198 protein-coding genes, 2 tRNA genes, 2 other RNA genes and 3 pseudogenes (2 of these 205 running past the window's edge) are annotated in these 230,686 nt (G+C 58.8%); 123 read left to right on the top strand and 82 right to left on the bottom strand.

Annotated elements, in window-relative coordinates; translation table 11 throughout:
* Positions 1 to 879: the 5' portion of a tRNA (uridine(54)-C5)-methyltransferase TrmA gene (gene trmA / locus JOE39_RS15430; RefSeq protein WP_134942718.1), read on the bottom strand. It extends 207 nt beyond the left edge of the window; 879 of the gene's 1,086 nt are visible here — the first part of the coding sequence; it begins with the start codon at positions 877 to 879; the stop codon falls past the left edge of the window.
* Positions 876 to 2,171: an NCS2 family permease gene (locus tag JOE39_RS15425; RefSeq protein ID WP_003396212.1), complete on the bottom strand. Its 1,296-nt coding sequence runs from the start codon at positions 2,169 to 2,171 to the stop codon at positions 876 to 878. Before JOE39_RS15425 ends, trmA begins: the two co-directional genes overlap by 4 nt.
* Before the next feature lie 265 nt (positions 2,172 to 2,436).
* Between JOE39_RS15425 and JOE39_RS15420 the strand changes: the two genes are divergently transcribed.
* The 6 genes from JOE39_RS15420 to JOE39_RS15395 all read left to right on the top strand — a co-directional run bounded on the left by JOE39_RS15420 (position 2,437) and on the right by JOE39_RS15395 (position 9,213).
* Positions 2,437 to 2,967 carry a (2Fe-2S)-binding protein gene (locus JOE39_RS15420; protein WP_029573395.1) on the top strand — a complete coding sequence of 177 codons (531 nt, stop codon included), beginning with the start codon at positions 2,437 to 2,439 and terminating at the stop codon, positions 2,965 to 2,967.
* Positions 2,964 to 3,953 carry a xanthine dehydrogenase family protein subunit M gene (locus tag JOE39_RS15415; protein WP_017279011.1) on the top strand — a complete coding sequence of 330 codons (990 nt, stop codon included), beginning with the start codon at positions 2,964 to 2,966 and terminating at the stop codon, positions 3,951 to 3,953. Before JOE39_RS15420 ends, JOE39_RS15415 begins: the two co-directional genes overlap by 4 nt.
* Positions 3,950 to 6,151, top strand: a complete 2,202-nt coding sequence (locus JOE39_RS15410) for a xanthine dehydrogenase family protein molybdopterin-binding subunit (RefSeq protein ID WP_210078586.1) — start codon at positions 3,950 to 3,952, stop codon at positions 6,149 to 6,151. The genes JOE39_RS15415 and JOE39_RS15410 overlap by 4 nt, the downstream gene beginning before the upstream one ends.
* A gap of 422 nt (positions 6,152 to 6,573) precedes the next feature.
* Positions 6,574 to 8,013 (top strand): cytochrome ubiquinol oxidase subunit I, encoded by a 1,440-nt coding sequence (locus tag JOE39_RS15405; RefSeq protein ID WP_003396216.1) that lies wholly within the window; start codon positions 6,574 to 6,576, stop codon positions 8,011 to 8,013.
* A 3-nt stretch (positions 8,014 to 8,016) separates the two neighbouring features.
* Positions 8,017 to 9,024 carry a cytochrome d ubiquinol oxidase subunit II gene (gene cydB / locus JOE39_RS15400; RefSeq protein ID WP_003396217.1) on the top strand — a complete coding sequence of 336 codons (1,008 nt, stop codon included), beginning with the start codon at positions 8,017 to 8,019 and terminating at the stop codon, positions 9,022 to 9,024.
* Positions 9,025 to 9,045: 21 nt separating this feature from the next.
* Entirely contained in the window at positions 9,046 to 9,213 is a 168-nt protein-coding gene (locus tag JOE39_RS15395; protein ID WP_002555239.1) for a DUF2474 domain-containing protein, read from the top strand.
* Between the two features lie 92 nt (positions 9,214 to 9,305).
* Here the strand turns inward: JOE39_RS15395 and JOE39_RS15390 are convergent, their stop codons facing one another.
* Positions 9,306 to 10,430 (bottom strand): methyltransferase, encoded by a 1,125-nt coding sequence (locus JOE39_RS15390; protein ID WP_024664035.1) that lies wholly within the window; start codon positions 10,428 to 10,430, stop codon positions 9,306 to 9,308.
* A gap of 130 nt (positions 10,431 to 10,560) precedes the next feature.
* A complete protein-coding gene (locus tag JOE39_RS15385; RefSeq protein ID WP_003340758.1) occupies positions 10,561 to 10,794 on the bottom strand; it encodes a helix-turn-helix transcriptional regulator in 234 nt (77 codons plus the stop codon).
* 336 nt (positions 10,795 to 11,130) lie between these two features.
* Here JOE39_RS15385 and JOE39_RS15380 point away from each other — a divergent pair, with 336 nt between their 5' ends.
* Positions 11,131 to 11,907 carry a ferredoxin--NADP reductase gene (locus tag JOE39_RS15380; protein WP_004416059.1) on the top strand — a complete coding sequence of 259 codons (777 nt, stop codon included), beginning with the start codon at positions 11,131 to 11,133 and terminating at the stop codon, positions 11,905 to 11,907.
* A gap of 440 nt (positions 11,908 to 12,347) precedes the next feature.
* Here the strand turns inward: JOE39_RS15380 and mscL are convergent, their stop codons facing one another.
* Positions 12,348 to 12,794, bottom strand: coding sequence for a large-conductance mechanosensitive channel protein MscL (mscL, locus tag JOE39_RS15375; protein WP_046266826.1), 447 nt, complete (start codon positions 12,792 to 12,794; stop codon positions 12,348 to 12,350).
* A 196-nt stretch (positions 12,795 to 12,990) separates the two neighbouring features.
* Between mscL and radA the strand changes: the two genes are divergently transcribed.
* Positions 12,991 to 14,358 carry a DNA repair protein RadA gene (gene radA, locus JOE39_RS15370; protein WP_002555235.1) on the top strand — a complete coding sequence of 456 codons (1,368 nt, stop codon included), beginning with the start codon at positions 12,991 to 12,993 and terminating at the stop codon, positions 14,356 to 14,358.
* Positions 14,359 to 14,372: 14 nt separating this feature from the next.
* Here the strand turns inward: radA and JOE39_RS15365 are convergent, their stop codons facing one another.
* Positions 14,373 to 14,747 (bottom strand): PilZ domain-containing protein, encoded by a 375-nt coding sequence (locus JOE39_RS15365; RefSeq protein ID WP_003313806.1) that lies wholly within the window; start codon positions 14,745 to 14,747, stop codon positions 14,373 to 14,375.
* Positions 14,748 to 15,031: 284 nt separating this feature from the next.
* Between JOE39_RS15365 and JOE39_RS15360 the strand changes: the two genes are divergently transcribed.
* The 3 genes from JOE39_RS15360 (at position 15,032) to yjiA (ending at position 18,405) form a co-directional block, all read left to right on the top strand.
* Positions 15,032 to 17,107, top strand: a complete 2,076-nt coding sequence (locus tag JOE39_RS15360; RefSeq protein WP_004416062.1) for a carbon starvation CstA family protein — start codon at positions 15,032 to 15,034, stop codon at positions 17,105 to 17,107.
* Between the two features lie 27 nt (positions 17,108 to 17,134).
* Positions 17,135 to 17,332, top strand: coding sequence for a YbdD/YjiX family protein (locus JOE39_RS15355; RefSeq protein ID WP_003313802.1), 198 nt, complete (start codon positions 17,135 to 17,137; stop codon positions 17,330 to 17,332).
* A gap of 95 nt (positions 17,333 to 17,427) precedes the next feature.
* Positions 17,428 to 18,405, top strand: a complete 978-nt coding sequence (gene yjiA / locus JOE39_RS15350) for a GTPase (RefSeq protein WP_046266825.1) — start codon at positions 17,428 to 17,430, stop codon at positions 18,403 to 18,405.
* 105 nt (positions 18,406 to 18,510) lie between these two features.
* Here the strand turns inward: yjiA and glyA are convergent, their stop codons facing one another.
* Positions 18,511 to 19,764: a serine hydroxymethyltransferase gene (gene glyA, locus JOE39_RS15345; RefSeq protein WP_024664010.1), complete on the bottom strand. Its 1,254-nt coding sequence runs from the start codon at positions 19,762 to 19,764 to the stop codon at positions 18,511 to 18,513.
* 342 nt (positions 19,765 to 20,106) lie between these two features.
* Here glyA and JOE39_RS15340 point away from each other — a divergent pair, with 342 nt between their 5' ends.
* Positions 20,107 to 22,845 carry a HopW family type III effector protein gene (locus tag JOE39_RS15340; RefSeq protein WP_024664011.1) on the top strand — a complete coding sequence of 913 codons (2,739 nt, stop codon included), beginning with the start codon at positions 20,107 to 20,109 and terminating at the stop codon, positions 22,843 to 22,845.
* Between the two features lie 84 nt (positions 22,846 to 22,929).
* Here the strand turns inward: JOE39_RS15340 and JOE39_RS15335 are convergent, their stop codons facing one another.
* The 4 genes from JOE39_RS15335 to JOE39_RS15320 all read right to left on the bottom strand — a co-directional run bounded on the left by JOE39_RS15335 (position 22,930) and on the right by JOE39_RS15320 (position 30,347).
* Entirely contained in the window at positions 22,930 to 24,381 is a 1,452-nt protein-coding gene (locus JOE39_RS15335; RefSeq protein ID WP_210078587.1) for an amidase, read from the bottom strand.
* Between the two features lie 47 nt (positions 24,382 to 24,428).
* Positions 24,429 to 25,364, bottom strand: coding sequence for a transporter (locus JOE39_RS15330; protein WP_016569006.1), 936 nt, complete (start codon positions 25,362 to 25,364; stop codon positions 24,429 to 24,431).
* Positions 25,365 to 25,460: 96 nt separating this feature from the next.
* The gene (locus JOE39_RS15325) at positions 25,461 to 26,453 is read right to left on the bottom strand and encodes a helix-turn-helix transcriptional regulator (RefSeq protein WP_024663291.1); all 993 of its coding nucleotides are present in this window, start codon (positions 26,451 to 26,453) and stop codon (positions 25,461 to 25,463) included.
* A gap of 138 nt (positions 26,454 to 26,591) precedes the next feature.
* Positions 26,592 to 30,347, bottom strand: coding sequence for an EAL domain-containing protein (locus JOE39_RS15320; RefSeq protein ID WP_245227484.1), 3,756 nt, complete (start codon positions 30,345 to 30,347; stop codon positions 26,592 to 26,594).
* A gap of 463 nt (positions 30,348 to 30,810) precedes the next feature.
* Between JOE39_RS15320 and ettA the strand changes: the two genes are divergently transcribed.
* Positions 30,811 to 32,475 carry an energy-dependent translational throttle protein EttA gene (gene ettA, locus JOE39_RS15315; RefSeq protein WP_003399986.1) on the top strand — a complete coding sequence of 555 codons (1,665 nt, stop codon included), beginning with the start codon at positions 30,811 to 30,813 and terminating at the stop codon, positions 32,473 to 32,475.
* Between the two features lie 59 nt (positions 32,476 to 32,534).
* Here the strand turns inward: ettA and JOE39_RS15310 are convergent, their stop codons facing one another.
* The 4 genes from JOE39_RS15310 to JOE39_RS15295 form a co-directional block, all read right to left on the bottom strand.
* The gene (locus JOE39_RS15310; protein WP_003340434.1) at positions 32,535 to 33,032 is read right to left on the bottom strand and encodes a GreA/GreB family elongation factor; all 498 of its coding nucleotides are present in this window, start codon (positions 33,030 to 33,032) and stop codon (positions 32,535 to 32,537) included.
* Between the two features lie 74 nt (positions 33,033 to 33,106).
* Positions 33,107 to 33,460, bottom strand: a complete 354-nt coding sequence (locus JOE39_RS15305; protein WP_029571783.1) for a hypothetical protein — start codon at positions 33,458 to 33,460, stop codon at positions 33,107 to 33,109.
* Between the two features lie 134 nt (positions 33,461 to 33,594).
* Positions 33,595 to 35,451, bottom strand: coding sequence for a DUF4105 domain-containing protein (locus tag JOE39_RS15300; RefSeq protein WP_004416069.1), 1,857 nt, complete (start codon positions 35,449 to 35,451; stop codon positions 33,595 to 33,597).
* Between the two features lie 62 nt (positions 35,452 to 35,513).
* The gene (locus tag JOE39_RS15295; protein ID WP_002555221.1) at positions 35,514 to 36,002 is read right to left on the bottom strand and encodes a DUF3015 domain-containing protein; all 489 of its coding nucleotides are present in this window, start codon (positions 36,000 to 36,002) and stop codon (positions 35,514 to 35,516) included.
* 276 nt (positions 36,003 to 36,278) lie between these two features.
* Between JOE39_RS15295 and JOE39_RS15290 the strand changes: the two genes are divergently transcribed.
* From JOE39_RS15290 to JOE39_RS15270, 5 genes are all read left to right on the top strand, one after another.
* Positions 36,279 to 38,714 carry an ATP-binding protein gene (locus tag JOE39_RS15290; protein ID WP_003424634.1) on the top strand — a complete coding sequence of 812 codons (2,436 nt, stop codon included), beginning with the start codon at positions 36,279 to 36,281 and terminating at the stop codon, positions 38,712 to 38,714.
* A 167-nt stretch (positions 38,715 to 38,881) separates the two neighbouring features.
* Positions 38,882 to 39,211, top strand: coding sequence for a hypothetical protein (locus JOE39_RS15285; RefSeq protein ID WP_004416072.1), 330 nt, complete (start codon positions 38,882 to 38,884; stop codon positions 39,209 to 39,211).
* A gap of 122 nt (positions 39,212 to 39,333) precedes the next feature.
* Positions 39,334 to 39,822, top strand: coding sequence for a TIGR00645 family protein (locus JOE39_RS15280; RefSeq protein ID WP_003313787.1), 489 nt, complete (start codon positions 39,334 to 39,336; stop codon positions 39,820 to 39,822).
* A 108-nt stretch (positions 39,823 to 39,930) separates the two neighbouring features.
* A complete protein-coding gene (locus JOE39_RS15275; RefSeq protein WP_004411837.1) occupies positions 39,931 to 40,239 on the top strand; it encodes a DUF6482 family protein in 309 nt (102 codons plus the stop codon).
* 152 nt (positions 40,240 to 40,391) lie between these two features.
* A complete protein-coding gene (locus JOE39_RS15270) occupies positions 40,392 to 41,009 on the top strand; it encodes an FKBP-type peptidyl-prolyl cis-trans isomerase (protein ID WP_003340445.1) in 618 nt (205 codons plus the stop codon).
* Between the two features lie 79 nt (positions 41,010 to 41,088).
* Here JOE39_RS15270 and JOE39_RS15265 read toward each other — a convergent pair whose 3' ends face one another.
* Positions 41,089 to 41,331: a hypothetical protein gene (locus tag JOE39_RS15265; RefSeq protein WP_002555214.1), complete on the bottom strand. Its 243-nt coding sequence runs from the start codon at positions 41,329 to 41,331 to the stop codon at positions 41,089 to 41,091.
* Positions 41,332 to 41,588: 257 nt separating this feature from the next.
* Positions 41,589 to 43,172, bottom strand: coding sequence for a peptide chain release factor 3 (locus JOE39_RS15260; protein WP_003396266.1), 1,584 nt, complete (start codon positions 43,170 to 43,172; stop codon positions 41,589 to 41,591).
* A 344-nt stretch (positions 43,173 to 43,516) separates the two neighbouring features.
* Between JOE39_RS15260 and JOE39_RS15255 the strand changes: the two genes are divergently transcribed.
* The 4 genes from JOE39_RS15255 to JOE39_RS15240 are packed head-to-tail and all read left to right on the top strand — an operon-like array spanning position 43,517 to position 46,959.
* Entirely contained in the window at positions 43,517 to 44,230 is a 714-nt protein-coding gene (locus JOE39_RS15255; protein WP_003340453.1) for an ABC transporter permease, read from the top strand.
* Positions 44,231 to 44,244: 14 nt separating this feature from the next.
* Positions 44,245 to 45,138: a glycine betaine ABC transporter substrate-binding protein gene (locus JOE39_RS15250; RefSeq protein ID WP_010418548.1), complete on the top strand. Its 894-nt coding sequence runs from the start codon at positions 44,245 to 44,247 to the stop codon at positions 45,136 to 45,138.
* 13 nt (positions 45,139 to 45,151) lie between these two features.
* The gene (locus tag JOE39_RS15245; protein ID WP_003396269.1) at positions 45,152 to 45,805 is read left to right on the top strand and encodes an ABC transporter permease; all 654 of its coding nucleotides are present in this window, start codon (positions 45,152 to 45,154) and stop codon (positions 45,803 to 45,805) included.
* Positions 45,802 to 46,959 (top strand): ABC transporter ATP-binding protein, encoded by a 1,158-nt coding sequence (locus JOE39_RS15240; RefSeq protein ID WP_003400013.1) that lies wholly within the window; start codon positions 45,802 to 45,804, stop codon positions 46,957 to 46,959. Before JOE39_RS15245 ends, JOE39_RS15240 begins: the two co-directional genes overlap by 4 nt.
* 40 nt (positions 46,960 to 46,999) lie before the next feature.
* Here JOE39_RS15240 and JOE39_RS15235 read toward each other — a convergent pair whose 3' ends face one another.
* Positions 47,000 to 49,480 carry a M60 family metallopeptidase gene (locus tag JOE39_RS15235; RefSeq protein WP_210078589.1) on the bottom strand — a complete coding sequence of 827 codons (2,481 nt, stop codon included), beginning with the start codon at positions 49,478 to 49,480 and terminating at the stop codon, positions 47,000 to 47,002.
* Positions 49,481 to 49,948: 468 nt separating this feature from the next.
* Between JOE39_RS15235 and JOE39_RS15230 the strand changes: the two genes are divergently transcribed.
* The 4 genes from JOE39_RS15230 (at position 49,949) to JOE39_RS15215 (ending at position 56,299) form a co-directional block, all read left to right on the top strand.
* The gene (locus tag JOE39_RS15230; RefSeq protein ID WP_003313775.1) at positions 49,949 to 51,112 is read left to right on the top strand and encodes a type III PLP-dependent enzyme; all 1,164 of its coding nucleotides are present in this window, start codon (positions 49,949 to 49,951) and stop codon (positions 51,110 to 51,112) included.
* Positions 51,113 to 51,394: 282 nt separating this feature from the next.
* Positions 51,395 to 52,594, top strand: coding sequence for an alpha-xenorhabdolysin family binary toxin subunit A (locus JOE39_RS15225; RefSeq protein ID WP_058444129.1), 1,200 nt, complete (start codon positions 51,395 to 51,397; stop codon positions 52,592 to 52,594).
* Positions 52,595 to 52,629: 35 nt separating this feature from the next.
* Positions 52,630 to 53,643 (top strand): alpha-xenorhabdolysin family binary toxin subunit B, encoded by a 1,014-nt coding sequence (locus tag JOE39_RS15220; RefSeq protein ID WP_198699333.1) that lies wholly within the window; start codon positions 52,630 to 52,632, stop codon positions 53,641 to 53,643.
* 133 nt (positions 53,644 to 53,776) lie between these two features.
* Positions 53,777 to 56,299 (top strand): sulfite reductase flavoprotein subunit alpha, encoded by a 2,523-nt coding sequence (locus JOE39_RS15215; protein ID WP_210078677.1) that lies wholly within the window; start codon positions 53,777 to 53,779, stop codon positions 56,297 to 56,299.
* A gap of 100 nt (positions 56,300 to 56,399) precedes the next feature.
* Here the strand turns inward: JOE39_RS15215 and JOE39_RS15210 are convergent, their stop codons facing one another.
* The 11 genes and pseudogenes from JOE39_RS15210 to JOE39_RS15160 form a co-directional block, all read right to left on the bottom strand.
* Positions 56,400 to 57,374 carry a peptide ABC transporter ATP-binding protein gene (locus JOE39_RS15210; protein WP_003313770.1) on the bottom strand — a complete coding sequence of 325 codons (975 nt, stop codon included), beginning with the start codon at positions 57,372 to 57,374 and terminating at the stop codon, positions 56,400 to 56,402.
* Positions 57,374 to 58,342 carry an ABC transporter ATP-binding protein gene (locus tag JOE39_RS15205; protein ID WP_003424625.1) on the bottom strand — a complete coding sequence of 323 codons (969 nt, stop codon included), beginning with the start codon at positions 58,340 to 58,342 and terminating at the stop codon, positions 57,374 to 57,376. Before JOE39_RS15205 ends, JOE39_RS15210 begins: the two co-directional genes overlap by 1 nt.
* 10 nt (positions 58,343 to 58,352) lie before the next feature.
* Positions 58,353 to 59,264, bottom strand: a complete 912-nt coding sequence (locus JOE39_RS15200; RefSeq protein WP_002555194.1) for an ABC transporter permease subunit — start codon at positions 59,262 to 59,264, stop codon at positions 58,353 to 58,355.
* A 10-nt stretch (positions 59,265 to 59,274) separates the two neighbouring features.
* Complete coding sequence (locus tag JOE39_RS15195; RefSeq protein WP_003313766.1) at positions 59,275 to 60,285, bottom strand: ABC transporter permease subunit; 1,011 nt, start codon at positions 60,283 to 60,285, stop codon at positions 59,275 to 59,277.
* A 74-nt stretch (positions 60,286 to 60,359) separates the two neighbouring features.
* Positions 60,360 to 61,955 (bottom strand): ABC transporter substrate-binding protein, encoded by a 1,596-nt coding sequence (locus tag JOE39_RS15190; RefSeq protein ID WP_003396291.1) that lies wholly within the window; start codon positions 61,953 to 61,955, stop codon positions 60,360 to 60,362.
* An 82-nt stretch (positions 61,956 to 62,037) separates the two neighbouring features.
* Positions 62,038 to 63,453, bottom strand: coding sequence for an OprD family porin (locus tag JOE39_RS15185; RefSeq protein ID WP_003313762.1), 1,416 nt, complete (start codon positions 63,451 to 63,453; stop codon positions 62,038 to 62,040).
* Between the two features lie 156 nt (positions 63,454 to 63,609).
* Positions 63,610 to 65,202 (bottom strand): ABC transporter substrate-binding protein, encoded by a 1,593-nt coding sequence (locus tag JOE39_RS15180; RefSeq protein WP_003396295.1) that lies wholly within the window; start codon positions 65,200 to 65,202, stop codon positions 63,610 to 63,612.
* Positions 65,203 to 65,521: 319 nt separating this feature from the next.
* Positions 65,522 to 67,150, bottom strand: a complete 1,629-nt coding sequence (locus JOE39_RS15175) for an ABC transporter substrate-binding protein (RefSeq protein ID WP_024665800.1) — start codon at positions 67,148 to 67,150, stop codon at positions 65,522 to 65,524.
* A gap of 257 nt (positions 67,151 to 67,407) precedes the next feature.
* Entirely contained in the window at positions 67,408 to 69,015 is a 1,608-nt protein-coding gene (locus JOE39_RS15170) for an ABC transporter substrate-binding protein (protein WP_003424623.1), read from the bottom strand.
* Positions 69,016 to 69,111: 96 nt separating this feature from the next.
* Positions 69,112 to 70,668: pseudogene (locus JOE39_RS15165) on the bottom strand (HET-C-related protein).
* Positions 70,669 to 70,878: 210 nt separating this feature from the next.
* Positions 70,879 to 71,592, bottom strand: a complete 714-nt coding sequence (locus JOE39_RS15160) for an SIMPL domain-containing protein (protein ID WP_024663588.1) — start codon at positions 71,590 to 71,592, stop codon at positions 70,879 to 70,881.
* A 192-nt stretch (positions 71,593 to 71,784) separates the two neighbouring features.
* On the opposite strand from JOE39_RS15160, the gene JOE39_RS15155 reads away from it, so the two are divergent.
* The 9 genes from JOE39_RS15155 (at position 71,785) to JOE39_RS15115 (ending at position 81,716) form a co-directional block, all read left to right on the top strand.
* Positions 71,785 to 73,044 carry an ATP-binding protein gene (locus JOE39_RS15155; protein WP_004416095.1) on the top strand — a complete coding sequence of 420 codons (1,260 nt, stop codon included), beginning with the start codon at positions 71,785 to 71,787 and terminating at the stop codon, positions 73,042 to 73,044.
* Positions 73,041 to 73,604: a response regulator transcription factor gene (locus JOE39_RS15150; protein WP_003395104.1), complete on the top strand. Its 564-nt coding sequence runs from the start codon at positions 73,041 to 73,043 to the stop codon at positions 73,602 to 73,604. The genes JOE39_RS15155 and JOE39_RS15150 overlap by 4 nt, the downstream gene beginning before the upstream one ends.
* A gap of 89 nt (positions 73,605 to 73,693) precedes the next feature.
* Complete coding sequence (locus JOE39_RS15145; protein WP_016568994.1) at positions 73,694 to 75,412, top strand: ABC transporter ATP-binding protein/permease; 1,719 nt, start codon at positions 73,694 to 73,696, stop codon at positions 75,410 to 75,412.
* 113 nt (positions 75,413 to 75,525) lie between these two features.
* Complete coding sequence (locus tag JOE39_RS15140; RefSeq protein ID WP_003313750.1) at positions 75,526 to 76,275, top strand: FadR/GntR family transcriptional regulator; 750 nt, start codon at positions 75,526 to 75,528, stop codon at positions 76,273 to 76,275.
* Between the two features lie 546 nt (positions 76,276 to 76,821).
* A complete protein-coding gene (gene kdgD, locus JOE39_RS15135; protein ID WP_003313748.1) occupies positions 76,822 to 77,733 on the top strand; it encodes a 5-dehydro-4-deoxyglucarate dehydratase in 912 nt (303 codons plus the stop codon).
* A 165-nt stretch (positions 77,734 to 77,898) separates the two neighbouring features.
* On the top strand, positions 77,899 to 79,284 hold the full coding sequence (locus tag JOE39_RS15130; RefSeq protein WP_003395109.1) for an MFS transporter: 1,386 nt from the start codon (positions 77,899 to 77,901) through the stop codon (positions 79,282 to 79,284).
* Positions 79,285 to 79,294: 10 nt separating this feature from the next.
* Entirely contained in the window at positions 79,295 to 80,848 is a 1,554-nt protein-coding gene (gene garD, locus JOE39_RS15125; protein ID WP_003395112.1) for a galactarate dehydratase, read from the top strand.
* A gap of 243 nt (positions 80,849 to 81,091) precedes the next feature.
* Entirely contained in the window at positions 81,092 to 81,331 is a 240-nt protein-coding gene (locus JOE39_RS15120) for a PLDc N-terminal domain-containing protein (protein WP_003340505.1), read from the top strand.
* A gap of 190 nt (positions 81,332 to 81,521) precedes the next feature.
* Positions 81,522 to 81,716: a hypothetical protein gene (locus tag JOE39_RS15115; protein WP_003313744.1), complete on the top strand. Its 195-nt coding sequence runs from the start codon at positions 81,522 to 81,524 to the stop codon at positions 81,714 to 81,716.
* Positions 81,717 to 81,968: 252 nt separating this feature from the next.
* On the opposite strand, the gene JOE39_RS15110 is transcribed toward JOE39_RS15115, so the two are convergent.
* The 3 genes from JOE39_RS15110 to JOE39_RS15100 form a co-directional block, all read right to left on the bottom strand.
* Positions 81,969 to 82,169: a hypothetical protein gene (locus JOE39_RS15110; RefSeq protein ID WP_003313743.1), complete on the bottom strand. Its 201-nt coding sequence runs from the start codon at positions 82,167 to 82,169 to the stop codon at positions 81,969 to 81,971.
* Between the two features lie 219 nt (positions 82,170 to 82,388).
* Complete coding sequence (locus JOE39_RS15105; protein ID WP_003395117.1) at positions 82,389 to 83,174, bottom strand: sulfite exporter TauE/SafE family protein; 786 nt, start codon at positions 83,172 to 83,174, stop codon at positions 82,389 to 82,391.
* A gap of 91 nt (positions 83,175 to 83,265) precedes the next feature.
* Positions 83,266 to 85,089, bottom strand: coding sequence for an EAL domain-containing protein (locus tag JOE39_RS15100; RefSeq protein ID WP_003395119.1), 1,824 nt, complete (start codon positions 85,087 to 85,089; stop codon positions 83,266 to 83,268).
* 363 nt (positions 85,090 to 85,452) lie between these two features.
* On the opposite strand from JOE39_RS15100, the gene JOE39_RS15095 reads away from it, so the two are divergent.
* Positions 85,453 to 85,908, top strand: coding sequence for a GNAT family N-acetyltransferase (locus tag JOE39_RS15095; RefSeq protein ID WP_017278987.1), 456 nt, complete (start codon positions 85,453 to 85,455; stop codon positions 85,906 to 85,908).
* 13 nt (positions 85,909 to 85,921) lie between these two features.
* Here the strand turns inward: JOE39_RS15095 and JOE39_RS15090 are convergent, their stop codons facing one another.
* The 4 genes and pseudogenes from JOE39_RS15090 to JOE39_RS15075 all read right to left on the bottom strand — a co-directional run.
* Positions 85,922 to 86,431 (bottom strand): GAF domain-containing protein, encoded by a 510-nt coding sequence (locus JOE39_RS15090; RefSeq protein ID WP_003340514.1) that lies wholly within the window; start codon positions 86,429 to 86,431, stop codon positions 85,922 to 85,924.
* Between the two features lie 409 nt (positions 86,432 to 86,840).
* Positions 86,841 to 88,466 carry a methyl-accepting chemotaxis protein gene (locus JOE39_RS15085; protein ID WP_003313737.1) on the bottom strand — a complete coding sequence of 542 codons (1,626 nt, stop codon included), beginning with the start codon at positions 88,464 to 88,466 and terminating at the stop codon, positions 86,841 to 86,843.
* A 266-nt stretch (positions 88,467 to 88,732) separates the two neighbouring features.
* The gene (locus JOE39_RS15080) at positions 88,733 to 89,656 is read right to left on the bottom strand and encodes a proline iminopeptidase-family hydrolase (protein ID WP_003424608.1); all 924 of its coding nucleotides are present in this window, start codon (positions 89,654 to 89,656) and stop codon (positions 88,733 to 88,735) included.
* Between the two features lie 95 nt (positions 89,657 to 89,751).
* Positions 89,752 to 89,856, bottom strand: a pseudogene (locus JOE39_RS15075) (LuxR C-terminal-related transcriptional regulator); the annotation flags it as partial.
* Positions 89,857 to 89,878: 22 nt separating this feature from the next.
* On the opposite strand from JOE39_RS15075, the pseudogene JOE39_RS15070 reads away from it, so the two are divergent.
* The 3 genes and pseudogenes from JOE39_RS15070 to JOE39_RS26480 all read left to right on the top strand — a co-directional run.
* Positions 89,879 to 89,997, top strand: a pseudogene (locus JOE39_RS15070) (ABC transporter substrate-binding protein); the annotation flags it as partial.
* A 166-nt stretch (positions 89,998 to 90,163) separates the two neighbouring features.
* On the top strand, positions 90,164 to 91,342 hold the full coding sequence (nhaA, locus tag JOE39_RS15065) for a Na+/H+ antiporter NhaA (protein WP_004416119.1): 1,179 nt from the start codon (positions 90,164 to 90,166) through the stop codon (positions 91,340 to 91,342).
* A 101-nt stretch (positions 91,343 to 91,443) separates the two neighbouring features.
* Positions 91,444 to 92,748, top strand: coding sequence for a PAS domain-containing protein (locus tag JOE39_RS26480; protein WP_004416121.1), 1,305 nt, complete (start codon positions 91,444 to 91,446; stop codon positions 92,746 to 92,748).
* Between the two features lie 85 nt (positions 92,749 to 92,833).
* Here the strand turns inward: JOE39_RS26480 and katG are convergent, their stop codons facing one another.
* Positions 92,834 to 95,104, bottom strand: coding sequence for a catalase/peroxidase HPI (gene katG, locus JOE39_RS15055; RefSeq protein WP_210078590.1), 2,271 nt, complete (start codon positions 95,102 to 95,104; stop codon positions 92,834 to 92,836).
* 389 nt (positions 95,105 to 95,493) lie between these two features.
* Between katG and JOE39_RS15050 the strand changes: the two genes are divergently transcribed.
* A complete protein-coding gene (locus tag JOE39_RS15050; protein ID WP_032615110.1) occupies positions 95,494 to 95,925 on the top strand; it encodes a GNAT family N-acetyltransferase in 432 nt (143 codons plus the stop codon).
* 15 nt (positions 95,926 to 95,940) lie between these two features.
* Here JOE39_RS15050 and JOE39_RS15045 read toward each other — a convergent pair whose 3' ends face one another.
* From JOE39_RS15045 to smpB, 12 genes are all read right to left on the bottom strand, one after another.
* Complete coding sequence (locus JOE39_RS15045) at positions 95,941 to 97,026, bottom strand: GGDEF domain-containing protein (RefSeq protein ID WP_210078591.1); 1,086 nt, start codon at positions 97,024 to 97,026, stop codon at positions 95,941 to 95,943.
* Between the two features lie 181 nt (positions 97,027 to 97,207).
* Entirely contained in the window at positions 97,208 to 97,639 is a 432-nt protein-coding gene (locus JOE39_RS15040; RefSeq protein ID WP_058444158.1) for a GNAT family N-acetyltransferase, read from the bottom strand.
* A 516-nt stretch (positions 97,640 to 98,155) separates the two neighbouring features.
* On the bottom strand, positions 98,156 to 100,525 hold the full coding sequence (locus JOE39_RS15035) for a restriction endonuclease subunit S (protein ID WP_210078592.1): 2,370 nt from the start codon (positions 100,523 to 100,525) through the stop codon (positions 98,156 to 98,158).
* Positions 100,522 to 101,991 carry a class I SAM-dependent DNA methyltransferase gene (locus tag JOE39_RS15030; RefSeq protein ID WP_210078593.1) on the bottom strand — a complete coding sequence of 490 codons (1,470 nt, stop codon included), beginning with the start codon at positions 101,989 to 101,991 and terminating at the stop codon, positions 100,522 to 100,524. The genes JOE39_RS15035 and JOE39_RS15030 overlap by 4 nt, the downstream gene beginning before the upstream one ends.
* Before the next feature lie 88 nt (positions 101,992 to 102,079).
* Positions 102,080 to 104,446 (bottom strand): DEAD/DEAH box helicase family protein, encoded by a 2,367-nt coding sequence (locus JOE39_RS15025; RefSeq protein WP_103362598.1) that lies wholly within the window; start codon positions 104,444 to 104,446, stop codon positions 102,080 to 102,082.
* Positions 104,447 to 104,933: 487 nt separating this feature from the next.
* The gene (locus JOE39_RS15020) at positions 104,934 to 105,812 is read right to left on the bottom strand and encodes a hypothetical protein (protein WP_210078594.1); all 879 of its coding nucleotides are present in this window, start codon (positions 105,810 to 105,812) and stop codon (positions 104,934 to 104,936) included.
* Between the two features lie 49 nt (positions 105,813 to 105,861).
* Positions 105,862 to 106,311 (bottom strand): DUF1493 family protein, encoded by a 450-nt coding sequence (locus JOE39_RS15015; RefSeq protein WP_210078595.1) that lies wholly within the window; start codon positions 106,309 to 106,311, stop codon positions 105,862 to 105,864.
* Positions 106,289 to 106,720 (bottom strand): STM2901 family protein, encoded by a 432-nt coding sequence (locus tag JOE39_RS26545; protein WP_146754867.1) that lies wholly within the window; start codon positions 106,718 to 106,720, stop codon positions 106,289 to 106,291. The genes JOE39_RS15015 and JOE39_RS26545 overlap by 23 nt, the downstream gene beginning before the upstream one ends.
* A gap of 11 nt (positions 106,721 to 106,731) precedes the next feature.
* Positions 106,732 to 107,235, bottom strand: coding sequence for a type VI secretion system tube protein Hcp (locus tag JOE39_RS15010; RefSeq protein WP_210078596.1), 504 nt, complete (start codon positions 107,233 to 107,235; stop codon positions 106,732 to 106,734).
* Positions 107,236 to 107,517: 282 nt separating this feature from the next.
* Positions 107,518 to 107,909, bottom strand: a transfer-messenger RNA (tmRNA) gene (gene ssrA / locus JOE39_RS15005).
* A 110-nt stretch (positions 107,910 to 108,019) separates the two neighbouring features.
* A complete protein-coding gene (locus tag JOE39_RS15000) occupies positions 108,020 to 108,304 on the bottom strand; it encodes a hypothetical protein (RefSeq protein ID WP_003313650.1) in 285 nt (94 codons plus the stop codon).
* A 307-nt stretch (positions 108,305 to 108,611) separates the two neighbouring features.
* Entirely contained in the window at positions 108,612 to 109,094 is a 483-nt protein-coding gene (smpB, locus tag JOE39_RS14995) for an SsrA-binding protein SmpB (RefSeq protein WP_003313649.1), read from the bottom strand.
* Between the two features lie 113 nt (positions 109,095 to 109,207).
* Here smpB and JOE39_RS14990 point away from each other — a divergent pair, with 113 nt between their 5' ends.
* Genes JOE39_RS14990 through JOE39_RS14980 form a run of 3 tightly spaced genes read left to right on the top strand, consistent with a single transcriptional unit; the run spans position 109,208 to position 111,360 of the window.
* Positions 109,208 to 110,611, top strand: coding sequence for a sodium-dependent transporter (locus tag JOE39_RS14990; RefSeq protein WP_024648070.1), 1,404 nt, complete (start codon positions 109,208 to 109,210; stop codon positions 110,609 to 110,611).
* A 7-nt stretch (positions 110,612 to 110,618) separates the two neighbouring features.
* Positions 110,619 to 111,053 carry a type II toxin-antitoxin system RatA family toxin gene (locus JOE39_RS14985; protein WP_003400153.1) on the top strand — a complete coding sequence of 145 codons (435 nt, stop codon included), beginning with the start codon at positions 110,619 to 110,621 and terminating at the stop codon, positions 111,051 to 111,053.
* Positions 111,046 to 111,360, top strand: coding sequence for an RnfH family protein (locus JOE39_RS14980; protein WP_024664111.1), 315 nt, complete (start codon positions 111,046 to 111,048; stop codon positions 111,358 to 111,360). The genes JOE39_RS14985 and JOE39_RS14980 overlap by 8 nt, the downstream gene beginning before the upstream one ends.
* Before the next feature lie 75 nt (positions 111,361 to 111,435).
* Here the strand turns inward: JOE39_RS14980 and JOE39_RS14975 are convergent, their stop codons facing one another.
* Positions 111,436 to 111,957, bottom strand: coding sequence for an outer membrane protein assembly factor BamE (locus JOE39_RS14975; RefSeq protein WP_003395171.1), 522 nt, complete (start codon positions 111,955 to 111,957; stop codon positions 111,436 to 111,438).
* Between the two features lie 98 nt (positions 111,958 to 112,055).
* On the opposite strand from JOE39_RS14975, the gene fur reads away from it, so the two are divergent.
* On the top strand, positions 112,056 to 112,463 hold the full coding sequence (gene fur / locus JOE39_RS14970; RefSeq protein WP_003313643.1) for a ferric iron uptake transcriptional regulator: 408 nt from the start codon (positions 112,056 to 112,058) through the stop codon (positions 112,461 to 112,463).
* Between the two features lie 44 nt (positions 112,464 to 112,507).
* Here fur and recN read toward each other — a convergent pair whose 3' ends face one another.
* On the bottom strand, positions 112,508 to 114,181 hold the full coding sequence (recN, locus tag JOE39_RS14965; protein ID WP_003418848.1) for a DNA repair protein RecN: 1,674 nt from the start codon (positions 114,179 to 114,181) through the stop codon (positions 112,508 to 112,510).
* Positions 114,182 to 114,451: 270 nt separating this feature from the next.
* On the opposite strand from recN, the gene grpE reads away from it, so the two are divergent.
* From grpE to greA, 7 genes are all read left to right on the top strand, one after another.
* A complete protein-coding gene (gene grpE / locus JOE39_RS14960) occupies positions 114,452 to 115,015 on the top strand; it encodes a nucleotide exchange factor GrpE (protein ID WP_003313642.1) in 564 nt (187 codons plus the stop codon).
* A gap of 111 nt (positions 115,016 to 115,126) precedes the next feature.
* On the top strand, positions 115,127 to 117,043 hold the full coding sequence (dnaK, locus tag JOE39_RS14955; protein ID WP_210078597.1) for a molecular chaperone DnaK: 1,917 nt from the start codon (positions 115,127 to 115,129) through the stop codon (positions 117,041 to 117,043).
* A 327-nt stretch (positions 117,044 to 117,370) separates the two neighbouring features.
* Positions 117,371 to 118,513, top strand: a complete 1,143-nt coding sequence (gene dnaJ / locus JOE39_RS14950; RefSeq protein ID WP_003395180.1) for a molecular chaperone DnaJ — start codon at positions 117,371 to 117,373, stop codon at positions 118,511 to 118,513.
* A gap of 21 nt (positions 118,514 to 118,534) precedes the next feature.
* The gene (gene dapB / locus JOE39_RS14945) at positions 118,535 to 119,338 is read left to right on the top strand and encodes a 4-hydroxy-tetrahydrodipicolinate reductase (protein WP_210078598.1); all 804 of its coding nucleotides are present in this window, start codon (positions 118,535 to 118,537) and stop codon (positions 119,336 to 119,338) included.
* A gap of 216 nt (positions 119,339 to 119,554) precedes the next feature.
* The gene (carA, locus tag JOE39_RS14940; protein WP_003395184.1) at positions 119,555 to 120,691 is read left to right on the top strand and encodes a glutamine-hydrolyzing carbamoyl-phosphate synthase small subunit; all 1,137 of its coding nucleotides are present in this window, start codon (positions 119,555 to 119,557) and stop codon (positions 120,689 to 120,691) included.
* Between the two features lie 136 nt (positions 120,692 to 120,827).
* Complete coding sequence (gene carB / locus JOE39_RS14935; RefSeq protein WP_003340565.1) at positions 120,828 to 124,049, top strand: carbamoyl-phosphate synthase large subunit; 3,222 nt, start codon at positions 120,828 to 120,830, stop codon at positions 124,047 to 124,049.
* Positions 124,046 to 124,522 (top strand): transcription elongation factor GreA, encoded by a 477-nt coding sequence (greA, locus tag JOE39_RS14930; protein WP_003340567.1) that lies wholly within the window; start codon positions 124,046 to 124,048, stop codon positions 124,520 to 124,522. Before carB ends, greA begins: the two co-directional genes overlap by 4 nt.
* A 79-nt stretch (positions 124,523 to 124,601) precedes the next feature.
* Here the strand turns inward: greA and JOE39_RS14925 are convergent, their stop codons facing one another.
* Positions 124,602 to 124,913, bottom strand: coding sequence for a YhbY family RNA-binding protein (locus JOE39_RS14925; RefSeq protein ID WP_003340569.1), 312 nt, complete (start codon positions 124,911 to 124,913; stop codon positions 124,602 to 124,604).
* Between the two features lie 103 nt (positions 124,914 to 125,016).
* Here JOE39_RS14925 and rlmE point away from each other — a divergent pair, with 103 nt between their 5' ends.
* From rlmE to JOE39_RS14845, 16 genes are all read left to right on the top strand, one after another.
* Complete coding sequence (gene rlmE, locus JOE39_RS14920; protein WP_003313635.1) at positions 125,017 to 125,667, top strand: 23S rRNA (uridine(2552)-2'-O)-methyltransferase RlmE; 651 nt, start codon at positions 125,017 to 125,019, stop codon at positions 125,665 to 125,667.
* 193 nt (positions 125,668 to 125,860) lie between these two features.
* A complete protein-coding gene (gene ftsH / locus JOE39_RS14915; protein WP_003313633.1) occupies positions 125,861 to 127,765 on the top strand; it encodes an ATP-dependent zinc metalloprotease FtsH in 1,905 nt (634 codons plus the stop codon).
* Positions 127,766 to 127,773: 8 nt separating this feature from the next.
* On the top strand, positions 127,774 to 128,625 hold the full coding sequence (gene folP / locus JOE39_RS14910) for a dihydropteroate synthase (protein WP_004416153.1): 852 nt from the start codon (positions 127,774 to 127,776) through the stop codon (positions 128,623 to 128,625).
* A 16-nt stretch (positions 128,626 to 128,641) separates the two neighbouring features.
* Entirely contained in the window at positions 128,642 to 129,985 is a 1,344-nt protein-coding gene (glmM, locus tag JOE39_RS14905; protein WP_003395197.1) for a phosphoglucosamine mutase, read from the top strand.
* A 66-nt stretch (positions 129,986 to 130,051) separates the two neighbouring features.
* Positions 130,052 to 130,807, top strand: coding sequence for a triose-phosphate isomerase (gene tpiA, locus JOE39_RS14900; RefSeq protein WP_096115825.1), 756 nt, complete (start codon positions 130,052 to 130,054; stop codon positions 130,805 to 130,807).
* 4 nt (positions 130,808 to 130,811) lie between these two features.
* Positions 130,812 to 131,192: a preprotein translocase subunit SecG gene (gene secG / locus JOE39_RS14895; RefSeq protein ID WP_003313628.1), complete on the top strand. Its 381-nt coding sequence runs from the start codon at positions 130,812 to 130,814 to the stop codon at positions 131,190 to 131,192.
* Between the two features lie 45 nt (positions 131,193 to 131,237).
* Positions 131,238 to 131,323, top strand: a tRNA-Leu gene (locus JOE39_RS14890).
* A 95-nt stretch (positions 131,324 to 131,418) separates the two neighbouring features.
* Positions 131,419 to 131,495: transfer RNA gene (locus tag JOE39_RS14885), tRNA-Met, on the top strand.
* Between the two features lie 130 nt (positions 131,496 to 131,625).
* On the top strand, positions 131,626 to 132,084 hold the full coding sequence (rimP, locus tag JOE39_RS14880) for a ribosome maturation factor RimP (protein ID WP_002555126.1): 459 nt from the start codon (positions 131,626 to 131,628) through the stop codon (positions 132,082 to 132,084).
* Between the two features lie 59 nt (positions 132,085 to 132,143).
* The gene (gene nusA / locus JOE39_RS14875; RefSeq protein WP_003340582.1) at positions 132,144 to 133,625 is read left to right on the top strand and encodes a transcription termination factor NusA; all 1,482 of its coding nucleotides are present in this window, start codon (positions 132,144 to 132,146) and stop codon (positions 133,623 to 133,625) included.
* 27 nt (positions 133,626 to 133,652) lie between these two features.
* Positions 133,653 to 136,181: a translation initiation factor IF-2 gene (infB, locus tag JOE39_RS14870; RefSeq protein ID WP_024664112.1), complete on the top strand. Its 2,529-nt coding sequence runs from the start codon at positions 133,653 to 133,655 to the stop codon at positions 136,179 to 136,181.
* Between the two features lie 159 nt (positions 136,182 to 136,340).
* A complete protein-coding gene (gene rbfA / locus JOE39_RS14865) occupies positions 136,341 to 136,757 on the top strand; it encodes a 30S ribosome-binding factor RbfA (RefSeq protein WP_003424544.1) in 417 nt (138 codons plus the stop codon).
* A gap of 3 nt (positions 136,758 to 136,760) precedes the next feature.
* Entirely contained in the window at positions 136,761 to 137,678 is a 918-nt protein-coding gene (gene truB / locus JOE39_RS14860; RefSeq protein WP_210078599.1) for a tRNA pseudouridine(55) synthase TruB, read from the top strand.
* A gap of 159 nt (positions 137,679 to 137,837) precedes the next feature.
* The gene (gene rpsO / locus JOE39_RS14855) at positions 137,838 to 138,107 is read left to right on the top strand and encodes a 30S ribosomal protein S15 (RefSeq protein WP_002555121.1); all 270 of its coding nucleotides are present in this window, start codon (positions 137,838 to 137,840) and stop codon (positions 138,105 to 138,107) included.
* 175 nt (positions 138,108 to 138,282) lie between these two features.
* Positions 138,283 to 140,388 (top strand): polyribonucleotide nucleotidyltransferase, encoded by a 2,106-nt coding sequence (gene pnp / locus JOE39_RS14850; protein ID WP_003340592.1) that lies wholly within the window; start codon positions 138,283 to 138,285, stop codon positions 140,386 to 140,388.
* 289 nt (positions 140,389 to 140,677) lie between these two features.
* Positions 140,678 to 141,031, top strand: a complete 354-nt coding sequence (locus JOE39_RS14845; RefSeq protein ID WP_003313621.1) for a BON domain-containing protein — start codon at positions 140,678 to 140,680, stop codon at positions 141,029 to 141,031.
* Between the two features lie 146 nt (positions 141,032 to 141,177).
* Here JOE39_RS14845 and JOE39_RS14840 read toward each other — a convergent pair whose 3' ends face one another.
* From JOE39_RS14840 to JOE39_RS14830, 3 genes are all read right to left on the bottom strand, one after another.
* Positions 141,178 to 141,516, bottom strand: coding sequence for a DUF2845 domain-containing protein (locus tag JOE39_RS14840; RefSeq protein WP_198703474.1), 339 nt, complete (start codon positions 141,514 to 141,516; stop codon positions 141,178 to 141,180).
* Positions 141,513 to 144,497 carry a DUF748 domain-containing protein gene (locus JOE39_RS14835; RefSeq protein WP_198703479.1) on the bottom strand — a complete coding sequence of 995 codons (2,985 nt, stop codon included), beginning with the start codon at positions 144,495 to 144,497 and terminating at the stop codon, positions 141,513 to 141,515. The genes JOE39_RS14840 and JOE39_RS14835 overlap by 4 nt, the downstream gene beginning before the upstream one ends.
* A gap of 123 nt (positions 144,498 to 144,620) precedes the next feature.
* The gene (locus tag JOE39_RS14830; RefSeq protein WP_004416162.1) at positions 144,621 to 145,637 is read right to left on the bottom strand and encodes a class I SAM-dependent methyltransferase; all 1,017 of its coding nucleotides are present in this window, start codon (positions 145,635 to 145,637) and stop codon (positions 144,621 to 144,623) included.
* 157 nt (positions 145,638 to 145,794) lie between these two features.
* Between JOE39_RS14830 and JOE39_RS14825 the strand changes: the two genes are divergently transcribed.
* Complete coding sequence (locus JOE39_RS14825) at positions 145,795 to 147,378, top strand: alkaline phosphatase D family protein (protein WP_210078600.1); 1,584 nt, start codon at positions 145,795 to 145,797, stop codon at positions 147,376 to 147,378.
* Positions 147,379 to 147,484: 106 nt separating this feature from the next.
* Positions 147,485 to 148,426 (top strand): AEC family transporter, encoded by a 942-nt coding sequence (locus tag JOE39_RS14820; RefSeq protein WP_024662445.1) that lies wholly within the window; start codon positions 147,485 to 147,487, stop codon positions 148,424 to 148,426.
* Here JOE39_RS14820 and JOE39_RS14815 read toward each other — a convergent pair.
* From JOE39_RS14815 to gatC, 6 genes are all read right to left on the bottom strand, one after another.
* On the bottom strand, positions 148,423 to 148,806 hold the full coding sequence (locus JOE39_RS14815) for a carboxymuconolactone decarboxylase family protein (protein ID WP_003340604.1): 384 nt from the start codon (positions 148,804 to 148,806) through the stop codon (positions 148,423 to 148,425). The genes JOE39_RS14820 and JOE39_RS14815 overlap by 4 nt on opposite strands.
* A 33-nt stretch (positions 148,807 to 148,839) precedes the next feature.
* The gene (locus tag JOE39_RS14810; RefSeq protein WP_003340605.1) at positions 148,840 to 149,871 is read right to left on the bottom strand and encodes a calcium/sodium antiporter; all 1,032 of its coding nucleotides are present in this window, start codon (positions 149,869 to 149,871) and stop codon (positions 148,840 to 148,842) included.
* A 78-nt stretch (positions 149,872 to 149,949) separates the two neighbouring features.
* Complete coding sequence (locus JOE39_RS14805; protein WP_002555111.1) at positions 149,950 to 150,318, bottom strand: septal ring lytic transglycosylase RlpA family protein; 369 nt, start codon at positions 150,316 to 150,318, stop codon at positions 149,950 to 149,952.
* Between the two features lie 378 nt (positions 150,319 to 150,696).
* The gene (gene gatB / locus JOE39_RS14800; protein ID WP_003313612.1) at positions 150,697 to 152,142 is read right to left on the bottom strand and encodes an Asp-tRNA(Asn)/Glu-tRNA(Gln) amidotransferase subunit GatB; all 1,446 of its coding nucleotides are present in this window, start codon (positions 152,140 to 152,142) and stop codon (positions 150,697 to 150,699) included.
* 10 nt (positions 152,143 to 152,152) lie between these two features.
* Positions 152,153 to 153,604, bottom strand: a complete 1,452-nt coding sequence (gene gatA / locus JOE39_RS14795; RefSeq protein ID WP_003395221.1) for an Asp-tRNA(Asn)/Glu-tRNA(Gln) amidotransferase subunit GatA — start codon at positions 153,602 to 153,604, stop codon at positions 152,153 to 152,155.
* Between the two features lie 14 nt (positions 153,605 to 153,618).
* On the bottom strand, positions 153,619 to 153,906 hold the full coding sequence (gatC, locus tag JOE39_RS14790) for an Asp-tRNA(Asn)/Glu-tRNA(Gln) amidotransferase subunit GatC (RefSeq protein WP_002555109.1): 288 nt from the start codon (positions 153,904 to 153,906) through the stop codon (positions 153,619 to 153,621).
* 205 nt (positions 153,907 to 154,111) lie between these two features.
* Here gatC and mreB point away from each other — a divergent pair, with 205 nt between their 5' ends.
* From mreB to tldD, 8 genes are all read left to right on the top strand, one after another.
* The gene (mreB, locus tag JOE39_RS14785; protein WP_002555108.1) at positions 154,112 to 155,149 is read left to right on the top strand and encodes a rod shape-determining protein MreB; all 1,038 of its coding nucleotides are present in this window, start codon (positions 154,112 to 154,114) and stop codon (positions 155,147 to 155,149) included.
* 183 nt (positions 155,150 to 155,332) lie between these two features.
* A complete protein-coding gene (mreC, locus tag JOE39_RS14780) occupies positions 155,333 to 156,448 on the top strand; it encodes a rod shape-determining protein MreC (protein WP_074907226.1) in 1,116 nt (371 codons plus the stop codon).
* Positions 156,441 to 156,932: a rod shape-determining protein MreD gene (gene mreD, locus JOE39_RS14775; protein WP_003364106.1), complete on the top strand. Its 492-nt coding sequence runs from the start codon at positions 156,441 to 156,443 to the stop codon at positions 156,930 to 156,932. Before mreC ends, mreD begins: the two co-directional genes overlap by 8 nt.
* Before the next feature lie 67 nt (positions 156,933 to 156,999).
* On the top strand, positions 157,000 to 157,602 hold the full coding sequence (locus JOE39_RS14770; RefSeq protein ID WP_004416173.1) for a Maf family protein: 603 nt from the start codon (positions 157,000 to 157,002) through the stop codon (positions 157,600 to 157,602).
* Positions 157,599 to 159,056, top strand: a complete 1,458-nt coding sequence (gene rng / locus JOE39_RS14765; protein ID WP_003313606.1) for a ribonuclease G — start codon at positions 157,599 to 157,601, stop codon at positions 159,054 to 159,056. The genes JOE39_RS14770 and rng overlap by 4 nt, the downstream gene beginning before the upstream one ends.
* Positions 159,057 to 159,236: 180 nt before the next feature.
* Entirely contained in the window at positions 159,237 to 163,052 is a 3,816-nt protein-coding gene (locus tag JOE39_RS14760; protein WP_210078601.1) for a YhdP family protein, read from the top strand.
* A 48-nt stretch (positions 163,053 to 163,100) separates the two neighbouring features.
* Entirely contained in the window at positions 163,101 to 163,946 is an 846-nt protein-coding gene (locus tag JOE39_RS14755) for a carbon-nitrogen hydrolase family protein (protein WP_003313605.1), read from the top strand.
* A gap of 2 nt (positions 163,947 to 163,948) precedes the next feature.
* Positions 163,949 to 165,388: a metalloprotease TldD gene (tldD, locus tag JOE39_RS14750; RefSeq protein ID WP_003413412.1), complete on the top strand. Its 1,440-nt coding sequence runs from the start codon at positions 163,949 to 163,951 to the stop codon at positions 165,386 to 165,388.
* 49 nt (positions 165,389 to 165,437) lie between these two features.
* Here the strand turns inward: tldD and yjgA are convergent, their stop codons facing one another.
* On the bottom strand, positions 165,438 to 165,959 hold the full coding sequence (yjgA, locus tag JOE39_RS14745; RefSeq protein WP_003364101.1) for a ribosome biogenesis factor YjgA: 522 nt from the start codon (positions 165,957 to 165,959) through the stop codon (positions 165,438 to 165,440).
* Positions 165,960 to 166,066: 107 nt separating this feature from the next.
* On the opposite strand from yjgA, the gene pmbA reads away from it, so the two are divergent.
* The 3 genes from pmbA (at position 166,067) to JOE39_RS14730 (ending at position 168,775) form a co-directional block, all read left to right on the top strand.
* Positions 166,067 to 167,413, top strand: a complete 1,347-nt coding sequence (gene pmbA / locus JOE39_RS14740) for a metalloprotease PmbA (RefSeq protein ID WP_003313601.1) — start codon at positions 166,067 to 166,069, stop codon at positions 167,411 to 167,413.
* 288 nt (positions 167,414 to 167,701) lie between these two features.
* Positions 167,702 to 168,163, top strand: a complete 462-nt coding sequence (locus JOE39_RS14735; protein ID WP_024683964.1) for a tetratricopeptide repeat protein — start codon at positions 167,702 to 167,704, stop codon at positions 168,161 to 168,163.
* Positions 168,164 to 168,775, top strand: coding sequence for a superoxide dismutase (locus JOE39_RS14730; RefSeq protein ID WP_024663098.1), 612 nt, complete (start codon positions 168,164 to 168,166; stop codon positions 168,773 to 168,775). It abuts the gene before it with no gap.
* Between the two features lie 186 nt (positions 168,776 to 168,961).
* Here JOE39_RS14730 and JOE39_RS14725 read toward each other — a convergent pair whose 3' ends face one another.
* From JOE39_RS14725 to JOE39_RS14680, 10 genes are all read right to left on the bottom strand, one after another.
* Positions 168,962 to 169,234 carry an HPr family phosphocarrier protein gene (locus JOE39_RS14725; RefSeq protein WP_003313599.1) on the bottom strand — a complete coding sequence of 91 codons (273 nt, stop codon included), beginning with the start codon at positions 169,232 to 169,234 and terminating at the stop codon, positions 168,962 to 168,964.
* 16 nt (positions 169,235 to 169,250) lie between these two features.
* On the bottom strand, positions 169,251 to 170,108 hold the full coding sequence (rapZ, locus tag JOE39_RS14720) for an RNase adapter RapZ (protein ID WP_002555093.1): 858 nt from the start codon (positions 170,106 to 170,108) through the stop codon (positions 169,251 to 169,253).
* A gap of 2 nt (positions 170,109 to 170,110) precedes the next feature.
* Positions 170,111 to 170,575, bottom strand: coding sequence for a PTS IIA-like nitrogen regulatory protein PtsN (gene ptsN, locus JOE39_RS14715; protein WP_003313596.1), 465 nt, complete (start codon positions 170,573 to 170,575; stop codon positions 170,111 to 170,113).
* A 10-nt stretch (positions 170,576 to 170,585) separates the two neighbouring features.
* Positions 170,586 to 170,894 carry a ribosome-associated translation inhibitor RaiA gene (raiA, locus tag JOE39_RS14710; RefSeq protein WP_002555091.1) on the bottom strand — a complete coding sequence of 103 codons (309 nt, stop codon included), beginning with the start codon at positions 170,892 to 170,894 and terminating at the stop codon, positions 170,586 to 170,588.
* A gap of 75 nt (positions 170,895 to 170,969) precedes the next feature.
* Complete coding sequence (locus JOE39_RS14705; protein WP_003340639.1) at positions 170,970 to 172,463, bottom strand: RNA polymerase factor sigma-54; 1,494 nt, start codon at positions 172,461 to 172,463, stop codon at positions 170,970 to 170,972.
* A gap of 183 nt (positions 172,464 to 172,646) precedes the next feature.
* Positions 172,647 to 173,372: an LPS export ABC transporter ATP-binding protein gene (gene lptB, locus JOE39_RS14700; RefSeq protein WP_003313594.1), complete on the bottom strand. Its 726-nt coding sequence runs from the start codon at positions 173,370 to 173,372 to the stop codon at positions 172,647 to 172,649.
* Positions 173,373 to 173,921, bottom strand: coding sequence for a lipopolysaccharide transport periplasmic protein LptA (gene lptA, locus JOE39_RS14695; protein WP_003424523.1), 549 nt, complete (start codon positions 173,919 to 173,921; stop codon positions 173,373 to 173,375).
* Positions 173,908 to 174,480, bottom strand: a complete 573-nt coding sequence (gene lptC / locus JOE39_RS14690; protein ID WP_003400249.1) for an LPS export ABC transporter periplasmic protein LptC — start codon at positions 174,478 to 174,480, stop codon at positions 173,908 to 173,910. Before lptC ends, lptA begins: the two co-directional genes overlap by 14 nt.
* Before the next feature lie 8 nt (positions 174,481 to 174,488).
* Positions 174,489 to 175,028 (bottom strand): HAD family hydrolase, encoded by a 540-nt coding sequence (locus JOE39_RS14685; RefSeq protein ID WP_004416184.1) that lies wholly within the window; start codon positions 175,026 to 175,028, stop codon positions 174,489 to 174,491.
* The gene (locus tag JOE39_RS14680) at positions 175,028 to 176,002 is read right to left on the bottom strand and encodes a KpsF/GutQ family sugar-phosphate isomerase (protein ID WP_003313590.1); all 975 of its coding nucleotides are present in this window, start codon (positions 176,000 to 176,002) and stop codon (positions 175,028 to 175,030) included. Before JOE39_RS14680 ends, JOE39_RS14685 begins: the two co-directional genes overlap by 1 nt.
* 304 nt (positions 176,003 to 176,306) lie before the next feature.
* On the opposite strand from JOE39_RS14680, the gene JOE39_RS14675 reads away from it, so the two are divergent.
* The 10 genes from JOE39_RS14675 to hisC all read left to right on the top strand — a co-directional run bounded on the left by JOE39_RS14675 (position 176,307) and on the right by hisC (position 184,297).
* A complete protein-coding gene (locus JOE39_RS14675) occupies positions 176,307 to 177,116 on the top strand; it encodes an ATP-binding cassette domain-containing protein (RefSeq protein ID WP_003313589.1) in 810 nt (269 codons plus the stop codon).
* Complete coding sequence (gene mlaE / locus JOE39_RS14670) at positions 177,116 to 177,913, top strand: lipid asymmetry maintenance ABC transporter permease subunit MlaE (RefSeq protein WP_003313588.1); 798 nt, start codon at positions 177,116 to 177,118, stop codon at positions 177,911 to 177,913. The genes JOE39_RS14675 and mlaE overlap by 1 nt, the downstream gene beginning before the upstream one ends.
* Positions 177,913 to 178,380 carry an outer membrane lipid asymmetry maintenance protein MlaD gene (mlaD, locus tag JOE39_RS14665; RefSeq protein WP_003313587.1) on the top strand — a complete coding sequence of 156 codons (468 nt, stop codon included), beginning with the start codon at positions 177,913 to 177,915 and terminating at the stop codon, positions 178,378 to 178,380. The genes mlaE and mlaD overlap by 1 nt, the downstream gene beginning before the upstream one ends.
* Before the next feature lie 10 nt (positions 178,381 to 178,390).
* Positions 178,391 to 179,041, top strand: a complete 651-nt coding sequence (locus JOE39_RS14660) for an ABC transporter substrate-binding protein (RefSeq protein ID WP_003395243.1) — start codon at positions 178,391 to 178,393, stop codon at positions 179,039 to 179,041.
* Entirely contained in the window at positions 179,038 to 179,343 is a 306-nt protein-coding gene (locus tag JOE39_RS14655) for an STAS domain-containing protein (protein WP_003313585.1), read from the top strand. The genes JOE39_RS14660 and JOE39_RS14655 overlap by 4 nt, the downstream gene beginning before the upstream one ends.
* A gap of 115 nt (positions 179,344 to 179,458) precedes the next feature.
* A complete protein-coding gene (locus tag JOE39_RS14650; protein ID WP_002555079.1) occupies positions 179,459 to 179,698 on the top strand; it encodes a BolA family protein in 240 nt (79 codons plus the stop codon).
* A 22-nt stretch (positions 179,699 to 179,720) separates the two neighbouring features.
* A complete protein-coding gene (murA, locus tag JOE39_RS14645; protein WP_003395244.1) occupies positions 179,721 to 180,986 on the top strand; it encodes a UDP-N-acetylglucosamine 1-carboxyvinyltransferase in 1,266 nt (421 codons plus the stop codon).
* A gap of 153 nt (positions 180,987 to 181,139) precedes the next feature.
* Positions 181,140 to 181,775: an ATP phosphoribosyltransferase gene (hisG, locus tag JOE39_RS14640; protein WP_002555077.1), complete on the top strand. Its 636-nt coding sequence runs from the start codon at positions 181,140 to 181,142 to the stop codon at positions 181,773 to 181,775.
* A 123-nt stretch (positions 181,776 to 181,898) separates the two neighbouring features.
* Positions 181,899 to 183,245, top strand: coding sequence for a histidinol dehydrogenase (gene hisD, locus JOE39_RS14635; RefSeq protein ID WP_003424521.1), 1,347 nt, complete (start codon positions 181,899 to 181,901; stop codon positions 183,243 to 183,245).
* Entirely contained in the window at positions 183,245 to 184,297 is a 1,053-nt protein-coding gene (hisC, locus tag JOE39_RS14630; protein ID WP_004416187.1) for a histidinol-phosphate transaminase, read from the top strand. The genes hisD and hisC overlap by 1 nt, the downstream gene beginning before the upstream one ends.
* 1,352 nt (positions 184,298 to 185,649) lie before the next feature.
* Here the strand turns inward: hisC and algW are convergent.
* Positions 185,650 to 186,810: a Do family serine endopeptidase AlgW gene (gene algW, locus JOE39_RS14625; RefSeq protein WP_003340656.1), complete on the bottom strand. Its 1,161-nt coding sequence runs from the start codon at positions 186,808 to 186,810 to the stop codon at positions 185,650 to 185,652.
* A 111-nt stretch (positions 186,811 to 186,921) separates the two neighbouring features.
* On the opposite strand from algW, the gene JOE39_RS14620 reads away from it, so the two are divergent.
* The 4 genes from JOE39_RS14620 (at position 186,922) to cysN (ending at position 191,103) form a co-directional block, all read left to right on the top strand.
* The gene (locus tag JOE39_RS14620; RefSeq protein ID WP_210078602.1) at positions 186,922 to 187,680 is read left to right on the top strand and encodes a Nif3-like dinuclear metal center hexameric protein; all 759 of its coding nucleotides are present in this window, start codon (positions 186,922 to 186,924) and stop codon (positions 187,678 to 187,680) included.
* A 153-nt stretch (positions 187,681 to 187,833) separates the two neighbouring features.
* On the top strand, positions 187,834 to 188,751 hold the full coding sequence (gene cysD, locus JOE39_RS14615) for a sulfate adenylyltransferase subunit CysD (protein ID WP_003313577.1): 918 nt from the start codon (positions 187,834 to 187,836) through the stop codon (positions 188,749 to 188,751).
* A gap of 58 nt (positions 188,752 to 188,809) precedes the next feature.
* Positions 188,810 to 189,151 (top strand): four helix bundle protein, encoded by a 342-nt coding sequence (locus JOE39_RS14610; RefSeq protein WP_003340660.1) that lies wholly within the window; start codon positions 188,810 to 188,812, stop codon positions 189,149 to 189,151.
* A 53-nt stretch (positions 189,152 to 189,204) separates the two neighbouring features.
* Positions 189,205 to 191,103: a sulfate adenylyltransferase subunit CysN gene (gene cysN / locus JOE39_RS14605; protein WP_046236476.1), complete on the top strand. Its 1,899-nt coding sequence runs from the start codon at positions 189,205 to 189,207 to the stop codon at positions 191,101 to 191,103.
* Positions 191,104 to 191,216: 113 nt separating this feature from the next.
* Here cysN and JOE39_RS14600 read toward each other — a convergent pair whose 3' ends face one another.
* The gene (locus tag JOE39_RS14600; RefSeq protein WP_003340664.1) at positions 191,217 to 191,660 is read right to left on the bottom strand and encodes a DUF1043 family protein; all 444 of its coding nucleotides are present in this window, start codon (positions 191,658 to 191,660) and stop codon (positions 191,217 to 191,219) included.
* Between the two features lie 145 nt (positions 191,661 to 191,805).
* On the opposite strand from JOE39_RS14600, the gene JOE39_RS14595 reads away from it, so the two are divergent.
* From JOE39_RS14595 to zapE, 3 genes are all read left to right on the top strand, one after another.
* Positions 191,806 to 192,435: a thioesterase domain-containing protein gene (locus JOE39_RS14595; protein WP_210078603.1), complete on the top strand. Its 630-nt coding sequence runs from the start codon at positions 191,806 to 191,808 to the stop codon at positions 192,433 to 192,435.
* A 39-nt stretch (positions 192,436 to 192,474) separates the two neighbouring features.
* Positions 192,475 to 193,824 (top strand): tryptophan--tRNA ligase, encoded by a 1,350-nt coding sequence (locus tag JOE39_RS14590; protein WP_210078604.1) that lies wholly within the window; start codon positions 192,475 to 192,477, stop codon positions 193,822 to 193,824.
* 62 nt (positions 193,825 to 193,886) lie between these two features.
* On the top strand, positions 193,887 to 194,981 hold the full coding sequence (gene zapE / locus JOE39_RS14585) for a cell division protein ZapE (RefSeq protein ID WP_210078605.1): 1,095 nt from the start codon (positions 193,887 to 193,889) through the stop codon (positions 194,979 to 194,981).
* Between the two features lie 85 nt (positions 194,982 to 195,066).
* On the opposite strand, the gene JOE39_RS14580 is transcribed toward zapE, so the two are convergent.
* Positions 195,067 to 195,972, bottom strand: a complete 906-nt coding sequence (locus tag JOE39_RS14580) for a GlxA family transcriptional regulator (protein ID WP_162488814.1) — start codon at positions 195,970 to 195,972, stop codon at positions 195,067 to 195,069.
* A 494-nt stretch (positions 195,973 to 196,466) separates the two neighbouring features.
* Between JOE39_RS14580 and rplM the strand changes: the two genes are divergently transcribed.
* The 4 genes from rplM (at position 196,467) to JOE39_RS14560 (ending at position 198,638) form a co-directional block, all read left to right on the top strand.
* On the top strand, positions 196,467 to 196,895 hold the full coding sequence (gene rplM, locus JOE39_RS14575) for a 50S ribosomal protein L13 (protein ID WP_002555065.1): 429 nt from the start codon (positions 196,467 to 196,469) through the stop codon (positions 196,893 to 196,895).
* Between the two features lie 14 nt (positions 196,896 to 196,909).
* Positions 196,910 to 197,302, top strand: coding sequence for a 30S ribosomal protein S9 (rpsI, locus tag JOE39_RS14570; RefSeq protein WP_002555064.1), 393 nt, complete (start codon positions 196,910 to 196,912; stop codon positions 197,300 to 197,302).
* A 281-nt stretch (positions 197,303 to 197,583) separates the two neighbouring features.
* A complete protein-coding gene (locus JOE39_RS14565; protein WP_003424513.1) occupies positions 197,584 to 198,201 on the top strand; it encodes a glutathione S-transferase N-terminal domain-containing protein in 618 nt (205 codons plus the stop codon).
* A 17-nt stretch (positions 198,202 to 198,218) separates the two neighbouring features.
* The gene (locus JOE39_RS14560; protein ID WP_003313571.1) at positions 198,219 to 198,638 is read left to right on the top strand and encodes a ClpXP protease specificity-enhancing factor; all 420 of its coding nucleotides are present in this window, start codon (positions 198,219 to 198,221) and stop codon (positions 198,636 to 198,638) included.
* A 60-nt stretch (positions 198,639 to 198,698) separates the two neighbouring features.
* Here the strand turns inward: JOE39_RS14560 and JOE39_RS14555 are convergent, their stop codons facing one another.
* The 4 genes from JOE39_RS14555 to JOE39_RS14540 form a co-directional block, all read right to left on the bottom strand.
* A complete protein-coding gene (locus JOE39_RS14555; protein ID WP_003313570.1) occupies positions 198,699 to 199,277 on the bottom strand; it encodes a BON domain-containing protein in 579 nt (192 codons plus the stop codon).
* The gene (locus JOE39_RS14550) at positions 199,274 to 199,867 is read right to left on the bottom strand and encodes a phosphoheptose isomerase (protein WP_003418801.1); all 594 of its coding nucleotides are present in this window, start codon (positions 199,865 to 199,867) and stop codon (positions 199,274 to 199,276) included. Before JOE39_RS14550 ends, JOE39_RS14555 begins: the two co-directional genes overlap by 4 nt.
* A gap of 162 nt (positions 199,868 to 200,029) precedes the next feature.
* Positions 200,030 to 200,404 carry a YraN family protein gene (locus tag JOE39_RS14545; RefSeq protein WP_183132971.1) on the bottom strand — a complete coding sequence of 125 codons (375 nt, stop codon included), beginning with the start codon at positions 200,402 to 200,404 and terminating at the stop codon, positions 200,030 to 200,032.
* Complete coding sequence (locus JOE39_RS14540; protein ID WP_016568903.1) at positions 200,401 to 202,215, bottom strand: penicillin-binding protein activator; 1,815 nt, start codon at positions 202,213 to 202,215, stop codon at positions 200,401 to 200,403. The genes JOE39_RS14545 and JOE39_RS14540 overlap by 4 nt, the downstream gene beginning before the upstream one ends.
* Before the next feature lie 280 nt (positions 202,216 to 202,495).
* On the opposite strand from JOE39_RS14540, the gene rsmI reads away from it, so the two are divergent.
* From rsmI to lpxC, 18 genes are all read left to right on the top strand, one after another.
* Positions 202,496 to 203,365: a 16S rRNA (cytidine(1402)-2'-O)-methyltransferase gene (gene rsmI / locus JOE39_RS14535; protein ID WP_210078606.1), complete on the top strand. Its 870-nt coding sequence runs from the start codon at positions 202,496 to 202,498 to the stop codon at positions 203,363 to 203,365.
* A gap of 85 nt (positions 203,366 to 203,450) precedes the next feature.
* Positions 203,451 to 203,808, top strand: an RNA gene (rnpB, locus tag JOE39_RS14530) — RNase P RNA component class A.
* Positions 203,809 to 204,115: 307 nt separating this feature from the next.
* Positions 204,116 to 204,571: a division/cell wall cluster transcriptional repressor MraZ gene (mraZ, locus tag JOE39_RS14525; RefSeq protein ID WP_002555055.1), complete on the top strand. Its 456-nt coding sequence runs from the start codon at positions 204,116 to 204,118 to the stop codon at positions 204,569 to 204,571.
* A gap of 2 nt (positions 204,572 to 204,573) precedes the next feature.
* On the top strand, positions 204,574 to 205,515 hold the full coding sequence (rsmH, locus tag JOE39_RS14520; protein ID WP_210078678.1) for a 16S rRNA (cytosine(1402)-N(4))-methyltransferase RsmH: 942 nt from the start codon (positions 204,574 to 204,576) through the stop codon (positions 205,513 to 205,515).
* Complete coding sequence (gene ftsL, locus JOE39_RS14515; RefSeq protein ID WP_003340690.1) at positions 205,512 to 205,805, top strand: cell division protein FtsL; 294 nt, start codon at positions 205,512 to 205,514, stop codon at positions 205,803 to 205,805. The genes rsmH and ftsL overlap by 4 nt, the downstream gene beginning before the upstream one ends.
* Positions 205,805 to 207,532, top strand: a complete 1,728-nt coding sequence (locus JOE39_RS14510; protein WP_010427469.1) for a penicillin-binding protein 2 — start codon at positions 205,805 to 205,807, stop codon at positions 207,530 to 207,532. The genes ftsL and JOE39_RS14510 overlap by 1 nt, the downstream gene beginning before the upstream one ends.
* On the top strand, positions 207,532 to 208,995 hold the full coding sequence (locus JOE39_RS14505; RefSeq protein WP_210078607.1) for a UDP-N-acetylmuramoyl-L-alanyl-D-glutamate--2,6-diaminopimelate ligase: 1,464 nt from the start codon (positions 207,532 to 207,534) through the stop codon (positions 208,993 to 208,995). Before JOE39_RS14510 ends, JOE39_RS14505 begins: the two co-directional genes overlap by 1 nt.
* The gene (gene murF / locus JOE39_RS14500) at positions 208,988 to 210,358 is read left to right on the top strand and encodes a UDP-N-acetylmuramoyl-tripeptide--D-alanyl-D-alanine ligase (RefSeq protein WP_024683971.1); all 1,371 of its coding nucleotides are present in this window, start codon (positions 208,988 to 208,990) and stop codon (positions 210,356 to 210,358) included. Before JOE39_RS14505 ends, murF begins: the two co-directional genes overlap by 8 nt.
* Positions 210,358 to 211,440, top strand: a complete 1,083-nt coding sequence (mraY, locus tag JOE39_RS14495; RefSeq protein ID WP_003313553.1) for a phospho-N-acetylmuramoyl-pentapeptide-transferase — start codon at positions 210,358 to 210,360, stop codon at positions 211,438 to 211,440. The genes murF and mraY overlap by 1 nt, the downstream gene beginning before the upstream one ends.
* Before the next feature lie 5 nt (positions 211,441 to 211,445).
* Complete coding sequence (gene murD / locus JOE39_RS14490) at positions 211,446 to 212,792, top strand: UDP-N-acetylmuramoyl-L-alanine--D-glutamate ligase (RefSeq protein ID WP_210078608.1); 1,347 nt, start codon at positions 211,446 to 211,448, stop codon at positions 212,790 to 212,792.
* Positions 212,792 to 214,003 carry a putative lipid II flippase FtsW gene (gene ftsW, locus JOE39_RS14485; RefSeq protein WP_162832611.1) on the top strand — a complete coding sequence of 404 codons (1,212 nt, stop codon included), beginning with the start codon at positions 212,792 to 212,794 and terminating at the stop codon, positions 214,001 to 214,003. The genes murD and ftsW overlap by 1 nt, the downstream gene beginning before the upstream one ends.
* Positions 213,993 to 215,063 (top strand): undecaprenyldiphospho-muramoylpentapeptide beta-N-acetylglucosaminyltransferase, encoded by a 1,071-nt coding sequence (murG, locus tag JOE39_RS14480; RefSeq protein WP_074907247.1) that lies wholly within the window; start codon positions 213,993 to 213,995, stop codon positions 215,061 to 215,063. Before ftsW ends, murG begins: the two co-directional genes overlap by 11 nt.
* Positions 215,056 to 216,516 carry a UDP-N-acetylmuramate--L-alanine ligase gene (gene murC / locus JOE39_RS14475; protein WP_003424493.1) on the top strand — a complete coding sequence of 487 codons (1,461 nt, stop codon included), beginning with the start codon at positions 215,056 to 215,058 and terminating at the stop codon, positions 216,514 to 216,516. The genes murG and murC overlap by 8 nt, the downstream gene beginning before the upstream one ends.
* Complete coding sequence (locus JOE39_RS14470) at positions 216,513 to 217,472, top strand: D-alanine--D-alanine ligase (protein ID WP_003424491.1); 960 nt, start codon at positions 216,513 to 216,515, stop codon at positions 217,470 to 217,472. The genes murC and JOE39_RS14470 overlap by 4 nt, the downstream gene beginning before the upstream one ends.
* Positions 217,473 to 217,475: 3 nt before the next feature.
* A complete protein-coding gene (locus JOE39_RS14465; protein ID WP_003395370.1) occupies positions 217,476 to 218,345 on the top strand; it encodes a cell division protein FtsQ/DivIB in 870 nt (289 codons plus the stop codon).
* A gap of 14 nt (positions 218,346 to 218,359) precedes the next feature.
* Positions 218,360 to 219,616, top strand: a complete 1,257-nt coding sequence (gene ftsA, locus JOE39_RS14460) for a cell division protein FtsA (RefSeq protein ID WP_003424486.1) — start codon at positions 218,360 to 218,362, stop codon at positions 219,614 to 219,616.
* A gap of 101 nt (positions 219,617 to 219,717) precedes the next feature.
* A complete protein-coding gene (ftsZ, locus tag JOE39_RS14455; RefSeq protein ID WP_002555041.1) occupies positions 219,718 to 220,905 on the top strand; it encodes a cell division protein FtsZ in 1,188 nt (395 codons plus the stop codon).
* A gap of 112 nt (positions 220,906 to 221,017) precedes the next feature.
* Positions 221,018 to 221,929, top strand: coding sequence for a UDP-3-O-acyl-N-acetylglucosamine deacetylase (lpxC, locus tag JOE39_RS14450; RefSeq protein WP_003364012.1), 912 nt, complete (start codon positions 221,018 to 221,020; stop codon positions 221,927 to 221,929).
* A 116-nt stretch (positions 221,930 to 222,045) separates the two neighbouring features.
* Here the strand turns inward: lpxC and JOE39_RS14445 are convergent, their stop codons facing one another.
* Complete coding sequence (locus JOE39_RS14445) at positions 222,046 to 222,501, bottom strand: DciA family protein (RefSeq protein ID WP_003313540.1); 456 nt, start codon at positions 222,499 to 222,501, stop codon at positions 222,046 to 222,048.
* Between the two features lie 305 nt (positions 222,502 to 222,806).
* On the opposite strand from JOE39_RS14445, the gene secA reads away from it, so the two are divergent.
* From secA to JOE39_RS14425, 4 genes are all read left to right on the top strand, one after another.
* Complete coding sequence (gene secA, locus JOE39_RS14440; RefSeq protein ID WP_003313539.1) at positions 222,807 to 225,548, top strand: preprotein translocase subunit SecA; 2,742 nt, start codon at positions 222,807 to 222,809, stop codon at positions 225,546 to 225,548.
* 109 nt (positions 225,549 to 225,657) lie between these two features.
* Positions 225,658 to 226,875, top strand: coding sequence for a bifunctional glutamate N-acetyltransferase/amino-acid acetyltransferase ArgJ (gene argJ, locus JOE39_RS14435; RefSeq protein ID WP_210078609.1), 1,218 nt, complete (start codon positions 225,658 to 225,660; stop codon positions 226,873 to 226,875).
* 57 nt (positions 226,876 to 226,932) lie between these two features.
* Positions 226,933 to 227,559, top strand: a complete 627-nt coding sequence (locus JOE39_RS14430) for a glutathione S-transferase family protein (RefSeq protein WP_003313535.1) — start codon at positions 226,933 to 226,935, stop codon at positions 227,557 to 227,559.
* Positions 227,560 to 227,561: 2 nt separating this feature from the next.
* Positions 227,562 to 228,512 (top strand): Nudix family hydrolase, encoded by a 951-nt coding sequence (locus JOE39_RS14425; protein ID WP_003424479.1) that lies wholly within the window; start codon positions 227,562 to 227,564, stop codon positions 228,510 to 228,512.
* Between the two features lie 269 nt (positions 228,513 to 228,781).
* On the opposite strand, the gene JOE39_RS14420 is transcribed toward JOE39_RS14425, so the two are convergent.
* Both JOE39_RS14420 and JOE39_RS14415 read right to left on the bottom strand, forming a co-directional pair.
* Positions 228,782 to 229,360, bottom strand: coding sequence for a cob(I)yrinic acid a,c-diamide adenosyltransferase (locus JOE39_RS14420; protein WP_003313533.1), 579 nt, complete (start codon positions 229,358 to 229,360; stop codon positions 228,782 to 228,784).
* A gap of 15 nt (positions 229,361 to 229,375) precedes the next feature.
* On the bottom strand, positions 229,376 to 230,686 hold the 3' portion of the coding sequence (locus JOE39_RS14415) for an ATP-binding protein (RefSeq protein ID WP_210078610.1). 726 nt of this gene lie beyond the right edge of the window; only the last 1,311 of its 2,037 coding nucleotides appear in the window; its start codon lies beyond the right edge, outside the window; it ends in the stop codon at positions 229,376 to 229,378.

The following is a 230,686-nucleotide window of genomic DNA, read 5'->3' as shown; positions in this document are numbered from 1 at the left end:
GACGAACACGCTGCCGAAATCGTAGCTCTTCAAGTCCACACCGTGCAGACGGCGGAACGGGCGCACTTCGTTCAGGGCTTCGGTCAGTTCTTCGGCGGACAGGCGCACCAGTGTGACGTTGTCCACGCCGTTGTCATCCAGGTTGCTTAGCGCCGCATTGACCGAGGTCTTGCTGATTTCGGTCGCCAGTACCTTGCGCACGCGGGTGGCCAGCGGCAGGGTGAAGTTGCCATTGCCGCAATACAGCTCCAGCAGGTCGTCCTGCCGCTCGCCCAGCGCATCGAAGGCCCAGTTGAGCATCTTGCCGTTCACCGTGCCGTTGGGCTGGGTGAAAGCGCCTTCCGGTTGCCGGTAGCTGAAGGTGCGGCCAGCCACGTCGAGCTTCTCGGTCACGTAATCATGGCCGATGACCAGCTTCTGACCCTTGGAGCGGCCAATCAGGCTGACGTCCAGTTCGGCGGCCAGTTGCTCGGCTGCGGCCTGCCATTCGGCGTCCAGCGGGCGGTGATAGCACAGGGTGATCATCGCGTCGCCTGCCAGCGTGGTCAGGAAGTCCACTTGAAACAGCTTGTGGTTCAACGTCGGGCTGGCTTCCCAGCGCTCGCGCAGCACCGGCATCAGCGCGTTGATGCGCTCGCTGGCGATCGGCAGGCCTTCGAGCAGGATCGGCGTCCTGTTGTCGCCCGGCGCGAACATCGCGTAGTAGCGCTTCTGGTCTTCGCGCCACAGGCGGAACTCGGCGCGCAACCGATAGTGTTCGCGTGGCGAGTCGAACACCTGCGGCTCGGGTGCATCGAACGGTGTCAGCAACTCGCGCAGGCGGACGGTTTTTTCTTCGAGCTGACGGTCGTAGCTCGCAGGGTCGAAGGGAACACTCATGCGTTGAACCAGCCCAGCTTGATCACGAACAGGATCGACAGGATCACCAGCGCCGAATTCAGCTCGCGCCAGCGTCCCGACAGCAGCTTGATCGCTGTCCAGGAAATGAAGCCAAAGGCAATGCCGTTGGCGATGGAGTAGGTGAATGGCATGGCCAGAGCAGTGATGACTACTGGCGCTGCGACCGTGATGTCATCCCAGTCGATTTCCGCCATGCCGGACGCCATCAACACGGCGACGAACAGCAGCGCGGGTGCGGTCGCGAAGGCGGGCACGCTGCCGGCCAGTGGAGCGAAGAACAGCGCCAGCAGAAACAGCACGGCGACCACCACGGCAGTCAGACCTGTGCGGCCACCGGCGCTGACGCCCGCCGCCGACTCGATGTAGCTGGTAGTGGTCGAGGTGCCCAGCAGGGAGCCGGCCATCGCGGCAGTACTGTCGGCGATCAGCGCACGGCCCATCTTCGGCATGTGCCCGTCCTTGCCCATCAGCCCGGCGCGTTTGGCCACGCCGATCAGGGTGCCGGAGTTGTCGAAGATGTCGACGAACAGGAAGGCGAAGATGATGCTGACCAGACCGACGTCCAGCGCACCCATGATGTCCAGTTGCATGAATGTGGGTGCCAGCGAAGGCGGCATCGACACCACTCCGCCAAACGGCGAGAAGCCCAAGGCGATGGACACCAATGTCACCGCTAGGATGCCGATCAGCACGGCGCCGCGCACCTTGAGGTAGTCCAGGGCCACGATCAGAAAGAAGCCCAGCGTCGCCAGTACCGGGGCGGGCTGCTTGAGATCGCCCATGCCGACCATGGTCGCCGGGTTGCTGACCACGATACCGGCGTTATGCAGGGCGATCAGCGCCAGAAACAGGCCGATACCGGCCGCAATCGCCGAACGCAGGGGCAGGGGAATGCTGTTGATGATCCATTCACGGATCCGGAAGATCGACAGGATGAAGAACATCACCGCTGAAATGAACACCGCGCCCAGCGCTACCTGCCAGCTGTGGCCCATGTGCAGGACCACGGTGTAGGTAAAGAAGGCGTTCAGGCCCATGCCCGGTGCCAGGGCGATCGGGTAGTTGGCGATCAGGCCCATCACCGTCGAGCCTATGGCCGCTGCCAGGCAGGTGGCGACGAATACCGCGCCCTTGTCCATGCCGGTTTCGCCGAGGATGCTCGGGTTGACGAACAGGATGTAGGCCATCGCCAGGAAAGTCGTGACGCCCGCAAGAATCTCGGTTCGCACGTTGGTGTTGTGTGCCTTGAGTTGAAACAGCCTTTCCAGCATGTCTGGCTCTCCGTGACGCGGCGCGCGTCGTGAATGATCGACTCCAACAGCAATGCACAGACTGCAGGGCAGCCCGTTTGATTTTTGCGGGTCGGAAAAAGCCGCGCATCATACCAGCAGCTTGGCGGGATGGCTGCGTGTGGATGACGGCCTTTCGATGACAAGTACGCTCATCAAGAAAGCCTGAACGTTGCAAACCTCGCGAAGTCCCACCCCTTAAGACGCATAAAAAGTGCGCTAAGTGACCGCCTACCGTGAGGTTTCCATGAGTGCAACGACCCCGAACCCCCAGGACTTCGCCACCCACGCGATTTCCCTGACCCTGAACGGACAGCTCCGCCAACTGGATGTGCTGCCCTGGACCACCTTGCTTGACCTGCTGCGCGATCAGCTCGATCTGGTCGGAACCAAGAAAGGCTGCGACCACGGCCAGTGCGGTGCGTGTACCGTACTGCGCGACGGCACGCGCATCAATGCCTGCCTGACGCTGGCGATCATGTGTGACGGCGCCGAGCTGACCACGATTGAAGGCCTGGCCAATGGCGACCAGTTGCACCCCATGCAGCAGGCGTTCATCAAGAACGATGCGTTCCAGTGCGGCTACTGCACGCCCGGGCAAATCTGCTCGGCTGTCGGGCTTGCCAATGAGGGGCGCGCCAGCACGCGTGCCGAGATTCAGGAACTGATGAGCGGTAACCTGTGCCGCTGCGGTGCCTACAGCAATATCCTCGCCGCCGTCGAAGAGGCGCTGCCTCAGTTCCACAATGCAGCGCCGAAGCCGGAGGTGAATGCATGAATCCGTTTACCTACAGCAAGCCGACCGACATCACTGCGGCGGTCAACCTGAGCGGACCGGCCACGCGTTTCATTGCAGGCGGCACCAATCTGCTCGACCTGATGAAAGAAAACGTCGCCACGCCCGAGCACCTGATCGACATCACTGGCCTGCCTTTAAAGGATGTCAGTGAAACCGCCTCGGGCGGTGTGATGATCGGTGCGCTGGTCAGCAACGCCGACCTGGCCTACCACCCGCTGATCGAAGCGCGTTACCCGCTGTTGAGCAAAGCCGTGCTGGCCGGTGCTTCGCCGCAGCTGCGCAACATGGCCAGTACCGGCGGCAACCTGCTGCAACGCACCCGCTGTTACTACTTCTATGACACCGGCGTGCCGTGCAACAAGCGCGAGCCGGGCAGTGGCTGCCCGGCGCGCACGGGCCTTAATCGCATTCACGCGATCCTCGGTGCCAGCGAGGACTGCGTCGCGACTCACCCGTCCGACATGTGCGTGGCCCTCGCTGCGCTGGAAGCCGTGGTGCATGTTCAAGGACGTGCCGGCCGCCGCACCATCGAGTTCGCGGATTTCCATCGCCTGCCAGGTGATGCGCCGCAACGTGACAATCAGTTGGCTGACGATGAGTTGATTGTCGCCGTCGAGCTGCCTGCAAACGGCTTTGTCAGCCACAACGCTTATCTGAAGATCCGCGACCGTGCGTCCTACGCGTTTGCCCTGATATCGGTGGCTGCCGCCATCGATCTGGACGGCGACGTGATTCGCGACGTGCGTCTGGCATTGGGCGGTGTCGCGCACAAGCCGTGGCGCGACAAGGCCGTCGAAACACTGTTGGTCGGCAAGCCGGTCACCCGCGAGAACTTCGCCGCTGCCGCAGACGCCATGCTTGAAGATGCCCAGCCTCTGGAGCACAACGGTTTCAAAGTCAGACTGGCCCGCCGCGCGATCATCCGTGCCCTGAGCGATGCCGCAACAGGAGGGAGCGCCCAATGAACCAGCCATTTTCGCCAATGGGCAAGCCTGTGGACCGCGTCGACGGCCGATTGAAAGTGACCGGTGGCGCACGTTACGCCGGCGAATACCCTGAAGAAGGGTTGCTGTATGGCAGCGTGGTCTCCAGCACCATCGCCAACGGTCGCGTCGCCAGCATCGATACAAGTGAAGCGTTGAAGGTTCCGGGTGTGGTCGCTGTCATTGACCACACCAATCGTCCGTGGCTGGCCAGTTACGACGAAAACTATGAGGACGCCGATTCGGCCGACGGTTCGCCGTTTCGTCCTTTTTACAACGACAACGTGATGTACAGCGGCCAACCACTCGCGCTGGTCGTCGCCGATACGCTGGAGCTGGCGCGGCACGCCGGCTCGCTGGTGCGTATCGAATACGAGCAGCAGGAGCACCAGACCGATCTGCAGGCCATGCTCGATACGGCCTACAAAGCGCCTGCCGAATTGCCGCCGCCGCGTGGCAACTTCGAAGGTGAACTTGCCAGCGCGGCGTTGAGCGTGGACGTGACGTACAGCACGCCCAGCGAATACCACAACCCGATGGAACCGCATGCATCGACCGTCCTGTATCAGGCCGACGGCAGCTTGCAGATTCACGACAAGACCCAAGGCACGCAAAACTGTCAGGACTACCTGCACAAGGTCTTCGGCCTGGAAAAGGACAAGATCCGTGTGCTGGCCGCCTTTGTCGGTGGTGCTTTCGGTTCTGGCCTGCGCCCACAGTATCAGTTGCCGCTGGCGGTGATGGCTGCACTGCACCTCAAGCGCTCCGTGCGCTTGACGCTGACCCGGCAACAGATGTTCACCTTCGGTTATCGCCCGCGCACTGTTCAGCGCCTGCGTCTGGGCGCGGCTGCCAACGGTCGTTTGCTGGCGGTCGGTCATGAGGCCATCGGGCAGACTTCGCGCTTCGAGGACTTCAGCGAGCACGTCGTGGAGTGGAGCGGCATGCTCTACCACTGCGACAACGTGCAGTTGACCTACAAACTGGTCCCGCTGGACGTCTTTACGCCGCTCGACATGCGTGCGCCCGGTGCTGCCCTGGGCATGATCGGCCTGGAATGCGCCATGGACGAACTGGCTTACGCCTTGGCCATCGACCCGGTGCGCCTGCGCCTGACCAACTACGCCGAGCGCAACGGCAACGAAGACAAGCCGTATTCGAGCAAGGAATTGCGCGAATGCTACGCCCAGGGTGCCGAACGCTTTGGCTGGTCCAGCCGCAACCCTGAGCCCCGCAGCATGCGTCAGGGCCGTCAACTGGTCGGCTGGGGCATGGCGGGTGGTGTCTGGGAGGCCATGCAGATGAAGGCCAGCGCCAAGGCGCGCTTGCAAGCGGACGGCAAGCTGGTGGTCAGCAGTGCTACCACCGACATCGGCACCGGCACTTATACCGTCATGACGCAGATCGCTGCAGAGTCGTCGGGTATCGAGGTGGATAACGTCAGCTTCCTGCTGGGCGACTCTTCATTGCCGACTGCGCCGTTGCAGGGCGGCTCGTTCACGGTGTCTTCAGTCGGTACTGCGGTGCAACAGGCCTGCCAGGCGTTGCAGCGTCAGGTACTGGAAGTTGCCAAAGGGCTGCATCCGCAATTCGCTTCTGTGACGCCGGATGAGGTTCGCTTCGAAGCGGGCAAGCTGTATGTCGGCGATCAGGCGCTATCGATGGCTGAACTGGCAGCGTCTCAGGCCCATGGTGTCATTGAGGTGCAAGTCGACGCCGAGCCGGACGAGAAGCGCGAAGCCTATGCGGCAGCCACGCACTCGGCGGTGTTCGTCGAAGTGCTGGTCGACGAGGATCTGGGCACTATCAAGGTCAATCGTGTGGTCAGTGCCGTCGCAGCGGGCAGGGTCGTGAACCCGAAAATGGCGCGCAGTCAGATTCTGGGGGGCGTTGTCTGGGGCATGGGCATGGCGCTTCAGGAAGAGGCGATGCTTGACCACGACCTGGGCCGTCCGATGAACCACAGCCTGGCCGAGTACCACATCCCGGTGAACGCTGACATTGGTGATATCGACGTGCTGTTTGTCGAAGAGCACGACGACATCGTCAACGCGCTGGGTTCCAAGGGCGTCGGCGAGATCGGCATCGTGGGTGTGCCGGCAGCGATTGCCAACGCGATCTATCACGCCACCGGCAAACGGATCCGCGAGTTTCCGATCACGCTGGATAAGCTGTTGTAACAGTAAACGCACAGCCAACTGCCTATCGTGCCAATGCTCTGCATTGGCACGCAGTGGGTGGCGCTCTGCGTCCTCTTGTGCAGGCGGTGCGGCGCAGATGTGACGCGCAGCGTCACGAGCTGCATTCCCACACCGAGCGTGAGGAACGATAGGTGTCCGGAAGGGCTCAGCGTCTGCACTTGCTCTGCAGGTGAGACAAACCGCCACGCGACAATAGACCACACAACTTTAATGGCTGAACAGGACTACTCTTTGATGGTCGATTGATCTGCGTCATTGCGTTAAGTCAATGATCAGTGCATCGACCAGCGTTTTCGCTTTTGGAAACGCCAGAATAAAGAAACACAAGCACTCATTACCGTGGGGGCAATCGCTGTTGGCTTGTGGCCGGCAGCACGTTTCATCTGAGAGAGGAACATCTTATGTTCGGTTTAGAGGCTATAGATCTCGCCCGGATTCAGTTCGCATTCACGATTTCGTTCCACATTCTGTTTCCTGCCATCACCATCGGTCTGGCAAGTTACCTGGCTGTGCTCGAAGGTCTGTGGCTGAAGACCCGCGATGACGTCTACCGTGACCTGTACCACTTCTGGTCGAAGATTTTTGCAGTCAACTTCGGCATGGGCGTGGTTTCCGGGCTTGTCATGGCCTACCAGTTCGGCACCAATTGGAGCCGCTTCTCCGACTTCGCAGGTGCTGTGACCGGGCCGCTGCTGACCTACGAGGTGCTGACCGCGTTCTTCCTGGAAGCGGGCTTCCTCGGTGTGATGCTGTTCGGCTGGAATCGTGTCGGCCGCAGACTGCACTTCTTCTCCACGGTAATGGTTGCCATCGGCACGCTGATCTCCACCTTCTGGATTCTGTCGTCCAACAGCTGGATGCAGACACCGCAAGGGTTCGAGATCATCGACGGTCGGATCATTCCCACTGACTGGTTCGCCGTGGTCTTCAACCCGTCGTTCCCTTATCGTCTGACGCACATGGCCATTGCCGCGTTCGTGGCGACGGCGTTCTTCGTCGGTTCGTCGGCCGCCTGGCACCTGTTGCGGGGCCGCGACACACCTGCGGTGCGCAAGATGCTCTCGATGGCCATGTGGATGGCCCTGCTGGTCGCGCCTGTCCAGGCTGTCGTCGGTGACTTCCACGGTCTGAATACGCTCAAGCATCAGCCTGCGAAGATTGCGGCTATCGAAGGTCACTGGGAGAACGTCGGTGACGAACCGACCCCGCTTATCCTGTTCGGCATTCCCGACATGAAGGAAGAACGAACCAAGTACGCGGTGGAAATTCCGTACCTGGGCAGCCTGATCCTGACCCACAGTCTCGACAAGCAGGTGCCTGCGCTCAAGGAGTTCAAGCCCGAGGATCGCCCTAATTCGACGATCGTGTTCTGGTCGTTCCGGGTCATGGTCGCCCTTGGCATGCTGATGATCTTCACCGGCCTGTGGAGCCTGTGGCTGCGCAAGCGCGGCACGCTGTATAACTCGCGTCCGTTCCTGTACCTGGCGTTGTGGATGGGGCCGTCTGGTCTGATCGCGATTCTCGCCGGCTGGTTCACCACCGAAATCGGTCGTCAGCCGTGGGTCGTGTACGGCCTGATGCGTACCGCCGATGCCTCGTCCGGGCACAGCGTGGCGCAGATGAGCATCACCCTAGTGCTGTTCGTGGTCGTCTACTTCGTGCTCTTCGGCACAGGCCTTGGCTACATGATGCGTCTGGTTCGCAAAGGGCCGAAGGCCTATGTCGAACATGTGCCTCACGGTGGTCCCGGCCAGCAACGTACACCGGCCCGTCCACTCTCCGCCGCTGTTGAAGGCGAAGAAGATGGCGACAATCTTGACCGTCACGGCAAGGGGATTTAAGCCATGGGTATCGATCTTCCGCTGATCTGGGCCATCATCATCGTCTTCGGCATCATGATGTACGTGGTGATGGACGGCTTCGATCTGGGTATCGGGATTCTCTTCCCGTTCATGAAAGACAGTTCCGACCGCGACGTGATGATGAACACCGTCGCGCCGGTCTGGGACGGCAACGAAACCTGGCTGGTGCTGGGCGGTGCAGCACTGTTCGGCGCATTCCCGCTGGCCTACTCGGTGGTCCTGTCTGCGCTGTACCTGCCGCTGATGTTCATGCTCATGGGCCTGATTTTCCGTGGCGTGGCATTCGAGTTCCGCTTCAAGGCGACCGAACTGAAGCGCCACTGGTGGGACAAGGCGTTCATTGGCGGCTCGCTGGCTGCGACCTTCTTCCAGGGCGTGGCGCTGGGTACCTACATTGAAGGTATTCCGGTGGTCGATCGCCAGTTTGCCGGGGGCTCGCTGGACTGGCTCTCGCCGTTCCCGATGTTCTGCGGGCTGGCCTTGATCGTCGCCTATGCGCTGCTGGGCTGCACTTGGCTGATCATGAAAACCGAAGGCTCGCTGCAGAAGGCGATGCATGATCTGGCGCGTCCGCTGGCCCTTGCGGTGCTCGCGGTCATGGGCGTGGTCAGCCTGTGGACGCCGCTGGCCCACGCTGATATCGCGCATCGCTGGTTCAGCATGCCCAACCTGTTCTGGTTCATGCCGGTACCGATTCTGGTGCTGGTGACCATGTATGGTCTGTTCAAGGCGGTGGCCCGCAATGCCCACTACACGCCGTTTCTGCTGACCCTGTTGCTGATCTTCCTGGGTTACAGCGGTCTGGGCATCAGTCTGTGGCCAAACATCATCCCGCCGTCGGTATCGATCTGGACCGCCGCCGCGCCGCCGCAGAGCCAGGGCTTCATGCTGGTGGGCACGCTGTTCATCATTCCGTTCATCCTGGGCTACACCTTCTGGAGCTATTACGTGTTCCGCGGCAAGGTGACGGCTGCAGACGGTTATCACTAGTCCGAACCGAGGAGAATGACGATGTCTGGTAAAAATTCCATGCACGATCCTGATCCGGCGCTGAGCAAGCCGCTCTGGCAACGACTGGCCTGGCTGGTCGGAATCTGGGCGGGCAGCGTATTCGCGCTGTTCATCGTGGCCAGCCTGATGCGCATGTTCATGAGCGCAGCGGGCCTGACGACACACTGATACTGAATTCCCGTTCGTGTCTGCGGACACGTTTTGCGACCCTCTTGCCACTCGCGTGGCAAGGGGGTCTTTTTTTGTGCCGTGGGCGTGGGTTACTTGCGGGCTTTCAGGATCACGAATTTCGGCGTAGCGGCGACTTGTTCGACGCCGCGGAACAAGCGCGACAGCTTGGTGTGATAACCCAGGTGGCGATTGCCGACGATGTACAGCGCCCCGCCAGTCACCAGAGCGGCCCGGGCCTGAAGGAACATCCGCCAGGCAAGAAAGTCGCCGACCACTTGTTGCTGGTGGAAGGGCGGGTTGCACAGCACCACATCCAGCGAATCAGGCTCCTGCATCTCCAGACCGTCGCCTGCTTGAATCCGTACGGCGCGATCACCCAGCGTCGCTTGCCAGTTCTCGGCTGCCGATTGCACGGCCATGAACGACTCGTCGACCAGCGTGTAGTGCGCCTGCGGGTTGTCCAGCGCACTGGCGATGGCCAGTACGCCGTTACCGCAACCCAGGTCCGCGACCCGTGCCGTGCCAAGATTTTTTGGCAGATGCGGCAGGAAAGCGCGGGTGCCGATGTCTAGCCCGTCGCGGCAGAACACATTGGCATGGTTGAGCAGTTCGATGGCCGGTTCATCCAGCCGGTAGCGCGTCGGGTAGGGCGAGGTGCGCACTTCCATGGGCTGTGGCGTGGCAAACAACAGCCTGGCTTTTTTCACTGCCAGCGAGGCTTGGACCGGTCCGACATATTCCTCCAGCAAGTCGCCAGCCGAACGCGGCAAATGCTTGACCATTGCTGCAGCGATAACCCGTGCGCCGGGGGCCAGCTGGCCTTGCAGGCGTATCAGTTGCTCCTCGAGCAGCGCCAGGGTCTTGGGCACACGAATCAGCACCCAGTCGAATGGCCCTTGCAACGCTTCGCTGGCCGGAATGTGCGGTACTGCGTCGTAGCTCATGCCGTTGCGCGCCAGATTCTTTTCCAGCGCCTGTGCCGCCAGAAACGAGTCGGTACTGCTGATCACCGTGGCATGCGGCGCGAGACTTGCCGCCAGCGCGCCGAAACTGTCATTGAGCACCAGAACCCGGCTTGGCAGGCTCAGCCCTGTTTGTGCAACATGATTGAGCAGGTACTCGTCAGCGGCATCGAAGGCCTGCAGGGGCTCATCCTGTTGCTCGGGTTGGCGAATGAGATCAAGTTCAGCGAAGGGACTGATGAGCAGCGGCATTGGCGGGAGAACTCTGTGCAATCGAAGGTATGTCAGTGAGCCCGATGACAGGTGGGCTCGCTGAGACAGACGATTTTACGTATTTTTTCGTTTCGATACCTGTCTGATTACGCGGTGATTGCCCGTTTTGTCAGAACATCCCGCTGAGTGCGGCCTGTACGGCGGCAGCCGTCTTGTTGCAAACGCCCATTTTTTGAATGGCGCTGGCAATGTGGAAGTGAATTGTGCGCTCCTTCAGGCAGAGGATCATTGCGATGTCGCCAGCTGTTTTGCCTTCAGCGGACCATTTGAGGACTTCGATTTCTCTCTGAGTCAGGTTTTTTGCTGGCGAGGGCTGTGAGAAATTTATGTCCATTGTGTTCATGTAGCCTCCTTGCAGTACGTGTACAGACCTTGCTGGGTGTTTATCCAGTCTAGGAACAAATAGACCGCAATCCGTCAGGCTGCGGATCAGCCGGACGGATGGGCTGATGGCACTTGGCAGTGTGTTTCGGGGCTGTCGGCTGAAACCCCCGCGCGAGAAGGGTCGGGGTAATCGGCTCTGTGGACGTTCGACCCTGCAAGGGCTGATCCAAGAACCAAATACTCTAAGCGGCAGAGCCCGTTGCCGGGTAATCCATCACAAATAGCCGGTGTTTATCGAGCCTGCTTTGCGGGACACTGGGCTCTGCTTTCCATATTCAGGAGTTCAAAGCGCACCATGACCGTCAGTGACGACAAATTCACCCGACAGACACTGCAGCGTGTCACGCCGCTGACCGCGAACCTGTTTACCCTGCGCACCACGCGTGATCCCGGTTTTCGCTTTCGTGCTGGACAGTTTGCGCGTCTCGGGGTGACCAAGGCCGACGGTTCAGTCGTATGGCGTGCCTACTCGATGGTTTCTTCTCCGCATGACGAGTTTCTGGAGTTCTTTTCCATCGTGGTGCCGGATGGCGAGTTCACCAGCGAGTTGAGCCGCTTGCGTGAGGGTGACAGTCTGTTGGTGGAAAAGCAGGCGTTTGGTTATCTGACCCTGGATCGCTTTGTCGATGGGCGCGATCTCTGGCTGTTATCCACAGGGACGGGTGTCGCACCGTTTCTGTCGATCCTTCAGGATTTCGAGGTTTGGGAGAAGTTCGAGCGGGTGATTCTGGTGTACAGCGTTCGTGAGTCGCGCGAGCTGGCTTATCAGCAGTTGATTGCCGAACTGATGCAGCGTGAGTACCTGGCTGAATACGCGGACAAGTTTCTGTTTCTGCCTACGGTGACCCGCGAGCAGCATCCGGGCGCATTGAATGGACGTATCACGCAGTTGATCGAAAACGGGGAGCTGGAGCGCGCGGCCGGCATTGCTCTCACGCCGGAGCATTCGCGGGTGATGCTGTGCGGCAATCCGCAGATGATCGATGACACTCGGGCGATTCTCAAGCAGCGCGAGATGCGCTTGAGCCTGTCACGCAAGCCTGGGCAGGTGGCGGTTGAGACGTATTGGTGAGGGTTGGCGGCTAACGATGGCTGTCGTGCCGAGCATTGGCACGACAGTCACATAACTATCGTTCCTCACGCTCCAGCTTGGGAATGCAGTTCGTGACGCTCTGCGTCACACAGCTGTTCTGTGATGTCAGGTAGATTGAGGTTCGACTCAGGTCACCTTTTCGCCCCTCGGCGACTCACTTTGAGGGACCAAAGTAAGCAAAGTCCTTAGCTCCGTTTCCGGCCCGACTTCGTCGGGTTCCTTCGCCCTGTCACTGATCCGGGGGTCGCCGCAACGCGCCATCCATGGCGCGGTGCGGCTAGCCTGGCGTCCTGCCAGGCTACCCCCGGATCAGCGCCAGGACTCAGCCGTCACTTACGTCGCACTCTGCGTTGTCAGTGCCATCGCGGTTGAAAAGCACTGCTTAGGGCCGATGGCCGGCAGGTGCAGGCCTTACTCAATCAAAGCGTACGCGCAGGATCCACGGTAATGGGCGCTGCCGGTTTGCTCTGCTCTTTGAGCAGGTCGCGTATCTCGCCCAGCAGGACTTCTTCTCTGGAGGGTGTTGGCGGCAGAGTAGGTGCCTTGGCTTCTTCGCGTTTCAGGCGGTTGATGGCCTTGACGCCCATGAAGATCGCGAACGCGACGATGATGAAGTCGAGGACGGTCTGGATGAACTTGCCGTACGCCAGCAGTACCGCAGGTGCAGTCCCTTGCGCGGGGCGCAGGGTGACGGCCAGGTCGCTGAAGTCCACGCCACCAATCAGCAGGCCCAGCGGCGGCATGATGACATCGCCGACGAACGAGGAAACGATCTTGCCGAATGCCGCGCCGATGATAATACCGACGGCCATATCAACTACGTTGCCTTTGACCGCGAATGCCTTGAATTCCTTAAGCACGCTCATGGGGTAATTCCTTGTAGCAGATAAATTTGATCCGGATGAGTGTAGCCCAGACGTACTGTTGCCGCCCGTGCCACATTCAATCGACCGGAGTCGTCCATGTAAGTTTTATCCGGTTTTCAAAAGCAGTCGTCGGCCAGCGACTGGCAGGTGTTGCAACCTGCGTTATCATGGGCGTTTTCTAACGACTGGGGTTGTCATGGCCAAGGCCAAACGCTTGTACGGCTGCACCGAGTGCGGCGCGACATTTCCCAAGTGGGCGGGCCAGTGCAGCGAATGCGGTGCCTGGAACACACTGGTCGAAACCATGATTGAAAGCGGTGCCGCCGCGCCGCCCACCGGGCGTACCGGCTGGACCGGTTCGCAGGCGCAGATCAGGACCCTGGCGGAGGTCAGCGTCGAAGAGATCCCGCGCTTCTCCACCAACTCCACCGAGCTGGACAGGGTACTCGGCGGCGGTCTGGTTGACGGTTCGGTGGTTCTGATTGGCGGCGACCCCGGCATCGGCAAGTCCACGATCCTCTTGCAGACGCTGTGCAACATCGCCCAGCGCATGCCCGCGCTGTATGTCACCGGTGAGGAATCCCAACAGCAGGTTGCCATGCGTGCCCGGCGCCTGGGTCTGCCGCAGGACAAGCTGCGGGTCATGACCGAAACCTGCATCGAGACCATCATTGCCACTGCCAAGGTCGAGAAGCCCAAGGTGATGGTGATCGATTCGATCCAGACGATTTTCACCGAACAGCTGCAGTCGGCCCCTGGCGGCGTGTCGCAGGTTCGTGAAAGCGCCGCCTTGCTGGTGCGTTACGCCAAGCAGAGCGGCACGGCGATCTTCCTGGTCGGCCACGTCACCAAGGAAGGCGCCCTGGCCGGTCCGCGTGTGCTTGAGCACATGGTCGACACCGTGCTGTATTTCGAGGGCGAGTCGGATGGTCGCCTGCGCCTGTTACGAGCGGTGAAGAACCGCTTTGGCGCGGTCAATGAGCTGGGCGTGTTCGGCATGACCGACAAGGGTCTGAAAGAAGTCTCCAACCCGTCGGCGATCTTTCTCACTCGTGCGCAGGAAGAAGTGCCGGGTAGTGTGGTCATGGCCACCTGGGAAGGCACGCGGCCGATGCTGGTGGAAGTGCAGGCGCTGGTGGACGACAGTCACATGTCCAACCCGCGCCGCGTAACGCTGGGACTGGATCAGAATCGTCTGGCGATGCTGCTGGCAGTCCTGCACCGTCACGGTGGCATTCCTACTCACGATCAGGACGTGTTCCTCAACGTGGTAGGCGGCGTGAAAGTGCTGGAAACCGCCTCCGACCTGGCCTTGATGGCGGCGGTCATGTCCAGCCTGCGCAATCGTCCGCTGCCGCATGACTTGCTGGTGTTCGGTGAGGTGGGGCTTTCCGGTGAAGTCAGGCCGGTGCCCAGCGGCCAGGAGCGCCTCAAGGAGGCCGCCAAGCACGGCTTCAAGCGCGCCATCGTGCCCAAGGGCAACGCGCCGAAAGAAGCGCCGCCCGGCTTGCAGATCATTGCCGTTACGCGACTTGAACAGGCCCTCGATGCGCTGTTCGAGTAACTTCGCCCTGAGGATTATTCCTGCAGTTCGATCAAGGCTGCCAGTTCCCGATCCAGTTCCTCGGGGTCTCCGAGGTTCAATTCGACCAGCCGCCTAAGGTGGCTGATTGACTCCAGCCCAATGTGCCGGCAAACGAATCCCAGTTGCCGGTTGTTGTCATGGGTGATTTCGACATCCATTTTCACATGGGCATCGTTGCTCAGAATGATGTCGACTTCAAAGGGCTGCGTCTGATCACCGTTCCACGGATCAGGCCGGTCGATCAGCAACCCTTTGAGGGACAGGTCGACCAGTTGCACTTTCCAGCTTTTGTCGCCTTGCTTCAGATCGGTCTTGGCATCAAAGGCAATGCGTTTGAAACGACGGCGATCTTCGGGTGAGTCGGTCATCGAATGAACTCTCTTGGTGACCGCCACCGGAGTCAGCGGGCAGGTCGTTATCTGATCGATTCTGTTGTCCATGCACGATAGACCGGAAAGCAATTGCAGAACAGTTCTGCATCGCTGTTTTGTGATCGGAACGCCATCTGTCGAGGCCATTCCAGCCCTCTATGCCGGGTATCTGCCGCAATTGATCAAATTTCGACCTAGACCTTGGTTGGGGGTGGTCTTTCGCTGATCCGGCGCTAAACTCGCATGGCTTGCCTTCTAGTCAACTCTGCTGGAATAAAAAAATGAAAAATAATAATAGTCTGATGCGCCATGTTCCCTGGCTCATCGTCGCAATTGTCGGGGCATGTGCCCTTGGGGTCGTGGCCTTGCGTCGCGGAGAGGCGATCAACGCCTTGTGGATCGTGGTCGCCGCGGTAGCTATCTACCTGGTTGCCTATCGTTACTACAGTCTTTTCATCGCCACTCACGTCATGCAGATCGATCCGCTGCGCGCGACACCGGCGGTGGTCAACAACGACGGTCTGGACTATGTGCCGACCAACAAACACATCCTCTTCGGTCACCACTTTGCAGCCATTGCTGGCGCAGGCCCGCTGGTAGGCCCGGTACTGGCAGCGCAAATGGGCTATCTGCCCGGTACGCTCTGGCTGATTGCCGGCGTGGTGTTGGCCGGTGCGGTGCAGGACTTCATGATCCTGTTCCTTTCGACGCGCCGTGACGGACGCTCGTTGGGCGACATGGTCCGCGAGGAAATGGGCCGTATTCCCGGCACCATTGCACTATTCGGCTGTTTCCTGATCATGATCATCATCCTCGCGGTGCTGGCGCTGATCGTAGTCAAGGCCCTGGCTGAGAGCCCGTGGGGCATGTTCACGGTCATGGCGACGATCCCGATCGCGATGTTCATGGGCATTTATATGCGCTACATCCGTCCAGGACGCATTGGTGAAATCTCCATCGTCGGCGTCATTCTGTTGCTCGGCTCCATCTGGGTCGGCGGCATGGTTGCGGCGGATCCGACCTGGGGGCCGATGTTCACGTTTACCGGCGTGCAGATCACCTGGATGCTGGTCGGTTATGGCTTTGTAGCGGCCATGCTGCCGGTCTGGCTGCTGCTTGCACCCCGTGACTACCTGTCGACCTTCCTGAAAATCGGCACCATTCTGGCACTCGCGATCGGCATCCTGATTCTGGCGCCCGAGCTGAAAATGCCGGCCCTGACCCAGTTCACCAACGGCACAGGCCCGGTCTGGAAGGGCGCACTGTTCCCGTTCCTGTTCATCACCATTGCCTGCGGTGCAGTGTCGGGTTTCCACGCACTGATCTCGTCGGGCACGACGCCCAAACTGCTGGATAACGAGAAGAACGCCCGTTACATCGGTTACGGCGGCATGCTGATGGAGTCCTTCGTGGCCATCATGGCGATGGTTGCCGCGTCGGTGATTGAGCCGGGCGTGTACTTCGCCATGAACAGCCCGGCTGCGGTGGTCGGCAGTGACGTGGTAACCGTTGCGCAGACCGTGTCCAGCTGGGGCTTTGCCATCACGCCGGAGCAACTGACCGCTGTCGCGAAAGACATCGGTGAAAACACTGTTCTGGCCCGTGCCGGTGGTGCTCCGACGCTGGCCGTCGGTATCGCGCAGATTCTCCATCAGGTGCTGCCGGGTGAAAACACCATGGCGTTCTGGTACCACTTCGCGATTCTGTTTGAGGCACTGTTCATCCTGACCGCAGTCGACGCCGGTACACGTGCCGGACGCTTCATGCTGCAGGACTTGCTGGGCAGCTTCGTCCCGGCCCTGAAGCGCACCGAGTCGTGGACGGCCAACGCCATCGGTACCGGCGGTTGCGTGGCGCTGTGGGGCTATCTGCTCTATCAGGGCGTGATCGATCCGCTGGGCGGCATCAATACCCTGTGGCCGCTGTTCGGTATCTCCAACCAGATGCTTGCCGGTATCGCCCTGATGCTGGCCAGCGTGGTGCTGATCAAGATGAAGCGTCAGCGCTATGTCTGGGTGACCATGCTGCCCGCTGTCTGGCTGCTGATCTGCACCGTGACCGCTGGTTTGATCAAGCTGTTCGACGCCAACCCTGCGGTAGGTTTCCTGGCTCTGGCCAAGAAATACAGCGCGGCGGCCGATGCCGGTCAGATTCTGGCCCCGGCCAAAACCATGGACCAGATGCAGCACGTTATCTTCAACGCTTACACCAACGCCGGGCTGACCATATTGTTCCTGTTCGTGGTGGTCAGCATTCTGTTCTACGCCATTAAAGTCGGCCGTGCGGCCTGGAGCACCAAGGAGCGCACCGACAAGGAAGCTCCGTTCCAGGCCATGCCGCCAGCGTCACAGGTGTGATGATGGATACCCACAGAGGATTTGCCCATGTTCAATGACCTGAGTCGCCTCGGCAAATACCTTGGTCAGGCCGCGCGCCTGATGGTGGGCATGCCGGACTACGACACCTATGTCGAGCACATGCAGAACACTCACCCGGACAAGCCGGTGATGACCTACGAGCAGTTCTTTCGGGAGCGGCAAGAGGCCCGTTACGGCGGCAAGGCCGGTCCGAAGTGCTGTTGATCCGCTGATCTGCGTTATGGTTTGATCCGACGCGCCGCAGGCCATCACCTGTGGCGCGTTTTCATTTCAGCTGAATGCCTCACGCCAGGAGCCTTATGACTGAGTTGCAACCCATCCCCGTGACCGTGCTGACCGGTTTTCTGGGCGCCGGCAAGACCACCTTGCTGCGCCACCTGCTCAAGGCCGAACACGGCCTGAAAATCGCCGTGATTGAAAACGAATTCAGCGATGCAGGCATCGACAGCCAGTTGCTCGGCACCGACCCTGTGCAGATCATGACCCTGTCCAACGGTTGCGTGTGCTGCACCATCCACACTGACCTGACCAAGGCGCTCTACCTGTTGCTGGAGCGTCTGGACAGCGGCGAGATCGCGTTCGACCGACTGGTGATCGAATGCACCGGTCTGGCCGATCCCGCGCCGGTCGCGCAGACGTTCTTCATCGATGAAGAGCTGCGCGAGCGTTACATCCTCGACGGCATCATTACCCTGGTCGACGCCGCGCACGCCGATACCCACCTGGTGCAAACCATCGCCCAGGCGCAGATCGGTTTTGCCGACCGGTTGCTGGTCAGCAAGCGTGATCTGGTCGACGACGCAGCCTTCGAGGCCCTTAGTGCACGCCTGACCCGCATCAACCGCCGTGCGCCGATCCGTATTGTCGAGCACGGCAGGATCGACCTCGCCGAACTGCTCGACGTACGCGGCTTCAACCTCAATGCCGACCTCGGCGGCGGCATGATCCTGCGCCCGCTGGCCCCGGCCGGCAATTCCGCTGACCGGATCAGCAGCCTGGTCCTGCGCAGCGAAAAACCGCTGAATCTGGACCGCCTCAGCGAGTTCATGAACGAGCTGCTGGAAGACCACGGCAAACAATTGCTGCGTTACAAGGGCGTGCTCAACATCGAAGACGAACCACGCAAGATGGTGTTTCAGGGCGTGCTCAAACTGTATGGCTTCGACTGGGACACCGAGTGGGCCGAAGGCGAAAAACGCGAGAGCGTGATTGTGTTCATTGCCGATGAGTTGCCGGAGGAGAAGATTCGGGCGGGGTTCGAGAAGGTATGCGGTTGAGAGGTCGAACAGCGGCTGAGCTTCTGCCCGTACAGTGAACCGCCCAACAAAAAGCCCCGGCTCTCACGAGTCGGGGCTTTTGGTACTGCGTTTAAACCAGGCTTATCAAGCGCCGTAAACCGGCAGCTTGGCGCAGATGGCCTTGACCTTCTCGCGAACCGCGTCGATCACGGCTTCGTTGTTCAGGTCAGCCAGGATGTCGCAGATCCAGCCGGCCAGCTCCTTGCACTCTGCTTCCTTGAAGCCGCGAGTGGTCACTGCCGGGGTGCCGAAGCGCAGGCCGGAGGTGACGAACGGGGAGCGTGGGTCGTTTGGTACGGAGTTCTTGTTGACGGTGATGAAGGCGCGACCCAGAGCGGCGTCGGCGTCTTTACCGGAGATGTCCTGTTTGATCAGCGACAGCAGGAACAGGTGGTTCTCGGTACCGCCGGACACGACGTCGAAGCCACGCTCGATGAACACACCGGCCATTGCCTTGGCGTTCTTCACCACTTGCTGCTGGTAGGTCTTGAACTCAGGCTGCAGCGCTTCCTTGAAGCACACGGCCTTGGCTGCGATGACGTGCTCCAGCGGACCGCCCTGGGAGCCAGGGAATACTGCAGAGTTCAGCTTCTTCTCGATCTCGGCGTTGGCGCGCGCCAGGATCAGGCCGCCACGTGGACCGCGCAGGGTCTTGTGCGTGGTGGTGGTCACGACATCGGCGAATGGCACCGGGTTCGGGTAGACGCCTGCGGCGACCAGACCGGCTACGTGAGCCATGTCGACGAACAGGTAGGCACCGACCTTGTCAGCGATTGCACGGAAGCGCGGGAAGTCGAGGATCTGCGAGTAGGCAGAAAAACCGGCGACGATCATTTTTGGCTTGTGCTCGACAGCCAGGCGCTCGACTTCGTCGTAATCGATCATGCCGTCGGCATCGATGCCGTACTGAACGGCGTTGTACAGTTTGCCCGAGGACGAAACGCTGGCGCCGTGGGTCAGGTGACCACCGTGAGCAAGGCTCATGCCCAGAATGGTGTCGCCGCCTTGCAGCAGGGCCAGGTAGACCGCCGAGTTGGCTTGCGAACCCGCATGTGGCTGAACGTTGGCGTAGTCAGCGCCGAACAGTTCCTTGGCGCGGTCGATGGCCAGTTGCTCGATAATGTCGACGTACTCGCAACCACCGTAGTAGCGCTTGCCTGGATAGCCTTCTGCGTACTTGTTGGTCAGGGCCGAGCCTTGAGCTTCCATGACGGCCGGACTGGTGTAGTTTTCCGAGGCAATCAGCTCGATGTGTTCTTCCTGACGCAGAGCTTCTTGCTCCATGGCGGCAAACAGATCGGCGTCGTACTTGGCGATAGTCAAATCACGGCTGAACATGGCAGTCCTCAAGGGGGCATGGCGGAAAAGGCGACTATTCTACCCCATCGGGTTTTATCTGGCATATGAAAGGCAGTCATCTTGAACAGTGAGGGCGTTCACGCGGGTTTCGACCAGGGCCAAAATCATGGCCGTGCTGCAGGCGCAAGGCTTGTTCTGTGTGGGGCCCGGCCACATGAGATTGTCGAGGTCGATTGAGTGAACTGCAGCGTGAACCGGGCACATTCACTCGAAATTTCAGCGATCACGCATCTATTTACCTTCAACTGCCGGAACCGTTCCGGGCCGGACGACACTCAGTCGGTCTGTTGCCCGTACCCACCGACAGTAGGTAAAAACGCCATGATGCCCTCTCAGATCACGCGCTCCTCTCATTCCTCATTGCCGGAGGTTGCTCCTGCGTCCGGCGATGCAGCCGGCGTTAGTGAGCAAGCTCCGCAGCAGGCTCGTACCGTAGCGTTTTTTGCCTCCGGCAAGCTGGCTGTGGCATTTGGTCGCACCTCGGCCGCGCCAGCGCAGGACTCTGTGCGTCTGTTGTCTGCTCTCCAGCGTGAGCTGGATAAACAGCAGCCGTCCTGGCCCACAGTTGCCCAGCTCTGCCACAGCCTGGCCGAGGTCGCCACGACCGAGCAGGGTTGGCACCAACTCGCCAGCGAGGATCAGGCGCCGGCGCTGAAAGACCTGCTTGAGCGCTGTATTGGCCGGCTGGCGGACATGCCTGCTTCTCACGCATCTCACGACTCGCTGTCACTGGCCTGCGAGGGGCTCAGGACCGCGCGCCTGCACCAATCGGTCGCTCGTTTGACTGCAAAGTCGCCTGCGTTAGCCCGGGCGGTTCCGGATCTGCTGGCGTTGACTCATCTGGATCCCGAGACGCTGGGCGCAGAGCCACCCGTTGTTTCGTCTTACACGCTCTTCAGCCATTTCGTGCGCACGGCCAAGCAGCGTACGGCGGATTTGAATGACAGCCTCCAGCGTCAACCCGAAGCGATCGTCAGTCTGCTGCGCTCACATGCCGACACGCTCAATCACCTGGAGACGTTGCCCGGCGCATTGCAGGCATTGACCGAAAATTGCCAGGACGCGCCAGCCTGCAATGAATTGCGCGAGCTGGCGGAAGTGGCGGGGGCGCTGCTGCAGCTATTGCGCGAACACGATCTTTTGCCGAGGCCGGAAGAAATCTCCATCGAGCCAGGTGAAGCACCTGCACCCGGCCACGAGCCTGCCGAGCCCCGGCTGACGAGAAGCCAGGCGTTGCTCAAGGCCGGCGGTAATCTGGTGCGCAAGTTTGATGCCTACGGGGCGCTCGCGCCGATGGACGACAAGGGGTTGCTGGCCTTGATGCGCACCCCGGCGCCACACCTGTCGCCCGATCAGATGCATGCCTTCCTGAACAAGCATGTGCTGCATCTCACGCAGGAACAACGCGATATCGTCAGCAATACCCCATTGCCCTTCGCCCCTGAAGGAGACATCGAGGCCCGGTGCGGCATGGGGTTCGATGAAAAACTGCGGTTGGCGCTGGCCAACGGTTCGCTGGTGTTGAGCGAGGAGCAACTGGCACGTCTTGGTCATTTGCCAAGTGCTGCTACCACGACGTCCGATGTTGTGAAGACGCTGCTGGAAAAGCCATCGTCGGCGCTGAGCGAGGCCGAGCGTGACATGTTGGGCGCAATCGTTCAGGCCAACGGTCAGGGCCAACTCGACGCCTGGCGCGCTCACAACGAAAAGTTGCCTGCAGTGTTGAGCCGCTCGGGGCTACCCTCTGATGTGAAAGACGAGTTGCTCAGCCTTAACCAAAGCATGAATGCCGAACTGGGCACGCTCAAGAACGGCGCCTCGCTCAAGAGTCGCGTCCTTGCAAGTCCGGCGATGCTGCTCGCGCTGGCACCCTTGCCACTGGCCGTGGCATTCGTCAGCAAGGACAACTCCTACAGCTCATCGCTGGTTGCCCACTTCACCAAGAACGCAGTGTTCATGGCTGGCCTGATGATGAACGAGCTGACCAACGCACGGACCAATGTCGATCACGGTCTGAACCGCTATTTCGTTACCGTGCTGGCCAACGCCATCGTGGCGCAGCCCACCTTTGCCAGAAACGAACACCTGCTGGAGCAGGTCGGCTTCGGTATCGCAACGGCCGTGGCATCGGGCGCAGCCACGCTGGGCGTATTCAACCGCGAATCGATCGTCGCCGCCTTCAAGCTCGCCAAGAGCAAGCTTTCCAGGCCAGACACCGGGAACGCCAGCATCCCGGAGGAAGACCATCTTGCCGTGGTCAGGCATTTCGACGTCAGCGAGCATTTTGCCCAGCAGATGAAAGTGGCGACCGAATTGTACAAGCAAGACAAAAGCATCACCGACATCATGAACTCGAGCCTGACGTACCTGGGCACCCAAAGCAGCGAATTCCAGGCCAGGTTCGAAGGCGCCGATGCCCTGCGCGCAGGTCTGCAGCTGGCCGAGGGGGAGCGCAAGGCGGACCCTGACTTCTACACCAAGCTGGGGCTGGTGGCCTTGACTGCGAGTATCGGTGCGGCGCTGGTGATGTTGATGAAAAGCATGGTCGGCAAAGCCGATTACGCGGCGGACGGCGTCTGGTGCGTATCGGAGATGCTCAAACTGGCCATGAACCCTGAAGTCGACATGCAAAAGGCGGTTCAGGTCTTCAAGGAGATCGTCGGCCTGAATCTGGTGATGACGGGGTTTCTGGGCGTCAACAAAGTCTGGAATTTTCTCGACAAGGGGATCAAAGGCTACGCCTCCGGTGCCGCGGTCCTGACCGCAGCCAACCTCACGCTTCCCGGTATGGTTGGAGAAGTGGCTGGCGCAGCAGCTGGCAAGGGGTTGAGCTACCTGACTGACAAAGGCAAGGCGGCGCATCAGGCTGGCAGGGCGGCAGCGTCCTGGGCCGGAAATTACGTCAGCACCTCGCGTCTGGGGAGCGCGGTCGGCACCCTGCAAACGGCAATTCCGGGCAGGATCGCAGGCGGGCAGGTAGTGGCGGGTCTCTACGACCGCTTCCGGTACCTGACCGGGTCGCTTCCGGCGTCTGCACAGCAAGCGGCTGGCGAGCCATAAGCCTGTAGCCGGTAGACCGCCGCCAGCAACGCAGGCGGTGGTCTTGCCTGGCTTACCACCATCACCGCCAATAATCCCTTCGCATCAACCCGCGCAAGCGTTTAACGGCGGCCTGCGTGCGGCCCACGGCTGGGCGCGCTCCAGTTGCCCGGCAAGGCTCAGCAAGGTCAGTTCGTCGCCAAACCGCGCGGCAAAGTGAGAACCCAGTGGCAGCGAATCTGCTGTCCAGTAGAGGGGCACGGACATGGCTGGCTGGCCAGTCGCGTTGAAGATTGCCGTGTAGGGCGAGTAGCTGTGTGAAAGCGCGATGAAGTCCTGCAGGGACCGACTGTCGTCGTCGAAGGCCAGTTCTCCCAGGCGGGGCGGCGCGCGGTTGAGCGTCGGGGTGAGGACAACGTCGTACTCTTCGAAGAAGCCGGCCATGGCCCGGCCCAGTGCATGCATCGATTCGACCGCGGAAATGTAGCGTGTTGCAGGCAGTTGCCCGCGTTCGCGCAGAATGACGCGGGTGCGCGGCTCCAGCTCGTCCATAGAGACCGGGAAACCGCGCATTTTGCCCAACAGATCGAGGTAGCCCTGGGTGTGTGAACCGATGATGTCGAACGTCGCATCGAGGAATTCAGGCAGCTGGATCGGTAACGTCGCCGGGACCACGTAATGGCCGAGCGTCTCTAGCAAGGCCGCCGTGTGCTGCAGTGCAGCCAGGGCTTCCGGTTCGGCGGGCCAGGGTGATATTGCCGAGATCAGAGCGATTTTCAGGCGCCTGGGATCGCGTCCCGCGGCGTGTGCAAACGGCGTCGCCGGCATGGGCGCCGCATAGGGAGCCCCCAGGTCACTCCCGGCAGTGGCGTCGAGCAGGGCGGCGCTGTCGCCTACCGACAGTGTGATCGCATGGGCCGTGCTCAGGCCTGCCCAGCCCTCGCCGACCATTGGGCCTGATGGCAGCAGGCCACGCGATGGCTTGAAGCCGAATACGCCGCAGCAGGAGGCCGGTACGCGAAGCGAGCCGCCGCCATCGTTGCCATGGGCGAAAGGGATGGCGCGCGCCGCAACCAGCGCTGCTGCACCCCCGCTGGAACCGCCCGCGCTGTATTGCGGATTCCAGGGATTGCGGGTCGCGCCGAAGCGTTGCGATTCGGTGCTGTAGGACACGCCGAATTCAGGCGCGGTGGTCGTTCCGATCAGTTGGCAGCCTGCCTGACGCAGCCGGCTGACGATTTCGCAGTCGATGTCTGAGCGAAACTCGCCCAGCGCATGCGAGCCACTGGTCATGCGAGCCCCGGTCATCGGGGTGAACATGTCTTTCACCAGCGTTGGTACGCCTGCCATGACGCCCTGTCTGACGCTGCTCCCGCTCGCCTGGCTGCGCGCCTGATCGTAAAGCCTTTCGCTGACGGCGTTCAGGCCTGGCTCGACCTGTTCTACCCGCTCAATAGCGGTTTCCAGCAGCTCGCCGGGGGTCACCTCGCCATTGCGTACCAGTGTTGCCAGGCCTCGGCCGTCCAGCGTATTGAATAATTCGTGCAGGTCTTTCATCGATCGTCTCCAGGATTGAAAGCGTGTCGTCGCGTTGCGCATGCCACTTAAAAGCTGATGCCGGTACGCAGCGCTACGGTGTAGCCCTCGGCACGGTTGTGGGCGTCGAACTCCTTGTAGGCGTGCAACCAGATGGGCGGCAGACCGGCGCCGGGTTTGAAGTAACTCACTGCAGGGCCTGCGGCGAGTACTCGGGCGCGATTGCCGCGGGTCAGTCCCGGCGCGTCGTCGTCCGACAGCTGTCGGTAGTAGTAGCCGCCAATGCCGACGGTCCAGTCGCCCACATGCTGGCCCACTGCAAACTCATGTCGGTACTCAACGCCACTGCGGTAATCGGTGTCGGGGTTACGCGCGTTTATATCGATCTGGAAACTCGAGGAAACCTCGAAGCCACCGGGTGAAATGTAGGTCGCGTTCAACAGCGGAGAAACCGTCCAGTGATGAGTACCAGGGCTGACCAGACGGTTTTTGTCATAGTCCCCGGTGGGCGCCTGAAACATCAGTTGGGCATTGATGCCCAGCCCCGGTCCGAGCTTCCAGTCCAGGATGATCGGTACCACTTGCAGATCCGCCTGGCGAAACAGCGATGCACTGTCGCTGAAGACCCGTTGCCCCCCGGCGTTCACGCCCAGGTCTGCATCCATCTTGAAGAAGATCGGCACCACCGCGAAACCATAGCGGGCCCCCAAAAACTCCTGCTCGGTCATTCGCAAATAAGCGAGGCCGATTGCCAGGACGTTGATCTGGAAATCGTTGGGGCTGTCATTGCCGTGGCTGTCCTTGATGACATTCGCCCGGTAGTTGCTGATGCGCATGCCGACGGTGCCATTGGGGGTGGTGGGCGGCATGAAGCCTGCGCCAAAGTCGAAAACGCCGGCGGCTGTCGTAGGTGCAGCATTTTCGGTGGCGCAGGCTGTGGACGATAACCACAGGATCGCCATGGCGAGCCCTGAAGCGCTAAGGAAGTGGTTTTTTAATGACATCGGTAAGCGCCTTGTTATTTTTATGGGCGAGCACAGCCCTCCCTTGCGGGGTGGCAGTTATTGGAAAAACCGGAAATGGGCTGGAACGCGTTGGCGTCAGCCGTCAGTCAAATGCAGTAACTGAGCGATCTGCGCTTTACGGGTGACACCGAGCTTGTTGTAGATCTTTCTCAAGTGGTGCCGGACGGTGCAGGGCGACATACCGATGTTGCGCGCGACTTCCTTGTAAGTCTGTCCGACCGCAAAGCCTCGGGCGACCTGAAGTTCGCGCGTGCTCAACAGTTCCAGACTGCTGCGTCGACGCGCCGTCAATAGAACGAGGTCGCCCACCGGCTGCGACGTGATGTGCAGGTTCTGACTCGAATAGCCCTCTTGAGGGTTGCATTGTCTGGGCAGACGATTGGACGGTCTGTCGGGCCATTCCGAGCCCAGCATCGACGAGAACGCAGGCTCCATGGAAAGCAGCACGCCGTAACGATCGCTCACCGCCATGGCGGTCTCATCGTAGGCGCCCTGAGTTTCCCGCAGGGTCGTGAGCGTGCGCAGATAACTGGCCTGTTCGGCGGCGATCAGATGCGGCATCAGCCACTCGATCAGGCGTTTGTCCAAGGGCGAAAAGGGCGTATGGTCAGCCGAGCGAAACAGCGTCAAATGCACGCCCTGCTGGGTGTGCGGGTCGGTCAGGACAATGCCCAGAGCGAAACAAAGGTCGTACTGGCGTCCGAGTTCGGCCAGCGCGGGAGGTGCATCCGCTGCCGTACAGTGAATGACCTGACAGACGCCTTGGGTCTGATGCATTCTGCCGACGCTGGCATCCGAGGTCTTGAGTTGCTCCCACTCGGCGGGATAGCCGGTGGGCAGGCCGAGCAAAAAGGAACTGTGCTCGACGGGCCAGTTGTCACGCCAGGTGGATCTTCCCCACCAGGCCTTGTCGAACGTCACCAGCGCGCACGCCCGCTCAAGCGCCTGTTGATGAAACGTAGAGATCGACGCGCTGCTGACCTCGGTCTGAAGCGCGAGAATCACCTTGTTCAAGGCTTCAACGACCTGACAGGAAACACTGTCCAGGGATGTTGTATCGCTGATCATGCTACCCCCTTGTGTTCTTTATTATGGGTAGAGCGCTCGCTGTCATCGACGCTGTGCGAGGCAGTGGCTCAAGTCTACTCATATTCAAGGGTTCGGCTATCGTTCAAATGTACGATGGCCGGGGCGCGAGGCCCGCATTCAATCCAGCATGAACAACGCATCATTACTGAATTGCGCTTCGAACTGCGCAGGGGGCATCGGGCGGCCGAACAGGTAGCCCTGGACTTCGTCGCAGTCGTGTTCGCGAAGAAACTCCAGTTGTTCATGGGTCTCCACGCCTTCGGCGATCACCGAGAGGTTCAGGCTATGAGCCATGGCGATGATGGCGCGGGCGATCTGGGCGTCCTGCTCGCCGGATGGGAGGCCATCGACGAAGGTACGGTCGATCTTCAGCACGTCAATCGGGAACTGTTTGAGGTAGTTCAGCGACGAGTAGCCGGTGCCGAAGTCATCGACGGCGATGCTCAGGCCAAGGTTCTTGAGGCTGTCGAGTATCTGCATGGCCTCGTTGACCTCGCGCATCAGGATGCTTTCGGTCAGTTCCAGCTCCAGGCAGGCGGGTGACAGGCCGGTCTGTTCGAGTATGAGGGCGATACGCTTGCCGAGCTGACCGTCCGAGAACTGCCGTGCCGAGATGTTGACCGACACCTTGGGCACGCGAACCCTGGCCTGATGCCAGTGTTTGAGTTGGCGGCAGGCTTCGGCCAGGACCCAATCACCGACCTCCACGACCAGCCCGAGCTCTTCGAGCACCGGGATGAAGTCGTTGGGCGGTACTAGCCCGCGACGTGGATGGCGCCAGCGCAGCAGGGCTTCTGCGCCCGTCAGGCGTTTGCCGTCGCCGCTGAACTGCGGTTGGTAGAAGAGGGTGAACTCCTTCTGCTCCAGGGCGTGGCGCAAGTCGCTTTCCAGCTCCAGACGCTCCAGAGCGGTGGCGTTCATGTCTGCCTGATAGAACTGGAAGTTGTTCTTGCCGCGCTCTTTGGCGTGATACATCGCCGTGTCGGCGTTCTTCATCAACTGACTCAGTTCCTTGCCGTCCTGCGGGCTGAGGGCGATGCCGATACTGGCGGTCACAAAGAACTCGCGGCCTTCGAGTACGAAAGGCGTTATCAGGCTGGTCAGAATGCGTTCGGCAACGTGAATCGCGCGATTCAGCGCGGCTTCGCGGGTTTCATCCGGTTCCAGCAGCAGAGTGAATTCATCCCCGCCCATGCGGGCCACGGTGTCATCCACCGACACGCAGGCGAGCAGGCGCGTGGCCATTTCCTGCAGCATCCGGTCGCCCGCGGCATGGCCCAGGGAGTCGTTGATCGGTTTGAAGCGGTCGAGGTCGAGGAACATCAGCACCACCCAGGCCTGCTGGCGCTCGGCGTGCTGCAGCGCCGAATGCAGTCGGTCCTGAAACAGGGTGCGGTTGGGCAGATGAGTCAGCGCGTCGTAGTAGGCCAGACGGTGGATACGATCCTCGCTGGCCCTGCGCTCGCTGATATCGCTGAAGAAGCACACGTAGCTGGCCAGGTCGCCTTCATCGTCGAGGACTGCGGTAATGCCGACCCAAGCCGGGTAGTGTTCGCCATTACGGCGCTTGAGCCGGATTTCACCTTCCCACGTGCCTTGTCCGTTCAACTGCCTGAGGATGTGGCGCAGCCGGGTTTCCTGTTCGGACTCCACGGTGAGCATGCCCGGCAGTTGATCGAGCACCTGAGCCACTTCATAGCCACTGACGCGGGTAAAGGCCTCGTTGGCCTGCACGATATAGCCAGCGGGGTCGGTAATCAGAATGGCGGATGTCGAATGCTCGAATACGGTGGCAGCCATGCGCAGGTCTTTCTCGGCCCGACGCTGCTGACTGATGTCCCGGCCCACGCCGAAGATCCCCTCGAAATTGCCGTGTTCGCCCCACACCAGAACCACGCGCAGTTCCACCGGGATCTTGCGACCGTCGGCACGCAGGCAGTCGAACAGGAACATTCGGATGGTGACTTCTTCGCGCAGCCTGGCGAGTTCCTGAGGTTTGTCGAGGACCTTGTCGATGCGGTCCATGAGCGCATCAAAACCGACTATTTGCTGGGGGTTGGCAATGGCGGCGGACCAGCCGTTCTGCAGGATCCACTCGGCGCTGTAGCCTAGCGCACGTTCTACCGAAGGGCTGACGTAGTTGACTGCCAGCCGGCCGTCGGTGGAGAAAATCACATCACTGATGCTTTCGGCGAGCATGCGGTAACGCTGTTCGCTGTCACGCAGCGACTGGCTGGACGCGACCTGCTCGGTAATGTCCTTGGCAATGCCGATGATACGGGTGACCCGGTCTTCTGCGTCCCAGGCCAGCGCCTGCTCGCGAATGTCGAAAGACCGCCAGTTGCTCTCGCGGTCCCGGAAGCGCAGCACGCGTTGCAGTAATTCATTGTGCCCGTGGTGACGCTGGCGCAGGCGCATGTCCTGATAGTTTCGGGCGTCCTCAGGGTGCAGCAGGACTTCCCAGAAGAACTCGCCCATGGCGTGCAGTTCTGACTTGCTGTAACCCAGCGTGTAGCCGAAGTGGTGGTTGCTGTAGATCACCCGCTGGCTGAGTACGTCCTGAACGTACAAATGGTCCGGTACGGTGCGTACCACGTCGGACCAGAAGCTCTCGCGGTCCAGCAATGACAGCTCGACCTGTTTACGGCTGGTGATGTCGCCAATGCTGAGAATCACCGCATCGAAGTCGCTGCGTGTCTCGGGCAGGCGCATGACCAGCCACAGGTGCTGATCCTCACCGCTTGCGCGGGTCAGGCAGATTTCCAGTTCCAGTCGTGGCTGCCCGGCGAGAACCGCCTGAATGATCGGAATGCCGACGCCCGGACGCGAGCGTGATTCGCCTTCGATCAATGGTTGCCATGCCTGTTCGCGGTGCTCGATGTCCAGCAGACTCAAGGCAACTTCGTTGAGTTCGCTGATGCGCAATTGCTGCAGCAGGCGTTTGAGCGAGGCTGGCTGGCTTTTGAGCAGACGCTCGAAGTCCTCGCCGGTCCTGACCTCAAGTGCTTCCAGTTGCTCTTGAAGGCCGGACATGTCCATGACACAGATCGCGACGCCTGCGCCTTCGAAGATATCCCGGTAGCGGCGCCTGCTCTGCAGCATCTGACGCTGGCGTCGGCGCAGGCTGATCAGCGCGATCAGCGGCAGGATCGACAGCAGCAGGCCGATCAGGCACTTGCCGATCAGTGGCGCAAGCACTTCGCTGCGGGCCTTGTAGGTGTCGAACAGCCCCCGCAGTTGCCAGTCACTGTTGCTCAGCGGCTGCAGCAGAATGGTATCGGACAGACCACTGTCCGCTTCGTTGGCCGGCACCTGTTCATGGAGAATGACCCGCTGTGTCTTGCGCTGTTCAAGACGCCACAGGTGCTGAAAGTTCTGCGCCGGCTGGCTGGCAAGTTCTTTCAAGGCGTCGGGTGCCACGCGCACTGCCCAGTAGTCGCCGCTCACGCCGTTGCCCAGGCGAATCAGTATATAAATCTGGTTGCCGTCTTCGGAGCCGGTATAGAAGTAGGGGCGACCGCGCGCCTGCTTCATGGCTTGTTCGAGAAACTCACCGTCGCGCGAGGCCTCGGCACTGTCACTGACAATTTCACTCTCCCGATTCAGGCGAGCGACGCTGCGCAGTGCGGGCAGGGCAGTGCGCAGGTTCACCAGCGTCGTCGGCTGCTCCAGCCGCTCCCCCGAGGATAGCGCCTCGTCCAGCAGGTTCATGGCGATCTGCGCCTTGAGCGCCATGTTCAGACTCATCCGGTCTGACAACTGGACGCTGTACTCCAGACTGCGCTGACGCTGGCGCTCCTGAGTCTGATGAAATTGCTCGATCAGCTGCCAGAGCAACAGGGCAAGCACCACCAGAACCAGGCCCGCCAGCATGCCTTTCACTGACCCACGCAGAGGCCTGGTCGCACTGTCTGTAGCAACACTTGATGACGACAGAGGCGTTGAAGTGGGCAAATCGCTGTTCCTGACTGCTGGACTGAAGCAGTGGTGCTTTAGATAAAATAGGCGGTCGCCCAAAGAGGGCGGCTAGCATGCCTTTAGTTGTGGCAAAGTGCCAGTGCCATTGGGCCGTATCGTTTGCCCTGCACGCAGCATTCGGGTAGCTTTGCGCAACGTGTGGTATCCACCGACTCCTGCATGAGTGACTCCACTTTTTGCAATATCGATCAGGCTTTATATTTGCCAGCACTGCCCCGATATATTTCCAACTGAGTTTATTCAAGGCTCGGAACGGTCTCGCGGCAAGTCTCAAGGACAAATAAAAGCTTTTTTCCGGCCGGAGCTTTAAGCTCGTTACCCAAATCGGTCCTCATTACAGACGCTAGGTTTTCATTTCATGGCTCAATACGTCTACACCATGCATCGGCTGAGCAAAGTTGTGCCGCCGAAGCGTGAAATCCTGAAAAACATCTCTCTGTCTTTCTTTCCCGGTGCCAAGATCGGCGTGCTGGGCCTCAACGGTTCGGGTAAATCCACGCTGTTGAAAATCATGGCGGGTGTCGACACCGAGTTTGATGGCGAAGCGCGTCCGATGCCGGAGCTCAATGTGGGTTATCTGCCGCAGGAGCCACAACTTGATCCGAACAAGACGGTCCGTGAGGTCGTCGAAGAGGCGGTCAGCGTGATCAAGGACGCCCAGGCGCGTCTCGATCAGGTCTACGCCGAATACGCCGAGCCGGACGCTGATTTCGACAAGCTGGCGGCCGAGCAGGCCAAGCTCGAATCCATCCTGCAGGCCAGCGATGGCCATAACCTGGAGCGTCAGCTGGAAGTCGCCGCCGACGCGCTGCGCCTGCCGGCCTGGGATGCGAAGGTTTCGGTCCTTTCCGGTGGCGAAAAGCGCCGCGTCGCGCTGTGCCGCCTGCTGCTCTCCGCACCGGACATGTTGCTTCTCGACGAACCGACCAACCACCTGGATGCCGACTCGGTCGCCTGGCTGGAGCATTTCCTTCACGACTTCCCGGGAACTGTGGTTGCGATCACGCACGACCGTTACTTCCTGGACAACGTGGCTGGCTGGATTCTGGAGCTCGACCGCGGCGCGGGCATTCCTTACGAGGGCAACTATTCCGGCTGGCTTGAAGCCAAGTCGGACCGCCTGGCGCAGGAATCCAAGCAGCAGACCGCTCACGAAAAAGCCATGAAAGACGAGCTGGAATGGGTCCGCAAGGGTGCCAAGGCGCGTCAGTCCAAATCCAAGGCGCGTCTGCAACGCTTCGAAGAGATGCAGTCGCAGGAATTCCAGAAGCGCAGCGAGACCAACGAGATCTATATCCCGGCCGGTCCGCGTCTGGGCGACAAGGTTATCGAGTTCAAGAACGTCACCAAGGGCTATGGCGACCGCGTGCTGATCGACAACCTGTCGTTCTCCATGCCCAAAGGCGCCATCGTTGGCGTGATTGGCGGTAACGGTGCCGGTAAGTCGACATTGTTCCGCATGCTGATGGGCAAGGAACAGCCGGATTCGGGCAGCATCGAAGTCGGTGAAACCGTGCAGCTGGCCTGCGTGGATCAGAGCCGTGATGACCTGGACGGCAGCAAATCGGTGTTCCAGGCAGTGTCCGACGGTTCCGATGTGATCCGTATCGGTAACTATGAGATTCCGTCGCGTACCTACGTCGGTCGCTTCAATTTCAAGGGCGGCGATCAGCAGAAGTTCGTCAAGGACCTGTCCGGTGGTGAGCGGGGTCGTCTGCACCTGGCGCTGACCCTGAAAGAGGGCGGCAATGTGCTGCTGCTCGACGAACCGTCCAACGACCTCGACGTGGAGACCCTGCGTTCACTGGAGGAAGCGCTGCTGGACTTCCCGGGCGCTGCCATTGTGATCTCTCACGATCGGTGGTTCCTTGACCGTGTAGCCACGCACATCCTGGCGTACGAAGACGATTCGCAAGCGATCTTCTTCGAAGGCAACTACACCGAGTATGAAGCCGATCGCAAGAAGCGTCTGGGCGAAGCGGCTGCCCAACCGCACCGTGTGCGTCACAAAAAGCTGGCCTGATCAGCGTTCAGGCAGCGCCGCTCCTTGCAAGGAGCGGCGCTGCCGCTGGTCGGCCTGGCTCACGCGTCAGGTTCGATCAGCAGCACTTCAATCGACTGATCGCCCGCCGGGCGCTGCCACAACACTTCATCGCCTTTCTGCGCACCGATCAGGGCGCGGCCCAGTGGCGACCCCCAATTGATCTGTCCTTTGGCTGCATCGGCCTGATCCTCTCCCACCAGATGCACGCGCTGCTGGTTGTCCTGTTCATCCGCGAACGTTACCCAACTGCCTATCTGCACTTTTTCGGTCGACACGGCCGGTGCGACGACCTGCGCGCTTTGCAGGCGCTGGTTGAAGTAGCGCAGGTCGCGTTCCAGATCGGCCAGTCGCTGCTTGTCTGCCGCTTCGCCCAACGCGGTTTGCGTGCTGTGCTGCGCCTGCAGGCTGCTGACGTGTTTCTTCAACATGGTCAGGCCTTCGGCCGTGACGTAGTTGATCTGTGTACTGACCAGCCGCTCTACCGGTTGCTCGGCTTCGGCGGCAGCGTTGTCTTCGTTTACGAATGCGCGGCTCATGGAATGTCCTCCCTAATAGGCTTTGGGCCACAGCAGGGCATCATTGGTTTCGTCGATTTTCCAGGCTTTGTGGGTCAGTTCGGGCGGTAGGCCTTGGCGGCACTGCGGGTCTTTTCCCGCTCCCAGGCACGGTCACGCTCATTGAAGACCTGGCCGGGATCGAGCCGGTCGCGATTGTCCTGCGAGGTCTCGCACTGACGAAAGCCATCGGTCCAGCCCTGGGCGTAAAGCTTGTCTTTCAAGTAACGGGGCACGTTTTTGCGGAATTGGCCGGTAGTGGCGCCTGCTGCATCCCTGCCGCTGCTGCAGCCGTCCTGATAGCCGTCTGCAAAACCCGGCGGATAACCCTCCGCCAGCATCTGGTCACGGGTGGACTGACAACTCGCCAGCACGATGGCCAGCGACAACAACAGCCAATACCGCTTCATGGTGATTCCCTCTGCTTATGAGAGGAGTCTAGAAGGTAATTTGTGAGTTATTTGTAAAAGCGATGTAGGGAACGTGTAATGGCAGTGTGCTTTTATTTTCGACGCACACTGCCGGCGACTCGCTACTGATCCGGTCAGTAGTGATACCACTTCACCTCAAGCATCACTTCGTTCTGTGGCGAACTCATCTGGCTGAATTCACGCTGGGCGCTCAGGCGCAGGCCGAGGTTGCGGGACAGCTCCCATTGCTGGTTGAGACTGACGCTGCGGCGCACTTCGCCATTGGTGAAATAGTCGCCCTTGGCTTCCAGGCTGAGGTTGCCCAGCGGGTTGCGCCACAGCACGCCCGTGTTGAAGCCTGCAGCGGGGGAGATGAATTCGGCGAAATCGTTATTGTGTTCGACCCGCACGGTGCCCAGTGCGAAGCCGAGCATGTCGTCTGCCAGTTGCCAGGTGCCGCCGCCACCACCGTTGACATGGCTGACGAGGTTTTCGTCGCCGTGCTTGCCGAGAACCCGTTCCAGGCCGCCGGTGACTTGCCATGACCAGGGTTTCAGCAGTTCAGTGCGCGGAGTCAGTGAGCGAATGGTCGCCAGGTCCAGTTGCTGTACCTGCCAGTCATTGCCTTCGTATTGACGCACCTTGAGCTGAAGAATCTCGATCTGCGCACCCAGCGGGAAGCCATAGGCGTTGTCGTTCAGGTCGTGATAGGCCATGCGCAGGCCATATTCGGCAAACGCCTTGTCACTGCGTGTGCCCGCTCCCAACTGCCAGGTGCGTGATTCATGGCCTTCTTCCGGCAGGCCGGGGCGCGGGATGTCCAGTTGTGGCGGCGGGTTCTGGTTGATCGCCTGCAACAGTTCGAAGCTGCGCTGCGAGCGTTGTGTATCGCGCTCAAGGCCGTTGGCGCGGTAGCGTTCCAGACGATACGCGGCGTCCTGAATCAACGCGCGGCGTTCCTTGGGCTGCGCGAGGTACTCGCTGTTCTGCAGTTGCTTCTGGTCGGCGCTGACCTTCAATACCCACTGTTGCTCGTCTGCATCGAGCGGTTCGGCGCGGCTCAGCAGTTCGCGTTCGCGTGACGGGCGATAGTCGATCTTCTCCACCAGCCCGGCGGCCTTGATCGCCTTGACCGTATCGGTCGGGATCGCGGTCAGGCCGAACTGATCGGTAAGCTTCAGGCCCGGGCGGGCGACCTGCAGCAATTCCAGCAGCCGGTACGAGCAGTTTTCGTCGAAGAAGAAATAACTGAAGCGGATCTGTTTCAGCTCCCAGACGTGCTCGACCATGCGCCCGGTTTCTTCCGCAGTCAGGTTCAGCCGGTATTCCCAGAGGTCACGGTTTTCCAGGCTGCGGTATTCCGACAGTTTTTCCTGATACGGCACTAGCGCAAACAATCCAGGATAGCCGCCTGCCAGACCTTTCCACGCGTACAGAATGCTGTTGTCCATGCCTTCGATGTAGGCACCGAAGTTGATCGCGTAGCTCAGTAAGGTGGTGTTGTTGGTTTTCGCGCTGGCCGGATCGATGCGCAGCAGCGTATGGCCAAACATCGACGAGGGGCTATTGAGGTAAGCGGCCGGGAAAATCAGCACCGTGCTGTCCGGGGCCACATCCTTGTACCAGGCCTTGAATTCCTTGCAGTCCGGGGTCGGCAGGCCCGTCAGGTGCAACTGGTCACGCAGCCAGCGGGTGCGTGCCGGGTACACGCACTGGGCGTGGGTCTGTTCGTTACTGACGGGTGCGTAAATAGCGTCGAGTGTTGCGCTCAGCTCCGCCTGCGGGTCGTGTGCACCGTTGGCGGCGAGAAAGAATTTCGGGTCTGTGACATAGCTGCGCCAGCCACCGAGCTTGCCGGCTTCGTAGTGACCCAGAGAAATCCAGAACGGTTCATTGGCCAATTGCTGCAAACGTTCAGCGCTGGCATGAGGTGCCGCGGACAAAAAAGGGGCACAGACGAACAGCGCCAGCGAAACAAGACGTTTGAGCATAGAGGGCAACTAGTCAGAAAAGGGAATCCCGCCCTTTGCGAACAAAGGGCGGGCGAACGACTTTAAGCCTGGGTAGCGTACTTGGCCAGAGTCGGATCGTTTTTCAGAACATTGACGGTGTTGGTGTGGACGTCTTCGGCAGTGGCGTCGGCCTTGCTGAAGATTTGCGAGAAGTGCTCGTGAGTGACGGCGGCGAAGTGCTCGCGGTCTTCTGGTGCAACGCCCAGTACCACAGCGTAGGTCGTCAGTGCTTCGCCCTGACCCATGGCCATGTCCTTGGAGAGTTCATCCATCATGCCGTTCATGGCAAGCCAGGATTTACCGCCATAGGTCAGTGCGCCGTTGGTGGAGCAGCCGTTGGTGCCGGAGGTCATGCCGAAGGTGGCGTTACCTGAAGTACCGTTGGTGGTCGAAGCCAGGAAGTGAGCTGGAGTACCGCGTTGACCTTCAAACAGCATGTTGCCCCAACCGCAGTCAGGACCGCCTGGTGCTTGAGCCATAGCGTTGATCGATACAGCGGCGAAGAGCGTTCCAAGAAGAATCCGTTTCATAGCTTTTTCTCTTTTTAGTTCAGCCAAGGGTCGAGTTTCTTGAGTCGTTACATCAAGACAGGCGGCCAACCAACAACCACCCGTGCAGTTTGGAGTTTAGGCACGTTCCAAGGGTTCCGTCATCGATTACAGATTATTGCTTGAAAACGGCTTTTTTAAGGACGTGGCTCATGGCAGCACCCACGCAAATGCTTTTCGGCTCTTTCCTGCCTTGCAAGTCGTGTACAGCGAGCGCCAGAATGCCGACATCTGCCCCGCCTGATGTAAGGATTACTGATGCCCGATTCTGTCGCAGCCAACCTACGCCTGGCGCCCAACGCGCTGACCCGTCCGTTTTCCGCTGAGCAGTTCAGCTTTGCGACCACCCATGAGCTCGAACCTTTTCGCGGTGTCCTTGGCCAGGAGAGAGCCGTAGAGGCCCTGCAGTTCGGCGTTGCCATGCCGCGCCCCGGTTACAACGTATTTGTCATGGGCGAGCCCGGCACCGGGCGCTTTTCGTTCGTCAAACGCTACCTCAAGGCCGAAGGCAAGCGGATGCAGACGCCGTCGGACTGGGTCTACGTCAACAATTTCGACGAGCCCCGCGAGCCCAAGGCACTGGAGCTGCCTCCAGGCACAGCTCATGAGTTCACCGCCGACATCGGCGGCCTGATCGACAACCTGCTGGTGACCTTCCCGGCGGTTTTCGAGCACCCGTCTTACCAGCAGAAGAAAAGCTCGATCGACCGTGCGTTCAATCAGCGTTACGACCGCGCTCTGGACGTTATCGAGCGCCTGTCACTGGAAAAGGACATCGCGCTGTATCGCGACAGTTCCAACATCGCGTTCACGCCGATGGCCGATGGCAAGGCGCTGGACGAGGCCGAGTTTTCGCAACTGCCCGAAGCGGATCGCGAGCGCTTCCACGAAGATATCTCCGCGCTCGAGGAGCGTCTCAACGAAGAGCTGGCCAGCCTGCCGCAGTGGAAGCGCGAGTCCAACAATCAGCTGCGTCAGTTGAATGAAGAAACCATCACCCTGACCCTGCAACCCTTGCTGGCACCTCTCTCGGAAAAATACGCCGAGAACGCTGCGGTCTGCGCCTACCTGCAGGCCATGCAGGTGTACCTGCTCAAGACTCTGGTCGAGCAGTTGGTCGATGACGCGAAGACCGACGCCCAGGCGCGCAAGCTGCTGGAAGAGCAGTACAGCCCGAGTCTGGTGGTCGGGAATACTCGTGATGGCGGTGCGCCGGTGGTTTTCGAACAGCACCCCACCTATGACAACCTGTTCGGGCGCATCGAATACAGCACCGATCAGGGCGCGCTGTACACCACGTATCGGCAACTGCGCCCCGGCGCGCTGCATCGCGCCAACGGCGGTTTCCTGATTCTGGAAGCCGAGAAGATGCTGGGCGAGCCGTTCGTCTGGGATGCGCTCAAGCGTACCCTGCAATCGCGCAAGCTGAAGATGGAGTCGCCGTTGGGCGAGCTTGGCCGCGTTGCCACCGTGAGCCTTACGCCGCAGGTGATCCCGTGGAACGTCAAAATCATCATCATCGGTTCGCGTTCGCTGTACTACACCCTGCAAGACCTTGATCCTGACTTCCAGGAGATGTTCCGGGTGCTGGTCGACTTCGATGAAGAGATTCCGATGGTCGACGAAACGCTCGAGCAATTCGCTCAGTTGCTCAAGACCCGGACCTCGGAAGAGGGCATGGCGCCTTTGACCGCCGACGCAGTGGCGCGGCTGGCGACTTACAGCGCCCGATTGGCCGAGCATCAGGGGCGTTTGTCGGCGCGTATCGGCGACCTGTTCCAGTTGGTCAGCGAGGCCGATTTCATCCGCCAGCTGGCCAACGACGACAAGACCGACGCCGGGCATATCGAGCGTGCGCTCAAGGCCAAGGCCACCCGTACCGGGCGGGTTTCGGCGCGGATTCTCGATGACATGATGGCTGGCGTGATCCTGATCGATACTGACGGCGCGGCAGTCGGCAAGTGCAACGGCCTGACGGTTCTGGAGGTCGGCGACTCGGCCTTCGGCGTGCCCGCGCGCATTTCCGCCACGGTTTACCCGGGCGGCAGCGGGATCGTCGACATTGAGCGCGAGGTCAACCTTGGCCAGCCGATTCACTCCAAGGGCGTGATGATTCTTACCGGCTACCTCGGCAGTCGTTATGCCCAGGAATTCCCGCTGGCGATTTCCGCGAGCATCGCGCTCGAGCAGTCCTATGGTTACGTGGACGGCGACAGTGCGTCGCTGGGCGAGGTCTGCACGCTGATCTCGGCGCTGTCACGCACGCCACTCAAGCAGTGCTTCGCGATTACCGGTTCTATCAACCAGTTTGGCGAAGTTCAGGCGGTGGGCGGGGTCAATGAAAAGATCGAGGGCTTCTTCCGCCTCTGCGAAGCCCGTGGGCTGACAGGCGAGCAGGGCGCGATCATTCCGCAGGCCAACGTCACCACGCTGATGCTGGACGAGCGTGTAGTGCAGGCTGTACGTGCCGGGCAATTCCACATCTACGCGGTGCGTCAGGCCGATGAGGCGCTGAGCCTGCTGGTTGGCGAACCCGCCGGTGCGCCTGACGAGCATGGTGAGTTCCCTGAGGGCAGCGTCAATGCACGCGTAGTGGAGCGTCTGCGCGATATCGCAGAGATGCTCAGCGACGAAGACCTCAAGGAAGAGCTGGAAAAGGAGCCTGCGCAGTTGCAGCCTGAACTCAAGGTCTGACAGCGCAGGCGCCGGGCGGTGAGGGCCGCCCGGTGCTCCGTTCATCAGGGATAGTTTCTCGCGGGGTGGTTTTCTTCTAGTCTTGAGGTGATCGCAGTGGCCAAGGAGATTGGCGTGCATCCTGCTAAACGAGAAGGATGAATACTGTTGCTGATCAGGAGCGCATCATGCAGCGTAGCCTTTGCCTTACCCGAGAATGCATGGGGCTGATGACCCGTATCGAGTGTGTCATCCGGCCTCTGCGCAGTGACAGCGGACAGTGGATGGTGCTCTTCGCGGCCGGAATGGCTGCAGAACAGCCTTCCGCAATCAAGTCCCAGGGGCCTTTCAGAGGCTTGCCCGAAGCGCAATCGGTGCTCACCAGCGTTATCGAAAGCCTGTCGTTGCATGGTTATCAATGTGCCGATGACGTACCCATCTGGGCCCTGCATGTCCAGGCTGAACTGCGCCGTATCGATAGCGACAGGATGGTCTGTCAAAGCTCGTCGCTGTTCTAGGCTTGAATCAGCTTCCTCAGCAGCGCGCTAACGTCCGCTGTGCGTTATTTTGTCGCACGCTCAGAGCGGCGCATTACCGCTGATATACTCGCCCGCTCCTTTAAAACACCTTGCGAGTATCAATGGAACGTTTTTTTGAAAATGCCATGTACGCATCGCGCTGGCTGCTGGCGCCGATCTATTTCGGCCTGTCCCTTGGCCTGTTGGCGTTGTGTCTGAAGTTTTTCCAGGAAATCTTTCACGTCATTCCCAACATCTTCTCGCTGGCCGAAGCAGACCTGATTCTGGTGCTGCTCTCGCTGATCGACATGGCGCTGGTCGGTGGCTTGCTGGTGATGGTGATGATCTCCGGCTACGAGAACTTCGTGTCGCAGCTGGACATCGACGAGGACAAGGAAAAGCTCAACTGGCTGGGCACGATGGATTCGTCTTCGCTGAAGATGAAAGTTGCAGCATCGATTGTGGCGATTTCTTCCATCCACCTGTTGCGAGTGTTCATGGATGCCACCAACATCAAGCCCGAATACCTGATGTGGTACGTGATTATCCACATGACATTCGTGATATCGGCGTTTGCGATGGGCTATCTGGACAAGGTCACCAAGCACTGAGACAACGCTGAATGACAGGGGCGGGCATTATCGTTTCTGGCATGTCGGCGCTGTGTGTTGTAAAACGTCCGTTCCGATGCATCAGGCGTTTGCGCAGGAGGTTCGATCATGAATTATCAGGAATTTATCGGCCACGCCCAGGCCGGGCGGGTCGATGAGCTGAACCTGATCTCCATCGAAGGCGGCATCTATCTACTGGATGTGCGCATGAATGGCACTTCGGTGATGCTCAAGGACCCAGCGGGCAAGACCCTGCATCTTCGCTCGGTAGAGCACGCCCGGGACTTGCTCAAGGACATACCGGTGGTGCCTTTTTACCTGGTCCATTGCGTGGTCCATGACGAGCTGTGCGGCATGCCGGTTAATGACCGCTCTGAAATGCGCCTGCCGATCTCGTTTCATTCTTCATGGTCCTGATCGCCAACTGCGGATTGCTGCTGCGGTAGGGGCTGCAGCGGCAATTGTGCTAGGCTGCTCGGCCTTTTGGTTCGGGGCGCATCAGCGTATAGCGTGATTGCCGTTCAGGTTTTGCGTGATACCGACTGCGTGCCCCTCTACGGAGCAGTGTCATGTCCGAAGTCAATCTGTCCACCGACGAAACCCGCGTCAGCTACGGCATTGGCCGTCAGTTGGGCGATCAGTTGCGCGACAACCCGCCACCGGGCGTCGATCTGGAAGCCATCGTGGCAGGCCTGCGCGATGCGTTTGGCGGTCAGCCAAGCCGTGTCGGTCAGGAAGAAATGTCCGCCAGCTTCAAGGTCATCCGCGAAATCATGCAGGCTGAAGCAGCCGCCAAGGCTGAGCAGGCCGCAGGCGCCGGCAAGGCCTACCTGGCTGAAAACGCCAAGCGCGAAGGCGTGACCACGCTGGCTTCGGGTCTGCAATTCGAAGTCGTGACCGCTGGCACTGGCCCTAAGCCAACCCGTGAAGATCAGGTACGCGTTCACTACCACGGCACGTTGATCGACGGTAACGTCTTCGACAGTTCCTACGATCGTGGCGAGCCGGCCGAATTTCCGGTCAGCGGCGTGATTGCTGGCTGGACCGAGGCGCTGCAACTGATGAACGCCGGCAGCAAATGGCGTCTGCACGTGCCGAGCGAGCTGGCTTACGGCGCTCAGGGCGTAGGCAGCATCGCACCGCACAGCGTGCTGGTGTTTGATGTGGAACTGCTGGACGTTCTGTAAGCGACCCGGTCGATGCAGATAGTCGCTGAACGGATCGCGCCGATTCGTTCAGCGACGCAGTTGTGCTGATGCTTCATGCTCAGTGCAACTCACCCATGGGGCGCAACGCCCGCGCGTAGCAGAACAGAAACAGGTTTCTCACCAGCTCCTTGAGCACCAATGGCTCGCTGGAACTCAAACTGCACACATCCAGATCGCCCTGATCGCGTAACTCCTCCAGCGCTTCCTCTTCCAGTACGGCACACACTTCCCCCGTCTCGCGATGGAGAATTCTCAGGTAAGGGTGGGGTCTGTCCAGCCATGCATCGATCAAATAGGTCATGTCTCATCTCCTGTGCAAGTCAGATGAGAATAATTCCTATCGGGATAATAGCAAGGCTCTATTGAGATTAATTCTCATTTTGCGCTGAATGGTTGATCCAGATCAGCGAATGCCGGTCGAGCGAGGACGCGGAGCGTCCAGAACGGCGTGCCGACGCGGAGCATCGGCACGATAGTTAGAAAACTATCGTTCCTCATGCTCCAGCGTGGGAGTGCCGTTCGTGACGCTCTGCGTCACACAGCGATGCCATCAGCCGGTCAGTGGTGCTCGCGGGTGGCGCGGAATTTCACGTCGGGCCAGCGTTCTTCCATCAGCGCCAGGTTCACGCGGGTAGGGGCGAGGTAGGTCAGGTGACCGCCGCCGTCCACTGCGAGGTTTTCCACCGCCTTGTTCTCAAACTCTTCGAGCTTCTTCTTGTCGTCGCAGTCGATCCAGCGGGCTGACCACACAGTGATTGGCTCGTAGGCGCATTCAACCTTGTATTCTTCCTTGAGACGGCTGGCGACCACATCGAACTGCAGCACACCGACGGCGCCGAGGATGATGTCGTTGCTGCGCTGCGGGAAGAACACCTGCGTGGCGCCTTCTTCGGCCAGCTGTTGCAGACCCTGACGCAGTTGCTTGGACTTGAGCGGGTCCTTCAGGCGTACGCGACGGAACAGCTCTGGTGCGAAGTGCGGAATACCGGTGAACCCCAGGGCTTCGCCTTCGGTGAAGGTATCGCCGATTTGGATGGTGCCGTGGTTGTGCAAGCCGATGATGTCGCCGGCGTAGGCTTCTTCTAGCTGCTCGCGTTCCGATGAGAAGAACGTCAGCGCGTCGCCGATCCGTACGTCCTTGCCCAGGCGCACATGGCGCATCTTCATGCCCTTGTCGTAACGGCCCGAGCAGATACGCATGAAAGCGATGCGGTCGCGGTGCTTGGGGTCCATGTTCGCCTGGATCTTGAACACGAAGCCGCTGAATTTCTCTTCCGCCGGCTCGACGGTGCGCTCGTTGGCCACACGTGCCAGCGGCTTGGGCGCCCAGTTCACCACGGCATCGAGTACATGATCGACGCCGAAGTTGCCCAGCGCGGTACCGAAGAACACCGGGGTCAGCTGACCGTCGATGAATTCCTGCTGGTTGAATTCGTGGCAGGCACCCTGTACCAGCTCCAATTGCTCGACGAAGCGCTCGTATTCATCGCCCAAGTGGGCGCGGGCTTCGTCCGAATCGAGCTTCTCGATGATTTTGGTTTCGGTGCGCTCGTGGCCGTGACCCGCGGTGTAGACAATGATGTAGTCATCGGCCAGGTGGTAGACACCCTTGAAGTCCCGGTAGCAACCGATCGGCCAGGTGATCGGTGCCGCCTTGATCTTGAGGACCGCTTCGATTTCATCGAGCAGCTCGATCGGGTCGCGGATATCACGGTCGAGCTTGTTGATGAAACTGACAATAGGCGTGTCACGCAGACGGCAGACATCCATCAGCGCGATGGTGCGCGGCTCGACGCCTTTACCGCCGTCGAGGACCATCAAAGCCGAGTCGACCGCTGTCAGGGTGCGATAGGTGTCTTCGGAGAAGTCTTCGTGGCCCGGGGTGTCGAGCAGGTTGATCATGTGGTCGCGATACGGAAACTGCATCACGGACGTGGTAATGGAGATACCACGCTGTTTCTCCATTTCCATCCAGTCGGAGGTGGCGTGACGGTCGGATTTACGCGACTTGACCGTACCGGCGACGGAAATGGCCTTGCCCATCAGCAGGAGTTTTTCCGTGATGGTGGTTTTACCCGCATCCGGGTGGGAAATAATGGCGAAAGTGCGGCGTTTCGCGACTTCGGCGGCCTGTTGGGTCATGGGAAATCGCCTGGGATGGGATTGAAAAAGGGCGCAGATTATAGCTCAACTCGCGGCAATAACCGAACCGTTCAGACAATAAACGATGGCCAGATAATGTCTCGTGTGGGAACCTTTCAGGTCGTGGAGACGTCCACTCCCCCGTCAAGGCTCGCAACGAAGCCAACGCAAGGGGCTGATTCATCAGCATGTTGGTTTGACGAAGCTGCGCTTATGGCTTGTGTTTTCGCCGAGGTTAAACCCTTACCGGCGACCCACCCGCTGCTCTTCGCGAACGTCATTGCCGGCGTCCTCCCCGGACGTCCAGGTCAACGCGTTCGCCGACTGAAATAAGGAGTCCGCCTGTGGCAAATCGCTATGGCAAGGGGCTATTGGGAGGTGCGGTTGCGATCGCACTCCTGGCCCTGCTGATCCACTGGATCGGCGTTAGTACTATCAAGCAATACCAGGATGACCTGCTGTTCTATCTTCAGGCTCATCTGATTCTGGTTGTGGTTTCAATGTTGGCGGCCCTGGTGGTCGGCATCCCTGCGGGCATTGCCCTCAGCCGACCGAGTATGGTTGGACGCGCCGAACGCTTCATGCAGATATTCAATATTGGCAACACCGTTCCTCCTCTCGCCGTTCTGGCCATTGCCCTCGGGATTCTCGGGATCGGCAGCGGGCCGGCGATCTTCGCGCTGTTTCTCGCCTCGCTGTTGCCGATCGTGCGTAACACCTACGAAGGCCTGAAAAACGTACAGGGTTCACTCAAGGAAGCTGCCGTCGGTATTGGCATGACTCCGCGCCAGGTGCTGTGGCGTGTCGAGTTGCCCAACGCTGTACCGATCATCATCGGTGGCGTGCGGGTCGCACTGGCGATCAATGTCGGGACCGCGCCGCTGGCGTTTCTCATCGGTGCCAATAGCCTTGGCAGTCTGATTTTCCCGGGCATTGCGTTGAACAACCAACCGCAATTGGTGCTGGGTGCGGCGTGTACCGCTCTGCTGGCGCTGCTGCTCGATGGTCTGGTGATACTGGCCAGTCGTCTTTGGCTGGAACGCGGACTGGCTCGCTGAGCGAAGGAAATCTCATGAAAAGAATATGCTTGTTTTTAGGCTTTGCCTTGCTGTTTCCGGCATTGGCCCAAGCTGCAGAAAAGCCGCTGTTGCGTGTCGGCGCACGGGTGTTCACCGAACAGACCATCCTCGCTGAACTGACCGCACAATACCTGCGGACCAAGAACTACGACGTGCAAATCACTGGCGGCCTGGGCAGCAACCTGGCGCGCAGCGCACAGGAAAGTGGTCAGCTGGATCTGTTGTGGGAATACACCGGTGTGTCGCTGGTGTCCTACAACCACATCGACGAAAAACTCGACAGCGCCCAGACCTATGCGCGGGTCAAGGAAGTCGATGCAAAGAAAGGCCTGATCTGGCTTTCGCCGTCGAAGTTCAACAACACCTATGCGCTGGCGCTGCCGCAGAAGATTGCTGACAAGTACCCGCAGGTCAACACCATGTCCGACCTGGCCAAGGTGTTCAAAGACGAAGCCAAAGAAGGGCATCTGGTCGCGCTGGACACCGAGTTTGCCAACCGGTCCGACGGCCTGGTCGGCATGGTCAAGCATTACGACATGAATCTGGGGCGTGAAAACACTCGGCAGATGGACTCGGGCTTGGTGTACACCGCGCTGCAGAACGGTCAGGTGTTCGCAGGGCTTGTCTACACCACAGATGGTCGCCTGAACGCGTTCAAGCTCAAAGTGCTACAAGACGACAAGCACTACTTCCCGGACTACACCGCGGCGCCGGTGATTCGTCAGGAATATCTGGATAAGCATCCGGACATCGAGACGTCGCTCAAGCCGCTGGCTGATCTGCTGGACAACCAGACCATGATCGACCTCAACGCTCGTGTCGACGTCGGCCATGAAAGCCCATCCGCGGTTGCTGCAGATTTTCTGCGTCAGCACCCATTGAATTAAGGAAGGAGACGATATGAGTTTCTTGAGCGCCTTCTCCCATCTGGACTGGGCACAGGTCCTGCACCTGACCTGGCAGCACATTACGCTGGTTGGCATCGCCGTGACCCTGGCGATTGTCGTCGGTGTGCCGTTGGGCGTGTTGATGACGCGTTTTCCAGTGCTGGCGGGCCCTTTGCAGGCCAGCGCCACGGTGTTGCTGACCGTGCCGTCGATTGCCCTGTTCGGCCTGCTGCTGCCGTTCTACTCCAAGTTCGGCCAGGGCCTTGGCCCGATGCCGGCGATTACCGCGGTGTTCCTTTACTCGCTGCTGCCGATTATGCGTAACACCTATCTGGCCCTCACAGGCGTAGAACCGGGTATCCGCGAAGCCGCCAAAGGCATCGGCATGACCTTCGGCCAGCGTCTGCGCATGGTCGAGCTGCCTATCGCAGTGCCTGTGATCCTCGCCGGTGTGCGCACCGCCGTGGTGATGAATATCGGTGTCATGACCATCGCCGCGACCATCGGTGCCGGTGGTCTGGGTGTACTCATTCTTGCTTCTATCAGCCGCAGCGATATGTCGATGCTGATCGTCGGCGCGGTACTGGTCAGCATTCTGGCCATTATCGCCGACCTTCTCCTGCAATGGCTGCAACGCACGCTGACTCCAAAAGGATTACTGAAATGATCGAACTCCAGAACCTCTCCAAGACTTTCCAGAGCAACGGCAAAGAAGTGAAGGCTGTCGATTCGGTCAGCCTCACGGTCAACGAAGGCGAAATCTGCGTCTTCCTCGGCCCGTCGGGCTGCGGCAAGAGCACTACGTTGAAAATGATCAACCGCCTGATCATGCCAACCTCCGGCAAAGTGCTGATCAATGGCGAAGACACCACTGGTCTTGACGAAGTGACCCTGCGTCGCAACATCGGCTACGTGATTCAGCAGATCGGTCTGTTCCCAAACATGACCATCGAAGAGAACATCGTGGTCGTGCCCAAGCTGCTCGGTTGGGACAAGCAGCGTTGCCATGACCGTGCTCGCGAACTGATGAGCATGATCAAACTGGAGCCCAAGCAGTACCTGCATCGTTACCCGCGTGAACTGTCCGGCGGCCAGCAACAGCGTATCGGCGTGATCCGTGCCCTGGCAGCCGACGCACCTCTGCTGTTGATGGACGAACCGTTCGGTGCGGTCGACCCGATCAACCGCGAGATGATCCAGAACGAGTTCTTCGAGATGCAGCGCGCGCTGAACAAGACCGTGATCATGGTCAGCCACGACATCGACGAAGCCATCAAGCTGGGCGACAAAATCGCTATCTTCCGTGGCGGCAAACTGCTGCAGATCGATCACCCGGACACCTTGCTCGCTCATCCGGCTGACGACTTCGTCAGCAGCTTCGTCGGCCAGGACAGCACCCTCAAGCGTCTGCTGCTGGTCAAGGCCGAAGATGCAGCCGACAACGCGCCGTCGGTCAGCCCGGAAACTCCGGTTGCCGACGCACTGGAAGTGATGGACGAAAACGACCGTCGCTATATCGTTGTCACCGACAGCGAGAACAAGGCAATGGGCTATGTGCGTCGTCGTGACCTGCACCGTCAGCAGGGCACGTGCGCGCAGTTCCTGCGTGAATTCAACGCCACTGCTGCTTACGACGAACATTTGCGCATCCTGCTGTCGCGCATGTACGAGTTCAACCGTGCCTGGCTGCCGGTGCTGGATGCCGAGAACGTGTTCCTGGGTGAAGTGACGCAAGAGTCCATTGCGGCTTATCTGAGCTCGGGCCGTTCGCGTGGCATGAAGACCAGTATTGTTTCGCCAGCCGAGCAAGTGGCTTCCTGACCGGCTGCGTTGCCGCCAGCGTCATGGCTGGCGGCAATGTTCACACTTGGAACTTCTCCAGGCCACATTGAGTGGCGTCGCTTTCCTGCAATGCAGACGCCGTCATGGCGTCTGCAGCATCGCTCTCATACAACGTTGTCACGACCCCCTGATACTCGACGATCACTTTACAGTGGTCATTACCCCCGAACTTCTTGTTGCTGGTCCAGACCCGGTTGGACACACTTGAATAGTAGGCGTTGCCTTGGGTGATCTCGGAGGCATAGAGGTCGTTGACGAAAAGCTTGTAGTTATGCTTTTTGAACGTGTCGCCCTCGAAATACACCTCCAGCAGGTCATCTGTTCTGACGACCTTCGCGACGGTCAGTCGTAACAACAGGCTCTGGGCAATGGCCAGATAAGAACGGTACGCTGCCCGGTTTGTCACGCTGATGAGCGGGTTGCCGTTGACGGTCATGTACAGGGCATCAACGCTTGCCTGATCGACACCTGCTACCAGTCGGGTCATCGTAGAGTCCGTGAAGAGCTGGCGGATAGGCAGGGCGATTTTTGCCTGCTCGACGTTGCCGGAGAACAGGGTATAAGTTTTCCCGATGCCTCCAGCTGCCGTGATGGTCACCTCTTGATGGCCTACGCCGCCGGGGCGTATCCAGGTGTTATCGATGAGTTCGGAGCCGTTGGGGTAGCCTTTTTCAAGCGTCGCATAAGGAGGGGCTCCGAAGATAATCGTATAATCATGACTCTTGAAAGCCTCACCCTCGAACGTCACCTGGACAAGTCCTGCACTGACGATCACGCTTCTTATAGTTTTTTGCAGGAGTAACCGTTGTGCACGGTTCAATAGGCGACCGTGCAGTTCATCGGTCCGGTCTTCATCCAGATTGGAGAAAAGAACGTCAAGCCTTGGCTGGGTAATGCCGGGGCTGAGCTCAGTGCAACGGTCATCGGTAAACAATGCCTTGATATTGAACAGCAGGATGGGGCGTGATGCCGTACTGGCCACAGCGTATAGCTTGCCCCCAGCAACCACCTTGACCGACGCTTCGTCCCCTTCGGAGATGGGTGTGCTGGCTTCCACGTAGGCGATGCCTTCTTCGATACGCGCTTCACAACCCACGCATTCGCCATTGTCTACCCACGCCACTAACGCTCCGTTGAGCGTTATCTCGTAACGGTATGGCGTGTACCATTGCTCGGCAACGGTAAACTTTATCCGGTCTTGAAAGGTACCGTGCACGCTGGACAGGATATGCGCAAGCTGCGGGATATAAGTCAGCAATGGCAGATCGATTGGGATCGTCGTCTCAGCGTCATTTTCCCAAATGGCCAGTGTCAATGCGGGCAGGTCGGCGATCTGGTTGAGGGTTGCAGGGGTTGGGTACAATCCCCAGCGATCAAAGAATTCCGCCAGGTTGAGATGGCTCAGCAGCGAGGTTTCGACGATGAAGCGCTGCGCTTTATCGTCGTTGACGGTGGGCGGGTTGTTCATGAGCCGATAGCGCTGGTGCAATTGCGGGTAAAACGAAGTACCGAAGCTAAGACGCAATTGCCAGAGCATCACGAGTTTTTGCATGACGTCTTTGATGTCTTCATATTCGCGCACTGTGCCGAGCAGGTATTGTTTTACGGCCGTGTACCTGGAGTCGATGTTATGGGCACGCCCGCAAAAAAACTCCTGGGTCGCCATCGAGTAGAGATTGACCGTCACTTCTGTCATTCCAGTGCCGCTGCCCCATGTCATGGGGGCGAGTTGCCGTTGATGACCGCTTTCGTGCCAAGGCCCCCAACCGTCGTCAGAGAGGGTTGACAGTAATTGGGCCAGGGGAGTCGCCCCGTTAAACCCCATATGGCCGTTTTTAGCAAACATGTAACCCTTATCGGCCTCTACATAAAAATGTTTGCTGGGGTCCAGCGACCATTCTTCAGTGCCGTACTGTTCGACGCCCGAAATCCGGTCCTGAGCCTCGATGGCCTTGTCGTAACGGGCCATCAATTCCTCTGGATTGGACAGATAGTTCCGAGCGCTGTTGTACCGCACCACGATGATGGCCCTGGGGCTGGTCAGCAGCACGACGGGCGCATTGCTGTATTGCGCCATCTGCTGTTCCCATTCCAGGTTGGTCATGTCCATTCTGAAAAACGGCACATGGTTGTACTGTCCTGCTATATCCAGAATCACGTGACCGAGCGGGTCCAGATTGGTAAAGCCCAGCAGGCCTGTGTTGGTAGCGACAAGGACGTTCAGGCCACGCTTCAGCGGGTACGGGGTGGGTGTATCCAGTTCGGGCACCCCGATCACTGCAGACACCAGATTCATGTACAGACTGGTTGCGGTTATTTCCAGCCGATCGCCTTTCGTTACATAAATGTTAGTCGGCTGAAAGTTGGTGTGTGCCCAGGCACGGGCGTGACGTTGGCGATGGCTTTCGGCAGAGCCGAAGCCGAAGGCTTGCCATCGGGTTTCTGCTTGAACTGCACTGGGCGCAACGGCGCTGGCGGCGTGGGGGTGTCGGTCATCCATGATCGTTACCTGAATGGGCGGTCTGAGCTATTTATTGAGCGCGCGTCCTCTGCATCCGTCTACTGACAGAACTGACAGGCTGACTCGCTTTGCCTGGCGTTGAAAAGTTGATGGCCTGGAGCGCTGCGAAAAGGCAATGGCGACGGAGGTGGGGAACATCTGCCTGTCATGCAGGTCGGTTAAACAGGTCTTTGGGAAGGCAACTCAAAAGCCCTGTGCAAAAACGCGACATTTTTTGTTGATATCCGGCCCCTCAGGTCCTAAAGTTCGCGCCGAACGTCCATGCTGGAAACGATCCATCCGGCTCAAGTACTGACGACGAGACAGCAAGGCCAGGAAGGCAGCCCTTCAGGGCCTTTTTGCTTTCGGCGACATGCCTTGGGAAGTAGGCGAACCAAAGTGGGGATACGGAGGGCGTTCATTTGTACCCATTGACCAATACCGTTTGCCAATAGGAGTTCCAGCAGCATGCCGATCAATGTCGAAGACTACTACTCAGCCGAAACCTTCAAGAAAATGAAGGCGTTCGCTGACAAGCAAGAAACCCCGTTCGTGGTCATTGATACTGACATCATCAGCAAGGCATATGACGACCTGCGTGCGGGCTTCGAATTCGCCAAGGTTTATTATGCGGTCAAGGCCAACCCTGCCGTTGAAGTCATCAATCTGCTCAAGGAAAAGGGTTCGAGCTTCGACATCGCGTCGATCTACGAGCTGGACAAGGTCCTGAGCTGTGGTGTCGGCCCGGAGCGTATGAGCTACGGCAACACCATCAAGAAATCCAAGGACATTCGTTACTTCTACGAGAAGGGCGTGCGTCTGTTCGCCACCGACTCCGAAGCCGACCTGCGTAACATTGCCAAGGCGGCACCGGGCTCGAAAGTCTACGTGCGCATCCTGACCGAAGGTTCGACCACGGCCGACTGGCCTCTGTCGCGCAAATTCGGCTGCCAGACCGACATGGCCATGGACCTGCTGATTCTTGCCCGCGACCTGGGTCTTGTGCCTTACGGCATCTCGTTCCACGTCGGCTCGCAGCAGCGTGACATCAGCGTCTGGGACGCTGCCATTGCCAAGGTCAAAGTGATCTTCGAGCGTCTGAAAGAAGAAGACGGCATCGTTCTCAAGCTGATCAACATGGGTGGCGGCTTCCCGGCCAACTACATCACCCGCACCAACAGCCTGGAAACCTACGCCGAAGAGATCATCCGCTTCCTGAAGGAAGACTTCGGTGATGACCTGCCGGAAATCATTCTCGAGCCGGGCCGTTCGTTGATCTCCAACGCCGGCATCCTGGTCAGCGAAGTGGTACTGGTTGCCCGCAAGTCGCGTACCGCGGTCGAGCGTTGGGTATACACCGACGTGGGCAAGTTCTCCGGTCTGATCGAAACCATGGACGAAGCCATCAAGTTTCCGATCTGGACCGAGAAGAAAGGCGAAATGGAAGAGGTGGTCATCGCCGGTCCTACCTGCGACAGCGCCGACATCATGTACGAAAACTACAAGTACGGCCTGCCACTCAACCTGGCCATCGGTGATCGTATGTACTGGTTGTCCACCGGCGCCTACACCACCAGCTACAGCGCAGTGGAATTCAATGGCTTCCCGCCGCTGAAGTCGTTCTACCTGTAATTTCCTCGCGGCAAAAAAAACCCATGAAAATGGGTTTTTTTTTGCCCGTAAAAAATAATTATATAAGTCTCGGTGCGCTGAAACGTGCAGTAAGTGAGGGGCGTGTTATTAAACGTTTGCGGGGTAATATAATAGACCCAGCAGTGTGTGTTGCTTATTCCTACAGGTGTTGTCCGTTCCGCTCACTGTGTGAAGTCGATACCCTTTGTTAATTTCCAATGACCTTGAAGCACCGATTTATAGTCGGCGCAAAACAGGCTCTACATAATAAGGAAATTAATCATGGTTACGACCGTTGAACCGCAATTTACGGACGGCGAAGCACACAGCGTCGAAGAAGTCAGTCGTGTCAGCAAGGACTTGATGGATACCCTGACCAGTCGGGGCGCAGAGGTGGCGCGTGCCCCGGGCTTGTTGATTACCAACGAAGATGTTCGCCGCATCAGGCGTTATGTCAATACGGGCCTGGAACTGCCGACCACACTGGACGAAGTCAGCCAGCTGACAGGGGGGCAGGACAACGGCATTCCCGGCCTTGGGGCAGAAGCGATCGTCGAGCTGTACCTCGGTATTCAAGCCCATGCCAAGAGCTGGTCGGCGATTGAAACCGCCATGCAGAAAGTCGGCAGCGACCTGTACGTTTTCTCGGGCAATCTGATCGCCATCGCAACGGATGTGGTGGATTTCATCAAAGGACTCGATTCCTACCAGACCCTGCAAGTGGGGGACCTGACGCCGTCGCAGATTGATGCAATGCCCCCCGTTGCACTGATGGACCAGGACAGCAAGAAACTGCCCGGGCTGTTGTCGCTGGTCGATGAACTCAAGGTACATATCAAGGACCATAGTGCCAGCACCACGCGAACCCGAGTCGGGGTGACCGATTTCAAGCGTCGTCTAAAAGACGAGATAGCGCCCGGCGTGGCGTTGAAAATAAGGTTGGCCGGCTCCGGCGACACTGATGACGAAATTGCCCGGCTCACTGCGGACGTCGATCAGCTCAACGGACGCATCAATCATAAACTTGCCGAGTACGAAGAGTACTGCGAATACAAGTGGATCGGTTTCTGGTGGGGACTTGTCGGCGGGGCTGTTTCCCTGTCCATCTTTGGCCCGAAGGCATCGAAGGCTCTCGATGAAAAAGATCGTCTGATTGAAGAAAAACGCCAGATAGAGAAGAAGATAAAACAATCCAACGCGTTGTTGAGCGACTTGCTGGCCTTCGAAACCAGTCTGCAGGATTTGAAAGCCAGAGTCGACGGGGCGGCCAGTAGCGTCAGTAATATAGAGAGCCTGTGGGTATTGCTGGAAGAGCTGGTCGACGCCTCCTACGATCGTATTAAAAATACCAATAATGCCTTGTACCTGGTCAGTTTCGTTTCCCGCTTCCAAACCCTCATGAGCAATTGGAGGGAGATTCAGGTCCAGGCCTTCGATCTGTTGACCGCTTTTAACAATGCACTGGACGAACCCGTTGCGTGAGTGTTGCCCACCTTAACGTTAAAGAGAATGCTGTTATGAATGTTCATGTACTTGCTACGCCCGCTCAACTGCCCACACCTGATATGGAAATCATTATTGCCAGTCGTGAAAAACTCAAGCGCGAGGCCGATAGGCTGGGTGATATTTATTTACCGGTCATGAACGAGGCCTTGCACAGCCTGCTCAGTGAGGTCGGTCATGTCGACAAGGAGGCACTGGATACACTGACGCTTGTTCCGCATATGTACAACAGCGAAGAGATGCTGCCTTTTCTTGAGGCTGTCGAGAAGTTGAGAGGTGATCCTGAAGACGCTAAAAGCAGCGCTGCAATCGCTGACTTCAACGAGGAGATCAGCCTGCTGCTGGATACAAGGGAGGCCTCTTTGAGCAGCCAGGCCAAGGCGCTGGACAGGGCGCTCATCAATCTGGAGGCTGTGCGGGTCGATGGCGTAGAGCACCTGACGCCTGCCCTTGAGCAGGAAATCGCTGTACTGGAGGCCAGGCTGGAAACTGAGCATGCGCGTCTGACGGAAGTTGTACGGCAGGCCGCAGCGGTCAACGATCTCATTAGAGATGTCGAAAGCCTCAGCTTTTTCGACAAGTTAAAGCCGCTGGTCGCTTCTCTGGAGAGGCTGGCGGATGTCGATCCCCTGAATCCGTTGATCGGCTCCGTTAAAGCGGGTATCGCCGGTGTTTCCAATATTCTCGATCTGCTGGATGCGGCCGTCGACTATGGTCATCTGATCGCTCTGAGGGAACGACTTCAGACGCAGATGACAGGACTGCAGGAAACGACTGACGCGACTCGCGCAGCGCTGGAAACCGAAGTGAGCAAACGCGGCCAGCTCTCGGGGCTCGCCTCGGTCGAGGTCTGCAAGACCGACTACGTTCGCGAGATGAGTAAATTGCTCGAAGCGTTGAAACGTGTACTGGCCAGCAGCCGCCTGCCTGAAACCGCAGTGATCGAGAAGCGCGTCGAGCACTTCAGCCGTCAGGCGGATGCGCTAAACAACTATCTGATCGATTTGCGCAGAAGCTGGCGCAGTTGATCAGCCGGCATCATCCCGCCTGCCATGCCTGGCGGGGTTTTGGTTTGGGGCAAAAGACACGTTACAGATAGACAGGTCATGGCCGTCAGTGCATTAATTGCGCCGCGAAATATGAGTGAGAGTGGCGAGCGTGCTGAAGAAAGTCCTGTTTCAGTTGCACTGGTTCTTCGGGATCACGGCAGGTCTGGTGTTGACCCTCATGGGGATGACCGGTGCGCTGTATTCGTTCGAGGACGAAATTCTCGACGCGCTGAATCCGGATGTGCTGTTGGTCGAGCCGCGCGGTGCCACGCTGCCACCTGTTGAACTGGTGCGCAGGCTGGAGGCCGCGACCGGCCTGACGGTCGCTATCCTGCGCGTCGAAACCACCGGCAATCGTGCCGCCCAGGTATTTTTCACGCCCAAAACGGGTGAGCGTCGAGGCCCCAAACGCAATTTCGACCCCTACACGGGTGAGCTGAAATGCAATGCGGTAGGGGAGGGGTTTTTCGACTTTGTCCTGAAGCTGCACCGTTATCTGGCCATGGGCGAGGCGGGAAAGCAGGTTACGGCGGCGTGTACGCTGATTCTGGTGTTCTTTTGCCTGTCCGGGCTTTACCTGCGCTGGCCTCGCGCAGCGCGGAACTGGCGGGTCTGGCTGACGGTTGACTGGGCGAAGAAAGGCCGCAGTTTCAACTGGGACCTGCATTCGATCTTCGGCACCTGGTGCCTGTTGTTCTACCTGCTGTTCGCCCTAACGGGACTCACCTGGTCGTATGACTGGGTGAGCAACGGCCTGAATAAACTGATCGGGGATTCGCCGCTCGAGGAAGGCGTCGCTGCGCCACCCAAGGCTGCGGGAAGGTTACCGTTGGCGGTCGATTATGTGGCGGTCTGGGACAGTATCCAGAAGGCTGCAGGGCCGGACTTGCTGGCTTATAACCTGCGCCTGCCTGCTGCGGGCGGTCAACCTGCCACCGTGTTTTACCTGCTCAAGGATTCTCCGCACCCGCGTGCGCTGAACACCATCACTCTTGATCCGGCCAATGGTCAGGTCAGCTCGGTCGTACGCTATGCCGAACGCAGTTTCGGTGCGCAACTGCTGGCCAGCAATTACGCGCTGCACGTCGGCAGCTACTTCGGGCTCGTCGGTCGAGTCATCATGACCGGCGCATCGTTGCTGATGCCGCTGTTCTTCATTACCGGCTGGTTGCTGTACCTGGATCGACGCCGCAAGAAGCGTGATATCGAGCGTGCACGCGGCGAGGTTCAGGGTGATGACCTCGACGATGACGGATCCTGGCTGGTCTGTTTCGCCAGTCAAAGCGGCTTCGCGGAACAATTGGCCTGGCAGACCGCTGGCCAGTTGCAGGCCTCAGGATTGTCGGTGCGCGTGAAGCGGCTGGGCGATCTGAGCGAAGACGAGTTATGCCGAAGTCACAATGCCTTGTTCGTCGTCAGTACCTTTGGTGACGGAGAGGCCCCAGACAGTGCCCGACGTTTCGAGCGCAAGCTGCTGGGCAGTCCGCTTTCACTGGACCAGCTCGATTATGCCGTTCTGGCGCTGGGCGACCGGCAGTACCCACATTTTTGCGGCTTTGCCCATCGTTTGCACGGCTGGTTGACCGAGCGGGGCGGGCGCAGCCTGTTCCCGCTTGTTGAAGTAGACAGCGCCGATCCGGCAGCCCTGCAACACTGGCAACAGCAATTGGCGCAGTTGACCGGTTGCGTGCCAGCGGCACACTGGCAGACACCGGTTTTCGATAACTGGACACTGGCCCGGCGCGTGCTATTGAACGCTGGCAGCAGTGGTTCGAAGGTTTACCTGCTGGACCTGACGCCGCCAACCTCTGCGCACTGGCAGGCGGGGGATCTGGTCGAGGTGATGCCGCGCCACACGCTGCGGGTCATCGAGCCGTTTCTGGCCGGGCTGGGTGTCGATCCGGGCGCATGGGTAAGCGTGGATGGCTTGCAGGAGCCGCTCGCGCAGGCCTTGGAAAGCCGACAGTTACCGCACAGCCGTTCGCATCTGGTGGGGCTGCATGCGCAGGCGTTGATCGATGCGCTGGTGCCAGTCTCTGTACGCGAATATTCGATTGCCTCAATTGCGCAGGACGGCTGCCTGCAGCTTATCGTGCGTCAGGAAGTGCATGCCGACGGTAGCCTGGGGCTGGGCTCGGGATGGCTTACCGAGCATTGTGCCGTTGGCGGTGCCGTCAGCCTGCGTGTGCGCCGCAACAGCAGCTTTCATCTGCCTGCCGAGCCGCTGCCATTGATCCTGCTGGGCAATGGCACCGGGCTGGCCGGTTTGCGTAGCCTGCTCAAGGCGCGTATCGCTCAAGGGCAGGCGCGCAACTGGTTGTTGTTCGGCGAACGTAACCGGGCGCATGACTTCCATTGCAGCGCCCAATTGCAGGGTTGGCTGCAGGCTGGTCATCTGACGCGCCTGGACCTGGCCTTTTCCCGCGATCAGGCAGAAAAAATCTACGTGCAGGATCGCTTGCGCGAAGCGGCCGATGAACTGCGTGTGTGGCTCGATGAGGGGGCAGCGATTTACATCTGTGGGAGCTTGCTGGGTATGGCGGCGGGCGTGGATCAGGTGTTGGACGAGGTACTGGGGGAACAGGCAGTCAGCGAACTGATCGAGGAAGGGCGTTATCGGCGGGACGTGTATTGACTAGCGAAGATCGGACGCAGAGCGTCCAGAACTGCGTGCCCACGCTGTAGCGTGGGCACGATAGTCTTGTAGCTTGTAGCTTGTAGCTTGTAGCTTGTAGCTACGCCGCTACAAATTGCTCGGCGTAATGGCAAGCCACCTGGCGGTTATCCACCAGGCGCAGCTCTGGCACTTCGGCTGCACAACGCTCGGTCGCATACGGGCAGCGCTTGTGGAAGGCACAGCCGCTTGGCGGGTTGAGCGGGTTGGGCAGCTCGCCGACGATCTTGATCTTCGGCTTGAGCGGGTCCGGGTGGATGGTCGGGGTCGCCGACAGCAGCGCCTGGGTGTACGGGTGCAGCGGACGGTTGTAAATCTCTTCCTTGGGACCCATTTCCGCAGGCCGGCCCAGGTACATCACCAATACCGTATCGGCGACATGACGCACCACCGACAGGTTGTGGGAGATGAACACATAGGCGGTGTTGAATTCCTGCTGCAGGTCCATGAACAGGTTCAGTACCTGCGCCTGAATCGACACGTCCAGCGCTGAAGTCGGCTCGTCCGCTACCAGCACCTTGGGTTGCAGCATCATCGCCCGTGCCAGCGCGATACGCTGACGCTGACCGCCGGAGAACATGTGCGGGTAGCGCTGATAGTGCTCAGGGCGCAAACCGACCTGAGCCATCATCGCCTGCACTTTCTCGCGGCGTTCGGCGGCTGACAGGCTGGTGTTGATCAGCAGCGGCTCGCCGAGCTGATCCCCGACTTTCTGCCTTGGGTTGAGCGATGCATAAGGGCTCTGGAAGACCATTTGCACGTCCTTGCGCAACTGCTTGCGCTCGGCCTTGCTGGCCCCGGCAACTTCCTGGCCGGCGATTTTCAGCGAGCCGGATGACGGCTCTTCGATCAGCGTCAGCGCGCGTGCCAGTGTCGATTTGCCACAGCCGGACTCGCCGACCACAGCCAGGGTCTTGCCGGCTTCCAGTTCGAAGGACACGCCATTAAGCGCACGCACCAGCGCTGTGCCCTTGAACAGGCCGCGGGAGACTTCGTAGTGACGGGTAAGGTCGCGGGCGGTCAGTACGACGCTCATTACGCCACCTCCTGATTCAAGGGATAGAAGCAGCGTGCCAGGCTGTGCGCCTTGGGATCAAGGGCAGGGCGTTCGGTTCGGCAGTTGTCGCGCACGTACGGGCAGCGCGGTGACAGCAGGCAACCCTGTGGACGGTCATAGCGGCCCGGGACCATGCCCGGCAGCGTGGCGAGGCGCTCGGCGCCCATGCTGTGCTCGGGAATGGCGGCCAGCAAGGCTTCGCTGTACGGGTGGGCAGGAACATCGAACAGCCCCGGCACCTGACCGACTTCGACAGCCTGACCGGCGTACATCACGCAGACACGCTGGGCGGTTTCAGCCACCACAGCCAGGTCGTGAGTGATCAGCACCAGTGCCATGTCCTGCTCTTTTTGCAGGCTCAGCAGCAGTTCCATGATCTGCGCCTGAATGGTCACGTCCAGGGCAGTGGTCGGTTCGTCGGCGATCAGCAGTTTTGGTTCTCCGGCAATCGCCATGGCAATCGCCACACGCTGGCTCATGCCACCGGATAATTGGTGCGGGTAAGCATTCAGGCGCGCGGCGGCGCCAGGGATCTCGACCTTTTCCAGCAGTTCCAGTGCACGCTGGCGTGCGGCTTTGCCCGACATGTTCAGGTGCTGGCGCAGCACTTCCTCGATCTGGAAGCCCACGGTATAGCTGGGGTTCAGAGCGGTCATCGGGTCCTGAAAGACCATCGCCAGGTCTTTGCCGATGATGCGTCGACGCTGCCGCGAGTTGAGCTTGAGCAGGTCGTTGCCGTCGAAGTTGAGCGCGTCGGCGGTAATGATGCCGGGGGAATCGATCAGCCCCATCAGCGCCATCATGGTCACCGATTTACCGGAGCCCGATTCGCCGACGATGGCCAGTACTTCACCCTTTTCGACGCTCAGGGACAGGCCGTCCACAACAGGTACGGCCTTGGTGTCGCCGAAGCGGACGTTGAGATTCTTGATTTCAAGAAGTGACATGCGAATCTCCTCAGGCGGCGTTCTTGAGTTTCGGGTCCAGCGCATCGCGCAGACCGTCGCCCATCAGGTTGATTGCCAGCACGCTGAGCAAAATAGTCAGACCTGGCAGGCTCACCACCCACCAGGCACGTTCGATGTAGTCGCGCGCCGAGGCGAGCATGGTGCCCCATTCAGGCGTCGGTGGCTGTACGCCCAGACCCAGGAAGCCCAGCGCTGCGGCGTCGAGGATTGCCGACGAGAAGCTCAGGGTGGCTTGAACGATCAGCGGTGCCATGCAGTTGGGCAGCACGGTGATGAACATCAGGCGCGGCAGGGTGGCACCGGCCAGACGGGCGGCCGTCACGTAGTCGCGGTTCAGCTCGCCCATCACCGCAGCGCGGGTCAGACGAACATAGGAAGGCAGCGACACGATGGCGATGGCGATCACGGTGTTGATCAGGCCAGGGCCGAGAATCGCCACGATGGCCACAGCCAGCAGCAGCGAGGGCAGGGCCAGCATGATGTCCATCAGGCGCATGACCGAAGGGCCGAGCACGCGAGGGAAGAAGCCCGCCAGCAGACCCAGCAGAATGCCGGGGATCAGCGACATGACCACCGATGCCAGACCGATCAGCAGCGACAGGCGCGAGCCCTGGATCAGACGCGACAGCAGGTCGCGGCCCAGTTCGTCGGTGCCCAGGATGAATTGCCATTGACCGCCTTCGAGCCACACCGGAGGCGTCAGCAGGAAGTCGCGGTATTGCTCGCTCGGGTCATGGGGGGCAACCCAGGGCGCGAACAGGGCGCAGAACACGATCAGGATCATGAACAGCAGGCCGGCAACCGCGCCTTTGTTTTTCGAGAAGGCTTGCCAGAATTCTTTGTACGGGGATGGGTAAAGCAGGCTTTGATCGACTGCTACCGCAGGAGTAGGGGTGCTCATATCGATGATCTCAGCGCTGGTGACGAATGCGTGGGTTGGCAAAGCCGTAGAGGATATCCACCACGAAATTGACCAGGATCACCAGACAGGCGATCAGCAGAATGCCGTTTTGCACGACCGGGTAGTCCCGGGCGCCAATGGCTTCGATCAACCACTTGCCGATACCCGGCCAGGAGAAGATCGTTTCGGTCAGTACCGCACCGGCCAGCAATGTACCGATTTGCAGACCGAACACGGTCAGTACCGGAATCAACGCGTTGCGCAGGCCGTGAACGAATACCACGCGGGCGGGCGACAGGCCTTTGGCACGAGCGGTACGCACATAGTCTTCACGCAGCACTTCGAGCATCGACGAGCGGGTCATCCGGGCGATCACCGCCAGCGGGATGGTGCCCAGCACGATGGCTGGCAGAATCATGTGGTGCAGAGCATCGAGAAACGCGCCCTGTTCGTCACTGAGCAGCGTGTCGATCAGCATGAAGCCGGTGACCGGCGGAATGTCGTACAGCAGGTCTATTCGCCCTGAAACCGGCGTCCAGCCCAGCGTTACCGAGAAGAACATGATGAGGATCAGGCCCCACCAGAAGATCGGCATGGAGTAACCGGCGAGGGAAATCCCCATGACCCCATGGTCGAACAGGGACCCTCGCTTGAGTGCGGCGATCACCCCGGCCAGCAGGCCGAGAATACCCGCGAAAATCAGCGCCGCCAGCGACAACTCCAGGGTTGCCGGGAACAGCGAAGTGAATTCGGACCAGACACTGGTGCGTGTACGCAACGATTCACCGAGGTCACCCTGGGCGAGCTTGCCGATGTAATCGATGTACTGGGCGTAGAGGGGTTTGTTCAGACCCAGACGCTCCATGGCCTGAGCGTGCATTTCCGGATCGACACGGCGCTCACCCATCATGACTTCGACCGGGTCGCCCGGAATCAGACGAATCAGGGCGAAGGTCAACAAGGTGATGCCGAAGAAAGTGGGTATCAGCAACCCCACTCGGCGGGCGATAAAACTAAACATCTTGGTGTGTACCTCATCAGCCGGTTAGGCGTGCTCCGGCGAGTCTCGGGTTATGAGCTCGCCGGATTATTTTTCTACTTCACCTGGGTAGTGGCGAAGTTGTTGGTTGTGAGCGGGCTGATTTGGTAGCCCTCCACATTTTTACGCATAGCCGTGAACATTCTGGTGTGAGCCATGCTGATCCACGGCTGATCCTTGTTGAATATTGCCTGGGCCTGTTCATAGAGCTCTGCGCGTTCGTCGGGGTTCACTGTTTCACGCGCCTTATCGATCAGCTTCTGGAAATCGGCGTTGCACCAGCGTGCATAGTTCTCGCCGTTTTTCGCCGCTTCACAGCTCAGCATCGGAGTCAGGAAGTTATCAGGGTCGCCATTGTCGCCTGCCCAGCCTGCAGACACCATGTCATGTTCGCCATTCTTGGCACGTTTGAGCATTTCACCCCATTCCATGACGCGAATGTCGATCTTGATGCCGATCTTCGCCAGGTCGGATTGCATCATTTGTGCGCCGAGCATCGGGTTGGGGTTGGTCGGACCACCGCCGTTGCGGGTAAACAGGGTAAACGTGGTGCCTTCCGGCACGCCAGCTTCCTTCAGCAAGGCGCGTGCCTTGTCGAGGTCGATCGGTGGGTTCTTCAGGTCTTTGTTATAACCCAGCAGAGTCGGCGGATACGGGTTGACCGCTACCAGCGCATTGCCCTTGCCGAACACCGCGTTGACATAAGCGTTTTTGTCGAACGTCATGTCAATGGCTTTACGGACGCGCACGTCGCTCAGGTACTTGTGCGTGGTGTTGATAGCGATGTAGCCGGTGGTCATTGCCTCCAGCTCATCGATTTTCAGATTCGGGTCTTTCTTGATGCTTGGCACGTCGTCCGGCTTCGGATACAGCGCGATCTGACATTCGTTGGCCTTGAGCTTCTGCAGGCGCACGTTGTTGTCGGTGGCGATAGCCAGAATCAGGGCATCGGCAGGCGGCTTGCCGCGGAAATAATCCGGGTTGGCCTTGAAGCGTACCTGTGCATCCTTGGCATAGCGCTGGAAGATGAACGGGCCGGTGCCGATCGGCTTGCTGTTGAGGTCGCCGGTCTTGTTGGCTTTCAACAGCTGGTCGGCGTATTCAGCCGGGTAGATCGACGCGAAGGCCATCGCGAGGTCGGCCAGGAATGGCGCTTCGCGGCGGGTCAGGGTGAACTTGACGGTATAGTCGTCAGTTTTCTCGACGCTTTTCAGCAGCTCTTTGAAGCCCATGCTTTCAAAGTAGGGGAAGCCGACGCTCGATTTGTCATGCCAAGGGTGCTTCGGGTCCAGCTGACGCTGAAAACTCCAGAGCACATCGTCGGCGTTCATGTCGCGGGTCGGTTTGAAGTAATCGGTGGTGTGGAACTTGACGCCTTTACGCAGGTGGAAGGTGTACGTCAGGCCGTCGTCGCTGATCTCCCAAGAGTCAGCCAGTGCAGGAATCACTTCCGTGGTGCCGGGTTTGAAATCCGCGAGGCGGTTGAACATGGTTTCAGCCACGGCATCGGCCGTCACTGCTGTCGTGTATTGCACCATGTCGAAGCCTTCGGGGCTGGCTTCGGTGCAGACCACCAGGGGTTTTGCCGAAACACTGACGGCGACGCTGAGCAGGGCCAGGGCAATCGAGTTGCGTAGCGATAACAGTTTCATTGTGAACCCTCCATAGAGTTGACGCCGATGGTGATGTTCGGACGCAAGGCTGCTGCCTTGCGCCTGAACGGTTTTCAGCGAATCAAAGAATGTTGAACGGAACAGTGGTCACCAGGCGGAATTCGTTGATGTTGCCATCAGCCTGATTCTCGCTGGCGCGGTGAGTGGTGTACGTGGCGCGGATAGCGGTAGCCTTGAGCGGGCCGGACTGCACGGAGTACGATGAACCGATACCGTATTCGTAGTGAGTCTCGCCGTCCATTGCGTTTACGCCGCTCGCTGTCCGGACACCATTGATTGTCTGGACGTCGCCATAGACGTTGCCTTTGTATTTGGTACCGTCGATGTCCCAGCCACGTGCCTGGTAGATGTTGAATTTCAGGCCCGGCACGCCGTATTCGGCCATGTTCAGTACATAGGCGATCTGCAGGGACTTCTCGTTCGGGCCGTTGAAGTCCGAGAGCAGGGAGTTGGCCAGGAAGATCGCGTTGGTATCGTGCGCATAGTCGAAGTACTCATCGCCAGACACTTGCTGATAGGCAAGGCTGATGCTGTGAGCGTTATGCGTACCGGTGAAGGACAGGCTGTAGGTATCGTTGTCGATAGGGCCTTGTTTGCTTTGACCCGAGTCCTTGGTTTTGTAGTAGTTCAGGTTGGTGCTGAGCGCCAGTGCCTTGCTGTCACCCAGTTCGTGGGTGAAGCCGAAGTAGTACTGGTGCCAGAAATCTTCCAGGTTCGATGCATAAAAGCTGGTTGTCAGGCTGTCGGTCGGCTTGTAGTCAGCGCCGAACATGTCCAGACGGTCGGCGGTCTGGCTGCGATCACCGTACTCGGAGCGGAACTTGTCCAGACTCTGTTCCATACGTGGCGACACGCGGTCGAAACTACCTGCTTGAAAGGACAGGTTATTCAGCTCATCGCTCTGTACGGCAACACCCTGGAAGCTGGACGGCAGTGCGCGGTTACCGATGAAGGCGATGACCGGGGTGTTCACCGATTGGCGACCCATGGTCAGGACGGTGTTGGAAACCCGCGCCTTGACGTTGCCCAGGCCCATCTTGCTCCACTGACCGACTGCATCGCCGTCGCTGTGTGCCAGGGTACGGTTTGAGTTGCCGGCAAAGTCATCGGTATCACGGTCCAGCGCAATGGCGTTGTACAGCGCCAGTTCGGTGGAGAAACCTACAACGCCCTGCGTATAACCGGAGGTGTAGTTGACGATCGTGCCCTGCTGCCAGTTGATGCGACGCGAGGTCTGCTCGGCAACGCCGTTGTCGTTGTAACGGAACACTTCGCCGCGGCGCTTGAGTTCATTGGCGTACCAGTTACGGGTCGTGCCGGTCAGGTGTTGATCTTCGATAAAGCCGTTGGCATCGGCCTGTGCATTCTTTGAACTCAGCTCGGTCGGTACGAACGCCTGGCTTGCCGGTTCAGCCTGAACCAGTGCGCCAAACGACGAGAGAGACAATGCCAATAACGCAGTGCTAGTTGTTTTCACGATGTGCAGCTCCCTTTATTACTTTTTTATATGCCAGTTCTTTGAGCCTGGCTTTTGGTGGTGCAGGACTTTGGGTCCTGCGTTGTTATAGGTATCGACGCGCAAGTGCCCGCTCTCGCCGCGACACAAGACGGCGAGGGCGTGCGGGGTTTTCTATCAATCGACGATGCTGACGCCTGAGAAGTTATTGCGACCGAACGGGCTGACGTGGAAGTCCCTGACCTCGGCGCGCAATGGCTGATTGACGGTCGAGTGGGCAACCGGTGTGATCGGCACCTGCTCCTTGAGGTAGCGCTGCGCCTGTTGGTACAGGTCGGTACGCTTCGCGCGGTCAGTGGTCGCAACCGCGGCCTTGACCAGTTGGTCGTATTTTTCGTCGCACCACATCGAGTAGTTGTTGCCGCCAATCGCCGCGCAGCTGTAAAGCGTGCCCAGCCAGTTGTCCGGGTCACCGTTGTCGCCGGTCCAGCCGATCAGCGAGATATCGTGCTCGCCATTTTTGGTGCGTTTGAGGTATTCACCCCATTCGTAGCTGACGATCTTGACCTTGATGCCGACCTTGGCCCAGTCGGCCTGAAGCATTTCTGCCATCAGCTTGGCGTTGGGGTTGTAAGGGCGCTGAACCGGCATGGCCCACAGGGTCAGTTCGGTGCCTTCCTTGATGCCCGCGGCACGCAACAGGGTCCTGGCTTTTTCCGGGTCGTAAGGTGCGTCCTTGATGCTGTCATCGTAGGACCACTGGGTCGGTGGCATGGCGTTGACTGCCAGTTGCCCTGCGCCCTGATAAACCGCGTTGATGATCGCCTTCTTGTTGACGGCCATGTCCAGCGCCTGACGCACTTCCAGCTTGCCCAAAGGTTCGTGGCGCACGTTGTAGGAAATGTAGCCGAGGTTGAAGCCTGGTTTCTCGATGATCTGCAGGCTTTTGTCTGCCTTGAGGCTGGCGAGGTCCGCCGGGCGCGGGTTGACCGAGACCTGGCACTCGTTGGCCTTGAGCTTTTGCATGCGCGCAGAGGCGTCGGTCACGATGGCGAAGATCAACTGGTCGATTTTCACCCGGCTCGGGTCCCAGAAATCCTTGTTGCCCTTGTAGCGAATCTGCGAATCCTTCTGATAGCGCTGAAACACGAATGGCCCTGTACCGATAGGCTGCTGGTTGATGTCGCGCACGTCACCCTTGGCCATCAGTTGCTCGGCGTACTCGGCGGAGAGAATGCCGGCGAAGTTCATCGCGATGTTCTGGATGAATGCCGCATCGACCGTATTGAGGGTGAACACGACGGTCAGCGGGTCGGTCTTCTCAACGGACTTGATCTTCTTGTTCAGGCCCATGCTGGTGAAGTAGGGGAACTCGGTCGGGTAAGCGACACGGAACGGATGATCGGGCTTGAGCATCCGATTGAAGGTGAACAGCACGTCGTCGGCGTTGAAGTTACGGCTGGGCTTGAAGTTCTTGTTGCTGTGGAACTTCACACCCTCGCGCAGATGAAACGTGTAGACCAGACCGTCTTCCGAGATGTCCCAGGAAGTCGCCAGCGCTGGAACCACGGTGGTATCGCCTTGCTTGAATTCGGTGAGTCGGTTGTAGATCGGCTCGGATGCATCGTTATCGGTGGAGGAGGTGTATTGCGCACCGTCGAAGCCAGCCGGGCTCGCTTCGGAGCAAAACACCAGATTGCTTGCCGCCTGGGCAAACGGGGCCAGTGCCAACAGTCCCAGGCACGACGTCATCGCAAGAGTTTTACGCATGATGATCCCTATCCTCGAAGGATGAGCCGAGGCTCGAATGTCTAACTGACCCAAAGGCGTCGCCCCACGCAACTTCGCATGACATGCCCGGCACACCTGGACACGAAGCGACGGGCTTCCTGCCATTGCCGTTGCCCTTCGACGGTAAGTCGTCAGAGGTCCGCGGTATATAGGCTCGAAGGCTGCAAAGCTCGTAGGAAATATCTTAGTGATAGTAGAAGAATGCCGTTATCGGCACTTTTTCAACCCATCGCTCGGGGCTTATATTCAAGTAGAGCGGTTTGCTGCGCCGGGTGAGCGGCGCAGCAAACAGTCGCGTTTACTTGCCGCTCACGCTCACACCGTAAAAGGAGTTCAAGCCAAACGGGCTGATCTTGAAGTCCTGCACGCTGGTACGCATGGGTTGATAGACCGTCGAGTGCGCAATAGGCGTCATTGGCACGGCGTCTTTCAGGAGGTGTTGCGCCTGTTTGTACAGCTCGGTGCGCTTGGCCTGATCGGACGTTTCCTTGGCCTGATGGATCAGCGTGTCGAACGGCTTGTCGCACCATTTGGCAAAGTTGTTGCCATTCAGGGCGTCGCAGCCGAACAGGGTGCCGAGCCAGTTGTCCGGGTCACCATTGTCACCGCTCCAGCCAATCAGCATGGCGCCGTTCTCGCCATTCTTGGCGCGCTTGATGTACTCGCCCCATTCATAGCTGACGATCTTGGCGTTGATACCGATCTTCTTCCAGTCGGACTGGAGCATCTCGGCCATCAGTTTGGCGTTCGGGTTGTAAGGACGCTGAACCGGCATCGCCCACAGGGTGATTTCGGTGCCTTCCTTGATGCCGGCTTCCTTGAGCAGTTGGCGAGCCTTCTCGGGATCGTACTTGGCGTCCTTGATGGTGGTGTCATAGGACCACTGGGTCGGCGGCATGGCGTTGACCGCCAATTGACCTGCACCCTGGTAAACCGAGTCGATGATCTGCTGCTTGTTGACCGCCATGTCCAGTGCCTGACGCACTTTCAACTGAGCCAGCGGGTTTGGATGATCTTCGCCCTTGATCTCAGGCATCACGTTGTAGGCGATGTAACCCAGGTTGAAGCCTGCCTGATCGGGCATCTTCAGGTTCTTGTCGGCCTTGAGCGGTTCGAGATCGGCAGGGCGCGGATAAGCGGTGATCTGGCATTCGTTTTTCTTGAGCTTCTGCATGCGCACCGAAGCATCGGTGGTGATGGCGAAGATCAGGTTGTCGACCTTGACGTCTTCAGGCTTCCAGTAGTCCTTGTTGCCGGTGTAACGGATGTTGGAGTCTTTCTGGTAGCTCTTGAACACGAACGGGCCAGTGCCGATCGGCTGCTGGTTGATCAGCTCCGGCTTGCCTTCCTTGAGCAGCTTGGCAGCGTATTCTGCGGACTGGATGGACGCGAAGCTCATCGCCATGTTCTGGATGAACGCGGCGTCGACCTTGCCCAGAGTGAACTTGACGGTGTGGTCGTCGATCTTCTCGATTTTGGTGATGTTGGTGTCCATCGCCATATCGGTGAAGTAAGGGAATTCGGTCGGATACGCTTTGCGGTAAGGCATGTCCTTGTCGATCATGCGATTGAACGTGAACAGCACGTCATCGGCATTGAATTCACGGGTCGGCTTGAAGTACGGCGTGGTGTGGAATTTGACGCCTTCGCGAAGATGGAAGGTGTACGTCAGGCCATCATCGGAGATGTCCCATTTGGTCGCCAGGCCCGGCACTACGGCGGTGCCGCCGCGCTCAAACTGACTCAGGCGGTTGAAGATGGTCTCTGCCGAGGCGTCGAAGTCAGTACCTGTGGTGTATTGACCTGGATCGAAGCCGGCAGGGCTGCCCTCGGAACAGAACACCAGATTCGATGCAGCGTGAGCGAAAGGTGCGCTGGCGAGCAGGCTGGCGCCGATCAGAAACGGAATGACCGCGTGTTTGAGCATGGTTGCCTCAGTTGTTGTCATTTTTGATTAGAGGGAACGACCTCGTGAGCCGATCCGTCCGATACTTATGCAGGGGCCATACCCAAAGCAAGACAGTGAGGCGAAAGAAGCGACAAAGAGTGGCACGATCGTACAGGAATGTCGCGAAAGTGTAACTTTCTTGAGAGTTGATCGTTTGCGCGACACTTTTTCGATTGTTTCGCGCACCAATAAGGCGCAACCGGGTGAGAAAAATGCACCCGGTTGGAGCCGTGTTGTTACTTCACTGTTCCCAGGCTGACACCATAAAAGGGTGTCAGGCCGAAGGGACTGATCTTGAAGTCCTGCACTTCCTGACGCATTGGCTGAAACACCTTGGAGTTGGCAATCGGGGTGATTGGCACCTGCTGCTTGAGAATGTGCTGAGCCTGCTGATAGAGCTTGATGCGCTCATCGCGGTCGCTGGTCAGCTTGGCCTGCTGCACCAGCTTGTCGTAAGCCGGGTCGCACCATTTGGCGTAGTTGCTGCCTTTGACGGCTGCGCAGCTGTAAAGCACGCCGAGCCAGTTGTCGGGGTCGCCGTTGTCACCGGTCCAGCCGTAGATCATTGCGTCATGTTCGCCGGCCTTGGCGCGCTTGATGTATTCGCCCCATTCATAGCTGACGATGTTGGCCTTGATACCGATCTTCTCCCAGTCGGACTGGATCATCTGTGCTGACATGCGTGCGTTGGGGTTCGACGCGCGCTGGACGGTCATGGCCCACAGGTCGATTTTGGTACCCGGCGCCACACCTGCTTCCTTGAGCAGTTGTCTGGCTTTGGTCAGGTCGTGCGGAGCATCCTTGATGGTCGGATCGAAGCTCCACTGACCCGGCGGCAGGGCATTTTCAGCCAGTTGGCCTGCGCTCTGATAAACCGCTTTGATGATCGCCGGTTTGTCGATGGCCATGTCCAGCGCCTGACGTACCTTGAGTTGGTCCAGCGGCGGATGCGTGACGTTGTAGGCCACGAAGCCCAGGTTGAAGCCGGGCTGACTGAGGACCTTGAGTTTCGGGTCCTTTTTCATTTCCTCGATGTCCTGCGGACGGGGATAGCCGCTGACCTGGCATTCGTTGGCCTTGAGCTTCTGCAGACGCACGGCGGCATCGCTGCTGATCGAGAAGATCAGGTTGTCGATCTTTACATCCTCCGGCTTCCAGTACTCGGTGTTGCCGACGTAACGGATCTGCGAATCCTTCTGGTAGCGCTTGAAGACGAACGGGCCAGTGCCGATGGGCTTCTGGTTCAAGTCCTCGGCCTTGCCTTCCTTGAGCAGTTTGTCTGCGTACTCGGCAGACTGTATGGAGGCGAAGCTCATGGCCAGGTTCTGCACGAAGGCCGCATCGATGTTGTTCAGGGTGAACTTGACGGTCAGCGGGTCGACTTTCTCGACGCTCTTGATCGTCGTATTCAGGCCCATGTCGGTGAAATAGGGCGACTCGGAAGGATATGCCTTGCGGAACGGGTGGTTGGCATCGAGCAGACGATTGAACGTGAACAGCACGTCATCGGCGTTGAACGTACGAGTCGGGGTGAAATAATCCGTGGTGTGGAATTTCACGCCGTCGCGCAGGTGAAACGTGTAGGTCAGGCCATCCGGCGAAACGTCCCAGCGCGTGGCCAGGCCTGGCTCCACTTCCGTACCGCCACGCTTGAACTGGGTCAGACGGTTGAAAACGGTTTCGGCCGAGGCATCGAAGTCGGTGCCGCTGGTGTACTGGCTGGGGTCGAAACCGGCAGGGCTGGCTTCAGAGCAATACACCAGCGTGCTTGCCGCTTGGGCCAAAGGTGCGCAGGCCAGCAGCGCGGTGGTCAACAGCAGCGGTTTGAAAAGTGTGTGTCCCATGGATCCCTCGCGTGGTACGGCAGTAACCGTGCTTGAAAGTCGACAATCAGGTAGACAACGGATAGTGCCGTACTTGGTCGGGGTCGGACAATACGCTTACTTGCCGGTAATCCTCGTCCAAAGGTCTGCCAGTGAAACACTTTCAAAGAACACGCTCAGAAAATCGCTGCCGTCCTGGCTGAAACGCTGCAAGTCATTTTGCGCGCTGTGCTGCAATTGAAGTCTGGACTGGTCCAGCTCGCTCTTGAGCGTCGCCCGCTCGACCTGTTCGGGATTGGCCTCGGCCCATTCCCGGACAATCGAGTCCTGCCAATCGCAGTCCATGGGGTGAGTGAAGAACCGCGTTGCAACCTGGACCGGATGTTCGGCGCCTTCCTTGCCATGCCACTGGCCCAGAACGGCCTGACCTACTTGCAGCACGGCCGTTCTTGCCAGTCTTGCGGCAAGTGTGTGCAGCGGGTGTTGCGCATGATCCTTGGCCAGTTGCGAATGTGACGGATCGGTCGAGCCGCTGCTATTGGGGTCTTCATCAAGCAGGGTCTGCAGGTCGTCGACGCTGTTGCCGAGCCAGATGGCCAGACTTTGCATGACGACGCCGAATGCATTGCCCAGCAATCGCCCTGGCGTACCGATGAAAGCGTAGAACTGTTCGACCTGTTAGGAGAACGGCTGGCTGGCCCATTGGTCGCGCGCGTCGAGAAAGGCCTCGTAACCCGCGAGCAGTCGCGGGTCAGGGTGCTCGCCCAGAACGATCTGAATAATCTGGTCGCGCTCGTAACGTTCTCCAGCCTTGATCGCTTCGAACGGCTTTTCGTCTGTCGAGAACATAATCCTGCCAAGCGGCTCAGCGAGGCTGGCGATGATATCGCTGCCGCCGAACGTACCGGTTACCAGAGGCAAACGGTGCTTGCAGTCTGCTTCTGACGTCCACGGCAGAATGCGCTCATGGCCGAGTTTGATCAGGCTGAGTTCGGCGAAGTTGGAGTGGGCGAAGAAGTCTTCGAGAATGTGCAGCGCCGCGCCCATGTCACGTAGACCGTCGGTAGACCCTGGGCCGCCATTGACCGCCGATTCCAGCCCCGCAGCCATCACCGGCACCGAGCGCTGAATGTAGCGCTTCATTGAGGTGTCGGGGTCGACCTTCAATAGCGGATCGTCGGGCAGCACCCAGGCGTCGAAGTCGGCGTCGCGCTCTTTTGGATTGGCCGGCTTGGGGTCAAGGGTTCTGGGGTTGTCGATGTGTTCAGCAGGGCGATAGACGCCGAGTCGCTCTGCGGTCACCACGAAGCGCGAGCGGTCTGTCTTCATCAGATCGGTGAATTCCTTGACTGCCAGTACGTCCACGATACGCGTCAGTGCGTCACGCGAAAGCAGGTCAGGGAAGCTTTTCGGCATGCTTGTCGCCCTGACGATTTTTGGATCGAGCAATTGCGAATAGTCGCGCAGCCAGTTGCCGAAATAGATCGCGCGGATTTCCTCAGGTCTGAAGCCGGCAGATTCGAGAACGCTCTCGATGGCACCATGAGTATGTGTGTGTTCGTCGCCTTCACCGGCTTCGAATCTTAAGGGGATTGGAAGCGGCTCGCGGTAGGTATTCATGTTCTGATCAATGACAGCCGCAGGGTTGCGGGAAGCGTTATGCGGGGGATTCATCCTTGATTCCTTGATGGCAATGCGCGCTTTGGCCGGGTCACTCAGCCAGGGCGACAGTGTTCGAAAGTGAGACGGCAAGTTTCGCGAGCCGCGAGCTCATCGACAATCAGGCAGCGCATCAGCAAACGTAGGAGATTGCCGAGGAAGAAAGGGAGAAAGGAGGAGGTGGGGCGTGGAAAAGGGCGGTAGTCGACACTACCGCCCTGTCATTCAAGGAATCGCGACTTCGATCACACCATCCGCCGCGACGCTGACCTGGCTGGTGCCAGCCTCGACATCGGGCGTCGGTGCTGCGTCTTCACGCAACGACTTGGCCATCATCATGACCGGCGCGCGCAGATACGGCTGCGGGTAGCCCGAGGTGTTCAGGTTCAGGTTGACCAGCTTGTAGCCTGTGCCGCCCAGCGCTTCGGTGACCAGTTGCGCACGAGCCTTGAACGCAGTCACGGCGTCCTTGAGCAGGGCGTCTTCGCTGGTCTTGCGCGTCGATGGCGAAATCGAGAAGTCCATGCCGCCCATTTTCAGGTCGGTCAGCAACTCGCCGGTCAGCTTGGACAGCACGGCAAAGTCTGCACTTTCCAGGCGCAGTTCGGCGCGTTCACGCCAGCCGGTGATCTTCTGGCCTTTATCGTCGTAGACCGGGTAGCTATTGCGGCTGCCCTGGCGGATCTTCACGTCCTTGACCTGGCGCGCCTGCCCCAGCGCCTTGTTCAGCGTCTCGGTGATCTGCGCAGCCAGTTTGGCCGGATCGCTGTCCTGCGCTTCGGTGTACAGCGTGACGAGCATCAGGTCGCGCTGCACCTCCTGGTTGACCTCTGCGCGCAGTGAAATCTGGTTGTAACGGGCTTCTTCAGCTATGGCGGGCAGGCTGGACAAAGCAGCAGCCAGCGCGACGAGGGTGGCGGCAGGGCGAAGGTTGAACATGAGAGCTCCTTGTTATCAAACGGCCTCCGACGGTGGTCGGGCGGCGCAAAGTGTTGTGACTGTAGCGCTTTGGTCCGGTTCCTGCGACGGCCGAGTGCTTCGGTGTGCGGTGCGTTGACGCACTTTTCCAGTTTTGCCTCCCGCTTGGTTATACTCGCTACGATCCGCCTGGAGCACTCATCAGGAGAGCTCATGCTCGCCCCCGTTCAAATGCTTTCAGCCACACGGCAAAACCTGTGGCGCCTGACATTCATCCGTATTCTGGTGCTGGCCGCGCAGGCTGGCTCGGTCGGTATGGCCTGGCTGTTCGACTTTCTACCATTGCCGTGGCTGCAGCTGTCGATCACTTTGGGGTGCTCGCTGGTGCTCTGCGGGCTGACGGTCATCCGCCTGCGCACATCGCTGCCGCTCACCGAGCTTGAATATGCACTGCAACTGGCGCTGGACCTCCTGATCCACAGTGCGCTGCTGTATTACTCGGGTGGCTCGGCCAACCCGTTCGTTTCCTATTATCTGGTGCCGCTGACCATTGCCGCCGCCACGCTGCCGTGGCGTTACTCGCTGATTCTGTCCGGCTTTGCGCTGAGCATGTACACCTTGCTGATGGTGCGTTCCTATCCGCTGGAAACCGACTCCATCGCCCGGGAAAACATGCAGATCTACGGCATGTGGCTGAGCTTTGCATTGGCCGCTGCGGTGATTACCTTCTTTGCTGCGAAGATGGCAGAAGAGTTGCGTCGCCAGGAGCAACTGCGTGCCGAGCGTCGCGAAGAAGGCCTGCGTGATCAGCAGTTGCTCGCCGTCGCGACCCAGGCCGCAGGGGCCGCCCATGAATTGGGAACGCCGCTGGCAACCATGAGCGTGCTGCTCAAGGAAATGCGCCAGGATCACAGCGACCCTGCGTTGCAGGATGACCTGTCCGTGCTGCAGGAGCAGGTCAAGCAGTGCAAGCAGACCCTGCAGCAACTGGTGCGCGCCGCCGAAGCCAATCGGCGCATGGCTGTCGAATATCAGCCCGCCACCCGCTGGCTGGACGAGTCCCTCAACCGCTGGCATCTGATGCGCCCGGAAGTGAGTTATCGTTTCTATCAATTGGGCAAAGGCGAGGCGCCGATGCTGGCGCCGCCGCCGGATCTGACCCAGGCACTGCTCAACCTGCTCAACAACGCTGCCGATGCCTGCCCCGATGGCCTCGAAGTCAATCTGGACTGGGACAGTGCGGAAATCTGCATCAGCATTCGCGACCATGGCGCGGGTGTGCCGCTGGCGATTGCCGAACAGATCGGCAAACCGTTCTTTACTACCAAGGGCAAAGGTTTCGGCCTCGGTCTGTTCCTGAGCAAGGCCAGCGTTACCCGTGCGGGTGGCTCGGTGAAGCTCTACAGTCATGAAGAAGGCGGTACGCTCACCGAGCTGCGCCTGCCCCGAGATACGCGAGGAGAAGAAGCATGAGTGACGATGACATCCAGGTCGAAGGCGAAGAGCTGCCGCACCTGTTGCTGGTCGATGACGACGCGACGTTCACCCGTGTGATGGCGAGGGCCATGAGCCGTCGTGGGTTTCGCGTGAGCACCGCCGGCTCGGCTGAAGAAGGGTTGGCCCTGGCGCAACAGGACATCCCCGAATACGCCGCGCTGGACCTGAAGATGGACGGCGATTCCGGTCTGGTGCTGCTGCCCAAGCTGCTGGAAATGGACCCGGACATGCGCGTGGTGATTCTCACCGGTTATTCGAGCATTGCCACGGCGGTCGAAGCGATCAAGCGCGGCGCGTGCAATTACCTGTGCAAACCGGCTGACGCTGACGACGTACTCGCGGCCCTGCTGTCCGAGCACGCCAACCTCGACACCCTGGTCCCCGAGAATCCGATGTCGGTGGATCGCCTGCAGTGGGAGCATATCCAGCGCGTGCTGACCGAGCACGAGGGCAATATTTCAGCGACCGCGCGGGCGCTGGGCATGCACCGCCGGACCTTGCAGCGCAAGTTGCAGAAGCGCCCCGTGCGGCGTTAATGAAGGTTTTTTCATAGTGATCGCGTAGGCGTTTTTTTGCTTCATTGTGCTCAGGCATCGTACGTTCAAAGAGAGCGAGCCTGAACCACATGAATCGCAATGCTGAATATTCTGCCGTCAACGATACTGTGCAAGGAGCATTTCTACCCCGCGTCTGGAAGCTGATAACGCCGTACTGGCGCAGTGAGGAAAAGACCACTGCCTGGCTGCTGCTGGTCTCGGTGATCGCGCTGTCGCTGTTCAGCGTGCAGGTCTCGGTATTTTTCAACAGCTGGTACCGAGACTTCTACAACGCTTTGCAAAACAAGGATCTTGCCGCGTTCACCCACCTGATCCTGTACTTCAGCGGCATCGCCGCGATCGCCATTCTGGCTGCGGTCTATCGCCTGTACCTGACCCAGTTGCTGACCATCCGCTGGCGTCGCTGGCTGACGGAGCAACACTTCGCGCGCTGGCTCGCCGACAAGAACTACTACCAGTTGGAGCAGGGTGGTTACACCGATAACCCTGACCAGCGTCTGTCCGAAGACCTCAATGAGTTCACCACCAGCACGCTCAGCCTGGGGCTGGGACTGATGAGCTCGGTGGTCAGTCTGGTGTCGTTTTCGGTAATTCTCTGGGGCGTGTCGGGCAGTATCGAGCTGTTCGGCGTGACCATTCCCGGCTACATGTTCTGGGCGGCCATGCTTTATGCACTGGTGGGCAGCCTGCTGACACACTGGATCGGCAAGCGGCTGATCCCGTTGAACAACCAGCAGGAGCGATTCGAGGCAGACCTGCGTTTCGCGCTGGTGCGTGTACGCGAAAACGCCGAAAGCATTGCCTTGTCCGAGGGCGAACGCAATGAAAACCAGCGCCTGAGCGGGCGCTTCATGATGATCTGGAATAACTTCCGGGCCTCGATGAAGGTCCAGAAACGGCTGACGTTCTTCACCTCGGGCTATTCGCAGATTGCGCTGATCTTTCCGTTCATCGTGGCCGCGCCACGGTATTTCGCCGGCAAGATCGAGCTGGGCGATTTGATGCAGATCAACTCGGCATTCGGCAACGTGCAGGAGAACTTCAGCTGGTTCATCAGCGCCTATAGCACGCTGGCGTCATGGCGCGCCACCAGCGACCGTCTGCTCAGCTTCCGCCAGGCCATGACTGACAATGAAGGTCGGCAGCCGGCCATCGAAAGAATTCACGCCAACGACACGCTGGACCTGCGCAATCTGGGCTTGAGCATCGCCGGTGGGCGTCAATTGCTGAGCGACGCCAGTCTGCAGGTCGGCGCGGGAGAGCGGGTGATGCTCAGCGGTCGTTCTGGCAGTGGCAAAAGCTCATTATTGAGGGCGCTGGGCGGTCTCTGGCCCGAGGGTTCGGGGCAGATCCGCTTGCCCACCGGCACGGCGCTGTTCCTGCCGCAACGGCCTTACCTGCCCATCGGCACATTGCGTGAGGCAATGAGTTATCCACAACCCGCCGAACATTACCCGGCCCTGCGCTTTGCCGAGGTACTGGAGCAGTGCCGTCTGGCGCACCTGATACCGCGTCTGGACGAAAGCAATCACTGGCAGCGTTTTCTCTCACCGGGCGAGCAGCAACGGGTGGCGTTCGCTCGCGCGCTGTTGGTCGCGCCGAACTGGCTGTATGTGGATGAGGCCACTTCGGCCATGGACGAAGATGACGAAGCGGCCATGCACCAGGCAGTCATCGACGGGCTACCGGGCATGACGCTGATCAGTGTCGGGCACCGCAGCAGCCTGAAACGCTTCCATGGCCGGCATGTGCGTGTCGAGGGCGGCAAATTGATCGAGCAAGCGTAATCAGCAACGTTTTGAGGTTGATGCTATAGGGGACACGGCGCTTTTGAGGGTGTGATCATACAACCGCTGAGCTATGATTAGCCCATGTTTAGCAGTCCAGAGATCGATGTTGGATGGAAAATCAAAGCGCTCTGCCCCGCGCCCGCAGAAAACACCGCAGCCTCGCGCAGGAGCTGGTGACAGAGCTGTCCGAGCGTATTCGCAGCGGTCAGCTCAAGCGCGGCGACAAACTGCCCACCGAATCCGCAATCATGGAAGAGCAGGGCGTCAGCAGGACGGTCGTGCGTGAAGCGATTTCGCGTCTGCAGGCCTCTGGTCTGGTCGAGACCCGTCATGGCATCGGCACCTTCGTGCTCGACACGCCGAGCCCCAGTGGCTTCAGGATTGACCCGGCGACCATCGTCACCCTGCGTGATGTACTGGCGATTCTCGAATTGCGCATCAGCCTTGAGGTCGAGTCGGCAGGCCTGGCAGCCCAGCGGCGCAGTGATGAACAGCTGGCAGCCATGCGTTCTGCGCTGGACGCGCTCAATGAAAGCGCGGCACACGCCACCGATGCCGTGGCGTCGGACTTCCAGTTCCATCTGCAGATTGCCTTGTCGACCGGCAATCGCTACTTCACCGACATCATGACCCACCTGGGCACCAGTATCATTCCGCGTACCCGGCTGAATTCGGCGCGTCTGGCGCATGATGACCAGCAGCACTACATGGATCGGCTGAGCCGCGAGCACGAAGAAATCTTCGACGCCATCGCCCGCCAGGACTCCGATGCGGCCCGCGCCGCCATGCGCCTGCACCTCACCAACAGCCGCGAACGCCTGCGCCATGCGCACGAAGAGGCTGAATCGCAGCGGGCTTGATGCTTAAAAAGAGGAAGCAGAACGTTCTGAACTGACCCCAAAAAGTTGGACGGTTGACTATCGTTCCCATGCTCCGCGTGGGAATGCAGTTCGTGACGCTCTGCGTCACACGGCGGTTTTTCATTGTCTGGTGGATCGAGGTTCGACTCAGGTCACCTTTTCGCCCCTCGGCGACTCACTTTGAGGGACCAAAGTGAGCAAAGTCCCTGGCTCCGTTTCCGGCCCGACTTCGTCGGGTTCCTTCGCCCTGTCACTTACGTCGCACTCTGCGTCGTCCGTGCCATCGTGGTAGAAAAGCACTTTTGCGGCAATGGCTGCGGTGTTGACTATCGTTGCGCACGCTCCAGCGTGGGAATGCCGGTCTTGACGCTCCACGTCAAACATATGCGCGGCAGCGTAAAAATCAAAACCGGACCTCGTCCTCTCCCTCTGAAAAAACCCGAAAATCCCTGTTGAGTGATTCTATTATCAGTTGTACGATGACTTACGACATCGGCCCTGACCCGGTGATCCTCTAACAATTATGTCCTCCAGGGTGTTCGAATAATGAATCCACAAGAACTGAAGTCCATCCTCTCATCCGGTCTGCTGTCCTTCCCGGTTACCGATTTCAATGCCCAAGGCGACTTCCACCGCGCCGGCTACATCAAACGTCTCGAGTGGCTGGCCCCTTATGGCGCAAGCGCTCTGTTCGCCGCGGGCGGCACCGGTGAGTTTTTCTCCCTGGCTGCCAGCGAATACTCCGAAATCATCAAGACTGCCGTCGACACTTGCGCCACCAGCGTGCCAATCCTGGCCGGTGTAGGCGGTGCGACTCGTCAGGCCATCGAGTACGCGCAGGAAGCCGAGCGCCTGGGCGCCAAGGGCTTGTTGTTGCTGCCGCATTACCTGACCGAAGCCAGTCAGGACGGCGTTGCCGCTCATGTCGAAGCCGTGTGCAAATCGGTGAAGATCGGTGTGGTGGTCTACAACCGTAACGTCTGCCGCCTGACGCCAACCCTGCTGGAACAACTGGCCGAGCGTTGCCCGAACCTGATCGGTTACAAGGATGGCCTGGGTGATATCGAACTGATGGTTTCGATCCGCCGCCGTCTCGGTGACCGCTTCTCGTACCTGGGCGGCCTGCCGACCGCTGAAGTCTATGCCGCTGCCTACAAGGCGCTGGGCGTGCCGGTCTATTCGTCCGCAGTGTTCAACTTCGTACCGAAACTGGCGATGGACTTCTACCACGCCATCGCCCGCGACGATCATCAGGCGGTCGGCAAGTACATCGACGATTTCTTCCTGCCTTACCTGGAAATCCGCAACCGCAAGGCTGGCTATGCTGTGAGCATCGTCAAAGCCGGCGCGAAGATCGCCGGTTATGACGCAGGTCCGGTGCGCGCGCCGTTGACTGATCTGACCCCAGACGAGTGCGACATGCTCGCTGCACTGATGGACAAGCAAGGCAAGCAATAACATCTGCCACGACAAAGCCGCTGAGCGATCAGCGGTTTTTTCGTTGCACTGCATGACCCTTACAGGTGGCAGAGGTCGTCGCCGTGACGCTGCCAAGGGGCCTGTAACGCTACACCCAAAAAACAGCTTTACCCGCGTAAAAAAATAATCAGTGGGAGCTCTACCATGCAAAAGTCCAAGCCGACGCACGTCCGCTATTTGATCCTGTTGATGCTGTTTCTGGTCACCACGATCAACTATGCCGACCGCGCCACCATCGCTATCGCTGGTTCCAGCATTCAGAAAGACCTGGGCATCAGTGCCGTCACGCTGGGCTATATCTTCTCCGCATTCGGCTGGGCCTACGTGGCCGGTCAGATTCCCGGTGGCTGGCTGCTCGACCGTTTCGGGTCGAAGAAAGTCTACGCCATGAGCATTTTCACCTGGTCGCTGTTCACCCTGCTGCAAGGCTATGTGGGCGAGTTCGGCGTCTCCACGGCAATCGTTGCGCTGTTCATGCTGCGCTTTCTGGTCGGTCTGGCCGAAGCGCCGTCCTTCCCGGGCAACGCGCGCATTGTCGCCGCCTGGTTCCCGACTGCCGAACGCGGTACTGCTTCGGCGATCTTCAACTCGGCGCAGTACTTCGCCACCGTGCTGTTCGCTCCGCTGATGGGCTGGATTGTCTACACCTACGGCTGGCAGCACGTGTTCGTGGTGATGGGCGCGTTCGGTATCGTGTTCTCCATGATCTGGATGAAGGTCATCTACGGCCCGCGCAATCACCCGATGATCAACGAGGCCGAACTGGAGCACATTTCCAGCAATGGCGCGCTGGTCGATCTGGATCAGGACAAGGGTAAAGGCACGCAAAAAACAGCCAGCAGCGGTCCCAAGTGGGATTACATCCGCCAGTTGCTGACCAACCGCATGATGCTGGGTATCTACCTCAGCCAATACTGCATCAACGGCATCACCTACTTCTTCCTGACCTGGTTCCCGGTGTACCTGGTTCAGGAACGCGGCATGACCATCCTCAAGGCCGGCATCATCGCGTCTCTGCCAGCGATCTGCGGTTTCATCGGCGGGGTGTTGGGCGGGATCATTTCCGACTACCTGCTGCGCAAGGGCCATTCGCTGACCTTCGCGCGCAAGGCGCCGATCATCGGTGGTCTGCTGCTGTCGACCTCGATCGTGACTTGCAACTATGTCGATATTGAATGGGTGGTCGTGGGCTTCATGGCCCTGGCATTCTTCGGCAAGGGCGTGGGTGCGCTGGGCTGGGCTGTGATGTCCGACGTATCGCCCAAGCAGATCGCCGGTTTGAGCGGCGGCCTGTTCAACACCTTCGGTAACATTGCATCGATCACCACTCCGATCGTGATTGGCTACATCATCAGCAGCACCGGCTCGTTCAAATGGGCGCTGGTGTTCGTGGGCGCCAACGCGCTGCTGGCGGTGATCAGTTACATTTTCATCGTGGGTGAAATCAAGCGTGTGGAATTGAAAGAGCCGCCTGCCAAGGGGCCATTGCTGAACGACTCGGTCAGCGACCTTTCCGAAGCAAAATCCTGAGGAAACCGTGATGAACCTGATTCAACATGCCGATTCGCCACGTTATATCCGGCTGCATCCGCTGGATAACGTCGTGGTTGTGGTCAACGACCAGGGTGTACCGGCCGGAACCGAATTCGACAACGGCCTGGTCACTGTCGATAACGTACCGCAGAGCCACAAGGTCAGTACCGTTGACCTGGCCGTGGGCGAGGCCGTGATTCGTTACGGCCACACCATTGGCTATGCACTGCAACCGATACCGCGCGGCAGTTGGGTCAGGGAAGACCAGCTGCGCATGCCTTCCGCGCCGGCGCTGGACAGCCTGCCGATGTCCGATGCGGTGCCGGAAAAGCAGGCGCCGCTCGAGGGTTACACTTTCGAGGGCTATCGCAACGCTGACGGTACTGTGGGCACTCGCAACATTCTCGGCATCACCACCACCGTGCAGTGCGTGACCGGTGTGCTCGACCATGCGGTCAAGCGTATCCGTGACGAGTTGTTGCCCAAGTACCCGAACGTCGATGACGTCGTGGCGCTGACCCACAGCTATGGCTGCGGCGTGGCTATTACGGCCACCGATGCCTACATCCCTATCCGCACGGTGCGCAATCTGGCACGCAACCCGAATCTGGGTGGCGAGGCGCTGGTGATCAGCCTGGGCTGTGAGAAATTGCAGGCCGGGCAGGTCATGCATGAAGGCGACAGCTCGGTGGACCTCAGCGAGCCCTGGCTGTATCGGCTGCAGGACTCCAGCCACGGTTTCAATGAAATGATCGAGCAGATCATGGAGCTGGCCGAGACGCGTTTGAAAAAGCTGGATCTGCGGCGTCGCGAGACGGTTCCTGCGTCCGAGTTGATTCTGGGCATGCAGTGCGGCGGCAGTGATGCGTTTTCCGGCATTACCGCCAACCCGGCGCTGGGTTATGCATCCGATCTGCTGCTCCGCGCCGGCGCGACGGTGATGTTTTCCGAAGTGACCGAAGTGCGGGATGCCATCTATCTGCTGACCTCCCGCGCACAGGATCAGGACGTCGCACAGGCACTGGTGCGGGAGATGGACTGGTACGACCGCTATCTGGCCAAAGGTGAGGCAGATCGAAGCGCCAATACCACGCCGGGCAACAAGAAGGGCGGGTTGTCGAACATCGTCGAGAAGTCCTTGGGGTCGATCGTCAAGTCGGGCAGCAGCGCCATCAACGGCGTACTTGGCCCAGGTGAGCGTGTCAGCAGCAAGGGGTTGATCTTCTGCGCGACACCGGCCAGTGACTTCGTCTGCGGCACCTTGCAACTGGCTGCCGGCATGAACCTGCATGTATTCACCACCGGACGCGGTACTCCGTATGGTCTGGCGATGGCGCCTGTAGTGAAGGTCTCGACCCGCACCGAGCTGGCCCAGCGCTGGCCTGATCTGATCGACATAGACGCTGGACGCATCGCGACCGGACGCGCGAGCATCGAGGACCTGGGCTGGGAGCTTTTCCACTTCTACCTGGACGTGGCCAGCGGCAAGAAGAAGACCTGGACCGAGCATTACCGGCTGCACAACGACATTACGCTCTTCAATCCGGCACCGATTACCTGACTGGAGGGTAACGCGGAGCGTCACGAACGGCATGCCCACGCTGGAGCGGGAGGAACGATCTGTGTCGGAATACGCCTGTCGTGCCCATGCTCTGCGTTGGTACGAGGTTCGGGACGCTCTGCGTCCGCGCTGAGCACCCGGTCACAATCCGAAATATTCTCTGAACTTTAAGGTCCTTTTTGACCTCTTCTACAGTAGGGCAGCCGGTCTGGCTGCCTTCGTTGATGGTGCAGGAGATTTCAAATGGGTTGGATATCGGAAAATCATTTGTGGTTGTTCGCAGCGCTGACCGCCCTGATCGTGATTTCGGACATCTGGGCAGTACTGCGTATTCGCAAGAGCAAGACACAATCCAGCAACAAGCTGATGTGGATCATTGTCGTTGTTGCCGTGCCAATCGTTGGTGTGCTGGCTCTGCTGATTGCGGGTCCGCGTCATGTGGACACACCGGCCAGACCTGAGCAGCAAAGCACCAAGTACTGACCCCGCTTTTCAAAAATACCCCGCCTGCGGGCGTGGGTATTTTTCCTTCTAGAGTGTTCCCTCCTGTTTTTCAGCACCTTTGCTCACAAAGGTGAGATGTCGGCTGGCAAAAATAAAAAACTCTGCAATTCTTTTGCAATGGTGAGGTGTTTACATGCTTGCCATCCAGACGTGAACAAGGAGAAAGCGTATGTCGATCATGACCAAGTGGGCGTTACAGGCAGCTGCGTTGTTTGTGTTGGGCTGGATGGCGGTTTCGGTAGCAAGCTGGAGCAATGACGTGGCCAATGGCACCGGCAGTGATCGGCTGGCAGAGCTGAATGCAGGCGTATTGAGCAGCCCGGTGCTGGCTGTGTCATCGTCGCCGGCAGCGCAAGGGGAGTAATCCTGCCGGATCAGCGGGCGAGCACCGGCACTTTTCTGCAGGCAAAAAAATGGCCCACAACGGGGTGGGCCAAATGGGATTCATCAAAGGAGTAGGGTCAATTTACGCAGCCGGACGTGAAGGGGATGTGAAACGGATGTCATGGAAACGAGAAGTGGTTCGATAATTCAAGCGGCGTCATGACAAGGTGAAACAGCGTCGACCATTATCTGGCAACGCTGTGTCGAGTGATTCGCAGGGGAGGGCGTCGGTCTAGCGGGCGGCCGCCTGAACGCTTATTTCAGCGGCGGCGCGGCGTGCCATATGCGGCAGCGAATGAGGCGCGTCGATTCTGGATTTCATGCGGTCGGCAAATTCTCTGGCTTCCTGCCAGCTCCGGCATTTGACCGGATAGTCGTCCAGTATTACAACCCAAGCGTCGCCATATACACCTTCTTCAATTCGGATGAGCATTGTTGGCATCTCCTTTCTGTGAGGGTAAGTCTGTGCCGGGTCATCGGCGCTAAAGCAGACGCCCGAAATCCTGCGCCGAAAATCGGTGTCTCGCTACAAAAAATTACAATTCCCGATGAGTGTGCACGGGCTGCAAGCAAATGGGATCTGCAGCTTTCAAGGCTGTGTTCGTGGGCAAGCCTGACTCAGAAATGTGACAGGCTGATGGATAAGCGCCGATCAGAACGCCAGCTTGAAACCGATCATGCCCAGCATGATGGCCAGGAAGGGCCGTAGCAGGTCATCGGAGACGCGGCCTGCCATGTGGCTGCCCAGGTAGATGCCGGGCAGTGAGCCCATCAGCAGCCAGCCCAGCAATTCCCAGTTCATGTTGCCCATGCTCGCATGACCCAGACCTGCAACCAGCGTGAGAGGCACCGCGTGGGCGATCTCGGTACCCACCAGACGCCGGGTCGGCAGCAGTGGATAGAGGATGAACAACGCCACCGTGCCCAACGCACCCGCGCCGATGGAGGTGAGTGCGACCATGGTGCCGAGGATCAGACCGGTGATGACGGTCAGTACCGTCAGGCTGGTGCCGCTGAAAAACGAGTAGCCGTCCCCGCGTCGGTGAGCAAAGGCCAGCAGTTTTTTCTTGAACAGCACGGCGAGTGCGGTCAGCAGCAGCACAAACCCGAGGGCCTGTTTGATAATCGCGTTAAGCGCCTCGGGAGCGGTATGCAGGGTGCTCAGAAACCACAGCGTCATGAGCACCGCCGGCACGCTGCCCAAGGTCAGCAACCCGGTGACTTTCCAGTCGATGTTGTCGTGCTTGCGATGGACCAGAACCCCGCCGGATTTGGTAATCGCCGCGTACAGCAAGTCGGTGCCGACCGCCGTGGCCGGATTGATGCCGAACCACAACAGTATCGGCGTCATCAGCGAGCCGCCGCCGACTCCGGTCATGCCAACGATGAATCCGACTACCAGCCCTGCAACGACGAAACCCAGACCACCCGCTTCCATATCCAACCTTTTTCAAGCAAACGCATAGGCAAAAAGTGGCGGGCAGCATAACGGCTTGTGGTGTAAACGGTTATGAAGATGTGTTCTAAGGTTATAACCGTTTGTCGCGCACGATTGCCGCTTCTGCGGCTTGGGCAGCACTCTGCAGGCGTTGGTTCGGGCCGATCCAGTTCAGAAGAGCCTCGGCTTCCATGGGTTTGGCGATCAGGTAGCCTTGGCCTTCATCGCAACCCCACTGCTTGACCAGGCGACGAATCTCATCGGTTTCGATGCCCTCGGCCACGACCCAGTAACCGAGCTTCTTGGCCAGACCGATCAATGCCTTGACCAGACGCTGATCGGTTTTGTCGGACGCCAGATTGCGGATCAGCGACTGGTCGAGCTTGACCGTCGTCGCAGGCAACTGCCGCAGGTAATTCCAGTTGCTGTAGCCCGTGCCGAAGTCATCGATTGCCACATCCATGCCCATCTGACGCATGCGCTCCAGTTGGTGGCGTACTTCTGCCGGGTTGTGCATCAACGCGCCTTCAGTGAACTCCAGCTCGAAGCGGGTAGGGTCGATTTTGTGCTTGCCCAGCAGACGGATCATCCGGTCAGTGAACGCAGGGCCGGTGAGGTCTTCGGGCGTCACGTTGATCGCAATACGGAAATCGAAGCCCTGTTGCTGCCAGCGAGCGGCCTGTTCGATAGCACTGGTCAGCACCCAAAGGCTCAGCGGGCGCATCAGCGCGGTCTTCTCGGCCAGCGGCACGAACTCGGCAGGCCCGATGGCCCCGAGCGTGGGGTGATTCCAGCGCAGCAGGGCCTCTACCGACGTACACAGGCCGGAGTCGAGGTCGATGCGCGGCTGGTAGACCAGACGCAGTTGATCGTCAGCGTGCACCGCCCCGGTCAACGAACTGAGCAGTTTGAAAGCACGCTGCTGGGCGGCGTCGAAGTGCGGTTCATACATCGCCCAGCCGAGATCGCGGTCGCGGGCATCGTCGGCGGCGCTGATGACCATGCGCATCCAGTCCTGTTCTTCGGCCGGATTGCGGTTCAGGGTCACGACTCCCAGGCCGACCTGCATCTGTACCGGAATGCCCCGGCACTCAACGGGCGTCTCGAAGTCTTTGAGGATGGTGCGAAACAGGTGTTCGGGCGTGCGATCGCCAGCCAACAGAAAGCCGAAGCGCGTAGGGCTGACCTTGTACAGGGAACAGGTCGGCGGCAGCAGGCACTCCAGTCGGCTTTTGATCGCCGTCACCAGATCCTGCGAGAAGCTGTAACCCAGGGCCTTGACGATGTCGTTGAGGAACGCTGAGGTAATCATGTCCACCACGACCAACTGATAATCGACACTGGATGCCACTGCCTGACTGATGTCTTCCTGCAGGCGCGAGCGGTTGTACAAGCCGGTGGGCTGATCAATGAAGCAACTGAGTCTCAGGCCGACAATGCGCTTCATGACCAGTGAGGCAAAGCGCTTGAGCATCTGCGTCTGGTACTCGCTCATCGGCTCGCGCGGCTTGGTGTCGATCACGCACAGGCTGCCCAGGGCAATGCCGTCATCGGTGATCAGTGGCGCGCCTGCGTAGTAACGAATGTCAGGGTGGCCGGTGACCAGGCTGTTGTTCACGAAGCGTTGGTCGAGCGTCGCGTCGGGAATCTCGAACAGCGTGTCGGAAAGGATGGTGTAGGCGCAGAAGGACACGTTACGCGGTGTTTCACGGGCATTCAGGCCCACCCTGGCGCGGAACCACTGACGATGCTCATCGACGATCGAGATCAGGGCAATCGGCGTCTCGAAAAATGCAGCGGTCATCGCGACGATTTCATCGAATACGTCATCGGACGTATCTTCAAGTACGCACAGCTCCCGTATGCGCAACAGACGTTGCGTTTCATTCAGGGGAATGGGGGCACTGGCGTTCATGATGATTCTCAATGGATACTCGATGATGACTATATGACATCACGAAACTCACTTTAACAGACGAAAAGATTCCGACCACAGCGGCGAGATACCGATTAATCGGCCGCAGATCGGATTTTTTGAACGCTATCGTTGTTCAAGCCGCACACGGCGAGGGGTTGGCCTTTTATTTACGGTATGTTGCCAGTGCTACCATTCGTCGACTGGCCGAAAATAAGTAAATCGAGTGCCGTCATGCAGGCTCTTCGGCTACGTTTTTTACGTGCTGAGTGAGCAAAGGCTTCATCTTATGAAGGCGTGTGTTGCTTGCCTGCTCTCTCTGAAAATGAGCTCACCCATTGCAAGGTAATCAGGAGCCACACCATGAACATCGAGGTGCGACCCGCCGGCATGGCGGACGCTGATGCCATCAGCCGCGTGGTATTGGCGGCCTTGCGAACCAGCAATGCCAAGGACTATCCCGCCAGTGTGATCGAGCGCGTGCAATTGAGTTTCAGCCCGGCTGCGATCGAGCAGCTCATGCAACAGCGGCAAGTGTTCGTGGCGTCAGAGGGTCACGTGGTGAGAGGCACTGCGAGTCTGGAGGGCGAGGTCGTGCGCTCGGTATTTGTCGACCCTGAGAGGCATCGGCAGGGGATCGGGCGTTTGTTGATGGCCGAGCTGGAGGTTGTCGCACGCAAGGCGGGCGCGGCGCGGATGGTTGTACCGTCATCCTTGACTGCGCGGGAGTTCTATCTGGCGCTGGGCTTCAGCGCAGTGCGGGAACATCTGGAGGGAGAAGAGCGCACATTGATCATGGAGCGGCAACTGCGCGTTTGAGGCATTCCATACCTTAAGCGGTGACTTCCTGTATCTCCTGCATTTCCTGCAGTTGATAGTGCGCGTACAGGGTGCTGGCTATCAGCGTGCAAAACACTTTCAGGGTATCGAGGGTATTGGCGTCATCGAGTGGCGCAGGCTTGGTATCCAGGCCGCACAGGGTGCCGAAGAAATCGCCGTTGGGAAAAATGATCGGCAACGAGAAGTAGCTCTGGAAACCGTACATTTTAGTAATGGGATGCTCTGCGTAGACGGGGTCGGTCGCGACTTCGTTGATTACGATAGGCTGGCGGTGCAGACGCAACTCATTGCAGAACGTGGTCTCCAGCTTGAGCTGATGACCGGCTTCCAGCCCGAACTGAATTTCGTCGTAAACAGCGCATGCGGTCCAGCTGGCCTCGGTGACTTTGGCAATGGCCGCAAATCTTAGCCCGGTCAGCCGGGTTACCAGCCTTAACAGACTGGAAGTGGCCTCGATTTCACTGATGACTGCCAGCTCTGCGGAAGTCAGGTTGTTATTCAAAATGTCTCACCCTGGTCATAAAAAGCACTGATGCGGCCTTGGCAGTACGCCGGGCGCTGCCGATCCCGTGCAGGAAGTGATCGTGTCATACCTGATCGTGGCTTACATGAAATATTTTGTTGTTCGCCGCCAACTATCGAATGACTTTAATGCCGCTGTCAACGTTACGGGCTTTTTCAAATAGTCCGGGCTCGTGGGCAGGGTCTTTAGGGATCCTGTTTCAACTAAGGAAGGCGATGCGCCTGAAAGTCTGTCAGCAGGGTTGCGCGGGTTACAGGTTTTGAACGGAGAGGCTGGGCAGGGGAGGAGTCATTGCAGGTTTTTTGCCGAACGCTACTGACTCTATAAAAGAAGGGCAGCAGACGAATCTGCTGCCCTCTGTCATGTCCGGTCGGCGTAGATGTCTGGGTTACGTCTTGAAGCGCAGCACCAGATCATTCAGGTTGACCGCCAACTGCGACAGTTCGGTACTGGCGATCAGTGTCTGCCGGGTGCCTTCACTGCTCTGCACGGCAAGGTCACGAATGCTGACCAGGCTTCTGTCGACATCGCGCGCTACATGCGCCTGTTGTTCGGAGGCCGCGGCGATCTGCAAGTTACGGTTATTGATCTCGAGTACCGAGTCGGTGATCTGGCGCAGCGACTCCCCGGCGTCTTCTGCGGTCTTGCGAGTGCTGTGAACTTCCTGGGTGCTCCTTTGCATGGACTCGACCGTGGCGGAAGAACCGGCCTGAATCGCTGAAATCATCTGTTCGACTTCTTGCGTGGACGTCTGTGTGCGGTGCGCCAGAGCCCGTACTTCATCGGCTACCACAGCGAAGCCGCGACCCTGTTCGCCGGCACGCGCGGCTTCGATGGCTGCGTTGAGTGCCAGCAGGTTGGTCTGTTCGGCAATGCCGCGAATTACGCCCAGCACTTTACTGATGTTCTGAGCCTGACCGGCCAGCGCGGTGACTTGTGCAGAAGAGCCCTCGACCAGACCCGTCAGGTTGTGCATGGCTGTCAGGGTTTCAGCAACGCGCTGGTTACCCAGGTCAGCGGAAAGGCTCGACTGTTGGGCGGCCTGCGAGGTCGAGGTAGCATTACGAGCGACCTCTTCTACGGCAGCACTCATTTCGTTTACCGCAGTAGCTGCCTGCTCGATTTCGCTGTTCTGCTGCTGCAGTGTGCGGTCGGCACTTTCGGTGATCGACGTCATTTCGACGGAGGCGGTGCTCAGTTGCGCAGACGCACCGGAAATTTCATGAATGGTGGTGCGTAGATTCCCCGACATGGTATTCAGGGCCGTCATCAAGCGTGAGGCTTCATCGCTGCCGCTAACGCTCAATTGCCTGGTCAGGTCACCGGCGGCGATGTCTTCCGCCAGTTTCAGCGAGACGCTGATCGGGTCGACAATGCTGCGTGTCAGTGCAATCGCGAGTACCACGGTAAGCAGGAACGCTGCGATCAGCACAATCATCAACACGTTGACGCTGTGGTCGTAGACTGCAGTGGCATCTTTCCCGGAGACGACCGCCTCTTCAGCATTGTGCCCACGTAGCACAGTGAGTTTTTCCTGATAGGCAGCGGCCTTTTGGGACTGCTCTCCGTTGGCGAGTGAGACCGCTTTGTCGTGATCAGCGCTGTCCAGTGCGACGACCTGTTTCAAGCCATCAATGTAGACGCCCATCTTGTTATTGGCCTCTTCGAATTGCGCCCGGTCGGCTTCGCCCGACAGCAGGTGTTTTTGATAGAAGTCACTATTGGCACGCAGCGCCTCGATCGCTTCCCGAACCTTGGCTTCTGCGGTGGCGTGTACGCTCGGATCATTGCTGGCAAGCATCCTGATGCTTTCCAGACGAGCGTGAAGCAGGGCGATCTGAATGTCGTCGACGACTTGAATGCTGGGCAGTGAGTTTTCTTCTATGTTCTGCTCGGCTATGCGCAGGTGGCCGATCTGTACGTAGGAGAAGGCGCCCAGACCGATCAACAGCAAGGTGATGACGCCAAAACACAGGGAAGCCCTGCGTGAAATGCTTAACGATCTAAGGTTCATGGTTGCCTCCAGCGGCAAAACAGGCGGAAGGCAAATACGTTCCTTCCAATGACTGTTTTTCTGCTGAAAACGAGAGAGCTTTAACAAAAGGGGGATGAAAGTTATTTCATAATGGCTTCATGCCATTATTTGCTGCAGGGCAATCGCGTAGTGTGAAAAGTTCCAGTAACACTGTGAATAAAGTTAGCCATTATTTGAGTGACTGTCATTAAAGTATTCACTCTAATACTGCAATTCTCAGCGCGCGAATCCATCAGGCCTCGACGTCAAGCTGCGGACTCTTCAACGTGTTCCACCAACGTGTCCAGAAAACCTGCGACGCGTCCCATGCAGGCCATTCGTTCTTCTGCATGGGGCATGTGACTGGACTCTTCGAAGACAGACCAACTGATATCGGGGACGTTATCCACGTAGGGCTTGACGACGAGCGGTGTGGCTTCGTCATACTTCCCGGAAATCAGTAAGGCAGGAACGCTGATGAGCTTCAGGCGATTGACGATGGTCCAGTCCTTCATCGTGCCGATGACGTGGAACTCGGTAGGACCATTCATGGCGTGGTAGACGGTCGGATCGGCGTCAATCGCGTCGAAGGTACGTTTTACCTCCTCCGGCCACGGTGTGATGCGGCAGACATGACGGTCATAGAACACTCGCGAGGCTTTCAGGTATTCCGGGTCTTTCAACGTTTCCGCCTTTTCGTGCTTGAGCAACGCGGCCTGGACCTCAGCTGGCAGATCCTCGCGCAGCCGGTTGGCCTCACTTACCCAGGTGTGCATGTCTGCGGGGGAGTTGGCGATGATCAGCGCCTTCAGCCCTTCGGGCTGACGCACGGCATGCTCTGAAGCCAGCATGCCGCCCCACGACTGGCCCAGCAATGCGTAATTGTTTTCGATGCCCAGGTGCTCAAGCAGGTTGTCGAGTTCGCTCAAAAACAGATCGACTGTCCAGAAGTCGCGCTTCACCTCGCGCAGGTGGGTCGACTTCCCGTTACCCAACTGATCGTAGTGGATAACGGCCCTGCCGGTGCTGGCGATGTCCTTGAACGAATCGACGTAGTCGTGCGTACAACCGGGACCGCCGTGCAGAATGACCAGTGGAGTGTCGGGACTGTGCAGGTCGCCTGTGATGCGATACCACGTCTGATAGTCGCCAAAGGGCGCAAAACCTTCCTTGATCGTCATATCTGCCATGTCGGCGGTCCCTGCTGGATAGTTTGGAGGCACCATAGCGCGGCGTCTTGCGTCTCATAACTATAGGAAATGATAGGTTTTGGCCTATAAACCGGTCAGTGGTCGAGTAAACGGTAGTGAACGGCACGCACCACCGCCTGCACACGGTTTTTGGCCCCCAGCTTTTGCATGGCCGAATTCAGATGCAAGGTCACCGTGGATCATCTGCTGATCAACCACGATGCGGGCGTCAACTGGATCGACCTCTACCACAGCCCCTACATCAACGTGTCGCGCAAGAACATCGAGCACTTGGGCCAGGGTTTGGCCGCTTTACGCTCGAAGAAACGGTCAAGAAATGACATAAGCAGGGCGCCCGTCTGATCGACAGGCGTTGTTCAACGACGTTTTTCAGCGCGTATTCGGCCGGGAAACGTTAATTTGTATCCTCAGGTTTACCTGACCTTCAACAGGCTCTGCGGATGGTAAGGTTGCGGCCTTTTTGCGCTGTACCCCCGCGGAGCCGTCATGCATAAACCCACCCCCCGTATCGAATCCCCGAATGCGCTGGCGTTCATCACGCGTTTCTTCGCTGCTGAATCCGCAGGCGGGCTGGTGTTGATGGCGGCTGCGCTGGCGGCCTTGATCGTTGCCAACTCTCCGCTGGCCGACAGCTACTTCGCCGCGCTGCACGCTGTGTTCGCCGGGTTGTCGGTTTCGCACTGGATCAACGACGGCCTGATGGCAATCTTCTTCATGCTGGTTGGCCTGGAGATCAAGCGCGAGGTGCTCGCCGGCCAGCTCGCCTCCTGGAGCCAGAGGGCCTTGCCGGGCTTTGCGGCGCTGGGCGGCATGGTGGTTCCGGCGCTGATCTACGTGGCGTTCAACTGGGGGCGGCCAGACACCATCGGCGGCTGGGCCATTCCGGCAGCGACCGACATCGCATTCGCCCTGGGTGTGCTGTCACTGCTGGGCAAGCGCGTGCCGCTGTCGCTGAAGATCTTCCTGTCTGCACTGGCGATTCTTGATGACCTCGGCGCGGTGCTGATCATCGCGCTGTTCTACACCAGCGATCTCTCCATTCTCATGCTGCTGGCAGCGCTGGGCTCCATCGCCGTGCTCGTTGCACTGAATCGTCTGGGCGTTAAAAAACTGCTGCCTTACCTCATCGTCGGCGCGTTGCTATGGTTGTTCATGCTCCAGTCCGGCATTCACGCCACACTCGCGGGCGTCGCGCTGGCGCTGTGCATCCCGCTGGGCAAACCTGATGAGGAGGCCCGCTCGCCACTGCTGCATCTGGAGGAAAAGCTGCACCCGTGGGTGGCGTTTGTCGTCGTACCGATCTTTGGTTTTGCCAACGCTGGCGTATCACTGTCGGGCATTACCGCCGACAAGCTCGTGGACCCGGTCCCGCTCGGCGTTGCGCTAGGGCTGCTGGTCGGCAAGCAGGTCGGCATATTCGCCATGTCCGCGCTGGCGATTCGCGCAGGCCTGGCGCGCTTGCCGGACGGCAGCAACTGGGGCCAGCTGTATGGCGTCGCAGCCTTGTGTGGTATCGGCTTCACCATGAGCCTGTTCATTGGCGCACTGGCCTTCCCGGGCACGCCGGAACTGGTCGACGAGGTCAAGGTGGGCGTGCTGATCGGGTCGGTGTTGTCGGCTGTGTTGGGTGTGGTTGCGTTGCGCAGGTTTGCGCAGCGGGGGTGAATCTGATTGCAATCTGGCATTACAGAAACCGGGCGGTAGGACGATAAAGACGGGACGTGCCAGGGACTCGGCCAACTTCTCCTACTTTGAGAGCCCACAGCATGCTTCACCTGTTCAGCCCCCGTCGTGACAAAAAAGCCCTTCAGCAACTGATCTCCTCGCTAAAGGGTGGCACTGAGCCCTCAGTAGGGGGATGTGCTGAAAAAAGCGCGGTACTCGAATGCTGGAGCTCGCTGAGCGCCCAGCGTCGCCTCGACGAGCAACGTATTGCCGCGCTTGAGCAAGAACTGGAAACCGCCCGCCACCTGCTGGGCGAAGCCTCTGCCTCGGCCGCCGCTTATGAAACCCGCTTTGATCTGGTCAACCGCGCGTCTAGCGAGGGCCTCTGGGACATGGAGGTGGTCGCGGGCGATCCGGTCAATCCGAACAATCGATTCTGGTGGTCGCAGCAACTGCGCAAGCTTCTCGGTTTCAACGATGAGCGCGACTTCCCCAACGTATTGGCGAGCTGGGCAGACCGGCTTCATCCTCAGGATAAACAAGCCACGCTGGATGCATTTGCCAAACACCTGAATGACCGTTCCGGCAATACACCGTATCGCGTCAAGAATCGTCTGGCGATGAAGGACGGCACTTATCGTTGGTTCTATGCCCAAGGCGAAACGTTAAGGGACGCACGCGGAACGCCGTTGCGGGTCGCCGGATCTCTGCGGGATATCCATGATGAGCTTGAGCGTGATCTGGAACACGATGTGATCATTACCCGATTCGAACTGGCTCGAGAGATGCTCTCCGACGGTCTTTGGGACATGGAGGTCATTGCCGGCGACCCGGTCAATGCGCGCAATCCTTTCTGGTGGTCTCCACAGTTCAGGCGTCTGCTGGGTTTTGAAACGGTGGAAGAGTTTCCCGACGTACTGGATAGCTGGGCTTCACGGCTGCACCCTGAAGACAAGGAACGAAGTCTGACGGCATTCGGTGCGCACTTGAATGACCGGACGGGCAAGACTCCGTTCGATATCGAGTACCGCCTGAAGATGAAAACCGGGGAGTATCGCTGGTTCCGTGCGCGCGGCCAGACTCGCCGCAATCCCGAAGGTGTTCCGCTGAGGGTGGTGGGGGCGTTGGTGGATGTGCATTTGAAGCATGAGCAGGACGCTCTTCGCGATACCGAAGCACAGCATCAGAAAAACCTGGAAGAGAACATCGCTCAACTGACCCAGATAGTTGGCACTATCCAGAGCATTGCCAGCCAGACCAACCTCCTGGCGCTCAATGCGGCAATCGAGGCTGCACGCGCCGGTGAAGCAGGGCGAGGCTTCGCGGTGGTGGCGGATGAAGTCCGCAAGCTGGCGACCAGAACGACCGAAGCGACGGAGCAGGCGGCAAGCATGATGAGCCGCTGATAAAACCAGCGCCCTTTGCTAGATCGCAGCAAAAAAAAAACGCCTCCGCAAGGGAGGCGTTTTTCAACTCAGCACATCAAACACATCAGGCCAGGTCGAAGCGGTCCAGGTTCATCACCTTGGTCCAGACTGCCACGAAGTCTTTGACGAACTTCTCGTGGGCATCGGAGCTGCCATACACCTCGGCAATCGCACGCAACTGAGCATGCGAGCCGAAGACCAGATCGACACGGGTGCCGGTCCATTTCACTGCGCCAGTCTTGCGGTCACGGGCCTCGAAGGTATCAGTGCCACCCGCGGTCGCTTTCCACTCCACGCCCATGTCCAGCAGGTTCTTGAAGAAGTCGTTGGTCAGGGTGCCTGGCTGATCAGTGAAGACGCCATGCTTGCTCTGTCCGACGTTGATGTTCAAGACCCGCAGGCCGCCCAGCAGTACAGTCATTTCCGGTGCAGTCAGGGTCAGCAGTTGTGCCTTGTCGACCAGCAACGATTCTGCCGAGACCTTGTAATGCCCCTTCTGATAGTTGCGGAAACCATCGGCGATCGGCTCGAGGAAGCTGAACGACTCAACATCGGTCTGCTCCTGAGACGCATCAGCGCGGCCCGGTGCGAACGGAACAGTGACGTGCTGACCTGCATGTTTGGCAGCCTGCTCGACACCTGCGTTACCCGCCAGGACGATCAGATCGGCGATTGAAACCTTCTTGCCGTTCGATTGACCTGCGTTGAATTCGCTCTGAATGCCTTCGAGGGTCTTCAGCACGCCCGCCAGATGCGCAGGCTGGTTGACTGCCCAATCCTTCTGTGGAGCCAGACGCAGACGGCCGCCGTTGGCGCCACCGCGCTTGTCCGAGCCACGGAAGGTAGAAGCTGCCGCCCAGGCCGTCGATACCAGCTGCGAGACCGAAAGGCCCGAAGCGAGAATCCTGGCCTTGAGTGCGGCCACATCCTGGTCATCCACCAACGCATGATCAACGTGTGGAATCGGGTCTTGCCACAGCAGCTCTTCGGCCGGTGTCTCCGGGCCGAGGTAGCGGGCCAGCGGACCCATGTCACGGTGAGTCAGCTTGAACCAGGCGCGGGCGAACGCGTCGGCCAGTTGCTCGGGGTTGTTCAGGAAGCGACGGGAGATCTGCTCGTAAGCCGGATCGAAGCGCAGCGCCAGGTCAGAGGTCAGCATGCTCGGTGCATGACGCTTGGATGGATCGTGGGCATCCGGGATCTTGCCGGCGCCAGCGCCGTTCTTCGGCGTCCACTGATGCGCACCTGCCGGGCTCTTGGTCAGTTCCCATTCGAAGCCAAAGAGGTTTTCGAGGTACTCGTTGCTCCATTTGGTCGGCGTCGAAGTCCAGGTCACTTCCAGGCCGCTGGTGATGGTGTCGCCACCCTTACCGCTGCCGAATTTGTTCCTCCAGCCAAGACCCTGCTCTTCAAGGCCGGCTGCTTCAGGCTCAGGACCTACGTTGTCGGCAGGGCCGGCACCGTGGGTCTTGCCGAAGGCGTGACCACCGGCAATAAGCGCCACGGTCTCTTCGTCGTTCATCGCCATGCGACCGAAGGTTTCACGGATATCCCTTGCCGAAGCAACCGGATCCGGTACACCTTCAGGGCCTTCAGGGTTCACGTAAATCAAGCCCATCTGCACGGCGGCAAGCGGGTTTTCCAGATTGCGTTCGCCGCTGGCGGTACGGCTTTCTTCGTTGGCGTGATTCTCCGGCTCGGCCACCAGCGTGCCGTCGCCCGGTTGCTGCATTTTCTTCTGCACGCCGTAGCGTTCTTCACCACCCAGCCAGGTGGTCTCGGAACCCCAGTACACGTCTTCTTCCGGTTCCCATACATCCGCGCGACCACCGGAGAAACCGAAGGTCTTGAAGCCCATGGATTCGAGCGCGACGTTACCGGTCAGCACGATCAGGTCAGCCCAGGAGATCTTGCGGCCGTACTTCTGCTTGATCGGCCAGATCAGGCGGCGCGCCTTGTCCAGGCTGACGTTGTCAGGCCAGCTGTTGAGCGGCGCAAAACGTTGCTGACCGGCACCTGCACCGCCACGACCATCGCCTGTGCGGTAGGTACCGGCGCTGTGCCAGGCCATACGAATGAACAGCGGGCCGTAGTGGCCGAAGTCTGCCGGCCACCAGTCCTGAGACTGGGTCATGACGTTGCGCAGGTCCTGTTTGACCGCTTCGATGTCAAGGCTCTTGAACTCCTTGGCATAGTCGAAACTCTCGCCCATCGGGTCGGAGAGCGAGGAATGCTGATGCAGGATCTTCAGATTCAGCTGCTTGGGCCACCAGTCACGGTTGGTGGTGCCGCCGCCGGCAGCGTGGTTGAAGGGGCATTTCGATTCAGTTGACATGCTTGATACACCTTTTTGTCATTTGCATCCGGCCATCCAGTCCACTTGTGGGACCTCCGACAGTGATGACGGAACTCAACAGCACTGGGTTCATGCCGGCCGTTCGTTCAACGATCAGGCCAGCTCTACAGATACGCAGCACAGCGATCATCAGATTGCTGCGAGCCGAGCCCACAACGTGCGTCGCAAACTTGAGCTCATTGTTATCTCCTTATCAGGGTGAAACCGCACGACTTTCGCCGATGCTTATGCAGATTAGCCTTCTTCACGAAGATTTCTAATAGAAAGAACATTACGGGGCGATAGGCAGACTCTGGCAGCGCTGTCATCAAGGCATCAAGCGGCTCTGCTAACCTGTGCAGCCTATGAGACGGCAGGCTGCTTAGCCCATGATCACGATTCGCAGCATGACCCTGGACGACTACGACGCGGTCATCGAACTGATGCGCAGCACACCGGGCATTTCCCTGCGCGACGCCGATTCACGTGAAGCCACCGCGCGCTACCTCGAACGCAACCCCGGTATGAGCTTCGTCGCCGAGGCGGACGGCGCCTTGTGCGGCTGCGTGATGTGCGGGCATGACGGACGCCGCGGTTATCTGCAGCATTTGATTGTGCTGCCCGAGTATCGCCGGCGCGGTATTGCCCATGAGCTGGTCGAACGCTGCCTCGAGTGTCTGGACGCGCTGGGTATTTACAAATGTCATCTGGACGTGATGAAGAGTAATGAAGCGGCCGGGCGTTATTGGCAGGGGCAGGGTTGGACGCTGCGGGAGGATATCGATCGGTATTCGAAGGTGCGGCGGGGTGGCAATGTCTGAAGGGGGAGAGGTGCGCTACGCATGCGTAGGCGCGTCAACTGATTGCGCCGCTTGATTCTGCGTCATTGTGCTGGCAGCGCTCGATGAAACTATCCGGCCTTCAAAGGCGATACATTTTCTGCCATTGCGCTTGGCGTGATACAGGTTCTCATCGGCCTCTTTCAACAGATCGTTGACAGTTTCCATCCGCGACAAACTCGCAACGCCGGCACTGAATGAATAGGGGGCTTGAGCCGCTTCATCCTTTTGCGCGAGCATCAACAACTCTTCCAGTGCGTGTACAGCGTCTGTGGCGTTCGCCGCCGATAAGATCACGCCAAACTCTTCCCCACCCAAACGCCCAAAGGCGATCAGTCCCTTTGTGCTTTTGAGGAGTGTCGCAAAACCAACAAGGACATTGTCGCCCACGTCGTGACCATGGGTGTCGTTGATACTTTTAAAGTGATCCAGATCAATCATGGCAAACCACAACGACGATTTTTCAGCGGACGCCAGCGCAGTATTCAGACTGGCAACCAGTGCGCGGCGATTGGGCGCATGCGTCAGGGCGTCGGTTTCGGACAGTTCCTGATAACGGTCCCTGGCTGCCATGGTCTGCATGACCAGGCTCAGGAAAGTTGCATTGAGGCAGCCGCCCAGCAAGGTCGAGCTGATCAGGAACACATAAAACAACGGCGCATGGTTGACGCCAACGGCCGTCAGGTCCATTTGCCACATGATCAACCAGATCAACGCCGCCGCAGCGATGTAATCAATGAACTTGACGAAGAATACGCTCATTCCTGTGATGAGCAGGGAGGTGACCACCAACCCCCACATCGATGCTTCCACGCCCATGCGTTCGACCTGTTCATTGAACAGAAAGGTCAGCGATGCCATGTAAATGATGCCGAACAGACGCCATGCCAGCATGCTCCTGCTATTGGACGTGACAATAATCGACAGCGCTGCCCCCGCCAGCGCGCAGCAGATGAATATATCCAGTGATCGATCAATGGACGGATTCAGGCACCAACTGATAACCCAACTGAAAAGACCGATCAATTGAGACAGCTTCAAGGGGACGAAAATAGAGTTTTTCAGGTTTCTTCTTTGCGGCATGTGCAGCTTCCATACTTATGCCAGCCGAACCGTTATCGACGGCACACGCCTTGATTGAGAGGGGTGATGATATATGGCCACTATACCTCATTGCCAGATGAGGGGGGATGGCCGCTGGTCTTGCTGTGGACGGTGCGCGCGGGCCTTGTTGAATGATGGCCAGGGCAGCGGCCGGTCTGATCTACAGTTGTTTGCGCATAGGTAAGCATGCCAAACGTAGCCCTGAGGGGGAGATGTAGACAGCATGGGCGCTTCCTGTGAAGCCACAACGTTGATAGAACCTCTCCGCATTCAATGTGGCTTCGAGATGGATTTCGGTGAGTCCTGCCTCTCGTGCCAAATGCTCAAGATGAGCGACCATCTTTTTACCTATTCCCTGGCCCTCCCCGCTCTCAAGATTGATCACTCCTGTTGCCACAGGAACTCCATTGACGCAGGCCAGGTAATAATCTTTTTCGACCCAGGATCTGTATTTATCCGTGAGCGGAACGCAGGTCCACGCCACCACTTGGTCGTGCGTATAAACGGAGTTGCATTGATTCTGAATTGCCTGAAAGCGGATATTGAACGCTGCCTCGGAATCGCATCGTTTAGCTCGACGGACCTGTAGCATTTTTATGCTCCTGAAACGGGGGCCATCGTGAACGGAGAATAAAAAAGCCCTGTCCATTCCTGGCGGGGCTCTAGTCAATGCACTTGGTAGTTACGCGCGCATCACTCTATGGCCCGCACGAGGCGGTCATTGAGGTGTGCATGATGTTTGGTCGGTGGGGTTGGTCATTGATTTATAGTCTGGGGGGTTGGGGCGGGTGTCAATGGGGGCTATAAACCTGAGAGTGCCGTCGAGTAGGCTTGGAGTACCGCGTGATGCTGGCAAGGCATAGATGAGCTTGGGGGGCAGCTGTTCTGCTTGGGGCGAGTACTCACTGAATTTTAGGTCAAAAAAGACGCCTTTGGGCGTCTTGGATGTGCCGGGGTAATCTGAATTGGAATCTTAGATATTTGATTTAATTGACTAATGTGAGTTTTTAAAATTCTTTGGAATACCAACTGGACTACCGCGAGGAGTTGGATTGAGCAATATGCTTCGTATCCGTATCTTTCCGGGCCGGCCAAAAGCAATCTCTGTTTACTCGAAACCGGGCAAGCTGAGCATGCCGCCTGTGGTGAGTTTGCCAAAGCCGGTGGGCATTAGGATTTTGTGCTTCTTCATCTCTACGAGTACCGCCAACCATTCGGGTTTGCCAAAGCGCAGCTTGGTGTCGTTCCAGCGATGCATGACTTCGTCCACGATGGCTTCATCGGAAACTGGGCGACCTTCGAGGATAAAGTCGTTCCAGGCGGCATAGAGCGTCACAGTCATTTCGCAACGATCCGTATCCCAGGCCCGCATTAGTTCGATGACTTGCTCAATGGTGGCGCGCTCAGCGACCGGCCAGGCGCTGTAATAGGCCTGCCGGTGCTGCCCTGCTTGGGAGAGCGGGCGGTAAGCATGGCCAACATTTTCGCGTTCGATGCGCTCGTACCACTGTCGGTTTTGCAAATTACCTTCGATCTGATTCATCAACTGGCGATCATGCGGACCGGCAGCGTCCCGCAGGTAAGCGCCCTGGATAGCGGCAAGCTTAGCTGCATGCTCCGCCAGGTAAATCACTTTCTGCAGCTTGCGTTGGCCGAATGTACGTTGGCTATGTAGCCGATGAGTGATTTCTGCTGCGAGTAGGGTGCGAGCTACTTGCCGATCTGTGGCAATTGGAGCCTGCTGGCCATCTTCGGTAAGGGCACGCTCGACGAGGGTGCTGGCCAACTGTTCGTTGAGTTGGCGGGCCTGGGTTAGGCGGGTTTTGAGTTGGTCGCAGAGGGTCATCAGTTGATCGACTTTGACGACGATGCGGTATTGTTCAGAGAGTGGGGCTAACGGGATCGGTGCCATTCTCAGTTTTTCTTGCGAGATATTGACTTGACTGGCGGCCATGCCTGATTTGGCTTTCTCTAGGTATTTGGCGGTTTCTCCAACGTTTAAGCAAAGAGCAATAAATCGCCCATAAGCACCTAGCTCAACGGGGTGGAACCTGATGATTTTGTCGGAAATCATTAGCTTCGGACGCGTACTTTCAATTAGGCAGGAAATCCCTACGCGATTCATAGGGCCCGCGCGCGTGAACAGAATGTCACCAGACTTAGCCTCTGCCTCGGGACGAGGTTCAAGATGGCTAGGAAGCTCCTTATTTTCATGCTCTAGGTAGCTCATTATTTGAACTGCTGTTGTTTTGAGAACGCCCCATACGTCATCAGAAGGCGAACTATTGCCTAGGCAAGCGGGGCTCCACCCTGAGTCCATTCCCGTCGTTATTTCTAGAAGCGGTACCCATTTCCATGTTGAAGGCAATGTGAATTCAATGTCCTCGGCCACGATTTTCGCCATTGTTTTCTGTTTTTTCAGCACTCCTTCCGTCACCAACCGGTGCCTTTCCGCTTGGATACGTTCGTACAACTTTTCAGCTGGCTCATCGTTGGCATCTTGCGGCACCAATTTACCAATCACGGCCAATTGCAGCAGGGTTTGTTTGAGCGCGTCGATGCTGGCTTCTGTGATGAACAGGGGATGGAAGTTTTTGGCCAGGCGTTGCCAGTTGGTGGCGAAGTCTGTGGCGTCGCTGGCTTGAGTCAGGCTGTCGAGCAGAGCCTGCACCAGTTGGGCGTGGGCGCTTTCGGCGTCGGCATGTCGGGCTTCCAGGCGGTCGCATAGGGCCATCAGCTCATCGACTTTAGCGACGATACGGTGTTGTTCCAAGAGCGGAGGAACTGGAACGATCATTTTCCGTAAATGTGTTGGACCAAAGTGAGAAATTGCCGCCCCTTTCTTATTACTATCGACCTGCCTCGCAAACTCGCTTGAGCCAAGAAATCTAATTAAGTATTCATCAAATACAACACTAAAGACCTTGAATCTAATCAAACCGGTGTAAGCAACACCACCAACAGCTTCATTTCCGACCTTTGCAACCTTCCCCAAGGACGCACTGGAAGAAAGAATGACGTCATCCAGCTCCAGTCTGAAGTGATTCCACTTTTCATTAACCATCTCTTCTTCAAGAAAATTACATCCATCCAACGTGACGAATGCATTGCGCATGCCTGCAATCCGAATCAATGGAATTCCGGCGGACCTGAAGTCCTTGGCCATGATCCCAGGCCCTTCCTGAAAGAATGAAATATTCGGCAATCGCTCCCATACCCACCCTTCGGGCAATTTGAAAGGTGTCTCGGCACTGTCAATAGGCGCCAGTGATTTCCCTACTTTAAACTTTCCATCCTCCGCCAGCTGAGCTCTTTCAGGCACGAATTTCTTTAGCAACTCACTGGCCGGCTCATCATTGGCTTCTTGCGGCACCAACTTGCCGCAAACCGCCAACTCCAAAATCAGCTCGCGCAGTTTTTTGATGCCATTGGGCGTACCGGCCAGCAGTGGGAGGTTGTCGGTCAGCAGCGCGGTCATACATCGCGCTCCAAGGCTTCTGCCAGCACGGTCTTGAGCTGGTCGCGCAGCTCGCCGATCTCGTCTTGCAGCTTGGCGTAGTCACGCAGCAGTACGTCCGGGTCGTGGCTGACCTGTTTGCCGATATGCGGGTTCTTGCAGTCTAGGTCCCAGTTGCGAGCTTGCAGTTCTTCAACACTGACCTGCCAGGCGAATTCGTTTACCACCCGTGCGGCAAAGCCATCGTCCTCGCTGCCCCACCAGGCTTCCTCCACGGCGAATTCTTCGATGCGCATGGGACGGGTCTTGGAGTAGTTCTTTACCCCGGCCGGGTACTGGTGCTCGTAGAACCACACCTGTTTGGTTGGTGTGCCCTTGGTGAAGAACAGCAGGTTGGTCTTGATGCCGGTGTAGGGGTTGAACACGCCGTTGGGCAGGCGAACGATGGTGTGCAGGTTGCACTCAGTGAGCAGCTTTTCCTTGATGCGGCTCTTGATACCCTCGCCAAACAGAAAGCCATCGGGCAGCACCACGGCGGCGCGGCCACCGTCTTTCAGCAACTGCATGATCAGCACCAGAAACAGGTCGGCGGTTTCCCTGGTGCGAAAGGCGGCGGGGAAATTGGTTTCGATACCGTCTTCTTCCATGCCGCCGAACGGCGGGTTGGCGACGATGCAGTGCACGCGTTCGCTCGGCCCCCAACTGATCAGCGGTTTGCTCAGGGTGTTGTCGTGGCGGATCTGGCTGGGCACTTCGATGCCGTGCAGGATCATATTGGTGGTGGCCAGCAGGTGCGGCAGCGGCTTTTTCTCCACGCCGAAGATGCTGGATTGCAGTGTGCGTTCGTCTTCGGCGGTTTTTACATAGCGGCTGCGCTTGTGCTCGATGGCGCAGGTGAGAAAGCCGCCGGTGCCGCAGGCCGGGTCTAAGACCTTTTCATCCAGCTTGGGATCGACCATGCGCACCATAAATTCGGTGACCGGGCGCGGGGTGTAGAACTCGCCCGCGTTGCCGGCGTTCTGCAGGTCTCGCAGCAATTGCTCGTAGAGGTTGCCGAACTCGTGGCGTTCCTGGGCCTTGTTGAAGTCCACGCCTTCCTGAATCTTATTGATCACCTGGCGCAGCAGCTGACCGGATTTCATGTAGTTGTAGGCGTCTTCAAACACGCTGCGCACCACAAAGGCCGAGGGCGTGCTGCTGTACTCATGAAGGTTCTGCAGCTGGGGGAAAAGGTTATTGTCGATGAAGTCCTTGAGCGCCTCGCCGGTCATGCCTTCAGGATCGGCGGCCCAGGTACGCCAGCGGCAACTGTCGGGAATGGGCGAACGGTAGTTGTCATCCATTAATTCCCATTCCAGCTCGCGGTCATCGAAGATCTTCAGGAACAGCAGCCAAACCAGCTGGCCGATACGCTGGGCGTCGCCGTCTACGCCAACGTCTTTGCGCATGATGTCCTGGATGGACTTGATGGTGGAGCTAATGGACATGAAGTTCTCTCAACGCTTACCGCAAGGGGGGCGAAATTCTACCGGATAGTGTGGACGACTGCCTTGGCATGTCGTCGGTGCGTAGCCCTTAGCTTGCGTAAAGTTCGTCTTCCAGTTCGTGGATAGCCTTGTTGTAGCCAGCCTTGCCACCAAAAGCCTTGACCAGCTCGATGGGCGCACCGAACTGGCTGAAAGGGTCGAGCTGCAGGATTTTGATGTCCTCAATATGCTCGATACCGGTATCGGCGTATTTATCCAGCAATGCCTCTAGTACCTGGCGTGCTGCGCCAGAATACTTGGCGAAATAGTTGCGCTTTTTCACCTGCTCGGCTCGTTCGCGGCGTGATAGGGCAGGCTGATCGAATGCGACGTGACAGATCAGGTCGAACGGATCGAGCGGCTTGCCCTGTTTCTTTTCCACCTCTTCGGCCAAGGCTTCCCACATCACACCCTGGACGGCCATTTCCTCGATGATGACTTTCTTTTGCTCGGAATCACTCCAGCGTCGGAGGAAATCATCCAGTGAGGCGAACTGCTTTTTCACGCAGGTGCGGGTGTAGTCGTGCAGCGATTCGGTGATCAGTCGGCCATCCGGGCCGTAGTACTGCACACGCTCGGCGATGACATAAATCGGGACGTTGTCGATGACGTACTTGATGCGTTTTTTGCCCTCATCTTCGCCGGTAAAATCTAGATCATCGCCCTCGTTATCGTTGCCTGCGCTGATGCCATCTTCGTCGGCAAGCGGGTCATCCGGTGGTACGGGAGAGTCATCACCTTCTGGGGCGTAGATCACCACCGGGTCGCCGTCGAAGGCAGGGTCGGCAAACAGCTCGGTGGCCTTTTTGAAGTCCATAATGGTGAACCAGTACTTGCCATAGTCTTCGTTGATGCGAGTGCCGCGACCAATGATTTGCTTGAACTCGGTCATCGATTTGATGTGCTGGTCGAGCACTATCAGCTTGCAGGTTTGAGCATCCACCCCGGTGGTCATCAGTTTGCTGGTAGTGGCAATCACCGGGTAGCGCTCTTCCGGGTTGATGAAGTTATCCAGCTCAGCCTTGCCTTCCTGATCATCGCCGGTGATACGCATGACGTATTTGCGATTCTCGGCCACGCGCTCAGGGTTAAGGTTGACCAGGGCCTGGCGCATGCGCTCGGCGTGGTTGATGTCGTCGCAGAAGACGATGGTTTTCTGAAACGGATCCGTGGCCTTGAGGAGTTCGGTAACCTTCTGCGCCACCAGTTGGGTGCGTGCCTCGATCACCAGGGTGCGGTCCATATCCTTGAGGTTGTAGATGCGGTCTTCGATCAGCTCGCCATTTTTATCGAGCATGCCTTTGGGGGGCCGCCAGCCTTGCAGGTCTTTGTCGAAGTCGATGCGCACCACTTTGTAGGGGGCGAGAAAGCCGTCTTCGATGCCTTGCTTCAAGGTGTAGCTGTAAATCGGTTCACCGAAGTAAGTGATGCTGGATACCTCTTTGGTCTCCTTCGGTGTGGCGGTAAGGCCGACATGGGTGGCGCTGGAGAAGTAGTCGAGGATTTCACGCCAGGCTGAATCCTCGGAGGCGCTGCCACGATGGCATTCGTCGATCACGATCAGGTCGAAGAAGTCGCGGGAGAACTGCTTGTAGATGTTCATCTCTTCATCAGTGCCGGTGACGGCCTGATAGAGCGACAGGTAGATCTCATAGGAGGTATCGATCTGGCGTTTGGCAATTTTGGTCATCGCCTGGCCGAAGGGCTTGAAGTCGTTGTTTTTGGTCTGGTCGACCAGGATGTTGCGGTCGGCCAGAAACAGGATGCGTTTCTTCTGTTTCGATTTCCACAGTCGCCAGATGATTTGGAAGGCTGTGTATGTCTTGCCGGTGCCCGTAGCCATCACCAGCAGGATACGGTCTTGGCCGCGCGCCACAGCCTCGACGGTGCGGTTGATGGCATTCATCTGGTAATAGCGCGGCATGCGCCCGGAGCCGTCGTCGTAGTAGGGCGCTTCTATCTTGTGTTGGGCTGTTGTATCCAGCCCCTTCCACTGGCAGTAGCGGTGCCAAAGTTCTGCAGGGCTGGGGAATTGATCAAGGGTAAGTTCGGTTTCTACCTGGCCGCCTGTGCCACTACGGTCGTGAAACAGGAAGCCATCGCCATTGCTGGAGAACACGAACGGTACGTCCAGCGCCTCTGCATAGCCCAGAGCTTGCTGCATGCCGGAGCCAATAGAGTGCTTGTTGTCCTTTGCCTCGATTACAGCGATAGGCAGGTTGGCCTGATGGTAGAGGATGAAGTCTGCGCGGCGTGCTTCACCACGGCTGTGCAGTTTGCCCCGGACGATAATGCGGCCTTTGGTAAAGCTGACTTCCTCGCGCACCTGCTTGTGCATGTCCCATCCAGCTTGCTGAACGGCTGGGGCGATGTACTTGCTGCAGATGTCGCGCTCGGAAAGTGATTTCTTGTCCATGACTGGCTATGTCCCTATGGCGTGCCGTGGACTTTACCAGATCGGGCTGAAGGCATGCTGCCAGTATTGGCACGCTAGGCTGACACGCAGCACAGTACGCCCGGAAAGAGTACGCTTCTAATCCTTAGGTGCGTCGGTTTGCTCCATCCGCGTAGTTGCCGCGCGCAGAAACGGTGCCTGTCAGGTATATGGGAATTGACGTAGACGATGCCCTTGAGATGGCAGAGCAGACCGATATCTGGCTTGGATAAGCGACGGTTGAGGCCAGGTCGTCGCTATCCGCCCCATACCGGCGTCTATTTAACAGGCGGTGAAGGCAGGCACTCAGAAGTCGGCCACAAGTCTGGCTCAGCGTGTGGCCTGACTTATGAGCTAGCACCGGTATGCCACCCATCAATGAACATGGGGGTATGAACGAATGCGCTGGGAGCTGGTGTTTCAGCCAGAAGCGAACATCTTCAACAGGGCTATTGTTAAAAAAGAGCGACTACCTCGAATTTTTTGGGCTTAGCATATGCACATATTGGAAACCCGCTTGCTCCCAATCTCGCCAGCCTGGTGTCGTGTTAGGGCGCCAGGGAACATCGATTATTTCAACTAGCTCGTTTGTATCTTGTTCGTAAAGCCCTGCCTGAACGCCTTCAGGAAGTTCTACAGCTAGCGGATAGGTGTTTTTGTACGCGCTATGATCAAGCTTCCATCCGGGTTCTATCTTTTCCAAAATTTCGGTAAGCCTATTTTTCTGAACTTCGGCAATTTTCTCGATGAGCTTATCAAATGTGCAGATAAGAGGTTCGCCCTCTGAAAAGTCGGAGAATCGTGCACTAGGCCGGTCCCCCACACTTTTGTCCAGCGCGCGGCCTGTCCGGATATAGAAATTTAGTAATCCCAAATCGAGCACATCACCTCTCAGTTCTGCTTCGCTCTCAAGCACTGCCAAAATATAAATCTGTGCTGGAAAACCATAAGTCCAGCAGTTTGCATCTTTCAGAGGGTTCCAATAAGTTGTCTTGCTTATACTCCATGTTTTGGGCGCTCTAGTGGTTTTAAATTCACACGTCGTGCCCCAAGTTAGCTGAAGGTCGAACACATCACCGTGAGGTTGGCTCTCGTAGTGCTCACGAATGCTTTTTTCGAGATCACCTTTGCGCGGATGCCAAGTGGTTAGGGTTCGTACCGTTTTGCCAATGATTTTATCAATGTTTTCAATGAAGTGCTGAACTAAGATGTACTCGATCAATACTCCGCGCAGCATAGGAACAGACATGTTTGAAAAAGCCCAGCCCCAAAAGTCGGAAGCTTTGTAGGGGGTTGAGAGATCACCGAGTGAAAACGTAGTTTTCTCACTTATCAGAGGGTTTTTCAAAAGAGGCTCCTTAGATATAGTTGCTGTGTAGGTGGGTCTAATATAAATATTACCTGGTATTTATGCTGAAGCCCGTAATAGGAATTTCTTCGGTTTTGTTGTAAATTGGCAAGCTGCTAAAGCTTGCTTTCTCAAGAGTGTCGCAGTTCCATGCCTTCATTTGGGCTGCTTTATAAAGCATGCCTAACGTCATTACTGTCTTTGCACGCCGATCTTTAGATCTGAAGAACACGAAAATGTCAGTCCCTTCTGGCTTGAAGTAACGATAGTGGTCGTAGTCGCCGGGGTCAACGCCAAAGTATTCGAAAAAATCTTCCATGAAAGCACTGGCATCGTCACCGTCAAGCCCTAGATCCCAACTGGCTCTGGTGGCGAGGCTAAGTGTTTCAAATGCCTTTTTTCCGAATCCAACATAAAAGTAAATTCTCTCTATGAGGTAATTAAGTACTTCATGGTTCAGATCATTTTTATCCATCTTAAAAAACCTGATCTTGTTCATCTACGATGGAGTTGTAGGTGTTCACTGTTACGTATCCTATCTTACCCAGTTCGTATGCAGTATAAGACCATCCGATAACCGGTGTTGCCCGTGCGATGAAACCGCCAATGCTGCGTGTCCATCGTAGGTGTGGCGGAAACCATCCTGTAAGAGAGGGTGCTCTGAAGCTTCCAGGAAACCTGCGGTTGTTTAGAGTGCGTCGCATGACTATGGACATGATGGAAGTGTTGTTAATCGCTCCGCCAGGCTTTGTTCTGGTTGGTATTATGTTGGCACCTAAGACGATGGCTAATGCAGCCCCCGCATCGTCCAATCCAAATTCATCCATTGCCACCTCTGTGGCAATTACAAATAGCAGCTCATTTGCAGTTAATCCGCAGTCGCCGTCGTAACAATATATTCTAGCCACTTAAACCATCCTTATGCGTAAGTGCTATTTTTTACTTGATCCCAGCCGCCGGAGATCTGTCCAATTATCAAGCCTGTGGTTCGGCTTTGCTGTGAATACTGCATGCTGATCTTGGCGTAATTAAATCTAACTACCTCCTCAGGAAAGTTTGAGGGCGACCGCTCAAATAGATTGCCGGATACGACGCCGCTTACTATGACTTCGTCAAATACGTATTCCAGATATTTTTGCTTATCACCGCCCGCACGACGTACATACAGCTTCATCTGCTTGATATGTCGACCAGCGCAACAGGCTTCGAGGATTTTTGGAGTCGCACTGTCAGCGAGTTTTACAATACTGAAGTCGCTTAAATAGACCTTGGCTACGGTAGCCCCGCCTGCCGAGCTTGCAGTCCTAGACACTGATTGAGAGGCTGATAGGCAAAATGTGCTAATCTCAATCCAGTTTTTGCAGTCAGAGTCCGTAGACTCTCCGCTAATGCCATCAATCCAAAGATATGCATCAATACTCATTCCAGCTCCTTGGAATATCTCTTAATGTAATTCATTGACGTCGTACGATAGCACAACTCATACATTTGAGATTCGTCGTCAAGCACCTTTTGCGTGTGCGGGTTGACGTTCCGTGACGTGACCACCTGAAATCGCAAAGCCAGGCCCTTACGGTGCGCGAGCTATGCTCCTTACGAAAAGTAGCTTCTCATCGATGATGCTGCATTGAAGGCAGGCTTGTGTGCGAGTCCACAGAATCTCACCCACAAAAAAAGACGCCCTGAGGCGTCTTCATTTGCAATTTGGTGGAGCCGGGGGGATTTGAACCCCCGTCCGCCAGTACTCCGCTGTCGGTACTACATGCTTAGCCGTGTCTATTAAGTTAACCCTCAGCGACCCGACGGGCAGGGTGCTTTGGGCGAGTTGTGTAAGTTTTAGTCGCTTCGTCCACAACGTACTAGGCGACGATCCTGTTCTATATGACAATCATTTCGGGTTTACAGGCATCCCCTGATGATTGCTGGAGCCGAAGCTACCAGAAGGAAGGCTAGCACCGCTTACGCGGCGAGAGCGTATTCCCCGTAGGTTTCGTCATTGGCAACTATAGAAAGTTGCAACAGTGGATTTACGAGTTCTGTTACCAACTCGGCATGCACCTAAAGTTTCATCACCGGCGTCGAATCCAAATCGGCCCCGAGACTGCTTTCGCAATCGCTGGGGCGCAGTGTACGCCAATTGGCGTGACACGTCGACCCGTCTGCTGCAATCGTTCAGGCCAGCCTGGGTGGCTGGCCTGCTCGAAGGTTTACTTGGTGCCTTCGCTGCCCGAACCGGTGTTTTTCAGTGCAGTGAGCGTCTTGGTGGTGATCTCGACGCATTTTTTCTCGTCGTTCTGCGCTTGGGCCGCTTTGGCGTTCTTCACAGTCGTCTCGAGCATTGTCTTGTTTTCTGGGCTCAAGTTGGTGCTGGACGAAGTGTTAGCGTTTTCGATGGTCTTGATGTTCGCTGCGCACAGATCATCGGCGGCAAAAACCGGCGAAGCCAACAGGGCGGCGCTGAGGAACAATCCAGTGAGGGCGGTACGCTTCATGTGTCTCTCCTTGTAACCTGTGGACTCGGTATGGCCGGTATTTGAGGCCGTCGCCCGAGGGGTTTGAAAGCCCGTTTAATAGTTGGGCCTAAAGGATTGACTGTGGTGTAACGCAGGCGTTCTATTTTATTTTCGGAATACTGCGAAATAGCCACATTGCGCATTCAAGCACCAAAATGAGGCGATCTTCGCTTGGAGGTATCGAACGGGTTGAAGCAGGCGGTGGGGCGGGGTATGGGGGTAAAGGGGTCGATATGAAGTGCCAAATGTCCGGGTCAGGACATCTGGCACACGCCAGCGCCGGGAACTAGTCTTCCTTGCCCTTGGAGCGCACGGCACGCTGGAGTTCACGGTCCGAATCGCGTTCGCGTTCGGTGTGACGCTTGTCGTATTCCTTCTTGCCTTTACCCAGCGCAATTTCGCACTTGACCAGGTGCTCCTTCCAGTAAACGGAAAGGGCGACGCAGGCATAGCCTTTCTGCTGAACCGAGCTGGTGAGCTTTTCGAGCTCGCGCTTGTTCAGCAGCAGTTTGCGGGTGCGTGTCGGGTCAGCGATGACGTGTGTGCTGGCAGTCTTGAGAGGCGTGATGTGGCAACCCATCAGCCAGGCCTCGCCATCCTTGAGCAGCACATAACTGTCGACCAGCTGTACCTTGGTGGCACGCAGGCTTTTTACTTCCCAGCCAGACAGGACCAGACCGGCCTCGAACTTGTGTTCGATGAAGTAATCGTGACGCGCTTTCTTATTTTGCGCGATGGTCCCTGTAGGGTGTTTCTTGAGCTTAGCCATAGGGGGCGCATTATAGGCAGTTGCATCAATGTCGGCTACGGGAAAGCGCGTGCTTGAGCACAAAGGTTGAATCCCGGACAATGCGCGATCTTTTTTGGCTGGGCGTTTCGATAATGTCGACGGACAAGGTTTCGGTCCACGGTAGCTGGGCAAGTCGCTGGGTGTTCATCCTGGCTGCCACCGGCTCTGCTGTGGGGCTGGGCAGTATCTGGAAATTTCCGTACATGGTCGGTGCCTATGGCGGCGGTGCATTTGTACTGGTTTTTCTGGCGTGCATCGCGCTGATCGGTATTCCGGTCATGATCGCCGAGACGCTGATTGGCCGTCGTTCCCGGCTCAGTCCTGCGAATGCGCTCAAGACGCTGGCGCAGGAAGCGGGGCATTCGCCGCGCTGGTCTTGGGGTGCGTTTGCCGGGATGATCACGGCGCTGCTGATTCTCTCCTTTTATAGTGTGGTGGGCGGCTGGTCGCTGGATTACATCATCGACATGGGGCGCGGCGACTTTCAGGGTGTGTCGCCGGATCAGGTCGGTGCTTATTTCGGTGCGGTGATTGCCGACCCGTGGCGTCTGATTCTGTGGCACACGATTTTCATGCTGCTGTCGGCGGTGGTGATCGGCAAAGGTGTCGAGGCCGGGCTGGAGAAGAGTCTGCGCATCATGATGCCAATGCTTTTCCTGCTGATGCTCGCGCTGTTGGGCTATAGCCTGACCACCGGGCATTTCATGGAAGGCGTGCATTTCATGTTCGACTTCAATCCCGAGAAGGTGCTGGATGGCTTGCTGCCTGCGATGGGCCATGCGTTCTTTTCCCTGAGCGTCGGTGTTGGCTCGATCATGGTCTACGGCGCGTACATGACCAAAGGCGCGTCGATCAGCAGCACTGTCGTCGGCATCGCGTTGCTCGATACCTTCGTTTCGCTGTTGGCCGGCCTTGCGCTGTTCCCGATCGTGTTCGCCGCAGGCCTGAACCCCAGCGAGGGGCCGGGCCTGATGTTCGTCACGCTGCCGTATGCATTCGGCAACGTCGCGTTCGGCCAGTTGATGGGCATCGTGTTCTTCGTGTTGGTGGCCGTTGCAGCCTGGAGTTCGGCGATTTCGTTGCTTGAGCCGATGGTTGCCTACCTGGTCGAGCGCACCCGTATTCGCCGCGCCTGGGTGACGTTCTGGTTGGCCTTTACCTGCTGGTTTGTGGGCTTGGGCACGGTGTTCTCGTTCAATATCTGGCAAAAAGCCAAGTTTTTCGTGAACGATGGAGGCGCATTCCATCTCTATCAATGGGGCGCATCGACTGGCCTGGACTTCTTCGGAGTCATTGATTTCTTCACTTCGCGGATCATGTTGCCGCTGGGTGGGTTGTGTTTTGTAGTATTCGCTGGTTGGGTGATGGGCCGTGAGACGGTGCGCGACGAATTGTCGATTCGCAGTCCGCTGCTCTTCAACCTGACGTACTTTTTGATGCGCTACGTGGCGCCGCTCGGCATTCTTGTGGTGTTTGCCGCTCAGCTCTGGAAATGACGCTCACATGACTACGCATATACAACGCTCTGCTTTACTGCCGTACCCGGCCGGGTTCCTTTATGACCTGGTCAATGATGTGGCTCGTTATCCCGAGTTCCTGCCGTGGTGCTCGTCCGCTACCGTGGTTGAAGCCAGTGAGGCGCAGATGCGCGCCAGCCTGGAGATCGCCAAGGGTGGTCTGAGCCAGAAGTTCATGACGCGCAACACGCTGGTTCCCGGCGAGTCGATCGTGATGGACCTGGTCGAAGGGCCGTTCGAACAGTTTCACGGTGTCTGGACGTTCAAGCCGTTGGGCGAGAAAGCCTGCAAGATCAGTCTGGATCTGTCCTTCGATTATGCCGGCACTATCGTCCGCGCCACGCTGGGGCCGCTGTTCAATCAGGCAGCCAACACGCTGGTGGATGCGTTCTGCCAGCGAGCGAAAGAGCTGCATGGCTGACGCATCGATTCAGATAGAGGTGGTTTACGCCTCAGTGCAGCGCCAGGTATTGAAGACGGTCGATGTCCCGGCCGGCTCTTCGGTACGTCAGGCGCTGGCGCTCAGCGGTATGGACAAGGAGTTTCCCGAGCTGGATCTGAGCCAATGCGCCGTCGGTATCTTCGGCAAGGTGGTGGCTGATCCTGCTGCGCGGGTGCTGGAGGCGGGGGAGCGGATAGAGATCTATCGTCCGCTGGTGGCCGACCCGATGGAGATCAGACGTCTTCGCGCGGCCAAGGCGCGTGAGAAAAGAACGCCTCTCGGCTGAGCTCGGGCTGAACGCGCGCTGAATGGAAGACACAAAAAAGCCCGGCATGCCGGGCTTTTTGTTGGGCGCTTTGGACTACCGGGTGTTGGTGTCCAGCGGCTCCTGGGTCGGGACCGGTACTGTCTCGACGCTGTCCACGTCCTTCTGGATTGTATCCAGCAACGAACCTGGCTTGGCCGGTTCCTCAGGCTGCTGCACTGGCTGGTTCTCTGCCGGGGCAGTGGTGTCGCTGCCCTTGCCGAGAATGGCTTCATCGCGGCTGACGCCGGGCATGAAGTCGCCAGACAGGCTCACGAGCTGGTCATTGCCGTTGAATATAAGGCTGACACGCTCCTGCTGGCGTTCACCGCCACCTGGCTGCAGGCTGTACAGGTAATCCCACCGATCGGAGTGGAAAGTGTCGGTCAGCAGGGGGTTGCCCATGATAAACCGTACTTGCCGCCGGGTCATTCCGGGGCGTAACTGGTCTATCATGTCCTGCGTGACGACATTACCCTGCTGGATGTCGATTTTGTAAACCCCGGGGAATGAACAACCGGCGAGTGCGAGCAGTCCCACGAAGGTGAAACTGGTTAGCAAGAGCTTGGTGTTTTGCATCGGTGGGCGACTTCCACTATCTTGGCTGGGACAACGTAAACTCCGATCATACCTGCATTAAGAGAAGCTGCGAAGCAGCGTCTGCGAGAAAGCTGACCATGGTTGAAAATAACGAACTACGTAAAGTAGGACTCAAGGTAACCTTGCCGCGGGTCAAAATACTGCAAATGCTCGATTCTGCAGAACAACGCCACATGAGTGCCGAGGATGTCTACAAGGCTCTCATGGAGGCCAGCGAGGACGTCGGTCTGGCCACGGTTTACCGTGTTCTGACTCAGTTCGAGTCCGCTGGACTGGTGGTGCGCCACAATTTCGACGGCGGTCATGCTGTGTTCGAGCTGGCTGATGGCGGCCACCACGACCACATGGTCAACGTGGAATCGGGTGAGGTGATCGAATTCTTCGACGAAGAAATCGAGAAGCTTCAGAAAGCCATCGTCGAAAGACACGGCTTTGACCTGGTGGACCACAATCTGGTGCTCTACGTCCGTAACAAGAAGGCGTAATCAGCAACAGGGGCGACCGCGGTCGCCTTTGTGCTTTCTATCGCTCAGCTTTTAGCCGTAACGACCATCTTTTTGGCGTGCGCCAGGGATTCCTTGGTCAGGTCGATGCCGCCCAGCATGCGGGCGACTTCTTCTATACGTTCAGTCTTGCTGAGCCTGGATACGGCTGTGCGCGTTGCGTCGTTGTCCCGCACCTTATGCACGAACAGGTGCTGGTGGCCCTGCGCCGCGACCTGCGGCAGGTGAGTGACGGTCATGACCTGGCCGCGCTCGCCAAGGCGACGCAGCAGTTGCCCCACGATCTCGGCGGTCGGTCCGCCAATCCCCACATCCACTTCGTCGAATACCAGCGTCGGCACCCGCGAGGTTTGCGCAGTGATGACCTGAATCGCCAGGCTGATGCGCGACAGCTCACCACCCGACGCGACTTTCGCCAGCGCTTTCAATGGTTGGCCGGGGTTGGCGCTGACCAATAGCTCTACCTGCTCCAGGCCGTGAGGCGAGGGTTCTACGCTGGCGTTGGCTTTGAGGTCGATCTGGAAACGACCGCCGGGCATACCCAGACGATGAATTTCCTGTTCTACGGCGCTGGCCAGTTTCGTCGCCGAATTGTGACGCAGGTCGCTCAGCTCGCGGGCTTTATCCTGATAGTGCCGCGCGAATGCCTGCACTTCATGCTCCAGCCGTTCGATGGATTCGTCGTTCGCATTCAGCGTTTCTATTTCATCCAGCAGCTTTTGTTGCAGTGTCGCCACTTCGCCTGGCTGGATGCGGTGCTTGCGCGCCAGCGTATAGATAGCATCGAGTCGTTCTTCAAGCTGTTGCAGGCGGGCAGGGTCGGCATCGAAGTGATCCAGAAAGCGATTCAGCTCGCCTACCGCTTCTTCTACCTGTATCTGCGCGCTGGACAGCAGCCCTGTGGCCTCGCTCAGGGCGGACGGGGAATGGTCGACGCTGCCAAGGCGATGCAGGCTGGCGGTCAGGGCATTGAGCACGTTGCCGGAATCGCTTTCGCTGCACTGCTCGACCACTTGTCGGCAAATGCTCAGCAGGCTTTCGGCGTTGGTCAGGTCCTTGTGTTCCTGTTCGAGCTGTTCGAGCTCGTTTTCGCCCAGGCTCAGGCTTTCCAGTTCTTCGAGCTGATAGCTCAGCAACTGATGCCGTGCGCGTTGCTCGTCACCCGAATTGGAGAGGCGCTCGAGCTCCTGCCGCGTCTGCCGCCAGCGCTGGGCCGCGAGATGGACCTGGCGGGCCAGATCGGTCGCACCCGCGTATTCGTCGAGCAGGCGTCGGTGGGTGTCGGTCTTGAGCAGCGACTGGTGTTCATGCTGGCTGTGAATATCGATGAGCAGTTCGCCCAGCGCCTTCAGGTCGCCCTGAGGGCAGGGCGAGCCGTTGATATATGAGCGTGACCGACCTTCGGCCGTGATGACCCGGCGCAGGATGCAGGGGCCGTCGTTGTCCAGGTCGCGCTCTTTGAGCCAGGTCTGTGCCTCGGGAATATCGCCCAGGTCGAACGTGGCCAGGATGTCGGCCTTGTCGGCGCCTGGCCTGACCACGCCGCTGTCGGCACGGTCGCCCAGGGTCAGGCCCAGGGCGTCGAGCATGATCGACTTGCCAGCGCCGGTTTCGCCGGTGATGACGCTCATGCCTCGATCCAGTTCAAGGTCAAGGTGTTCGACAATGGCGTAGTTGTGTACGGAAAGGTGCACCAGCATTGAGCGGCTCCCGGGCTGTTTGTCTGGTTATTTATACAGTGTTTTATTTGTGGCTGACAATGCCCTTGCTTAGCTCGATTTGATCGGTCTGCAGTGGTTTTTAGTCCCTCTTGTGTCAATGCGCCATTTTTTGCCGGGCCGGAATCCGGATTATTTGTCAGGGAATGCGTATCTCGATCACAAGAAACCCTTGAAGCCGGAAAATCCGATCCCATATAGGTGGGCAGAAGCGCGAATCGGGATCGCGGACGTTTTTAGAGGAGAAGATGTATGGCTGACGAACAGAATCTGGATGCGCAGGCTCAGGATCAGGCTGCCGAGGCGGGCGCGGGCGATGAACTGACAACCCGTGTGCAGGTGCTCGAAGAGCAACTGGCCGCTGCGCAGGACCAATCCCTTCGCGTGGCTGCGGATCTGCAGAATGTCCGCCGCCGTGCCGAACAGGATGTTGAAAAGGCGCACAAGTTTGCGCTGGAAAAATTTGCCGGTGATCTGTTGCCGATCATCGACAGTCTGGAGCGAGGCCTTGATCTGTCCAGTCCGGACGATGAAAGCATTCGCCCGATGCGTGAGGGCATCGAGCTGACCTTGAAGATGTTCCAGGACACCCTCAAGCGTTATCAGCTGGAAGCCATCGATCCGCACGGCCAACCGTTCAGTGCCGACCAGCACCAGGCGATGGCCATGCAGGAAAGTGCCGACGTTGAGCCCAACACGGTGCTCAAGGTATTTCAGAAGGGTTATCAGCTTAATGGTCGCCTGTTGCGCCCGGCCATGGTCGTGGTCAGCAAGGCACCATCGCCTGCAACGCCGTCAATCAACGAGCAGGCTTGAAATCAGCTGTAAGGCCCCCATTTAAAGGTCAAGCGTTTAAGAGCTACCGCACGGTGTCAACGCACTGGCGGCAACCAAATCCAAGTTTTGCAAGTTTCGGGAGAGTCAAAGATGGGCAGAATTATCGGTATCGACCTGGGGACTACCAACTCCTGCGTCTCCATTCTGGAAAACGGTAACGTCAAGGTTATCGAGAACGCTGAAGGTACTCGTACTACACCTTCGATCATCGCCTATGCAAATGATGGCGAGATCCTGGTCGGTCAGTCCGCCAAGCGTCAGGCGGTCACCAACCCGCACAACACCCTGTACGCGGTGAAGCGTCTGATCGGTCGCAAGTTCGAAGAGGAAGTCGTTCAGAAAGACATCCAGATGGTCCCTTACAAGATCGTCAAGGCTGACAACGGTGACGCCTGGGTTGAAGTGAATGGCCAGAAAATGGCGCCTCCTCAGATTTCCGCTGAAATCCTGAAGAAAATGAAAAAGACTGCCGAAGACTACCTCGGTGAAGCGGTTACCGAAGCGGTCATCACCGTTCCGGCCTACTTCAACGACAGTCAGCGTCAGGCTACCAAGGACGCTGGCCGTATCGCCGGTCTGGACGTCAAGCGCATCATCAACGAACCTACCGCAGCTGCGCTGGCGTACGGTATGGACAAGGCCAAGGGCGACCACACTGTCATCGTTTATGACCTGGGTGGCGGTACTTTCGACGTCTCGGTCATCGAGATCGCCGAAGTCGATGGCGAGCACCAGTTCGAAGTGTTGGCCACCAACGGTGACACGTTCCTGGGTGGTGAAGACTTCGACATTCGTCTGATCGACTACTTCGTCGACGAATTCAAGAAAGAAAGCGGCATGAACCTCAAGGGTGATCCGCTGGCCATGCAGCGTCTGAAAGAAGCTGCCGAAAAAGCCAAGATCGAGCTGTCTTCCAGCACCCAGACCGAAGTCAACCTGCCGTACATCACTGCAGACGCAACCGGTCCTAAGCACCTGGTAGTGAAGATCTCCCGCTCCAAGCTGGAATCGCTGGTTGAAGACCTGGTTCAGCGCACCATCGCTCCATGCGAAATGGCGCTGAAAGATGCTGGCATCGACAGAAGCAAGATCAACGACGTGATTCTGGTCGGTGGTCAGACGCGTATGCCGCTGGTTCAGAAGCTGGTGACCGAGTTCTTCGGCAAAGAAGCACGTAAAGACGTCAACCCTGACGAAGCCGTTGCCATGGGTGCTGCCATTCAGGGCGCAGTCTTGGCCGGTGACGTCAAAGACGTTCTGCTGCTGGACGTCAGCCCGCTGACTCTGGGTATTGAAACCATGGGCGGCGTGATGACTGCGCTGATCGAGAAAAACACCACGATTCCTACCAAGAAATCCCAGGTGTTCTCGACTGCCGATGACAACCAGAACGCGGTAACCATCCACGTCCTGCAGGGCGAGCGTAAGCAAGCCGGTCAGAACAAGTCTCTGGGCAAGTTCGACCTGGCCGAGATTCCACCTGCTCCACGTGGCGTGCCACAGATCGAAGTGACCTTCGACATCGACGCAAACGGCATCCTGCACGTTGGCGCGAAAGACAAGGCCACCGGCAAGCAGCAGTCCATCGTGATCAAGGCCAACTCCGGTCTGTCCGAGGAAGAAATTCAGCAGATGGTTCGCGATGCTGAGGTCAACTCCGAAGAAGATCGCAAGTTCGAAGAGCTGGCCTCTGCCCGTAACCAGGGTGATGCGCTGGTCCACTCGACTCGCAAGATGATCGCTGACGCGGGCGACAAGGTCACCGCTGAAGAGAAGACTGCGGTAGAAGCTGCACTGGTTGCTCTGGAAGCCGCTATCAAAGGCGACGACAAGGCTGCCATTGAAGCCAAGGTCGAAGAGCTGTCGAAGGTTTCCGCGCCAATCGCTCAGAAGATGTACGCCGAGCAGGCTGAAAACCCGGACGCTGCGGCCAAGCCAGCTGAAGAAACTGCCAAGGCTGACGATGTCGTCGACGCCGAGTTTGAAGAAGTAAAAGACCACAAGTAAGCGCAGGCTCACTTGAAAGCCGGTTGACCTCTTTCGAGCGCTGACTGGTAGGATGTCGCCGCGCGGGAGCTTGCTCCCGCGTTGGCGTGTCTGGAACAAGCAAAAATTTCGGCATGTGGAGTTGCTCCGCACGCCACGTGGCAAGATCGCGACGCTCCTGCGTGGCGAATCATTCTGCCGCTTTCTCGGCCGGATGCATCTGGCTGCTGAACGAAGACCAGGATCGTTGAATCGACGTGAGTTGGGTCCGGGCCTGTATGGGGCTCAACGAGTTTGGTGCGGCTCAGGAGAGCCTTCGCCGAACGTCCTCAAGAGTGCGGAAGAATTATGGCAAAGCGTGATTATTACGAAGTGTTGGGAGTGGAGCGAGGCTCCAGCGAGGCGGATCTGAAGAAGGCTTATCGCCGTCTGGCGATGAAGCATCACCCTGACCGCAACCCTGATGACAAAGCATCGGAAGAGCTGTTCAAAGAGGCCAACGAAGCCTACGAAGTGCTTTCCGACGCCAGCAAGCGCGCGGCCTACGATCAGTATGGCCATGCCGGTGTCGATCCGAGCATGGGTGGCGGCGGTGGTTTTGGTGGCGGTGCCGGTGGCGCCAACTTCTCCGATATCTTCGGCGATGTGTTCAGCGACTTCTTTGGTGGCGGCCGTGCCGGTGGCGGCGGTGGTCGTGGCGGCGCTCAGCGTGGCAGTGACCTGCGCTATACGCTGGAGCTGAATCTGGAGGAGGCGGTTCGCGGTACTAACGTGAATATCCGCGTTCCGACGCTGGTCAACTGCAAGCCGTGCGACGGCAGTGGTGCCAAGAAAGGTTCTTCGCCGGTCACATGCCCTACGTGTGGTGGCATTGGTCAGGTGCGCATGCAGCAGGGGTTCTTCTCTGTGCAGCAAACCTGTCCGCGCTGCCACGGCCACGGCAAGATCATCTCTGACCCGTGCGATTCCTGCCATGGCGAAGGTCGCGTCGAAGAGTCCAAGACGCTTTCCGTCAAAGTGCCGCCAGGTGTCGATACCGGTGACCGCATTCGTCTGTCTGGCGAAGGCGAGGCGGGTACCCAGGGTGGTCCGACCGGCGACCTGTATGTCGTGATCAATGTGCGCGAACACGCGATCTTCCAGCGTGATGGCAAGCACCTGTTCTGCGAAGTGCCTATCAGCTTTACCGATGCTGCGCTGGGCGGCGAGCTTGAAGTGCCAACGCTGGACGGTCGCGTCAAACTGAAAATCCCCGAAGGTACCCAGACCGGCAAGCAGTTCCGCTTGCGTGGCAAGGGCGTCGCTCCAGTGCGTGGCGGCGGTGCCGGTGACCTGATGTGCCGTGTTGCAGTCGAAACCCCGGTCAACCTGAGCAAGCGCCAGCGCGAGCTGCTTGAAGAGTTCCGCACCTCGCTTGAAAACGACGAGTCCCATTCTCCGAAAGCCAGTGGCTGGTTTGAGGGTGTGAAGCGTTTCTTCGGCGATCTGTAAGGCTATTAACGGGAGCAGGGCATGCGACGTATTGCTGTAGTAGGCGCCGCCGGGCGTATGGGCAAGACCTTGATCGAGGCGGTTCAGCAGGCGCCGGGCGCCGGGCTGACCGCCGCTATCGATCGTCCTGACAGCACGCTGGTGGGCGCTGATGCGGGCGAACTGGCTGCGCTGGGTCGTATCGGCGTGCCGTTGTCAGGTGATCTGGCAAAGGTGGCGGACGAATTCGACGTTCTGATCGACTTTACTCATCCTTCGGTTACGCTGAAAAATCTCGCGTTCTGTCGCAAGGCAGGCAAGGCGATGATCATTGGTACCACCGGCTTCAGTGCGGAAGAGAAGCAGCGTCTGAAAGAGGCGGGCAAAGACATTCCAATCGTCTTTGCTGCCAATTTCAGCGTCGGTGTGAACCTGTGTCTGAAGCTGCTCGACACCGCTGCACGCGTTTTGGGTGATGAGGTCGATATCGAAATCACCGAGGCGCACCATCGGCACAAGGTCGATGCGCCGTCCGGCACCGCCTTGCGTATGGGTGAAGTGGTTGCCAATGCGCTGGGTCGCGATCTGGAAAAAGTCGCGGTCTACGGTCGTGAAGGCCAGACCGGCGCGCGTGATCGTCAGACCATCGGGTTTGCGACCATTCGTGCCGGTGACGTTGTGGGTGATCACACCGTGCTGTTCGCAGCGGACGGTGAGCGGGTCGAGATCACGCACAAGGCATCCAGTCGCATGACCTTCGCCAAGGGTGCTGTGCGGGCTGCAATGTGGCTCGACGGCAAGGCGCCAGGGCTTTACGACATGCAGGATGTGTTGGGTCTGCATTGATTTCATACAGGGTCATTCGTGGCCCTGTCGCATTTTCCCGCATTTCAGGCTCATTGGTGGTAGACCAAAATGGGCCTTTTCTGTAAGCTACAGCTTTAGTGTGTCCACTAAAAGCGCGCAGATGATTCCATAAGAAAGCGGGGTGACGTAACTACGTCATTCCGCTTTTTTGCAGCCTGCGATCGCCCTTTCAGGTTTTATTTACGGGAGGTCTTCTTGACTAAGCCAGCCATACTCGCCCTTGCTGATGGCAGCATTTTTCGCGGCGAAGCCATTGGAGCCGACGGTCAGACCGTTGGTGAGGTGGTGTTCAACACCGCAATGACAGGCTATCAGGAAATTCTTACCGATCCTTCCTACGCCCAGCAGATCGTTACCCTGACTTACCCGCATATCGGCAACACCGGCACCACCCCTGAAGACGCAGAGTCGAATCGCGTCTGGTCTGCCGGTCTGGTCATTCGCGACCTGCCTCTGGTCGCCAGCAACTGGCGTAACAAGCTGTCCCTCGGTGATTACCTGAAAGCCAACAACGTCGTTGCCATCGCCGGCATCGATACGCGCCGCCTGACCCGCATCCTGCGTGAGAAAGGCGCCCAGAACGGCTGCATTCTGGCCGGCGATAACATCACCGAGGAGGCGGCCATCGCCGCTGCCCGCAGCTTCCCGGGCCTCAAGGGCATGGACCTGGCCAAGGAAGTCTGCACCAAGGACACCTACGAGTGGCGTTCCAGCGTCTGGGATCTGAAAACCGACAGTCACCCTGAAATTGCCGCCTCCGAGCTGCCTTATCATGTGGTCGCCTACGATTATGGCGTCAAGGTCAACATCCTGCGCATGCTGGTCGAGCGCGGTTGCCGCGTAACCGTGGTGCCAGCGCAAACGCCTGCCAGTGAAGTGCTCGCCTACAAGCCGGACGGTGTTTTCCTGTCCAACGGCCCTGGTGACCCGGAGCCGTGCGACTACGCCATCAAGGCGATCAGAGAAGTGCTGGAAACCGACATTCCGGTGTTCGGCATCTGCCTCGGCCATCAGCTTCTGGCGCTGGCCGCGGGTGCCAAGACCGTGAAGATGGGCCACGGCCACCACGGTGCCAACCACCCGGTCCAGGATCTGGACACCGGTGTGGTCATGATCACCAGCCAGAACCACGGTTTTGCGGTGGATGAGGCGACCCTGCCGAGCAACGTTCGCGCCATTCACAAGTCGCTGTTCGACGGCACCCTGCAGGGTATCGAACTGACCGACAAGAGCGCATTCAGCTTCCAGGGTCACCCTGAAGCGAGTCCGGGCCCGAACGACGTCGCGCCTTTGTTCGATCGCTTTATCGAAGCCATGGCCAAGCGCCGCTGACCGGTTGCCTTGAGACTGTAATACGCAGGTGCCCAGGGCGGCCCCGGACTCAATGTCCGGTCGCTGCCGCCCAGGCCACCTCAGACAAATGTTCAAGACGGCTTGCCGACTGACCTGCGGATTTGAGTGACAACCCATGCCAAAACGTACAGATATTAAAAGCATCCTGATTCTCGGCGCCGGCCCCATCGTGATCGGCCAGGCCTGTGAATTCGACTACTCCGGCGCCCAGGCCTGCAAAGCTCTGCGTGAGGAGGGTTACCGTGTCATCCTGGTGAACTCCAACCCTGCCACCATCATGACCGACCCGGCCATGGCTGACGCCACCTACATCGAGCCGATCAAGTGGCAGACCGTTGCCAAGATCATCGAAAAAGAACGTCCGGACGCACTGCTGCCGACCATGGGCGGCCAGACGGCTCTGAACTGCGCACTGGATCTGGAGCGCGAAGGCGTTCTGGAGAAGTTCGGTGTTGAAATGATCGGCGCCAACGCTGACACCATCGACAAGGCAGAAGACCGTTCGCGCTTCGACAAGGCGATGAAGTCCATCGGCCTGGCGTGCCCGCGCTCCGGTATCGCGCACAGCATGGAAGAAGCCAACGCAGTTCTTGAAAAGCTCGGCTTCCCTTGCATCATCCGTCCGTCGTTTACCATGGGTGGCACCGGCGGCGGTATCGCTTACAACCGTGAAGAGTTCGAGGAAATCTGCGCCCGTGGTCTGGACCTGTCGCCAACCAAGGAACTGCTGATCGACGAATCGCTGATCGGCTGGAAAGAGTACGAAATGGAAGTTGTCCGCGACAAAAAGGACAACTGCATCATCGTCTGCTCGATCGAGAACTTCGACCCGATGGGTGTGCACACTGGTGACTCGATCACCGTAGCGCCGGCGCAGACCCTGACCGATAAGGAATACCAGATCCTGCGTAATGCCTCGCTGGCAGTGCTGCGCGAGATCGGCGTTGAAACCGGTGGTTCCAACGTTCAGTTCGGCATCTGCCCGAACACCGGCCGCATGGTCGTGATCGAAATGAACCCGCGCGTATCGCGTTCCTCTGCACTGGCTTCCAAGGCGACCGGCTTCCCGATCGCTCGCGTTGCCGCCAAGCTGGCAGTGGGCTACACCCTTGACGAGCTGTCGAACGAAATCACTGGCGGCAAGACCCCGGCGTCGTTCGAACCGTCGATCGACTACGTCGTCACCAAGCTGCCGCGCTTTGCCTTCGAGAAATTCGCCAAGGCCGATGCACGTCTGACCACTCAGATGAAGTCGGTCGGTGAAGTCATGGCCATCGGCCGTACCTTCCAGGAATCCCTGCAGAAAGCCCTGCGCGGCCTGGAAGTCGGTGTGTGCGGTCTTGATCCGAAGCTGGACCTGAGCCATCCGGAAAGCATGAGCACGCTCAAGCGCGAGCTGACTGTGCCGGGCGCCGAGCGTATCTGGTACGTCGCCGACGCCTTCCGCGCCGGCATGACGGTCGAAGAAATCTTCGCCATGAACATGATCGACCCTTGGTTCCTGGTGCAGATCGAAGACCTGATCAAGGACGAAGAGAAGATCAAGACCCTGGGTCTGTCGGCAATCGACCGTGACGTGATGTTCCGTCTCAAGCGCAAGGGCTTCTCCGACGCGCGTCTGGCCAAGCTGCTGGGCGTTACCGAGAAGAACCTGCGGACGCATCGTCACAAGCTCGAAGTGTTCCCGGTCTACAAGCGCGTCGACACCTGCGCAGCCGAGTTCGCAACCGACACCGCGTACCTTTACTCGACCTACGAGGAAGAGTGCGAAGCCAACCCGTCGACGCGTGACAAGATCATGATCCTGGGTGGCGGCCCGAACCGCATCGGCCAGGGTATCGAGTTCGATTACTGCTGTGTGCACGCCGCGCTGGCGCTGCGTGAAGACGGTTACGAGACCATCATGGTCAACTGCAACCCGGAAACCGTCTCCACCGACTACGACACCTCGGACCGTCTGTACTTTGAGCCTGTCACCCTGGAAGACGTGCTGGAAATCGTCCGTGTAGAGAAGCCGAAAGGTGTGATCGTCCAGTACGGTGGCCAGACGCCTCTGAAACTGGCGCGTGCTCTTGAAGCTGCCGGCGTGCCGATCATCGGCACCAGCCCTGATGCCATTGACCGTGCCGAAGACCGCGAGCGCTTCCAGCACATGGTCGAGCGTCTGAACCTGCGTCAGCCGCCAAACGCCACTGTGCGCAGCGAAGACGAAGCGATTCGTGCCGCAGCGAAGATCGGTTATCCACTGGTGGTGCGTCCGTCCTATGTACTGGGTGGCCGTGCGATGGAAATCGTTTACCAGGAAGACGAACTCAAGCGTTACCTGCGCGAAGCGGTTCAGGTGTCCAACGACAGCCCGGTGCTGCTGGACCACTTCCTGAACTGCGCAATCGAGATGGACGTCGATGCGGTCTGCGACGGCACTGACGTGGTGATCGGCGCGATCATGCAGCACATCGAGCAGGCGGGCGTTCACTCCGGTGACTCCGCGTGCTCGCTGCCGCCGTACTCGCTGCCGGCTCACATTCAGGACGAGATGCGCGAGCAGGTCAAGAAGATGGCGCTGGAACTGGGCGTTGTCGGCCTGATGAACGTGCAGCTGGCACTTCAGGGCGAAGACATCTACGTCATTGAAGTCAACCCGCGCGCATCGCGTACCGTGCCGTTCGTTTCCAAGTGCATCGGTGTTTCCCTGGCGATGATCGCTGCCCGCGTGATGGCAGGCAAAACCCTGAAAGAGCTGAACTTCACCAAGGAAATCATTCCGAACTTCTACAGCGTGAAAGAGGCAGTGTTCCCGTTTGCCAAATTCCCTGGCGTTGACCCGATCCTCGGCCCGGAAATGAAATCGACCGGTGAAGTGATGGGTGTGGGTGATACCTTTGGCGAAGCGTTTGCCAAGGCCCAGATGGGCGCGAGCGAAGTGCTGCCGACTGGCGGTACCGCGTTCATCAGCGTACGTGACGATGACAAGCCTCTGGTTGAAGCGGTCGCTCGTGACCTCATCAATCTTGGTTTCGAGATCGTTGCCACCGCAGGCACCGCCAAGCTGATCGAGGCGGCAGGCCTGAAAGTGCGTCGCGTCAACAAGGTGACCGAAGGCCGTCCGCATGTGGTCGACATGATCAAGAACGACGAAGTCACTCTGATCATCAACACCACCGAAGGTCGCCAGTCGATCGCGGATTCCTACTCCATTCGTCGCAACGCCCTGCAGCACAAGATTTACTGCACCACTACCATTGCAGCAGGCGAAGCGATCTGTGAAGCGCTCAAGTTCGGTCCGGAGAAGACCGTACGTCGTTTGCAGGATCTCCATGCAGGATTGAAGGCATGATCAAATACCCAATGACCGTCCAGGGCGCTCGCGCCCTGGAAGAAGAGCTGACCCACCTGACCAAGGTGATTCGTCCCAAGTTGAGCCAGGACATCGGTACTGCGCGCGAACTGGGCGACCTCAAGGAAAACGCCGAATACCATGCTGCCCGCGAGCAGCAGGGGATGGTCGAGGCGCGTATTCGTGATATCGAAGGCCGCATGCAGAACGCTGTGATCATCGACGTCACGACTATTCCGCACACCGGCAAGGTGATCTTCGGCACGACAGTCGAAATCGCCAATGTCGAGACTGACGAAAGCGTGGTCTATCAGATCGTGGGTGAGGACGAAGCAGATATCAAGAAAGGCAAGATTTCAGTGGGCTCGCCCATTGCCCGTGCCTTGATTGCCAAGGAAGAGGGTGATGTCGTTGTCGTGAAAACGCCAAGTGGCGTGATCGAGTACGAAATCGTCGAAGTGCGTCATATCTGATGCTGGCGCCCGTTTTTACGGGTGCTTTCAGCGGCAAAAAAGAGTCAGGGCTCGCTTTTGGCGGCCCTGACTTCTGTTTTTATCCGTGTGCGCGGTGGACGTTGGACAGTTGCTTGTTTACCTTTGGGTTCTTGCGATAGATCAACGCCATTTTGCCGATGACCTGGACCAGGTCGGCAGAACCGGCCTTGCACAGTTCTGCGATGGCACCGAGACGGCTTTCGCGGTCGAGGATGTTGAGCTTGATCTTGATCAGCTCATGATCGCTCAGTGCGCGTTCAAGCTCTGCAAGTACACCTTCAGTCAAACCATTGTCAGCCACGATCAATACCGGTTTCAGATGGTGGCCAATGGATTTGTATTGTTTCTTCTGCTCTGGAGTGAGCGGCATAATCTGACCTCTGCGTCTGATCTTTTAAAAGCGGCGGCCAGTTTACCCGAGCGAGTCCGGGACCGCCCAGTTAATCACGACTCGTTTATTTTTGAGGTGCCCCGTGGCCCGTTCCAAGACAAGCCATAACTGGCTCAAAGAACACTTCGACGACAAGTACGTCAAAATGGCACAGAAGGACGGTTACCGTTCGCGTGCCAGTTACAAGCTGCTAGAGATCCAGGAAAAGGACAAACTCATCCGTCCGGGCATGACCGTGATCGACCTCGGCGCGGCGCCGGGAGGCTGGTCGCAGGTGACCAGTCGTCTGATCGGCGGTCAAGGTCGTCTGATCGCTTCCGACATCCTTGAAATGGACAGCATCCCCGATGTGACCTTCATTCAGGGGGATTTTACCGAGGATGCGATTCTTGAGCAGATACTCGAGGCAGTCGGTAATACGCAGGTAGACCTTGTGATTTCCGATATGGCCCCCAATATGAGTGGATTGAGCGCTGTAGATATGCCGCGTGCAATGTTTCTCTGCGAATTGGCGCTCGATCTTGCTGGTCGGGTACTGCGTCCCGGTGGCGATTTTCTGATCAAGGTCTTCCAGGGTGAAGGCTTCGATGTCTACCACAAGGATATCCGCAAGCTGTTCGACAAGGTGCAGATGCGCAAGCCGTCGTCGTCCCGCGACAGGTCCCGCGAGCAATACCTGCTGGCTCGCGGCTTCCGCGGCATTGATGGCGCGGCCAGCATCGAACGTTTTTGACAAGGCGCGATAGCTTTTTTCAAATGGCGTTACCGATGCAGCATGACTGAACATTATGTTGTCAAAGTTTCACAAAGGGTTACAGACGGTGTCTGCCGTATCTGTAGGTTCTGTAGTAAGTTAGGCCGGTGAATATCATGCGAGGCACGCTTGCTGCGTGGAGCTTGCTTCAGAGGGTAGCTAATTGAACGATATGGCAAAGAATTTGATCCTGTGGTTGATCATCGCGGCTGTCCTTGTGACGGTGATGAACAACTTCTCCAGCCCGAACGAGCCGCAGAACCTCAACTATTCCGAGTTCATCCAGCAGGTCAAGGATGGCAAGGTCGAGAAGGTTTCTGTTGACGGCTACGTCATTACGGGCAAGCGCAGCGATGGCGACACCTTCAAGACCATCCGCCCGAACATCCCGGACAATGGCCTGATCGGTGATCTGGTCAGCAACAACGTCGTGATCGAAGGCAAGCAGCCTGAGCAGCAGAGCATCTGGACCCAGTTGCTGGTGGCCAGCTTCCCGATACTGGTGATCATCGCGGTGTTCATGTTCTTCATGCGTCAGATGCAGGGCGGGGCGGGCGGCAAGGGCGGCCCGATGAGCTTCGGCAAGAGCAAGGCGCGTCTGTTGTCAGAAGATCAGGTCAAGACGACCCTGGCTGACGTTGCCGGTTGCGACGAAGCCAAGGAAGAAGTCGGCGAACTGGTCGAATTCCTCCGCGATCCGGGCAAGTTCCAGCGCCTGGGCGGTCGTATTCCGCGCGGCGTGCTGATGGTCGGCCCTCCAGGTACTGGTAAGACGCTGATCGCCAAGGCCATTGCCGGCGAAGCGAAGGTCCCGTTCTTCACGATTTCCGGTTCCGACTTTGTCGAAATGTTCGTGGGTGTTGGTGCGAGCCGCGTTCGCGACATGTTCGAGCAAGCCAAGAAACACGCGCCATGCATCATCTTCATCGACGAAATCGACGCAGTCGGTCGCCATCGTGGCGCCGGCATGGGCGGTGGTCATGACGAGCGTGAGCAGACTCTCAACCAGTTGCTGGTCGAGATGGACGGTTTTGAAATGAATGACGGCATCATCGTGATTGCCGCTACCAACCGTCCTGACGTGCTGGATCCGGCTCTGCTGCGTCCGGGTCGGTTCGACCGTCAGGTAGTTGTAGGTCTGCCGGACATTCGTGGCCGTGAGCAGATCCTCAAGGTTCACATGCGCAAAGTGCCAATGGGTGAAGACGTCAACCCGGGCGTTATCGCTCGTGGTACGCCGGGCTTCTCCGGTGCGGATCTGGCCAATCTGGTCAACGAAGCGTCGCTGTTCGCTGCTCGCTCCGGCAAGCGCGTTGTAGAGATGAAAGAGTTCGAGCTGGCCAAGGACAAGATCATGATGGGCGCCGAGCGCAAATCGATGGTCATGTCCGATAAGGAAAAGCGCAACACGGCTTACCACGAGGCGGGTCACGCTATCGTTGGTCGTCTGGTGCCAGAGCATGATCCGGTCTACAAGGTTTCCATCATTCCGCGCGGTCGTGCGCTGGGTGTGACGATGTTCCTGCCTGAAGAGGACCGTTACAGCCTGTCCAAGCGTGCGTTGATCAGCCAGATCTGCTCGCTGTATGGTGGTCGTATTGCTGAAGAGATGACTCTGGGCTTCGATGGCGTCACAACCGGTGCCTCCAATGACATCATGCGTGCCAGCCAGATTGCCCGGAACATGGTCACCAAGTGGGGTCTGTCTGAAAAGCTCGGCCCGCTGATGTACTCGGAAGATGAAGATGCAGGTTACCTGGGTCGCGGCGGCAGCCAGAACTCCAGTGTTTCCGGCGATACTGCCAAGCTTATCGACTCCGAAGTGCGCAGCATCATCGACCACTGCTATGGCACCGCCAAGCAGCTGTTGACGGATAATCGCGACAAGCTGGAAGCGATGGCCGACGCGCTGATGAAGTACGAAACCATTGATGCCGACCAGATCGACGACATCATGACCGGTCGTACTCCGCGCGAGCCGCGTGACTGGGGTGGTGGTTCGGGTACCAACGGTACGCCGATCACGCCTGACCCTCGTCCGGAAACTCCGATTGGCGGCCCTGCCGCCGAGCACTAAGGTCTGACATGACATCTGCGCTGTACCCAACCCGGTTGCCTTGCGGCAACCGGGTTCTTGATTTGGCCCATACGCACGTGATGGGCATCCTCAACGCAACCCCAGACTCATTTTCCGATGGCGGCCGCTACAGCCAGCTCGATGCGGCGCTGCGTCACGCCGAGGCAATGGTGCAGGCTGGCGCGACGCTTATCGATGTCGGTGGCGAGTCAACGCGTCCGGGCGCGCGTCCTGTCTCTGCGTCGGAAGAGGTCGAGCGTGTGGCTCCGCTGGTCGAGGTCATCGCGCGCGAACTGGATGTGATCATCTCTGTGGATACCTCCACCCCTGAGGTCATGCTGGCGACGGCTGGACTGGGTGCCGGGCTTATCAACGACGTTCGCGCGCTGCAGCGCCCAGGCGCGCTTGAGGCGGCCGCAAGCACCGGTTTGCCGGTCTGTCTCATGCATATGCTGGGCGAGCCCGGAACCATGCAGAATGACCCGCACTACGATGACCTGGTGGGCGAGGTCTGTGCCTTCCTGGCTGAGCGCATGAAGCAGTGCGTCGCTGCAGGAATCGGTCAGCAGCAGATCATTCTTGATCCGGGCTTTGGCTTTGCCAAGACACTGGAGCACAATCTGAGCCTGTTCAAGCATATGGAAGCGCTGCATGCGCTCGGCCGCCCTTTGCTGGTGGGTGTTTCGCGCAAGAGCATGATCGGTGCTGTGCTGGGGCGTCCCGTCGATCAGCGTCTATCCGGCGGGCTGGCCCTGGCGGCTTTGGCGATGGCCAAAGGGGCAAGAATTCTACGTGTGCATGATGTCGCCGAAACGGCTGACGTGGTGCGCATGATCGCAGCTGTCGAAGCAGCTGAATAACAACAGTGGGGCATCCATGACTACCAGAAAATATTTCGGAACCGACGGCATTCGCGGTCGTGTAGGGCAATTCCCGATCACTCCCGAGTTCATGCTGAAACTGGGTTGGGCTGCCGGCATGGCTTTCCGCAAGATGGGCGCCTGCCGGATTCTCGTCGGCAAGGACACGCGCATCTCCGGCTACATGTTCGAGTCTGCCCTCGAGGCCGGCCTCTCCGCTGCGGGCGCTGACGTTCTCTTGCTGGGGCCGATGCCGACACCGGCCATCGCCTACCTGACACGTACCTTCCATGCCGAGGCTGGCATTGTCATCAGCGCCTCGCATAATCCGCACTACGACAACGGCATCAAGTTCTTCTCCGGTCAGGGCACCAAGCTGCCTGACGAGATCGAAATGATGATCGAAGAGCTGCTTGACGCACCGATGACCGTGGCTGAGTCCGAGAACCTCGGCAAGGTCTCGCGGATCAACGATGCGGCCGGGCGTTACATCGAATTCTGCAAAAGCAGCGTGCCTACCAGCACCGACTTCGCCGGCCTCAAGGTCGTCATCGACTGCGCTCACGGTGCGACTTACAAGGTAGCGCCCAACGTATTTCGTGAGCTGGGCGCGCAGGTCGTGGTGCTTTCCGCGCAACCTGACGGGCTCAACATCAACAAGGACTGTGGCTCCACGCACATGGAAGCCCTGCAGGCGGCCGTGCTTGCCGAGCATGCGGACATGGGCATCGGTTTCGACGGTGACGGCGACCGCGTGTTGATGGTTGATCACACCGGGACCATCGTCGATGGCGACGAATTGCTTTACATCATCGCCCGCGACCTGCATGAGCGGGGTCGCTTGCAGGGCGGCGTCGTCGGCACATTGATGAGCAACCTCGGGCTTGAACTGGCCCTGGCCGAGCAGGGTATTCCTTTTGTTCGGGCCAATGTCGGTGACCGCTATGTGATCGCCGAGCTGCTAGAGCGCAACTGGCAGATAGGCGGTGAAAACTCCGGTCATATCGTCTGTTTCCAGCACGCCACCACCGGTGATGCGATTATTGCCTCGTTGCAGGTAATACTGGCCCTGCGTCGCAGTGGTGTGAGCCTGGCCGAAGCGCGTCTGAAATTGCGCAAATGTCCGCAAATCCTGATCAACGTACGCTTCGCCGGGTCGGGTGTTGACCCGGTCTCGCATCCGTCGGTCCAGGAGGCCTGCGCTCGCGTCACCGAGCAGATGGCCGGGCGTGGCAGGGTACTGCTGCGCAAATCGGGTACCGAGCCGCTGGTGCGCGTCATGGTCGAAGGCGAGGACGAAACGCAGGTCAGGGCGTACGCCGAAGAACTCGCAAAACTGGTTACTGAAGTTTGCGCCTGATTTCGGCTTGCCAGTGTCGGAACTGTTGGGTAACATCTGCGCCCACTTTGACCCACGAGGTGTAGTATGCGTCGCCCAATGGTAGCTGGTAACTGGAAAATGCACGGTACCCGCGCCAGCGTCGCTGAGCTGATCGAGGGTTTGTGCAAGCAGTCTTTGCCAGGCAGCGTCGATATCGCCGTAATGCCTGCCAGTCTGTTTACTTGTCAGGTAGTCGAAGGGCTCAAGGCAACGTCGATCATCGTTGGTGCGCAGGATGCAGCCATTCAGGCTGAGCAGGGCGCGCTGACGGGTGAAGTTGCATCGAGCCAGCTGGCTGATGCAGGTTGCAAACTGGTACTTGTCGGGCACTCCGAGCGTCGTCAGTTGATTGGCGAGCAGGATGATGTTCTGAACAAGAAGTTTGCGGCGATTCAGGCGAAAGGTCTGACACCTGTGCTTTGCGTAGGTGAAACGCTGGAAGAGCGCAAGGCGGGGCAAACGCTTGAAGTGGTAGGGCGTCAGCTGAACAGTGTCATCGCCGAGTTTGGCGTCAGCGCACTGGTCAACGCTGTTATTGCTTACGAGCCGGTCTGGGCCATTGGCACCGGATTGACTGCTTCGCCTCAGGAAGCCCAGGAAGTGCACGCAGCAATCCGTGCGCAACTGGCACAAGAGAATGCCGAAGTCGCACAAGGCGTGCGACTTCTCTATGGCGGCAGCGTGAAGGCGGCCAATGCGGTCGAGCTCTTCAGCATGCCGGATATCGATGGGGGGCTCATTGGTGGAGCTTCCCTGAATGCAGATGAGTTCGGTGCGATCTGTCGCGCCGCGGGAAACTGAAAAAATGCTGGAAACAGTCGTAATCGTTTTTCACCTGTTGGGCGCTCTGGGCGTTGTCGCTCTGGTATTGCTGCAGCAGGGTAAAGGTGCCGACGCAGGCGCGTCGTTCGGAGCAGGTGCATCAAATACTGTCTTCGGAGGTCAAGGAACCTCTACCTTTCTCAGTAAGTTTACTGCTATACTTGCGGCATGTTTTTTCATAACCAGCTTGGGGTTAGGCTACTTTGCTAAAGAGAAAGCTCAACAGCTGACTCAAGTAGGTTTGCCAGACCCTGCAGTACTGGAAGTGAAGCAAAAGCCGGCAGCAGATGATGTGCCGGTTCTCGAAGGGCAAAAGCCAGCCGCTGTTCCAGCTGACGTACCTCAAGCCCCAGAGAAGAAGTAATACAGAATTCGGCGATGTTCGTGAGGTCGCCAAAAGAGTTGTAATGCCGAGGTGGTGGAATTGGTAGACACGCAACCTTGAGGTGGTTGTGCCCATAGGGTGTAGGGGTTCGAGTCCCCTTCTCGGTACCAATTAACAGGAGAGCCCGCACTAGCGGGCTTTCTTGTAGGTGGATGTTGGATTGACCCAGCAATGGATCGGTCGTATACTTCCGCCCCAGCTTTGTCGCGGGGTGGAGCAGTTTGGTAGCTCGTCGGGCTCATAACCCGAAGGTCGTTGGTTCAAATCCAGCCCCCGCAACCAGTTTTAGCGGAGCCCCTTTTAAGGGGCTTTTTGTTAGCTGGACAGTACATGACGTCGATGTTCAGCGGCGTTTTCAGGGATGGGCTTTTGCCCATTTTTTTATTTCTAAAGCATGCACGAGGGGGTTCAGGTGTCGAGCAAGCTAGAACAGTTGCAGGACTTGTTGGCCCCAGTGGTCGTGGCCCTTGGCTACCAATGCTGGGGAATCGATTTCAGTTCCCAGGGCAAGCATTCGGTGCTGCGCATTTATATCGACAAGGAAGGGGGCGTTCTGGTCGACGACTGTGCAATCGTCAGTCGCCAGATCAGCGGTGTATTGGACGTAGAAGATCCAATCAGCACCGAGTACACCCTCGAAGTATCTTCTCCTGGCATGGAGCGCCCGCTGTTCACTATTGAGCAGTTTGCTTCGTACGCCGGGGAACAAGTGAAAATAAAGCTGCGTTCACCTTTCGAAGGTCGACGCAACTTTCAAGGCCTTCTCCGCGGGGTGGAGGAGCAGGATGTCGTGGTGCAGGTTGAAGACCATGAGTTCCTGTTGCCGATCGACATGATCGACAAGGCCAACATTATTCCCACGTTTGACTGAGACGTGCCGGTTACTGCGGATCCCGCGGATCCAATGGCTTGCGAAAGGCGAGGCGTACGATGAGCAAAGAAGTACTGCTGGTTGTTGAGTCGGTGTCCAATGAAAAGGGCGTTCCGGCAAGTGTCATTTTTGAAGCGCTGGAGCTGGCTCTGGCCACTGCTACCAAGAAACGTTTTGAAGATGAAGTAGAATTGCGTGTAGAGATCAATCGCCAGACAGGCAACTACGAGACTTTCCGTCGCTGGACAGTTGTCGAAGACGAAGATCTGGACGATCCTGCTTACGAATTGGCCGTGGATCAGGCCCAGGCGAAAAAGCCGGGTGCTGTTGCCGGCGACCTGATCGAAGAAAAAATCGATTCCATCGAATTCGGTCGTATCGCTGCGCAGACCGCCAAGCAAGTCATTGTGCAGAAAGTTCGCGAAGCCGAGCGTGCTCAGGTAGTCGACGCCTACCGCGAGCGTCTGGGTGAAATCATTTCTGGTACTGTTAAAAAGGTTACGCGTGACAATGTCATCGTTGACCTGGGTAACAATGCCGAAGCCTTGCTGGCTCGTGAAGACATCATTTCCCGGGAAACTTTCCGGGTCGGTGTTCGCGTCCGTGCTCTGCTGAAGGAAATTCGCACCGAAAACCGTGGCCCTCAGCTGATCCTGTCGCGTACTGCGCCAGAGATGCTGATCGAGCTTTTCCGCATTGAAGTGCCGGAAATTGCCGAAGGTCTGATCGAGGTGATGGCTGCCTCCCGTGACCCGGGCTCTCGTGCGAAAATCGCTGTTCGCTCCAAGGATAAACGAATCGACCCGCAAGGTGCCTGTATCGGCATGCGCGGTTCGCGAGTTCAGGCTGTTTCCGGCGAGCTGGGTGGCGAGCGTGTGGATATCGTTCTTTGGGACGATAACCCGGCGCAGTTCGTGATCAATGCAATGTCCCCTGCAGAAGTAGCGGCAATCATCGTAGATGAAGACGCGCATGCAATGGATATCGCAGTGGGAGCGGACAACCTGGCCCAGGCTATTGGTCGTGGCGGTCAGAACGTGCGTCTGGCAAGTCAGCTGACTGGCTGGACCCTGAACGTAATGACCGAATCGGACATCCAGGCCAAGCAGCAAGCTGAAACCGGTGACATCCTGCGCAATTTCATCGAAGAACTCGAAGTCGATGAAGAATTGGCACAGGTGCTGGTTGATGAAGGCTTCACCAGCCTGGAAGAGATTGCCTACGTACCGTTGGAAGAAATGCTCAACATCGACGGCTTTGACGAAGACATCGTCAACGAGCTTCGCGCTCGTGCCAAGGATCGTTTGTTGACTAAAGCCATCGCTACAGAGGAAAAGCTGGCAGACGCCCATCCGGCCGAAGACCTGCTCTCGCTTGAGGGTATGGACAAGGATTTGGCGATGGAACTGGCGGTGCGCGGCGTAATTACCCGCGAAGACCTGGCCGAGCAGTCTATAGATGACCTGCTCGACATCGACGGCATTGACGATGATCGTGCCGGCAAGTTGATCATGGCCGCCCGAGCCCACTGGTTCGAGTAATTGGGCGCGGCCTGAGGAGAGAAGTGCATGACGCAAGTCACGGTGAAAGAACTGGCCAAAGTGGTCGACACACCGGTAGAGCGCCTGTTACAGCAGATGCGTGAGGCAGGTCTGCCGCACACCGCCGCCGAGCAAGTTGTGACCGATAACGAAAAACAAGCCTTGTTGACGCACTTGAAAAGCGGTCACAAGGCCAAGGTGGAAGAGCCTCGCAAGATTACCTTGCAGCGCAAAACCACCAGCACCCTGCGAGTTGCTGGCAGCAAGAGCATCAGCGTTGAAGTGCGCAAGAAGAAAGTCTTTGTGCAGCGTAGCCCGGAAGAGATCGAAGCCGAGCGCAAGCGCGAGATGGACGAACGCCGTGCGGTAGAAAACGCCGCTCGTCAAAAGGCTGAAGAAGAAGCCAAGCGTCGCGCTGAAGAAGATGCGCGCAATCAGCCTGCTGCCAGCCAGCCTGCTTCGGCTGCTGCCGAGCCTGTTGCCGCCGCCGAGCCTGTGCGCGAAGCATCGCCAGCAGCTGCTGCTCCGGCACCGGCCAGCGCAGCGCCTTCTGCCGATGCTCGCAAGCGTGACGAACAACGTCGCCCTGACAAGCCTCGTGCTGACGACCGCAACGCCCGTGGTGGCGACGGCGAGCGTAAAAACGCTCCGCATCGCGCTTCGGTCAAGGAGAAGGCTCCGGCCCCTCGCGTTGCTCCTCGCACTACCGACGAAGAAAGCGACAGCTTCCGTCGTGGTGGTCGTGGCAAGGGCAAGCTGAAGAAGCGTAACGCGCATGGTTTCCAGAGCCCTACCGGCCCGGTCATCCGTGACGTGGCCATTGGCGAGACCATCACTGTCGGCGAATTGTCGGCACAGATGTCGGTCAAGGCTGCTGAAGTCATCAAGTTCATGTTCAAGATGGGCACCCCGGTGACCATCAACCAGGTACTGGATCAGGAAACTGCCCAGTTGATCGCCGAAGAGCTGGGCCACAAGGTCACGCTGGTCAGCGACAACGCCCTGGAAGATTCCCTGGCCGAATCGCTGAAGTTCGAAGGTGAGTCGTTCTCCCGTGCACCGGTTGTGACCGTAATGGGCCACGTCGACCACGGTAAGACCTCGCTGCTCGACTACATCCGTCGTGCCAAGGTTGCAGCTGGCGAAGCCGGCGGCATCACCCAGCATATCGGTGCCTACCACGTTGAAACCGAACGCGGCATGGTCACGTTCCTCGACACCCCTGGTCACGCTGCGTTTACCGCCATGCGTGCCCGCGGTGCCAAGGCAACGGATATCGTGATTCTGGTTGTTGCAGCTGACGACGGCGTGATGCCTCAGACCATCGAAGCTGTTCAGCATGCTGTTGCGGCTGGCGTTCCGCTGGTTGTTGCGGTGAACAAGATCGACAAGCCTGGTGCTGACCTCGATCGTATCCGCAGCGAGCTGTCGGTCCATGGCGTGACGTCCGAAGAGTGGGGCGGTGATACGCCTTTCGTTTCGGTCTCCGCGAAGATGGGTACTGGCGTCGACGAATTGCTGGAAGCTGTTCTGCTGCAGGCCGAAGTCCTGGAACTCAAGGCAACCCCGTCGGCCCCTGGTCGTGGTGTTGTTGTCGAGTCCCGTCTGGACAAGGGCCGTGGTCCGGTCGCTACTGTTCTGGTTCAGGACGGTACGCTGCGTCAGGGCGACATGGTTCTGGTCGGTTCGAACTTCGGCCGCATCCGCGCCATGCTCGACGAGAACGGCAAGCCGGTCAAAGAAGCAGGTCCTTCCATCCCTGTCGAGATCCTCGGCCTGGACGGTACACCGGACGCTGGCGACGAGATGAGCGTGCTGTCGGACGAGAAGAAAGCCCGTGAAGTGGCTCTGTTCCGTCAAGGCAAGTTCCGCGAAGTCAAACTGGCCCGTGCTCACGCTGGCAAGCTGGAAAACATCTTCGAGAACATGGGTCAGGCAGAGAAGAAGACGCTCAACATCGTCCTCAAATCTGACGTACGCGGTTCCCTCGAAGCGTTGAACGGCGCCTTGAACGGCCTGGGTAACGACGAAGTGCAAGTGCGCGTGGTCGGTGGCGGTGTCGGTGGTATCACCGAGAGCGACGCCAACCTGGCACTGGCCTCCAACGCTGTACTGTTCGGCTTCAACGTGCGTGCCGACGCTGGCGCGCGCAAGATCGTCGAGCAGGAAGGTCTGGATATGCGTTACTACAACGTGATCTACGACATCATCGAAGACGTCAAGAAAGCCCTTACCGGCATGCTTGGCAGCGACGTCCGGGAGAATATCCTGGGTATCGCCGAAGTCCGCGATGTGTTCCGTTCGCCGAAATTCGGCGCGATCGCAGGGTGTATGGTTCTGGAAGGCACTGTCTACCGTAACCGTCCGATTCGTGTTCTGCGCGAAGACATCGTTATCTTTGAAGGCGAGCTGGAATCCCTGCGCCGCTTCAAGGACGACGCTGCCGAAGTACGTGCAGGCATGGAATGCGGTATCGGCGTCAAGAGCTACAACGACGTCAAGGTCGGTGACAAGATCGAAGTCTTCGAGAAGGTCCAAGTGGCTCGCAGCCTCTAAATCGCGAGCTTCAGGAGTCATGGTGGAAGCCTTGCATGTAAATGCTCTGCTTTCCTCATGGGCTCTAAACGCAACGCCCGGTCTGGCAAGTGTCAGGTCGGGCGTTTGCCGCTTTCAGACTGTCAGGGTTTGGTCCCGGATCAGTAACAGGTAACAAGCATGGCAAAAGAATACAGCCGTACCCAACGTATCGGCGATCAGATGCAGCGCGAACTGGCGCAGCTGATCCGTCGCGAAATCAAGGACCCACGCGTGGGTCTGGTCACCATCACCGCCGTAGACGTCAGCCGTGACGTCGGTCATGCGAAGATTTTCATGACCGTCATGGGCCAGGACAGCGCGGAAGAAATCGCGCAGACCATCAAGGTGCTCAACGCTGCTGCAGGTTTCCTGCGTATGCAGTTGGCCCGTGAGATGAAGTTGCGCAGCGTGCCTCAACTGCATTTCCACTATGACGAAAGCGTCGTGCGTGGCGCGCATCTCTCGGCACTGATCGAGCGTGCCGTGGCAGAAGACGGCCAGCATCAGGAAGGCCCTGCATCGCCGGATGCAAAGCCTGAAAGTACCGAGGAATAAAGAGTGGCTCAGGTCAAGCGTATACGCCGCAATGTCAGCGGGATCATCCTGCTCGACAAGCCACTGGGTTTCACTTCCAACGCCGCTCTGCAAAAGGTTCGCTGGCTGCTCAATGCCGAGAAAGCCGGGCACACCGGCAGCCTTGATCCTCTGGCAACGGGCGTTCTGCCGTTGTGCTTTGGTGAAGCGACCAAGTTCTCTCAGTACCTGCTCGATTCGGACAAGTCCTACGAGACCCTGGCGCAACTCGGTAAAACCACTACCACTGCCGACTCCGAAGGCGAGGTTCTGCTCACGCGTCCGGTGACCGTTGGTCGTGACGATATTGAAGCGGTTCTGCCGCATTTTCGCGGACAAATCAGTCAGATACCTCCCATGTACTCGGCCCTCAAGCGTGATGGCCAGCCACTTTACAAGCTGGCGCGTGCAGGGGAAGTAGTGGAGCGCGAGCCCCGTTCTGTTATTATTGCGCGCCTGGAATTACTTGCTTGCGAAGGTGACACAGCACGTCTGTCCGTCGATTGCAGCAAAGGCACCTATATCCGCACGCTGGTCGAGGATATCGGTGAGAAGCTTGGTTGTGGTGCTTATGTCGCAGAGCTGCGTCGTACCCAGGCCGGGCCTTTCACGCTGGCTCAGACAGTGACGCTGGAAGAGCTCGAGCAGGTGCATGCCGACGGCGGCAATGAAGCGGTTGACCGTTTCCTGATGCCATCGGACAGCGGTCTGCTGGACTGGCCGCTGTTGAAGTTTTCGGAACACAGTTCGTTTTACTGGTTGCATGGTCAGCCAGTACGCGCGCCGGACGCACCGAAATTCGGTATGGTTCGCGTGCAGGATCACGAAGGTCGCTTCATCGGTATCGGTGAAGTCGCCGAAGACGGGCGCATTGCGCCGCGTCGCCTGATTCGGTCAGAGTGACCGAAACCAGTCCAGCCGTCGGCTTGCCGGCGAGTGGGGTGGAACGAGGATGGCTGTCAACAGGCACGGTCATACCTCATTTTTTAATACGAGGATCTGTCCTCGGCCTGTTGGAAACGTTTCTCCGGAAACGCTTCCTTGCACAAAAGGATTGCCCACATGGCACTCAGCGTTGAAGAAAAAGCTCAGATCGTAACCGACTACCAGCAAGCTGTTGGTGATACTGGTTCGCCAGAAGTGCAAGTTGCACTGCTGACCGCCAACATCAACAAACTGCAAGGCCACTTCAAGGCCAACGGTAAGGACCACCACTCGCGTCGTGGTCTGATCCGTATGGTAAACCAGCGTCGCAAGCTGCTGGATTACCTGAAAGGTAAGGACGTTAGCCGTTACAGCGCCCTGATCGGTCGTCTGGGTCTGCGTCGCTAATAACGACGTTGCTAGAGGTTGGTTGTCTGTCACGATCCGTCGGGTTTTCCCGGTGGTTCTGGCAGGCTCCCAGCCTCAAGTTTTATCTGGGCTGTGGAAGGGGCCGATTCCCCACGCTGCCCAAGAATTCGCAAGAAACCAGTTCCCCAAGAGCCACAAAGAAAGGTAGGAAACCGTGAACCCGGTAATCAAAAAGTTTCAGTTCGGTCAATCGACCGTAACCCTCGAGACAGGCCGTATCGCCCGTCAAGCCTCTGGTGCAGTATTGGTCACCGTTGACGACGACGTCAGCGTACTCGTGACTGTGGTCGGCGCCAAACAGGCTGACGCTGGCAAAGGCTTCTTCCCTCTGTCCGTGCACTATCAGGAAAAAACCTACGCTGCCGGCAAGATTCCTGGTGGTTTCTTCAAGCGTGAAGGCCGTCCTTCCGAGAAAGAAACCCTGACTTCGCGCCTGATCGACCGTCCGATCCGCCCGTTGTTTCCAGAAGGCTTCATGAACGAAGTGCAGGTTGTCTGCACCGTCGTCTCCACCAGCAAGAAAATCGATCCGGACATCGCTGCGATGATCGGTACTTCGGCTGCCCTGGCCATCTCCGGTATCCCGTTTGACGGTCCGGTCGGTGCTGCCCGCGTTGCTTTCCACGAAAGCACCGGCTACCTGTTGAACCCTACTTACGAGCAGCTGCAGGCTTCGAGCCTGGACATGGTCGTTGCCGGTACTTCCGAAGCCGTTCTGATGGTTGAGTCGGAAGCCAAAGAGCTCACCGAAGACCAGATGCTGGGCGCTGTGCTGTTCGCGCATGACGAGTTCCAGGTCGTGATCAACGCCATCAAGGAACTGGCTGCCGAAGCCGCCAAGCCTACATGGGCCTGGCAGCCTAAGCCTGAAGCGACTGAACTGCTGAGCGCTATCCGCTCCGAGTTCGGCGAAGCGATCTCCCAGGCTTACACCATCACCGTCAAAGCCGACCGTTATGCGCGTCTGGGCGAACTGAAAGATCAGATCGTTGCCAAACTGGCCGTAGAAGAAGGCAGCCCGTCTGCCAGCGAAGTCAAAGCCGCTTTCGGCGAAATCGAATACCGCACCGTTCGCGAAAACATCGTTAACGGCAAGCCGCGTATCGATGGCCGTGATACCCGCACCGTTCGTCCTCTGAACATCGAAGTCGGCGTTCTGCCAAAGACTCACGGTTCGGCACTGTTCACCCGTGGCGAAACTCAGGCGCTGGTCGTTGCCACGCTGGGTACTGCACGTGACGCACAGCTGCTCGATACCCTCGAAGGCGAGAAAAAAGACCCCTTCATGTTGCACTACAACTTCCCTCCGTTCTCGGTGGGCGAGTGTGGTCGCATGGGCGGCGCAGGTCGTCGTGAAATCGGTCACGGCCGTCTGGCCCGTCGCAGTGTCCAGGCCATGCTGCCAGGCGCTGACGTGTTCCCGTACACCATCCGTGTCGTGTCGGAAATCACCGAGTCCAACGGCTCCAGCTCCATGGCTTCGGTCTGCGGTGCTTCCCTGGCTCTGATGGACGCTGGTGTGCCGATGAAGGCGCCGGTTGCCGGTATCGCCATGGGTCTGGTCAAGGAAGGCGAGAAGTTCGCGATTCTGACCGACATCCTGGGTGACGAAGACCACCTGGGTGACATGGACTTCAAGGTAGCCGGTACCTCCAAGGGTGTTACCGCGCTGCAGATGGACATCAAGATCAAAGGCATCACCGAAGAAATCATGGAGATCGCCCTGGGCCAGGCCCTGGAAGCTCGCCTGAACATCCTCGGCCAGATGAACCAGATCATCGGTCAGTCGCGTAACGAACTGTCGGCCAACGCTCCGACCATGATCGCGATGAAGATTGACACCGACAAGATCCGTGACGTGATCGGCAAGGGGGGCGCGACCATCCGTGCCATCTGCGAAGAGACCAAGGCTTCGATCGACATCGAAGACGACGGCTCGATCAAGATCTTCGGCGAGTCCAAGGAAGCGGCTGAGGCAGCACGTCAGCGCGTTCTGGGCATCACCGCAGAAGCGGAAATCGGCAAGATCTACGTCGGCAAGGTTGAGCGCATCGTCGATTTCGGCGCATTCGTCAACATCCTGCCGGGCAAGGATGGTCTGGTTCACATCTCGATGCTGAGCGATGCTCGCGTAGAGAAAGTGACCGACATCCTCAAGGAAGGTCAGGAAGTCGAAGTACTGGTACTGGACGTGGATAACCGCGGCCGTATCAAGCTGTCGATCAAGGACGTAGCCGCGGCGAAAGCATCGGGCGTCTGATTGATCTGAGCGGCATGTGAAAAAGGGACTCTTCGGAGTCCTTTTTTTATGAGCGCAATTAGAGGCTTACACATGGAGCATGCAAACTGCTCGGTGCAAACATGCATCTTGCAAGCCCGGGTTTGCATGAACGGGCAATCTGCACGACTCAGCAAAATAACTAAAAAGTTAAGCAGTTGATTTTAAACGTTATTTTCACTAGCTTGCTTTTGGCACACCGCTTGCGATATACCAGTTAACCCTGCCACCACATGCTGGTGCAGATTTTGAGAAAAACAGGAGTTATCGTATGAAGAAGTTCGCTATTGCCGCTGCTACCGCTACTGCCCTGACTCTGACCATGGCCAACGCTGCTTTCGCACAGACCTCGGCCCAAGCGCCAATGGTTCTGGCAGCTAACACCACTACTCAAGAAGTCAAAGAAGATACTTCTGATACCTGGATCACCACCAAAGTCAAAGCCGACCTGCTGACCGAAAAAGGCATCCCAGGCTCGGACATCAAGGTTGAGACCAACAAAGGCGTGGTTTCCCTGTCCTCCATGGTAAAAGTGACTGAAGCTCAGAAAACTACTGCCGTCGCTATCGCCAAGAAAATCAAAGGCGTTAAAGACGTATCGGCTGCTGGCCTGAAAGCCGAGTAATCGAATACTGCTCATGAACAGCCGCAGTCATTGATTGATGGAAGGTTCATGCGAGGCTACAAGGATGTAGCCATTAAAGGCCCCGACTGAAGAGTCGGGGCCTTTTCTATGGGCGCTACGAAACAGATCAAGGGAAGCAGGGGGCATCAGTTGCGGCGTTTGCTCTCGATGCCCACCAGGCGCCCGCCTTCGAAGCGCAGGTACTGATACATGCCGTTATCAGGACCGTATATCCACTCCTCGATCCTCACGGCTTCGGACCTTCGATAATTGCTATTGAAGATTTCCTGAGTGCCGAGCACTTCCTGGCTGACCGGTTCGCCGCACTTCTGCTGGACTTCGAACGCCCGGTCACCGGTGCTGACCAGTTGGCTGCCGCAACGCAGGGTCGAACTGGCATACGCTGATGCGACAACTGACCCGGCCATGGCGGCGAGGGTCAGGTTGATCAGTCGTTTGATTCGGGTGTGTGCCAAAGGCTTCATTCGCTGTCGAGGTGGAGGGGGCTGATGACTTTACCATCCGGTTGGGCCTGGCCCAGTTGCGCGTCGACGAAGTACACGCGAGCGTCTTCGAGCTTGCCCTTGTCCACCAGGTAATCCTTGATGCTGCTGGCTCTGCTCTGGCCCAGTTCGCGCAGCAGCACCTCGTTGCTGCTCCAGAACTTGAGTACGGCGGCACGCATCTGGGCAGCACGTTGTTCCTTGCCCAGACTGGTCCATTCAGCGGGCGGTTGCTGTTTCAGGCGTGTCCTGTAGATACCTTCGAGCATAGGCGTCTTTTCCTCTTCCGGGACCTCTATCAAGCCGGCCTTGGCTGGAACCTTGTCGCCGCGTCGCTGGAGGATCTTGTAATACGTGTACTGGTATTCGCGTTCCAGCCTTTGCTGGGCGATCAATGGACCGTCACTGCTGGCGGCGCTGGTGCCTTCGATCTCCAGTTTCAGGTCCGGACGCTCCTTGAGCGCTACCGAGAGTTTGTCCAGAGCCTTTTGCGCCTCTGCCGACAAGTCACTGGAGCCTGGCACGAAACTTACGCTGCCGAGGTCCTCGGAGCTTCCACCGGCAACCAGCCCGCCGAGCATCTTGAACGGGGCCTGCGCGGCACGCAGCACCAGATTGCGCAGGGTCTGCCAGACAATCGGCATGACGCTGAACTGCGGGTTGTTCAGGTCGCCTTCGATTGGCAGCTCCAAGGAAATACGCCCCTTGGTATCCTTAAGCAGCGCGACCGCCAGACGAATAGGCAGGTCCAGCGCATCCGGGCTGTCGACCCGCTCACCCAGTTGCAACTGCTCCACCAGCACCTTGTTCTGGGCCTTGAGCTGACCCTTGGTGATCAGGTAGTGCAGGTCGAGATTGAGCCGGCCCTTGCGGATCCGGAAGCCTGCGAATTTGCCGGAGTAAGGGGTCAGGTTGGTCAGCTCGACGCGCTTGAAGCTGGTGGTGATATCCAGGCTGGCCATCGGGTCGAACGGGTTGAGGCTGCCCTTGATGGTCACCGGCGCATAGCGGTCGACCTTGCCCTCGATGTCCACCGGTGCCGGTGTAGGCTTGCGGTTGTCGATGGTGCCGATACGACCGTTAAGCTGCTGCACGGCGGTGGCGAAGTTGGGGGTCAGGGTCATGTCGGCAAAGTTTGCCGAGCCGTTGTTGATATTCACTTCACCCACGTAGATCGCCAGCGGGTTTTCCTTCTTGCCTGCGGCTTGGGTTTTGGCTGCCTTTGGCTGGGCGGCGGTCTTGCCAGTAGCTGCGTCGGCTGGCTGCGGGATCAACAGATCATCGATGTTGGTGGTCCGGTCCTCATTGATCATAAAGCGCGCGTAGGGCTGATCCATGTTCACTTTGGCAATCGACAGGCCCTTGCCGTGCTGGTAGTCCAGGCCCTCCAGCGCCAGTTGCTGCCACTTCAGGAAGTCGCGCTGTTTGAGCGTATCCAGCGTGTGCAACTGATTGACCTGCGCTTTACCAGTGACGTTGAACGCCAGTGGCTCGGTGCTTTTCAGGTCGAGCGCCAGATCGCTGCCGAGCATGCCGCTGCGCAGCTCCAGACGAATGAACGGGCTGATATAGGCCTGGGCGAGGCGCAGGTCGATGTCGCGAGTGGTTACGTTGAGGCGTGCGCTGACCGGGTTGAGGTTCACGTCACCGGCGGCAGTGAGATTGCCCTGTTTGCCCAGCCCGGTCTCCAGCTTGAGCGTGAAGGGCGCCTTGTTCAGGCTGTCGAAGTTCTGGATGTCCAGATTCAGCGGGCCAACGTCCAGCGCGACCGGCTCTTGAGGCACGCGATCTGCCAGATGGACCATGTAGTTGCGCAACTGCACATCACGCAACAGGACTTGCCAGGGTTTGCTCTGCGCCACGGGTTGAGCGCTGGCTTTGGCGGTGGTCTCGGTGGCCGGGGCTGGCTCAGCGGCTTTTTCGTCCACGGCTGGGGTGTGCGCTGCTGCGGGCTTGCGCGCTTGGCTGGCGAACAGTTTTTGCCAGTCCAGTTGCCCGTCGGCTTCACGCGCGGCCCAGGTTTCCAGCTTCTGGCTGCGCACCTTGCCTACGGTAACCAGCTGCTTTGCGAGGTCGACCGATGTTTCGCTGACGTCCAGGCGTTGCAGGCGTACCAGTGGGCGACCATCGGGAGCGTTGAGCACAAAAGGCGCGACACTGGCCGACACGTTGGTCAACTTCAGCTCGGTTTCCTTGGACAGGTTCAATGTGTAGGCCGTGCTGAAATTCAGCACGCCGTCCTCGAGCGCCAGCGGCAAGGCATCACGCACATAAGGCCACCACAGCTTCATCTTGCTGTCAGTGACTTTCAGCGTGCCCTCGGAGGCGATCGGGATCAGGCTGATACGGCCGACCCAGTCGATCTGCCCACCGTCCGGCCCCGCTGCGACCAGGGTCATGTCGGCGTTGTCTTCAGGCAGAGTGCTGAGGTTCTTGAGCTCGAAATCCAGCGCGTCGTAGAGAAACTCGATGGGCTGGCTGGGGCGCAGGTCCTGGAAGTGAACGTAGCCTCCCGCCAGTTTGATTTCGTCGATACGCAGTGGGAATGGCTTAGTGGCGGGTTCGTCCTTTGCCGGTTCGCTGGCGGGCAGCTTGAACAGTTGTGCCAGATTGAGCTTGCCCTGTTTGTCGAACAGCAGCTCGGTGCGCGGTTTGATCAGCTCGACGCGTTGCAGATGCAGAGCCCGCGTCCACAGACTGTTGATTTGCAGATTGGCATAAAGCTTTTCAAACGCGACCTGCTCCTTCCCCGGCGTGCCGATGTTCAGGCCCCAAAGTGTCAGCTCCAGGGTGAAGGGGTTGAATTCCAGGCGTTCGAGCTTTGCTGGCACCGTGGCGTAATTGGCCAGTTGCTGGTTCGCGATCCGCAGAGCGACGCCGGGAAGAATGAAAAATCCCAGCAAACTGTAGAGCGCGATCACAGCCAGCAGGGAGCCGAGTGTGCGTTTCAATCCTCTGGACATGGGCAGCGGCGTCTCTCTCTTTTGGAAGCCCTTGGAGTATGGCATGCCTGTTCGGTTCCGAAGGCACTGCCATCGCGGCTTGTAGGAACTTTCCGGTTGTACTTTACGATAGCAAGCGCCGGATCAGAGTTGCAGAATCAGCGTTTTCAGCGGCGGTTGATTATCCTGAGACGGGAAGTCTGCGGCGGGACGCATCTCCTGGCAGTCGCGTACCGGACGCCCAGCCTTGGTGGCGCAGCGCAGTACCTGCTCACGCCAGTCCTGCATGCTGACTTTCGCCAGATTGTTGCAGCAGATCAGCACACCATCGTCCGCCGTGGTCAACAGCGCAGGTTTGAGCAGGCTTTGATAGTCGCGCAGCAAATCAACGGTGCCGAATGCGCTCTTGGCCCAGGCCGGTGGGTCGAGCAGGACCAGATCATATTGACGCTGTTGCAGTTTCACGTAGCTGGGCAATTGCTGGCTGCGGCGTGCAGCAATGGGCAGGCCGGCCAACTGGCGGATTGCCGGAAAATAATCCGACTGGATGAATTGCATGGGTGGCAGTTGCGGATTGAGCGCACCATTCTCGCGACCCACCGCCAGATTGCCCTCGGCGAAGTCCAGATTGCACACTTCACTCGCGCCACCGGCCGCAGCACTCAGACCGACGCCGCAGGTGTAGGCGAACAGGTTCAGCACGCTTTTGCCGGCGCTGTGCTGCTTGACCCAGCCGCGTGTGTTGCGCAGGTCCAGAAACAATAGTGGGTCCTGGCCTGCATGTCGGCCGCGGACTCGGTAATTGAGCCCCCATTCGTGGCCGACATGATCGGCCAGCGCCGCTTCTTCAGCCTTGTACACGGTGTCATGGCGATCCACGCGCGAGTTGCCTTGCGAGCGATCGTTATAGACCAGCAGGGTGTCCAGGCTCAGGCGCGTGTTGACCTGTTCATGCAGCGCCAGCAGGGCATCGCGATCCAGGCGGGAGTGAAAGCTCTGCACCAGCAATTGCGGGCCGTAGCGGTCGATGGTCAGCCCGCTGGCACCCTCTTGGCTGCCGTGAAACAGTCGATAGCAGTCCGTGCCCTGCCCATGCAATTGGTCAAGCAGCCCCTGGCGATTGTCGAGGGCGACGCTGAGCGCCTGATTCAAGGAAGACATGCTGAGCGCCTCGGGCTGGAATAAGGCGCGGGAGTTTACCAGTTACCGGGCGCCGGAAGTTTTTGAAGTCTGCCATGCGCTTGATCTGCTGCGTTGTCATACAGCGCCAATATTCCCCTGTTACGGTGCTTTTTTGCCTGTCAGCGAGGGGATAACCGTGAGCCAGTTCGATCTCAAGCGTCGCCGTGTCATCCAGGCCGTCGGAACGGTAGGTGCCGGTCTGCTGTTACCAGGTGTTGCGCCGGCAGTCATCGCCTCGGTGCAGGATCGTCCGAAGATGATGGATGGCGTGCAGTCCGGCGATGTGTTCGGCGACAAGGCGATCGTCTGGAGTCGTAGCGACCGGCCTTCGCGCATGGTCGTCGAGTGGGACACACGCAGCATGTTCACCCAGCCACGCCGTTTGGTGTCGGCGCTGGCCGATCAGCGTAGCGACTTCACCGCGCGGGTCGAGCTGAGCGGGCTGCCGGTCGATCAGGCGATTTTCTACCGGGTGTCTTTCGAGGATGCGCAGAGCGGTGTCGTCAGCGAGCCGTGGTTCGGCCATCTGCGCAGCACGCCGCAGCAGCGCCGCGACATCCGCTTCGTCTGGAGCGGCGACACGGTGGGGCAGGGCTTTGGCATCAACCCCGATATCGGCGGCATGCGTATCTACGAAGCCATGCGTTTGCGCTTGCCGGACTTTTTTATCCACAGCGGCGACACCATCTACGCCGACAGCCCGGTGCCGGAGCAGCTCACCACGGAGGGCGGGCGTGTCTGGCGCAACATCACCACCGAGGCGAAGAGCAAGGTAGCGGAGACCCTCGACGAATACCGGGGCAACTACCGTTACAACCTGATGGATGAAAACCTGCGCCGCTTCAACGCCGAAGTGCCGCAGATCTGGCAGTGGGATGATCACGAAGTGACCAACAACTGGTCGCCCAGCAAACAGCTCGATGATCGCTACAAGGTCAAGGACATCGGCCTGCTGTCCTCGCGTGCCCGCCAGGCTTATCTGGAGTACGCGCCGCTGCGCTTGCAGGAAGCCGACAACGGCGGGCGCATTTATCGCAAGATCCCCTACGGTCCGATGCTCGACGTGTTCGTCCTCGACATGCGCAGCTATCGCGCCGGCAACGATGCCAACCTGGCCGACAAGCCGGGTCCGACCACCGCATTCATGGGCCGTGAGCAACTGGACTGGCTCAAGCGCGAGCTCACTGCATCGCGTGCGCAGTGGAAAGTGATCGCGGCGGACATGCCCATTGGTCTGGGCGTGCCGGATGGCGAGGTCAGCCCCGGCGTACAGCGTTGGGAGGCCATCGCCAACGGCAATGACGGCCCGGCGTTGGGGCGTGAGCTGGAGGTCGCCGAATTGCTGGCGTACCTGCGCGCGCAGAAGGTTCGCGATTGTGTCTGGCTGACGGCCGACGTGCATTACTGCGCCGCGCATCATTACCAGCCGGATCTGGCCGTATTTCAGGACTTCGACCCGTTCTGGGAGTTCGTCGCCGGACCATTGAATGCCGGTAGCTATGGTCCCAACGTGCTGGACAAGACCTTTGGTCCCGAGCTGGTGTTCCAGAAGGCGCCCCCTGCGCAGAACACCTCGCCATTTGCGGGTTTTCAATTCTTTGGTGAAGTGAATATCGACGGGCAGACCGGTGAGATGACCGTGGCACTGCGCGATCTGGACGGGGTCTCGGTTTTCGAGCGCAAGCTCCAGCCTGTGAAGGAAGTCAGCCGCATCGTCTGAGAAGCGGCAGTCGCGGTAGGGGATCAGGGTTTCGGAAATTCCGTGCAACATGCTTGTCCTCGGTGGCCTATCATGAGCTACCTAACGACGGGACCGGACGCGTTGCATGCTGGCTATTTTTCTCGAAACCCTGAACATCACCGCCCCGGTGTTTGCCATGCTGTTTCTGGGCGTGTTCCTCAGGCGAATCGGCGCGATCAATGACGGTTTCATCGTTGCGGCTTCCGGGCTGGTGTTCAACGTCACCATGCCTGCGCTGCTGTTTCTGGGCATTATTCACGCCGACCTGCGCACCGCCCTGCAGCCCAAACTGCTGATTTTTTTCAGCATCGCCACGCTTCTGAGTTTTGCATTCGCCTGGTGCTGGGCGATCTGGCGCTGCCCGTACGAAGAGCGCGGGATCTACGTCCAGGGCGCGTTTCGTGGCAATAACGGGGTTATCGGTCTGGCCCTGGCGGCCAGCATGTACGGGCCTGATGGCATTTCACTGGGCGCCATTCTCGCCGCGCTGGTCATCGTCTTCTACAACACGTTATCGACGGTGGTATTGGCGGTTTACAGCCCGGTGATCAAATCCGATCCCTGGAGCATCTTCAAAAGCGTGCTGGCCAACCCACTGATCATCAGCGTGATCATCGCCTCACCCTTCGCTTACTTCGCCATCGGCCTGCCCAAATGGCTGGAAACCTCTGGCAGCTACCTGGCCCAGATGACCCTGCCGCTGGCACTGATCTGCATCGGCGGCACGTTGTCGCTGGCTTCGTTGCGCAAGAGTGGAAAGCTGGCTATCAGTGCCAGCGTCATGAAGATGATCACGCTGCCAGTGCTGTGCACGCTGGCCGCCTGGCTGGCGGGTTTTCGCGGCGCTGAATTGGGGATTCTGTTCCTGTATTTCGGCAGCCCGACAGCGGCAGCCAGCTACATCATGGCGCGCACGGCCAACGGCAATTACGAACTGGCCGCTGCGATCATCGTCATCACCACGCTGGCGGCAGCAGTCACGACCAACGTGGGGATTTTCATCCTGCAATGGGGCGGCTGGATTTAATCCGCTTTGACGTAACTGTCGATCACTTCCTGCGCCGCACGAAACGCGTCGATGGCCGCTGGCACGCCGGCGTACACCGCGCAGTGCAGCAGCGCTTCGCGAATCTCCTCGACCGTGCAGCCATTGTTCAGTGCGCCACGAACGTGGCCTTTCAGTTCTTGCGGGCATTTCAGGGCGGTGAGGGTGGCCAGGGTGATCAGGCTACGGGTCTTCAGCGGCAGGCCCTCGCGACTCCAGACGCTGCCCCAGGCGTGCTCGTTGACGAAATCCTGCAGCGGCTGGCTGAACTCGGTGGCATTGCCCAGCGCGCGGTCGACGTAGACATCGCCCATCACCTGGCGACGGATCTGTTCGCCTTCGCTGATCGTCTTGTCTGTCATGGCCTTGCTCCTTGTATCAATGCGGGTTGGAGGTCAGTGCTGGCGTCGCCAGGCGCGAATTGTGCCCCAGACAACCACAGCGCCCAGCACAGGTAACACCAGCGTGAGCATTTTGCTTTCAAGCCGTTCGGCCAGCGCCATACCGGTGCTGATCGACAGGATATGCAGCCCGTAGGTCAGGTACAACGACAGCAGAAACAGGCCTTCCAGACGGTCTATCCGGTATCCGGAATAGAACAGCGGCACGCACAGCAACGACACGCCGAGCATGATCGGCAGGTCGAACACCAGTGCATTTGGCGAGATCGTCAGCGGCACCGGGGCGACCAGTGCGGTCAGCCCCAGAACGCCCAGCAGATTGAACAGGTTGCTGCCGATCACGTTGCCCACGGCAATATCACGCTCACCACGAAACGCTGCGATCAGCGACGTCATCAGTGCCGGCAATGATGTGCCAATGGCAATGATGGTCAGACCGACGATGCGTTCGGAAAGCCCCAGGTGTATGGCAATCACCACTGACGCGTCGACCAGCAGGTGTCCGCCAGCGGTCAACAGCAGCAAGCCACTGGCAAGCATGAGGATGCGCGTGAAGGTACGAGGTTTTTCGGTTGTCTCGGCCTGTCCGTGACGCGGCGCATGACCGCCTTGGCGGATGATGACGATCAGGCAGAACAGCAATCCGGCAAGCAGCACTGCGCCGTCCAGTTTGCTGAATTCGCCGCTCCAGGACAGGCCGATAGCCAGCAGGCAGGCGCCAATCATCAGCGGAATGTCGACGTGCAACACCTGACGGGCAACGCGTAACGGAATGATCAGCGCGCACAGGCCAAGGATCACCAACACATTGAAAATGTTACCGCCGATGACACTGCCCACAGCGATGTCGGTGTTATCGGCAAACGCGGCTTGCAGGCTTACTGCCATCTGCGGCGCGCTGGTGCCCATTGCCACGACGGTCAGGCCGACGATCAGTGGCCGGACCTTGAAAATCGCCGCCAGATGCACCGCTGCGCGCACTGACAGTTCTGCCCCGATCAGCAGCAATAACAAGCCACTGAGCATCTGGATGAGCGCGGGGGCGGGCAAGGCCGATAGCTGGAGAATACGAGTGTCCTTATCGGAGGTGATCGAGAGCTGGGGTTAATCCAGGGCCTGTACGCGGACTGGCGCTGTCCCGCTGCGCAGCATACCCAGTTGTTCGGCCGCTTCGCGAGAGACATCGATCAGACGGCCGCGCGTGTGAGGGCCGCGATCGTTGATACGTACGACTACCGACCTGTCGTTGTCCAGATTGGTGACTTTGACGCGCGTGCCGAAAGGCAGCTGTCGATGCGCAGCGGTCAGCGCATTCTGATTGAACGGCTCACCGCTGGCAGTGCGGTTGCCATGATGGCGGGCGCCGTAATAAGCGGCGGTGCCGGTCTCGTCATAACCATGGGGGTCGATGATGTGATTAGCGCATCCTGCCAATAACGTCAGCAGGCTACAGGCAAAAATAAGGCGGCGCATGGGGTGGGTTCCTGAGTGCCGGAGTAGTTGTGGTTGACGCTCGTGCCAAGGCTCCATGTCGGCATGCATTTCGTGACGCTCCGCGTCATAACCCGGTGTCGCAGCGCGTACTCGACAGCGGACGCAGAGCGTCCGGAACTGCATTCCCACACAGAGCGCTCGTCGTTATACACAAGTCATGAAGAGCCCAGAAGGCGGGGTCTTTGACCATAATCGCGATGTGAATAAAGACCTCTGTGGGAGTGAGCTTGCTCACGAAGACCTTGGTCCAAACGCCCTGTCTCTAGAGGCTGTACCGGCCTATTCGCGAGCAAGCTCGCCCCCACAAGACTCGTGTATAACGCTGATCGCATAGCGTGGGAACGAGAGTGACGAGGATCAGCCCTCCAGCTTGGCCTTCAGCAGCTCATTGACCTGCTGCGGGTTGGCCTTGCCTTTGGAGGCTTTCATCGCCTGACCGACAAAGAAACCGAACATCTTGCCGCGTTTGGCTTCGTCCGCTGCACGATACTGTTCGACCTGTTCCGCGTTGGCTGCCAGCACCTCGTCGAGCATCGATTCAATGGCGCCGCTGTCGGTGACCTGCTTCAGGCCGCGCTTTTCGATGACTTCATCAGCACTGCCTTCACCATTGGCCATTGCCTCGAAGACCATTTTCGCGATCTTGCCGGAAATGGTGTTGTCGGTGATGCGTTTGAGCATGCCGCCCAACTGCTCGGCACTGACCGGCGACTGGTCGATCTCCAGGCCCTGCTTGTTGAGCAGGCTGCCCAGCTCGACCATGACCCAGTTGGCTGCCAGTTTGGCGTCACCGCTGATGCTCACCACCTGTTCGAAGTAGTCAGCCTGCTCGCGGCTCGAAGCCAGTACGCTTGCGTCGTAGGTCGATAGACCGAACTGGCTCTGGAAGCGTTCGCGTTTCTGCGGCGGCAGCTCTGGCAAGGTCGCGCGGGTTTCTTCGAGGAACGAGTCCTCGATGATCACCGGCAACAGATCCGGGTCGGGGAAGTAGCGGTAATCGTTGGCTTCCTCCTTGCTGCGCATGGCGCGGGTTTCGTTGGTGTTCGGGTCATACAGGCGCGTCTGCTGGATAACCTTGCCACCGTCTTCGATCAGATCGATCTGGCGCTGAATCTCGCTGTTGATCGCTTTTTCGATGAAGCGGAACGAGTTGACGTTCTTGATCTCGCAGCGCGTGCCGAACTCGACCTGGCCCTTCGGACGAATCGATACGTTGCAGTCGCAGCGCAGCGAACCTTCGGCCATGTTGCCGTCACAGATGCCCAGGTAGCGGACAATCGCGTGGATGGCCTTGACGTAAGCCACGGCTTCCTTGGCGTTGCGCATGTCCGGCTCGGAAACGATCTCCAGCAGCGGGGTGCCGGCACGGTTCAGGTCGATACCGGTCATGCCCTGGAAGTCTTCGTGCAGGCTCTTGCCCGCATCCTCTTCCAGGTGCGCACGGGTGATGCCGATGCGCTTGACGGTGCCGTCTTCAAGGGGGATGTCCAGGTGGCCCTTGCCGACAATCGGCAGCTCCATCTGGCTGATCTGATAGCCCTTGGGCAGGTCCGGGTAGAAGTAGTTCTTGCGGGCAAACACGTTGTGCTGGCCGATTTCGGCGTTCACTGCCAGGCCGAACTTGACGGCCATGCGCACGGCTTCCTTGTTCAGCACCGGCAATACGCCAGGCATGCCCAGGTCGACGAGGCTGGCCTGCGTGTTGGGCTCGGAGCCGAACGTGGTCGCGCTACCGGAAAAAATCTTTGATTGGGTCGAAAGCTGGGTATGAATCTCCAGCCCGATGACGACTTCCCATTGCATGTGTTTCTCCTCAGAAGCCTTCAGGTGCGCGAGTGTGCCAGTCGGTGACTTGCTGATACTGATGCGCCACATTCAAGAGACGGCCTTCCTGGAAATACGGAGCGAGCAGCTGCACGCCGACCGGCAGACCGTCGACGAAGCCCGCAGGCATGGACAAGCCAGGCAGGCCCGCCAGGTTGGCGGTGATGGTGTAGAAGTCTTCCAGGTATTCGGCAATCGGATCGTTGGTCTTGGCGCCGATTTTCCAGGCCGGGTTGGGCGTGGTCGGGCCGAGAATCACGTCGACATCGGCGAACGCACTCATGAAATCGTTCTTGATCAGGCGACGGATTTTCTGCGCCTGCAGGTAGTAGGCGTCGTAGTAACCCGCCGACAGCGCGTAGGCGCCAACCATGATGCGTCGCTGGACTTCCGGGCCGAAGCCTTCCGCGCGAGAGCGCTTGTACAGATCAGTCAGGTCTTTCGGGTCTTCGCAGCGGTAGCCGAAACGCACCCCGTCGAAGCGCGACAGGTTGGACGAGGCTTCTGCTGGCGCGATGACGTAGTAGGCCGGGATCGCGTGCTGCAGGTTAGGCAGACTGACTTCCTTGACGATCGCGCCGAGCTTTTCCAGCTCTTTGACGCTTTCATGCACCAGCTGCGCGATGCGTGGGTCGAGGCCTGCGCTGAAATATTCTTTCGGCACACCGATACGCAGGCCCTTGAGCGAGGTATTGAGGCTGGCGGAGTAGTCCGGAACCGGCTCGTCGATGCTGGTCGAGTCCTGCGGGTCGAAACCGGCCATGCCTTGCAGCAGCAGTGCGCAATCTTCGGCCGTGCGTGCCATCGGTCCCGCCTGATCGAGGCTGGATGCGTAGGCAATCATGCCCCAGCGCGATACGCGGCCGTAGGTCGGCTTGAGGCCCGTGAGGTTGGTCAACGCTGCAGGCTGGCGAATCGAACCACCGGTGTCGGTGCCGGTCGCGGCGGGCAACAGACGTGCAGCAACAGCCGCTGCCGAGCCGCCCGAAGAACCGCCAGGGACGCATTCCAGGTTCCACGGGTTTTTCACCGCGCCGTAATGGCTGGATTCGTTGGCCGAGCCCATGGCGAATTCGTCCATGTTGGTCTTGCCCAGCGTCACTGTACCGGCCGATGCCAGACGCGAAACGACCGTGGCGTCATAGGGTGCCTTGAAATTGTCGAGCATCAGCGAGCCGCAGCTGGTGCGGATGCCCTGGGTGCAGAACAGGTCCTTATGGGCCAGCGGGGCACCGAGCAGCGGGCCGTTTTCACCGGCTGCACGGCGCGCGTCTGCCGCCTGCGCCTGGGTGATGGCCAGGTCTTCGGTGAGGCTGATGAAGCTGTTGAGCTGCGGGTCGAGCGTCGCGATGCGCGACAGCAGAACGCGAGTCAGCTCTTCGGAAGAAAACTTTTTATCGGCGAGTCCGCGAGCGATCTCGGCCAGAGTCATTTGATGCATGCAGGCGCTTTCCCTTACTCGATGACTTTCGGAACCAGATACAGCCCGTCTTGGACCGCTGGTGCGATGGCTTGGTAAGTGTCACGACGATTTCGCTCGGTGACGGCGTCTTCGCGCAGGCGCTGGGTGGCTTCCAGCGGGTGAGCCAGCGGCTCGATGCCAGTGGTGTCGACCGCTTGCATCTGATCGACCAGCCCAAGAATACTGTTAAGTGCTTCGGTGGTACGCGGGATATCGGCGTCATTGAGACCCAGTCGGGCCAGATGAGCGATCTTTTCCACGTCGGAGCGTTCAAGCGCCATGGGGTATCTCCAGTGGAATGCTTATGGATTTGCTTTGTTGCCAATTGCGGAACACTATCGCGTTATTACTGTCTCAAGCCGCTAACGTCGAGGGTGGTGTTCGGAAAACCGCCAATTTAGCATATTGGCTCCTTGCCCAAAATCCCTGTCGTTGTTAGAGTTTGCCGCACTTTTTTTACCACGCGTTCCCTAGGGTCCCTTTCCCATGTTCAAGAAACTGCGTGGCATGTTTTCCAGTGATCTATCCATCGACCTGGGCACTGCCAACACCCTTATTTACGTGCGTGAGCGCGGTATCGTTCTGAATGAACCCTCTGTCGTTGCCATTCGTACTCACGGCAACCAGAAGAGTGTCGTGGCCGTCGGTACCGAAGCCAAGCGCATGCTGGGCCGTACTCCAGGCAACATCGCAGCCATTCGTCCAATGAAAGACGGCGTTATCGCCGACTTCAGCGTCTGCGAAAAAATGTTGCAGTACTTCATCAACAAGGTTCATGAAAACAGCTTTCTGCAGCCCAGCCCTCGTGTGCTGATCTGCGTTCCGTGCAAATCCACTCAGGTTGAGCGTCGCGCCATTCGCGAGTCGGCCCTGGGTGCAGGCGCACGCGAAGTATTCCTGATCGAAGAACCGATGGCCGCTGCAATCGGTGCCGGTCTGCCGGTGGAAGAAGCTCGCGGTTCGATGGTTGTCGACATCGGCGGCGGTACCACCGAAATCGCACTGATCTCCCTGAACGGTGTGGTGTATGCCGAATCCGTACGGGTCGGCGGTGACCGTTTCGACGAAGCGATCATCACCTACGTGCGCCGCAATTACGGCAGCCTGATCGGCGAATCGACTGCCGAGCGCATCAAGCAGGAAATCGGTACTGCCTATCCGGGCGGTGAAGTGCGCGAAGTCGACGTCCGTGGCCGCAACCTGGCCGAAGGCGTTCCACGTGCGTTCACCCTGAACTCCAATGAAGTGCTCGAGGCACTGCAGGAGTCGCTGGCGACCATCGTTCAGGCGGTCAAGAGCGCTCTGGAGCAATCGCCTCCGGAACTGGCCTCGGACATCGCCGAGCGTGGCCTGGTCCTGACCGGTGGTGGTGCGCTGCTGCGTGATCTGGACAAGTTGCTGGCGCAGGAAACCGGTCTGCCGGTGATCGTCGCCGAAGACCCGCTGACCTGTGTAGCGCGTGGCGGTGGCCGTGCGCTGGAAATGATGGATAAGCACACCATGGATCTGCTCTCCAGCGAATAATTCGCCGGGGTGCCTTTCACGGAGTCTTTTGTATGCAGGTGGCGGATATGCTACCTGTATGCATCAGGCTGACGCCGAAACAGGGTGCCTATCTCTTTCATTTGTCCAGGCCGGTTACATACCGCATGAATAATTGCCAATCGAAGTTCGATCCAACGATCGCATGCCCCGGAGGAGCGGCCTATTAAACCGCTTTTCTCAAAAGGCCCGTCGCTGGGTGTACGTCTGCTGGTGCTGGCCGTTCTGTCGGTTGCGTTGATGGTTGTCGACGCCCGCTTTACGATCCTCAAGCCCGTGCGCAGCCAGATGTCGATGGTGCTCATGCAGTCCTACTGGATCGTCGACCTGCCACAGCGTCTGTATCAAGGCGTCGCCAGTCAGTTCGGCAGCCGCACAGAGCTGATCGCCGAAAACGAAAAACTCAAGACCGAAGCCCTGCTTTTGCAAGGTCGCCTGCAAAAGCTGGCGGCACTGACCGAGCAGAACGTTCGGCTGCGTGAGCTGCTGAACTCCTCGGCGCTGGTCAACGAAAAAGTCGAGGTCGCCGAGTTGATCGGCATGGACCCGAACCCCTTCACCCATCGCATCATCATCAACAAGGGCGAACGCGACGGCGTGGTGCTCGGCCAGCCTGTGCTCGATGCGCGCGGCCTGATGGGGCAGGTGGTCGAATTGATGCCCTATACCTCACGCGTTCTACTACTGACTGACACGACCCACAGCATCCCGGTGCAGGTCAACCGCAACGGTCTGCGTGCCATCGCCAGTGGCACCGGTAACCCGGAGCGTCTGGAGCTTCGGCATGTGGCGGATACCGCAGACATCAAGGAAGGCGATCTACTGGTCAGTTCGGGCCTTGGTCAGCGTTTCCCGGCCGGTTACCCGGTGGCGACGGTCAAGGAAGTGATTCACGACTCCGGCCAGCCGTTCGCGATCGTTCGAGCGGTGCCAACCGCCGCGTTGAATCGCAGTCGCTATCTGTTGCTGGTGTTCTCTGACGGTCGCTCGCCTGAAGAGCGCGCTGCCGATGCGGCGCAAGCACAGGAATCCCTCGACAAGGGCGTCGAGCCTTCCGTGATGGCAACACTGCCGCCGCCGACACCGGCTTTCCCGATGTGGCCGCAGGCATTCGTTCCGGTCTTTCCGGGCAGCACGCTGACGCACAAGCCGGCGGCGCAGTCGGCAACACCTGCACCGGCGGCAACGCCCGCGACACCTGCAAGGCCTGCTGCCCGGCCCGCGGCGTCACAGCCGCCTGCCTCCAGACCTTCCACTGCCCGGGAGCCTATCGATGGTTAGTCATGTTTCCGGGCGCAACGGCTGGGTGGTCTGGCTGACGTTTGCGATCGGTCTGCTGCTGAGCGTTTCGCCGCTGCCGCAATTCATGGAAATCTTCCGGCCGCTGTGGCTGGCTCTGCTGCTGACCTTCTGGGTTCTGGCGCTGCCGCACAAATACGGTATGACCACCGCGTGGATACTGGGCCTGATGGAGGATGTTCTGTACGGCACATTGCTTGGCCAGAATGCCCTGATCCTCAGTCTGATTACCTTTCTGGTGATGTCCCTGCAGCAGCGCCTGCGCATGTTTCCGATGTGGCAACAGTGCCTGGTGCTATTGGTGGTATTCGGTCTGGCGCAGCTTGCGCAGCTCTGGCTGAGTGCGCTGACCGGCAACCGTCAGCCTACGCTGGCGCTGGTGCTGCCCGCGTTGGTCAGCGCTCTGTTGTGGCCCTGGATCAGTTATGGCCTGCGTGGATTGCGCAAACGTTTGAAAATCAATTAAGCGCAAGGTGAGCGCGACGCCTCGCTGCGTTGTTCGCGCTCACCCGTACAGACACGGAGATGTCCTTATGCCCTCGCTTTATCTGGCTTCTGGCTCGCCGCGCCGCCGCGAACTTCTGACTCAGATCGGTGTGCCCTTTACCGTACTGAGCGCTCAGATCGACGAAACTCCTTTCGACCATGAAACCCCGGCTGCCTATGTCGAGCGTCTTGCGCTGGGCAAGGCTCAAGCCGGGCTATCCGTGCTGTCAGCCGAACAACAGGCCTGCGTGATGGGGGCCGACACGGCGGTGGTGCTCGATGGACGCATTCTCGGCAAGCCGGTCGATGAAGCGGATGCGCTGGCCATGCTCATGGCCCTGTCCGGGCGCGAGCATGACGTACTGACGGCTGTGGCGCTCTGTGATCGGCAACGCAGCGAAACCCGTATTGTTACCAGTCGTGTGCGCTTTCGCCCGATTCAAACCCATGAAGCCCAAGCCTACTGGACCAGTGGTGAGCCCGCCGACAAGGCTGGCGGCTATGCCATCCAGGGGTTGGCAGCGATTTTCGTCGAGGGTCTGCAAGGTAGCTATTCTGGGGTGGTGGGTCTGCCCCTGTGCGAAACCGCAGAACTGCTTGGCCATTTCGGCATACCCTGCTGGCAATGCCTGGAAGGTGACAAGTCATGAGTGAAGAGATTCTGATCAACATCACGCCGATGGAATCGCGCGTGGCCGTAGTGGAAAACGGGGTTCTGCAAGAGGTGCACGTCGAGCGCACCCAGCGTCGCGGCATCGTCGGCAATATCTACAAAGGCAAGGTTGTGCGGGTGCTTCCCGGCATGCAGGCGGCGTTCATCGACATTGGTCTGGATCGCGCGGCGTTCATTCATGCCTCGGAAATATCCATGCGTGAAGGGCCTGCGGTCGAGAGCATCGCGTCGCTGGTACATGATGGTCAGAGCCTTGTCGTGCAAGTCACCAAAGACCCGATCGGCAGCAAGGGCGCACGGCTGACCACGCAACTCTCCATTCCGTCGCGTTATCTGGTGTATATGCCGCGCACCGCGCATGTGGGCATCTCGCTGAAAATCGAGGACGAAGCCGAGCGCGAACGACTCAAGAAAGTGGTCAGCGATTGTGTCGCCCTGGAAGGTATCAAGGAGGCCGGAGGTTTCATTCTGCGCACCGCTGCCGAAGGCGCCGGGGCGGATGAAATCCTGATGGACATCCGCTATCTGCGCAGGCTCTGGGATCAGATCGGCGAGCAGATCAAGACGGTCAGCCCACCCACGGTGATTTACGAAGATCTGGGCCTGGCACTGCGCACCTTGCGCGATCTGGTCAGCCCGCGCATCGAGAAGATCCGTATCGACTCGCGGGAAACATTTCAGAAAACGACTCAGTTCGTGGCCGAGCTGATGCCGGAAATCGCCGACAGGCTCGAGCACTATCCGGGCGAGCGGCCGATCTTCGACCTTTATGGGGTCGAAGACGAAATCCAGAAGGCCCTCGAGCGCAAGGTGCCTCTCAAGTCGGGCGGCTATCTGGTCATCGATCCAGCCGAAGCGATGAGCACCATCGACGTCAACACCGGCGCGTTCGTGGGGCATCGCAACCTCGAAGAAACCATCTTCAAGACCAACCTGGAAGCTGCCACGGCCATCGCCCGGCAGCTGCGCCTGCGCAATCTGGGCGGCATCATCATCATCGATTTCATCGACATGGAAGACGGTGAACACCAGCGTCAGGTGCTGCGCACGCTTGAGAAGCAGCTGGAACGCGATCACGCCAAGACCAACATCATCGGCATCACCGAACTGGGTCTGGTGCAGATGACCCGCAAGCGCACCCGCGAAAGTCTCGAACAGGTGCTGTGCGAACCGTGTCATTGCTGCGCAGGGCGGGGCAAGCTCAAGACCCCCGAGACCATCTGCTACGAAATCTTCCGGGAAATCCTTCGCGAGGCCAGGGCCTATCAGGCAGTGGGCTATCGTGTTCTGGCCAATCAGCGCGTGGTGGATCGCCTGCTCGACGAGGAGTCCGGCAACGTGGCTGAACTGGAGAGCTTTATTGGCCGCACTATCCGTTTTCAGGTAGAAACCATGTACTCGCAGGAACAATACGACGTGGTGCTGCTCTGAGGGTGCTGATCGTTTGAAATCTATGACAAGTGCCCTAAGGGTTTCTGGCAGGTATGCCGTTTTATCGAGAATGATGCGTGGCGAATGAGCAAAACCTGTACCTGACCGCACCTGCGCATCCGAGCCGGAATCCGTTCGCCGACTCTGCTCCTTGCACCCCGCAGTGGAGGGCCTCCTGAGATGGGACGTCTTCCTCGCCTCGTCGCAACCCTGACCCGCTGGGGGCTGAGCCTGTGCGCACTGATTTTGGTGCTTGCGGCGCTGTACGTGAGCCTCGGCCGTCAATTGACGCCGCTGGTTGCCGAATACCGTGTCGACGTGGAAACCCGTGCCAGCAGCGCGCTGGGCATACCGCTGAGCATCGGCAGCCTGGAGGGCAGCTGGAGCCGCTTTGCCCCGGTACTGCTGGCCCACGACGTGATGGTCGGCGAGGGTGCCAGTGCCCTTCGTCTGGATCGCGTAAGGGTTGTTCCTGACCTTTGGGAAAGCCTGCTGGCGCGTGACGTGCGCATCGCTCATCTTGAAGTGGACGGCCTGCAGTTCAGCCTCAGGCAGGACAAGGACGGCGCGTGGTCGGTTCAGGGCTTGCCGGTGCACAACGACAGCCCGTTCGACCCCGAGCAGGTGCTCAGGCAGATGCAGATGGTCGCGCATCTGTCGTTGCTCGACAGCCAGGTCACGGTGCAACCGTTTGACGCCGCGCCGCTGACCCTCACCTATGTAAACCTCAGTCTGGACACCGGCAGCTACGCCCAGAGACTTGACGCACGCCTGACCCTGCCGGATGGTCAGCCGGTCGCGCTCAACGTGCGCTCGCGCATCCAGGCCAGTCAGTGGAAGGACGGCGAGGCCGACGTCTACGCCAGCCTGCCGCAAAGCGACTGGGCCAAGTGGCTGCCGAAAAGCCTCACTCGCGAATGGACACTGTCGAAACTGCAGGCCGGCGGCGAGGTCTGGTTGAGTTGGGGCAAGGGCACCGTGCAAAGCGCGACCACGCGCCTCAATGCACCGCAGGTCAAAGGCGTTTATGCCGGTCGCAAACCGTCGACGATCGATAACCTTGCGCTGAACGCATGGTTTGCACGGACTGATACAGGTTTCGACCTGAACCTCGATTCACTGGCGATGAGCCTTGGCGACACGCGTTGGGAAAGCCGTGTGCAACTGACGCAAACCGCCGCGACCCCTGACAGCGAAGAGCTCTGGCATGTACAGGCGGATCGTCTGGACCTGACGCCTGTCACGCCGCTGATCGACTCGCTCGCGCCCCTGCCTGACAAGGCCATGGCAGTGGTCGACGGCCTCAAGGTGACAGGCGGGCTGCATAACGTGCTGCTCGACTACCGGCCACAAGCAGTGGGCGACAAGCGCCTGAGCTTTGCCGCCAATCTGGACAAGGTAGGTTTCAACGCGTATCGCGGGGCGCCGGCGGCCGGAAACGTCACCGGCGCCATCAGCGGGGATCTGGGGCAGGGCGAGCTGCGCCTCGACACCGATGACTTCATGCTGCACCTGGACCCGATCTTCGCCAAACCCTGGCATTACCAGAAGGCCAATGCCCGTCTGACCTGGAAACTGGATGACCAGGCGTTCACGCTGATCGCCCCGTACATCAAGGTGCTCGGCGACGAAGGCAAGATTGCGGCGGACTTTCTGATCAAAATTCATCTCAATCATGATCAGGAAGACTACATGGACCTGCGGGTCGGCATGGTTGACGGCGACGGCCGTTACACCAGCAAGTACCTGCCGACCGCGCTCAGTCCTGAGCTTGATCACTGGTTGCGCACCGCCGTGGTGAGTGGCGCGGTCAAGCAGGGTTTCTTCCAGTATCAAGGGTCGCTGAACAAGAACTCGCCCGATACGGCGCGTGTCATTAGCCTGTTCTTCGATGTCAACAACGCAACGCTGGCGTTCCAGCCGGGTTGGCCGTCGCTGACCGGGGTGGATGGCAAGGTCTACGTCGAAAACAGCGGCGTACGTGTCAAGGCAAGCAAAGGGCAGTTGCTGGATACCAAGGTCAGCAACGTGCTGGTCAATATTCCTCATGTGCCGTCAGGCCAGGATAGTCACCTGCTGGTGGACGGTAACTTCTCCGGAAACCTGGTCGACGGCCTGAAGATTCTCCAGCAGGCGCCCATCGGTACGGGCAGCACGTTTGCCGGATGGCAGGGCGAGGGCCCTCTGGACGGCAAGCTGAAGCTGGATATACCGCTGGCCAAGGGCGTCGAGCCAAAGGTCGTGGTGGACTTCAGCACCGACAATGCGCGCTTGAAGCTGGCTGACCCGGTGCTGGAGCTGACCCGCCTGAAAGGCGACTTCCGTTTTGACAGCTCCAGCGGGCTGAGCGGCAAGGGCATCAAGGCCCAGGCATTCGATCGCCCTGTCACCGCAGAGATCGCCGCCGAGGGCAAGCCTGGCGACAACGTGACGCGCATTGTGGCGAACGGGCAAATCACTGTGAAGCGGCTCACCGACTGGCTGAACGTGACCCAGCCGTTGCCGGTCTCCGGTGACCTGCCGTATCAGTTGCAGCTGATTCTGGACAGCAAGGACAGCCCGCTGGTAATCAACTCCACCCTCAAGGGCGTGGCGATCGATTTGCCCGCACCGTTTGGCAAGACCGCTGATCAGGAGCGTCCCAGCGAATTCCGCATGACCCTGCAAGGCGCGGAGCGCAGGCTCGGCGCGGCCTATAACGATCAGGCCAACTTTGCGTTCGCAGCACCGAATGGCAAGTTTGCCGAAGGTCGTGGTGAGCTGTATCTGGGGCGCGGAGGGGCGATCGTGCCGGACGCCAAGGGCTTGCGGATCCGTGGAGAGTTGTCCGAACTGGACATCGCGCCCTGGCAGGAACTGGCCGCTCGCTACACGGGGAATGATCCGGGCGGCAACGCAAAACAACTGCTTAACAGCGTTGATCTGCAGATCGGCAAACTGACCGCGATGGGCACCACACTCAATGACGTGCGTGTCCAGTTGCAGCGCAACGCGGCAGCCTGGGCCCTGTCGCTGGACAGCGCGCTGGCCAAGGGCACAGCAACGCTGCCCGACGCCAAGTCTGCACCGATCGGCGTCAACATGCTCTACGTTCGACTGCCTGCATCCGATCCGACAGCGACCGTGGTGGAAAACGCGCCTGATCCTCTGGCGGATATCGACCCGCACAATATCCCTGCGCTGGACGTGAAGATCTCCCAGCTGTTTCAGGGTGATCAGTTGCTCGGGGCCTGGGCATTGAAAACCCGGCCGACACCTGCCGGCATGCGCATGTCGGACATGAGCCTGGGGCTCAAAGGCATTCTGCTGGAGGGTGACGCTACCTGGGAGGGTACGCCCGGGGCCAGCAGCAGTTCGTTCAAAGGCCGTCTGGCGGGCAAGAACCTCGCGGATGTGCTCAAGGCCTGGAACTTCGCACCCACTGTCACCAGTGAACGCTTCGAGATGAACGTGGACGGACGCTGGCCGGGTTCGCCTGCCTGGGTCGGTCTGAAGCGCTATTCCGGCAGCCTGGATGCCACGCTGAACAGAGGTCAGTTCGTCGAAGTCGAGGGCGGTGCTCAGGCGTTGCGGGTGTTCGGGCTGTTGAATTTCAACTCCATCGGCCGGCGTCTGCGCCTGGACTTCTCCGACCTGCTGGGCAAAGGCCTGAGCTACGACCGGGTCAAAGGGCTGCTGGTGGCCAGCGACGGTGTCTATGTGACGCGCAACCCGATCACCCTGACCGGGCCGTCGAGCAATCTGGAGCTCAACGGGACGCTGGACATGGTTCGCGATCGTGTCGATGCGAAGCTGCTGGTGACCTTGCCGGTGACCAATAATCTGCCTATCGCTGCGCTGATTGTCGGCGCGCCCGCTATTGGCGGGGCACTGTTTCTGGTCGACAAGCTGCTGGGCGACCGGGTTGCGCGTTTCGCCAGCGTGCAATACAAGGTCGAAGGGCCCTGGAAAGAGCCGAAGATCACGTTCGACAAACCATTTGAAAAGCCCCAATAGCGTCTCATGGAGTACAGTGGTGGCCATGTCATTCAGGAGCGGGTTGCCATGTCCTTCGCGGTGATTCAGATGGTCAGCCAAAGCGATGTCCTTGACAATCTGGCCAGCGCCCGACGTCTGCTGGAACAGGCAGCCGAAGGTGGCGCGCGGCTGGCGGTACTGCCCGAAAACTTCGTCGCAATGGGGCGCCGCGACGTCGCCGATATCGGGCGTGCCGAGGCTCAGGGGCACGGACCGATCCTGCCATGGTTGAAACTGGCCGCTCGCGACCTCAAGTTATGGATTGTTGCCGGAACCTTGCCACTGCCGCCGGATGAGCGGCCGGATGGCAAGGTGACGGCGTGTTCGCTGTTGATCGATGAGCACGGTGAGCAGGTGGCGCGTTATGACAAACTGCATCTGTTCGATGTGGATGTCGCTGACAACCGTGGCCGCTATCGTGAATCGGATGACTATGCTCATGGGAGCAGGGTGGTGGTAGCCGATACGCCTGTGGGGCGTCTGGGGCTGACCGTCTGTTATGACCTGCGCTTTCCCGAGCTGTACACCGCGCTGCGTGAAGCCGGTGCTGAACTGATTACCGCGCCGTCAGCGTTCACTGCGGTAACGGGGGCTGCGCATTGGGACATTCTGATCCGCGCGCGTGCCATCGAAACCCAGTGTTACGTGCTGGCGGCGGCACAGGGCGGGGTCCATCCGGGGCCTCGCGAGACTTACGGACACGCGGCCATCGTTGATCCATGGGGCCGCGTACTGGCCGAGCAGGCGCAGGGTGAAGCGGTGCTGCTGGCCACACGCGACAGTGAAGAACAGGCGTCCATACGGGCGCGGATGCCGGTGTCCAGTCACCGGCGCTTTTTTTCGCAGGACGCCATGCGGCCTGCTTCGGAGTGAATATGAGTGATCTGTCCTCAGTCAGCGAACACCTTCTGGCACCCGGCGGCCTGAGCCTCGACAGCCTGCAGTCCGTGCTGGGCGATCTGGCCGGGCCAGGAATCGACGCGGCCGATCTGTATTTTCAGGGCATGATCTCCGAGTCCTGGTCGCTCGAAGACGGGATCGTCAAGGAAGGCAGTTTCAATCTTGATCAAGGCGTGGGCGTGCGTGCCCAGTCGGGTGAGAAAACCGGCTTTGCGTACAGCAACGCGATCACCCCCGAGGCCCTGCGCACCGCTGCACAGGCCGCGCGCTCCATTTCTCGCGCTGGCCAGAATGGTCGCGTGCAGGCTTTCACCTCGCAGGACGTGGCGCAGTTGTATGCCCCGGATAACCCGCTGGAAGTGCTGAGCCGCGCCGAGAAGGTCGAGTTGCTCAAGCGCATCGACGTTGCGACGCGTGCGCTGGACTCGCGTATCCAGCAGGTTTCGGTGAGCATGGCCGGTGTCTGGGAGCGCATCCTGGTGGCCGCCGCGGATGGCAGCCTGGCCGCCGATGTGCGCCCGCTGGTGCGTTTCAACGTCAGTGTCATCGTCGAGCAGAATGGCCGTCGCGAGCGGGGCGGGCATGGTGGCGGTGGGCGTACCGACTACCGTTATTTCCTGACCGACGATCGCGCCATGGGCTATGCCCGTGAGGCCCTGCGTCAGGCGCTGGTCAACCTGGAAGCGATTCCTGCACCGGCAGGCACCTTGCCGGTGGTGCTCGGCTCAGGCTGGTCCGGTGTGCTGCTGCACGAAGCGGTGGGGCACGGCCTTGAGGGCGACTTCAACCGCAAGGGCAGTTCGGCCTACAGCGGGCGCATGGGCGAGATGGTTGCGTCGAAACTCTGCACCATCGTCGACGACGGCACCCTGGCGGGGCGTCGTGGCTCGCTGAGTGTCGATGACGAAGGCACACCGACCGAATGCACGACGCTGATCGAGAACGGCGTGCTCAAGGGCTACATGCAGGACAAGCTCAATGCACGCCTGATGGGCGTGGCCCGCACCGGCAACGGCCGTCGCGAGTCCTATGCCCACCTGCCGATGCCGCGCATGACCAACACCTACATGCTGGGCGGGCAGAGCGATCCGCAGGAAATCATCGCCTCAGTGAAGCGCGGCATCTACTGCGCCAACCTGGGCGGCGGTCAGGTGGATATCACCAGCGGCAAGTTCGTGTTTTCGACCAGTGAGGCCTATTTGATCGAAGACGGCAAGATTACTGCGCCGGTCAAAGGGGCTACCTTGATCGGTAACGGGCCGGAAGCCATGAGCAGGGTGTCGATGGTGGGTAACGATCTGTCGCTGGACAGCGGCGTCGGTACGTGCGGGAAAGATGGCCAGTCGCTGCCGGTCGGTGTGGGTCAGCCTACGCTGAAGATCGACGCGATCACTGTGGGTGGCACCGGTAGCTGAATGTGAGTCGGGGCCGGCTGCTTGTTGCTGCCGGCCTCGAGGGGTGAAATCAACGCAGACCGCGTTGAAGTTCGTCCAGCTCACGGATGTATTTGAAGATTTTGCGGCTGGTGGCCGGCGGTTTGTTACGTGCAACTTCGTGTTGCGCCTGACGGATCAGCGAACGCAGCTGCTGACGGTCGGCATCGGGGTATTCGACAACGAATTTCTCGAGGTCGGCGTCATCGCCCGCGATCAGGCGATCACGCCAGCGCTCCAGATTGTGGAAACGTTCATTGTATTGGCGAGTGGAGGCATCGAGTTGGTCCAGCAACACCAGAATGGCTTCCTGGTCCTGATCGCGCATCAGCTTGCCGATGAACAGAATATGCCGCTTTCGCGCGATGTTCGCCGTGTGCTTGGGCGCTTCGGCCAGGGCCTTGCGCAAAGCGTCGGTCAGCGGCAGCTTGGCCAGCACATCGGCTTTGAGTGTTGTCAGTCGCTCGCCGAGGTCGACCAGAGCATGCAGCTCTCGTTTGACCTGGGTTTTGCTTTTCTCCCCGTCGAGGGAGTCGTCGTAAGAATCAACCATGGGGGCAGTCCGCAAAGAAACGCCGCCATGATAACCAGTCGTGGGCCGCTTGTCCGGCCCGGTCGGTATTCGGCCTGTGCTGAAAGAAGAATTTGATGGAGAAAGTCATGAGTGCAACCCAAAGCGTCGGCCCACAAGCCTTGCCCGAGCTGCAGGAACAGGTCGAGCAGATCATCGCCGAAGCCCGGCGTCAGGGCGCCAGCGCCTGCGAAGTCGCCGTGTCGGTGGACCAGGGGCTGTCGACATCGGTCCGTCAGCGTGAAGTCGAAACCGTCGAGTTCAACCGCGATCAGGGCTTTGGTATCACCCTGTATGTCGGACAGCGCAAGGGCTCGGCCAGCACGTCGGCAACCGGCGCCGATGCGATTCGTGAAACGGTCGCCGCTGCACTGGCGATTGCCGAACACACCTCCGAAGATGAAAGCTCCGGGCTGGCCGACGCTGCGCTGATGGCAAAAGAGGTCATGGATTTTGACCTTTATCACACCTGGGACATCACGCCCGAGCAAGCCATCGAGAAGGCGTTGCTCTGCGAAGCGGCGGCCTTCGATGCCGACAGCCGCATCAAGAACGCCGATGGCACCACGCTCAATACCCATCAGGGCTGCCGTGTATACGGCAACAGCAATGGCTTCATCGGTGGCTATGCGTCAACGCGGCACAGCCTCAGCTGTGTGATGATCGCCGAGGGCGAAGGCCAGATGCAGCGCGATTACTGGTATGACGTCAACCGCCAGGGCGAGCTGCTGGCCGATGCACAAAGCATTGGCCGCAAGGCTGCGTTGCGTGCAGCGAGCCGTCTGGGTGCGCGCCCTGTGCCGACCTGTGAAGTGCCGGTGCTGTTTGCTGCGGAGTTGGCAGGCGGCCTGTTCGGCAGCTTTCTGGGTGCGATTTCCGGCGGCACCCTGTACCGCAAATCGTCGTTCCTCGAAGGCGCGCTGGGTCAGCGCCTGTTCCCCGAGTGGATGACCATTGATGAACGCCCGCACCTGAAGCATGCGATGGGCAGTTCGGCGTTCGACAGTGATGGTCTGGCGACCTTCGCCAAACCATTCGTGGAAGGTGGGGATCTGGTTTCCTACGTGCTGAGCACGTATTCCGGCCGCAAGCTGGGCATGCCGAGCACTGCCAACGCGGGCGGTGTGCACAACCTGTTCGTTACCCACGGTTCGGACGACCAGGCTGCACTGATCCGGCGCATGGGACGCGGCTTGTTGGTGACCGAACTGATGGGCAGTGGCCTGAATATGGTTACCGGCGACTATTCGCGCGGCGCGGCAGGGTTCTGGGTCGAGAATGGCGAGATTCAGTTCCCGGTTCAGGAAGTGACCATTGCCGGCAACATGCGCGACATGTTCAAGCAGATCGTTGCCGTCGGCAGCGATCTTGAGCTGCGCAGCAACATCCGCACCGGCTCGGTACTCATCGAGCGAATGACCGTGGCGGGGAGCTGATCAGCCTGCCTCGTCAGCCCCGCACCTGACTGAACGCGTGCCAATGCCGCATTGGCTTTGGCACGCAGTTCTCGACATTCCGTGTCACACATCCCGACTGCGCTTCGCCCCATGATCAAGAGCGATCGACAGCGTTTGCGGCCTTGCATCATCCCCTCCTCAAGAATCAATCTCATCAACTCACTTGTGTTGAGTCAAAATCTCATTTAATAATGAATATCATTTGAAGGTGTGCTGTGGCCGTCAGGATCAGTTGATCCGGCCAGCCTGCGCCTCTGGAGGTATGTCATGCAGCATTGGAAACGCACCATTGAACAGGCCAATCGCTGTTTCAGTCTCGGTGAGTGGGTCGAAGCCCGTGAGCTGTACCTTCAGGCGCTGGCCTTGGCGCAGGTGCTGTTCGAGCGGTGGCCGGACGTGGACGAAGCCGTCGCGGCGTGTGTGATCTCCCATCACAACCTGGCGGACCTGCACCTCAGCCTGGGGCAGCCGGAGGAAAGCGCCGAATACCTGTGCGCCATCCATCAACACCTGTTGCAGACCATGCAGAGCCAGCGCCTGCCTCCCGCCCTGCGTGAAGCGGCCTTGCGCCATAGCAGCAAAACCTACGCCGAGCTATTGAGTTTCATCAGCGAGCATGGCGAGTACCCGCGTACCCATCGTTTGCTGAACAGCAACGGCGAGCACACGCGTTCATCGCTGCAGCGCACTTCAGCCACTCAATCCGAACTTTTCTACGGAGCACATTGAATGTCTCATACATTGCCAGCACTGCCTTACGCCTACGATGCGCTCGAGCCGCACATCGATGCGCAAACCATGGAAATCCACTACACCAAGCATCACCAGACGTACATCAACAACCTCAATGCGGCGGTGGAAGGCACGGAGTTCGCCGACTGGTCTGTGGAGAAGCTGGTCGCCAGCGTCCAGCAGTTGCCTGAAAATCTGCGCCCCGCGGTGATCAATCAGGGTGGCGGCCATGCCAATCACTCGTTGTTCTGGGAGGTCATGGTGCCAGGCGGGGGAGGCTTGCCCACAGGCGCTGTCGCGTCGGCCATCGATGAGCAACTGGGCGGCTATGAAAGCTTCAAGGAGGCATTCACCAAGGCTGCGTTGACCCGTTTTGGCAGTGGCTGGGCATGGCTGAGCGTCACGCCTGACAAGAAGCTGGTAGTGGAAAGCAGCGGTAATCAGGACAGCCCGTTGATGAACGGCAACACGCCGATTCTGGGGCTGGACGTGTGGGAGCACGCTTACTACCTGCGCTATCAGAACCGTCGTCCCGAATACATCAACGCGTTCTATAACGTGATCAATTGGGATGAGGTGTCTCGCCGTTATCAGGCCGCCCTGGCCTGAGCCTGGCAACCGCATCCAAGGCAGCCTATGCGCTCAGAACTCCTCATGCTCAGCAATGTGCGGTTATTTCGTCTGGCAGTCGGGAGCGTGCTGTTGTTGGCGGGTATGGCGCTCCTGATTGTCCATGGGCTGAACTGGATACGCGTGCAAGGCTGGTGGTGACGGATACCGCGTTTGTCCGAGGGCTTATTCGCCCTCATCAAACCGGTTGTCGATCAGCTCGACCAGGCCATCGAGCGCTTCCTGTTCGAATTCACCTTCGGTGTGCAGGTGGATCTCGGTGCCCTTGCCGGCAGCCAGCATCATCACGGCCATGATGCTTTTGCCGTCGACCATGCTCTCCGGAGTGCGGCCGACCCTGATCTTGCAGGGGAACTTGCCTGCGACGCCGACGAATTTGGCGGCAGCGCGGGCGTGCAGGCCCAGTTTGTTGATGATGGTGATTTGACGAGCGGGCATCGCAGTGTAAATCCTTTCAGCTAAGGTCGCGGTGGCGGACCTGAACGTTCTTGAGTGATTGTTGCAAGACCTGACCAAGCCGCTCGGTCAGGTAGACGGAACGGTGGTGTCCGCCGGTGCAGCCGATGGCAATGGTAACGTAAGAACGGTTACTGGCTGCAAACCGGGGTAGCCATTTGTTCAGGTAAGCGAAGATGTCCTGAAACATTTCTTCGACATCAGGCTGCACCGACAGATAGTCGATAACCGGTTGTTCCAGGCCCGAATGGTCGCGCAGCTCAGGCTTCCAATAAGGGTTGGGCAGGCAACGCACGTCAAATACCAGGTCTGCATCGACAGGCATGCCACGCTTGAAGCCGAACGATTCGATCAGGAACGCCGTACCCGGCTCGGGCTTGTTCAGCAGGCGCAGTTTCAGTGCGTCACGCAGCTGGTACAGGTTCAGGTGAGTGGTGTTGATCTTCAGATCGGCCAGGTCGATGATCGGGCCGAGCAGGGTGGTCTCGTCCCGTATCGCCTCAGCCAGCGAGCGGTCCGCTGTGCTCAGCGGATGGCGACGTCGGGTTTCTGAGAAACGCTTGAGCAGGGTGGCTTCGTCGGCGTCCAGGTAAAGCACGTCGCATTGGATATTGCGTGAACGCACTTCATCCAGCATCTGCGGGAAGCGTGTGAGGTGGCTGGGCAGATTGCGTGCATCAATGGAAACTGCCAGCAGCGGTTCAGCCAGTTCGGTGTTGATCAGCGCGCGCTCGGCCAGTTCCGGCAGCAGGCCGGCTGGCAGGTTGTCGACGCAATAGAAACCGTTGTCTTCCAGCACATCGAGCGCCGTACTCTTGCCTGAGCCGGAGCGGCCGCTGACGATGATCATGCGCATGGTCAGTGGCCGTTCTGCACGTCCAGCACCACTTGATAAAGCGCTTCACCGCTTTTGGCACTGCGTAGGCGTTCACGCACATCGGCGCGGTCAAGCATGCTTGCGATCTGGCGCAGCAGCTCCAGGTGTGCATCGGTGGCGGCTTGCGGGACCAGCAACACGAAAAGCAGGTCCACTGGTGCGCCATCGATAGCATCGAAGTTGATAGGGTTGGTGAGGTGAATGACCGCACTGACGGGTTCTTCACAGCCGGGGAGGCGGCAATGAGGGATGGCAATACCGTTGCCAAAACCGGTCGAGCCCAGCTTTTCGCGGGCAACGAGGCTTCCAAGCACCGTCTCGAAATCCATGCCCGGTACTTCACGAGCGATCAGATTGGCGATGTCTTCGAGTACACGCTTTTTGCTGTCACCCGGCACGTCCACGAGCGAACGGCCGGGGGTCAGGATATTTTCGATTCGGATCATTAAATGGGCGTTAGCGAGCGGCCGCACCTTTGAGGATGCTTTGCTGCTTTTCCTTATGCTTGAGCAATTGTCGATCTAGCTTGTCAGTGAGCAGGTCGATGGCAGCGTACATGTCATCATGTTCAGCATTGGCAACGACCTCTCCACCATGGATGTGCAACGTGGCTTCGATCTTCTGCTTGAGCTTTTCGACCGTCATCGTGACCTGCACGTTGGTAATCTTGTCAAAATGCCCCTCGAGCTTCTTGAGCTTGAGCTCAACGTATTCACGAAGGGGTTTGGTCACTTCCAGTTGGTGTCCACTGATGTTGACTTGCATACAGCTTTCTCCTTTGCCAGTGCATAAAGAGGCAGGCATGGCGCCTGCCACTGGGACGCTGTGGCTCTGCCTGTATCACATCAGTCGCTTACGCTCACTGGAAGGGGCGATCCCGAGAGACTCACGGTACTTGGCGACTGTGCGACGGGCTACTTGAATGCCTTGTGCCTCCAGTAAACCAGCGATCTTGCTATCACTCAACGGCTTTTTCTGATTTTCCGCCGCAACCAGTTTTTTGATGATTGCGCGAATTGCCGTGGACGAGCATTCGCCGCCCTCGGAGGTGCTCACATGGCTTGAGAAGAAGTATTTCAGCTCGTAAATGCCACGTGGGGTGTGCATGAATTTCTGCGTGGTCACCCGCGAGATGGTCGACTCGTGCATGCCCACTGCTTCGGCAATGTCGTGGAGGACGAGCGGCTTCATGGCCTCGTCGCCGTACTCGAGAAAACCGCGCTGATGTTCGACGATCTGCGTGGCGACCTTCATCAGTGTTTCGTTGCGGCTTTGCAGGCTCTTGATGAACCAGCGTGCTTCCTGCAACTGATTGCGCATGAAGGTGTTGTCTGCGCTAGTGTCGGCGCGTCGCACGAAGCCTGCGTATTGCGGATTGACGCGCAGGCGTGGCACCGACTCCTGATTGAGTTCGACCAGCCAGCGTTCGTTGTCCTTGCGCACGATGACGTCCGGAATGACGTATTCGGCTTCGGTGGATTCGATTTGCGAGCCTGGACGCGGGTTGAGGCTCTGCACCAGCTCGATGACCTGGCGCAGCTCGTCTTCCTTGAGCTTCATGCGCCGCATCAGCTGGCCGTAATCGCGGCTTCCGAGCAGGTCGATGTAGTCGCTGACCAGGCGTTGTGCTTCTGTCAGCCAAGGTGTTTTCGCCGGCAGTTGGCGCAGTTGCAGCAGCAAGCATTCGCTCAGGTTGCGTGCGCCGATGCCGGCAGGTTCAAACTGCTGGATGCGGTGCAGTACCGCTTCGATTTCGTCGAGCTCTATGTCCAGTTCGGGGTCGAACGACTCGAGAATCTCATCGAGCGTCTCGTCGAGGTAGCCCTGGTTGTTGATGCAGTCGATCAGCGTGACCGCCACCAGGCGATCCTTGTCGGACATCGGCGCAACATTCAGTTGCCACAGCAGGTGGCTTTGCAGGCTTTCGCCCACAGAGGTGCGTGTGGTGAAGTCCCACTCGTCATCATCATTGCTTGGCAGGCTGCTGGCGCTGGTCTGGTAGATGTCTTCCCATGCAGTATCGACGGGCAACTCATTGGGAATGCGTTCGTTCCATTCGCCTTCTTCAAGGTTATCCACGGTAGGCGCGGATTCCTGATAAGTCGGTTCCTGAACGTCGGGGTTGGGCTTTTGTTCGATGTTGTCGGCAAGCGGGTCGGAGTGGTCGAAGTCGTCGCCTTCTTCCTGCCGCTCCAGCATAGGGTTTGACTCCAGCGCTTCCTGGATCTCCTGCTGGAGATCCAGAGTGGAAAGCTGAAGTAAGCGGATTGCCTGTTGCAGCTGCGGTGTCATCGTCAGCTGCTGGCCCATTCTCAAGACTAGCGATGGTTTCATGGCAGGGGCTAAACACCTTATTCGCCGGCGCGCATGCGCCATCTACTACAGGCGCCGTGGCGCCAACTTAAGCAAATTATATGCCTGAAACCTGTGCGTTTGCCTAGAGTGGTATGACAAATAAAATGTTGTCAATACACTGCGTAGGCATCAATCGGCTGCGAAGCCCAACGGGGCAGTCGATTAAAGGCGGAACTCGTGGCCGAGGTAGACCTCTTTCACCAGCTGGTTCGCCAGAATGGTCTCGGAGTCGCCTTCCGCAATCAGCTGCCCATCGTTGACGATGTAGGCCATTTCGCAGATATCCAGCGTTTCCCGGACGTTGTGGTCAGTGATCAGTACACCGATACCCTTGGCCTTGAGATGGTGAATGATCTGCTTGATGTCGCCTACCGAAATAGGGTCGACACCTGCGAACGGTTCATCCAGCAGGATGAATTTCGGTGCGGTGGCCAAGGCTCGAGCGATTTCCACGCGGCGACGTTCACCGCCGGACAGGCTCATGCCCAGGTTGTCGCGGATATGGGTGATGTGGAACTCCTGCAGAAGGCTTTCCAGTTCCTTGCGGCGCGCACCGGCATCGAGCTCCTTGCGGGTCTCGAGAATCGCCATGATGTTGTCGGACACCGACAGCTTGCGGAAAATCGAGGCTTCCTGAGGCAGATAGCCGATGCCCGCGCGGGCGCGACCGTGCATGGGTTGATGGCTGACATCCAGATCGTCAATCAGCACACGACCCTGATCAGCCTGGACCAGACCCACTATCATGTAGAAACAGGTGGTCTTGCCGGCGCCGTTCGGGCCCAGCAGGCCTACGATCTGGCCGCTGTCGATGGAAATGCTCACATCGCGCACGACCTGCCGGCTTTTGTAGCTTTTAGCCAGATGCTGGGCTTTGAGCGTCGCCATTTACTGGGCCTTCTGAGGTTGATCGGTTTTCTTTTTCGGCTGGATGACCATGTCGATACGCGGACGTGGTGTAGTCACCTTGGCGCCGCCATTGGCCCGACCGGCGGTGACGACCTGTCTAACCGTGTCGTAGACGATTTTCTCGCCTTCCGAGGTGTTGCCATCATTGATGACCTTGGCCTTGTCGATCAGGACGATACGGTCCTGGCCAGCGTAATACTGGATGGTGACGGCATAGGCCTGCACGATCGGTTTGTCTACGGCAGGCTTCTGCTCGTAGTAAGCCAGGTTGCCGACGGAGGTGAAGACGTCGACTTCGCCCTGGGCATTACGCGTGATTGTCACGGTGTTGCCCGTGATTTTCATCGAGCCCTGAGTGATGATGACATTGCCCTTGTAAGTAGCCACGCCTTTCTTGTCATCGAGCTGAGCATCGTCAGACTGGATGTGGATAGGCTGATCTCGGTCGGTTGGCAGGGACCAGGCGCTCGCGCTTCCCAGTGCTGCGCCCAGGCCGAGCAATAAAGGAAGAGTTTTAACGAGCCTCATACTGTCCTCTTACGTTGGACAGCAGGTCCATCCTGCTGTCTTTCAAATACGCTTTCATTCCCTTGGCCGTAGTGACACCGCCCGCGCCGTCGATTCTAACGTCTTGGTCGGTCTGCGCATATTCCTTCTGAGGAAATACGGTCATGCGGCTGCTGGTAATAATGGTCGTGCGCTGTTTTTCATCGGTGCGTTCAACACGAACGGAATCCATCAGCTCGACCTGATCGCCGTCGGACGAAACTTCACCTCGCTTGCTTTGCACGTGCCACGGAAATGCTCCGCCGCGGTACATGTTCAGATTGGGTGTCGTCAGCAGGCTCACATCTGTGGCCTTCACATGCTCGACCTTGTCGGAGGTCATGTCGTACTGAAGTGTGCCGTCTGGCAGGTACTGCACGCTGCGAGTATTGATCGCATAGTAGTCGATCGCCGTGTCGTCAAGCGACGCATCAGGCTGGTCCATGAAGCTTTCCGGGCTGATGTTCCAGTAACCGACCGCTGCCAGCAGCAGCGCCAGTACCCCGAGAAGCAGGAACTTGCGAATTTTTTTAGTGAACATAATGGCTTCTATAAATAGGCGGAGTGAGCCGCTTCAAGGTTGCCTTGCGCACTCAGAATCAGTTCGCAGAATTCGCGCGCTGCACCTTCGCCGCCTCGCGCCCTGGTTATCCCGTGTGCGTGCTCGCGTACAAAGCCGGCAGCATTGGCCACTGCCATGCCCAGACCGACGCGTCTGATGACGGGCAAGTCTGGCAGATCATCACCCAGATAGGCGACCTGTTCGTAACTCAGGTTGAGTTCTGCCAGCAACTTGTCCAGTACCACCAGTTTGTCTTCACGTCCCTGAAACAGGTGTTCAATGCCCAGGCTCTTTGCCCGGCGCTCGACTATCGCGGTCTTGCGGCCACTGATGATCGCGGTGGTGACCCCCGAGGCTATCAGCATTTTAATGCCTTGGCCGTCGAGAGTATTGAATGTCTTGATCTCGCTGCCATCTTCCATGAAGTAAAGGCGGCCATCGGTCAGTACGCCATCGACGTCGAAGATTGCCAGCTTGATGGCCTTGCCGCGTTGCATGAGATCCTGGGTCATTATTTCGGTTTCCATTACATGACGCCTGCGCGCAGGAGATCCTGCAGATTGAATGCGCCAACCGGACGGTCGTTCTGGTCTACGACAACAAGCGCACTGATTTTGTTGTCCTCCATGATCTTCAGCGCCTCGGCAGCGAGCATCTCGGCATGGGCGGTCTTGCCATGAAGCGTCATGACCTCATCAATGATGGTCTGGCGTATATCGACAGGCCGGTCCAATGTCCGGCGCAAGTCTCCGTCAGTGAAGATGCCCGCCAGTGTGCCGTCGGCTTCGACGATAGCCGTCATGCCCAGACCTTTACGAGTCATTTCAAGCAGCGCGTCGCGCAGCAGAGTGCCGCGTTGCACGCTGGGCAGTGATTCGCCGGAGTGCATCACATTCTCGACCTTGAGCAGCAGGCGGCGACCCAATGCGCCGCCCGGATGGGAGAATGCGAAATCTTCGGCGGTAAAACCACGTGCGTCGAGCAGTGCCACGGCGAGAGCGTCGCCCATGACCAGTGCGGCGGTCGTCGAGGACGTCGGCGCCAGGTTGAGCGGGCAGGCCTCATGCACGACATGCGCGTTGAGGTTGATGTCGGCAGCCTTGGCCAGAATGGACTCGGAGTCGCCGGTCAGGCTGATCATCTTTATGCCCAGGCGCTTGATCAGTGGCAGCAGGGTGACGATTTCGTTGGTGCTGCCGGAGTTCGACAGGGCCAGGATGATGTCATCGCGGGTGATCATGCCCATGTCGCCGTGGCTGGCTTCGGCCGGATGCACGAAAAACGAGGTGGTGCCGGTGCTCGCCAGCGTGGCAGCGATCTTGTTGCCGATGTGTCCGGACTTGCCCATCCCGACCACGACCACACGCCCTTTGCTGGCGAGGATCATTTCGCACGCGCGCACGAAGTCGCCGTCAAGACGTTCAAGAAGGCCTTGTATGGCTTCTATCTCAAGGCGAATGGTGCGTTGCGCCGATTGGATCAGGTCACTGGATTGGTTCATGTCTGGAGAGGATCAGCCTGCTGAAAGGCGGCGATTATAGCGGTAATGAACGATTCCCTCACGTCTGATCGTCGTTGTGTTGTTTTTAAACGAATTTCCTACGCACCTGCGTGTCTGTATTCAAGCCTGTGGCCATAACATTGTGGTACAGAATAATTCAGCGAATACCTGAACCGCTCGGTTCTCTTCTTGGGGGCGGGTGGCTGCGGTGATATAGTTCGCGGCCTGTTCGGCACGCCTGGGCAGCCTCTCGGTGTTCAAAAACCGGCGGCTCGGGGTGGAAGCTGTATCGCAAGGAGTTTAGATGAGTCCTGATGACGCCTATGCGGTCGAGTTGAAAGGTGTGTCTTTCAAACGCGGTGCGCGCAGCATTTTCAATAACGTTGATATTCGTATTCCGCGCGGCAAGGTCACCGGGATCATGGGGCCGTCAGGCTGCGGCAAGACGACCCTGCTGCGCCTGATGGGTGCCCAGTTGCGCCCGAGCGAAGGGCAGGTGTGGGTCAACGGCCAGAATCTGCCGGAGCTGTCGCGCAGTGATCTGTTCGATGCCCGCAAGCAGATGGGCGTTTTGTTTCAGAGCGGTGCGCTGTTTACCGATCTGGATGTTTTCGAAAACGTCGCCTTTCCCCTGCGCGTGCACACCGAGCTGCCGGAAGAAATGATCCGCGACATCGTTCTGCTCAAGCTTCAGGCCGTAGGCCTGCGCGGCGCGGTGGAGCTGATGCCGGACGAATTGTCGGGCGGCATGAAGCGTCGTGTCGCGCTGGCGCGCGCAATCGCTCTTGATCCGCAGATTCTCATGTATGACGAGCCCTTCGTCGGGCAGGACCCGATTGCGATGGGGGTGCTGGTGCGTCTGATCCGCCTGCTCAACGACGCGCTGGGTATTACCAGCATCGTGGTGTCGCATGACCTCAGCGAGACGGCGAGCATTGCCGACTACCTATATGTTGTCGGCGACGGGCAGGTGCTGGGGCAGGGTACGCCTCAGGAACTGATGTCCTCGGACAATCCACGTATTCGTCAATTCATGACCGGCGAGCCTGACGGTCCTGTACCGTTCCACTATCCGGCGCCGGATTTTCGCGAAGATCTATTGGGGAAGCGCTGATGCGCAATAAGTCACTGATGGACCGGGTTCGCCTGCTGGGGCGGTCGGCCATTGATATTGTTACTGTTCTGGGGCGCTCCGGTCTGTTTCTGGTGCATGCCTTGCTCGGTCGCGGCGGTGCGGGCAGCAGTTTTCAATTGCTGGTCAGGCAGCTGTATTCGGTAGGTGTCATGTCGCTGGTCATCATTGTGGTGTCCGGCATGTTTATCGGCATGGTACTGGCGCTGCAGGGGTTCAGCATCCTGACCAAATACGGTTCGGAGCAGGCGGTCGGCCAGATGGTTGCCCTGACCCTGCTGCGTGAGCTTGGTCCTGTGGTGACGGCCTTGTTGTTCGCCGGTCGTGCAGGGTCGGCATTGACCGCCGAGATTGGCAACATGAAATCCACCGAGCAGCTGTCGAGCCTTGAAATGATCGGTGTCGACCCGCTCAAGTACATCGTTGCGCCGCGTCTGTGGGCCGGGTTCATCTCGCTGCCGATTCTGGCGATGATTTTCAGCGTGGTCGGTATCTGGGGTGCTTCCTGGGTGGCGATTGATTGGCTGGGAGTCTATGACGGTTCTTTCTGGTCGAACATGCAGAACAGCGTTTCTTTCACGAACGATGTGCTCAATGGGGTGATCAAAAGCGTCGTATTTGCCTTCGTGGTGACATGGATTGCCGTTTTCCAGGGTTACGATTGCGAGCCTACTTCCGAGGGGATCAGTCGCGCGACGACCAGAACCGTCGTTTACGCCTCGTTAGCCGTGCTGGGACTGGACTTTATTTTGACCGCTTTGATGTTTGGAGATTTCTGATGCAAAACCGTGCCATCGAAACCGGAGTCGGTCTGTTCCTGCTGGCGGGGATACTGGCTCTGCTCCTGCTGGCCCTGCGAGTCAGTGGTCTGAGCACGAGCGCAAGCACCGACACCTATAAACTTTATGCCTACTTCGACAATATTGCCGGTTTGACTGTCAGAGCCAAGGTAAGCATGGCTGGCGTCACGATCGGCAAGGTGACGGCGATCGATCTGGATCGCGATACCTTTACCGGTCGCGTCACACTGGAAATTCAGAAGAAGGTCGATAATCTGCCTTCGGACTCGACTGCGTCGATTCTGACGGCCGGTTTGCTGGGTGAAAAATACATTGGTCTCAGCGTCGGTGGCGATGACAAGCTGCTCAAGGATGGCGGGACTATCCATGACACGCAGTCGTCGCTGGTGCTGGAAGACCTGATCGGAAAATTCCTGCTCAATACTGTTAGTAAAGACGCCAAGTGAGGAGCTTCAAATGATCTCTATTCTGCGCCGTGGCCTGCTGGTATTGCTGGCCACTCTGCCAATGCTGGCGAATGCCGCGGCCACCCCGTCGGCTCATGACCTGGTGGAGCGCACCACCAAGGAACTGTTGAGTGACCTGGCGACCAATCGCGAGCAGTACAAAGCCAACCCAAGCGCGTTCTACGATGCACTGAACCGCATCGTCGGTCCTGTCGTGGATGCCGATGGCATCTCCAAAAGCATCATGACCGTGAAGTATTCCCGCAAGGCGAGTCCCGAACAGGTAAAGCGTTTCGAGGAAAACTTCAAGCGAAGCCTGATGCAGTTCTATGGCAATGCCTTGCTTGAATTCAACAATCAGGGCATCACCGTCGCACCTGCCAAGGACGAAGGCAATGACCGCACCAGCGTTGACATGCAGGTCAAGGGCAGTAACGGCGCGGTTTATCCGGTGTCCTACACGCTGGTCAAGCTGAACGACGAGTGGAAAGTGCGTAACGTTGTCATCAACGGTATCAATATCGGCAAACTGTTCCGTGATCAGTTCGCTGATGCGATGCAGCGCAACGGCAACAACCTGGACACCACCATCAACAACTGGGCTGGCGAAGTGGCCAAGACCAAATCTACCGTCGATGCTACGCAGAAGCCGGTGCAATGACCGAATCTGCCGTTCGCCTTGTCGGGCCGGGTGAGCTCAGGCTGATTGGTGTGCTGGATTACCGCACAGGGCCGCAACTGCGCAAGCAGGGTGCGGCACTGATCAAATCCGGTGATCTGGCAGACCTCACGCTGGACTGCTCGGGTGTCGAGAAGTCCAGCAGCGTCGGTCTGGCCTTGTTGCTGGCGTTCATGCGCGATGCCCGGGATGCGGGCAAGTCCATGACGTTGCGCTCGCTCCCCGAAGACATGCGCCAGATAGCTCGCGTATCAGGTTTGACCGAGCTGCTGGACGCCCACTGAAAAGCACTATCGAAAAAGCCCTTTATCCGGGACCTGCTTGTCGGGCTTCGCATAACATGGGCTTTTTTTGTATGATGCCAGACCCGCGCGCGTACAGCGCCGATCGAGGTTAAGCATGCAGGCCGTAGAAGTTAAAAGCTTCCTTGAAGGAAAGCTGCCGGAAATCAAAGTGGAAGTCGAAGGCGAAGGCTGCAACTTCCAGCTGAATATCATCAGCGACGAGTTGGCCGGCCTGAGCCCGGTCAAACGTCAGCAACAGATTTATACCCATCTGAACCCCTGGATTGCCGATGGCAGCATCCACGCGGTGACCATGAAATTTTTCAGCCGCGCTGCATGGGCCGAGCGTTCCTGAGCCAATTGGTGTCGAGACTCTAATGGATAAACTGATTATTACCGGCGGCGTTCGTCTTGATGGCGAAATTCGCATTTCCGGGGCAAAGAACTCTGCCCTGCCGATCCTTGCCGCCACGTTGCTGGCGGACGGACCCGTCACTGTTCAGAACCTGCCGCACCTGCACGACATCACGACCATGATCGAGCTGTTCGGTCGCATGGGCATCGAGCCTGTGATCGACGAAAAGCTCAGTGTCGAAATCGACCCGCGAACCATCAAGACTCTGGTCGCGCCGTACGAACTGGTGAAAACCATGCGTGCGTCGATTCTGGTGCTGGGCCCGATGGTCGCTCGCTTCGGCGAGGCCGAAGTGGCTCTGCCAGGTGGCTGTGCCATCGGTTCGCGTCCGGTCGACCTGCACATCCGTGGCCTTGAAGCCATGGGCGCGATCATTGACGTCGAAGGTGGCTACATCAAGGCCAAGGCACCCGAGGGTGGCTTGCGCGGTGCCAACTTCTTCTTCGATACCGTGAGCGTGACCGGTACTGAAAACATCATGATGGCTGCCAGCCTCGCCAACGGTCGCAGCGTGCTGCAGAACGCCGCGCGCGAGCCAGAGGTTGTCGATCTGGCCAACTTCCTGATTGCAATGGGGGCCAAGATTCACGGCGCAGGTACCGATACCATCACCATCGATGGCGTCAAGCGTCTGGGCCCGGCCACCTACAAGGTCATGCCTGACCGTATCGAGACCGGCACCTACCTGGTGGCCGCTGCCGTTACCGGCGGTCGCGTCAAGGTCAAGGACACCGATCCGACCATCCTCGAAGCTGTGCTGCTCAAGCTTCAGGAAGCCGGTGCGGAAATTACGACCGGTGAAGACTGGATCGAGCTGAACATGCACGGCAAGCGCCCAAAGGCGGTCAATGTGCGTACTGCGCCTTATCCGGCGTTCCCGACCGACATGCAGGCGCAGTTCATCTCGCTCAACGCGATTGCCGAAGGCACGGGGGCGGTCATCGAGACCATCTTCGAAAACCGCTTCATGCACGTGTATGAAATGCACCGCATGGGCGCTCAGATTCAGGTTGAAGGCAACACCGCCATTGTTACCGGCACCGAAGTGCTCAAGGGCGCGCCAGTCATGGCGACCGACCTGCGTGCATCGGCCAGTCTGGTGATCTCGGCGCTGGTTGCCCAGGGCGACACGCTGATCGACCGCATCTACCACATAGACCGTGGTTACGAGTGCATCGAAGAGAAGCTGCAAATGCTGGGTGCCAAGATCCGCCGCGTTCCGGGCTAGCAGCATGCGGTCCTGATGCCACTAGCATCAGGACCGCTTGTTCTGTCGCGGGTGTAATTTCTGATTCGTTTCACTTCAGGTCAACAGGCCTGAGGGTTGTCATGCGCCGCTTGCGTCGTGACAAAAGTTTCCTGATAAGGACTTACGTTTCCCATGTTGACCATCGCACTGTCCAAGGGCCGCATTCTTGACGACACTCTGCCGCTTCTCGCTGAAGCGGGCATAGTGCCGACCGAGAATCCGGACAAGAGCCGCAAGCTCATCATCCCCACGACCCAGGCCGATGTGCGCCTGCTGATCGTGCGTGCCACCGACGTGCCGACCTATGTCGAGCATGGTGCCGCCGACCTGGGTGTCGCGGGCAAGGATGTGCTGATGGAATACACCGGTCAGGGCCTGTATGAGCCGCTGGACCTGCAGATTGCCAAGTGCAAGCTGATGACCGCGGGTGCCATCGGTGCGGTCGAGCCCAAGGGTCGTCTGCGCGTGGCGACCAAGTTCGTCAACGTCGCCAAGCGTTACTACGCAGAGCAGGGCCGTCAGGTCGATATCATCAAGTTGTACGGCTCGATGGAGCTGGCACCGCTGATTGGCCTCGCAGACAAGATCATCGACGTGGTCGACACCGGGAATACCCTGCGCGCCAACGGGCTGGAGCCCCAGGAGCTGATTGCGACCATCAGCTCGCGTCTGGTGGTGAACAAGGCCTCCATGAAGATGCAGCACGCACGTATTCAGGCTCTCATCGACACCCTGCGCAAGGCAGTGGAGTCGCGACACCGTAGCTGATCCCTTCACGCAACGTTGAGTTGCGTCCAGCTATCCGTGTCATAGCCAAATTTCTCAGGTGCCTGCGCGGATAGCTTGGTAGCTTTAGGCTCCTGAGCATCCGCCAATTATTGAGGCCCCGCTATGACCACTCCCACTGCAATTCGCCGACTCGACGCTGCTGACCCGGATTTCGCACGACATCTGGATCATCTGCTGAGCTGGGAAAGTGTGTCTGACGACTCGGTCAACCAGCGCGTGCTCGACATCATCAAGGCGGTGCGTGAGCGTGGCGACGCGGCGCTGGTCGAGTTCACCCAGAAGTTCGACGGGCTGCAGGTCGCCTCGATGGCCGACCTGATCCTGCCCCGCGAGCGCCTGGAACTGGCGTTGACGCGCATTACCCCGGTTCAGCGCGAAGCCCTGGAAAAGGCCGCCGAGCGTGTGCGCAGTTACCACGAAAAGCAGAAGCAGGACTCCTGGAGCTACACCGAGGCCGACGGCACGGTGCTGGGCCAGAAGGTCACGCCGTTGGACCGTGCAGGTCTGTACGTGCCGGGTGGCAAAGCTTCCTATCCGTCTTCGGTATTGATGAACGCCATACCGGCCAAGGTGGCAGGTGTGACCGAAGTGGTCATGGTCGTGCCGACGCCGCGTGGTGAAATCAACGAACTGGTGCTGGCTGCTGCCTGCATTGCAGGTGTCGACCGGGTGTTCACCATTGGCGGGGCGCAGGCTGTTGCCGCGCTGGCTTACGGCACTGAAAGCGTGCCGAAAGTCGACAAGGTTGTTGGCCCTGGCAACATCTATGTGGCGACCGCCAAGCGTCACGTCTTCGGTCAGGTGGGGATCGATATGATCGCTGGTCCTTCCGAGATTCTGGTGGTGTGTGACGGCCAGACCGATCCTGACTGGATCGCCATGGACCTGTTCTCCCAGGCCGAGCACGACGAAGATGCCCAGGCCATTCTGGTCAGTCCGGATGCCGAATTTCTCGACAAGGTGGCGGCCAGCATCACCCGTCTGCTGCCGACCATGGAGCGGGCGGCCATCGTCGAAACGTCGATCAACGGTCGCGGCGCCCTGATAAAGGTGTCTGACATGGCCCAGGCCATCGAAGTCGCCAATCGCATCGCGCCCGAGCACCTCGAATTGTCGGTCGCCGATCCGGAAGCCTGGCTGCCGCAGATCCGCCATGCGGGTGCGATTTTCATGGGGCGCCACACCTCCGAAGCGCTGGGCGATTACTGCGCAGGTCCCAACCATGTGCTGCCGACCTCCGGCACGGCGCGTTTTTCCTCGCCGCTGGGCGTCTACGATTTCCAGAAGCGCTCGTCGATCATCTATTGCTCGCCGCAAGGTGCGTCCGAGCTGGGCAAGACAGCGTCCGTGCTGGCTCGTGGCGAGTCCCTGAGCGGCCACGCGCGCAGTGCCGAATATCGAATCACTGACCCTGACTGGAAAGCAGGCAACACAGAGGACGGCAAATAATGAGCAAATTCTGGAGCCCTTTTGTCAGCGATCTGGTGCCTTATGTGCCGGGCGAACAGCCGAAGCTGACCCGCCTGGTCAAGCTCAATACCAATGAAAACCCGTATGGCCCTTCGCCAAAGGCCATCGACGCCATGCGCGCCGCGCTGACCGACGATTTGCGCCTTTATCCGGACCCCAACAGCGATCTGCTCAAGCATGCTGTCGCCGATTACTACAAGGTGCAGCCCAATCAGGTGTTCCTGGGCAACGGCTCGGACGAGGTGCTGGCGCACATTTTTCACGCCTTGTTTCAGCACGATGCTCCGCTGCTTTTCCCGGATATCAGCTACAGCTTCTATCCGGTGTATTGCGGCCTATATGGCATCGACTATGAAACGGTCCCGCTGGATGAGCAGTTCCAGATTCGTGCCGAAGACTACGCCAGGCCGAACGCCGGGATCATCTTCCCCAACCCGAATGCGCCGACCGGTTGCCTGCTCGGTCTGGACAAGGTCGAGCAGATCATCAAGGCCAGCCCGGACTCGGTGGTGGTCGTCGATGAAGCGTATATCGATTTTGGTGGCGAGACAGCTATTACGCTGGTAGATCGTTACCCGAACCTGCTGGTCACCCAGACCCTGTCCAAGTCGCGTTCGCTGGCCGGTCTGCGCGTCGGCTTGGCGGTGGGGCATCCTGATCTGATCGAGGCGCTGGAGCGGATCAAGAACAGTTTCAACTCTTATCCGTTGGACCGCATGGCCAATGTGGGCGGGGCGGCCGCCTTCGAGGATCGCGAGCACTTCGAAACCACCCGCAACAAGGTCATCGAAAGCCGCGAGGTACTGGTCGAGCAGTTGCAGGGCAAAGGCTTTGAGGTCTTGCCATCGGCAGCCAACTTCATCTTCGCCCGCCACCCGCAGCATGATGCCGCAGCACTGGCCGCCAAACTGCGCGAGCAGGGCGTCATCGTCCGCCACTTCAAACAGCAGCGAATCGCCCAGTTCCTGCGCATCAGCATCGGCACGCCAGAGCAGCATCAAGCGTTGCTGGAAGGTCTGAGCGACATCTGAGAAGCGGATCGGTCAGCCCGAAAACGGGCTGACTCTGCGCCGTCACTCATCGCCGACCTGTGTGAGTAATCCACATGGCTCGAAAACACCCCGTACCTGTGGGAGCGAGCTTGCTCGCGAAAGGGTCTGCACAAACGCCGAAAATGCATCGACTGAAACACCGTCTTCGCGAGCAAGCTCGCTCCCACCAGGTCATCAGTGCCGCAGGGGATTCGCATGGCTCGAAACACAGCCGACCTGTGTGAGTAATCCACATGGCTTGAAGACAACCCGGACCTGTGGAGTTTTTCACATGGCTTGAAGACACCCCGGACCTGAGTGAGTGTTTCACATGGCTTGAAAAACACCACGGACCTGTGGGAGCGAGCTTGCTCGCGAAAGGGTCTGCACAAACGCCGAAAATGCATCGACTGAAACACCGCCTTCGCGAGCAAGCTCGCTCCCACCAGGTCATCAGTGCCGCAGGGCATTCGCATGGCTCGAAACACAGCTGACCTATATGAGTAATCCACATGTCTTGAAGACAACCCGGACCTGGGTGAGTGTTTCACATGGCTTGAAAAACACCACGGCCCTGTGTGAGTGTTTCACATGGCTCGAAAACACCCCCGACCTGCGGGAGTGTTTCACATGGCTCGAAAACACCCCGGACCTGTGGGAGCGAGCTTGCTCGCGAAAGGGTCTGTAGAAGCGCCGAAAATGCATCGACTGAAACACCGTCTTCGCGAGCAAGCTCGCTCCCACAAGGTCATCAGTGCCGCAGGGCATTCGCATGGCTCGAAACACAGCCGACCTGTGTTAGTAATCCACAAGGCTTGAAAACACCCCGTACCTGTGGGAGCGAGCTTGCTCGCGAAAGGGTCTGTACAAGCGCCGAAAATGCATCGACTGAAACACCGTCTTCGCGAGCAAGCTCGCTCCCACAAGGTCATCAGTGCCGCAGGGCATTCGCATGGCTCGAAACACAGCCGACCTGTGTGAGTAATCCACATGGCTTGAAGACAACCCGGACCTGTGGAGTTTTTCACATGGCTCGAAAACACCCCGTACCTGTGGGAGCGAGCTTGCTCGCGAAAGGGTCTGTACAAGCGCCGAAAATGCATCGACTGAAACACCGTCTTCGCGAGCAAGCTCGCTCCCACCAGGTCATCAGTGCCGCAGGGCATTCGCATGGCTCGAAACACAGCCGACCTGTGTGAGTAATCCACAAGGCTTGAAAACACCCCGGACCTGTGTGAGTGTTTCACATGGCTCTAAAACACCTCGCTCTCACGCCCTCCGGGCAGAAGCGTGGACACCTTTTATTCCCGGCGTCACAGATCTGCGTTGTACCGCACTTCCAGATGGCGGCGTCACTCCGGCGCGGCGACGGGTGTCGGGGCGGGCGGTGGGCGCAGGCCGACTTCGGCGCTCAGGCGCATTTCCTTGCCGTTACGCATCACGTCGATAGCAATCTTGTCCTTGGGTTTGGTGCGCGCCACCTGGTTCATCGAGCGACGACCGTCGCCGGCAGGTTCGCCATTGATGCTCAGGATCACGTCACCCAGCTGCAGCCCGGCTTTCTGCGCCGGTCCGTCGCGGAAGATGCCCGCCACGACGATGCCTGGACGATCCTTCAGCCCGAAGGATTCGGCCAGTTCCTGGGTCAGGGGTTGAACTTCGATGCCCAGCCAGCCACGAATGACCTGACCGTGCTCGATGATCGACTTCATGACATCCATGGCCAGCTTGGTCGGAATGGCGAAGCCGATGCCCTGCGAGCCGCCGGACTTGGAAAAGATCGCGGTGTTGATACCGATCAGATTGCCGCTGGCGTCGACCAGCGCGCCGCCTGAGTTACCCGGATTGATGGCCGCATCGGTCTGAATGAAGTCTTCATAAGTATTGAGGCCCAATTGATTGCGCCCGGTGGCACTGATGATGCCCATGGTCACGGTCTGGCCGACCCCGAACGGGTTGCCGATCGCCAGTGCCACGTCGCCGATGCGGATGCTGTCAGAGCGCGCGATGGTAATCGCCGGCAGGTTTTTCAGGTCGATCTTGAGCACCGCCAGGTCGGTTTCCGGGTCATTGCCGATGACCCGGGCAATGGTTTCGCGGCCGTCTTTGAGCGCGACCACGATCTGGTCCGCGCCGGTGGTGACGTGGTTGTTGGTCAGTATGTAGCCTTCGGGGCTCATCATGACGCCAGAACCCAGGCTCGATTCCATACGCTTCTGCTTGGGCGTGTTGTCGCCGAAGAAACGTCGGAACTGCGGGTCTTCGAAAAGCGGGTTGTTGCCCTTGTTGACCATCTTGGTGGTATAGAGGTTGACCACCGCAGGCGCTGCGGCAATGACCGCGTCGGCATAGGAAGACGGACCTTGCATTACGTTGGTGGTCTGTGGAGCCTGTTGCAGATTGACATCCAGACTCGGCAGGCCGACCCACTGCGGGTAGCGCTGAATAATCAGCATGGCGATAAGCACGCCAGCCAGCAATGGCCAGCCGAAAAAACGCAGTGCCTTGAACATTTAACAAGTCCTGATGGTTGCGGGCGCAGAAAGTTTTGCCACGGGTGCGCCATAATGGCGGGCATTATACGAGTACAACGCAGCTCTGAACTGCATATTTAGGAGTCTTTTATGGCTGTTGCCCTGAGCACCCTGGTCGAAGAAGCCGACCGCTATCTGAACAGTGCCCGGATTCAGGATTACTGCCCCAATGGCCTGCAGGTCGAAGGGCGCCCGCAAGTCATGCGCATCGTCAGTGGCGTGACGGCCAGTCAGGCCCTGCTGGACGCGGCAGTCGACGCTCAGGCTGATCTGGTTCTGGTCCACCACGGTTATTTCTGGAAGGGCGAAAACCCGTGTGTCGTCGGCATGAAACAGCGTCGCCTGAAAACTTTGCTCAAGCATGACATCAGCCTGCTGGCCTACCACCTGCCGCTGGATGTGCATCCCGAGGTGGGCAACAACGTGCAACTGGCGCGTCAACTGGACATCACGGTCGAATGTCCTCTGGACCCCGAAAACCCGCGCGTGGTCGGGCTGATCGGTTCGCTGTCCGAACCCATGACTGCGCGGGATTTCGCTCGTCGCGTGCAGGACGCGCTGGGGCGTGAGCCATTGCTCATCGAAGGCAGTCAGATGATTCGCCGTGTCGGCTGGTGCACGGGTGGGGGGCAGAACTACATCGATCAGGCGGTGCTTGAGGGCGTCGACCTGTTCCTCAGTGGCGAAGCGTCGGAGCAGACGTTTCATAGCGCACGAGAGAACGACATCAGCTTCATCGCCGCCGGCCATCATGCCACCGAGCGCTATGGCGTTCAGGCACTGGGCGACTACCTGGCGCGGCGCTTTGCGCTCGAGCATATCTTTATCGACTGTCCGAATCCGATTTGAGCGATCAAACAGCAGGGCATATGCATAGATCGTTTCGATCTAGTTGCGTCGCTGATTAGCGATATCACGCATGTTAAAGTGCCCGGCTCGAATACGGCCCGCTGGCCGCCCCGGGGTTTCCCGGTCCATAACGAACGCAATCCGTGAGTAGCCATGGTTGACAAACTGACGCATCTGAAACAGCTGGAGGCGGAAAGCATCCACATCATCCGCGAGGTCGCCGCCGAGTTCGATAACCCGGTGATGCTGTACTCGATCGGCAAAGATTCGGCCGTGATGCTGCACCTGGCGCGCAAGGCATTCTTCCCCGGTAAACTGCCATTCCCGGTCATGCACGTCGATACCCGCTGGAAATTCCAGGAGATGTATCGCTTTCGCGACCAGATGGTCGAGGAAATGGGCCTGGACCTGATCACCCACATCAACCCCGATGGCGTGGCGCAGGGCATCAACCCGTTCACCCATGGCAGCGCCAAACACACCGACATCATGAAGACCGAGGGCCTGAAGCAGGCGCTCGACAAGCATGGTTTCGACGCCGCCTTTGGCGGTGCCCGACGCGACGAAGAGAAGTCCCGGGCCAAGGAACGCGTCTACTCGTTCCGCGACAGCAAGCACCGCTGGGACCCGAAAAACCAGCGTCCCGAGTTATGGAACGTCTACAACGGCAACGTCAACAAAGGTGAGTCGATCCGTGTGTTCCCGCTCTCCAACTGGACCGAGCTGGATATCTGGCAGTACATCTACCTTGAAGGCATCCCGATCGTGCCGCTGTATTTCGCCGCCGAGCGCGACGTTATCGAGAAGAACGGCACGCTGATCATGATCGACGACGAGCGCATCCTCGAGCATCTCACCGATGAAGAGAAGTCGCGCATCGTCAAGAAAAAGGTCCGTTTCCGCACCCTGGGCTGCTACCCGCTGACCGGTGCCGTCGAGTCCGAAGCGACCAGCCTGACCGACATCATTCAGGAAATGTTGCTGACGCGAACTTCCGAACGCCAGGGCCGGGTCATCGACCATGACGGCGCTGGTTCGATGGAAGAAAAGAAACGTCAGGGTTATTTCTAAGGAGCAGCTTTTAGCTTCAAGCGGCAAGCTACAAGAAAATTAAAAGCAGGGGATCGAAATGGACTTCGAGAGACTCTTGGTATGGCAAAGAGCAAAGGCGCTGGCGGTCATTCTTTACAGGCAAACGGCGTCTTGCCCTGATCTGGCTTTCAGAAGCCAGATCACACGCTCTGGTTTGTCGGTACCAAGCAATATTGCTGAGGGCATGGAGCGATTCACTGCCAAGGACAAATGTCGCTTTTTGTATATTGCGAAAGCCTCGTGCGGCGAGCTGAGAACTCAGCTCATGATCGGCAGTGAAATCGGTTATATCCCTGAGGCAGTTGCAGCAGCATTGATTACTGAAACCCGCGAGCTCTCGAAAATGCTGTGCGGGCTGATCAACAAAATTTCTGAATAGCTGTACGCCGACAAGCTTGCCGCTTGAAGCTTACAGCTTGGAGCTCAACCGCTATGAGTCACCAATCTGATTTGATCAGCGAGGACATCCTCGCCTACCTGGGCCAGCACGAACGCAAGGAAATGCTGCGCTTTCTTACCTGTGGCAACGTCGATGACGGCAAGAGCACGCTGATCGGGCGTTTGCTGCACGACTCCAAGATGATCTACGAGGATCACCTGGAAGCCATCACCCGTGACTCGAAGAAGTCCGGTACCACGGGTGATGACGTCGATCTGGCGTTGCTGGTGGATGGCCTGCAGGCCGAGCGGGAGCAGGGCATCACCATCGATGTCGCTTATCGCTATTTCTCCACGGCCAAGCGCAAATTCATCATCGCCGACACCCCGGGCCACGAGCAGTACACCCGCAACATGGCCACCGGTGCGTCGACCTGTGACCTGGCGATCATTCTGGTGGACGCCCGCTACGGCGTGCAGACCCAGACCCGTCGTCACAGCTATATCGCCTCGCTGCTGGGCATCAAGCATATCGTCGTCGCCATCAACAAGATGGACCTCAACGGCTTCGATGAAAGCGTTTTCGAGTCGATCAAGGCCGATTACCTGAAGTTTGCCGAGGGCATCGCGTTCAAGCCGACCACCATGGCTTTTGTACCTATGTCGGCGCTCAAGGGCGACAACGTGGTGAACAAGAGCGAGCGTTCGCCGTGGTACACCGGCCAGTCGCTGATGGAAATTCTCGAAACGGTCGAAATCGCCAGCGACCGCAACTATGCGGACCTGCGTTTCCCGGTGCAGTACGTCAACCGTCCGAATCTGAACTTCCGTGGTTTCGCCGGTACGCTGGCCAGCGGCATCGTGCACAAGGGTGACGAGATCGTCGTGCTGCCGTCGGGCAAGAGCAGCCGTGTGAAGTCCATCGTCACCTTTGAAGGCGAGCTGGAGCAGGCGGGGCCGGGTCAGGCGGTGACGCTGACCATGGAAGACGAGATCGACATTTCCCGTGGTGACCTGCTGGTGCATGCCGACAATGTTCCGCAGGTCAGCGATGCGTTCGATGCCATGCTGGTGTGGATGGCCGAAGAACCGATGCTGCCGGGCAAGAAGTACGACATCAAGCGCGCCACCAGCTATGTGCCGGGCTCGATTGCCAGCATCACCCACCGGGTCGATGTGAACACGCTGGAGGAAGGCCCTGCCAGCTCGTTGCAGCTGAACGAGATCGGCCGCGTCAAGGTCAGCCTTGATGCGCCCATCGCGCTGGACGGCTACAGCAGCAACCGCACCACGGGTTCGTTCATCGTCATCGATCGTTTGACCAATGGCACCGTTGCGGCGGGCATGATCATCGCCAAGCCGGTTTCAGGTGGCGGCTCGCAGCACCATGGCGAACTGGCTCACGTCTCCACCGAAGAGCGCGCGCAGCGCTTCGGTCAGCAACCGGCCACCGTGTTGTTCAGCGGCCTTTCCGGCGCGGGCAAAAGCACGCTGGCCTATGCGGTCGAGCGCAAGCTGTTCGACATGGGCCGTGCGGTCTATGTACTGGACGGTCAGAACCTGCGTCATGACCTGAACAAGGGCTTGCCACAGGATCGTGCCGGTCGTAACGAGAACTGGAGCCGTGCCGCGCATGTGGCGCGTCAGTTCAACGAAGCCGGCCTGCTGACTCTGGCCGCATTCGTTGCTCCGGATGCCGAAGGGCGTGAGCGCGCCAAGGCGCTGATCGGCAAGGATCGCCTGCTCACCGTCTATGTACAGGCGTCGCCAACGGTCTGCCGCGAGCGTGATCCGCAGGGCCTGTATGCCGCTGATGGCGACAATATCCCTGGCGAGTCCTTCCCGTATGACGTGCCGCTGAATGCCGATCTGGTGATCGACACGCAGACACTCAACGTGGAAGAAAGCGTCAGGCAGGTGCTGGATCTGCTGCGCAGCCGCGGCGCGATCTGATTCATATCCCCTGGCAGGGGGCTTGCCTCCGCAAGGGATTACAGTTTCGATCCTACAAAAAAAGCCCGCCGCAGATGCTCTCTGCGGCGGGCTTTTTGTGTGGCTGCGAAAGCTTACTTCTTCAAGCCGTAATGCTCATCCAGCATGCCCGGGGAGTTGGGCGACTTGGGCGCGTAATCCTTGGGTGTTTCAGTGTCACGTGGCGGGGTCAGGCGGTCGCGATGATCGCGGTGCGCATGATTGGCCTCAGGGTGCAGGGCGGCCAGCAGGCGTTGGCGGGTCAGCTCGTCGAGAGCCAGACGGTTGGCGCCCTCGGCAAGGTGTTCCTGAACATCCTGATAGCTCTGTGAAAGCTTTTGTACCAGATTGGCCGTGCTGTTGAAGTGCGTGACTACCTCGTTCTGATAGGCGTCGAAACGCTCCTGAATGTCATCCAGCTGGCGCTGGGTGCTGTTCGGAACGGTGTTGGGCAGCAGGCGTGCCACCAGAAAACCAATGACGACACCGGCCACCAGGGCGAGCGTCGGCAACAACCAGACTAAGAGCGAGTGTTCCACGAGTCCTTCCTCTATAAACGGCTTTGCTTTACGTTAACGGCTCGAACCTGCGCTGTATACCCGCGACGTATCGTTGATATGCATGCCGCAGACAATCAGCTAGACGAGTCGACCCATTTCGAGGTCACGGAGTTCTGTTTTGCTCATGCGTGAAACCCCATTATTTATCGATGGCCCTGAAGGCCAGCTCGAAGCGCTGTATCAGGATGTCCCCGACGCCCGAGGTGTTGCACTGATCTGTCATCCTAACCCGATACAGGGCGGAACGATGCTCAATAAAGTCGTCTCGACGTTGCAGCGTACCGCACGCGATCAGGGTTTGATCACGTTGCGCTTCAATTATCGCGGCGTCGGTGCCAGTGCCGGTACCTCGGTTGCCGGGCCAGGCGAGATCGATGATGCCCAGGCTGCCGCCCAATGGCTGCGGGCGCAACATCCTGATCTGCCGATGACCCTGTTCGGATTTTCCTTTGGCGGCTACGTTGCTGCAAACCTGGGTGGCAGGCTGGAAGCGCAGGGTGAAAAGCTCACGCATCTGTTTCTGATTGCGGCTGCGGCGTCGCGCCTCGAGGACCAAAGCGTACTGCCCAAGGCTTGCCCGCTGACGATCATTCAGCCGGAGAACGACGAAGTGATCGACCCTGAGACGGTCTATGCATGGTCCGCCGCGTTGCAACGTCCCCATGGGCTGCTGAAAGTGGCAGAATGCGGACACTTTTTTCACGGCAAGCTGACTGATCTGAAAGATCTGCTCCTGCCGCGACTTTCCAGCTGATTGCAGCCCGTATTGCATCCTATTGATAAGCGACCTGCCATGACCACTCGTATCCTGACCGGTATCACGACCACCGGCACTCCCCATCTGGGCAACTACGCGGGCGCCATTCGCCCGGCCATTGTCGCCAGCCGTCAGAGCGATTTCGACTCGTTCTACTTTCTGGCCGACTACCACGCGCTGATCAAATGCGATGACCCGCTGCGCATTCAGCGCTCGCGTCTGGAAATCGCCGCGACCTGGCTGGCGGCGGGGCTGGACGTCGATCGTGTGACCTTCTATCGCCAGTCGGACATCCCTGAAATCCCGGAACTGACCTGGTTGCTCACCTGCGTCGCGGCCAAGGGCCTGCTCAATCGCGCCCACGCCTACAAGGCGTCGGTGGACAAGAACGTGGAAGGTGGCGAAGACCCGGATGCAGGCATCACCATGGGACTGTACAGCTACCCGGTGCTGATGGCTGCCGACATCCTGATGTTCAATGCGCATCAGGTTCCGGTAGGGCGTGATCAGATTCAGCACGTTGAAATGGCCCGTGACATCGGTCAGCGTTTCAATCACCTGTTCGGCAATGGCAAGGAATTCTTCGTCATGCCCGAGGCACTGATCGAAGAGAGCGTGGCTACGCTGCCAGGTCTGGACGGTCGCAAGATGTCCAAGAGCTACGACAACACTATCCCGCTGTTCAGCGGTGCCAAGGACATGAAAAGCGCGATATCGCGCATCGTCACCGACTCGCGTGCCCCGGGCGAAGCGAAAGACCCGGACACTTCGCACCTGTTTACCCTGTATCAGGCTTTCTCGACGGCCGAGCAGTGCGCCGAATTCCGCTCTGACCTGTTGCAGGGCCTGGGCTGGGGTGAAGCCAAGAATCGTCTGTTCACGTTGCTGGATGCACAGCTGAGCGAACCCCGTGAAAAGTATCTGGGGCTGATCGAGCGTCCTGCCGATCTAGAAGACATCCTGCTCGCTGGCGCGCAGAAAGCCCGACGTGTCGCCACCCCATTCCTCGAGGAACTGCGCGAGGCGGTAGGCCTGCGGTCGTTCCGTACCGTGGTGCAGAACGCCGACACCGGCAAGAAAAAGGCCAGCAAGGGCGCTCGTTTCGTCAGCTTCCGTGAAGACGACGGCAGCTTCCGTTTCCGTCTGCTGGCAGCCGATGGCGAGCAGTTGCTGTTGTCGCGCAACTTTGCCGATGGCAAGGCTGCAGGCGTGGTCAGCAAGCAGTTGCAGCAGGGCGGCGAACTGGACCTGCGCAGCGAAGACGATCGCTTCACGCTGTGGCTGGACGGCGCCTGCGTGGCGGACAGTCCGATATTCGCCAACGCTGCCGCGCGCGACAGTGCCATCGAAACACTCAAGCTGGCGCTCGCTCCTCAACAGGACTGATTGCCAATCCCCGGGGTCGTCGCTACAGTGACGACCCGTTTTTGTTGCCTTGCTAACGAATTATGACGCCCCTAGAACGATATCAAGCTGATCTGAAACGCCCGGACTTCTTTCACGATGCCGCGCAGGAAAGCGCTGTGCGTCATCTGCAGCGCCTGTACGACGATCTGATCGCCGCTCACGACAGCAAGCCCGGCCTGTTCGGCAAACTGTTCGGCAAGAAAGAGCAGACGCTGGTCAAGGGGCTGTACTTCTGGGGTGGCGTAGGCCGCGGCAAGACGTATCTGGTCGATACGTTCTTCGACGCACTGCCGTTTCAGGACAAGGTCCGTACGCACTTCCACCGCTTCATGAAGCGCGTGCACGAAGAGATGAAGACCCTCAAGGGCGAGAAAAACCCGCTGACGATCATCGCCAGGCGTTTTTCCGATGAGGCGCGGGTCATCTGTTTCGACGAGTTTTTTGTCTCCGATATTACCGATGCCATGATCCTCGGCACGCTGATGGAAGAGCTGTTCAAGAACGGCGTGACGCTGGTGGCCACTTCCAACATCGTTCCGGACGGCCTGTACAAGGACGGCCTGCAGCGGGCGCGTTTCCTGCCGGCCATCGCGCTGATCAAGCAGAACACCGACATCGTCAACGTCGACAGTGGCGTCGATTACCGTCTGCGTCACCTGGAGCAGGCTGAACTGTTCCATTTCCCGCTCAACGAAGTTGCACAGGAGAGCCTGCGTAAAAGCTTCAAGGCGCTGACTCCGGATTGCGCGGAAACCATCGAAAACGATGTGTTGATGATCGAAAATCGCGAGATCCGTGCGCTGCGCACCTGTGATGATGTGGCGTGGTTCGACTTCCGTGAGTTGTGCGACGGCCCGCGCAGTCAGAACGACTACATCGAGCTGGGCAAGATCTTCCATGCCGTGCTGATCAGCGGCGTCGAGCAGATGGACGTCGCCACTGACGACATCGCCCGACGCTTCATCAACATGGTCGACGAGTTCTACGATCGCAACGTCAAGCTGATCATCTCGGCCGAGGTCGAATTGAAGGACCTGTACACCGGTGGCCGGTTGATGTTCGAGTTTCAGCGCACCCTCAGCCGTCTGCTGGAAATGCAATCCCACGAGTTCCTCTCGCGGGCGCACAAGCCCTAGTCGCAGCGGCAAGTTTCAAGCTGCAAGCCGCAAGCTAAAAGCCCAGGCTCTTGCAGCTTGCAGCTTGCAGCTTGCAGCTTGCAGCTTATAGCTTCTCCCTCTGACCCTCGAACTGTTGCCGATACTGATTGGGTGACAGCTCGGTGTGCTGGCGGAACAGCCGGGCAAAGAAGCTGGCGTCGTCGTAGCCCACTTCGTAGCTGATGGTCTTGATGCTCTTGCGCGTCCCCGACAGCAATCCCTTTGCCGTTTCGATCCGCAGCCGTTGCAGGTAATGCAGCGGCTTGTCGCCTGTGGCGGTCTGAAAGCGGCGCATGAAATTGCGAATGCTCATGCCGTGCTCACGGGCCACGTCTTCAAAGCGGAACTTGTCGGCAAAGTGCTCTTCCAGCCAGTGCTGGATCTGCAGAATGACCACGTCCTGATGAAGCTTCTGACCGCCAAAACCGATTCGCCCCGGCGAGTAGGTGCGACGCACTTCATAGAGGATGTCGCGGGCGACGGCCTGGGCGACATTGGCGCCGCAGAAGCGCTCGATCAGATAAATGTACAGATCGCAGGCCGAGGTCGTGCCGCCCGCGCAATACACGTTGTCGGCGTCGGTCAGGTGCTTTTCCTGATTGAGCAGGACCTTGGGATAGCGCTCGGCGAATGCGCTGAAAAAGCGCCAGTAGGTCGTCGCTTCCTTGCCGTCCAGCAAGCCGGCTTCGGCAAGCCAGTAGACGCCGGTGGCTTCGGCGCAGAGTACGGCACCGTTGGCGTGCTGCTCGCGCAACCACGGCAGGATCTGTGGGTAACGCTGGCAGAGGGTTTCAAAATCGTCCCAGAAGGCCGGGATGACGATGATGTCGCTCTGGCAGAGCGCGCCGTCGACCGGCAGGGTGACATCGCTGAAGCTGCTGACCGAAAGCCCGTCCGGGCTGACCAGGCGCGTTTCGAAGGCGGGTACCAGGCCATGGCCCAGTTGCTTGCTGTAGCGCAGGCTCGCCAGATGGAAGAAGTCCTTGGCCTGCATGACAGTGGAGGCAAACATCTTGTCTGTGGTCAGGATGCTTACGCGGCGCAGAAGAGTGGCGTGTTGGATCGGCATAATCGTTATTCTTATATGGGTAAATGGTCAAGCGACGGCTGGATCGTCTTATTTTTTGCCAAAACTGTCCAGCCTCGTTACGTGGGGCTCCTTGGCAGGGCTCCCATGATGGCTTTGTGCTAAGAGGGTAAATATCCGCCAATCCACGCCCCGCAGGCAATAAACAGAATGTGAACAAAAAATCCGGTTGAGGTTATTTTTACAGTCTGTATAATCCGCCAGCTCTTTGCAGTGGAAGTGATGCGCCGTCTGCCGAAGAATCTTGCCGTATAACGGACGCGCTGACCCGAGCCCCCGATAGCGTCTGTTTCCGGCTGCCTTTGACTTGTCAAAGTACGCACTATTCAGTAAGATCCGCCGTCTAATTTTCAGGGCGGCCCCTGAGGCTATAAAGAATGAAAACTTTTACTGCTAAACCGGAAACAGTTAAGCGCGACTGGTTCGTCGTCGACGCTGCTGGTCAGACCCTGGGTCGTCTGGCCACCGAAATCGCGAGCCGTCTGCGTGGCAAGCACAAACCGGAATACACTCCGCACGTTGATACTGGCGACTACATCGTCGTGATCAATGCCGAGCAGATCCGCGTTACTGGTGCCAAGACCACCGACAAGATCTACTACTCACACTCCGGTTTTCCGGGCGGGATCAAGTCGATCAACTTCGAAAAGCTGATCGCCAAAGCTCCTGAGCGCGTGATCGAGACCGCGGTCAAAGGCATGCTGCCTAAGAACCCGCTGGGTCGCGACATGTATCGTAAGCTGAAAGTCTATGCGGGCGCTGTACACCCTCATACTGCTCAGCAGCCCCAAGAACTGAAGTTTTAACGGAATAGTTCATTATGTCGGCGACTCAAAATTACGGCACTGGCCGTCGCAAGACCGCAACCGCTCGCGTTTTCCTGCGTCCGGGTACTGGTAACATCTCGATCAACAACCGCTCCCTGGATAATTTCTTCGGCCGCGAGACTGCCCGCATGGTAGTTCGTCAGCCGCTGGAACTGACCGAGACAGTTGAAAAGTTCGACATCTACGTCACCGTTATCGGTGGCGGTGTGAGTGGTCAGGCTGGCGCAATCCGCCACGGTATCACTCGCGCTCTGATGCAGTACGACGAGACACTGCGTGGCGCTCTGCGTAAAGCAGGCTTCGTGACTCGCGATGCTCGTGAAGTTGAACGTAAGAAAGTCGGTCTGCGTAAAGCGCGTAAGCGTCCGCAGTACTCGAAGCGTTAATACGCTCTTCGTTCAAAGAAAGAACGTCCATCCCCTCGCGGGGCTGGACGTTTTTTTATGGGCGTGATTTTTACGGTCAGGATGTTTTTGCGTTGCTCGTTTTACGTCGATATTGTGAAATTTATCCGCCTGTCGACGAAGATTACGGAATTTACATCGCGTAAATGAGCTATCTTGTGGCCCGCGACGAACACCTGTCCTGTTGCGTTCATTATCGGATGCGCCCTTCAAGCGCGTTCGTTCGTCTGTCCGATAAATTTTAACAAGCGAGGAGGATCGCCATGGGCGTGACCAACCGGTTGGCCTGCTACTCCGACCCCGCCGACCACTATTCTCATCGCGTACGCATTGTGCTCGCCGAGAAGGGTGTCAGCGCCGAAATCATTGAAGTGGTGGCAGGTCGTCATCCGCCGCAGCTGATTGAAGTAAATCCATACGGCAGTGTGCCGACCCTCGTTGATCGTGACCTGGCGTTGTACGAGTCGACCGTGGTGATGGAGTACCTGGATGAGCGCTATCCACATCCGCCTCTGCTGCCCGTCTATCCGGTTGCTCGTGCCAACAGTCGTTTGCTGATCCATCGTATCCAGAGAGACTGGTGCGGCCTTGTCGACCTGATTCTGGATACGCGCAGCAAAGAGCCTGCTCGTGTTCAGGCGCGCAAGGAGCTCCGTGAGAGTCTGGCCGGGGTTTCCCCGTTGTTCGCGGAAAAAGCTTTTTTCATGAGTGACGAGCTAAGTCTTGTTGACTGCTGTCTACTCCCCATACTCTGGCGTTTGCCAATTTTGGGTATTGAATTGCCGCGGCCTGCCAAGCCGTTGCTTGATTATATGGAGCGCCAATTTGCGCGTGAGGCTTTTCAGACGAGTCTGTCTGATGCCGAACGTGAAATGCGCTAAGGCTTAAGGAGCCGTTAATGAACTCCAGTCGCCCTTATCTTGTTCGTGCTCTCTATGAGTGGATCGTCGATAACGATTGCACCCCGCATGTGCTGGTTAATGCGGATTACCCGTCGGTGCAGGTCCCACAAGGATTTGCCAATGACGGGCAGATTGTCCTGAATGTTTCGCCGAGTGCCGTGCGTCATCTGCATATGGATAACGAAGCGGTGAGCTTCGAAGGCCGCTTCGGCGGTGTGCCGCACACGCTTTATGTACCTGTCGCTGCCATCCTGGGTATTTATGCCCGCGAGAACGGTCAGGGCATGGTTTTCGATCTGGAGCCTTCCATGGAAGAGGGTGAAGAAATCGAGATCGAGATCGAAGACGATACGCCTCCGCCAGACAGCGAACCGCCGCGTCCGAGTGGCAGGCCGAGTCTGAAGGTCGTGAAGTAAAAAACGGGTAATAAAAAAGGCGATCTTCGGATCGCCTTTTTCATGCCTGCCGGTTAGCCGTCAGTCGATGTACTCGAAGAGTTTGACGATCTTCTGTACGCCGGAGACGCCCTGTACCAGGTTGGTGGCGCGATTGGCTTCGTCCTGGGTTACCAGGCCCAGCAGGAACACGATGCCGTTCTCGGTCACCACCTTGATACGCGAGCCGGGGATGGATGCGTCGGCGATCATCTGGCTTTTGACCTTGGTCGTCAGCCAAGCATCGTTGTTGCGCGCCAGCAGCGATGAGGGCGCCATCACCTGCAGCTCGTTGTTGACCTTCTTGACGCGCTGAACGGCGCTGGCGGCCTGTTCGGCCATGGCCTTGAGGTCGGCACGCGGTGTCTGGCCAGCCAGCAGCACGATGCCGTTGAAGCTGGTCACGACGATGTGCGAGCCCTCTGCGAGGTCAGGGCTGGCCTTGGAGATGTTGACGGCTGCCTTGGTCTCGATCAGCGAGTCATCGATCTTGCTGCCGAAGGTGCGCGTGCCGCGATCGTCTTCGATCGGTTTTTCGCGAGTGGCCGTGATCACCGAACTGCATCCGGTGATGCTGAGGCACAGTGTCAGAACCAGTAGGCTGAGACGATTAGGGGTCATTCTTCACTCCCGAACAGTTGGCTGTCGATCAAATCGCAAAGGCAATGGATCGCCAGCAGATGGACTTCTTGTATGCGTGCCGTGACATTGGCGGGTACGCGGATCTCCACATCCTCGGGCAATAGCAGTGAGGCCATGCCGCCACCGTCGCGTCCCGTCAATGCTACGACAATCATTTCGCGATCATGTGCGGCCTGGATGGCCTGAATAATATTCGCCGAGTTGCCGCTGGTAGAAATAGCCAGCAATACATCGCCTGGCTGACCCAGCGCGCGGATCTGTTTGGAGAAGATTTCGTTGTAGCTGTAATCGTTGGCGATCGAGGTGATCGTCGAGCTGTCGGTGGTCAGTGCAATCGCCGGCAGGCTCGGCCGCTCACGTTCGAAGCGGTTGAGCAGTTCCGAGGAAAAGTGCTGTGCATCGCCAGCTGAGCCGCCGTTGCCGCACGCGAGCATCTTGCCCTCGTTGAGCAGGGCATTGACCATGACCTGACTGGCTTGCTCGATAAAGGGTGCAAGGACTTCCATCGCCTGTTGCTTGGTTTCGATGCTGGCCTGGAACAGCCGGCGAATTCGGGATTGCATGTCCATCAATGTGACCTTAATTAGAGCGTACGGCGGCGGGACGGATGCGCCGGGTTCTCCCGGGAGCTATCCGGCACACAAGGTGTGCAGCCGGCAAAACAAATAGCGAAATCGGTGAGGGCTGTAGTGTATTGCAGGTCATGACTCAAGTCGGGCCACTGCGCCAGGTCAGCTGTCAAAAGCGCTCTTGATCCAGTTCAGCGGTGCAGCCTTGCCGGGCTCGCCTTCAATGGCGATCACGTCGAAACGGCAGGGGTGATTGGCCCAGGTCGTTGCATGCTGTAGAAAAAGCTGTGCGGCGGTGACGAGTTTCCCCTGCTTGCGAAAATCGACGCTTTCCATGGCGCCACCCCATCCTGAATGGCGACGGTAGCGAACTTCGACGAATACTACTGTATCGCCGTCAAGCATGACTAGATCAAGCTCGCCGCGTTTGCATAACCAGTTTTGTTCAATCAGGCGCAGCCCCTGTTGTTGCAAAAACTGCAGGGCGAAGGCTTCGGCCTCGCGCCCTGCTTGCTGGCGGGTGCTGCGTTGCATCAAGGAGCGGTGTCCGGCAGGCGCTGGATCTTGCCGTCGACGAATTCGGCCCATGGCAACTGACGTTCGACACGGCGGCCAGGGTTTAGGCTGAGGCTGCCGGACAGCCCGTCAATGCGGCTGTCAGGCATCGCCTTGAGCTGTGCGAGGCGCGGTGCCAGGCGATAGGCGTCGATACCCATCGCATACAGGCGACCCAGGCTGCCTGCAGCCTGTGGCCATTGCGCGGTGACCTGCTGGCGCAGCGGGTCTTCGGCGTTCAGCAGCCATGGCGTTTCGCAGAAGCGCACGCCATTGAGGTCCATGTATTGCGCGTGATCGTTGCTGTTGGTGAACAGGTGCGAAGTGGCGTAGACCGGAACGTCACCTGCGTACTGAAAGACCATGGTGGGTTTGATCTGCTGCGCTTGCTGTGGGGTCGCGGCGAGGAACATGAAGTCGATGTCCTGGCGACGGCTTGGCTGAGCGGCGACTTGAGTGCCGGCCGTGCTTTGCAGGCGCTGCGCGCGGCCTTCGCTGTTGCGCAGCTGGAACAGATCGGCGACCTGCTGTGCCAGTTCTACAGGCTGATCAACGTGCTCTGCAGCGATCAGCGTGCCGCCCTTGGCCTGCCAGCTCTTGCGGAAGGCATCCAGCACGCGGTCGCCCCATTCGCCTTTCGGAACCATCGCCACGGCGCTGCGTTTGCCGTCTGCCCAGGCGCGACGTGCAACCTCGCGCGCTTCGTCTTCTGCGGCCAGGCCGAACTGATACAACTGCGCCGGGCCTTCATTGCTGGTATCGCTGTAGTTCAGCGCCAGGGTGGTGATAGGCAACTGCTGACGGCTGTTCAGCTGTTTGACGAGGTTCTTTTCCAGCGGACCGACGACCAGTTGCACACCAGCTGCCTGAGCCTGACGGTAGAACTCGTCCATCGAGGTGATTCGCGAGCTGTCGAAGACCTGGATGGCCGGAGGATTCTCGCCTGCTTGCTGAGCCTGGAAGTGCGCGGCCATGAAGCCTTCGCGCAACGCCTTGGCAACTGCGGCCAACTGACCGTCCTGCGGCAGCAGCAGGGCAATTTTGGTAATCGGCTCGCTGGTCAATGCGCGAAGCTGGGCGAGGGCGGTTGGCAGTTGCTGTGCAGCAGGGTGTTTAGGGTTCTGCGCTTTCCAGTTGTCGATGGCAGTCTGTTGCTGCTCGAGCGTGCCTGCGCCCTTGATCGAGCGAGCCAGATTCAGCCAGCCGCCCATGTCGTCGGTGGCTGTGCTCTGCAGTTGCTCGGCAGGCAGGGCGGAGACCAATGTCCAGATCGCGTCATTGTTGGCGCTGGCGTCTGCGCCTTGCAGTAGCGGGCCGGCGTAAACACGTTCATGGGCGGCTGCGAGCGCCTGACCATCGGCTTCCAGGGCGCGCGCCTTGACCATGTGAGTGCGGATCTGCTGCTCGACCGACAGTTCGCCCAAGCGTTGCATGCTTGGATGATTCAGCGCGGTCAGCGCTGCCTTGGGCTGATTGCGGCCCATCGCCAGCTCAGCGGACAGTGTGCTGGCAAAAACCTGCAAGCCGGGCTTGAGTTGATCGATTTGCACCTGTCCGAGGATTTGCGCAGCGCGTCCTGCGTCGTTCTGGCGGCTGGCCAGATCAGCAGCACTCAAGCGCAGCGTTGCGGCCTGCTCGGGTGTCTTGGCGCTGGCAGCCTGCTCGAGCAATTGCTCGATGCTGGCATCAGGGGTTCGAGGCAGCTCGCCAAGGCTGGACGAGGGCGAGCTGGCACAGGCTGCAAGGAGGGCAGCGAGGCAGAGGGCAGAGAGCAGCCGCAGACAAGCGATCATTGGTATGTTCCTGAAACTCGAGCGAATTAACGGGGGATTGTACCCAAGCGCTGGCCGGGGTGCGATGTCGAAGGTATTTAAAGCCGTGATATCAGTCGCGTTAAGGTCATCTGGCGGCCAAATCGTTCAATTCGAGAGGTGCGCCGCGTTTCTTGCTCGGGTCTGAACATGTTTTCATTCCTTTTTTGTCGGCATCCTGACGCGCGAACCGTTCCGCCGGGCCGCAGCCTGTACAATGCATTTTTTCCAAGCACCTGTTTTAACCTGCGAGGTTTGCGTTTTGACTGTTCCGGTTGTTTCGAATTCCACTCCGGGTTCGCTTTATGTAGTGGCGACTCCTATCGGCAATCTGGACGACATGAGTGTGCGGGCCTTGAAGGTGTTGCGCGACGTCGCGCTGATCGCAGCTGAAGACACGCGTCATTCCGCACGTCTGATGCAACACTTCGGCATATCGACGCCATTGGCTGCCTGTCACGAACATAACGAACGTGATGAGGGTAGTCGTTTCATCACGCGTCTGCTGGCCGGTGATGACGTCGCACTGATTTCCGATGCGGGCACGCCACTGATCTCCGATCCCGGTTATCACCTGGTGCGCCAGGCGCGTGCCGCAGGTGTGCAGGTCGTACCGGTGCCGGGTGCTTGCGCCTTGATTGCGGCTTTGTCTGCGGCCGGGCTGCCGTCGGATCGATTCATTTTCGAGGGTTTTCTGCCGGCCAAGCCTGCGGGTCGCAAGGCCAGGCTCGAGCGTGTCAAAGAAGAACCGCGCACGCTGATCTACTATGAAGCGCCGCATCGCATCCTGGAGTGTCTGCAAGATATGGAACTGGTCTTCGGTGCTGACCGTCAGGCGTTGCTGGCGCGTGAAATAACCAAAACTTTCGAAACCCTCAAGGGTCTGCCTTTGAGTGAGCTGCGGGCATTTGTCGAATCCGACAGTAATCAGCAGCGTGGCGAGTGCGTGGTGCTGGTGGCTGGCTGGACGCCGCCGGATGACGAGGACGTCATTGGTGAGGAGGCTCGGCGGGTGCTGGATCTGCTGCTTGCAGAGATGCCGCTCAAGCGTGCCGCAGCGCTGGCTGCCGAAATAACGGGTGTGCGCAAGAACCTGCTGTACCAGGTGGCGCTGGAGAAACAGAAGGAGTAACGGCCTGCTTTTGAAAGGGGTAAGGGGGACACGCATGCTATTAAAGCTTGTTCTTGATGGCGTGTGCCGCTAACCTTGTCGGCGGAGAGTCGATTGGACAGTCGCTGCCTCTTGTTGTTCCGCAACAAGGGGGGGAGGAAAGTCCGGGCTCCATAGGGCGGAGTGCCAGGTAACGCCTGGGAGGCGTGAGCCTACGGAAAGTGCCACAGAAAATAACCGCCTAAGCACTTCGGTGCCGGTAAGGGTGAAAAGGTGCGGTAAGAGCGCACCGCACGTCTGGTAACAGTTCGTGGCAAGGTAAACCCCACTCGGAGCAAGACCAAATAGGGTTCCTAGGCGTGGCCCGCGCTGGAACCGGGTAGGTTGCTAAAGGCGTCCAGTGATGGCCGTCGTAGAGGAATGACTGTTCTCGACAGAACCCGGCTTACAGATCGACTCTCCACCTTTTTTCTTCCCCTTCGTTTCAAGCAGCAAAACCCCTCCGTAATACCAAAAAAATCTTACAGCTCATAAATTACATTAACTTTGAATCGCAACGATTTGAGCTGTGTGGGATTTATCCGTCGGATCCTTCTCAGAATTACCCTTTTATCCCCAATACCTCTCCTAAATCTCCGAAATGTAAGGGTTTTCCTTAAGACCGTGCCTTGACGGTGTGGTGGCCGCGTTCCTATAGTGTGCGCAAGTGGCAGAAAGTGGCACGAAGTGGGTTTTTTTAGCGCAAAAAGCTAATATTCGGAGAATGCGCCTGTGTTCCGTGGTGCCAATGCGATCAATCTCGATGCCAAGGGCCGTCTCGCTATGCCGAGCCGGTACCGTGACGAGTTGGATTCGCGTAGCGCCGGCCAACTTATCGTGACCATCGATGCCGTTGATCCATGCCTTTGCCTTTATCCGCTTTCCGAATGGGAGCTGATAGAAGCAAAACTTCGTGATCTGGCGACGTTTCGTGAAGAGAACCGCCGTCTGCAAAGGCTTCTGATTGGTAATGCTGTCGATCTGGAACTCGACGGGAGTGGGCGTTTTCTGGTGCCGCCGCGCCTGCGCGAGTACGCCAGGCTGGATAAGCGCGTAATGCTGGTGGGCCAGCTCAACAAGTTTCAACTGTGGGACGAGGACGCCTGGAATGCTCTTGCTGATGCTGACCTGGCTGCCATTCAAAAACCTGGCGCGATGCCCGACGAATTACGTGATTTGATCCTGTGACTATGAATAGCGGCTTTACCCACATCACCGTGCTGCTTGAAGAAGCCGTGGAGGCTCTCGCGGTGCGCGCCGATGGCTGCTACCTGGACGGCACGTTCGGGCGTGGCGGGCATAGTCGTCTGATACTCAGCCAGCTGGGCCCAGAGGGTCGGCTCCTGGGATTCGACAAGGACCCTCAAGCGATTGCCACCGGGCAAGCGCTAGCGGCCGAAGACGGCCGCTTTGTCATTGTGCAGCGCAGCTTTGCCGAATTGGGATCCGAGACCCAGGAACGCGGTTTGGCGGGCAAGGTCAGTGGCATTCTGCTGGATCTGGGTGTGTCGTCCCCGCAGCTGGATGATCCCGAGCGCGGTTTCAGCTTCATGAACGACGGTCCTCTGGACATGCGCATGGACCCTACCTGCGGTGTAAGCGCTGCCGAGTTCATCGCGACTGCACCGGCTGAAGAAATTGCCCGCGTCTTCAAGGAATACGGCGAAGAGCGATTTGCCAAGCGGATGGCCAACGCGGTCGTCGCGCGTCGCGAAGTCCAGCCTTTCGAGCGCACAGCTGATCTGGCAGAAGTGCTCAAGGTCGCCAACCCTGCCTGGGAAAAGGGCAAGAATCCTGCAACGCGTGCCTTTCAGGGCCTGCGTATTCACGTAAACAACGAATTGGGCGATCTGGAAGCCGGCCTCGAAGCGGCACTGGATGCGCTGGAAGTGGGTGGCCGCCTGGTCGTCATCAGCTTTCACTCGCTGGAAGACCGCATCGTCAAGCTGTTCATGCGCAAGCTCGCCAAGGGCGAAGCCGACAACATGCCGCGCAATCTGCCGATTCAGTACAAACCGTTCGAACCGAAAATCAAAATTCACGGCAAGGCTCAGTTCGCCTCAGATGTAGAAACCAAAGCAAACCCGCGCTCGCGCAGTGCTGTCATGCGTGTAGCGGAGAAGCTCAGGTGAGCCGTCTGTTTCTGAAGCCTCTGCCCGGCGGCAGTTTCATTATGCTGCTGCTGTTCATTGCCGTCCTGATTTCGGCGATTGGCGTTTCCTATAGTGCACATTGGAATCGTCAACTGCTCAACTCGCTGTATTCGGAAATGAGCGTGCGCGACAAGGCGCAGGCAGAGTGGGGGCGGCTGATTCTTGAGCAGAGCACCTGGACTGCACACAGCCGTATCGAGACTCTGGCCACCGAACAGCTGAAGATGCGCATCCCGAGCGCTGCCGAAGTACGCATGGTGGCGCCATGATGAAGCTCGATGGCGCTCTTTATCCGTGGCGTTTTCGCGTAGTCGTAGGGCTGCTGGTGTCCCTCGTGCTCGCCATTTGCTGGCGCATCGTCGACCTGCAGGTCATCGACCATACCTTTCTCAAGGAACAGGGCGATGCACGTAGCCTTCGGCATATTCCTATTCCGGCGCACCGTGGCCTGATCACTGACCGTAACGGCGAGCCGCTGGCCGTCAGTACGCCGGTGACCACGCTGTGGGCCAACCCGCGTGAAATGCAGCAGGACAAGTCCAAGTGGCCGATGCTGGCCGCCGCCCTGGGTCAGGATCTCAAGGCATTGACCGAGCGCCTGGACTCGCAGGCGAACAAGGAATTCATCTACCTGGTGCGTGGCCTGACGCCAGAGCAGGGTCAGTCGGTCATCGACCTGAAAGTGCCCGGTGTCTACGGCATCGAAGAGTTCCGCCGCTTTTATCCTGCTGGCGATGTTACTGCACACATGGTCGGCTTTACCGACCTTGACGACCATGGCCGGGAAGGCGTCGAGCTGGCGTATGACGACTGGCTCGCCGGTGTGCCCGGCAAGCGTCAGGTCATCAAGGACCGGCGTGGCCGACTGATCAAGGATGTTCAGGTGACCAAGAATGCCAAGGCCGGAAAGACCTTGGCTTTGTCTATTGACCTGCGCCTGCAGTACCTGGCCACCCGTGAACTGCGCAATGCCATCGTCGAGAACGAGGCCAAGGCCGGCAGCATGGTCATCATGGACGTCAAGACCGGTGAGGTGCTGGCGATGGTCAATCAGCCGACCTACAACCCGAACAACCGACGCACCATGGTGCCTGCCGCCATGCGCAACCGGGCGATCATCGACGTGTTCGAACCCGGCTCGACCATGAAGCCTATCTCCATGACCGCAGCGCTGGACAGTGGCCGCTGGAAGCCGACCGACAAGGTCGAGGTTTATCCGGGCACCCTGCAGATCGGCAAATACACGATTCGTGATGTGACCAAGACCGAAGGCCCGATCCTCGATCTGACCGGCATTCTGATCAACTCCAGTAACGTCGGCATGAGCAAGGTCGCGTTCGATGTGGGCGGTGAGGCGATCTTCCGTGCCATGCAGCGCGTCGGGTTCGGTCAGTACACCGGCCTCGGCTTCCCTGGCGAGCGCGTCGGCAACCTGCCCAACTACCGCGAATGGCGCAAGGCCGAAACCGCCACGCTGTCCTATGGCTACGGTCTGTCGGTCACTGCCTTGCAGCTGGTGCATGCCTACGGTGCGCTGGCCAACAACGGCCGCATCGTGCCGTTGACCATCCTCAAAACAGACAAAGAGCCGGAATCGACCCAGGCCATTCCGGAGAAAACCGCGAAGACTCTGCAGGGTATGTTGCAGCAGGTTATCGAGGACCCGCGCGGCGTCTATCGCGCCCGTGTGCCGTCCTATCACGTCGGCGGCAAGAGTGGTACGGCGCGCAAGACGTCCATCGGCACCAAGGGCTACGCGGAAAATTCCTATCGCTCGCTGTTCGCCGGTTTCGGCCCGATGAGTAACCCGCGCTACGCCATCGTGGTTGTCATCGACGAACCGAGCAAGGGTGGTTACTACGGTGGTTTGGTTTCGGCCCCGGTATTCAGCAAGGTCATGTCTGGCACGTTGCGTCTGATGAACGTGACGCCGGACAACCTTGCGCCGCCTGAACAAGTCAACGCCGCACCGGCAGCCAAAGGAGGGCGTGGTTGATGGCCTTTAATCTGAGCAAGCTTTTCGCTCACACCGACCGCGATGCGCTGATTCGCGAGCTGACTCTCGACAGCCGCAATGTGCGTCCGGGCGACCTGTTTCTGGCAGTGCCGGGCATCGATGTCGATGGCCGCGCGCACATCGCCGACGCGCTCAAGCGTGGCGCAGCTGCCGTAGCCTATGAAGTCGAAGGGTCGATCGTTCTGCCGATCACTGATGTGCCGCTGATTCCGGTAAAAGGGCTCGCCGCGCAGTTGTCCGCGATCGCTGGTCGCTTCTATGGTGATTCGAGCCGCAGTCTGAATCTGGTGGGTGTTACCGGCACCAACGGCAAGACCAGCGTGACCCAGTTGGTGGCTCAGGCGCTTGATGCCCTCGGCCAACGCTGCGGGATCGTCGGTACACTGGGCACCGGTTTCTACGGTTCGCTGCAAAGCGGCCGCCACACCACGCCTGATCCGATTGCCGTGCAGGCAACGCTGACCGACCTGAGACAGGCCGGCGCGCGCGCAGTGGCGATGGAAGTCTCCTCCCACGGTCTTGATCAGGGACGCGCTGCGGCGCTGGCCTTTGATGTGGCGGTGCTGACCAATCTGTCCCGCGACCATCTGGATTATCACGGCACCATGGAGGCCTACGCTGCCGCCAAGGCGAAGCTGTTCGCATGGCCCGATCTGAAATGCCGGGTGATCAACCTGGATGACGATTTCGGCCGTGAACTGGCCGCTGTCAAACAAGAGTCGCGCCTGATCACCTACAGCCAGCTGGACAGCTCGGCCTACCTGTATTGCCGCGATGCGAAGTTCGATGACGATGGCGTGCGTGCCACGCTGGTCACGCCTCAGGGCGAGCACTTCCTGCGCAGCAGCCTGCTGGGCCGTTTCAACCTGAGCAACGTGCTGGCTGCGGTCGGCGCGCTGCTGGGCCTGGATTACGCGCTGGACGAAATTCTCAAGGCGCTGCCGAAACTCGAAGGCCCGGTCGGACGCATGCAGCGTCTGGGTGGTGCCGACAAGCCGCTGGTCGTCGTGGATTACGCGCACACCCCGGACGCGCTGGAAAAAGTACTCGAAGCACTGCGCCCGCACGCCAAGGGCCGCTTGTTGTGCCTGTTCGGCTGCGGCGGTGATCGTGACCGTGGCAAGCGTCCGCTGATGGCTGAAGTGGTCGAGCGTCTGGCCGACGGCGTATGGGTCACTGATGACAATCCGCGCTCCGAATCGCCTGTCAGTATTTTTGACGATATACGCCCTGGCTTCGTTGCTGCGGACAAGGTGCGTTTCATCGAAGGTCGCGGTCAGGCCATTGCCGAACTGATTGCCAGCGCCAATGCCGATGACGTCGTGGTGCTTGCCGGCAAGGGCCACGAGGACTACCAGGAAATCAACGGTCAGCGGCAGCCGTTCTCCGACCTGCAAGAAGCCGCCAGCGCGCTTGCTGTATGGGAGCCTGCGAATGCTTAAGCCAATGACCTTCAGCGAACTGGTTGTGCCACTCGACGCCCGTCTGGTCGGCGGCGACTGCAGCTTTGCCGGCGTCAGCACCGACAGCCGGGGCATCGAGCCTGGCCAGCTGTTCGTGGCCTTGACCGGTCCGCGTTTCGACGGTCATGAATACCTCGATCAAGTGGCTGCCAAAGGTGCGGTCGGTGCTCTGGTCGAGCGTGAAGTGCAGGGCGCCGCCCTGCCGCAACTGGTCGTGCTGGATACCCGCAAGGCACTTGCCCAACTGGGTGCCATGAATCGCAATGCGTTCGTCGACCGGCCGGTTGCTGCCGTCACCGGGTCGAGTGGCAAAACCACGGTCAAGGAAATGCTCGCGAGCATCCTGCGCACGCGCGGGCCTGTGCTCGCGACCCGAGGCAACCTGAACAACGAATTGGGCGTTCCACTGACGCTGCTGGAGCTGGCCCCCGAATACACCTCGGCTGTGATCGAACTGGGTGCGTCGCGGGTTGGCGAGATTGCCTACACCGTAAGCCTCGCCAAGCCGCACGTCGCCATGATCACCAACGCCGGAACCGCCCATGTTGGCGAGTTTGGCGGCCCGGACCGCATTGTCGAAGCCAAGGGCGAGATTCTGGAAGGTCTCGACGCGGGTGGTACGGCAGTCTTGAACCTGGAAGACAAGGCCTTCCCGATCTGGCGCAAGCGCGCTGGCAATCGCAATGTCCTGACCTTCGCACTGACCGACTCTGCGGCGGATGTGTACGCCAGCGAGCTTAGCCGTGATGGGCGGGGCTGCCCGGCTTTCACCCTCAACAGCCCGCTCGGCACTGCCCGGGTTCAGTTGAACCTGCTCGGCACGCACAATGTGTCCAATGCCCTGGCCGCTGCGGCTGCCAGCTGCGCAATGGGCGTGCCGCTGGAAGGGATCGTCACCGGACTGAACAACGTGCAGCCGGTCAAGGGGCGTGCCGTGGCGCAAATCGCCAGCAATGGCACGCGCGTCATTGATGACACCTACAACGCCAATCCTGCCTCGATCAACGCGGCCGTCGACATCCTCACCGGCTTCACCGGTCGTACCGTACTGGTGCTGGGCGATATCGGCGAGCTGGGCGACTGGGCCGAGCAGGGTCATCGCGAAGTCGGTGCCTATGCCGCTGGCAAGGTGTCGGCGCTGTATGCCGTCGGCCCGCTGATGACTCACGCCGTCAGCGCCTTCGGCGAGCACGCTTACCACTTTGCCAGTCAGGCTGAACTGATTGCGGCGCTGGGCGCCGAGCAGGACCCTGATACCACTTTACTGATCAAGGGCTCGCGTAGCGCTGCGATGGAACACGTCGTGGCTGCCTTGTGCGGTTCTAGCCTGGAGAAACATTAATGCTGCTGCTGTTGGCCGAGTTTTTACAACAGTTCTACAAAGGCTTCGCGGTCTTTCAGTACCTGTCATTGCGCGGGATCCTTGGCGTGCTCACTGCACTGACGCTGTCGCTGTGCCTCGGGCCGTGGATGATCCGTACCCTGCAGATGCGTCAGATCGGTCAGTCCGTGCGTAACGATGGTCCGCAGTCGCACCTCTCCAAGTCGGGTACGCCGACCATGGGCGGCGCGTTGATCCTCTCGTCCATCGGTATCAGTACGCTGCTGTGGGCTGACCTGAGCAACCGTTACGTGTGGGTTGTGTTGCTGGTGACCTTCCTGTTCGGCGCCATCGGCTGGGTCGATGACTACCGCAAGGTGATCGAAAAGAATTCGCGTGGCCTGCCGAGTCGCTGGAAGTATTTCTGGCAGTCGGTGTTCGGCCTCTGTGCCGCGATCTTCCTTTATACGACTGCGCCGTCGGCGACTGAAACCACGCTGATCGTGCCGATGCTCAAGGATGTGCGCATCCCGTTGGGTATCGGTTTCATCGTGCTGACCTATTTCGTGATCGTCGGCTCCAGCAACGCAGTCAACCTGACTGACGGGCTGGACGGTCTGGCGATCATGCCGACGGTGATGGTGGGCGGTGCCCTGGGCATCTTCTGCTACCTGTCGGGTAACGTGAAATTTGCTGAATACCTGCTGATTCCCTACGTACCGGGGGCGGGCGAGCTGATTGTGTTCTCAGGCGCGCTGATTGGTGCCGGGCTCGGGTTCCTGTGGTTCAACACGTATCCGGCGCAGGTGTTCATGGGCGACGTGGGTGCGCTGGCACTCGGCGCGGCGCTGGGCACCATGGCGGTGATCGTTCGTCAGGAAATGGTCCTGTTCATCATGGGCGGTGTGTTCGTGATGGAAACCCTTTCAGTGGTCATTCAGGTTGCGTCTTTCAAACTTACCGGCCGCCGCGTATTCCGCATGGCGCCGATCCACCACCACTTTGAACTCAAAGGCTGGCCCGAGCCACGTGTGATCGTCCGTTTCTGGATCATCACCGTGATTCTGGTGCTCATTGGCCTTGCCACGCTGAAACTGAGGTAGAACGAGTGTCCCTGATCGTTTCCGACCGCTTCCGCATTGTCGTGGGTCTAGGCAAAAGCGGCATGTCCCTGGTTCGCTTCCTGGCGAACCAGGGCGTGTCCTTTGCCGTGGCCGACACGCGGGAGAATCCTCCTGAGCTGGCGACCTTGCGTCGCGACTATCCGCAGGTGGAAGTGCGTTGTGGCGAGCTGGACGTGGATTTCCTCTGCCGTGCCGATGAGCTGTATGTCAGCCCCGGTCTGGCCCTGGCGACCCCGGCCCTGCAGCAGGCTCACGCACGTGGCGTCAAACTGTCGGGCGACATCGAACTGTTCGCGCGTTACGCGAAGGCGCCGGTGATTGCCATTACCGGCTCGAATGCGAAAAGCACCGTGACCACACTGGTCGGTGAGATGGCCGCTGCCGCTGGAAAGCGTGTGGCAGTGGGCGGCAATCTCGGCACTCCGGCGCTGGACCTGCTCAGCGACGAGGTCGAGCTGTACGTGATGGAGCTTTCCAGCTTTCAGCTCGAAACCACCGACCAGCTCAATGCTGAAGTGGCGACCGTGCTGAATATCAGCGAAGACCACATGGACCGCTACAACGGTCTGCCTGCTTACCACCTGGCCAAGCACCGGATTTTCCGTGGCGCGCGGCAAGTGGTGGTCAATCGTCAGGATGCGCTGTCCCGTCCGCTGATTGGTGAAGGCCTGCCGTGCTGGACATTCGGCCTCAATAAGCCCGACTTCCATGGTTTCGGCCTGCGTGAAGAGAACGGCGAAAAGTACCTGGCTTTCCAGTTTGAAAACCTCATGCCGGTGCGTGAGCTGAAAGTGCGCGGTGCACACAATCAGGCCAACGCGCTCGCCGCCTTGGCGCTTGGGCATGCAGTCGGCCTGCCGTTCGACGCCATGCTCGCCAGCCTGCGTGAATTCACCGGTCTGGAGCATCGCTGCCAGTGGCTGCGCGAGCACGATGGCGTTCATTACTACAACGATTCCAAAGCCACCAACGTTGGCGCCGCACTGGCGGCCATCGAAGGGCTGGGCTCGGATATCGACGGCAAGCTGGTGCTGATCGCCGGCGGCGATGGCAAAGGCGCTGACTTCAGCGGTTTGCGTCCGCCAGTCGCCAAGTATTGCCGCGCGGCGGTCTTGCTCGGACGTGATGCCGAACTGATTGCCCAGGCATTGGGCGAGGCCGTTCCGCTGGTGCGTGTCGACACCGTCCAGGCTGCTGTCGAGCACAGCGCAAAACTGGCTCTGCGTGGCGACGCCGTATTGCTTTCTCCTGCATGCGCCAGTCTGGACATGTTCAAGAATTATGAAGAGCGCGGACGTGTGTTCGCGCAGGCAGTGGAGTGCTTGTCATGATCTTCGGTGTGATCAAGCCTTATCCATCGCCACTGATCAGCGGGCGCGGCATCGACCTGGACTTCCCGATGCTGGTCGGCTGCCTGGCGCTGCTTGGCCTTGGCCTGGTGATGATTACCTCGGCCTCGTCGGAAGTGGCCGCAGTGCAGTCGGGCAACACGCTGTACATGATGACCCGTCACCTGGTTTATCTGCTGATCGGCCTGGGTGCCTGCGGCGTGACCATGATGATCCCGGTCGCCACCTGGCAGCGTCTGGGCTGGATGATGCTGCTCGGCGCGTTCGGTCTGTTGCTGCTGGTGCTGGTGCCGGGGATCGGGCGCGAGGTGAACGGTTCGATGCGCTGGATCGGCTTCGGCGCGTTCAACGTGCAGCCGTCGGAAATCGCCAAGGTGTTTGTGGTGATCTTCCTTGCCGGCTACCTGATTCGTCAGCAGCAGGAAGTTCGCGAAAGCTGGATGGGCTTCTTCAAGCCGTTCATTGTGCTGTTGCCGATGGCCGGTCTGCTGCTCATGGAGCCTGACTTCGGTGCGACCGTGGTAATGATGGGCGCCGCGGCGGCCATGTTGTTCCTCGGTGGTGTCGGCCTGTTCCGTTTCTCGCTGATGGTGGTACTGGCGGTTGCCTCTGTTGTGGTGCTGGTTCAGGCCCAACCTTACCGGATGGCGCGTCTGACCAACTTTACTGACCCGTGGGCTGACCAGTTCGGCTCCGGCTACCAATTGACCCAGGCGCTGATCGCCTTCGGTCGCGGCGAGTGGTTTGGCGTCGGGCTGGGCAACAGCGTGCAGAAGCAGTTCTACCTGCCGGAAGCGCACACCGACTTCGTGTTCTCGGTACTTGCAGAAGAGCTGGGCGTCGTGGGTTCGCTGATCACCGTCGCGTTGTTCCTGTTCGTCAGTATTCGCGGCATGTACATCGGCATGTGGGCCGAGCGCGCCAAGCAGTTCTTCGGTGCCTACGTGGCCTACGGTCTGTCGTTCCTGTGGATCGGTCAGTTCCTGATCAACATCGGTGTGAACGTCGGTCTGCTGCCCACCAAGGGCCTGACCCTGCCGTTCCTCAGCTACGGCGGCAGCTCGCTGGTGATCTGCTGCGCGAGTCTCGGGCTGCTGCTGCGCATCGAGTGGGAATCGCGCAACAACATGGGCAGTGAAGAAGCCGAGTTCAAGGAAAGCGACTTCGCCGAGGACACGCCCAATGGACGCTAACGTGCTGATCATGGCGGGCGGGACCGGCGGGCATGTGTTCCCGGCGCTGGCCTGCGCGCGCGAGTTCCAGGCACGCGGCTACAAGGTCCACTGGCTGGGCACGCCGCGCGGTATCGAAAACGAACTGGTACCGCAGGCCGGTCTGACGCTGCACCTGATCAATGTCACCGGCCTGCGCGGCAAGGGCCGTCTGTCGCTGCTCAAAGCGCCTTTCATGTTGCTCAAGGCCCTGATGCAGGCACGCAAGGTCGTACGTCAGGTGAAACCGGTCTGCGTGGTCGGCTTTGGTGGCTACGTCACCGGCCCCGGCGGTCTGGCGGCGAAGCTGGCAGGCGTACCGTTGATCATTCACGAGCAGAACGCCGTGGCCGGTACCGCCAACCGCAGTCTGGCGTCGTTCGCCAGCCGGGTGTGCGAAGCGTTCCCGAACACCTTTGCGGAGTCGTCCAAGCGTCGCACCACCGGCAACCCGGTGCGTGTCGAGCTGTTTCTGGAAACACCGCGTCAGGCACTGGCCGGACGCAAGGCTCGTCTGCTGGTACTGGGTGGCAGCCTGGGCGCAGAGCCGTTGAACAAATTGTTGCCCGAGGCGCTGTCCCAGCTGCCTCAGGACATCCAGCCCGAAGTCTTTCATCAGTCGGGCAAGAATCATGACGTAGTTACCGCCGAGCGCTATCGCAACGTGGGCGTCGAGGCGCAGGTTGCGCCGTTCATCCAGAACATGGCCCAAGCCTATGGCTGGGCTGATCTGGTGGTCTGCCGCGCAGGTGCATTGACCATCAGCGAACTGGCCGCCGCCGGCCTGCCGTCGTTGCTGATACCGCTGCCCCACGCGATTGATGACCATCAGTCACGTAACGCTGACTATCTGGCTCGCGAAGGCGCAGCCTTCGTCATGCCGCAAGCGACAACTGGCGCCGCCGAGATGGCAGCACGCCTGAAAGAGGTTTTGATGCAACCCGAACAATTGAACAGCATGGCCCGTACTGCACGCAGCCTGGCCAGGCCTGATGCAACCAGCACCGTCGTCAACATCTGTGTGGAGGTGGCCCATGGTTGAGAATCAACGCGCCATGCCACAACCTGAAATGCGCCGTATCCGTCGTATCCACTTCGTCGGTATCGGCGGTGTCGGCATGTGCGGGATCGCCGAGGTGCTGCTGAACCTGGGCTACGAAGTCTCGGGCTCCGACCTGAAGGGTTCGGCCGTGACCGAACGCCTGGAATCGTTCGGCGCACAGATTTTCATTGGCCATCGTGCCGAGAACACCATCGGTGCCGACGTGCTGGTAGTGTCGAGTGCCGTCAACACCTCCAACCCGGAAGTGGCCACTGCGCTGGAGCGCCGCATCCCGGTTGTACCGCGTGCCGAGATGCTCGCCGAGCTGATGCGTTATCGCCACGGCATCGCCGTTGCCGGTACGCATGGCAAGACCACCACCACCAGCCTGATCGCTTCGGTATTCGCTGCCGGCGGCCTGGACCCAACCTTCGTGATTGGCGGCCGTCTGAATGCGGCGGGCACCAATGCGCAGTTGGGCACCAGCCGCTACCTGATCGCCGAAGCCGATGAAAGCGACGCCAGCTTCCTGCACCTGCAACCTCTGGTCGCAGTGGTCACCAATATCGACGCCGATCACATGGCGACCTACGAAGGCGACTTCAACAAACTGAAGAAGACCTTTGTCGAGTTCCTGCACAACCTGCCGTTCTACGGGCTGGCGGTAATGTGCATCGACGATCCGGTGGTGCGTGAAATTCTGCCGCTGGTCAAGCGTCCGACGCTGACCTACGGCTTCAGCGAGTCTGCCGATATACGTGCAATCAATGTGCGTCAGGACGGCATGCTGACCTTCTTCACCGTACTGCGCCGCGACCGCGAGCCGCTGGATGTGTCGGTGAACATGCCCGGCAATCACAACGTACTCAACTCGCTGGCGACCATCGCCATCGCCACCGATGAGGGCGTCAGCGACGAGGCTATCGTTCAGGGACTTTCCGGCTTCCAGGGCGTCGGCCGGCGCTTCCAGGTCTACGGCGAGCTGCCGGTCGATGGCGGCAACGTGATGCTGGTCGATGACTACGGTCACCACCCGCGTGAAGTCGCTGCCGTTATCAACGCCGTGCGAGGCGGCTGGCCTGATCGTCGTCTGGTCATGGTCTACCAGCCACACCGTTTCAGCCGCACCCGTGACTTGTACGACGATTTCGTCCAGGTGCTGGCGGACGCCAATGTGCTGCTGCTGATGGAAGTCTACCCGGCCGGTGAAGAACCGATTCCCGGTGCGGACAGCCGTAACCTGTGCCACAGCATTCGTCAGCGTGGCCAACTGGACCCGATCTACATCGAGCGTGGTGTCGAGCTGGCGCCGCTGGTCAAACCGCTGCTGCGCGCGGGCGACATCCTGCTGTGCCAGGGCGCTGGCGACATCGGCGGTCTTGCGCCACAGCTGCTGAAAAGCCCGCTGTTCGCCGGTGCCAAAGTGGCCTCCACCGAAGGGAAGCTGAAATGACAGCCGTCGCCCAGTCCTCCCTGCGCTCGACACTCGAGCCGAAAAGCTTCGGCCGTGTCGCCGTGCTCTTCGGTGGCAAGAGTGCCGAACGGGCAGTCTCGCTGAACTCGGGTAACGCCGTGCTCAGTGCGTTGCTCGAGGCAGGCGTGGATGCGTTCGGCATTGATGTGGGCGATGATTTCCTGCAGCGACTGGTCAGCGAGAAAATCGACCGTGCCTTTATCGTTCTGCACGGACGTGGTGGTGAAGACGGCACCATGCAAGGCCTGCTGGAATGCCTGGAAATCCCTTATACCGGCAGTGGCGTACTGGCTTCTGCACTGGCGATGGACAAGTTGCGCACCAAGCAGGTCTGGCAGAGTCTCGGCCTCGCCACACCGTTGCATGCCGTTCTTGAAAACGAGAGTGATTGTATTTGCGCCGCGACGGAACTGGGCTTGCCTTTGATCGTCAAACCGGCCCATGAAGGTTCAAGTATCGGTATGGCAAAGGTGAACAGCGTCGATGAATTGATCGCCGCATGGAAAGCCGCCAGTACCTACGATTCGCAAGTATTAGTCGAACAATGGATTCAGGGGCCTGAGTTCACTGTCGCGTCTCTGCGTGGCCAGGTGTTGCCTCCCATCGGCCTGGGCACTCCTCACAGTTTTTATGATTACGATGCCAAGTACCTGGCGTCCGATACTCAGTATCGGATTCCGTGCGGACTTGGCGATGCGCAGGAACAGGAACTCAAACAACTTGCAGCACGTGCTTGCGATGCCATCGGCATTGCAGGCTGGGCGCGCACGGATGTCATGCAGGACGCACAAGGCAAGTTCTGGTTACTGGAAGTCAATACTGTACCGGGCATGACCGATCACAGTCTGGTGCCTATGGCGGCCCGTGCGGCAGGTCTGGATTTTCAACAACTGGTGTTGGCGATCCTGGCCGACAGCGTTCAGGCGAGGGGTTAAGGCATGTACGGCCCGTCGACACGTCCTCAGCCACCTGCACCCGGCCGCAACAAGCCGGTGCCGCGCGGCGCCAGCCGTATGGTGGCCAAGGAGCCCTTGTCGGCGCGCCTGCCCAAGGCCAACTTCAGTTTTCTGAAGCGTCTGCTCTGGCCTGTGCTGTTGGTGGTTCTGGGCTTCGGTACTTATGAGGCAGCACAGCGTCTGCTGCCGTACGCCGACCGCCCGATTACCCGCATCAACGTGCAGGGCGATTTGAGTTACATCAGCCAGCAGGCTGTGCAGCAGCGGATTGCGCCTTATGTGGCGTCGAGCTTTTTCAAGATCGATCTGGCTGCCATGCGCACCGAGCTTGAGCAGATGCCATGGATCGCGCACGCCGAGGTCCGTCGTGTATGGCCGGATCAGGTAGTGATTCGTCTTGAAGAGCAGTTGCCGGTTGCCCGTTGGGGCGATGAAGCGCTGTTGAATAACCAGGGGCAGGCTTTCACACCGCGTGAACTGTCCAACTACGAACATCTTCCCCAGTTGTTCGGCCCGCAGCGGGCCCAGCAGCAGGTGATGCAGCAGTATCAGGTGTTGAGTCAGATGTTGCGCCCGTTGGGCTTCTCCATCGTGCGCCTGGAGCTGCGCGAGCGTGGCAGCTGGTTCCTGACGACAGGTGCCGGTAGTGCTGGCCCGGGTATCGAGTTGTTGCTTGGACGCGACCACCTTGTCGAAAAAATGCGCCGCTTCATCGCGATTTACGACAAAACGCTGAAAGACCAAATAACGAATATCGCGCGCGTCGACTTGCGTTACTCCAACGGCCTTGCGGTCGGTTGGCGCGAACAGGCAGCGCCGGCGACGGAAAAACCCGCCGTCGCGAAGAATTGACAAGAGGCAGGACCATGGCAAATGTGCAAAGCGGCAAAATGATCGTCGGGCTGGATATCGGTACCTCCAAGGTGGTGGCACTGGTAGGCGAAGTCGCGGCCGATGGCTCGCTGGAAATCGTGGGTATCGGTACCCATCCCTCCCGCGGCCTGAAGAAGGGCGTGGTGGTGAATATCGAATCGACCGTGCAGTCGATCCAGCGCGCAATCGAAGAAGCGCAATTGATGGCCGGCTGCCGTATTCACTCGGCATTCGTGGGCGTTGCAGGCAGCCACATTCGCAGCCTGAACTCGCACGGCATCGTGGCGATTCGTGATCGTGAAGTCAGCGCTGCGGACCTGGAGCGTGTGCTCGATGCTGCTCAGGCGGTGGCCATTCCTGCCGACCAGCGTGTGTTGCACACCCTGCCTCAGGATTACGTGATCGATAACCAGGAAGGCGTGCGTGAGCCTCTGGGCATGTCCGGCGTACGTCTGGAAGCCAAGGTTCATGTGGTGACCTGTGCGGTGAACGCGGCGCAGAACATCGAAAAGTGCGTACGTCGCTGCGGTCTGGAAGTCGACGACATCATTCTCGAGCAACTGGCTTCGGCGTATTCCGTGCTGACCGATGACGAGAAAGAACTGGGTGTATGCCTGGTGGACATCGGTGGCGGCACCACCGACATCGCGATCTTCACCGAAGGCGCCATTCGCCACACGGCGGTCATCCCGATTGCGGGCGACCAGGTGACCAACGACATCGCCATGGCGTTGCGCACTCCGACCCAGTACGCCGAAGAAATCAAGATTCGTTATGCCTGTGCGCTGGCCAAGCTGGCCGGTGCAGGCGAAACCATCAAAGTGCCGAGCGTGGGCGACCGTCCACCTCGCGAGCTGTCGCGTCAGGCCCTGGCCGAAGTGGTAGAGCCTCGTTACGACGAGCTGTTCACCCTGATCCAGGCCGAACTGCGCCGCAGCGGCTACGAAGACCTGATCCCGGCCGGCATCGTGCTGACCGGGGGCACAGCGAAAATGGAAGGTGCGGTCGAACTGGCCGAGGAAATCTTCCACATGCCGGTCCGCCTGGGCGTACCGCACAGCGTCAAAGGGCTCGCTGATGTCGTGCGCAACCCGATCTACTCAACCGGCGTAGGCCTGTTGATGTACGGGCTGCAAAAACAATCGGATGGCATTTCGCTGTCCGGGATTGTCGGCAACAGCAGTTACAGCGACGAAACCAAGGCACCGGTGCTTGAGCGTATCAAGCGTTGGGTGCAGGGAAATTTCTAAGTTTCAACGTTTAACGGTTTCACAGCTTCAGATTCAGGGCTTCACCAGCAGTATCGGCAGGCAGTAGGCAAAACTAACTAGAAAGCGGAAGGAGAGAGAAAATGTTCGAACTCGTAGACAACGTCCCGCAAAGCCCGGTTATTAAAGTTATCGGCGTAGGCGGTGGTGGCGGCAACGCTGTCAATCACATGGTCAAGAGCAACATCGAAGGCGTGGAATTCATTTGCGCCAACACCGATGCTCAAGCGCTGAAAAACATCGGCGCGCGGACCATTCTGCAACTGGGCACCGGCGTGACCAAGGGTCTTGGCGCTGGCGCCAACCCTGAAGTCGGTCGTCAGGCCGCACTGGAAGATCGTGAGCGCATTGCAGAGGTTCTGCAGGGCACCAACATGGTTTTCATCACCACTGGCATGGGCGGCGGTACCGGTACCGGTGCAGCACCGATCATTGCTGAAGTGGCCAAGGAAATGGGCATTCTGACGGTCGCAGTCGTGACCCGTCCGTTCCCGTTCGAAGGTCGCAAGCGTATGCAGATCGCCGATGAAGGCATCCGCATGCTGTCCGAAAGCGTCGACTCGTTGATCACCATCCCCAACGAGAAGCTGCTGACCATCCTCGGTAAAGACGCCAGCCTGCTGTCGGCTTTCGCCAAGGCTGACGATGTACTGGCCGGTGCCGTTCGCGGTATCTCCGACATCATCAAGCGTCCGGGCATGATCAACGTCGACTTCGCCGACGTGCGTACCGTGATGAGCGAAATGGGCATGGCGATGATGGGCACTGGCTGCGCCAGCGGTCCTAACCGTGCACGTGAAGCGACCGAAGCGGCCATCCGCAACCCGTTGCTCGAAGACGTCAACCTGCAGGGCGCTCGCGGCATCCTGGTCAACATCACTGCCGGTCCTGACCTGTCTCTGGGTGAGTACTCGGACGTGGGTAGCATCATCGAAGCGTTCGCTTCCGAGCACGCGATGGTCAAGGTCGGTACCGTTATCGATCCGGACATGCGTGACGAGTTGCACGTGACCGTGGTTGCCACCGGCCTGGGCGCGAAAATCGAGAAACCTGTCAAGGTCATCGACAACACGCTGCAGACCACCCAGCAGGCTCCTGCACAGCAGGCGTCCCGCCAGGAAGCACCGTCGGTCAACTACCGTGACCTGGATCGTCCTACCGTGATGCGCAATCAGGCACACGCAGGCGCTACAGCCGCGGCGAAGATGAACCCTAACGATGATCTTGATTACCTGGACATCCCGGCTTTCCTGCGTCGTCAGGCCGATTGATGAAATGTATCAGGGGTATTAGGGTGATTGGTGTTCAGCAAAGGCATGGTCTGCTATCATCGCCAGCCTTTGTTGATACCAGTTCGCAACTTGCGCTGAAGCGGCCCATGCCATGATTAAACAACGCACCCTGAAAAATATTATCCGTGCCACAGGTGTAGGCCTGCACTCCGGGGAGAAGGTTTACCTGACCCTCAAGCCCGCACCTGTGAATACCGGCATTGTGTTTTGCCGAGCTGACCTTGATCCCGTCGTGCAGATCCCTGCGCGTGCGGAAAACGTCGGTGACACCACTCTGTCGACCACTCTGGTCAATGGTGATGTCAAAGTCGACACGGTAGAACACTTGCTCTCGGCCATGGCTGGCCTTGGCATCGATAACGCCTACGTCGAGCTCTCTGCCTCCGAAGTTCCTATCATGGACGGCAGCGCAGGCCCTTTCGTATTCCTGATTCAATCGGCAGGCCTGGAAGAACAGGACGAGCCGAAGAAATTCATCCGTATCCTGCGTGAAGTCACAGTGGAGGAGGGCGGTAAACGCGCTACCTTCGTGCCTTTCGAAGGGTTCAAGGTCAGTTTCGAGATCGATTTCGATCACCCCGTCTTCCGTGACCGCACCCAGAGTGCAAGCGTGGACTTTTCCAGCACTTCCTTCGTGAAAGAAGTCAGCCGTGCCCGGACCTTCGGGTTCATGAGTGATATCGAGTACCTGCGCAAGCACAACCTCGCACTCGGCGGCAGCGTGGAAAACGCCATCGTGGTCGACAAGGACGGTGTACTGAACGAAGACGGCCTGCGGTACGAGGACGAATTCGTCAAACACAAAATCCTCGACGCCATCGGTGACCTCTACCTGCTGGGCAACAGCCTGATTGGTGAGTTCCGGGGTTTCAAATCGGGGCATGCACTGAACAACCGTCTGCTGCGCACGTTGATCGAGCAGAAAGACGCTTGGGAAGTGGTGACTTTCGAGGATGCCAGTACGGCACCTATTTCTTACATGCGTCCTGTCGCGGCGGTGTAAGCAAGCTTTACTCTCTTTCCTTTTGTTCTTTAAAGGCTGCCCTCGGGTGGCCTTTTTTTATGGTTTTTTTCAGGGAAGGTCAGTGCTCGCGGAGGTTGTGCAGCGATCAGGCAGGGTTATTTCCTGTCCTTCGCATGGCTGGCCAGCCGCTCCAGTGCGGCGCGCAAGCGCGGATCGGTGATGCCTTCAGCGGTGGCCTGAATGTTTTCGGCAGCCACTGCCGACAGGTCGATCGTGTGCGTGGCGGCTCCGCGTGGCGCTTCAGGCGGCTGCACCTTGAACACAATGCGGGTCAGGTTGATGAATTCGTCAAAAGCCATCATTTGCCGGTGCAGGCGTTTCTGCTGGTAGCGCAGGCGCGTGGCCCAATGACCATCCGTCACGATCAGCAACAAGGTACCTTCGCGCCACGAGGCCACGCGACAATGCTCGCGGGCCGCAGGCTGGAGCTGGCTTTCGAGCAGGCGCTGCAAGTGGCTCAATCGCTCAGCGTGGCGAAATATAGCCTTCAGGGGCTTGGCTTCACGCAGCAAAACCGCGGGCGGGCGGGCGTTCAGAGGACGAAAGGCCATGGAGGGATGCCTGGGTAACAAGATGAACATCTTAACAGAAAGCGTTCTGACGGCTGCTTTTCAGGGCATTTCCGTGCTTTCATATGCAAATCAATGAGTAACTTCCCCGGCTAACGGGTTGAAGTGCTTGAAAATGGCCCCATTGTAAACCTGCCCCGTCACAGCGCTGTGCCAGCATCGTGGAATAACGCCACTTTCCTCACCATCGTTTCCGGGTAGAATGCTCGTTCGCATGCGGCCATCTGGGCTGCACGGGCGACTCACGGGGCCGCCCTCCATTCCTATGTGTGGAAGATCCTGTCGATATGTTTGCGCCTTTGTTGAAAAAACTTTTTGGAAGCAAGAACGAGCGTGAAGTAAAACGCATGCTCAAGACGGTACAGATCGTCAATGCCTTCGAAGAGCAAATGGTGGCCCTTTCGGACGAGCAACTGCGCGCCAAGACCGAAGAGTTCAAGGCCCGCATAGCCAAAGGCGAGACCCTCGATCAATTGCTTCCGGAAGCATTTGCTGTCGCTCGTGAAGCGGGCAAGCGCGTCATGGGCATGCGCCACTTCGACGTTCAGTTGATCGGCGGCATGACCCTGCACGAAGGTCAGATCGCGGAAATGCGTACCGGTGAAGGTAAAACCCTGGTCGGTACGCTGGCGGTATACCTCAATGCATTGTCCGGCAAGGGTGTTCACGTCGTTACCGTGAACGACTACCTCGCGCGCCGCGATGCCAACTGGATGCGTCCGCTGTACGAATTCCTCGGCCTGACCGTAGGCATCGTCACGCCATTCCAGCCGCCGGAAGAAAAACGCGCCGCCTACGCTGCCGATATCACGTACGGCACCAACAACGAATACGGTTTCGATTACCTGCGCGACAACATGGCGTTCAGCATGGACGACAAGTTCCAGCGTGAACTCAATTTTGCCGTGATCGACGAAGTCGACTCGATTCTGATCGACGAAGCGCGTACGCCGCTGATCATCTCCGGCCAGGCTGAAGACAGCTCCAAGCTGTACACCGAAATCAACCGCCTGATCCCCAAGCTCGAGCAGCATATCGAGGAAGTGGAAGGCGAAGTCACCAAGCCGGGTCATTTCACCGTCGACGAGAAAACCCGTCAGGTCGAGCTGAACGAAGCCGGTCACCAGTTCATCGAAGAAATGCTCACCGAAGTCGGCCTGCTGGCTGAAGGCGAGAGCCTCTACTCGGCGCATAACCTGGGCCTGCTGACTCACGTCTATGCCGGTCTGCGTGCGCACAAGCTGTTCAATCGCAACGTCGAATACATCGTTTCGGACGGTCAGGTTCTGCTGGTCGACGAACACACCGGCCGGACCATGCCGGGCCGTCGTCTGTCCGAAGGTCTGCACCAGGCCATCGAAGCCAAGGAAGGTCTGAACATCCAGGCTGAAAGCCAGACCCTGGCATCGACCACGTTCCAGAACTACTTCCGTTTGTACAACAAGCTGTCCGGCATGACCGGTACGGCCGACACCGAAGCGTTCGAATTCCACCAGATCTACAACCTGGCCGTCATGGTCATCCCGCCGAACAAGCCTTTGGCGCGTAAGGACTTCAACGACCTGGTCTACCTGACGGCGGAAGAGAAGTACGCCGCCATCGTCACCGACATCAAGGCCTGCATCGCGGAAAACCGTCCGGTGCTGGTCGGTACGGCGACCATCGAAACCTCCGAGCACATGTCCAGCCTGCTCAACAAGGAAGGCATCGAGCACAAGGTTCTGAACGCCAAGTTCCACGAAAAGGAAGCGGAAATCATTGCGCAGGCCGGTCGTCCGGGTGCGTTGACCATCGCCACCAACATGGCCGGTCGTGGTACCGACATCCTGCTGGGCGGCAACTGGGAAGTCGAGGTTGCCAACCTGGAAGACCCGACTCCCGAGCAGATCGCACAGATCAAGGCTGACTGGCAGAAGCGCCATCAGCAGGTGATCGAAGCGGGCGGCCTGCACGTCATCGCCTCCGAGCGTCACGAATCGCGCCGTATCGACAACCAGCTGCGCGGTCGTGCCGGCCGTCAGGGCGACACCGGCTCCAGCCGTTTCTACCTGTCGCTCGAAGACAGCCTGATGCGCATCTTTGCCTCTGACCGGGTGAAGAACTTCATGAAGGCGCTGGGCATGCAGTCCGGTGAGGCCATCGAGCATCGCATGGTGACCAACGCCATCGAAAAAGCGCAGCGCAAGGTGGAAGGTCGCAACTTCGACATCCGCAAACAGTTGCTTGAATTCGATGACGTGGCCAACGAACAGCGTAAAGTGATTTATCACATGCGTAACACGTTGCTGGCCGCCGAGAACATTGGCGAGACCATTGCCGACTTCCGCGAGGAAGTGCTCAACAACCTGATCATCCAGCATATTCCGCCACAGTCCCTGCCGGAGCAGTGGAATGTTGCCGGCCTGGAATCGGCGCTCAATACCGACTTCGCAGTTCAACTGCCGATCCAGCAGTGGCTCGACGAAGACGACAACCTGCACGAAGACAGCCTGCGCGAAAAAATCATGGCGCAGTTGCTGGTGGCGTACAACGAGAAGGAAGACCAGGCCAGCGCCGAAGCTCTGCGCTCCTTCGAGAAGCAGATCCTCCTGCGCGTGCTGGACGACCTGTGGAAAGATCACCTTTCGACCATGGACCACCTGCGTCACGGTATCCACCTGCGCGGCTACGCTCAGAAGAACCCGAAGCAGGAATACAAGCGCGAGTCCTTCACGCTGTTCCAGGAACTGCTCGACTCGATCAAGCGCGACACCATCCGTGTGCTCTCGCACGTTCAGGTTCGTCGCGAAGATCCAGAGGAAGAAGAAGCACGCCTGCGTCAGGACGCCGAAGAGCTGGCCAGTCGCATGCAGTTCGAACACGCGCCGGCACCGGGCATCGAGCAGCCGCTTCTCGATGAAGAGGGTGGCGAAGCGCCTGTTGCCGTTGCATCCGAGCCGGTTCGCAACGACCAGAAACTGGGCCGCAACGAGCTGTGCTGGTGTGGTTCGGGCAAGAAATTCAAGCACTGTCACGGCCAGATCAACTAAGCCTTTGACTGTGTAATACCTGCGCCGCGACCGGCTTGCCCGTCGCGGCGTTTTTTCATTGATCGCCGTACCGATGCGGACGGCGCCACACTCCATGAGGAGCACCCCGATGGCTGTTGGTCTTGGTCCTTTGCCTGCGTTGCACCCGGTTCCCGGTTTTGAACTTGGCATTTCTTCTGCCGGCATCAAACGCCCGGGGCGCAAGGATGTTGTGGTCATGCGCTGTGCCGAAGGCTCCAGCGTGGCCGGCGTATTCACCTTGAATGCGTTCTGCGCCGCGCCGGTCATTCTGGCCAAGCAACGTGTCCAGGGCACCGTGCGTTATTTGCTGACCAACACTGGCAATGCCAATGCGGGCACGGGCGAACCAGGTCTTGTGGCGGCGCGGCGTACTTGCGAAAAGCTGGCGCAACTGACCGGCGTCGATGCTTCGGCGGTGCTGCCCTACTCGACGGGCGTGATCGGCGAGCCGTTGCCTGTGGAAAAGATCGAAGGCGCTCTGCAAGCCGCGCTGGATGATCTGTCTGTGGATAACTGGGCCGCAGCGGCGACCGGCATCATGACCACCGACACTCTGCCCAAAGGCGCCAGCCGTCAGTTCAGCCATGACGGCGTGACCGTCACGGTGACCGGCATCAGCAAGGGTGCAGGCATGATTCGCCCGAACATGGCGACCATGCTCGGTTACATCGCCACCGACGCCAAAGTGGCGCAGAGCGTGCTTCAGGACCTGATTCGTGACGGCGCCAACAAGTCGTTCAACCGCATCACCATCGATGGCGACACCTCGACCAATGATTGCTGCATGCTGATCGCCACCGGTCAGGCTGACCTGCCGGAAATTACCGAGGCCAAAGGTCCGTTGTTCGAGGCGTTGAAGAAAGCGGTGTTCGATGTGTGCATGGAAGTCGCTCAGGCCATTGTGCGTGACGGAGAAGGTGCGACCAAGTTCGTGACCGTTGAAGTCAAAGGTGGTGGCAATCATCAGGAATGCCTGGACGTCGGTTATGCCGTGGCCCACTCGCCGCTGATCAAGACCGCGCTGTTCGCCTCCGACCCGAACTGGGGACGTATCCTGGCGGCTGTCGGCCGTGCCGGTGTGCCGGATTTGGACGTGAGCAAGATCGACGTATTCCTGGGGGGCGTGTGCATCGCCAGCCAGGGTTGCCGCGCCACTACCTACACAGAAGAGCAGGGCTCGGCGGTAATGGCCGAAGAAGAAATCACCATCCGTATCGAGCTGGGCCGCGGCGATTGCAGCGAAACGATCTGGACCACCGATCTTTCTCACGAGTACGTGAAGATCAACGCGGAATATCGCACCTGATTCAATGCCCGGCGCGCCGGCACCCTGTCTTCGCGCCGGGCTCAATGGAGCTGAACCATGAGCCTGCATCTGATTATCGGCGACAAACGCTACTCCTCCTGGTCGCTGCGTCCCTGGCTGGTGCTGGAAATGACCGGTGCTCCGTTCACCGATCAGGTTATCCGCCTGAACCAGCCTGACACCCGCGCGAACATTCTCAAGTATTCACCCACCGGCAAGGTCCCTGCGCTGCAGTGCGAGCACGGCACGATCATCGATTCGCTGGCCATTTGCGAATACCTGGTCGAACGTTTTCCGGACGCTGGCCTGTGGCCGAGTGATACCGCTGCGCGTGCCCAGGCACGTTCTGCCTGCGCGCAGATGCACAGCGGCTTTGTCAGCCTGCGTTCGAACATGCCGATGGACCTGCGCCAGGATCAGGCGCTGGAAGTGATTCCGGTCGATACCCAGAACGACATCGATCGTATCGTCGAACTGTGGGCCGAATGCCGCACTGCGGCGGCCGAAAGCGGTCCGTTTCTGTTCGGTAAGCCAAGCATTGCCGACGCGTTCTTCGCCCCGGTAGCCATTCGCCTGCGCAGTTACCGTGTCGAGTTGCCTGAAGAAGCGCTGAAGTACATCGAAACCATTTACCAGTGGCCTGCCTTCAAACGCTGGCAGCAGGCCGGTCTGGAGGAGTCCTGATCGTGAAACGAGTTCATGTGGCCGCCGCCGTCATTCGTGGCGCTGACGGCAGCGTATTGATTGCCCGACGTGCCGACACTCAGCATCAAGGCGGCCTCTGGGAGTTTCCTGGCGGCAAGGTCGAGGAGGGCGAGACTGTCCAGGCCGCGCTCGCACGTGAATTGCAGGAAGAGCTGGGCATCCTGGTGACGGCGGCACGTCCGCTGATCAAGGTCTGTCACGACTATCCGGACAAGCAGGTGCTGCTGGACGTCTGGGAAGTCTCGGCCTTCACTGGCCAGGCGCATGGTGCAGAAGGGCAGCCGCTGGTCTGGGCCAGCCCGCGAGAGCTGGCCAATTATGACTTTCCGGCCGCCAATCAGCCGATCGTCGCGGCGGCACGTTTGCCCGGCGAGTACCTGATCACCCCTGAGGGGCTGGACAATATCGAGCTGTTGCGCGGTATGCAGAAAGCCATCGCAGGCGGCATCAAGCTGGTGCAGTTGCGTGCACCGGGTGGTTACGATCCGAAGTACCGTGACCTGGCCGTGGATGCGGCGGGCCTGTGTGCCGGCAAGGCGCAGCTCATGCTCAAAGGGCCTCTGGAGTGGCTGGGCGACTTTCCGTCCGCCGGCTGGCACCTGACGGCGGAGCAACTGCGCAAGTACGCCAGTCGCGGGCGTCCGTTCCCTGAGAACCGTTGGCTGGCGGCGTCATGCCATAACGCCGAAGAGCTGGCACTGGCAGAGCAGATGGGAGTAGATTTCGTCACCCTGTCGCCCGTTCAGCCAACCTTGACTCACCCCGATGCGCAACCGCTGGGCTGGCCGCAGGCAACGCAACTGATTGCAGATTTCAACAGGCCGGTCTTTCTGCTGGGCGGCGTAGGTCCTGCCGAGCGCCAACAGGCCTGGGAGAGCGGCGCACAGGGCGTGGCCGGGATTCGCGCGTTCTGGCCTGACGAGATCGTCTGACGCTCAGCAGAGGACGCAGAGCGTCCAGAACGGCATGCCCACGCAGAGTAACTAGCGTTATACACAAGTCTGCTATTGATTCTGGCCGCAGGCCGCAGGCCGTGGGAGCGAGCTTGCTCGCGAAGAGGTCCGTAAAACCCCTGAAAATGGGGCGTCTGGACCGATGTCTTCGTGAGCCCGCCTCGCTCACTCCCACAAGACCTGTACCTAACGACAGGACGCTGGCGTGAGGATGTCTTCTGTGCTGCTCCGTTTAATGGATATGTCCATCAAACCGGCTTGGGTGCGGGCTGCCAAAGGATCTCGGCAATGCCCTGTCTTCTGGCGATCAATCGAGCAGCGACGAACAGCAGGTCCGACAGCCTGTTGATGTACGCCAGCCCTGCGCCTTCCAGCGGCTCGACGGCATTCAGATGCTGACAGCGACGTTCGGCACTGCGCGCCAGGCTACGGCAGATGTGCGCTTGGGCGATCAGCGATGAACCGCCTGGCAAAATGAAATTTTCCAGTGGCCCCAACTCCTCATTCCATACATCAATAGCGGCCTCCAGTCGCTCTACCTCGGCTTCGTTCAGCGCCTTGTAGGTCGGCATGGCCAGTTCACCGCCCAGATCGAACAGACGGTGCTGGCAGGGTGCAAGTACTTCGATCACTTCCTTGAGCGCCGGGACGCGCTGAGCTTCATCGATCAGCCCCGCCAGCAACAGTCCCAGCTGGCTGTTGAGCGTATCGACCTCACCGATGGCCTCGACGCGCGGATGATCCTTGGAGACCCGACGGCCATCGCCCAGACCGGTTTCACCGGCATCGCCGGTACGCGTGTAAATCTTCGACAAACGAAAGCCCATTGATGCGATTCCTGATCAGGATTTTGAAATGACCTGCTGCTGAACGCTCACCTGGTTGGCCACCAGCGGTAGACGCAGCGTAAAGCAGGTGCCTGTGCCGAGAGAGGAATGTACCTCCATCTGGCCTTTGTGGTTGTTGGTGACAATGAAGTAGGACACCGACAGGCCCAGCCCGGTGCCCTGGCCGATTTCCTTGGTGGTGAAAAACGGCTCGAACGTACGCTTGCGGATGTTCTCCGACATGCCGATGCCGTTGTCCTCGACCTGAATCTCGGCCCACGGCGGATTGAGGCGCGTGCGCAGGGTAATGCGCCCGGGCTCTTCGCTCTCCGGCCGCTGGTGGATGGCCTGCGCGGCGTTCTTCAGCAGGTTCAGCAGCACCTGCTCCAGCTCGTTGGCAATGCACGGCACCGGGCCCAGTTCGGGGTCGAACTGACGGATGATGTGCTGGCCCTTGAAGTCGAAACCGATGGTCAGATCGAAGTCGTTACTGGCGATCTCCACGGCCTGATCGATCAAGGCCGGCAAGTCACAGGGCGATAACTGACGACTGCTCAGGCGGCTGAAATTGAGCATGTGGCTGACGATTTTTGCAGCCCTGGCACCGGCCTGCTGAATGCCGTCGAGCAGTTTCGGCACTTCGCGGCTTTCCAGGTAATGGTTGACCTGCGCCAGATCGACGCCGTCGGCCTCGGCCTGCTCGATGTTCTTCGGCAGCTCCGGAGACAGCCGCCGGCGGATGTTCTGCACGTTGTGCAGAATGGCGCCCAGCGGGTTGTTGATCTCATGCGACATGCCCGCTGCCAGACCGCCGACGGACAGCATTTTTTCCGACTGCACCATCATTTCTTCCAGCGATATGCGCTGGGTGATGTCATCGATCCGGATCACCACGCCGCGCCCGGCATCGCCAGTCAACGGGTAGAACGTCAGAGCGTAGTGGCGGGGCTCGTCATTCTTGATCCAGGTCACGCGCTCGATCTTGGTCACGCTGTGACGCTCGACGGTGTGTTTGATCTGCGGCAGAAACGAGCGCATCGGCTCGAAGGCCAGGAAGATCGGCTGGTTCAGCGCTTCGTCCAGGGTCGTCCCGGACAATGCCGTCGCCTCCTGATTCCACTGGGTGACGTACAACTGTTCATCCAGCGCGATCATCGCCGAGGGCATCGAGTCGATGATGCTGTTGAGGTAGTTCTGGAAGCCGGTGAGCTTCTTCTCGATCTTGCTGCGCACCTGGACTTCCAGCTCCAGCTTGCGGTTGGTGTGGCGGGTTTCCTCGGCCAGCCCCTGAGCCTGATCGTAGGCTTCCTGCGAGTCGTCGCGCGC

The organism is Pseudomonas sp. PvP100 (genome assembly GCF_017833055.1).
Classification (GTDB): domain Bacteria; phylum Pseudomonadota; class Gammaproteobacteria; order Pseudomonadales; family Pseudomonadaceae; genus Aquipseudomonas; species Aquipseudomonas syringae.
The sequence above is the reverse complement of the archived record's forward strand: the minus strand, read 5'-3'. Positions and strand labels throughout refer to the sequence as shown.

Coding starts and splice junctions, on each gene's coding strand:
- ftsZ (WP_002555041.1), top strand. CDS start 219,718: ATGTTCGAACTCGTAGACAACGTCCCGCAAAGCCCGGTTATTAAAGTT.
- secG (WP_003313628.1), top strand. CDS start 130,812: ATGCTGGAAACAGTCGTAATCGTTTTTCACCTGTTGGGCGCTCTGGGC.
- secA (WP_003313539.1), top strand. CDS start 222,807: ATGTTTGCGCCTTTGTTGAAAAAACTTTTTGGAAGCAAGAACGAGCGT.
- JOE39_RS14985 (WP_003400153.1), top strand. CDS start 110,619: ATGACTACGCATATACAACGCTCTGCTTTACTGCCGTACCCGGCCGGG.
- JOE39_RS14830 (WP_004416162.1), bottom strand. CDS start 145,637: ATGTCTTCCTTGAATCAGGCGCTCAGCGTCGCCCTCGACAATCGCCAG.
- JOE39_RS14555 (WP_003313570.1), bottom strand. CDS start 199,277: ATGACCCCTAATCGTCTCAGCCTACTGGTTCTGACACTGTGCCTCAGC.
- JOE39_RS14975 (WP_003395171.1), bottom strand. CDS start 111,957: ATGCAAAACACCAAGCTCTTGCTAACCAGTTTCACCTTCGTGGGACTG.
- argJ (WP_210078609.1), top strand. CDS start 225,658: ATGGCTGTTGGTCTTGGTCCTTTGCCTGCGTTGCACCCGGTTCCCGGT.
- glmM (WP_003395197.1), top strand. CDS start 128,642: ATGACTACCAGAAAATATTTCGGAACCGACGGCATTCGCGGTCGTGTA.
- pmbA (WP_003313601.1), top strand. CDS start 166,067: ATGAGTGCAACCCAAAGCGTCGGCCCACAAGCCTTGCCCGAGCTGCAG.
- JOE39_RS15210 (WP_003313770.1), bottom strand. CDS start 57,374: ATGAGCGTCGTACTGACCGCCCGCGACCTTACCCGTCACTACGAAGTC.
- rbfA (WP_003424544.1), top strand. CDS start 136,341: ATGGCAAAAGAATACAGCCGTACCCAACGTATCGGCGATCAGATGCAG.
- algW (WP_003340656.1), bottom strand. CDS start 186,810: ATGTTCAAGGCACTGCGTTTTTTCGGCTGGCCATTGCTGGCTGGCGTG.
- JOE39_RS15160 (WP_024663588.1), bottom strand. CDS start 71,592: ATGTTCAACCTTCGCCCTGCCGCCACCCTCGTCGCGCTGGCTGCTGCT.
- dnaJ (WP_003395180.1), top strand. CDS start 117,371: ATGGCAAAGCGTGATTATTACGAAGTGTTGGGAGTGGAGCGAGGCTCC.
- ptsN (WP_003313596.1), bottom strand. CDS start 170,575: ATGATCCGAATCGAAAATATCCTGACCCCCGGCCGTTCGCTCGTGGAC.
- JOE39_RS15155 (WP_004416095.1), top strand. CDS start 71,785: ATGCTCGCCCCCGTTCAAATGCTTTCAGCCACACGGCAAAACCTGTGG.
- carB (WP_003340565.1), top strand. CDS start 120,828: ATGCCAAAACGTACAGATATTAAAAGCATCCTGATTCTCGGCGCCGGC.
- gatB (WP_003313612.1), bottom strand. CDS start 152,142: ATGCAATGGGAAGTCGTCATCGGGCTGGAGATTCATACCCAGCTTTCG.
- mlaE (WP_003313588.1), top strand. CDS start 177,116: ATGCGCAATAAGTCACTGATGGACCGGGTTCGCCTGCTGGGGCGGTCG.
- JOE39_RS15085 (WP_003313737.1), bottom strand. CDS start 88,466: ATGAACCTTAGATCGTTAAGCATTTCACGCAGGGCTTCCCTGTGTTTT.
- mlaD (WP_003313587.1), top strand. CDS start 177,913: ATGCAAAACCGTGCCATCGAAACCGGAGTCGGTCTGTTCCTGCTGGCG.
- lptA (WP_003424523.1), bottom strand. CDS start 173,921: ATGAGGCTCGTTAAAACTCTTCCTTTATTGCTCGGCCTGGGCGCAGCA.
- JOE39_RS14725 (WP_003313599.1), bottom strand. CDS start 169,234: ATGCCCGCTCGTCAAATCACCATCATCAACAAACTGGGCCTGCACGCC.
- smpB (WP_003313649.1), bottom strand. CDS start 109,094: ATGGCTAAGCTCAAGAAACACCCTACAGGGACCATCGCGCAAAATAAG.
- mreD (WP_003364106.1), top strand. CDS start 156,441: ATGGTTAGTCATGTTTCCGGGCGCAACGGCTGGGTGGTCTGGCTGACG.
- JOE39_RS14565 (WP_003424513.1), top strand. CDS start 197,584: ATGGGCGTGACCAACCGGTTGGCCTGCTACTCCGACCCCGCCGACCAC.
- grpE (WP_003313642.1), top strand. CDS start 114,452: ATGGCTGACGAACAGAATCTGGATGCGCAGGCTCAGGATCAGGCTGCC.
- JOE39_RS15290 (WP_003424634.1), top strand. CDS start 36,279: ATGCCCGATTCTGTCGCAGCCAACCTACGCCTGGCGCCCAACGCGCTG.
- JOE39_RS14540 (WP_016568903.1), bottom strand. CDS start 202,215: ATGATCGCTTGTCTGCGGCTGCTCTCTGCCCTCTGCCTCGCTGCCCTC.
- JOE39_RS14760 (WP_210078601.1), top strand. CDS start 159,237: ATGGGACGTCTTCCTCGCCTCGTCGCAACCCTGACCCGCTGGGGGCTG.
- JOE39_RS15080 (WP_003424608.1), bottom strand. CDS start 89,656: ATGGCAGATATGACGATCAAGGAAGGTTTTGCGCCCTTTGGCGACTAT.
- mraY (WP_003313553.1), top strand. CDS start 210,358: ATGCTGCTGCTGTTGGCCGAGTTTTTACAACAGTTCTACAAAGGCTTC.
- glyA (WP_024664010.1), bottom strand. CDS start 19,764: ATGTTCAGCCGTGATTTGACTATCGCCAAGTACGACGCCGATCTGTTT.
- gatC (WP_002555109.1), bottom strand. CDS start 153,906: ATGGCGCTTGAACGCTCCGACGTGGAAAAGATCGCTCATCTGGCCCGA.
- JOE39_RS15360 (WP_004416062.1), top strand. CDS start 15,032: ATGAAAAATAATAATAGTCTGATGCGCCATGTTCCCTGGCTCATCGTC.
- JOE39_RS15230 (WP_003313775.1), top strand. CDS start 49,949: ATGCCGATCAATGTCGAAGACTACTACTCAGCCGAAACCTTCAAGAAA.
- cydB (WP_003396217.1), top strand. CDS start 8,017: ATGGGTATCGATCTTCCGCTGATCTGGGCCATCATCATCGTCTTCGGC.
- JOE39_RS15415 (WP_017279011.1), top strand. CDS start 2,964: ATGAATCCGTTTACCTACAGCAAGCCGACCGACATCACTGCGGCGGTC.
- JOE39_RS15330 (WP_016569006.1), bottom strand. CDS start 25,364: ATGTCATTAAAAAACCACTTCCTTAGCGCTTCAGGGCTCGCCATGGCG.
- JOE39_RS14770 (WP_004416173.1), top strand. CDS start 157,000: ATGCCCTCGCTTTATCTGGCTTCTGGCTCGCCGCGCCGCCGCGAACTT.
- JOE39_RS15250 (WP_010418548.1), top strand. CDS start 44,245: ATGAAAAGAATATGCTTGTTTTTAGGCTTTGCCTTGCTGTTTCCGGCA.
- JOE39_RS15150 (WP_003395104.1), top strand. CDS start 73,041: ATGAGTGACGATGACATCCAGGTCGAAGGCGAAGAGCTGCCGCACCTG.
- lptC (WP_003400249.1), bottom strand. CDS start 174,480: ATGTTCACTAAAAAAATTCGCAAGTTCCTGCTTCTCGGGGTACTGGCG.
- JOE39_RS15000 (WP_003313650.1), bottom strand. CDS start 108,304: ATGAAGCGTACCGCCCTCACTGGATTGTTCCTCAGCGCCGCCCTGTTG.
- rpsO (WP_002555121.1), top strand. CDS start 137,838: ATGGCACTCAGCGTTGAAGAAAAAGCTCAGATCGTAACCGACTACCAG.
- JOE39_RS15310 (WP_003340434.1), bottom strand. CDS start 33,032: ATGAGCCGCGCATTCGTAAACGAAGACAACGCTGCCGCCGAAGCCGAG.
- cysD (WP_003313577.1), top strand. CDS start 187,834: ATGGTTGACAAACTGACGCATCTGAAACAGCTGGAGGCGGAAAGCATC.
- JOE39_RS14820 (WP_024662445.1), top strand. CDS start 147,485: ATGCTGGCTATTTTTCTCGAAACCCTGAACATCACCGCCCCGGTGTTT.
- JOE39_RS15050 (WP_032615110.1), top strand. CDS start 95,494: ATGATCACGATTCGCAGCATGACCCTGGACGACTACGACGCGGTCATC.
- recN (WP_003418848.1), bottom strand. CDS start 114,181: ATGCTGGTGCACCTTTCCGTACACAACTACGCCATTGTCGAACACCTT.
- nhaA (WP_004416119.1), top strand. CDS start 90,164: ATGCATAAACCCACCCCCCGTATCGAATCCCCGAATGCGCTGGCGTTC.
- fur (WP_003313643.1), top strand. CDS start 112,056: ATGGTTGAAAATAACGAACTACGTAAAGTAGGACTCAAGGTAACCTTG.
- garD (WP_003395112.1), top strand. CDS start 79,295: ATGAACCTGATTCAACATGCCGATTCGCCACGTTATATCCGGCTGCAT.
- JOE39_RS15220 (WP_198699333.1), top strand. CDS start 52,630: ATGAATGTTCATGTACTTGCTACGCCCGCTCAACTGCCCACACCTGAT.
- JOE39_RS15365 (WP_003313806.1), bottom strand. CDS start 14,747: ATGACCGACTCACCCGAAGATCGCCGTCGTTTCAAACGCATTGCCTTT.
- JOE39_RS15320 (WP_245227484.1), bottom strand. CDS start 30,347: ATGCTGGCGGGCCTGGTTCTGGTGGTGCTTGCCCTGTTGCTCTGGCAG.
- JOE39_RS15410 (WP_210078586.1), top strand. CDS start 3,950: ATGAACCAGCCATTTTCGCCAATGGGCAAGCCTGTGGACCGCGTCGAC.
- JOE39_RS15205 (WP_003424625.1), bottom strand. CDS start 58,342: ATGTCACTTCTTGAAATCAAGAATCTCAACGTCCGCTTCGGCGACACC.
- JOE39_RS15105 (WP_003395117.1), bottom strand. CDS start 83,174: ATGGAAGCGGGTGGTCTGGGTTTCGTCGTTGCAGGGCTGGTAGTCGGA.
- JOE39_RS14735 (WP_024683964.1), top strand. CDS start 167,702: ATGCAGCATTGGAAACGCACCATTGAACAGGCCAATCGCTGTTTCAGT.
- JOE39_RS14470 (WP_003424491.1), top strand. CDS start 216,513: ATGACAGCCGTCGCCCAGTCCTCCCTGCGCTCGACACTCGAGCCGAAA.
- JOE39_RS14835 (WP_198703479.1), bottom strand. CDS start 144,497: ATGTCCAGAGGATTGAAACGCACACTCGGCTCCCTGCTGGCTGTGATC.
- murC (WP_003424493.1), top strand. CDS start 215,056: ATGGTTGAGAATCAACGCGCCATGCCACAACCTGAAATGCGCCGTATC.
- JOE39_RS14685 (WP_004416184.1), bottom strand. CDS start 175,028: ATGGAAACCGAAATAATGACCCAGGATCTCATGCAACGCGGCAAGGCC.
- ftsA (WP_003424486.1), top strand. CDS start 218,360: ATGGCAAATGTGCAAAGCGGCAAAATGATCGTCGGGCTGGATATCGGT.
- zapE (WP_210078605.1), top strand. CDS start 193,887: ATGACGCCCCTAGAACGATATCAAGCTGATCTGAAACGCCCGGACTTC.
- yjiA (WP_046266825.1), top strand. CDS start 17,428: ATGACTGAGTTGCAACCCATCCCCGTGACCGTGCTGACCGGTTTTCTG.
- JOE39_RS14620 (WP_210078602.1), top strand. CDS start 186,922: ATGGCTGTTGCCCTGAGCACCCTGGTCGAAGAAGCCGACCGCTATCTG.
- JOE39_RS15285 (WP_004416072.1), top strand. CDS start 38,882: ATGCAGCGTAGCCTTTGCCTTACCCGAGAATGCATGGGGCTGATGACC.
- JOE39_RS15015 (WP_210078595.1), bottom strand. CDS start 106,311: ATGAACAAGATCAGGTTTTTTAAGATGGATAAAAATGATCTGAACCAT.
- JOE39_RS14560 (WP_003313571.1), top strand. CDS start 198,219: ATGAACTCCAGTCGCCCTTATCTTGTTCGTGCTCTCTATGAGTGGATC.
- JOE39_RS15095 (WP_017278987.1), top strand. CDS start 85,453: ATGAACATCGAGGTGCGACCCGCCGGCATGGCGGACGCTGATGCCATC.
- JOE39_RS15355 (WP_003313802.1), top strand. CDS start 17,135: ATGTTCAATGACCTGAGTCGCCTCGGCAAATACCTTGGTCAGGCCGCG.
- JOE39_RS15140 (WP_003313750.1), top strand. CDS start 75,526: ATGGAAAATCAAAGCGCTCTGCCCCGCGCCCGCAGAAAACACCGCAGC.
- JOE39_RS14465 (WP_003395370.1), top strand. CDS start 217,476: ATGTACGGCCCGTCGACACGTCCTCAGCCACCTGCACCCGGCCGCAAC.
- raiA (WP_002555091.1), bottom strand. CDS start 170,894: ATGCAAGTCAACATCAGTGGACACCAACTGGAAGTGACCAAACCCCTT.
- JOE39_RS14590 (WP_210078604.1), top strand. CDS start 192,475: ATGACCACTCGTATCCTGACCGGTATCACGACCACCGGCACTCCCCAT.
- gatA (WP_003395221.1), bottom strand. CDS start 153,604: ATGCATCAAATGACTCTGGCCGAGATCGCTCGCGGACTCGCCGATAAA.
- JOE39_RS14430 (WP_003313535.1), top strand. CDS start 226,933: ATGAGCCTGCATCTGATTATCGGCGACAAACGCTACTCCTCCTGGTCG.
- JOE39_RS15425 (WP_003396212.1), bottom strand. CDS start 2,171: ATGCTGGAAAGGCTGTTTCAACTCAAGGCACACAACACCAACGTGCGA.
- JOE39_RS14810 (WP_003340605.1), bottom strand. CDS start 149,871: ATGCTCAGTGGCTTGTTATTGCTGCTGATCGGGGCAGAACTGTCAGTG.
- JOE39_RS15245 (WP_003396269.1), top strand. CDS start 45,152: ATGAGTTTCTTGAGCGCCTTCTCCCATCTGGACTGGGCACAGGTCCTG.
- JOE39_RS15180 (WP_003396295.1), bottom strand. CDS start 65,202: ATGCGTAAAACTCTTGCGATGACGTCGTGCCTGGGACTGTTGGCACTG.
- JOE39_RS15145 (WP_016568994.1), top strand. CDS start 73,694: ATGAATCGCAATGCTGAATATTCTGCCGTCAACGATACTGTGCAAGGA.
- ftsH (WP_003313633.1), top strand. CDS start 125,861: ATGGCAAAGAATTTGATCCTGTGGTTGATCATCGCGGCTGTCCTTGTG.
- JOE39_RS15325 (WP_024663291.1), bottom strand. CDS start 26,453: ATGATCAGCGATACAACATCCCTGGACAGTGTTTCCTGTCAGGTCGTT.
- JOE39_RS26480 (WP_004416121.1), top strand. CDS start 91,444: ATGCTTCACCTGTTCAGCCCCCGTCGTGACAAAAAAGCCCTTCAGCAA.
- katG (WP_210078590.1), bottom strand. CDS start 95,104: ATGTCAACTGAATCGAAATGCCCCTTCAACCACGCTGCCGGCGGCGGC.
- JOE39_RS15395 (WP_002555239.1), top strand. CDS start 9,046: ATGTCTGGTAAAAATTCCATGCACGATCCTGATCCGGCGCTGAGCAAG.
- JOE39_RS15195 (WP_003313766.1), bottom strand. CDS start 60,285: ATGTTTAGTTTTATCGCCCGCCGAGTGGGGTTGCTGATACCCACTTTC.
- JOE39_RS14840 (WP_198703474.1), bottom strand. CDS start 141,516: ATGAAGCCTTTGGCACACACCCGAATCAAACGACTGATCAACCTGACC.
- rng (WP_003313606.1), top strand. CDS start 157,599: ATGAGTGAAGAGATTCTGATCAACATCACGCCGATGGAATCGCGCGTG.
- JOE39_RS15115 (WP_003313744.1), top strand. CDS start 81,522: ATGTCGATCATGACCAAGTGGGCGTTACAGGCAGCTGCGTTGTTTGTG.
- JOE39_RS15405 (WP_003396216.1), top strand. CDS start 6,574: ATGTTCGGTTTAGAGGCTATAGATCTCGCCCGGATTCAGTTCGCATTC.
- radA (WP_002555235.1), top strand. CDS start 12,991: ATGGCCAAGGCCAAACGCTTGTACGGCTGCACCGAGTGCGGCGCGACA.
- JOE39_RS15390 (WP_024664035.1), bottom strand. CDS start 10,430: ATGCCGCTGCTCATCAGTCCCTTCGCTGAACTTGATCTCATTCGCCAA.
- JOE39_RS15035 (WP_210078592.1), bottom strand. CDS start 100,525: ATGACCGCGCTGCTGACCGACAACCTCCCACTGCTGGCCGGTACGCCC.
- JOE39_RS15335 (WP_210078587.1), bottom strand. CDS start 24,381: ATGAAAGACCTGCACGAATTATTCAATACGCTGGACGGCCGAGGCCTG.
- JOE39_RS14925 (WP_003340569.1), bottom strand. CDS start 124,913: ATGCCGCTCACTCCAGAGCAGAAGAAACAATACAAATCCATTGGCCAC.
- JOE39_RS15225 (WP_058444129.1), top strand. CDS start 51,395: ATGGTTACGACCGTTGAACCGCAATTTACGGACGGCGAAGCACACAGC.
- JOE39_RS14505 (WP_210078607.1), top strand. CDS start 207,532: ATGGCCTTTAATCTGAGCAAGCTTTTCGCTCACACCGACCGCGATGCG.
- JOE39_RS15380 (WP_004416059.1), top strand. CDS start 11,131: ATGACCGTCAGTGACGACAAATTCACCCGACAGACACTGCAGCGTGTC.
- infB (WP_024664112.1), top strand. CDS start 133,653: ATGACGCAAGTCACGGTGAAAGAACTGGCCAAAGTGGTCGACACACCG.
- nusA (WP_003340582.1), top strand. CDS start 132,144: ATGAGCAAAGAAGTACTGCTGGTTGTTGAGTCGGTGTCCAATGAAAAG.
- lpxC (WP_003364012.1), top strand. CDS start 221,018: ATGATTAAACAACGCACCCTGAAAAATATTATCCGTGCCACAGGTGTA.
- rplM (WP_002555065.1), top strand. CDS start 196,467: ATGAAAACTTTTACTGCTAAACCGGAAACAGTTAAGCGCGACTGGTTC.
- JOE39_RS14610 (WP_003340660.1), top strand. CDS start 188,810: ATGGACTTCGAGAGACTCTTGGTATGGCAAAGAGCAAAGGCGCTGGCG.
- JOE39_RS14805 (WP_002555111.1), bottom strand. CDS start 150,318: ATGCGCCGCCTTATTTTTGCCTGTAGCCTGCTGACGTTATTGGCAGGA.
- JOE39_RS15100 (WP_003395119.1), bottom strand. CDS start 85,089: ATGAACGCCAGTGCCCCCATTCCCCTGAATGAAACGCAACGTCTGTTG.
- JOE39_RS15305 (WP_029571783.1), bottom strand. CDS start 33,460: ATGAAGCGGTATTGGCTGTTGTTGTCGCTGGCCATCGTGCTGGCGAGT.
- JOE39_RS14705 (WP_003340639.1), bottom strand. CDS start 172,463: ATGAAACCATCGCTAGTCTTGAGAATGGGCCAGCAGCTGACGATGACA.
- JOE39_RS15030 (WP_210078593.1), bottom strand. CDS start 101,991: ATGTCCATTAGCTCCACCATCAAGTCCATCCAGGACATCATGCGCAAA.
- dapB (WP_210078598.1), top strand. CDS start 118,535: ATGCGACGTATTGCTGTAGTAGGCGCCGCCGGGCGTATGGGCAAGACC.
- hisC (WP_004416187.1), top strand. CDS start 183,245: ATGAGCAAATTCTGGAGCCCTTTTGTCAGCGATCTGGTGCCTTATGTG.
- JOE39_RS14845 (WP_003313621.1), top strand. CDS start 140,678: ATGAAGAAGTTCGCTATTGCCGCTGCTACCGCTACTGCCCTGACTCTG.
- murA (WP_003395244.1), top strand. CDS start 179,721: ATGGATAAACTGATTATTACCGGCGGCGTTCGTCTTGATGGCGAAATT.
- mreB (WP_002555108.1), top strand. CDS start 154,112: ATGTTCAAGAAACTGCGTGGCATGTTTTCCAGTGATCTATCCATCGAC.
- rsmH (WP_210078678.1), top strand. CDS start 204,574: ATGAATAGCGGCTTTACCCACATCACCGTGCTGCTTGAAGAAGCCGTG.
- JOE39_RS14675 (WP_003313589.1), top strand. CDS start 176,307: ATGAGTCCTGATGACGCCTATGCGGTCGAGTTGAAAGGTGTGTCTTTC.
- tpiA (WP_096115825.1), top strand. CDS start 130,052: ATGCGTCGCCCAATGGTAGCTGGTAACTGGAAAATGCACGGTACCCGC.
- JOE39_RS14420 (WP_003313533.1), bottom strand. CDS start 229,360: ATGGGCTTTCGTTTGTCGAAGATTTACACGCGTACCGGCGATGCCGGT.
- ettA (WP_003399986.1), top strand. CDS start 30,811: ATGGCTCAATACGTCTACACCATGCATCGGCTGAGCAAAGTTGTGCCG.
- mscL (WP_046266826.1), bottom strand. CDS start 12,794: ATGAGCGTGCTTAAGGAATTCAAGGCATTCGCGGTCAAAGGCAACGTA.
- rpsI (WP_002555064.1), top strand. CDS start 196,910: ATGTCGGCGACTCAAAATTACGGCACTGGCCGTCGCAAGACCGCAACC.
- JOE39_RS15240 (WP_003400013.1), top strand. CDS start 45,802: ATGATCGAACTCCAGAACCTCTCCAAGACTTTCCAGAGCAACGGCAAA.
- folP (WP_004416153.1), top strand. CDS start 127,774: ATGACATCTGCGCTGTACCCAACCCGGTTGCCTTGCGGCAACCGGGTT.
- hisD (WP_003424521.1), top strand. CDS start 181,899: ATGACCACTCCCACTGCAATTCGCCGACTCGACGCTGCTGACCCGGAT.
- JOE39_RS15270 (WP_003340445.1), top strand. CDS start 40,392: ATGTCCGAAGTCAATCTGTCCACCGACGAAACCCGCGTCAGCTACGGC.
- JOE39_RS15010 (WP_210078596.1), bottom strand. CDS start 107,235: ATGAGTATTGATGCATATCTTTGGATTGATGGCATTAGCGGAGAGTCT.
- JOE39_RS15340 (WP_024664011.1), top strand. CDS start 20,107: ATGATGCCCTCTCAGATCACGCGCTCCTCTCATTCCTCATTGCCGGAG.
- JOE39_RS15260 (WP_003396266.1), bottom strand. CDS start 43,172: ATGACCCAACAGGCCGCCGAAGTCGCGAAACGCCGCACTTTCGCCATT.
- greA (WP_003340567.1), top strand. CDS start 124,046: ATGATCAAATACCCAATGACCGTCCAGGGCGCTCGCGCCCTGGAAGAA.
- JOE39_RS15265 (WP_002555214.1), bottom strand. CDS start 41,331: ATGACCTATTTGATCGATGCATGGCTGGACAGACCCCACCCTTACCTG.
- JOE39_RS14990 (WP_024648070.1), top strand. CDS start 109,208: ATGTCGACGGACAAGGTTTCGGTCCACGGTAGCTGGGCAAGTCGCTGG.
- JOE39_RS14510 (WP_010427469.1), top strand. CDS start 205,805: ATGAAGCTCGATGGCGCTCTTTATCCGTGGCGTTTTCGCGTAGTCGTA.
- rapZ (WP_002555093.1), bottom strand. CDS start 170,108: ATGCGCATGATCATCGTCAGCGGCCGCTCCGGCTCAGGCAAGAGTACG.
- kdgD (WP_003313748.1), top strand. CDS start 76,822: ATGAATCCACAAGAACTGAAGTCCATCCTCTCATCCGGTCTGCTGTCC.
- JOE39_RS15200 (WP_002555194.1), bottom strand. CDS start 59,264: ATGAGCACCCCTACTCCTGCGGTAGCAGTCGATCAAAGCCTGCTTTAC.
- JOE39_RS14980 (WP_024664111.1), top strand. CDS start 111,046: ATGGCTGACGCATCGATTCAGATAGAGGTGGTTTACGCCTCAGTGCAG.
- lptB (WP_003313594.1), bottom strand. CDS start 173,372: ATGGCGACGCTCAAAGCCCAGCATCTGGCTAAAAGCTACAAAAGCCGG.
- JOE39_RS15120 (WP_003340505.1), top strand. CDS start 81,092: ATGGGTTGGATATCGGAAAATCATTTGTGGTTGTTCGCAGCGCTGACC.
- JOE39_RS15235 (WP_210078589.1), bottom strand. CDS start 49,480: ATGGATGACCGACACCCCCACGCCGCCAGCGCCGTTGCGCCCAGTGCA.
- JOE39_RS15175 (WP_024665800.1), bottom strand. CDS start 67,150: ATGCTCAAACACGCGGTCATTCCGTTTCTGATCGGCGCCAGCCTGCTC.
- JOE39_RS15190 (WP_003396291.1), bottom strand. CDS start 61,955: ATGAAACTGTTATCGCTACGCAACTCGATTGCCCTGGCCCTGCTCAGC.
- cysN (WP_046236476.1), top strand. CDS start 189,205: ATGAGTCACCAATCTGATTTGATCAGCGAGGACATCCTCGCCTACCTG.
- JOE39_RS14550 (WP_003418801.1), bottom strand. CDS start 199,867: ATGGACATGCAATCCCGAATTCGCCGGCTGTTCCAGGCCAGCATCGAA.
- murF (WP_024683971.1), top strand. CDS start 208,988: ATGCTTAAGCCAATGACCTTCAGCGAACTGGTTGTGCCACTCGACGCC.
- JOE39_RS15130 (WP_003395109.1), top strand. CDS start 77,899: ATGCAAAAGTCCAAGCCGACGCACGTCCGCTATTTGATCCTGTTGATG.
- hisG (WP_002555077.1), top strand. CDS start 181,140: ATGTTGACCATCGCACTGTCCAAGGGCCGCATTCTTGACGACACTCTG.
- JOE39_RS14660 (WP_003395243.1), top strand. CDS start 178,391: ATGATCTCTATTCTGCGCCGTGGCCTGCTGGTATTGCTGGCCACTCTG.
- JOE39_RS14815 (WP_003340604.1), bottom strand. CDS start 148,806: ATGACAGACAAGACGATCAGCGAAGGCGAACAGATCCGTCGCCAGGTG.
- tldD (WP_003413412.1), top strand. CDS start 163,949: ATGAGTGATCTGTCCTCAGTCAGCGAACACCTTCTGGCACCCGGCGGC.
- JOE39_RS14655 (WP_003313585.1), top strand. CDS start 179,038: ATGACCGAATCTGCCGTTCGCCTTGTCGGGCCGGGTGAGCTCAGGCTG.
- JOE39_RS14595 (WP_210078603.1), top strand. CDS start 191,806: ATGCGTGAAACCCCATTATTTATCGATGGCCCTGAAGGCCAGCTCGAA.
- JOE39_RS14730 (WP_024663098.1), top strand. CDS start 168,164: ATGTCTCATACATTGCCAGCACTGCCTTACGCCTACGATGCGCTCGAG.
- JOE39_RS15385 (WP_003340758.1), bottom strand. CDS start 10,794: ATGAACACAATGGACATAAATTTCTCACAGCCCTCGCCAGCAAAAAAC.
- murG (WP_074907247.1), top strand. CDS start 213,993: ATGGACGCTAACGTGCTGATCATGGCGGGCGGGACCGGCGGGCATGTG.
- JOE39_RS15420 (WP_029573395.1), top strand. CDS start 2,437: ATGAGTGCAACGACCCCGAACCCCCAGGACTTCGCCACCCACGCGATT.
- JOE39_RS15170 (WP_003424623.1), bottom strand. CDS start 69,015: ATGGGACACACACTTTTCAAACCGCTGCTGTTGACCACCGCGCTGCTG.
- JOE39_RS15045 (WP_210078591.1), bottom strand. CDS start 97,026: ATGCCGCAAAGAAGAAACCTGAAAAACTCTATTTTCGTCCCCTTGAAG.
- yjgA (WP_003364101.1), bottom strand. CDS start 165,959: ATGGTTGATTCTTACGACGACTCCCTCGACGGGGAGAAAAGCAAAACC.
- JOE39_RS15025 (WP_103362598.1), bottom strand. CDS start 104,446: ATGGACAAGAAATCACTTTCCGAGCGCGACATCTGCAGCAAGTACATC.
- JOE39_RS14680 (WP_003313590.1), bottom strand. CDS start 176,002: ATGAACCAATCCAGTGACCTGATCCAATCGGCGCAACGCACCATTCGC.
- JOE39_RS14650 (WP_002555079.1), top strand. CDS start 179,459: ATGCAGGCCGTAGAAGTTAAAAGCTTCCTTGAAGGAAAGCTGCCGGAA.
- JOE39_RS15040 (WP_058444158.1), bottom strand. CDS start 97,639: ATGCTACAGGTCCGTCGAGCTAAACGATGCGATTCCGAGGCAGCGTTC.
- JOE39_RS15275 (WP_004411837.1), top strand. CDS start 39,931: ATGAATTATCAGGAATTTATCGGCCACGCCCAGGCCGGGCGGGTCGAT.
- JOE39_RS15280 (WP_003313787.1), top strand. CDS start 39,334: ATGGAACGTTTTTTTGAAAATGCCATGTACGCATCGCGCTGGCTGCTG.
- JOE39_RS15295 (WP_002555221.1), bottom strand. CDS start 36,002: ATGAAACGGATTCTTCTTGGAACGCTCTTCGCCGCTGTATCGATCAAC.
- dnaK (WP_210078597.1), top strand. CDS start 115,127: ATGGGCAGAATTATCGGTATCGACCTGGGGACTACCAACTCCTGCGTC.
- JOE39_RS15300 (WP_004416069.1), bottom strand. CDS start 35,451: ATGCTCAAACGTCTTGTTTCGCTGGCGCTGTTCGTCTGTGCCCCTTTT.
- JOE39_RS14445 (WP_003313540.1), bottom strand. CDS start 222,501: ATGGCCTTTCGTCCTCTGAACGCCCGCCCGCCCGCGGTTTTGCTGCGT.
- JOE39_RS14755 (WP_003313605.1), top strand. CDS start 163,101: ATGTCCTTCGCGGTGATTCAGATGGTCAGCCAAAGCGATGTCCTTGAC.
- JOE39_RS15110 (WP_003313743.1), bottom strand. CDS start 82,169: ATGCTCATCCGAATTGAAGAAGGTGTATATGGCGACGCTTGGGTTGTA.